Source organism: Pseudarthrobacter sp. 05T312 (genome assembly GCF_056396685.1).
In genome coordinates this window covers 1-227,954 of the sequence record NZ_JBFTLY010000005.1, presented here as the reverse complement: position 1 = coordinate 227,954, position 227,954 = coordinate 1, and the positions used below count along the sequence as shown (strand labels likewise).

Here is a 227,954-nt window from a genome sequence, read left to right as displayed (position 1 = left end):
GGCATTGAAAAGGCCGTCCGCGGCGTCTTCTCCACCGGTTCCAAAGCCCAGGTTGAGCCGGTGGAGATCGCCAGCCGGCTCCGCCGCGAGGTGGACCACAAGGCCCTCACAGTGGCGGCCGGCCGCACTTTGGTACCCAATGTCTTCGACGTCCAGCTCAGTGACGAAGACTTCGGCAGGGCGCAGGAATGGGGCACCCCGCTGGCCGAGGAACTGTGCGACGTCGTCATCAACCACGTCCGCAGCCAGGGCTACACCCTCCAGGGTCCCGTCCGTATTTCGTTCCGCCGCGACGCGGAACTCCGTGCCGGTGACTTCGAAATCGCTTCCTCCACAGAGAAATCCCAGGGTTCCGGCGCGGCCCAGGCAAGGCCCAACGTCCCTGCGGCCCCGAGCCGGCAGCCGGTCAGGCTCCAGCCTGTCCTGGATATCGACGGGCAGCGCTATTCGCTGAACGCCCCGTCCATCATCCTGGGCCGGTCCTCCGAGGCAGACATCCTCATTGAAGACACTGGCGTTTCGCGGCGCCACCTGGAGATCCGCACGGAGAACGGAGTCACCAGCGCCGTGGACCTGGGGTCCACCAACGGCAGCTATGTCAACGGCCAAAGGGTCTCCGGAAGCACCGAACTCACTGACGGCTCCACCATCACGATGGGACGGACAAAGATCATCTTCCGCCTGCTTCCTGCCAACCAGGGTGGCCACGCATGAGCGACCTCACCATTACAGCGCTGCGGTTCGGTTTCCTGCTGCTCCTCTGGGTCCTGATCTTCAGCATCGTCTCCGCCATGCGCCGGGACCTGATGCTGGGCCGCAAGGCTGCCGCCGGCGCACCCACGGCCCGGCAGCTCCGGCGGAACCCCGAACTGGCCGAGACGCCTCCGCAGCCCGTGAAGCAGCAGGCCCGGCAGCTGGTGGTGCTGGAAGGACCGCTCAAGGGCCGCACCCTCCCACTGGCAGCGAGCCCCATTCTGCTGGGACGCGCCCAGGAAGCCACCCTGGTCCTCGAGGACGACTACGCCTCCGGCCGCCATGCCAGGCTCTTCCCACAGGGAAGCCGCTGGTTCATCGAGGATCTTGGCTCCACCAACGGAACCTACCTGGGCGACCAGCAACTTACCCGTGCCCTGCCCGTCGAGCCAGGGGTACCCGTGAGAATCGGCAAGACGGTCATTGAATTGAGGCCGTAACCGTGGCCGTTCCCGAAAACCCCGCTACCGGCTCCAGTCCGGCGCAGCGGCCCCTCATCATGCGCTTCGCCGCGCGGTCGGATGTTGGCCGGATACGTGCCAAGAATGACGATTCCGCCTACGCCGGCCGCCATCTGGCCGTGGTCGCGGACGGCATGGGAGGACACGCGGGCGGCGACGTCGCCTCGGCCGCAACCGTCCTGGACATGATCCACCTGGACAGCCCGGACCACGGAGACGACGCCGGGACCGTTTTGGCCGATGAGATCCAGACCGCCAATTCCCTCCTCTCCGAACTGGTGCACATCAACCCGAAGCTGGCGGGCATGGGTACCACGGTCACCGCCCTCCTGCTGGCTGAAGGCAAGCTGCACTTCGCCCACATCGGCGATTCACGCGCTTACCGGCTCCGCGACGGAGAATTCAAGCAGGTCAGCGTTGACCACACCTTCGTCCAGCGGCTCATCGACGAAGGCCGGCTGCGGCCCGAAGAAGCCGAAACGCACCCCCACAAGAACGTCCTCATGCGCGTCCTTGGCGACGTCGACGCCAGCCCCGAGCTGGACCTGGACACCCTCGACGCCCGGCCCGGGGACCGCTGGCTGTTGTGCTCGGACGGCCTGAACTACGTTGCCGCGCATGCCGTGGAACGGACGGTCCGCGAAACCCACAACCTGCATGAATGCGCCGAAACCCTTGTTGAGCTGACACTCGAGGCCGGTTCCCCTGACAACGTCACCGTGGTCATGGTGGACATCGTGGAGGAAACGCCCGACGACGTCAGCACGGCCGCCGTCGAAATCGTCCCGCCGGTGCAGGGCACGAAGCCCGCTGCCGCGGCAGAAGGTGCCCCCGCCGCCGCAGCGGTGGGCGCGGCAGCCGCTGCGGACGATCCCAAGGAAACACCCTCCTCCGGGCCCGGGGAAGCCACTCCCGGCTCTGGTGCGGCCAAGGAGCCGGCAAACGGCGAGGCCGCCGATGCCGGTCAGGGCGAGTCCGGCAGTACCGATCCCCATCTTGGCGAGCACCTCTCCGCTGAGGTCCTGCGTGAGGAACTTGCCTCACGCCCCCACGAACTGGTGGGTGCCGCCGCGGCTGCCGCGGAGTCCGGCTCCATCCCGACGGTGGCAGGCCGGACAGTGGCCCGCCGCGCTGCCACGCTCCTCACCCACAAGGCGGAACCGGCGGACGGAGAGGACGCCGTGCCGGCTTTGCGTCCGCGCCGCTGGCTGACCTGGTCCATCGCGGCCGCCGTACTGGTTGTGGTGGCTGTAGGCCTCTGGCTTGGCTACGCCTGGACCCAGACCCGGTACTACGTGGGCGAGTTCGATTCCCGTGTGGCCATCTACAACGGCGTGTCCCAGCGGCTGGGTCCCATCCAGCTCTCCTCCCTTGAAGCGGTGACGGACATCCGGATGGACTCCCTTCCACCCTTCTCCCAGCAGCGCGTCCGCCAGACGGTCCCTGCCAATGACCTCTACGACGCACAGCGCATCGTGAAGAACCTGGAGCTGACCGGGACCACTTCCCCCGAGGAGGAGTGCCCCAAGGTGTCCGCTTCGGCGACACCGCCCCCGGGCAGCGCACCTCCGGCCACGGTGGCAGCCCCGCCGCCGGCAACCGATGCGTCCGCCCCTGCCCCCGCACCGTCGGCCCCGTCCCCCTCACCCACTCCGACCATCACCTGCGAGGCGGCCAAATGAGCCAGGTAAGCACCATGCCCAAGCCTCGCCGCAACGTCGAACTTGCCTTGCTGCTGCTGGCCCTCGCCGTCGGCATCGGCGCCAACATGATGGTTGGCGTGGACCAGGAAAAGGCCTTCGACTCAGACTTCTGGTTCCAGTCGAGCCTCCTGGCAGTGGCCGCGCTCGTTTTCCATGGCGTACTGCGTTTCCGGGCCAAATATGCTGATCCAGTAATACTTCCGATTGTGATCGCGCTGAACGGTCTGGGCCTGGCGATGATCCACCGCCTGGACGCCCCCGGCGAGGACACCGGGAACAACCAGCTTCGGTGGACCCTCATCGCCATGGCCGTGGCCATTGCGGTGGTGTTCTTCCTCAAGGACCACCGCATCCTCCGGCGGTTCACCTTCATTTCGCTGGCGGCTTCGGCTCTTCTGCTGATCCTGCCGCTCGTCCCGGGGATCAGCGCCGGGGAAATCCTGGGCGCCAGGGTGTGGATCCGGTTCGGTTCAATGACGTTCCAGCCGGGCGAGGTCGCCAAGATTACGCTGGCAATATTCTTTGCGGGGTATCTTTCGTCCAACCGGGACCTGATCCTGCTTGCGGGCCGGAAGATCGGCCCCTTGCAGTTCCCGCGGTTCAAGGACATGGGCCCGATGGTCACGGCTTGGCTGGTCAGTATTGGTGTTCTGGTTTTCCAGCGAGACCTGGGTTCGTCCCTGCTGTTCTTCGGCCTGTTCATCGTGATGATCTACGTGGCCACCAGCCGGATCAGCTGGGTGGTGATCGGGCTGGCTCTGATCCTGGGCGGCGGCTTTGTTGCGGCACAGGTCTTTTCCCACGTGCAGCAGCGCGTCTACGGCTGGCTCAACGCCTTCTCCCCCGATGTTTATGAAAACGGCAGCCGGCAGGTCATCGAGGGCCTGTTCGGCATGGCCAACGGCGGGCTGGTGGGGACCGGCCTGGGCCAGGGCCGCCCGGACCTGGTCCCGTTCGCCAACAGCGACATGATCATCGCTTCGCTGGGCGAGGAGCTGGGACTGATCGGGCTGTTCGCCATCGTGCTGCTCTACCTGCTGTTCGTCACGCGCGGCTTCCGGGCAGCCCTGGGCACGCGGGACGCGTTCGGAAAGCTGCTTGCCTGCGGCCTGTCCCTCGCCGTGGCCCTCCAGTGCTTCGTAGTGATCGGCGGCGTCACGCGCCTCATTCCCCTGACCGGGCTTACCACCCCGTTCCTGGCGGCCGGCGGATCGTCCCTCCTGGCCAACTGGATCATCGTGGGGCTGCTCCTGTTGATTTCCCATGCTGCCCGCGGGCCGGTGGATACAACTCCGCTCCCACCCGCCGGTGCGGCGGCGGCAAACGGCATTGACACTCCAACCGAGGCGGTGAAGCAGGCATGAACCAAGCAATTCGACACTCATGGGTAGCCGCAGTTGCCATGTTTGCGCTGCTCTTCGGCGCCATCAGCTATGTGCAGGTGGTGGGCGCCGACGACCTCAAGACCAATCCGCTGAACCAGCGCGCCATCCTGCAGAACTACTGCAACGACCGTGGCGCCATCATCGTCGGCGGCACTCCCGTGGCTGAGTCTGCGGAAACCGGTTCGGAAACGTGCAAGTTCCAGCGGACCTACCCGCAGCCGGAACTCTACGCCGGCATCACCGGCTACTTCTCGAAGAACTACGGAGCCACGGGCCTGGAGCAGACCATGGGCGCCGAGCTGGCAGGGAACTCCGACCAGCTCTTCCTTGACCGGGTGGGCCAGCTTTTCCTGGGCAACCAACCCAAGGGCGCGTCAGTGGAACTGACCATCGATCCCCAGCTCCAGCAGCTTGCCTACAGCCTGATTCCGGATGGCCAGCGCGGCTCGATCGTGGTCACCAACCCCAAGACCGGCGCAATCCTGGCCATGGCCTCCAAACCGTCCTACAACCCGAACCTTGTGGCCACCCAGGATGCCAAGGCGGAAAGCGCCAACATCAACGAACTGGTCAAGGTGCCTGGCATCAACCTCAACCAGAACGTCAGTGGCCCCACCGGGGAACTGCTCGCTCCGGGCTCGGTTTTCAAGCTTGTGGATACGGCCGCGGCCCTGGCGTCCGGGAAGTACAACAAGGACAGCGTCCTGCCGAACCCTGCTGAGATGCCCTTTGACGGCATCCAGTACAAACTGCCCAACTATGCCGGCGGCAACTGCTACACCAAGGACACCGCCTCGTTCGCGTTCGCACTGCAGCAGTCCTGCAACACGCCATTCGCGAGCATCGCCCTGGACCTGGGCCGCGACGCCATCGCCGCGCAGGCCAAGAAGTTTGGGTTTGGCGAGGACGTCGGGGGCCAGCTGAAGCTCGGCCACGCGGCGGGGAACGGCTTCCCCGATAATCTGGACGCGCCCGGCCTGGCCCAGTCCGCCATCGGCCAGAAGGATGTCCGGGTCACGCCGCTTCAGGTCAACATGATGACGAATGCCATCGCCAACGGCGGCGCCCAGATGGCGCCCAGCCTCGTCAAGACCCTGCGGTCCCCGGACCTGCGCGTCATTGACGAGCCGCAGCCGTCACAGCTCAGGACATCCACCACCCCGGAAATCGCCAAGCAGATCACCGAATGGATGACCAGCGTGGTAACTGACGGTATCGCCAAGGGCGCTGCCGTCCCGGGCGTCCAGGTCGCAGGCAAGACCGGCACCGCCGAACTCGGAAACGGAACCAACAATTCGTGGTTTACCGGGTTCGCCCCTGCTGACAACCCGAAGGTCAGCGTCACGATCGTCATGGAAGGCGTAGACATCTACGCGGGAGCAAAGCTGACCAGTCCCAACGCGAAGAAGATTTTTGAGGCGGTGTTGAATAAGTGAGGCCTACAACGGGAATCACCCTCGGCGGCAGATTCCAGCTGACCACGCGGATTGCGATCGGCGGCATGGGGGAAGTGTGGAAGGCCAAAGACCTCGTCCTGGGCCGTATCGTCGCCATTAAGGTGCTGAAGGAGGAGTACACCGGTGATCCGGGATTCCTCCAGCGCTTCCGCGCTGAGGCACGCCACACCGCGCTGCTGAACCACGTGGGGATCGCCAACGTCTTCGACTACGGCGAAGAGGAGGGCTCGGCCTACCTGGTCATGGAGCTGGTCCCGGGCCAGCCGCTGAGCAGCATCATTGAACACGAACAGGTGCTCTCGCCTGACCGTACGTTGTCGATCATCGCGCAGACCGCCCGCGCCTTGGCCGTCGCGCACGCCCAGGGCCTGGTCCACCGTGACGTTAAGCCCGGCAACCTCCTGATCACCCCTGACGGGAGGGTCAAGGTAACCGACTTCGGCATCGCCCGCCTTGCCGACCAGGTGCCGCTCACCCAGACCGGGCAGGTCATGGGAACCGCGCAGTACCTGGCGCCCGAGCAGGCAACGGGCCAGACCGCCACCGGTTCCTCGGACATCTACTCCCTCGGCGTCATTGGCTACGAGTGCCTCAGCGGCCACCGCCCGTTCTCCGGCGAATCCCAGATCGCCATTGCCCTGGCCCAGGTGAACGACGCCCCGCCGCCGCTTCCGGAGAGCCTGCCCACGCCGGTCCGGGCGCTCCTGATGTCCATGCTGGCCAAGGACCCCAAGGACCGGCCGGCGAATGCCATCAAGCTCGCCGAAGCGGCGGAGGCCATCCGCAACGGGGACGTGGGCGCCGCCCGCGCCGCGGTGCCCGGCATGCTGCTTTTCGACGCCTCCACGGGACCCATCACGGCTCCTGTCGACACCGCCACCGCCCCCACCGGCGTGATCGGAACGCAGCGGGATTCTGCCCCTACCGCCACGTCGGCACTGCCGGTGATGGGGGCGGGCGCAGCAGGTGCTGCGGCAGCCATGGCTGCCGGCGCCCACGGCGCATCCGCGGACGACGCGGAGCGGGCGCAGGGGCCGCTGGCCCGCGCCAACGCGTTGGCTGCCGAGCGGAACTGGGACCAGGAGGAGGAAACGTACGACGACGGGCCCTCCGACGAGCCCAGGCGCAAGGGCCGCAGCCCCTGGACCTGGCCCCTGGTCGCCTTGATCCTGTTGCTGCTCTTCGCCCTGGTGGGCTTCCTCCTGAACCAGGCGGGACTCTTCTCGCCGGCCGGGAACCCCAGCTCCAGCGCCACGGCCAGCAGCGCACCGCCGTCGTCCGCGACGCCCACGCGGACCACGCCCTCCGCAACGCCGACGCAGACGCGCAGCACGCCCACCCCCACACCCACCACGCAGCCCACCCAGTCCACGGTCAACGTCATTCCGGCCGCGTACCTGGGCAAGGACTACCGGCAGGTCCAGGCTGCCCTTGCAGGCATGGGGCTCCAGGTGACCGTCGTTCCGCAGGAGAGCAGCACTGAGGCGCCCGGAACGGTGCTGGAACTCAACCCCACCGGGACGGTTCCCAAGGGTTCGCTGATCACCGTCGTCTACGCGACCGCTCCCAGCCCTGCGCCCACCACCGCCGCACCGACCCCTACCCCCACGTCGTCCTCACCGGTGGCCGGACCGACGCCCATCTCGCCCCTGGCAACCTGCGCGGCCGGCCAAACGCCCGGAATGCCTCCGACCTGCGCACCCTGATTGTCGGGACTACCAGTGAATGAGTCACCACGCACACCGTTGCACCGGGAGGACAGCCTTCCGGTGGATAACCGGCGTGTCCTGAACGGGCGCTACGAGCTGGGTAACCTCATTGGCCGCGGCGGCATGGCGGATGTCTACAAGGGAACTGACACCCGCCTGGGCCGGACCGTGGCCATCAAGCTGCTGCGGCCGGACATGGCCCGGGATCCGCAGTTCCAGGCCCGCTTCAAACGCGAAGCGCAGGCGGTGGCAGCCCTGAACCACCCGTCGATCGTGGCCATCTTTGATACCGGCGAGCACGTGGTCCATGACGGTTCCACCGAGGACGTACGGGTGCCGTACATCGTCATGGAATACGTTGAGGGCAGGACCCTGCGCGAATTGATCCGTGCCAACGAGGTCAGCATCAGCCAGGCGATCGACTACTGCCTGGGCGTCCTGGCGGCCCTCGAGTACAGCCACAAGGCCGGCATCGTGCACCGGGACATTAAGCCTGCCAACGTGATGTACTGCCCGGGCAGCAACTCGGTGAAGGTGATGGACTTCGGCATTGCCCGGGCCATCGCCGATTCCTCCGCCACCATGACCCAGACCCAGGCAGTGGTGGGAACGGCACAGTACCTCTCGCCGGAACAGGCCCGGGGCGAGACGGTGGATGCCCGCAGCGACCTCTATTCCGCTGCGTGCCTGCTCTACGAAATGCTGACTTCGCGGCCGCCGTTCGTCGGGGACAGCCCGGTTTCCGTGGCTTACCAGCATGTCCGCGAGATCCCGGAACCGGCCAGCAGCCTCAACCCGGATGTATCCCCGGCGCTGGATACCGTCCTTGCCAAGGCCCTGCAAAAGAACCGGACCGACAGGTTCCAGGACGCAGCGGCCTTCCGGCGCGCCTTGCGCGCTGCCAAGGCCGGTGTTCCCGTGCCGGCCGTGGCGGCGTCAGAGGCGCCCACCGATCCCAACGACCACGTTCCACAGGCGACCCCGCCCACCGAGGCGTTCGCCGCCACAGGGGCAAGCTTCCTTGACGATGCCCCCACCGGACGGCTGGCCGCCACCAACCTTTACCATGGCGATGCCGGAGCGGCGGCTCCGCTGGAAGTGGCCGACGAGCACGGGGCTGACGCGTATGGGGCGGGGGCGCTCCCGCTGGGCTTCGCTTCGGAACGTGAGCCGAGCACACGGCAGAAGTCCCGGCGTCGTGCCTGGATCGCGACGCTGGTGATCTTCACCCTCCTGATCCTCGCCGGCGGCGGATTGTGGCTGTACCAAACGGTCAACCGGCCCGCTCCCGCGCCGCCCAAGGTGTCCATTCCGGCGGTGGCGTCCATGACGGAAACCGCCGCACTGCAGGAGCTGTACAACGCCGGCCTGAGGCCCCGGATCGCACGGTCCGCAAACGACACAGTCCCCAAGGGGACGGCCATCGGGACGGACCCCGCGGCTGGAGGTTCGCTGGATCCGGGGGCCGAGGTCATCCTTAACGTTTCGGATGGCCCCAGTTCGGTGAAGATCCCTGACAGCCTCCCGGGCAAGACCGAAGCCGCGGCGCGGGACATCCTCCGGCAGGTGGGACTGGTGGGCGCCCCGTCGACCACCACTGCCAACAGTGCCACTGTCCCGGCGGGGATCGTCATCACGTCCAACCCGGCTCCCGGGCAAAGCGTCGGTGTCGGCACCAGCGTCGAGCTGATCGTGTCCACCGGAAAGGTGGTGGTCCCGGAACTGCGTGGCCTGATGCGTGACGAAGCCGAGGCTGCACTGAAGGAGCTCGGCCTGGTGCCCTCGGTGGTTGAGGTGGAAAACTCCCAGGTGGAGCCCGGCAAGGTCACGGACCAAAGCGACCCGGCCAACGCTGCCGTGGAGCAGGGGAAGACCATCACCGTCGTGGTGGCCAAGGCGCCGCCGCCACCGCCGCCTGCGCCAACGGAAACCGCCACGCCGACGCCGACACCAACGCCCAAGCCCACCAAGAAGGGCTGACCGCGTCCGTGTCGGCCCGGCTCCGGCTACTGCTGGATCAGTGGGCTCAGCTTCGCTGCCCGGGCAGCCGCGCCCTTCATGCCCAGCGATTCGAGCCAGTTGCCGAGCATCTGGTACCCGCCCTCGGTGAGTACCGATTCCGGGTGGAACTGCACCCCGCACAGTGGTGCCGTCCGGTGCTGCAGCCCCATGACCACTCCGGACGCGGTCTGTGCCGTGATTTCCAGGACGTCGGGGATGGATTCCCGCACCGCGGCCAGTGAGTGGTAGCGGGTGGCCGTGACGGGGGAGGGCAGCCCGGCGAAGACGCTGGTGCCAATGTGCTCCACCTTGGACGTCTTGCCGTGCATGAGTTCCGGGGCATGGGTCACCTTGCCGCCGAAAGCCTCGGCCAGCGCCTGGTGGCCCAGGCAGACGCCGAACATGGGAACGCTTTTTTCACCGCACCACTTGATCAGCTCGATGCAGACCCCCGCCTCCGCGGGATTTCCGGGCCCGGGGGATATGAGGACGCCGTCACGGGTGCTGGCCAGTTCGATGGCCTCGGCGAGCGTGACGTCGTCGTTGCGGACCACCGTGGTCTCGGCGCCGAGTTCCTGGAGGTAGCCCACCAGGGTGTAGACGAAGCTGTCGTAGTTATCCACTACAAGGATCTTGGTTGTGGTCATGGCTGGTCTGTGGAACCAATCGTTGAGTCGGTGAATGGGGTGAAATGGGACATCCAGGGGAACAGGAACTGGACCATCAGCACCAGGGCGAGGAAAACCAGTGCCAGCGAGATGATGATCTTGAGCCACAGCGGCCCGGGGAGGTGTCGGAAGATCCAGGCGTACACGGTCAGTTCCTTCCGGTGGCTGCTGCCACCTGGGCCGCGATTTCGGCCGGTGGTCCTGCCGCTGCGGGCCGCCAGCTGTCCAGCAGGGCGTAGGCGATGATGCGTTCTTCCGCTCCGAATCGGGGGTTGCAGCTGGTCATGGTGAGGTAGCTTTCGGTGGGCGCGGCACCCGGCTGGGTGGGGACCGGTTCCAGGACATCGGTGCGGGACGGCATGACGATCTGGTTGTTCCGGAAGACGTAGACGTAGAAACCGTCCTTGGTCTGGACGTAGATCTTGTCGCCCGGGACCAGGGTGTGGATGTTGTCCAGCACGGCTCCGTGCGTCTGGCGGTGGCCGGCCACCGCGAAGTTGCCGACGGCGCCGGGCATGGCGGTGTTGCTGTAGTGGCCCAGGCCCAGGGTGTCCAGGACGTCCTGGCTTGTCCCCTGGACGATCGGACGGGTGTAGGTGGGACCGAACCTGGGGATGTACATGATGCCGATGGTGCCGGCGTGGCCCGGCGCCGTCCCCACCACGGGCTTTCCAAAGTCCTCACCGGCGGCGGGAGGCGCCGCCGCTGCGGAGGCCGAGGGCGCGGGGGCTGCGGTGCCCAGGTCCTGGGCGAATTCCTTGATGACCTGGCTCTGCTTGGCATCGGACTCGACGTTGGTCCACCACAACTGCCACGCCACAAAGAGCAGGAGGATAACGCCGGCGGTGATCAACAGTTCACCAAACACCGAGATGATGCCGTGCAGGAGGGCACGACGGGGCCGGGGCGCGGTGGCGGGCCCCGCCTTCTCCTGCAATACCACGCGTTCTCCTCCGGGCATCTACCCTGGGCACCGGCTGCCCATCAACTGCGGCTAGAATTGGCTGCTAGTAAGAATCCAGATTTGACCAAGATCGCGCAGACCGCTGGCAATTTCCTTCTTGCAGGATACCAAGCCCGGGCCGCCGAGCTTGCCCAGTCCGCCAAGGAGAGCCAGTGCCCGAGTCAAAGCCTCGCAGGAAGACCGCCAGCACCGCCCAGCCGGCATCACCGCAGGCCTACAAGCCCAACCCGGTATGGTTCAAGCCGGTCATGTTCGGCCTCATGATCATCGGCCTCTTCTGGATCATCACGTTCTACATCAGTGAGGGACGGTTCCCGGTCCAGGCCTGGCAGTCCTGGAACATCGTTGCGGGCTTCGGCATCGCCATCGTCGGGTTCCTGATGACCACCCGCTGGCGCTCCTAGCGCCTGCAGCGGAACTGTTCCAAGGAGGACTCCACTGGCTCCGGATTCCAGCGGCGTGATCGTCGGCGAGGATGGCCTGGCCCGGCCTGCCTGGGCTGCCACTGATCCGCTGATGCGCGACTATTACGACCAGGAATGGGGACTGCCCGTCACCGACGAACAGGGCCTCTACGAGCGGATTTGCCTGGAGGGTTTCCAGGCGGGCCTTTCCTGGGCCACCATCCTGCGAAAGCGGCCGGCCTTCCGCGCGGCCTTTGCCGGCTTTGACCCGGATGCCGTGGCGTTGTTTGGCGCCCCGGAGGTGGAGCGGCTGATGCAGGATCCCGGCATCATCAGGAATCGGCTGAAGATCCTTGCAGCTGTGAAGAACGCCAAGGCCACCCAGGAGCTCAGGAACGACGGCGGACTGGTGGAGTTCGTGTGGGGCTTCCGTCCGGCGAGCACGCCCAAGCCACAGGCAATTACCGATATTCCCACCCAATCCGAAGAGTCGGTGGCCCTGTCCAAGGCGCTCCGTAAGCGCGGATTCTCGTTCGTAGGCCCCACCACCATGTTCGCCCTGATGGAAGCGATCGGCATGGTAGACACCCACCTCCTGCAAAGCCACCGCCGTGGATCTTCCGGCGTGTGGCCCATTGGGGCCTAAAGGCACGGGCGCCGGCCGTTATCCCCAGCTGTTGGGAAGGTTATCCACAATGTGGAGAACCTTCGCCTTCGAACCAAAGTGATGCCGCTGCACCGCCCCGCGGGCCTTTTCCCTGAAACCTGCCGGCCAGATGTGGTTATTAACAGTGTGGAATACCTGTGGAAAAGTACAGTGCCGCCTGGCGGAAAGGTCCGGCCAGAACTAGGAGCGGTCCCGCCGGACCGGGTGGTGGCTGGTGATGGACACCCTGTTAAAGGCGTTCATGGTCACGGCAAGCCAGCTCACGGCTGAAAACTCCCCGGCGCTGAGCCGCTCCCGCGCATAAGCCTCCGTAGCCTCCCGTGACCGTTCGTCCGGGAGTTCTGTAATGCTTTCCACCAAGGCCAAGGCGGCCCGCTCCTGGTCGGTGAAGAGTGCCGTTTCACGCCATGCGGGCAGGACCGCGAGCCGCTGCGGGGTTTCGCCGGCGTCCGCGGCCTTCCGCACATGGAGGTCCAGGCAATACGCGCATCCGTTGATCTGCGAAATGCGCACATTCAGGAGCTCCACCAGGCCCCGGCCCAGTCCAGCCTCCTCTGCTGCTTCCTGGACCTTCAGGCCCAACCCGCTGATGGCTCTCCACAGGGCCGGGTGCTGTTTGTCCAGGTACAGGTGTTCGGTGGCGCTCACGGGAGTCCTTGTCGGTCGAACGGCTTGGCAGGCCACCATCATAGGCAGGTGGCAGCCCGGCACTGAGGACGCTTGTCCACTTACCAACAACGCCATACCCACAACTTATCCACAGGTGGGGAAAACTTCGTGGAAATCCGGCGCTCCTGGAGCCTGCAGCCTTACTCCTACGGGTTCACTCCCGGCCGAAACAACAGTGCTGTCACTTATTAACAGTGTGGATACCGCTGTCGATAACCCCCTGCGAACGGTGTGCACCGCATCCCGTCGGCCACGTTTCCGCCGCTTTATCCACAGGTGGCACCGAAATTGGCCGCTTATCCACTTACACACAGCAATATCCCCACAAGTTATCCACAGGTGTGGAGAAAGCCGGTCCGGCACGCCTCGTGGGGACCGAAGAACGCCGGGGGAGGCCGAACGAAGGCATGAACTACAGCTATGTAAGTTACCAACACTGTGGATAAGCGCTGTGGAAAACAGGAATGCCCCCGGCACCGGAGGATGACGGGGGCATAAAGTTGTCCGCAAATCGATAAGGGTTAGAGCGTCACCCGTGCCCAGCTCGCAGCGACGAGAAGGACCACCACGGCGGCCAAACCCAGTGCCTGGAGGAGGCCTTGGCGGCGTCCGCGCGGGGTGTAGGCAAGGACAGCGGCGCAGAGCCCACCGGTAATGAGCCCACCCAGGTGGGCCTGCCAGGCGATGTGGGGGATCAGGAAACCAATGACACCGTTGATGGCGATCAGGACCCAGAGCTGCCTGGTATCGCCGCCCCGCTGGCGTTGGACCAGCAGCATGGCGCCGAAGAGGCCAAAGATGGCACCTGAGGCGCCGACCAGCCCCACCAGGCCCTGGCCCGGGACCAGCACCGGGTTCAGCAGCAGGTAGCCCACCGATCCACCAAGGGCGGAGATCAAGTACACCGCAAGGAAGCGGGCCCGGCCCAGGACAGGTTCCAGTGCCTGCCCAAAGATCCACAACGTGTACATGTTCAGGAGGATGTGCAGGAAGGAGTCCGGGGAATGGAGGAAGGCTGACGTCAGCATCCGCCAAGGTTCAAAGGCGCCGTACTGCGGGGCGACGAAAATGTTGTTGTAGGCGAACTGCTTGTACACCCAGTCGCCAGGTATAAGCATCTGCAGGGCGTAGACGACTACACACGCTGCGATGATGCCGAACGTCACCAAAGGCCTGCCGGTGGCTACGGCGCCGCCGTAGACCGACCGCACCTCCGGCGTCGTACGTTTTGTTTCATTGACGCAGTCAACGCACTGGAATCCGACGGCGGCCGCCCGCTGGCAGTCCGGGCATGCGGGGCGCCCGCAGCGCTGGCAGCGTACGTAGGACGGCCGGTCCGGGTGCCGGGGGCAGACCGGGACCTGGGCGGACGGCTCGGCCGACGGAATTCCGTAACTCATGGTGCGGCGTTACAGCTGTTCGATGTCGATGCTGTTGATGGTGACGTCCTCGACCGGGCGGTCGCCCATGCCGGTCCGGACACCCTCGATGGCGTCCACAACCTTCTTGGATTCCTCGTCGGCAACTTCACCAAAGATGGTGTGCTTGCCCTGGAGCCAGTCCGTGGGAATGGTGGTGATGAAGAACTGTGAACCGTTGGTGCCCTTGCCCATCTGGATGCCGGCGTTGGCCATGGCCAGCTTGTAGGGCTGGTTGAAGCTCAGCTCGGGATGGATCTCGTCGTCAAAGCGGTAGCCGGGGCCACCGGTTCCACGGCCCAGGGGATCGCCGGCCTGGATCATGAAGTCCTTGATGATGCGGTGGAAGATGGTTCCGTTGTAGAGCGGCGTGCCGGTCTTGTCCTCGCCGGTTTCCGGGTGGGTCCAGGCCTGCTCGCCGGTGGAAAGGCCCACGAAGTTCTTGACCGTCTTGGGCGCGTGGTTGCCGAAGAGGTTAACCACGATGTCGCCGAGGCTGGTGTGGATGGTTGCTTTTGCAGTTGCGATGGCAGTCATAGGTTGATTCTCCCATGCCGGTTCCGGGCAGCCATGGCCGCGGGGGCAGTTCCGCGCTGGGTGAAATCGCCCTAAAATCCGCAGAGTGAATAGCCCGTGGTGATCTGGGCACGTAGGCTAGCGACAGAACCGTCACATTAATCGGGAGGTAGTTGTGAAGAAATCGGATCGTATTGCCCGTGACCTTGAGCAGTCGGTCACCAGTGCGGTGGAAAACGCCAAGGATTGGGCGGGCCCCCGAGTGGAAGCTGCCGTGGACTGGGCTGTTCCCCGCCTCCAGCAGAGCCTGGATACCGCATCTCCCAAGATCCAGGAAGGCCTGAAGACGGCGGCCCACAGCCTGGCCGACGGCGTTGCCACCGTGACTCCGCGGATCCAGGACGGACTGGCCCACCTGGCGCCCAAGATCAATGAGGTGGTGGAGGGCGCATCACCCAGGCTGCATGAGGCCCTGGACAAGGCCACTCCAGTGGTCCTGAATGCCCGTGACCGGGTGGTGGTGGAATACCTGCCCAAGCTCTCGGACCAGATTGGCGTGGCCTCCGGCGCTGTGCACCGCACCTTGGAAAACACCCCGGCCCGGGTTGACGCCGTCGCGCAGAAGCTCGGGGACGTGGGAATCATCCACGCCCTCCAGGAGCAGGCACAGGCCACCGGCACGCAGCTGAAGGCGGCCTCAGCAGGAGCCAGCCGCGCAGTGGACGTGAAGCTTGCCCAGCCGGAGAAGCCGAAGAAACGCGGCTGGCTGGTCTTCGGCGTGGTGGCTGCTGCCGTTGCGGCCGGTGTTGCAGCGTGGAAGGCCTCCAAGCCGGTCGAGGACCCCTGGAAGACTCCCTCGCCGGTCACCCCGACCCCCGCCCCTGTCCCGGCCACCACCGTCAGTGACGTCAAGGCAACAACTGCCGACGCCGCCGACAAGGGCACGTCCGCAGCCGCCTCCGCAGCCGGTGCTGCCGCGGACAAAGCCGGTGACGCAGCCGAGACTGCCGCTGATAAGTCAGCGGACGCCGCCGACAAGGCCAAGCACGTTGCTGACGACACCGAAGGCGGCGCCAAGACGGTTGCCGATGAAGACAAGGGCAGCAGCCAGGCCTGATTTTCGCCGTTCACACAAGGGGGCTCCGTTTGACGGCGGGGCCTCCTTTTGTGTCTCTTCCCGTCCGCGGAGGCATCTTGCCCGGATGCTAGATTTGAAGTGATGTCAGCCAATCGATCCTCTGGGGATGCCGTGAACGACGCAGCCGTACAGCTCCGCGTGTCAATCGTCATCCCGGCGTACAACGAGGAGGGCGTAATCAGGCAGTGCCTGATAGCTGCCATCTACCAGTCCGTTCCCGCCCACGAGATCATCGTGGTGGACAACCTTTCGAAGGACCGGACCGCTGACATTGTCCGCCAGATGCAGCTTGAGTATCCGGAAAGCCCCATCATCCTCCTGAGCCAGGACCGCGAGCAGGGACTGATCCCCACCAGGAACTTCGGGCTGGACAGTGCCACCGGGGACATCCTGGGCCGGATCGACGCCGATTCCATTGTGGAACCCGACTGGGTCGAGCAGGTGCAGAAGGCCTTCGCGGACCAGTCGGTCCAGGCGGCAACCGGCCCCGTGGTCTACTACGACATGCCGATGCGCCGCTTTGGACTCAAGGCGGACGACAAAATGCGCCAGCTCATGCTGAAGCTGGCCAAGCACCAGTACCATTTCCTCTTCGGCTCCAACATGGCGCTGCGGGCCAGCGCCTGGGAGACCATCCGTTCCGAAACATGCCGGGATGAGAAGGACGAGATGCATGAGGACATCGATTTGTCCCTGCACCTGGCCGACCATGAGCTGCCGGTCCGTTACTGGCCTCAGATGGTATCCGGGATGTCGGCCCGGAGGCTTGAGGATTCACCGCGGGACTACCGCTACTACGTCACCCGGTTCGACCGGACCTACAAGGCGCACAACGTCCGGAAGATGGCGCTGAAGGCCCCCATGGTGGTGTTCTTCTCGGTGTACTTCCCGGCCAAGCTCCTCAGGGCCATCCACACCGTCAATACGGCCCAGCCGGTCCGGCGCGGCGGCCAGTAGCGCCTAGTCGGTTCCCAGCCCGGTGAGGTATTCCGGCGGCGGTTCCTCCTGCGGATCCGTTCCTCGGCCCCTGCCCATGGCGTTCCCCTGGCCCCGGCCACTCCTTCGGCCCCTGCCGTTCCGTTGACCCAGGACCACGACGGCAAGTCCCGCCAGGATCAGGCCGAGCCCTGCATAGGTGCCTGCCGGCAGGGTCTCATGCAGGAACAGGGCGGCCAGCAGCGCTGCGCCGGGGATCTCCATGAGGATGATCATGGAGACAATCAATGGGCTCATGGTAGCCAGCAGGTGGTTGAAGGCAGTGTGGCCCACCAATTGGGCGCAGACGGTGATAGCCGCGATGCCCAGCCAGCCGGCCGGCTCGAACCCGGCCAGGGGTTGCCCCCAGAGCAGCGCCATTCCTGCCACGAGGACGGCGCACATCCCGTAGCACAGCGTTGTATAGGTCCCGGTGGACATGCTTCGCCGGGCCTTACCGCCGGCGAGCGTATATAGTCCTGCCAGCGCTCCACCGGCCATGGCCAGCAGGTCTCCCGTGAGGGCCTGCGGGGAGGAGCCCATATCGAAGCCGGTGATCGCAAGGACTCCGCCAAAGGCAATTCCCAGCCCTGCCAGGACCTGCCAGCGGTGGCGGATGCCGCGGAAGAGCTGAAAGACGGCAATCCATGCCGACTGCAGGCACACGAGGGCTGTGGCAGCTGCTACGGACGTCAGCTGAAGGGATGTGATGAAACAGGCGAAGTGCAGGGCCAGCGCAATGGCGGCCAACATGGACCAGCGGAACTCCCGGCCGCTGATCCTGCGGAACTGGCCGGGTTCCCGGGCAAGGGTGGGAGTTGCCATGACAGCGGCACCGATGGCATTGCGCCAGAAGGCGATGGCAAGCGCGCTGACGCTGGTGGCGCCAAGCGTGGCGGCGATGAGCGGTCCGGAGGATGCAACGCCCAGGACCCCCAGGGCAGCGAAAAAGAAGTTCAATGCAGCCCCCTGGTGCTGGTTCCGTGCGCAGATGGAAAGCAAAAAGTCCCGGCCGGCGTTTCCGCTGACCGGGACTTTCCTATGGTGGAGGCACGGGGACTCGAACCCCGAACCCCCTGCTTGCAAAGCAGGTGCGCTACCAATTGCGCCATGCCCCCATAAGAAGCAACCCGTCAATCATACCCTAGAACCGGGGAGCCTCTGACCGGCTCCCGGAGTGGGTGTCCGGGCTAGTCGACCGTGTCGGTTGACTTGCTCCAGACCGTTTTCCGGGCTTCGGATTCCTGTGCTTTCCGGTAAACCAGGAAGCCTGCGATTGCGGCTGCCAGTACAAGCAACTTCTTCACATGCTCCCCAATCCGGCAAGGTACCGGACGGATCCGGACCAAACCTCGGTTTGAAACCTGCACAGGTTCCGTGGGCGTACCAGGACTTGAACCTGGGACCTCTTCGTTATCAGCGAAGCGCTCTAACCGCCTGAGCTATACGCCCTCAATCCCTCATCGGGCCGAGACATGACTTTACAGCACACCCCGGCCCGATCTCAAATCGGGGCATTCCACCGGCGTGGAGCCGGTGGAATGGTGTCCTAATCGTCGGTGAGGGTCACGCCGATGCCGCCCACCAGGGTGGCGGAAATGTTGTACAGGACAGCGGAAAGCATGGAGAGCGCCGTCAGCAGGACGACGTTGACCACGGCAATGATGGTGGCGAATGAGGCCACCTGGCCCAGCGAAGCAACCTTCTTCAGCTCGAAGCCGCCGCTTTCTGCGCCCGCCAACGTGCCGAGGAGGCTGTCCACCTGGTCAAAGATCCCGGTGAGGTCCAGGACGGTCCACAGGACGATGGCGGCCACCACCGTGACGATGCCCAGTGCCACAGACAGCAGGAATGCCATCTTCAGCACGGACCACGGATCCACCTTGCTGATCAGCAGCCTGGCCCGGCGGACCTTTGCCTTCGGAGCGGGCTTCACCAGGCCCGGAGTTCCCTGGCCGGAGGCTCCCTGCGCAGGACGCTGGCCTGTTTGTGCCGGGCGCTGGCCGGGCTGGCCCTGGAAGGGGCGCTGGCCTGGCTGTGCGGGCCGCTCTCCCTGCTGGGGGCGCTGGCCCGGGACGGCAGGCCGCTGGCCCGGTGCACCGGCGGGCGCCGAGGGGCGCTGCTGGGGACGAACGGGGGCGTTCACGCGGGGTGCCGCTGAAGGCCGGTTCCCGTCGGGAACAGTACTGTTCGGCTTGGGAAATGAGTCGGAATTACTCACTCGTTACCTCCGTGTTGTCTTCGTTCGGCTCAGCGTCGCCCGAGGCGTCCTCTGACTCAACGGCCGGTGATTCTTCTGCCATTGCTGGCGCGGCGGATTCCCCAGCGGTTCCGCCATCTTCAGCCAACGTTACGTCATCGTCGGCGGATTCCTCGTCCTCAAGACCGCGTTCGCTGTTGCGTGCCACCTCGATAATCCGGTCGTTCTTGTCCGGTTTGGCGAAGATGACGCCCATGGTGTCACGGCCCTTGGCCGGGACACCGGCCACGGAAGACCGGACAACCTTGCCGCCCTCCATGACCACCAGGACTTCGTCTTCTTCCTGCACGATGAGTGCGCCCACCAGGTGGCCGCGCTCTTCCTGGTACTTTCCTACCTTGATGCCCAGGCCGCCGCGGCCCTGGAGCCGGTACTCCTCCACGGCAGTGCGCTTGGCGTAGCCGCCTTCGGTCACGATGAACACGAATGAACCGTCGGTGACCACGTCTGCGGCAAGCAGTTCGTCATCCTCGCGGAATTTCATGCCGGTAACGCCGGAGGTGGCACGGCCCATGGGGCGCAGGGCGTCATCGGTCGCGGTGAAGCGGATTGACTGGCCCTTGCGGGAGACCAGGAAGAGGTCATCGGTCTCGGACACCAGCTGCGCGGAGACCAGTTCGTCACCGTCCCGCAGGTTGATGGCGATCACGCCGGCCGAACGGTTGGTGTCGTAATCTTCCAGCCTGGTCTTCTTCACCAGGCCCCTCTTGGTGGCGAGGACCAGGTACGGGGCCTGCTGGTAGTCCTTGAGATCCAGCACCTGGGCGATGTGTTCGTCAGGCTGGAAGGCCATCAGGTTGGCCACATGCTGGCCCTTGGCGTCCCTGCCGGCTTCCATCAGCTCGTAGGCCTTCGCGCGGTAGACCCTGCCCAGGTTGGTGAAGAACAGCAGCCAGTGGTGGGTGGTGGTAACGAAGAAGTGCTCCACCACGTCGTCTCCACGCAGCTGGGCGCCCTTGATGCCTTTGCCGCCGCGCTGCTGCGACCGGTAATTGTCGCTGCGGGTGCGCTTGACGTAGCCGCCGCGGGTGATGGTGACCACCATCTCCTCTTCGGGGATCAGGTCCTCCATGGACATGTCGCCGTCGTAGCCCATGAGGATCTTGGTGCGGCGGTCATCGCCGTGCTTGTCCACGATCTCACCGAGCTCGGTGCTGATGATCTCGCGCTGGCGCTGTTCCGAACCAAGGATTTCCTTGTATTCGGTGATCAGGGCTTCGAGTTCTGCGTGCTTTTCCTGAATGCGCTGGCGTTCCAGGGCGGCGAGGCGGCGCAGCTGCATGTCCAGGATGGCCCGGGCCTGCAGCTCATCGATGTCCAGCAGCTCCATCAGCCCGTCGCGGGCGGCTTCGGTGGTGCTGGAGGCGCGGATGAGGGCGATGACCTCATCCAGCATGTCCAGTGCCTTCAGGAGCGCCCGCAGGATATGGGCTTCTTCCTCTGCCTTGCGCAGCCGGTACCGGGTGCGGCGGGCGATGACGTCCATCTGGTGCGTCACCCAGTGGCGGATGAACGCATCCAGGCTCAGGGTCCGCGGCACACCGTCCACGATGGCCAGCATGTTGGCTGAGAAGTTGCTCTGCAGTTCGGTGTGCTTGTAGAGGTTGTTCAGCACCACCTTGGGCACCGCGTCGCGCTTCAGCACGATCACCAGGCGCTGGCCGGTGCGTCCGGATGTTTCATCGCGGAGGTCGGCAATGCCCTGGATCTTGCCGTCCTTGACCAGTTCGGCGATCTTGATGGCCAGGTTGTCAGGGTTGGCCTGGTAGGGAAGCTCCGTGACCACCAGGCAGGTCCGGCCCTGCAGTTCCTCCACGGCAACCACGGCGCGCATGGTGACCGAGCCGCGGCCGGTGCGGTAGGCGTCTTCGATGCCCTTGTGGCCAAGGATGGTGGCTCCGGTGGGGAAATCCGGGCCCTTGACCCGCACCAGCAATTCCTCGAGGAGTTCCTCGCGCGTGGCACCAGGGTTGGATAGGTACCACTGCACGCCGTCGGCTACTTCCCGGAGGTTGTGCGGCGGGATGTTGGTGGCCATGCCTACGGCGATGCCGGAAGAACCGTTCACCAGCAGGTTGGGGAACCTGGCCGGCAGGATGGTGGGTTCCTGGTTCTTGCCGTCATAGTTGTCCTGGAAATCGACGGTTTCCTCGTCGATGTCCCGGACCATTTCCATGGCCAGCGGCGCCATTTTGGTTTCGGTGTACCGCGGTGCGGCGGCGCCGTCGTTGCCGGGTGAGCCGAAGTTTCCCTGCCCCAGCGCCAGCGGGTAGCGCATGGTCCAGTCCTGGATGAGGCGCACCAGGGCGTCGTAGATCGCGGTGTCACCGTGGGGGTGGTACTGGCCCATGACCTCGCCCACCACGCGGGCGCACTTGTTGAAGGACCGGTCGGGGCGGTAGCCGCCGTCGAACATGGCGTACAGCACGCGGCGGTGCACGGGCTTGAGGCCATCGCGGACGTCGGGCAGGGCACGGCCCACGATGACGGCCATGGCGTAGTCCAGGTAGGAACGCTGCATTTCCGTCTGCAGGTCCACCTGTTCCACGCGGTCGATCAGCACGTCGCCTTCAAGAACGGTGTCCGGAGTTCCGCCCTCAGGGGCGGAGTTCTCGGGGATTTCGTCGCTCATTAGTTATTTTCCGTTTCAGGTATATGTCTGGTTCCGAATACTTTGGAGCGGGTCCTTAGATGTCCAGGAACCTGACGTCCTTGGCGTTCTGCTGGATGAAGTTGCGTCGGGATTCCACGTCTTCACCCATGAGGACGGAGAAGATCTGGTCGGCGGCGAGGGCGTCATCCATGGTCACCTGCAGCAGGGTGCGGTGGTCGGGGTCCATGGTGGTGTCCCACAATTCGGTGTAGTCCATCTCGCCGAGGCCCTTGTAACGCTGGATGCCGTTGTCCTTGGGAATGCGGCGTCCGGCTGCCTGCCCGGCCACGAGTTTGGCGTCGCGTTCACGGTCGCTGTACACGTAGTCGTGGGGGGCGTTGGACCACTTGATCCGGTACAGCGGCGGCTGGGCCAGGTATACATAGCCGTTCTCGATGAGGGGGCGCATGTACCGGAACAGCAGGGTCATCAGCAGTGTGGTGATGTGCTGGCCGTCCACGTCGGCATCCGCCATGAGCACGATCTTGTGGTAGCGCAGCTTGGTGAGATCAAAGTCCTCGCCGATGCCGGTGCCAAAGGCGGTGATCATGGACTGGACTTCGGCGTTGCCCAGGGCCTTGTCCAAACGGGCGCGCTCCACGTTCAGGATCTTGCCGCGCAGCGGCAGGATGGCCTGGGTCTCGGGGTTGCGGCCGCGCTTGGCGGAACCACCGGCCGAGTCACCCTCCACGATGTAGACCTCGCACTTTTCCGGGTTTTTGGAGGAGCAGTCCGAAAGCTTGCCGGGCATGCCAAAGGACTCCAGCGGGCTCTTGCGCCGAGCATTGTCGCGGGCCTTGCGCGCAGCCATCCTGGCCTGCGCGGCAGAGATCGCTTTGCGGATCACGTCGCGGGCGGGGCCGGGATTGCGCTCGAGCCAGTCGCCCAGCCCGTCGGTGACCACGCGCTGGACGAAGCCTTTGACCTCGGAATTGCCGAGCTTGGTCTTCGTCTGGCCCTCGAACTGCGGTTCAGCCAACTTGACGGAAATGACGGCGGTGAGGCCTTCACGGATGTCGTCACCCGTGAGGTTGTCGTCCTTTTCCTTGATGATGCCTTTTTCCCGGGCATAGCGGTTGACCAGGGAGGTCATGGCAGCACGGAAGCCTTCTTCGTGCGTGCCACCTTCGTGGGTGTTGATGGTGTTGGCGTAGGTGTGGACGCTTTCGGAATAGGCGCTGGTCCACTGCATCGCCATTTCCAAGGCGATCTTGCGGTCCTTGTCCTCAGTTTCGAAGGCGATGACGTCCTCATGGACCACCTCGACCTTCTTGCCCGAGTTCAGGTGCCGGACGTAGTCCAGCAGGCCTTCGTCGTATTGGTAGACCACAGTGCGGTGTTCTGCGCTGACTTCGCCCTCGGTGCTGAGGTCGTCAAGGTCCAGGTCGCCGTCGGCATTGTCCCCGGCCGGTGCGCGCTCATCCGTCAGGGTGATCCGCAGGCCCTTGTTCAGGAACGCCATCTGCTGGAAGCGGGCGCGCAGCGTCTCGAAATCGAAGTCCGTGGTCTCAAAGATCGCCGGATCCGGGTAGAACGTCTGGGTGGTTCCCGTGGCGTCCGTCTCTTCGCCCATGACCAGGCTGCCCTGCGGCTTGCCTCCGTCGGCAAAGGACATCCGCCATACGTGTCCCTGGCGGCGCACTTCGGTGTCCACGCGGCTGGACAGGGCGTTGACCACTGAGATGCCCACGCCGTGCAGGCCACCGGAGACTGCGTATCCACCGCCACCGAACTTGCCGCCGGCGTGCAGGATGGTCATGACCACCTCGACGGTGGGCTTGTGTTCCGTGGGGTGCATGTCCACCGGGATACCGCGGCCGTCATCGACTACTTTAACGCCGCCGTCGGCCTGCAGGACGATCTCGATGTGGCTGCAGTATCCGGCCAATGCTTCGTCCACGGAGTTGTCCACCACCTCGTACACCAGGTGGTGGAGGCCACGGGGTCCGGTGGATCCGATGTACATGCCTGGACGTTTGCGGACAGCTTCGAGGCCCTCGAGGACAGTGATGTCGCTGGCGCCATATTCCCGCGGCGTGGTGGCAGCAGCCGGGGTGTCAGGGGTGCGGCCATCCTCGACTGCTGTATCTGCTGCCAGAATATCTGTATTGTCGTTAGCCACAGGCGCTGCGACTCCTCTGTTCTCGATGATGGCCGGCCGGTGCCTCTCCCAGGGAAAGCCACCCGCCAACAGGCACAAACTTATGGCGCCGGTGACCTGCTGACAGTGGTGCTCCGTTCCCCGAACGCGGAGAGCGCACGGAGAACGGACTGAAGTCAACGTTTCATCCGCGCCCAGTTATCTGCACCAATTCTACCGTGAACCGGCTCATATCCCCGCATTCCAGGGCCTTCAGCACAGGTGAACATGGCTGTGCGAGGCTCTTGGCCGCGCCTAGGGCGGCCCAGCGGTACGCCCTCCGGGTGCCTATACGCGCACTGGTCCTTACAGCGCCCTACACGCCCTTGCGCGCAGTTTCAAGAGTTGCCGCTCCGGCTATCCGTAAGTATCCCGGGGACCACGGCCCTGGACACTGCGTCCACCCTTGCGCCAGCTCGGTGCCGACGGTCCGAGGACCTGGATTTTGGTGACCACTCCATCACCCAGTTCCCGCCGGAACTTATCAAGCAGGCTGGTGCTCAGGAGCCGAAGCTGGGTGGCCCATGCCGTGGAATCACACCGCACGTGGAGGGTGGTGTCGGTAAAGCTCTCCGGTGTGCAGTGGGAGGAGATTTCCGGTCCCACCAGGGTTGCCCACTCCGCCATGACCGAACCAACGGCGACCGGCGACGTCCAGCCCCGCTCCGCCACCAGCCGGCCAACCACTTTCCCCAGCCCCAGGGGATCCCGCCCGGTGGCGTGGAACTGGCTGAAGCCGCGGGTGTCCCGGATACTGCCCTTGGTTTTCGGTGCGCCCGGACGCGCCACTTTCCGGCGGACTTCGCCGCGCGCGGCCGCGGCTTCACGCATACGGTTCAGTGCAGCCTGCGGGGCATCGATGTCGTCAGGTTCCCGGCCGGGCTGCAGCCCGCCGCGCTGGTCACTGCTCATCGATACCTCCCGGGACGACCTTCACCCGCCGTCCGGAGAGTTCTTCCGGAATATCGGCGTCGACGGCGGCGGTCACCAGGACCTGTTCCGCGCCGGAGACTATTGCGGCCAGTTTACGCCTGCGCTGGACGTCGAGTTCGGCAAAGACGTCGTCCAGGATGAGGATGGGCGCAGAACCGCCGGTGCGCGCATCGTCCAGCATCACGTAATACGAGGCCAGGCGAAGGGACAGGCACATGGACCAGGTTTCACCATGCGAGGCGTACCCCTTGGCAGGGGCTTGCCCGAGCATCAATTCCAAATCGTCACGGTGCGGGCCCACCAGGGAGATGCCGCGTTCAAGTTCTTTCCTGCGGGAATCCGCGAATGCCTGGACATAGCGGTCCGTGAGCTGGTCCACGGAGAGAAGGCGGAGGTCATCGGGGCTGCCTGAAGAACCTCCCCCCGTGGCGCCCTGGGCACTTCCGGCCGGAACGCCGTCGTCGTCCATCTGGTTCTGCAGCGTTGACCGGTAGGTGGCGTCCGCCGGCTTGGACGCATCCGTAAGTTCGGCGTAGGCGCGGGCGAGGTGCGGGCGCAGCCTTTCCACGAGCTCCAGCCGCGCGTGCAGCAATTCCGCTCCGGCCTTGGCCATGTGTTGGTCCCACACCTCGAGGGTGGATTCATGCGCGGAGGTGAACTTACCCGCCCGCGCGGACTTGAGCAGGGCATTGCGCTGTTTCAGCACCCGGTCGTAGTCACTGCGGGTGGCCGCGTGGTGCGGGATGAGGCTGGCCAGCAGCTCGTCCAGGAAGCGGCGGCGGTTGGACGGATCTCCCTTGACCAACGCCAGATCTTCCGGAGCGAAAAGTACTGTCTGGCAGATGCCCACGAGGTCACGTGCACGCACAGGATTACTGCGGTTGATACGCCCACGGTTTGCCCGGCTGGCGTTGATTTCCAGTTCAAGGACCGTGGTCTGCGTTCCGCGGACCAGCCGCGCCCGGACCAGCGCGCGTTCCGTGCCGAACCTCAGCAGGGGCGCATCGGAGCTGACCCGGTGGGAACTGAGGGTAGCCAGGTAGCCGATGGCCTCCATCAGGTTGGTCTTGCCGATGCCGTTGTATCCCACAAGGACGGTGACGCCGGGTTCCAGGGCGAGATCCACCTGGGCGTAACTGCGGAAGTCGGTCAGTGAAAGGTGTTCCAGATACACGCGGTTTTCGGCAATTCTGGGAACTCTGCTGGTTCCCGGTGGCTGCTACTTGGCGGGACGGGTTGCGTGGCCGCCGAACTGGTGGCGCAGCGCGGAAACCATCTTCATGGCTGGCGAGGTATCCTCCCGGGACGCAAACCGGGCGAACAATGCGGCGGTAATGGCCGGAGCGGGGACGGCGTTGGCGATGGCTTCCTCAACGGTCCACCGGCCTTCGCCGGAGTCTTCCACGTAATCGTCGATCGAGGCCAGGCCGGGGTCCTCGTCGAGGGCCTTGACCATGAGGTCCAGGAGCCAGGACCGGACAACGGTTCCTTTTTGCCAAGCCCGGAACGTGCCGGGAAGATCGGTGACGATGTCCTTGGCTGCAAGCAGTTCGTAGCCTTCGGCGTACGCCTGCATCAGTCCGTATTCGATTCCGTTATGGACCATTTTGGCGTAGTGGCCGGCTCCAATACCGCCGACGTGGACGAAGCTGTCCGCCCGATCGCCTTCGGGACGCAGTGCATCGAAGACCGGCAGGGCACGTTCAATGTCTGCGGCATCCCCGCCGGCCATCAGTCCGTAACCGTTCTGCAAGCCCCAGACGCCGCCCGAGACACCGCAGTCAGCGAAACGAATGTCCTTGGCGGCAAGGAGTTCGCCATGCTTCTGGTCCTCGGTGAACCTGGAATTACCTCCGTCGATGACCAGGTCGCCCGGTTCCAGCTTTTCGCTGAGTTCTGTGATGACGGCGTCCGTTATGGGCCCCGAGGGCACCATGACCCAGATGATCCTTGGCGCCGGAACGGCGGCGATCAGCTCATCGACGCTGGCGGCATCGGTTACGTCCGGGTTCCGGTCGTAACCGGTGACTTCCAGGCCACCTTTGCGCAGGCGCTCACGCATGTTGAATCCCATTTTGCCGAGGCCGATCAGTCCAATATGCATGATGAACTCTTTTCTGCTCTAGTGGGAGGAACGGAGTTGGCGGCGGGAGCCGATGGGTGGGCCCACGCCGCCCGGGTTCCCTGGCCGAGCTTGCGAGGCAAGGGAGGCGGCGGGGACTAGTTGGGAAGCCGGACCGGCATTACCAGGTAGCGGTAGTCGTCCTGGTCTTCGCCGTCGGCGTCTGCCTGGGCCGTGATCATGGCGGGCTTGGGCGCGGTGGTGAAGGAGAACCGGACGAATTTGGTTTCGATGACGCTGAGTCCCTCGATCAGGTAATGCGGGTTGAAGGCAACCGTGATGTCCTCGCCGGACAGTTGGGCCTCAAGCTCTTCTGATGCCTGGGCGTCCTCTCCCGTTCCGGCATCAAGGTTGAGCAGGCCGTCGGTGAAGGCAAGACGGACCGGGGTGTTGCGTTCGGCCACCAGCGATACACGGCGGACAGCCTCAACGAGTTCCTGGGTCTGCACCGTAGCGTGGATCGGGGTGGATTCGGGGAACAGCGACCGGATCTTGGGGTAGTCGCCATCCACCAGCAGCGAGGTGGTGGTGCGGCCTCCGCTCTCGAAACCGATCAGGCGGCTGTCGTCGTCGGACAGGGCTAGGTTGATGTCGCCGCTGTTGCCAAGCGTTTTGGCTACTTCGTTGAGGGTTTTGGCCTTGACCAGGGCACTGGTGGAGATCCCGGGAGTCACAGGCTTCCAGGGTACTTCGCGCATGGCCAGACGGTACCGGTCGGTGGCCAGGAGCGTTATCAGGTCGTCCTCGATTTCCATCCGCACGCCGGTGAGGATGGGCAGGGTGTCGTCCTTGCTCGCCGCGATGATCACCTGGGAGACAGCCTGGGCAAAGGCATCCCCCGGGACGGTTCCGCTGATGGCCGGCAGTGACGGAAGTGGCGGGTACTCGGCTTCCGGCATGGTGGCGAGGTGGAAGCTGCTTCGGCGGCAGGTGAGGGTGACTTTGTTGCCGTCAGTCTCCACGTCCACAGGGGCGGACGGCAGGCTGCGGCAGATGTCGGCCAGGAGGCGGCCGGATACCAGGATGGTGCCTTCGTCCCGGATATCGGCGGTGATCTCAAGGCGGGCCGAGGTTTCGTAGTCAAAGCTGGAAAGGCTGACGGTTCCGGCTTCGGCCTTCAGCAGGAGGCCGGACAGGACAGGCACTGGAGGCCGCGGAGACAACGACCGGGCTGTCCAGGTGACGGCTTCTGCCAGGACGTCCCGATCGACTCTGAACTTCACGGAAGGGTGCCGCCTTTCATTGCTGCTGCCATGTAAACCCGGGAATTTCGCAGGAAACTCCGGAAGAAGTTGGGCGCACCCCGGCTGGTGCATGGTCCGCGGAGACGGAAACCACACGAAAACCCAGGGATGGGAGCGCTGCTGACAGCTTAGCCGGAAGATCGGGGATTAACCCATCCCCCGCAGGACCAGCCCGGCTCCTCCGGGGCCGGCGGGCCCCCTCGGTGGAAGGGCGGAAGGTTCTTGTTGTTTGAGGGATTTCAATTTTTTGGGATTAGTAGTGTTAATAACTGCTGTGGAAACTGTGGATAACCCGGTCCAGCCGCGTGGTTCCGCGCTTAAGGCCTGTTCACGGACTGTGCGTTAACTGGGTTTTAAACAGGGTGTGGATGGGGACAACGCAAACGGCCATTTTTAACGATCCACAGACGGCTTAAGGGTTTTAAGCCCATTAACCGCGCTTGTCCCCTTAAGTATCCACAGGCTTATCCACATGCCCCTGTTAATAAGGTATAGAGTGCCTGGTGCGGTGTGGATTCAGGAGTCGCGTTGCTGCTGTTTGATCCGGTTGGTCAGCTCGGTCACCTGGTTGTAGATCACACGGCGCTCCGCCATGAGTTCGCGGATCTTTCGGTCGGCGTGGATGACGGTGGTGTGGTCGCGGCCGCCAAGTTCCTGTCCGATCTTGGGAAGCGACATGTCCGTCAGCTCCCGGCACAGGTACATGGCGATCTGGCGTGCAGTCACCAGGGTCCGGGTGCGGGACTTGCTGCAGAGTTCTTCCATGCTGAGCTTGAAGTAGTCAGCCGTCTGCTGGAGGATCTGGGCGGACGTGATCTCCTGGGCGCCGTCGTCGGTAATCAGGTCCTTCAAGACCATCTCGGCAAGGGCCACGTCCACGGGCTGCCGGTTCAGGCTGGCAAAGGCCGTAACCCGGATCAGGGCGCCTTCGAGTTCGCGGATGTTGCTGGAGATCTTCGATGCGATGTACTCCAAGGCATCGTCCGGGGCGGACAGCCCCTCGCTCAGCGCCTTCTTGCGGAGGATGGCGATACGGGTCTCAAGCTCCGGCGGCTGGATGTCCGTCAGCAGGCCCCACTCGAAACGTGACTTCATCCGGTCCTCAAACCCGGCCAGCAGCTTGGGCGGCTGGTCCGAGGTGATGACTACCTGCTTGTTGTTGTTGTGCAGGGCATTGAAGGTGTGGAAGAACTCCTCCAGCGTCCGGTCCTTGCCCGCCAGGAACTGGATGTCGTCGATCAGCAGGACATCGACGTTCCGGTACGTCGTCTTGAAGCTGGTGCCTTCGTCATCGCGGATCGAGTTGATGAAGTCGTTGGTGAATTCTTCCGAGTTCACGTAGCGGACGCGGATCCCGCTGTAGAGGCGCCGGGCGTAATGGCCGATCGCATGCAGGAGGTGGGTCTTGCCCAGGCCTGAATCTCCGTAGATGAAGAGCGGGTTGTATGCCTTGGCGGGCGCTTCGGCAACAGCCACGGCGGCGGCGTGGGCGAACCGGTTCGAGGAACCAATCACGAAGGTGTCGAAGACGTACTTGGGGTTCAGCCGGCCGAACTCATGCGACGTGCTGGGGAGCATAGGCTGCGGCTTCTGCTCGATGACCTGGTCCGGCGCGAAAGCAGGTTCGACGACGGGCTCGGGCTCCTTGTGGATGGGCACCAGATCGGTGTCCACGTCGATGGCACAGCGGATGTCTTCGGAGAAAACGTTGTGCAATGCATCGTCAAGGGCTTCCTTGACCTGGGTCTGGAGCACTTCGCGGGTGAGTTCGTTCGGGACGGCCACCAGGAGCGTGGAACCGATAAGGCCCTGCGCCTGGGCATGGATAACAAAGCCACGCTGGCGTGGTGATACCCGGTGGTCCTGTTCCAGCAGGCTGACCACCCGGCGCCAGGAACTTCCGACAGTATTGGCGTGGTTGGCTTCGTCTACTGTCATCAATCGGTTCCCTCAAAACTTGCTATGCCTGCATTGCCTGCAGCCCCAAGTCCGGAACCAGGGTGCTGGCCCAGCTTCATCCACAGGGTTATGCACAGTCCGTGGATAATCGGCTACTGGGACACTCTAGGTGATGAAAAGCCTAGAAGATAGCTGGCTATCTGGCTGTGGATAATTACACGGTTGTGGTTCTGGAAGTGCCCCTGTGAGCCACTTCATCCACAGGCTGTTGGGGATACTTAGCAACAGCTGGGGACAGCCGTGCGGTACCGTTCCGGTTTGACTCGGACCCGCAAATTGCCCTAACGTTGTGAAGTCCTTTGTGTCCGCTTTTTGGGCCCCATCTGAACATCCAGACGCAGTGCGCCTGGGCAGTCGGGGGAAGCGTGCATATACAAAACTTAGCGTCGGCCAGTTCTTCCCCTTTACTGATCGGGTGGGCGCACCTTTGATCCACTGGAGTAACTAACGTGAGCAAGCGGACTTTTCAGCCGAATAACCGCCGTCGAGCCAAGAAGCACGGCTTCCGCCTTCGTATGCGTACCCGTGCCGGCCGTGCCATCCTGGCAGCCCGTCGTGGCAAGGGCCGCACCGAACTGTCGGCCTAGATAACTGGCTTATCGGTAGACATTCCCTTGCGAGTTTAAGGTGCTGGCCGCCCGCAACCGCTTGAGGACCCCAACCGATTTTTCAACAACTGTACGTTCCGGTGTCCGCAATGGACGCCGGAACGTAGTGTTATATGCGGCAGCCATTGCTGCTGACGAACCCAGCCGGATCGGGTTCATTGTTTCCAAGAGTGTAGGGAACGCTGTGGTCAGGAACCTCGTTAAGAGGAGACTGAGAGAAGCGGCCGCTGCCTCGTTGCGCGAGCACGGTACAGGACTCGCCATCGTGATTCGGGCGCTTCCTGCGTCCGCCTCGGCCAGCTGGGACCAGCTGCTGTCGGACTACAACGCTGCACTGGAATCTACGCTGAACCGGCTGGCCGGCCGTCCTTCGCGGGCTGCCGGCAGTGGTTCAGCCGGTACAACACAGGAGGGGACACCGCGTGCCTAACGCCACCGCCGTCGTCGCCCGTCTCCGCACCGTGACCGCCGTTGTCGGCACGTTTCTCTGGAACCTGCCCCGGAACATCCTCATTCTCCTGCTGATGGCCTACCGCAAGGTGGTTTCTCCCTTGTATGGGCCGGTCTGCCGGTTCTTCCCTTCCTGCTCGGCCTATGCCCTGGAAGCGGTCACCGTTCACGGCGCCGTCAAGGGAAGCTGGCTTGCAGCCCGGCGCCTTGGCCACTGCCACCCATGGAATCCCGGCGGAGTGGACCACGTCCCCGCCGGGGGACGGGTCTGGCCAGCTGGCCAGACCCCCACAATTGTTGTGCTGAACAATCCGGACCGGTACCTGGTTGCTCGGACTGATGAAGAAGGCCGCAGTGCGGCCTGACGAATAGGGATAAGTATGGACATCTTTGGAACAATCATTGCCCCATTTAAGTGGCTGGTTTCCTTCATCATGGTCGCGTTCCACGATGGCCTGAGCGCCATTGGGATGCCAGCGGCGAATGGCTGGACCTGGACCCTGGCCATTATCGGACTGGTCCTGGTGATCCGTGCCGCCCTGATCCCTGTATTCGTCAAGCAGATCAAGGCGCAGCGTGGCATGCAGCTCCTGCAGCCGGACCTTAAGAAGCTCCAGGAGAAGTACAAAGGCAAGACCGACCAGCTGTCCCGGCAGGCCATGGCCCAGGAACAGATGGCCATGTACAAGAAGCATGGAACCAACCCGTTCTCGGCATGCCTTCCCATGCTGATCCAGATGCCGTTCTTCTTCGCCCTGTTCCAGGTGCTCTCCGGCATTTCAGGAGCGAAGGAACAGGGTGAAGGCATTGGGGCCATGAGCCACGAGCAGGTTGTCGAGTTCGACGCGTCCAGCATTTTTGGGGCTCCGCTGTCTGCAGCCCTGCTGCACGGGGGCGCCGGCAACGTTGCCGTGGTAGTGCTGTCCATCGTGATGATCCTCGCCATGACGGCCTCGCAGTTCATCACCCAGAAGCAGATCATGGCCAAGAACATGTCCGAAGAGGCCATGGCCAGCCCGTTCATGCGGCAGCAGAAGATGATGCTCTACATCCTGCCCCTCGTCTTCGGTGTGGGTGGCATCAACTTCCCCATCGGCGTGCTGATCTACTGGACCACCACCAACCTTTGGACCATGGGCCAGCAGTTCTTCGTTATCCGCCGGATGCCGACGCCGGGCTCCCCCGCAGCAAAGGCCCTCGCCGAACGCCGTGCCGCCAGGGGCCTGCCGGCTCTGTCCGTCCTGAGCGGGAAGCGGGATGAAGCAGCCGACGAAGCCGCAGCGGCCGCAGTTGAGATCAAGGGACAGCGTGTCCAGCCCCAGCGCAAGAACAGGAAGAAGAAGTAATGTCAGCCGAGAGCACCGAGCACGCCCTTTCTGAAGAGATCGAAGATCAGGACGAGTCCGTGGGCCAGGATGATCCCGCCGCCAAAGGTTCCGCCGCCAGCCGCCTTGAGGAAGAGGGGGACGTCGCCGCCGACTACCTGGAGGAACTGCTGGACATCGCCGACATCGACGGCGACATCGACATCGAGGTCCGCAACGGACGGACCTACATCTCCATCGTTGCCGAAGAGGAAACCGAAGGCCTTGAAGGCTTGGTCGGCGAAGACGGTGAAGTCCTGGAAGCCCTGCAGGAACTGACCCGCCTCGCAGTGCTGTCTGCGACGGAGAACCGTTCACGGCTCGTGCTGGACATCAATGGCTACCGGCAGGAACGTACCGGACACCTGCAGAAGATCGCCGAGGACGCCGCAGCTTCCGTAAAGGAATCCGGCAAGGCGGTGGCCTTGGAGCCGATGAGCGCCTACGAACGCAAAATCGTGCACGACGCCGTAGCTGACCTCGGCCTGGTCAGCGAGTCCGAGGGCGAGGGCGCCGGACGCCATATCGTCGTTTCCGCAGACTAGTGAATGCCGGACCAATAGTTATGGTTGACATCACGGCAGCAGAGCAGCGCGCTGCTGAGAAGATCTTTGGTGACCGCCTGGAGCTGGCAAAGCGCTACGTGGAGCACCTCGCCACGTCTGGTACCGAGCGGGGCCTTATCGGCCCCCGCGAGGTGCCCAGGCTGTGGAGCCGCCATGTGCTCAACTGCGCAGTCATCGAAAGCGAGATTGCGCACGGAAGCCATGTAGCCGACGTCGGGAGCGGTGCCGGCCTGCCGGGCCTTTGCCTTGCGATTGCGCGCCCCGACCTTGAGCTCACCCTTATCGAACCACTGGAGCGCAGGGTGATTTGGCTTCAGGAAGTCGTCGATGACCTCGGCCTGGACAATGTCACGGTGATGCGCACCCGCGCCGAACTGGCTGTCGGGCATGTGGAAGCGGACGTCGTGACCGCCCGCGCCGTATCTGCGTTGACCAACCTGGCCGGCCTTACCATCCCGCTGCTGGGTGGGCACGGCGAAGTGGTGGCCATCAAGGGCCGCAGCGCGGGCGAGGAAATCGAGAAGGCGGCCAAGACCATCCGCAAGCTGGGTGGTGTGGAGACGTCGGTGCTGACCGTCGGTGACAACCTCCTGGAGGAGCCGACGACGGTTGTGCGCATCGTGGTGAACAAGTCCCAAAAGAAGTCCTAATGCGGGCCCGCTGACGGCTGTCAGCAGGCCGGAGCAGTTAGGCTAGACAACGGCAGCAAAATTGGCTGAACGAGAGTGAGTGTGCCCCAGTGACCAGTAGTGAAGCCTCCGCACAACGGATCCCACCGTTTGTGTCCTTGGGGTCGGCACGTTCTGTCGCTGGGTCAGGGCTGGCGGGCACCGCTATGGCACCCGGCCGCGGCGGTAATCATCCGAAGTCGGTTGTCTCGCCCTCGTCCGGCAATGCGGTTTCACGTGAAACAACCCCTGCCGGTCGCTCCAACGTTATTGATGCCATCGATGACTCGAGTCCCATCGCGCGTGAACTTGCCCATGAAACCAAACGTCGTGAGCGTTTGGTGGGGCGGAAGCTTCCCCGCCCGGAAAAGACGCGCATCTTTACCGTGTCCAACCAGAAGGGCGGCGTGGGCAAGACCACCACGACAGTGAACATCGCCGCTGCCCTTGCCGCGGCCGGACTGAACGTCCTGGTGATTGACATCGATCCGCAGGGCAATGCTTCGACCGCGTTGGGCATCGAACACCATGCGGACGTGGACAGCATCTACGACGTCCTGATCAACGACGTTCCGCTGGCTGATGTGGTGGCTCCCTGCCCGGACATTGGAAAGCTCATCTGCGCACCCGCCACGATCCACCTTGCCGGCGCCGAGATTGAACTCGTATCCCTTGTAGCCCGTGAACAGCGCCTGCGCCGGGCCATCGATGTGTATGCCAAGGTACGCGAGAAGAACGGCGAAGAACGCCTTGACTACGTTTTCATTGACTGCCCTCCGAGCCTGGGCCTGCTGACGGTCAATGCCTTCTGCGCAGCCAATGAGGTCCTGATTCCCATCCAGTGCGAGTACTACGCCCTGGAAGGACTCAGTCAGCTCCTCAAGAACATTGAGATGATCCAGAAGCACCTCAATGCCGATCTTGTTGTATCGACCATCCTGCTCACCATGTATGACGGCCGCACCAACCTGGCCGCACAGGTAGCTGCGGAGGTGCGCCAGCACTTCCCCGATCAAGTCCTTTCAGCCGTCGTTCCCCGCTCCGTGCGAATTTCCGAGGCCCCCAGCTACCAGCAGACGGTCATGACCTACGACCCTTCCTCAAGTGGTGCGCTGTCCTATCTCGAAGCCGCCGCAGAAATCGCCGAACGCTAGAATCTTCAATACCGCAACGCACGGAGCCAGGCTCGTCCCGGCTCTACCACTGGAGGGATTTACCCATGAGCGAGAAGCGACGGGGCCTAGGCCGCGGTCTTGGCGCGCTGATTCCTAGTTCCGCCGCAGCCAATGGGTCTTCCGGTAACGGTGGGGCGGTATCCCGGCCGGTGGATCTGTTCTTCCCCGAAGGTCGAAAGAGGACCGAACCCCTGGACCAGCCCGCAGCACGGGCTGAAGCCAACGCGGACAAGGATACGGCAGCGAACAGCCCTGCCAGGCGATCGGCGGCTAAACCAGCGGCTGCTAAGTCCCTCGATGATAAGGGTGTTGCTGAGGCGGCCAACGCTGCTTCCAGCACCGATGCTTCGGCCACGAAAAAGGCTCCCGCCAAGAAGGCTCCCCGTTCCGGGGCCAAGCCGGATGCGGAGCCTGCCGTCCCTCCGGCTGGAACACCTGCCGAGCCCGCTCTGGAAGAAAAGGAAGCTGTTGCTGTAACTGCCGCTGCCGCTACCTCCAGTGCCGCGGACACGGGCGTTGACTCCGGGGTTGATCTCGTTGAGGTTCCGGGCGCCCGCTTCGCGGAAATCTCCGTCGCTGACATCCACCCCAACCGGAAACAGCCCCGCAGCGTCTTCGATGAAGACGACATGGCCGAGCTTGTACACTCAGTACGCGAAATTGGCGTTCTTCAGCCGATTGTTGTTCGCACATCAACCGAAGATGGTAGCGAGCCCTACGAACTGGTCATGGGTGAACGCCGCTGGCGCGCTGTGCAGGCGGCAGGGCTGGACACCATCCCCGCGATCATCCGGGACACAACAGATGACGACCTCCTGCGTGACGCGCTTCTGGAAAACCTCCACCGAAGCCAGCTGAACCCCCTGGAAGAGGCGGCGGCGTACCAGCAGCTCCTGGAGGACTTTGGTACCACCCACGAGCAGCTTGCGGACCGGATCGGCCGTTCCCGGCCGCAGGTCTCCAACACCCTGCGGCTCCTGAAGCTCCCGCCGCTGGTACAGCGACGCGTGGCTGCGGGCGTGCTGTCAGCGGGCCATGCCAGGGCCCTGCTTTCCCTGCCTGACGCAGCTGCAATGGAGCGGCTGGCCCAAAAGATCGTTGCCGAGGGCATGTCTGTCCGGGCAACGGAAGAAGCAGTCACGCTGTACCAGGATCCTGCTAAGCCGGCCAAGAACAACATCCCCCGCCCCGGCGCCAGGCATGAGCGCCTCGACTATCTCGCCTCCTCACTCTCGGACCGTCTGGACACCAACGTCAAGATCTCCTTGGGCGTCCGGAAGGGCAAGGTCAGCATCGAGTTTGCCAGCGTTGAGGACCTGAATCGCATCATGGATGTTTTAGCTCCTGGTTCAAATAATTGAGTAAACGAAAGGGCCCGATCCTCGCAGATCGGGCCCTTTCGTGTTGTTACGGCGCCTTACACGGTCCCCTTTCCACGCTAGAACCCGCCCGGCTGCATCCAGACCGAGCATGGGAGAGGGACCAGGCTATTGATTCAGATCGCAGCCCATTGTGTGTTGCAGCCTGTAGTGAAAGTTGATGGACGGAACTTCCGTCGGCTATCGGGGTATTTCGTCGCGAACTGCGTGTCAGAACGCTACCTTTGGCGCGGCTATTTTCGAACCGGGATTCATGACGAGAGATCTCTGCACAGCCAACCAAATGTAAGGTTGTTGGGCCGGGTGCGAGCCGCGTGTGAAGGTATTTGTTTCACGTGAAACAGGCTCTTGGAGCTCCTCAGGGGACGATTCGGACATCGTTTTCGCGTAGACCTTCACTTTTGTAGGTGTAGTGGAACGTCCACCGGTGTCTGTGCAATTACTGGGGGAAGCGGGAAGTCGCCCGATTTCAACTCAAGGGATCCATGAAATCAATGCCTCATTGCGGCAGCTTGGCTACTTTGCACCTAAAGGCTGCATATGTCCCTCTCATTCGGTAAGCCCTTGCGAAAGGTCGTGCGACTTCCGTCCAACCGCCATTGTGGCACGCGGTGCGGCTGATCGGTGCGGCCGCAGGAAGGAAGCCCATCCGACTGCCATACCATAGTGTAGCGTCGCGCCAGGAACGGAAGCTGGATTGGTGAGTAGGCGTTGTTGATTCTTGGATGCGCCGCCCTGGGCTCTTTGTTCTGAAGGGAATCGGGGAAACAAGGCCGCTAATTCAGGCAGGTGGAGACCTGCTACTCCTCGAGTGATTATGCGGCTGCTAGGTATCCGACAACAATCCCCCCTTGGATCATTCTTGGCGGCTCTTTCCTTCTAATCAGCCTCCGTCACACGAATTCAGTGACGGGCCGCCCCGTGGATTGGACCTTTGATGTCCGCAGCCACCGGACTATGCGCATCTTAGTGGCGCCTTCTTGGGATTCGGGCTCTGACTTTACTCATGACCATTAGTGAAAGTCTGCTAGATGTTGCACGTGAAACTCATCCCCAGGTTTGGACGTCGCTGTCTCTGGCACTTGTTTCACGTGAAACGGTCGAGTGAATCGGCGGCTAGGGCGGACCAGCCTCATGGGCCGTAAACAATCCCACGAAAAGGCCGGTATGACCGGTCCCCTTTTCGACAGGTACTGCGCTGCGCAGTAGCCGCGCTTGTCCAGTTGTGTAGCGATGGGACCGCCGCAAGACCTGTGGCGGCATATCCTCCCGGGCGCTTTACTCGGCCACCACGACCTGTTTCACGTGAAACATGCCGCTTATGACTTTCGAAGAGCCTTCGGAAATGTTGTCAAAACAAGCCAGAGACACCAACTGACTGAGCGCAGCAGAAGCGCTCTAGGTAGATCCTCGACGCAGCATGATCCGGGTATTGACTGAAGGGACACGGTGAAGAAGTTTGGGTTCGACTGAGCATTTGGCTGCCCGTACGGGGTTCCAGTTGGTCACGCATTGCAGTGACTGGTCCTGTGCACAGCCCTCCCCCGCCGCAGTCGAGGCAGAGTTAGCAGCAGCCTAAAGGAGCCCGGCAAGGACCTGACTGCCCTCTGATAGTTGCATCGTCTACGCGCCGATGCTAGCCAGGTCATTGAATGCCCCTGCCACATCGCGGTCCAGACTTCCACACCGGCCCGTGCTCTTCGGTAGGTCGAGGAGTAGCCGTACCCGCGTCAGTGTTCGTTCAGCACAGGTGTCCGGGGGCACGTCGTCCGGTGGATATCGCTGTGGATAAGTTTGTGGATGAAGACCCTCAGCTGGACGAGTAGAGCCGCGCTGTCCCTTCCCTACTAGAAGCAAACATTTCGTGCCCGGACCCGTAAGGTTCGTCCGGGAGCAGTGACGTCACTGCAATGTTTCACGTGAAACTGCCCAGAACATCGGAAAGTGTGGAAACAAGATGGGATATTACCCGTTGTTGGTTAATTTCCTGTCTCACTTCGAGACGACCAGCGGCAAATCTCAAGGTGTATATCTGCCCTTGGATGGCGCTGAGCAGGCACGACACCCAGGTGACACTCAGGATGAGTCGATTCAGTACCCTCCTCAGCGGGCCCAACCTCGCTGGACCCTGTGGATAACCCTGTTGATTAGGCGCAACGCTGATGTGGATAACGCTGTGGATAACTTATGCAGTAGAGGGGAAGCGCGCCCTGTCCTTAGCCTCGACTTTGTTCGTCTAAGTCACCGTCGCCTGCGGGGTTCCTCTTCGCGTATGGGATACCGCGACGCTGCTGTAGAGGAACTACAGTCATGCCGTGCTACTGACCACGGCCCAACCCCGTCCCTGGTGTGTGGAAAGGGCAGTGCTACGACAACTAGCACTGAGATGGATGGACAGGCTGTGAAGAGATCCGACGATCCATTCGCCGCCGGCAGGGATCCAGTGACATGGATCTTCGCCGTGTCTGTACTTCTCGGTCCTCTCTGTCGGACTTCGTAATATGGGCATTGCTAAGACCGCTGTTGGAGTCCCAACTCCCGGATCTCGAGAGCATGCCGTAGGAGCACTCGTAGGTCCGTTCCACGTGTCCAATATTTCGCCGGCGCGCGGTAGGACTTGGAGGGGCGGGCTAGCCCGCTTTAGTTTCACGTGAAACAGCTTCAGGCACGGATGCTATGTTTCACGTGAAACGACCACTGGAAGTCCGGACATCGGCGCCGACAGCGTCCCCGAACGACAACGTTGGACCGCGTTTCGAAGCAGACACTCTTCAGGCGCAACAACCTTGCTGACTTCGACGGCCAGCTCCTAAGCTGAGTTCACCGCGACCTGCACTGCTCATGGCCCCGGTATCCCCGAAGCAATGATCATTGTTTGGCGAAGGCTCGAATCGTCAGGATGCCCTTGCTTCGCTAACCGGAGGCGCACAGTGGCTGAACCCAAGGGTGCCTACTTGGTAGCAACGTGTGGGGCCGGAGACCTGGGAGCCTGACCGGCGGTATGAGGGCCGTCTGGGTTCCCTTATACGTGCCGCTGGTGCGGGGTGACCGTATTTCAAACCACGCTCGATTGGAGGCGAGCAGGCCGACTGTCGCCTAGGTGAGGGGCTGCCCAGGGTGGCAGAGACGGATTAGCCCATAGGCGGGCCTGCCCTCATGGTGTCCTGTGTCGCGGAGTACTGGCCGCATCCGCCTGCCCGCCATAGAGTGCACCAGTACCAACAATACAGGCCTCACTGGAGTGCAATCGAGCGCGAAGAAGAGTTGCAGCGGCCGTATCTGCTGTGTACGTCCACATCCGATCCTTCTCCGCACTTCACGTGGAGAGCCCCCAACGTCTCAAACAAGACCTAGGCGTCCAGCACCGCCAAGGCGCAACTGTCCACCTGATGTGTTCCCTTGGCAGATATGGGAATCGGAGGCGCCCCACGTTCTCATTACCCTATCTGTGTGTTTCACGTGAAACACCGTTCTCGATTCCATAGGCCAGGCCCATAGCTCCTTGTTTGGTTTGCATCGAGATGAAAGCGGGTCGACTCCTGACGGCCCCCGTCACCAGACAGGACAACACGTTTCCCGCTGCGAAATGGCGCGCGCTTGGTTCCAGTGCTCAATACAAGGTACCCGCGGCTTCTGCGGGCCGCCGCATCAACAGCTCTGCGACGGACCCCCTGGATAGTTGACGAATTCCATACCTTGGGGCGTGTAATCGCAGAACCGGCCGCGGATTGGCGAGAAAGGGCTGGTGATGGCAAGCGCGGGGATATATGTAGAACCGGCTGCGTTTCACGTGAAACATTGCATGCGTAGAAGCGCCAAGTGTTCGTCCAGAAGGACCGGCCCGGCGGGTTGCCCCGTGTTCCTAGTCGCCTTCATCTGGTCCCTGCGGGGAGGACCTGGGACCTCAAATGGCCAGGAAGGCAAAAAAGTGGTCACTGCCAGTCGGCGGCGACCACTTTTTCGCGTCATTCCCTGCAAACCTATCGCGGGGACGTCAACTATCAGGAGAGGACGTCGGAAAATTCCTTCTCGAAGAACTGCTTGGGCTTGGCCCCGATAACGGTGCTCTTCACTTCACCGTTCTGGAAGAGGTAAACAGCCGGAATCGAGGTAATTCCGTATTGTGCGGCGATGGCGGGGTTGTCGTCAACGTTGACCTTAACGACATCAACCTTTTCGCTGTACTCCCCCGCGATCTCGTCCAGGATCGGGCCGAGCTTGCGGCACGGTCCGCACCATTCAGCCCAGAAATCAACGATCACCGGCTTGTCGGCAGAGAGGACATCGGTACCGAAACTTGCGTCAGTTACATCTTTTGCGTTGCTCATAACCTTCTCTTTCTTTCAAACTACGGTGGCGAAAATTAGGCGGGCAGGTCGGCCAGATAGTGCTCAACGTCGATAGCGGCAACACAGCCCGAACCTGAGGCGGTAATCGCCTGCCGGTATGTGGGGTCAACAACATCGCCGGCAGCGAATACGCCCGGAACGTTGGTCCGGGAGCTCCTCCCCTGCACAGCGATGGTTCCTTCGGGAGTCAGGTCCAGGACGTCCTTGACGAGATCCGTCCGGGGATCGTTACCGATGGCGACGAAGACTCCGGTAACGGCGAGCTCGGACAGCGAACCGTCCAAAAGGTTCTTCAACCGCAGGCCCGATACCTTGTCCGTGCCGAGCACGTCATCAACGGTGCTGTTCCAGACGAAATTGATCTTCTCGTGCGCGAGTGCACGGTCGGCCATGATCTTGGACGCTTTCAGCGAGTCACGGCGGTGAACAACCGTTACCGATTTCGCGAACTTGGTAAGGAACAACGCCTCTTCCATGGCGGAATCGCCGCCGCCGATGACGGCGATGTCCTGATCCTTGAAGAAGAAACCGTCACAGGTTGCACACCAGCTGACACCGTGTCCTGAGAGCCGCTTTTCGTTGGGCAAGCCCAGTTCCCTGTAGGCGGAGCCGGTAGAGAGAATGACTGCCTTTGCCTTGAAGGTCGCCCCCGTTGCAATGGTGACCGTTTTGATGGGTCCGTCGAGCTTGAGGTCAGTAACGTCCTCGAACTGGATCTCCGTCCCGAACCGGGCCGCCTGCTTCTCGAAGTTCTCCATCAGGTCCGGCCCCATGATGCCCTCCGGGAACCCCGGATAGTTCTCCACGTCAGTGGTGTTCATCAGTTCCCCGCCGGCGGTTACTGATCCAGCCAGCAGCAAAGGCTTGAGGTCTGCCCTGGCAGTGTAGACGGCTGCCGTGTAGCCTGCGGGGCCTGAGCCCACAATGATGACGTCGCGAACGTCCGACGCCGACTTCTCTTCGATGGTCACTGGACCGTGAACCTCTTCCTTGTTCGACTCGCCTCCCCTTGGAGGCCGGCCACATGGCACAACTGTGTCCGCTTGCTGAATATTCCAGCGCCCGGGCAACGAGGGCCATCCTGCAGCGCAGAAGAAGTCCAGCCGTTACAGGGCGCACTGCACCCAGCGTACAGTCCTGGTGCTGCGCTCCGGAGTGCAGCACCAGCCTGCTTGACGCTGTTGCTGGAGTGCTACTGGACCTTGATCTCGGCGAGCCGCAGACCGTAACCGTACCGGGTCTTCGGTGCTGCAAGCTTGGGGAGCGAATTGATGGAGATGATCACGTACTGTGCCTGGACAGGTTCCGGAAGGGGCATGTTCAGGTCAGTGGACGTGAAGCTGTTCGTTCCCACGGCCTTGGCCCCGTCCATGGACGGCCGGTCGTTGGTGTAGACCGTGATGTTGCCTCCGGATCCTCCGAGCTGGGACAGCGTGATGGAGGAGACGGTAGCAGTGCCCTTCAGCTTCACCACGAGCGGGACGCCCTGGGGAGCCAAACCGCCCCAGTTCTCCGTCGCGAATTCCATGTCGGACCAGTAGCTGGCGGCATTTCCGTCATAGGCCTTGACCAGGTCACCGTCGAATGTGGCGGCGAAATCGAAATTACCCTGCCGGCTGACGCTCTCGATTACGGGCGGGACGGCCGGCGGAGCCGACGGGGTTGCCTGGGTTGCCGGTGCCGAGTTCTGCGGAGCATTGCTGGTAACAGGGGCAGCTGTTGGCTTGGCCTGTGGTTCTGATGAGAAGAGGCTTCCAAGATTGGTGACCGCGAAGATCAGGCCCGCGATCAGGACAACAGCCAACAAGCCGCCAACCAACCAGCGCATCGAACGGGGCTGGTTGTCGGATTCATCCCGGTCATCGTCGTAGTCGTCCCGGTCAGCAAACGAGACACCTGCCGCAGCGGGTGCTGCCGCACGGGCAAAAAGAGCCCCGTTGCCCTTGACCGGACGCTGTTCCTCCGGAGCGCCATCGGAGTCCTCATAAGGATCGTGGTCTCCGGACTGGGCGTAGTCGTCATCGGACCACAAGGACACCTTCGGCTTATGGCCAGCAGCCGGTGACTGTTCCCCGGCAGGGCTGTTGCTCGGAGCAGCAGTATCGTTCGGGCCCGTGTCCGCCTCAGCAGAGACAGCTCGCCCCGATTCGGTTGCAGCAGTGGGCGCTACCGGCTGGGCGGCAGTGGCATCCGGATCAATCCGCGAGGCACCCGACTTAGAGGCTGCGCCTGCGCCTGCGGCGGCAGCTGCAGCCGCCGCACCTGCGGCAGCGGCTCCGGTACGGCCCTGGGAAGTGGCGGGCCGGGCGGCGGGACGGACCGGCGGCCTGGGCGGAACGGCGGGAGCTGACCGCTCAGGCGCTGACCGCTCAGGAGTTGAACCGTAATTATCAACCTCGTTGGGGTGTGAATCGGCGTAGCTGATGTAGCCCGCCTCGACGTGGTCTTCTTCGTCGTAGGGTTCAGGCTCGTGAGACCGCGCCTGTCCGAAGATCTCGCTGCCCAGGGTGTCCGTGAAGAACGGTTCAACGTATGGCGGATTGGGCGCCACCACAAGATCCAGGAGGTCGGCAGCGGAGGTGTGGTTGGTGATGAGGTAGGTGGCGTCCTCGGTGACGCCAAGATCCAGGACCTGGACCGTCCCGGGACGTTCGCCGGTGGCCACTTCGCGGGCGCTCTGGGCAACCTGTTCCGTGTTCTCCGGTCCGGCGACCAGGATGCTGACGGGCCGGTTGAGGACCTGGTCCACACCGTCCAGCACCAGATCGTGGTCGTGCGAGGCCAACACTGTGGCGGTGACCTTGTAGCGGCCGCCCAGTACTGATCCGACATCGATCGGGTTGGACACGTGTTCCTCCTAGACTGTCCGGGATTGCCGGCCTCAATGACGCAACCGCTTTCCAGGTGCCCGCGCGCACGGCCCGGCCTGAATGCAACTACCCCTGTATCTGTTCGATCCTAGCCGATCCGCCCCGGGCGGCTGCGGAGAAGACGGCCGCCACAGGCAGCTGAACTTACTTTTTGCGCTTACGCCGGGTACTGAAAAATGGGTTCTCGCCGGCCTTGCCCTGGTACGTCCTGCGGCCCGGAAGTGGAATCTGCTCGCTGAGCAGGCCGCCGCGGGCGGTGCTTGGCTGGTCCTCACCCGGCAGGTAGGAGGTGTCGGCAGCCTGCCGCGCCCCGCCGTCGTACGTGTCCTGGCGGCCGCCCGCGCGCTGGGGGTCCGGGCCGGCGCGGAACGATACGGCGTCGAACTCGCCGGAAATCCGTGGGATGAGCCCGGTGTCCACGGAGGTGGTGGCCCGCTCGGGCTGGTTCCCGCGGGCCGGGAATCCATCGGAGGGAGAGGACGACGGCGCGTCCCCGGCTTCCGGAGCAGCGGCCTGGTTGCCCCGGCCAAACCTTCCCAGCAGGGGCCGGAGCATGTCGCTGAGCTCGGACACACGGAAGACACGGAGGAGCAGGAAGTAGACGGCCAGCATGACCGGACCCACGACGATGAGCGTCACGAGTGCCTGGAGGCGGCCGGTCCATGCGAAACCGTCCGGGTTGTAGCTGCCCATGAGCCACAGGGCGACGGCACCGGCGATTGCCGAGCCCAGGGCCGCGTATCCCATCCGGATGTACGAGTTGGCGATCCTGGCGCCGTCCAGGTGCCCCAGCATGCGGCGCAGGAACACTGCGCTGATAACCACCGAAAGGATGTTGCCCACCATGTAGAGGACGGCGATGGCATAGATAATCTGGCCCACCGGCAGGAACTGGATGGCGAACGCACCCGCCACGTAGACGACTGCCAGGAGCAGCTGCACGTAGAACGGGGTGCGGGCGTCCTCGTTGGCGTAGAACACGCGGGACATCATGAAGTTGGCGCTCATGAACGGGGTGCTGAGGGCCAGGATGGTCAGCGTCTGGGCCAGCATGACTCCGTCCTGGCGCAGGCCTCCCGAGAAGAACATGCCCAGCGGGCCGGCCAGGGCAAACAGGGCCAGCGCACCAAAGACGGTGGCGACGGCCATGGTCCGCAGACCGTGTGAGAGCGCGTCCCGCAGTTCGACCCGGTTGCCTTCCTGGGAGGCGCGGGTCATGCGGTTGAACAGCACGGTGGCCAGGGACAGCGCGATGATCGAGTGCGGCAGCAGGTACAGCTGGCTGGCCACCTCGAGGACGGCGTTGCCGGGCAGGGTGGACGCGGCAGGGTCCCCCGCTTCCTGCAGCCGGATGCGTTCGGCGCCGGGAATGGTGGCGATGCGCATGACATACAGGAAGGCCAGCTGCCCGACGGCGGCGGTCAGCAGCGTCCATACGCTCAGCTTTGCGGCGTGGCCAAGTCCCACGCCGCGCCAGCCGAACCTGGGTCGAAGTCCCAGCTTCAGCCGGAAGACGGGTACCAGGAGGATTGCCGTCTGCGACAGAACGCCAATAGTGGAGAACCCGGCCACCAACAGCGTCTGGGTGGACCCCCAGTTGTCCAGGGTGTGGGTATTGACGTCGTTGGTGCCGAAGATCCAGATGAACATCCCCAGGCCGGCGATGGCCACCACGTTGTTCAGGATCGGTGCCCACATGGCGGGGCCGAACGCGCCGTTGGCGTTCAGGACCTGGGTGAGCAGGGCGTAGAGCCCATAGAAGAAGATCTGTGGCAGGCACCAGAACGCAAAGGTGACAGCGAGGGCCTTCTGCTGCGGCGAGTACCCCTGCGTGGTCAGCTCGATGACCCCCGGCGCCGCCAGGGTAACCAATGCCGTCAGGCCGAAGAGAAGCAGGACAGCCAGCGTCAGCAGCCGGCTGATGTAGTCCGCTCCCCTGTCCGGAGCCTTGCTGGCCTTGATGATCTGCGGGACCAGCACGGCATTGAACACGCCGCCGGCCACCAGGAGGAAGATCAGGTTGGGCAGGTTGTTGGCATTGATGAACGTGTCATTGACCGTTGAACCGAGCCCCAGCGCGGTACCCAGCATCCAGGTCTTGCCGAAGCCCAGGAAACGCGACACGAGCGTCCCGGCAGCCATGATGGCGCTGGAACGGGTCTCGCTGACGCCTGCTGCGGCAGGCTCCGCAAGGTCCGGTGCCGCGGGCTCAGGGGGGACGCCGTCGGGCGCGGCGTCATCGGGCCGGCCGGACCGGTCGGAAGGAAAGTTGGTAGCTGACATCGACTTCATCGTCTCACCCGCGGGCACTTAACACCGCAATGACGACGGCGGCGTCCGGGCTTACAGGTGTCCGGGAAGGACCTCGCGGGCGAGGTCGGCGATGCGGCGTTCGTTGGGGAAGGACAGCTTCCGCGCCAGCTCCTGGATGGGCACCCAGGCCACGTCCACGGCTTCCTGGTCGGGATCGTTTTCGATGGTGAGCTCACCGCCCGTGGCACGCAGGAGGTAATGGTGCACGGTCTTGTGGACCCGGTGGCCGCTGACGGTGAACCAGTAATCGATGCTGCCCAGAGGTGCCAGGATGGTGCCCTCGATGCCGGTTTCCTCGGCAATTTCCCGGACCGCGGCCTCTTCGTTGTTTTCCTTGCCCTCCGGGTGCCCCTTGGGCAGGCACCACTCGAGGCGTCCACCCCTGTTAAGGCGGGCGATGATCGCAACCCTCAATGCGGCGTCGGACGTGTCCACCACCACGCCGCCGGCCGACACTTCCTCAACCGTTGGCAGCGATGCCGGTGCCGACTGCTGGGCAGGGGCAACGTGCGCACCTATTGCCGACGGCAACGGTGCGTTTGTCCTCCTGCCTGGAGCGCTCGGTACTGGATGGGCCATGGAGTCCACTCTAACGACTGTTGCCCTCCCGTGATGACCGGAACATGACACCAACATGGACGGGATATGACGTACTTTCCGGAGCGGAACGCCAATCAGCGCGGATCGTGACGCTTTTTTGGACTGCCAAGGCGCTGGTTTCTGCCAAGCTTAAGGAACTATGGCGCACGCACATCACAAGATTGATTCCCACACTGTCGACTTCAAGGTCCCCCCGGTGGTCCTGGAGCTCGGGCAGCGCTTCGTGGACGCCGGCCACGAACTGTCCCTGGTGGGCGGTCCGGTGCGTGACCTCTTCCTTGGCCGGACGTCCCCTGACCTGGACTTCACCACTGATGCCACCCCGGACCAGACCGTGGCATTGATTAAGAAGTGGGCGGACAACTTTTGGGAGATCGGCCGGGCTTTCGGGACCATCGGCATGCGCAAGGCCGGTTTCCAGATCGAGATCACCACCTACCGGGCCGAGGCCTACGATCCAGACTCCCGCAAACCCGTAGTGGCCTTCGGTTCCTCCCTGACGGATGACCTGCTGCGCCGGGACTTCACCATCAACGCCATGGCGTTGAAACTGCCGTCCATGGAATTGGTGGACCCCTTCGGCGGGGTCCGCGACCTCCACGCTTCCATCCTGGCCACGCCCGGGGCGCCGGAAGCGTCCTTCTCCGATGACCCGCTGCGGATGATGCGCGCCGCCAGGTTCGCCGCGCAGCTGGGGGTTTCGGTGCACGACGACGTCCGGGAAGCCATGACGGGCATGGCCGACCGGATCAAGATCATTTCCGCGGAGCGGGTGCGGGACGAACTGGTCAAGCTGATGTGCGGGGCGCGGCCGCGGACAGGGATTGACCTCCTGGTGGACACGGGACTGGCCGAACATGTGCTGCCCGAGGTGTCCGCGCTCCGCTTGGAATCCGACGAGCACCACCGGCACAAGGACGTCTACCAGCACTCCCTGCAGGTCCTGGAACAGGCAGCCGAACTTGAGACGGACGGGAACGGACCCGTACCCGGTCCGGACTTTGTGCTGCGCTTCGCAGCCTTGATGCACGACGTCGGGAAGCCGGCTACGCGCCGCTTCGAACCGGGCGGCGCGGTGAGCTTCCGGCACCACGACATGGTAGGTGCCAAGCTCACCAGTAAACGCATGAAGGCGTTGCGGTTCGACAATGACACCACCAAGGCCGTGGCACGGCTGGTGGAACTCCACATGCGCTTCTACGGCTACGGTGACGCCGGCTGGAGCGACTCCGCAGTCCGGCGCTACGTCACGGACGCCGGCCCGCTGCTGGAGCGGCTGCACCGGCTTACCCGCTCCGACGTCACCACCAGGAACCAGCGGAAAGCCGAACGCCTGGCCTTTGCCTACGACGACCTTGAGTCGCGGATCGCAGCCCTCCGCGAACAGGAATCCCTGGACGCGGTGCGGCCGGACCTCGACGGTGCCCGGATCATGGAGCTGCTGGCGCTTAAACCGGGCCCCGTGGTGGGCCGGGCCTACAAGTTCCTCCTGAATGAACGGATGGAGCACGGTCCGCTGCCCACCGGGGAAGCGGAGGCGCGCCTGCTCCGCTGGTGGGCCGAACAGCCTGAATCAGCACCTGCCGGCCCCGGGGCAGAAGCCTCTCCCGCCGTCGTCGAACCTTCACCCGTTGAGGAGTCCAAGTGACCAATCCCGCCCTTGCCCCGCGCCCCCAGCTCTGGATCCTCCGCCACGGTGAGACTGAGTGGTCCAAAAGTGGACAGTACACCGGCCTGACCGACCTCCCCCTGACGGTGGAAGGTGAGCAGCAGGCCGTGGAAGCCCGCAAGGTGCTGGACGGCGTCGACTTCGACCTGGTGCTCACCTCCCCGCTGCGGCGTGCGCGCCGGACCGCCGAACTGGCCGGCTTCCCTGATGCCCGGCATGAGCCACTCGCGGTGGAATGGAACTATGGCGACTATGAAGGCATCAGCTCCGACCTGATCCGCAAGGACAACCCCGACTACCTGATCTGGACCCACGGGGTACCCAACGGCGAGACGTTGGACGAGGTTGCTGCCAGGGCTGACAAGATCATTGGCCGGATCCTCGAATCCGGAATGGACAATGTGCTGATCGTGGCACACGGGCATTTCTCCCGGATCCTGACCGCCCGGTGGCTTGAATTGCCGCCTGCGGAGGGACGGCACTTTGTCCTGGGGACGGCCAAAGTCTGCACCCTGGGATGGGATAAGAAGACACCCGCAATTGTCCGCTGGGGCCTCTAGAACACCCAATTCCAAGATTTATTGCCTTTTCTGCCGCAATTGCTGGTAATTCGCGGAAACCTGCGGTACTTTTATTCCTGACCCCGCGGTGACTATGCGGGGCTATCGGCCGCATCGCAAACCACGCAGCGGACAGCAGAAAAGGAGGTTGGGAAAATGATGACTTTGACTGGCGAATGGAATGCCCTCATCAATGCGTTCCCGGCCTTTGCTGATTCCGTACGCGTTGCCTCGGTTGCCCCGGATACCTGGCGCACAGCCGCCTTCCCGGGCCTGCGGCGCCGCTAACCGGCACCAGCCTTCCGGCCGGGACCACTCACGGGATTCCGCCCGGACAAATGTCCGGGTAACGGAACTATCCCTGCTGACTCATTGGTAGCCCACGGCATCACCCCTGCCTTGCCGTCGGACGGTCCCTGCCCGAGCCTTACGAGGCAGGCACAGGCCAGTTCCGCTGCAGCAACTCCCGTAATTGTCAGATTCAAATTGCGCTGAGTCCTGCAATTAATTGGCATTTCCTTATGGAATGCCGACCCCTTATTACTTCCATGCTATTTTGCGCCTAAAAAGGCGCTAATTTGTCATGCCCTTTTGCTGACGCCAAAGAAAGGAGGTGGCTCCATTGATGCAAAGAATCATGAGACTCCTGTCCCGTCCCCTGCAGCGCCACAGTTCTCTGAACAGCGACCTGCTTGAGCAGCATCGAAATGACGTATTCGTGCTGATGCACCAGCAGGTTGGCGGCCTGCGCTGACGGCCGGCCCCGGTCCCGCGGGACGGGGGCCGGCTGTAAGCTCGATCCCATGCACGAAACCCAGCCGCCGGAGGATGGTCGACGGCCCCGCATCGTGGTGCCCAGCCGAAGCGACACCCTCCTGCGGAAGTTCACCGAGGTAATAGGCGGCCCGCTGGGGACCCGGACGGATCCCGGAGTCGTCACCCCCGGCATCTTTACCGTGGAGCGGGTGCTCATTGCCCTCACGGCGCTGGCAGCCCTGCTGGGGATCCTGCTGAAGGGTTATTGCAGGGCCAACGGGTGGGAGACGCCCACGCAGTTCTATGCCACCTGCTATTCGGACTTTCCGGAGCTGTTCCGGAGCCGCGGCATGGCAGCGGGAGTCTTTCCCATCGTGGGCAGCGGCAGCTTGTTCGAATACCCGGTGCTCATCGGATTGATCGCGGGCCTGACGGCATGGCTGGTCCCGGGAGGGGACGCCAGCGCCCGGGCACTGGCCTACTACGACATCAACGCCGTCCTGCTGGCGGCCGCGGCCATGATTACCGTGCTGGTGACTGCCCGGATGCCCGGCCGCCGTCCCTGGGACGCCGCCATGGTGGCACTGGCGCCGGGCATCGTGCTGGCCGGGACCATCAACTGGGACCTCTGGGCTGCCTGCATGCTTGCGCTGGGAATGTACCTCTTTGCCCGGCAGCGGCTGGTTCCCGCCGGGGTGCTGATCGGCTTGGCCACAGCCACCAAGCTGTATCCCCTCCTGGTGCTCGGGGCCATCCTGCTGCTGGCGGTGCGGACTGCCCGCTGGCGCCCACTGCTGGTTACCGCCGGGAGCGCCGCCGCCGCATGGCTGGTGGTCAACCTCCCGTTCGCCCTCGCGAACTTTTCCGGCTGGACCTATTTCTTCCAGTACAGCGCCGACCGGGGCGCCGGTTACAGTTCGCCCTGGTTTGCCTACAACCTGGTGGCAGACAGGCTGCACTGGTCCAAGCTGGATGCCGAAGGCGTCAGCCTCCTGTCGGGCGGCCTCTTCGTGGTGGCATGCCTCGGTATCGCCGCTGTTGCCCTCACGGCCCGTCGCCGCCCGCGCCTGGCGCAACTCGTATTCCTGATCGTGGCCGCCTTCATCCTGACCAGCAAGGTCTATTCCCCGCAGTACGTGGTGTGGCTCATTCCGTTGCTCGCACTGGCCAGGCCGCGATGGCGTGACTTCCTCGTGTGGCAGGGTGTCGAAGCCCTGCATTGGGCTGCCATCTGGATGTACCTTGGTCAGGTGACCAGCGCAGGTTCCTCCCAGCACAACCTGGACATGCCCTACTACGTCCTGGCTGTGGCCGCGCACATGGCCGCGGTGGCCTACCTCATGGCCCGCGTCGTCTGGGATATATACGATCCTGCGTACGATCCCATCCGCCGGCACCACCTCGACGATCCCCACGGCGGTCCGTTTGCCAACGCGCCCGACCGGTTCCGGCTAAGCCCATTTGGGCCGGCTGCGCCGCTGCTTCCTTCGAAAGCAAGGTCCCATGCCTGATGTCGCGGTAGTAGGTTCCGGTCCCAACGGACTCTCGGCAGCAGTGGTCATGGCACGGGCCGGGCTGTCAGTGGAGGTCTTCGAGGCGGCCCCCAAAATCGGCGGCGGCACCCGGACCACAGAGCTCATGCAGCCGGGACACTTTCACGACGTCTGCTCCGCGGTGCATCCCATGGCCGTTGCGTCCCCTTTTTTCCGCGCGTTCGAGCTGCCCCGGCGGGTGGAACTGGTTACGCCGGAGATTTCTTTCGGGTCACCGCTGGACGGCGGCCGCGCGGCGCTGGCCTACAAGTCGCTGGACAGGACGGCAGCGGAGCTAGGCCAGGACGGCCCTGCGTACCGGCGGCTGATGGAACCATTGGTCCGGCACATTGACGATGTCATGGACTTCACGCAGAACCAGCTCCTCCGGATCCCCCGGAACCCCCTGGTGGCCGCCGTCTATGGGTTGCGGACAATGGAGCAGGGGACCGGGCTGTGGAACACCAGGTTCCGGGATGACCTTGCGCCGGCACTCCTCAGCGGTGTGGCCGCCCACGCCATTTCGCATTTGCCCTCCCTCGCCGCCTCCGGCGCCGGTCTCATGCTCGGCGCCCTGGGGCACGCCGGCGGGTGGCCTATCCCCCGCGGCGGCTCCGCATCAATTGCGGAAGCACTTGCCGAGGACATCAAGGCCCACGGCGGCGTCATCCACACCGAAACACCGATCGACCGGCTCGAACAGCTTCCTGCCTCCCGCGCCACCCTGCTCGACGTGGCGCCCAAGGGGCTGCTGGACATGGCGGGGAATTCCCTTCCTGCCCATTACCGGCGGGCCCTGGAGCGTTTCCGCTACGGCAACGGCTCCTGCAAGGTGGACTTCATCCTGTCCGGGCCAGTGCCGTGGCAGGCAGCCGGGCTCTCCGATGCCGGGACGGTCCATGTGGGCGGAACGCGGGCTGAACTCGCGCGCTCAGAGAACGAGGTCAGTGCCGGTCACCACCCCGAACGGCCGTATGTGCTCGTGGCCCAGCCGTCCCGCTTCGACTCCAGCCGCGCACCGGAAGGCCGGCGCATCCTGTGGACCTACTGCCATGTGCCGTCCGGTTCGACGAAGGACATGACCAGCCAGGTGGTGTCCCAATTGGAACGGTTCGCGCCGGGCTTCCGCGACCTTGTGGTGGAATCGCACGCCATCACCGCTGCGGAATTGGCCGACTACAACCGCAACTACATCGGGGGCGACTTCAGTGCCGGCGTGATGGATGTCCGCGGACTTGTCCAGAAACCGGTGGTATCTCCCGTCCCGTGGCGGACACCCCTGCTGGGTGTCTACCTGTGTTCGTCATCGACGCCGCCCGGTCCCGGCGTCACGGGTATGCCGGGGATGCACGCGGCAAAGCACGCCCTCAAGGACATCTTCAAGCTCCCGGTCCCGGAACTGGGACTGTCCTAGCTCCTCTGGACGGCTGCCACCGCCGGGGTGGCGCGGCCCACGTCCGGTCCGGGGGATAATGGCGCGATGGGGAAATCAACAAAACTTTCGCTTGCCGTAGCTGCGCTCATTCTCGGCACCTCACTGGTGGCCTGCGATGACGGAAAGTCCGGGGCGGAAGCTGCCGCGCAACAACTGGCCGGCGCGGTCTCCGCGCTCGACGTAGGGTCTGTGGCTTTCGAGGGCAAAGACGCCGCGGCGGCAAACGACCAGCTGCACCAGGTTTTCGCGGCCCTGGACCCGCAAAAGCCAGAGGTCCAGGCAGGCACCCTGACGCTGGACGGGGACAACGCGTCCGCTCCCTTGAACTACACCTGGAAGTTCGGCGATGCTGAGTGGAAATACACCAGCGCAGCGAACTTCAGGAAGTCCGGCGACAAATGGCTCACCGTTTGGGACCCGGCCCTCCTGGCACCGGGCCTGGCAGACAGCGAGATTGTGACCAAGGGATCCCAGTCCCCCCAGCGCGCAGACATCCTTGGTGCTGGCGACGTCCCGCTGGTGACTTACCGCCCCGTAGTGAACGTAGGCATCGACAAGCCGCAGCTCGGCACCGCGGACCCGGCCGATGCCGCCGGCAAGCTGGCGGCACTGGTGGGGGTGGACCCTGCCGCGTACGTGCAGCAGGTCAAGGCGGCCGGGGCGCAGGCCTTCGTTTCCGCCATCACGCTGCGTGAAGAAGGCCGCACCATCTCAGACGAGCAGATCGCGGCCATTCCGGGCGCCCGCGGCATCCCGGCGTCGATCCCCCTGGCCCCGAGCAGGACGTTTGCCCGCGCGGTGCTCGGATCGGTTGGCGAAGCCACCGCCGAACAGATCGAGGCCTCGAAAGGCGTTCTCACTGCGGGTGACGTCACTGGTATCGGCGGGCTCCAGCAACAGTATGACGAACAGCTTCGTGGCTCGGACGCGGTGGTCATCCGCGCGCAGCGGGCAGACCTGACCCGCGAACAGATCCAGTCGGCGGGTACGGACCCGCGGCGCGTCCTCTTCCAGGTGGCACCCAAGCCCGGGACGCCCCTGAAAACCACGCTCGATCCGCGGCTTCAGTCGCTGGCTGAAACCACCCTGGAAAAAGTGGGTCCGGCGTCGGCCATTGTGGCCCTCCGTCCCTCCAGCGGCGCCGTGCTTGCCGCCGCCTCAGGGCCCGGCAGCAACGGCTACAACACGGCCATGCTGGGGCAGTACGCCCCCGGCTCCATTTTCAAGATGGTGGATTCCCTGGCGATGTTCCGCAACGGGATGACGCCGGACTCCACCGTCCAGTGCACGCCCACGCTCGCCGTGGACGGGCGGACCTTCAAGAACTCCGAAGGCTACCCCGAAACCTCGCTGGGTGCGGTCACCCTGCGCGACGCTTTTGCCCATTCCTGCAACACCGCCTTCATCTCGCAGCGCGACTCTGTCTCACAGGGCCAACTCGAAGCGGCAGCCACGTCCATGGGAGTTGCGGTTGAGGCACCCAAACTCGGCGCCGAAGCATTCCTGGGTTCCGTTCCCGGCGAGGCCCAGGGCACGGAACATGCGGCCTCCATGATTGGCCAGGGCAAGGTGCTGCTGTCCCCGCTGGCCGCAGCGATCATGGCCGGCTCGGTCGCCAAGGGCGCCCCGGTCTCGGCGCAGCTGGTCCTCAACCCCGACGCCGGTGCTCCCGCCGCCGGAACAACGGCGGGGTCCACGGCTCCAGCAGCCGAAGCATCGGCGACGGCCACTGCTGAGGCGCCCTCCACGGCGTCGGACAAGCCCATCACCGCAGCGGAGGCGGCATCGCTGGCTGACATGATGCGCGCGGTCGTCACTTCCGGGCATGCGGGCTTCCTGTCCAGCGTCCCGGGCGCACCGGTGGGAGCCAAAACGGGAACCGCCGAATTCGGCACCGAGAACCCGCCCAAGACCCACGCCTGGATCGTGGCCGTCCACGGTGACCTGGCCGTGGCGGTCTTCGTGGAGGACGGCGGCCTGGGCGCCACCACCTCCGGTCCATTACTGAAGCAGTTCCTCACCGCCGCCGGCTAGGAAGCGGCATGGGAGGATTGACGGCGTGGCCCATATTGACGTTTCCGGCATCGACTACTTCCTCTCCGACGGCACCCAGCTGCTGAACGGGGTGACCTTCAAGGTCCCGGACGGCACCAAGACCGCCCTGATCGGCCCCAACGGCACAGGCAAAACCACCCTGTTCCGGATCATCGCCGGGGACCTGGTCCCGGATGAAGGCGTCATCGGGCGGTCCGGCAACATGGGCATCATGCGCCAGTTCGTGGGCCAGGTCCGTGACGGCTCCACGGTCCGGGACCTCCTGGTATCCGCCGCTCCCCCGGCGTTGGCTGCCGCTGCCCGCGAGGTTGATGAGGCCGAGCTGGCCATGATGGAGCACGACGACGAGCCGACCCAGATGCGCTACGCCCAAGCCATCGTGGACTGGGGGGATGCGGGCGGCTACGACGTCGAAACGGTCTGGGATGAGGTCTGCATGGCCGCGCTGGGACTCCCCTTTGACCGCGCGCAGCACCGCCCGGCGTCGACCCTTTCCGGCGGCGAGCAGAAGCGGCTGGTGCTGGAGGCACTTTTCGCCGGCCCGGACGACCTCCTGCTCCTGGATGAGCCGGACAACTACCTCGACGTCCCGGGCAAGCGCTGGCTCGAGGAAAAGCTGAATGAGTCGAAGAAGACGGTCTTCTTCATCAGCCACGACCGGGAACTGCTGAACAACGCTGCCGGCCGCATTGTCACCCTGGAGCCCGGAATCAACGGCGCTGCGGCCTGGATCCACGGCGGTGGCTTTGGGTCCTACGTGGAGGCCCGCGCGGACCGGAACGCGCGGTTCGAGGAACTCCGCAAACGCTGGGACGAGGAGCACATCAAGCTCCAGGAACTCGTCAACATGTACAAGAACAAGGCCGCCTTCCGCTCCGACATGGCCAACCGGTACCACGCGGCGCAGACCCGGCTGGCCAAATTCCTGGAGGTGGGGCCGCCCGAGGCGCTGCCCATCGAGCAGAACGTCCAGATGCGGCTCAAGGGCGGCCGGACGGCCAAGCGGGCCATCGTGGCGGAGCGGCTGGAGCTGACGGGCCTGATGAAGCCGTTCTCCACCGAAGTGTGGTTCGGTGACCGCGTCGGTGTGCTCGGATCCAACGGCTCCGGCAAATCGCACTTCCTGCGGCTGCTCGCCACCGGGGGCACCGACCCCGAACGCGAGCACCTCCCCGTCTCCGATGTGGAGATCGCCGAGGTGCCCCATGAGGGAACCGTGAAGCTCGGTGCCCGGATCCGGCCCGGATTCTTCGCCCAGACCCACGTCCGACCCGACCTGCTGGGCAAGACCCTCTTGGAGATCCTGCACCGCGGCGACGAGCACCGGTCCGGGCTGGGCCGCGAAGCCGCCGCCGGCGCGCTGGACGGCTACGGCCTGGCGGGTCAGTCGGAACAGAAGTATGAGTCCCTCTCCGGCGGCCAGCAGGCCCGGTTCCAGATTCTGCTCCTCCAGCTCAGCGGTGCCACGCTGCTCCTGCTGGACGAGCCCACGGACAACCTGGACCTGCACTCGGCCGAAGCGCTGGAACGGGCCATTGACCACTTTGAGGGGACCGTGCTGGCCGTGACGCACGACCGCTGGTTCGCGCGGACCTTTGACCGGTTCCTGGTTTTCGGATCGGACGGCAAGGTCTACGAGTCCGCGGAGCCCGTATGGGATGAACAGCGGGTTGAGCGCGCCCGCTGAGCGGTTGTTCCATCAGATATGGCTGCTTCCCACGTGGTTTAGCAGCCGCATCTGATAGGGCACATGCGGTGCCGATCAACTGAGTGAGCAAATGATCAGAAATTGATAGCATTTGATCATGAAGACGGATGAACGGCACCGGGCCATCGCCGAAGTCCTGCGGCAGCAGCCGGAGGTGAGCGTGGAAGAGTTGATGCAGGCCTGCGGCGCCTCCGGGGCAACCATCCGCCGCGACCTCGAGGTTTTGGCCGGTCACGGTGTCCTTCGCAGGGTCCACGGCGGAGCCAGGAGCCTGATCGGGCAGGGGCAGAATCCCGGCTACGGACAGCGTGAGCTGGAGGAGCAGGACGGCAAGAGGCGGATTGCGGCGGCCGTCGCAGGCCTCCTGGCAGAGAACGAACACGTCTGGCTGGACAGCGGAAGCACTGCCACCGCGGTGGCACGGGCCGTAGCGGGCAGGGCACTGACGCTGATGCCCATGTCCCTGCAGGCCTTGAATGCGGCAGCCGAGGGAGACGGCGCGGCGGGTTCTCGGCCTGCGCTCCTGTTGCCCGGGGGCAGCGTGGCGCCCGGTGAACTCAGTTTCCGCGGACCACTGGCCGAGTCCACCATCAGGTCCCTGCGCTTTGACACCGCGGTGCTGACGCCGTGTTCCGTGGACTTCAAAGACGGACTCCTGGCCCATGACCTTGAAGACGCGGCCGTCAAAACAGCAGGCCTGGAGTCCGCAGCCCGGGTGGTGGTGGCCGCCTCAGCCGCAAAGTGGCAGGCCCACGCCAGGGTACTGGTGGCAGGACTGGACCGGGTGGACGTCATCGTCACGGACCGGAAATTCAGCGCACAGGACAAAGTCGAACTTGAAAAATACCCAGTGGAAGTAGTGAGCGTATGAGCACCAACACCGGAACGGATCAGCAGGCAGGACTAAAGGCCGCCGCTGCGGCGACCTTCGTGGTCTTCGGCATCAACGGGCTTGTGTTTGCCAGTTGGGCAGCCCGCATCCCCGCCGTGACCCAGACGCTGCACATCACATCCGGCCAGATGGGCACCCTGCTGCTGTGCACTGCCGTGGGATCCCTGCTCGCGCTGCCCACCGCCGGCCTGGTGGTGGGCAGGCTGGGAACGGCCAATACTGTGCGCTTTGCCGGACTCCTGGCTGCGGCCGCATTCATGGGCATCGCCATGTCGCTCCTCACTACGTCCATTCCGGGGACCGCCGTATCGCTGTTCTTCTTCGGAATTGGGATTGGCCTCTGGGATGTGGCGCAGAACATCGAAGGGGCGGACGTCGAGCACAAACTCCGGCGGACCGTCATGCCGCAATTCCACGCGGCCTTCAGCGGGGGCGCCTTCGTCGGTGCCCTGATCGGGGCAGCGCTCTCAACCCTGGGCGTCGACCTGCCCCTGCACCTGCTGGTGATCACCGCCGTGGTGGTATTGGTGGCACTGACCGTGCCGCGGTTCTTCCTTCCCCACATCTCCACGGCTCCCGCGGCAGGGGAGCCGAAACCTGCCAAGGGACCGTCAGCGTGGCGGGACAGCAGGACCCTGCTCATTGGAGTGGTGGTCCTGGGTGCCACCCTGACCGAAGGGGCCGGCAACGACTGGATCGCGAAGGCCTCTGTGGACGGTCTGGGGACTTCGGAATCCACCGGCGCGCTCATGTTTGCGCTGTTCGTCCTGGCCATGACGGCAATGCGGTTCCTTGGCGGCCGGGTCATCGACAAGTACGGCCGGGTGGCGGTACTCCGGACCAGCATGGCAGCCGCGGCAGCCGGGCTGGGGCTCTTTGTGCTGGCGCCAAATATCTGGCTGGCGGGGACCGGAGCTGCCCTGTGGGGCGTCGGCGCCGCCCTGGCCTTCCCCATGGGCATGTCCGCAGCATCGGACGACCCCAAACATTCAGCAACCCGCGTATCCGTCGTATCCACTTTGGGATATATATCTTTCCTGGCAGGACCGCCATTGCTGGGGTACCTCGGCGACCTCACCGGAATCCACACTGCGCTGCTGGCCATCATGGCGCCAATCCTGGTGGCGCTGCTCCTCGCCGGAGCGGCGAAGCCCCTGCGCGTTGAACAGGAGCCGGCTCCGGAGGAGTAGCCCGAGGGGTTAGGGTGATCCCATGCAAAGCACCAGGCCCCGGGGCCGGAGTTGGATCAGCCGCCTCGATAGATACCTCCTAGGGCATGTTTCGAGCCTGCCGGGAGGCAACCACGACGCCTTCTTTCGCCGCCTCTCCGCCTCCGCCAACCAAGGCAAGCTCTGGATAGGCGCGGCAGCGGTCCTGGCCCTCTTCCCAGGGAAGACCCGGAGGGCGGCGGTGCACGGGCTGATCGCCCAGGGCGTCGCCTCGGCAGTGACCAACGTGGTGTTCAAGACACTGCTCCCCCGGACCCGGCCGCTTCCCGAGCACCTGCCCGTCTTCCGCTTTGTGCATCCGCAGCCCACAAGCTCCTCCATGCCGTCCGGCCACTCCGCCTCAGCCGTGGCGTTCGCAGTGGGAGCCGGCCTGGTCCGGCCCGCCTTGGGGATCGCCCTGGCTCCTGCTGCCCTCGGCGTGGCCTATTCGAGGGTCCACACCGGCGCGCACTGGCCCTCCGATGTGCTCTTCGGATCGGCACTGGGCGCCGGGGCTGCCCTGGTGACCCGACACTGGTGGCCCGTCCGCCCGCCCATCCCCCAGACGGCGCGTGCGTGGACCACCGCACCGGCCCTGCCGGGCGGTGAAGGCCTCAGCATCGTAGTAAACACCCTGGGCGGCTCTTTCAAGGAGGAGACTGCGTCGGCGCTCCAAGAAGTATTCCCAAAGGCGCATATTAATGTCATACAGCCTGACGAAGACCTGGTGCAGCGGATCAATGCCACTGCAGACCATCCCGGCACCCGGGCCCTCGGCGTGTGGGGTGGAGACGGAACCGTCGGCGCTGCGGCCGCTGCCGCCGTCGAACGCTCCATCCCCCTGCTGGTGCTGCCGGGCGGGACACTCAACCACTTTGCCCGCGACGCCGGGACCGGCAGCCTCAAGGAGGCAGTCGCGGCCGCCGGAAAGGGCGAGGCAGCCCTGGCCGACGTCGGCGTGGTCACCGCGGAACGCGGGCTCCCGGGAAACCCTGAAGTCTCCCGGCTGATCATGCTGAACACCTCCAGCGTGGGCCTCTACCCGAACCTTGTGCGGCGGCGCGAACACCTGCAGCCGGCACTCGGCAAGCCGCTGGCTGGTGTGGTGGCCATGTTCCGAACCTTTGCCGCCGGTACGCCCACAACCTTGACCGTGGACGGCATCCGCCACAAGGTGTGGATCGCCTACCTCGGCCGCGGCCGCTACTATCCCCGGGACCACGCACCCCTGATCAGGCCGGTCATGGATGACGGGGTCCTCGACGTCCGGCTGATCACCGCCGACGAATCCTTTGCCCGGCTCCGGCTGCTCTGGTCGGTGCTGACCGGGACGGTGGCGAGCTCAACGATCACCCACCTGCGGGAAGCCACCGAGGTGCGGATCGACGCGGGCGGCGCGCCCATGGCACTGGCAGTGGACGGAGAAGCGCTGGCCGGAGTCCGGAAGGTGGCCTACGAAGTACGCCCCAAGGCATTGACGTACTACTCGCCACGCCCCTGACATGGCTGCGCAGGGGAGACCAACCCTGATTCTCCCCTGAATCATCCCTGAAACCGGCGAAAAGCGGCGCCCGCCTCGGTAGCGTGGGGAAGGTATCCGCACCCCACAACGTCCGCAGCCGTCCGCTGCCGTTCAAAGGATGATTCATGATCGAGGTAAACGGGCTGACAAAGGTCTATGGCGACAAAACCGCCGTGGCCGGTGTCAGCTTCACCGTCAGGGCAGGGCAAGTCACCGGCTTCCTTGGACCCAACGGGGCAGGAAAGTCCACCACCATGCGGATGATCATGGGGCTGGACCGGCCAACGTCAGGGTCTGCGACGGTAAACGGCCTGCCCTACGTGCAGCACAAAGCCCCGCTGCGGGAGGTGGGCGCCCTGCTGGATGCCAAAGCCGTCCACACCAGCCGCAGCGCCTACAACCACCTGCTGGCCATGGCCGCCACCCACAGCATTCCCAAAGCCAGGGTGCACGAGGTGATCGAAATGACCGGACTCGAGGCGGTGGCGCGCAAGAAGGCCGGCGGCTTCTCGCTGGGCATGGGCCAGCGCCTGGGCATCGCGGCGGCACTGCTCGGGGACCCGCAGACGCTCATCCTCGACGAACCCGTCAACGGGCTGGACCCTGAGGGCGTGGTGTGGGTGCGCAACCTGGTCCGGTATCTCGCCGGGCAAGGGCGCACCGTGTTCCTCTCCAGCCACCTGATGAGCGAGATGGCGCAGACGGCGGACCACCTGGTCGTCATCGGCCGCGGCCGCGTCATTGCCGATGCCCCCATCCGGGACATCATCACCGGGAAAGGCCAGTCCCGGGTCCGCGTCCGCACCGACCAGCCCGACCACCTCCGCCAGCTCCTGGCCGGCCGGGGAGCATCCATTGAGGCACCGGAACGGGAATTGCTGGAAGTGACGGGCCTGGATCCCAAAACCATTGCCGCCACGGCCCTGGAAAACCAAGTCATGGTGTATGAACTCACCCCCCTTGTTGCCAGCCTCGAGGAGGCATACATGGAACTGACCAAGGACGACGTCGAATACCACTCCCTGCCCGCTGCGGAGGTAGCCCACTCATGAGCTCCACGACCACTGAACCCATGCCCTCCCCCGCCGGCCCGGACTCCCGCAATGCAGGGCGCTCCCTTCCGGGGCCCACCTTTATCCGGGTGCTCAACTCTGAAGTCATCAAGTTCCGCAGCCTTCTCTCGACGCTGATCCTGCTCGCCTCCACGGCTGTGGTGATGGTTGGCTTTGGCGCGCTGTCCGCATGGGGGACGGGCCAGTTCGCCAATGCGGCCACCCGGGATCCACAGGCTGCTGCACGGATAGCAGCCCAGGGAGGAGACCTTGCCGTCAGCGTACCTACGTCCGGCATCGCCTTCGCTCAGCTGATCCTTGGCTCCCTTGGCGTGCTGCTGATGAGTTCGGAATTCACTACCGGGATGGCGCGGTCCACCTTCGCGGCGGTTCCCCGCCGCCTCCCCGCTTTCGGGGCCAAGCTGGTGGTGGTCATGGTCACCTCCTTCGTGGTCACGGCTGCCTCCACCTGGGTGGCCGGACTGGTGGCGGTACCCATCCTTGACAACTGCGGCCTGAAGCTGGACCTGGCCAGCTCACAGTCGGTCAAGCTCCTCCTGGTCAACAGCGTCTATGTGGCAGCCGTGGCCGCCATCGGCATGGCCCTGGGGACGCTGATCAGGAACTCTGCCGGTGGCATCATGAGCCTGGTGGGCATCTTCTTCGTGGCACCGATTGCTTTCCAGCTCATTCCCGGGGACTTCTTCAAGGAAGCCCGCAAGTACCTGCCGGGCAACACCGTGGAATCTTTGACGGCCGCCCAGCACGTTCCGGATACCCTGGAGGCCTGGCAGGCCGGACTGGTCCTGGGCGCCTGGGTGGTCATCCCTGTCCTGCTCGCGGCCGTACTGCTGAAGCGCCGGGACGTATAGCCCCGCGGGCCCGGTTTTAACCACGCGGCCGCTCCGGGCGCGTGGTGTCGGGCACATTACAAATATGCCTGGCAGAAAACTTTTAATGCTTGTGATGGTGTCCGCTTGGAGTGCCGTCCTGTCGGCGGGAATCAGATCTGTTGGAGTGCACAAAGCAAGGCGCATAATGGCGGATCTAGGGTGAAACGACGATGTGGTGCATCACACGGTTAGCCGGTGGTCCATCAAGGCACGTCGCTCAACCCATGCTATTTCCCAACAGGACGGCACTTCCATGCATGCTGACCAGCAACTTTCAAAGTCCCTGAAACCCAGGCACCTGTCCATGATCGCCATCGCCGGCGTCATTGGTGCAGGCCTTTTCGTCGGCTCGGGGGCAGCCATCCAGCAGGCCGGCCCGGGTATCCTCGTGGCGTATGCGGCCGCCGGCCTGGTGGTCATCCTGGTGATGCGCATGCTGGGCGAGATGGCCGCCGCAAACCCCGAAACCGGTTCCTTTTCTACCTATGCGGACAAGGCGCTGGGCCGCTGGGCAGGGTTCAGCATCGGTTGGCTCTACGCCTGGTTCTGGATCATCGTCCTGGGCATTGAAGCCACAGCGGGTGCAGCCATCATGCACCGCTGGGTGCCGGGCATCGACCAGTGGGTCTGGGCCCTGGTGCTCATGGTGCTGCTGACGCTCACCAATCTCGGTTCCGTAAAGTCCTACGGCGAGTTCGAGTTCTGGTTCGCCTCCATCAAGGTGGCGGCAATCGTCCTCTTCCTCATCTTTGGCGTCGCTGCCATCCTGGGCCTCATCCCCGGTGTCCCCGCACCCGGCCTGGACAACCTGGTCAATAACGGCGGCTTCATGCCGAACGGCCCCGGAGCCGTCCTGGCCGGCATCCTTGTAGTTGTCTTCTCCTTCTTCGGTGCCGAGATCGCCACCATCGCGGCGGGTGAGTCCGAAAACCCCGTGGACGCCGTGAAGAAGGCCGTAAAGTCCACCGTCTGGCGCATCCTGGTCTTCTACATCGGCTCCATCGCCATCGTGGTCACGCTGCTTCCGTGGAACTCCGCCTCCGTGGCCAAGAGCCCCTACGTGGCCGTCATCGAACTGTTCGGTATCCCCGGCGCCGGAACCATCATGGACGTCGTCGTCCTCACCTCCGTGCTGTCCTGCCTGAATTCCGGCCTCTACACCGCCAGCCGCATGCTGTTCTCGCTTTCCACCCGCGGTGACGCGCCCCGTGCCTGGACCCGCATCTCCCGCCGCGGTGTCCCCGCCGCCGCCGTGCTCGCCTCCACCGTGGTGGGCTTCGTGACGGTTGGCCTGAACTACATTGCCCCGGACACCGTCTTCCTCTTCCTGGTCAACACCTCCGGTGCCATTGCCCTGTTCGTGTGGCTGGTCATCTCGGCCTCGCAGCTGGTCCTCCGCCGTCGGATGGGTGCCGCAGCGAAGGACCTACAGCTGAAGATGTGGCTGTTCCCGTACCTCACCTGGGCGGCGATCATCAGCATCGTGGCCCTGCTCATCGGCATGGTGATCGTGGAATCCACCCGTGAATCCCTCCTGCTCTCCCTGGCGCTGGCCGCCGTTGTGGTGGCAGTGGGCGTCCTGCGGTACCGCCGCAAGGGCCCGGCAGTGGAGGCACAGCCCGCGGTGGCAACCGAGGCTGCCCCGGCTCCTGCGGAGTAGGGGCGGCGCTAGACTCGGGACCATGCCTTTGCCTTCCTCTGCCGCAGACCACATCCAGGACCTTGGCGCCTACGTCAGCGCATCGCCGTCGAGCTTCCACGCAGCGCACGAGGGAGGCCGGCGGCTCGAGGAGGCCGGATTCGTCCGCCTGGATGAGCTGGAGCCGTGGGAGGGCGGGGCGGGTTCGTTCTACATCATCCGCGACGGCGCGCTGATCGCGTGGGTGGTCCCGGAGGGCGCGGGACCGGCCACGGGATTCAACATCCTGGGCGCGCACACCGATTCGCCGTCGTTCAAGCTCAAGCCCAAGCCCACCACCGGTGCCCACGGCTGGCTTCAGGCGGGTGTTGAGGTCTATGGCGGCCCGCTGCTGAATTCCTGGCTGGACCGCGAGCTCCGGCTCGCGGGCCGGCTGGTGATGCTTGACGGCAGCGAGCACCTCACGGCCACCGGGCCGCTGCTCCGGTTCCCGCAGCTGGCCATCCACCTGGACCGGGCAGTGAACGAGGGGCTGGCGCTGGACAAACAGCGGCACATGAACCCGGTGTGGGGGCTCGGGAACCCCTCCGAGGCTGACCTGCTGGGCGTCCTGGCGGCTTCGGTTGCCGGGGCGTCCGTCGACCCGGCGCAAATTGGCGGGTACGACGTCGTCATTGCGGACACGCAGGAAGCGGCGGTTTTCGGGGGCAAGGGGGAGTTCTTCGCGTCCGGGCGGCTGGATAACCTTTCGGCCACGCACGCCGGACTGGCGGCGCTGACCGCCCACGCCGGTTCCGGGGCTGACGGCGGCCCCATTGCCGTCCTCGCGGCCTTCGACCACGAGGAAATCGGCTCCAACTCCCGCTCCGGCGCGTGCGGCCCCATCCTCGAAGATGTCCTGGTGCGCATCTCCGACGGCCTCGGCGCAACGGTGAGCCAGCGGCGGCAGGCCCTGGCGGCGTCGTTCTGCCTCTCTGCCGATGCCGGCCACGCGGTGCACCCGAACTACCCCGAGCGGCACGACCCGGCCAACCACCCCGTGCTGAACGGCGGTCCGCTGCTGAAAATCAACGCCAACCAGCGGTACGCCACGGACGCCTTCGGTGCCGCGTTCTGGGCCCGGCTCTGCGGCGACGCCGGGGTCCCGTACCAGGAGTTCGTCTCCAACAACGTGGTGCCGTGCGGATCCACCATCGGCCCCCTCACCGCCACCCGGCTGGGGATCCGGACCGTGGACGTGGGCGTACCGCTGCTGTCCATGCACTCCGCCCGCGAGCTGTGCGGCGTCGAGGATCCGTACCGCCTGGCTGCGGTGGCCGAGCTGTTCTTCGGGACTGCTGCGTAGGTCGTTCCGGCCTTTGGTCCGTCGGCATTGATACCCGCACAGCTCGTGCGGGTATCCACATAGTCGGGGGCAGGCGTATGGTCCGGCTTCCGGGGCCTGCCTAGCGTTGATGTGGAGATGCCCGCGGGGTGTTCGAGCCAAGGTTCCGGCACGTTCACGCATAACCGCTGGTGTCGCCATTGCCAGGTAAGCGACAGCAGGGCCGTTTAGGCGGGCCGCAGGCGTGTCGGGGGAGTGCAGCCCCTCTTCATGCCGCTTCGCGAGTGTGCCGCGAACATGGAGCCGGAATGACATCTGCACCACGAGTTCTTCCCCGCCGTATCCCAGAGCTGGGGATGGCAGACCCGATAGCACCGAGAAAGCCGGCCCATACCCGGGAGCGGCGGCTGTCCGGGTCCTCCTTCTTCCGGGCCGCCGAAGGTGGGGTCACTCAGGGCCGACCGGCGCGGGTGTGCCTTGGAGGTGTACCCGTTGACCTGATGGGGCGTGAAGAGGCCGTGGCAACCATCATGGAACGCGCTTCAGGCGCCGGTTCAGTGCCCTTGTGCGTGCTGTCCGCCAACCTGGATCACCTGAACCACTTCGGCGTGGGCGGCCGGTGGGAGGGGACCCTGGATGTCGCGCCCCTGGAGTGGCTGACGCTGCTGGATGGTGCTCCGCTGGTTTCGAGGGCAGGGGAACTGACAGGCCAAGGGTGGCCGCGCCTTGCCGGCAGTGACTTGATCGAGGTCTTACTGGATAAGGCAGCTGCCCAAGGGCTGTCAGTGGGGTTCCTAGGGGGAAGCCAGGAAGCGCAGTTGCTGGTTTCCGCTCGGCTCGGAGCCGAGCGGCCGACCCTGCGCGTAGCCGGATGGTGGGCTCCGCCCCGGCAGGTATTGACTGACTCATCTGCCTGTAAACGGCTTTGCAATGATATTCGGTACTCAGGCACAGACATCCTGGTTGTCTGCTTGGGAAAGCCACGTCAGGAACTCTGGATAGCGGAGTACGGGCACCTTACGGGAGCGAACGTCCTCCTGGCCTTTGGGGCCGTCGTCGACTTCCTGGCGGGCAATGTCCAGCGGGCGCCGGCGCAGGTCAGCAGCATGGGACTCGAGTGGGCCTGGCGGCTGGCTATCGAGCCGCGGCGGCTCGCAAAGAGGTATTTGCTGGAAGGGCCGGAGTCTTACGTGCGGCTCCGCCGGCACAGCACAGCCCTGGTGCCTGCCGTTCCGGCTGCGTCGCACACCTCGGCCGACGCCGTCACCCGCAGCTCCAGGCCCCGGGGGTTCACGCCTGTCAGCGAGCACGCCGACGTGGCGGCGCTGGTGGTCACCTATAACAACGGTTCCGATGTATGCGGAATGCTTGAAAGCCTGCTGCAGGAAACTACGGAGCAGTCGATCAAAGTGGTGGTGGCTGACAATTCGCCCAATCCCGAAACTTTGTTCTGCCTCCAGCAATACCCGGAGGTAATGGCCTTCGCGACCGGAGGAAATCTGGGCTACGCCGGCGGGATCAACGCCGCCCGCGCCCGGGCGGGCACCGCTGACGCCTATCTGGTGCTCAATCCGGATCTCCGTCTCCATTCAGGGTCCGTGCGCGCCATGCGCGCCTCTATGGGCAGGACTGGCGCAGGGGTTGTTGTTCCCCTTCTACGGGACGAAGACGGGGCGACCTATCCATCACTTCGCCGGGAGCCGAGCATTCTGCGGGCACTCGGTGACGCCACCTTGGGGAGCAAGCTCCCGGGCCGGCCGGGATGGCTTTCGGAAATGGATTTCGATGCCGAAAGCTACGCCCACCCGCACAGGGTGGACTGGGCGACAGGAGCAGCCCTGCTGGTCCGCGCCGACGTCGCCGAAAAAGTGGGGACGTGGGACGAAAGCTACTTCCTCTACTCCGAGGAGACTGATTACCTGCACCGCGTCCGGGCGGTGAACGCGTCCATTTGGTTCGAACCGTCGGCCGCCATGACGCATGGCCGGGGTGGATCGGGAAGCTCGCCGGCGCTGGATGCACTTATGAGCGCAAACCGAATCCGTTACGCCCGCAAGTTCCATAGCCTGGGCTACGCGCGTGCGTTCCGGGCCGCCGTTGTTCTTTCCACACTGCTGCGGGTTCCCCTTGCCGGCCACAGGGGAATTCTGGGGCTGGTTGCGAAGGAGTCGCGGTGGGCGGAACTTCCCCATGCCGTTGAGTACAGTCCATCCCGTGGTGTGACCGAGGACTTTCCCGCGGGAGCTGTCATCATTCCGGCACACAATGAGGCTTCGGTGCTCGGCAGGACTCTCGCGGCCCTCCAGCGGCCGTTAGCCACCGGCCAGGTGGAAGTTGTGGTGGCCTGTAACGGCTGCACCGACGCGACCGAAGGCATCGCCGCGGCCGTTCCCGGCGTGCGGGTCATCGACGTGCCTTCAGCCTCCAAGGTGGCTGCCCTCAATGCCGCCGATGCCGCCGCCGCGCGGTGGCCCCGGGTGTACGTGGATGCAGACATCGAGGTTCCGCCAGAAGCGCTGCACGCCACGCTGAAGGCGTTGTCCGACGATAACGGGGTGCTCTGTGCCCGGCCAGCCTTTGTCTACGACACGTCCGGAGCTTCCTGGTCAGTCCAGGCCTACTACCGGGCCCGCAACCGTCTTGCACAGTCGTCGGCATCGATGTGGGGGGCCGGGGTTTACGGGCTGAGTCAAGAGGGCCATGAGCGCCTCGGTGAGTTCCCCTGTCTGACGGCAGACGACTGCTACATCGACAGGCTCTTCAGCGACGCGGAAAAGATGGTCCTTGAATGTACGCCGGTAACCGTCCGCACACCGCGGTCCGCCCCGGTGCTCCTATCCACACTTCGCCGTGTCTACCGCGGCAATGCGGAGCTACGGGGGATGAGCGGGGCCCACACAGGGAAGACGGTGGGGGAGCTCGTTGGATCCATTACGGGGCCAGTGACCGCTTTGGACGCTGTGGTTTACGCCGCTTTTGCCCTTGGTGGACGCCTCCCACGGCGACGCCGCTCCATGAGTGCCTGGGAACGGGATCAAAGCAGCCGTGAAGGGAGTCAAGTCTAATGGAAGAAGTCGATCAGGTGCTGCTCACCAGATTCAACGTCCCCTCGGCAGGCTATGAAAGCCTAATTAGGGCCTCTGACGGTTGGCTTGCCAGGCGACTTGAACTGTTCGAGACATATTGCCTGCCGTCAGTAAAACACCAGACGGAGCAGCGCTTTCAGTGGCTGATCTATCTGGATCCGGAAAGCCCTGCGTGGCTAATAGAACGTATGGAAGCGCTTAAGGACACTCGTCCCTTCACTATGCGCTTACGCACGAAGGTGGACAAGGTCGACCTTATGGCTGACATCTCCCATGTCTTTCCTTATCCGAGAGCTCAACTGCTTTCTTCAAACCTGGACAATGATGATGGTCTAGCCGTCGACTTCACGGCACGCGTGCGAAAACTCGCAGAAGGTGAGCGCCACGCAATATATCTGTCGAACGGGCTTATACGACGCGGATCAGAAGTCTATTTGCATTCCGACCCCAGCAATGCTTTCTGTTCAGTTTTATCATCTTGGAATCAACCGGATACTTGCTGGGCGGACTGGCACAATCAGCTGGGCCGGAACATGCAGGTCGTTCATGATGGTGGTGCCCCAGCGTGGCTGCAAGTAATTCACGGGTCGAACGTCAGTAACAGAGTACGTGGTCGCAGAGTCGATCCGTCGGCCCTTAGGGACAGGTTTCCCGGATTGCTCGATGACGTGCCGGCGCCCTCAGGTTTTCACTTGTTAGCGGATTCCCTGATTCTCCGGAACCAGCGCTACCTTCGCGAATATCTAAGGACCTTATCTAAGAAAACCATTCAAGGTCTTGCCGGACGAGATGGGACCGACAAAATCAAACTCTGGTTGGGAAGTTCTGGAATTAGGAGCCGATAAGGAGCGAGTAGGCGGTTTGAATAGGCATCGGTGGGACACAGCTCGAGAAAGCAGACGATATGTGGTTACTTGATATGTTGAGAAGCCTACTTCGGCGTTGGTACGTATTAGTGGGCTTCCTAGTGCTCGCCCTCGGGGCGGCCCTGCTAGTACTTCAAGCCGTTCCGCCCACCTACAGTGCCAAAGGCAGCTTGGTTCTCATGCCTTCCGCATCTGCGGTGGGCCCGGGAGGAAATCCGTACATGTTTCTTGGAGGCATGGCGCAAGCCTTGGACGTGCTCTCCAGCAAGGTATCGGCCGAGGAGGTGCGCAAACCTATTCTCGACGCATATCCCGGCGCAACCTTCACGACTGAACCCGACCGCAGCAACAGCGGGTCTGTTATTTTGGTTCTCGTACGCGGCCAGGACCGCGATCAAGTGCTGGAGGAACTAAAGGCGGTTATGCAGGTCGTACCAGCCACCTTAACTGATTTGCAGGATGCACAATCCGTCCCGGTACCCGCGAGAATTACGGCACAAACGCTCGTTGTTGATAGGCAGCCAGGAATTGACTCGAAAGCGCGTACGACTGCCGTACTGGCAACAGCCGGTGCCGGTATTGCAGCGGCAGTTCTGCTGACAGGGTTCATCGATGGCAGGTTGCTGGCTCGAAGCACCGGTCGCACATCCGCGGCAGGCCTGAAATTGCCTTTGTTGAATGCCGGTATATCCAGGCGCAGGGCAGAATCTCGGGCACTCCACCAGAGCGATCACGGCGGCGCTGAGCCAGACCAGGGGCCCAAGCAGTCGACTGAAGTTGGAGGCTGAGGCTGTGACGGCTGGCATTCTTTTCCGGGTTATGGTGGCCCGGTGGTACGTCGTGGTTGCGTGCATGATCCTAGTAGCTGGTTTTGGCGCCTCCGTCGCCCAGAACACCCGTACCTACTGGGCTGAGATGCAGGTCTTCTTTGTGCAGCCGGGCGGGGGTTCGGTAGGCGTATTGGATGATGGAGCAGCTCCTTCGTTGATTAACTTTGCCGGTTTAGTCAAGCGTCGCGTCGCGAGTGAAGGCTCCGCCTATGAACTACCTTCCAGCAACGTGACCCTCTACGGCAGCGGAATTGTCAGGGGATACTCCATAACTCTTCCCAACGCCGGCAACCAATGGGCAGCCAGCTTCACAAAGCCGGTCCTGTCTGTGCAGGTTACCGGGGATTCGCCGCAAGAAGTTGCCCGCACCCTGCAAGATGCAATTGCTGCGATAAACCGTGCGGCCGTTGATTTGCAATCAAAAAGCGGTGCGGCTCCTGGGACATTCATAACTGTTGAACCATCGGCCAACGTCCCTAGAATAGAAGACGTTGGTAGTACTCTGGGAAGCCGGGCCAAGGGGATTACGGTCTTCCTCGTCTGCGGGTTGATATTCGCTGCTTACACCGCTTCCATTGTTGATCGCATTTTGAACTCAAGAACTGGGCCGACCAGGCTTGGACCGCGGGCAGCGAGATGACAAGGCATTCGCTTGGTACTTCGGTGTTCCTCCCGTCCGACTCGCGGAACGGCTGGCATGCGACGACAGTGCTCACGATCGGGCTCTCGCTGGTATGTGGTTTGCCTTCGTACCTTGGAATAGCGGCGCTGGGACCGGCGGGAAAGCCCGGAGTTTTATTATTTTTGGGGGCTTTGCTTTGGTGGATTTTGTTGCACCTGCAAAGGCCATTTCCGGTATTTGCAGGGCAAAATCCGGTCCGGCTCATTTTTTTCATATTCCTGTTTGTGATTCTGTTGAGCTATGCGATTAGCAGCTTTAGTGCATTGCCGACCAGGGAGAAAGGGTTGGCCGACGGCGGTCTTCTTAAAGCCTTAAGTTGGGCTGGAATTTTGTTACTCGCATGCGATGGCGTGACTGATCGGGAAAGACTCGTGGCAATTTGTAGGCGGGTTGTCTTCATTGCGTCTCTCATGGCCCTGCTGGGACTTATGCAGATGTGGTCGGGCCAGTCTTTGGTCTCTACAATCAACATTCCAGGCTTGGCGCCTGATTCAACGTTCGACAATATTCAGAGCAGAGCAGGGTTCACCCGGGCTGCTGCCACTGCGTCACACCCCCTTGAGTACGCCACAGTTCTGTCTATGGCACTCCCAGTAGCCTGCGTATTGGCAACCCACGACCTCGGAAGAAGAGGCATTCGTCGGTGGACTCCCGTCGTGCTGATCGCCCTGGCCGCATGGCTGTCCGTTTCACGCTCCGCATTAATTGGCCTGTTCATCGGGCTCGCCGTTCTGGCGCTAGGCTGGACAAGAAGAACGAGAATCCTGGCGGTCCTAACTGCCACTGCAGCGCTGATTGCCACCTATTTCTTCGTGCCCGGGATGATCGGGACGATTCGAGGCCTGTTTCTTGGCCTAGAGAACGACAGCAGTGCCAACTCCCGAACGAACAGTTTCGCAGTCGCTTGGGACATCGCTAGTCGTGGATCCCCTGTAGGGCGCGGATTCGGGACATTTTTGCCGGAGTACCAGATTCTGGATAACCAGTACTTAGGACTTTTCCTGGAAACTGGGATTATCGGTGCTCTAGTTTTCATTCTTCTTATTACTGCTGCATGCGTTTGTTGCTTAGCTGTTAGAAGGAACGTCTCAGATGAGCTACTGCGCAACATCAGCTACGCCGTTGTAGCTGCAATAACTTCCGGGGCAGTTACCTTTGGATTCTTTGACGCTCTGGCCTTCCCGATTTCTGCGGCCTTCATGTTCTTCTTCTTGGGCGTTGCCGGCGCTATTTGGCAAATCAGAATTGTTTCTCCTGGAGCTTCGCAAAAGAAGATGCGTAGTCGCTCACGTTTGTCGTTATAGTGCGATCGGCTCATCCGCCGGCCTGCCGGAACGTCGGATACGGATCGAACAGACAGGGATGAGACCGAGCACACCGCTTTGATGGCTGGTCCGAATGGTCCTGGACTCCGCTCGCGGACTCGGAAGTGAGACAACCGACGGTTGGCCCTAGCAGCTCGCGATGCTCGGATGGGGGAAAGGACCGGCTCAGTGTTGCTTTCGCAACAGGCGACACGACCGTGAAAAGACAAGCAGCGTGGGTCTGTTGAGGGAGAACCGGGCGTTGCCGACCACCGTATCCCTCGGGGCCATTTCTGAAACGACATTCAGGTTACAAACGCTGATTGATCGCGCCGCACACACTTTGAAGCTGGCAAATTTCACTCTTTCAGAGCGATGCCTGAGCGCCATTTTGCAGGGGTCCTGCTGAACGTGTTGCCGGACTCATCAACCACCGCGGAGCAGGTCACGGATCCAAGATCCGTACAGGGACCGAAAGGTCCACCGTCAGGCTCGAATAACGTCCGCCAATGCCCGTGCCATCGTAGATTCTGTATGCGAAGCACGAACATAGGCTGCGGCCGCTGCACCCATCTGTGCCAGTGTTTCGTGGTTTCTGAGAATCTTGAGAATCGCACCCGCCATGGCGGGGACCTGCGCAGGAGGTACCAAATACCCCGTTGCTCCATGTTTGACGTAGTCCTCTGCTCCAGGGGTCATGTTCATCACTACTGGTCTACCAGTTGACATCGCCTCAAGAACGGTGGTCATGCCGGACACATGTAGGTTGTGTTTGGTGGCGATCACAACGACACTTGCTTGTCGGTATAGATCCCGAATCTCCGGACCGCTAAGTGAAGGGAAGACTTCAACTCCGGGGGGCGCTTCTAGTTGTGATCTAGACTGCACAACCACACGTGCATGTGGCATATCCAAGAGCACCAGGCGCAAGGCCTCGAAAAGAGTGCGTGGATCTCGGTCCCGATCATTGCCTAGACTCAAAATCGTTGGGCGGCTCGGAAAGGGACTTGGGGGAAAATACGCGGTGTCTATGCCGAAGGGGATGAAATGCAAGCGGGCTGCATCGATCTTCAACCACTCTTGCAGCACAGGCAGCTGGCCCCTGGAAAGAACCCAAATGTCATCAAGGCGTCGGTAAACCTCTTTTAGAACTTTCGACCGCACAGAATGAGGGCGTGTTGCGGCGGAATCAGTTTCCCAGATAAGACCGCCAATCAGGCGTCGGCCGCTTCTTCCGTACCTTAGTAGCATTGGAACCACCGTGGATTCGTCCCACGCTATAACTGACTCATTTCTATTTACCAGTCGGGTTCGCCTGAGACGAGGATCTGCAAGCCCTATCCACCGGATGGGATTACGGCCTGGTCGTTGAACAACTTCCGTTTGTAATTGCAGTCCCTGTTCGGCGAGACAATGCAGTCCGTAGGGAAACCGTCCCGGAACTTCGCCTCGTGCATGACGAGCTAGCCACAGAGAGGGATCGAGCTCGGAGGTATAGATTATGCGTGCGCTACGGGAAGTCGGCACTAGGACGACCCTTCAACGGGACCATGACCTTTGGCGCCTAGAACTCTAATGACTTCCAGCAGACGGGCTGGCCGGCGGACTAAACGCAAGACAATCCGCGCCAAGCTAATGAGAAAGCCGCGGCTAAGATCTAGAACATCGTCCTTGAATGAAAGCGAGACTCCAAAGTACGGGGCAACAAGAGACCCAGGAACCCTAAGACCAACAATCTCGTTCAAAACATTGCCGCCATGTATGACCTGAAGCCACATAGGATGAGAAGTACGAACATTTCGGATCGGGCCCTTTTCCTGAACTCGGTAATGATGCTCAACATAGACGGTTGATGGCGCGCGAGATTCAACATGTTCGACCAAACTCAGGAATGGGTTCTTTGTGTATGGTCGAAGATATGCCCTGTTTGATGAGAACTGAATCCCGTTGACAAGATTAATAAACTCAAAATCTTGAAAATCAAAACAGGCTTGAACTGCTTCGACAAAGTCGGTGGCAATGGCGTCATCATTATCCACTCTAGTGGTGATCAAAAACGGCGACGTCAACCGAGTAGCGACTGCGGCGGCTACGAACGATTTATTGAAAGCACCGGCTACGGGCACGACCTCGAATGAACCAGCAGACAAACCAAATATTTCTGACAGAAACCATTCCGGGCTCTCGCTGTCAACAAAGACAAGCCATCTGAAGTTCTTGTTTGTCTGCCGCTCAAAGCTCGGAAGGCAATAGGTTCTAAATAGGTCAAGCCTGCCTTTCAGCCACTCGTCGGTTGGTTCTTCGCAATGATAGAAGTTCTTTACGTTAAATCGCGTAAGGATAAAGTGTGTGTATGGAGGTTGGGCTGCCTTCGCGGCCGGCTTGACCTTACTCACCTTTTCCTCCTTGACTGTCCTGGCATCCTAGGGCTTCCATGAAGCTCTTTTCGATCGCGGTGGCGACGAGGCCTTGGGTATGGTTCCAGCCCGGCCGCACACTGCTTGCCATGTCGACGATTTCGGTACTCGAAAGTGGATAACGCACGGCAGTCGAAAGAGCATCTGCAATGCCTGTCGGTGTAGGAGAACCCCAAAGGATGTGGGTGCTTGGAGCATCCGCGCGGGCATATGGCGAATCATTTACGACAGCCCGCGCCCCACTTGACATCATCTCCTCCGCCACCAGGGAAATATTTGTAAATGACATTGCCAGCCCCGCCAGAGACTGGTTGTATAGCCGGTTCAAGCCATCGGGTGTTAGGTGCCCCACATAGTGGTGCGGAACATCCCAATTGGGTATCTTGTCTCCGTATACAGTAATCGGCTGGTCAGGGTAGCGCTCATTGAACTGTTTTAGTGCAAGTTTGCCGAGAAGAAAACCGCGTCGATCCGTTTCCGGGCGTGCGAAGAATGCGATCCCGCTTCTTTTTCCCCGGTTTCGAAGATTGTACGTGGAAGTATCACAGCCAAATGGCACCACGGTGGCCCGGACCCCAATTTCACGCTCAAGTAAGGCGCTGGTCATGTTCCCGAGCGCAATGTGTTCGAAGCCAAACCTGTACGAATCCTCAGCCAAGGCGTACATGCTGCCGTGCGGATAAAAAAACGGCTCATAGTCCTGTACGAAATATACGCGCTTACCGATGGAGCGTCCTCGGGTTGCTAAAACATGTGCGGTTTCCCAGGAGCTGGCAACACATGCATGGTAATCAGTGATTCTGTCGGGAACTGCCATTATGGACGCGTGAAGCTCCGGCCAGTTCTGCCTAATTACCGAGATACACTTCCTGAGGTCGGCACCGTGACGGTTGTACAGCAACACCGTGCATCTATGCCCGCGTTCATGCAGACCCTGGACCATCCTAAAAAGGGTAGTATGTCCTCCGCTGCCAGGGCTGGGGGGCGTACATATCCAAGCAATGTCCAAACCATTTGTCGGCATGACTTTAGGAGCTAATGGTTCGGGCAACAAACGCGAGTCAGCCACATCTTCCGCTAACAGGGGAAAGTCCAACTCATCCAGGCGAAGGTAAGCGGCGACATCATGATTCAACCGCCGTACTAGACGCTTCGCTAAATCAGGACGCCCAACAAGTCGCATACTTTGCCGGAGATTATCTGCGGCTGTTTTACTGACAATCAATATATATACACCCCATTATTTCGCCAACGGCGCCAGTGGATTTCTCTTTGCAGTCGAGCTGAAGCGCGCCGGCCGAGGGCGTTCAGGCTCCACGGGACGGGTGCGCCTCTTTCTTTACTAACCGTAAGGCGCTGCCACTCAGTTTCTGAATGGATCCCAGGTCGAAGTTCTTCCGCAAACTTTAGGTAGGAACTTAGAAGATGCGGGTTGCGGAGCCCCCGATCTATTTCAAGACGGGCCACTTGCAATATTTCTTCAACCATGGCGTTGCGGGCGGTTTGTAAAAGAGTCTCCGCCTCGGGGATGCAACTCGATAATCGACCCAGGAAGAGAGTTTCGAAAGCGCCGAGCCGCTCTTTAAGATCAGTCAAACTGTTCACCTCTCGCGCGGACATGCTCTCCGGATGTTCACGATGCAGTGCCTGGTCCGCGCCGTGCACATAGCCAACATCTGCGAAAGCTGAAAGACGGAGCCACAGCTCCATGTCGTGGGCATATGGGAGTGGAGACATGTAGCCCAGGTCGCGTAAGACTGCAGTTCGCATAAGTACTTCGGGCGAAGTTATGACGTTCTTACCGGAGACACAGGCGACTTTGAGCCAGTCCATGCCCGGCCAAATGGTCCAAGAAGTTGTCTTAGTGCGTAGCACGGACGGAGGTTCCGCAATGAAATGAATTGGATGCCCGTAGACGAGGCCTATCGATGGATACGATTGCGCGAGCAGAGTGGAGCGTGCAAGTGAACCGGGGGACAGAAGATCGTCTGCATCAAGCCGCACCAAGAATTCCCCGCGCGCTAGTCGTGCCCCAATGTTGAAGCTTTCTACGGCCCCAATATTTTCCTGATTCGAAGTTACGGATACGTTGGTGTTTCTGATGGCATAGTTACGGGCAATGTTGAGGCTATTATCTGTTGAGGCGTCGTCGACGACTATAACTTCTATCTCCACGCCAGTCTGCGAGAGACAACTTGTAATCGCCTCGGCCAGGTATCGCCCATAGTTGTAACAGGTGATTACGACCGTGACGCGGGGTAAACAAGGTCGGACACGGGCAGCTTTTACGTGCGTGCGATGACTTATCTTTTCAGCACCCGAGTTCATTTCGACCTCTTGGTAGCCGCGCTAAGGACCTGTGCGACCTGCTCTTGTTGATCAGGAGTTATGCCCGGAAACATTGGTATCGATACGATTTCATCACATGCAGCTTCGGCTTCTGGGAAGCTACCCTTGCGGTAATTGAGGAATGAGTATGCGGGGAGAAGATGGATAGGCGACGGATAGTGTACTCCGGCTCCTATTCCCTTAGCTCTTAGCTGGCGCACCACGTGATCTCGATTCTTCACGCGGATAACATATAGATGGAACACATGCTCATTGCCGGCCAACGTCCCTGGAAGCCTGATGTCAGGGAAGCTGCCGAGCAATAACTCGTAGTTCTTGGCGGCTTGACGACGCTGACGGTTCCAGTCGTCTAAACATGCAAGCTTTGCGTTCAACACGACCGCCTGGAGAGTGTCCATGCGCGAGTTGAAGCCCAACTCAACATGTTCGTACTTCTCCTCGCCACCATGATTGCGTAGACGGCGCAAATGCCCCGCGATCTCGTGCGAATTCGTTGTCACTGCCCCCGCATCGCCAAAAGCTCCAAGATTCTTGCCTGGGTAGAAGCTTGTTGCAGCTGCCATCCCCAGGCCGCCGACTCTAACCCCGAAGCGGCGTGCCCCCTGTGCTTGGGCCATATCTTCTATCAGAACCATTTCTTTTGACAACGCATTTCTTATGGCCTCCATGGGCGCGGCTTGGCCAAAAAGATGGACACCGATAACTGCCTTGGTTTTCTCTGTCACAGACTTGCTCATCGTTTCAGGCCCAAGCAGGAACTCGTCATCACAGTCCGCCAATACGAGTGTTGCGCCTGTTCTGAGAACGGCGCTAGCAGTAGCAACGAAGGTATTTGCTGGGACGATGACTTCATTATCCTTACCAACGCCAGCCGCCCTTAGCGCGAACTCAATAGCATCCGTACCATTACCGACACCGACAGCAAAATTGGTATCGCAATATCGGGACCAGTTTTTTTCGAACTCCTTTACCCGTGGACCTAAAACGAAGCTTGAGTCAGAAAGAACCTCGTCGAATCCTTTGCGAATTTCTCGTTCGATTTGGGCGTGCTGGTATTTGAGGTCTACGAGCGGAATTGCCTGTGGAGTCATCCATCTCTCCTATCGAAGGTAGTAGCGGTCCGTGAATCGCCAGAATCAGGGGCAGATGAATCGACAACAGGTAAGAATGCCGCCAATTCGGAAAGCTGACGGCGTACCCATCTGCGCAAAAGGAGGATGTAGATGCTAGCGCCGGCGCCTCCTCCCAGGAGAAGTGTTGCCAAGGGTGGCATGGCCAGCGAAACGACCCAGCCGGTGACAATTAGCGCGGGCAGCCCAGCAGCTAAAGGGGGCCACAGTTTTATCGCCACAGCTCGTACGTCGGCGCCGTTCGCGCGCAAAGCAACGGCGTAGGACGGGCAAACAACGACTAGTGCCACGGCAAGGTGGGCCACGGCCACACCAACTGCCTGACCCGTCCACGCCCCTATGATCGTTGCGGGAATAAGTGTGCCCAGCCAGGCTAACTGCACAAAGAAGATGCTGTTTCCTCCTCCCCTGGCCACCAAATATCCTGCAGCCAGGTCGAACAACGTACGAAGGGCACCGAAACAGCCGAGCCACGTCAGGATATAGGCGGAGGGCAGCCATCGAGAACCATAGATAAGCTCGACAACCGGGTTTGCAAGAACCGCGAGCATCATACCGATAAGTAGGGCGGCTGCCCACACGCTCCCGATGACTGATGCCAAACTTCTATCATTTTTTCCCGACGCTATTCGTGAGAATGTCGGAATTGACACCGACCGAACTACCTGGCCCAATGCACTCATTGGCCAGTTTGAAATATTGAACGCTAGGTAGTAGTAACCGAGGGATATAGGGCCAGCCAGTCGTGAGATTGCGATATTATCGACGTTCAGCAACATCCATGACAGGACGTTCGCTCCTGCTATTGGAAGTCCGAATTTTATAATCCCAGGGGCCAGCTTCCGGTTATAGCCCAGGCGGAGCCGTTCTCCTGACAAACGGAATTGTAAGATGAGCGTAACCAGCTGCGCTGCAAGCCTCGCAATTGCAAGTCCCATTACACCCCATCCAGCGGAAACTAGGATGAGTGTCGTAGCCGTTCCCACGAGGAATTCAACGACCGCGATAATGAAGACCTTCTTTTGTGCGAATTCCCGCTGTAATGCCGCGTATGGGGCCACCCCAGCCCCAGCCAAGACCAGTGATAAAGCGGATACCGCAATGACGGGGCCTGCTTGTCGACTTCCAAGGAGATCTGCGATTCCCTGTGCTGATGTCATCATTACTGTCGATAGCCCAGCCCCTGAAATTAGCGCCAAGGTGGCGACGGTCGGGGCCTTTTCGCGCGGATTATCGGACCTAATGAGGTCCGCGCTCATCCCCAAGTCTGCGAGCGTCATCAGGATGGTCTGAACTGTCAGGGCGACTGCGAAGACCCCAAAAACTTCAGGGACTAAAATCCGGGCCAGGAAGATACCGACCAGGAAGTTTCCGACTCGAAGCACCAAACTGTTGAGAGCGCTCCACGCCAGGCCGCGTCGGACTAAGGCCTGCAAGTTGGTTGAAGCAGTCATACTCCCTCCCGACGCCAGCGCCGCCACCGGTATGACCAACGCCATCGGTAGGTGGCAGCGAAGATGGCTTTGTCACCTCTGTACGTGGCTGCCGTAAGTCGACGCAGGTAGGAGCTCCAAAGCCTGGATTGGGAGATAGATCCGTCGGTTTCCATTGCGAAGGCGGTCAATTGTTCTGCGCGGCCAGTTAGGTCGGGCCGGGTATCCCAGATGTGGATTGCTTCCCGGACCGCTTCTTCCGCCATTGCTCGGCGGGCCAGATTCTCCAGCCGACGGCTACGCACGCCTTCGATGTGGGGCAGGCTGCAGATGCTGTCGAAAACTTGGCGGCGGGCCGTTAGATCGTCCAAGGGAGAAGCGAAGTCGGTGAGGTGCATATTTTGGCCATGTACCCGGTAATAGGCCTGGACCGGGCCGTTGACTCTTCCGACTCCAGCCAAGGAAGCGGCGTGGAGCCAGAGGTGCATGTCCGCTGCTTGTGGCATATCAGCCCTGTATCCAACGAGTTCGTCCATAAGCGAGCGACGAAGCATTGCTTCAGGGTTCACAATGATATTGGAACCCCGGCGGCAATGGTGGGCAATCCATTCTTCACCCGACCATATTGACCAGGAGCTCCTCCCGGATCTCTCCTTCATGGGCTGGTCATGGAATTCCTGAGCGTAGCCGTAGACAAGGCCGACTTCTGGATGCTGCTCCATCAGCGCAGCCGCCCTGGCAAGTGATCCAGGACTCAGGAGATCATCCGCGGATAGCAGCACCACATACTCGCCTGCCACCCTGGTCAGGCCGTCATTGTATGTAGCGATGTGACCCATGTTCGTCGTATGGAGAACAGCCCGGATGCGTCGATCGTCCGCTGCTAGTTCGGCAGCCAACTCTCCGCTGCCATCAGTCGAGGCATCGTCAACGATGATTACATCCAGGTCAACATCCTCCTGGGTTAAAACCGAGTCCACAGCGTCTTTCAGGAAGCGTTCGTAGTTGTAGCAGGGAATCACTACGGAAACTATGGGCCGCCTCGTCAGCCTGCACGGCGTCAGGCGGTGCGGCGCGCGTCTGCGGGTAAGCAATTCGACGCTCATGACATCCCTCCAATCCGGAAGCTTTCCCCATCAATCTCGTGCGCCGGCACCCCAACCCACGTCTGCCCGTCAGGGACGTTGCTCAAAACAGCAGCCCCCATGCCCACGGTGGCGTAGGCCCCCACCGAGGTCCGTTCGCGCACGCTGGCGTTCATGCCCAGGTAGGCGGCCCGGCCAATCCGAACTCCGCCGCCAAGGGACACACCCGCAGCGAACGTCGCAAAGTCCGCCACGTCGTCGTCGTGCGTGAACGTCACTGACGGCATGGCCACCACGTGCGAGCCCAGGGTGACCGAGGCGGTGAGCGTGACGTTCCGCAGCAGGATGCTGCCCCTGCCCACCCGGCACCCCTCCGGGTACTGGACCGAAGGGTCGATGGCGGTGGCGTAGCGCGCCCCGGTGAGCCCCAGCGCCGTCAGCCGCTCCACCACGGATTCACGCGCCCTGCCCGAACCGATGCACACAAGGATGAGCGCGTGGGTGTATTTGGCGGCGTCATCGATGGTCCCCAGCACCGGGGCGCCGTCCACGCTGACACCCGCCATTTCCTTGTCGTCATCCAGCAGGCCGACGACGTCGTACTGGCCGCTGCTGCGCACCATCGCCAGGACTTCGCGGGCCAGGCCACTGGCAGCTATCAGGATCAGCTCGCTCATGTGCGCGTCCCTGCTGCCGCAGCCCGGATAGCGCCGATGATCCTGTCCAGGCCGTCGTCGTCCAGCTCGTGGTACACCGGCAGGATCAGTGTCCTGTCGTTAAGCCTCTCCGTGTGCTGAAGGAGGCCTCCGCCCGAGTCCCGCCACCGGTAGGCGGGCTGGCGGTGCGCCGCCATGATGCCCCGCCGCGCAGAGATCCCGGCGTCCGCCAGCTTTTCCAGCAGCCCGTCCCGCGTGGTTCCGAAGCTGGGCAGGATCTCCACCCAGAACGACTGGAAATTCGTGGTGCCGTAGGGCGGGTCCGACACCAAACGCAGGCCGGGCAGCCGTGAGAGGCCGGCCACGTAGCGTGCCGCAATGTCCCGTCGGCGTTCGAGCACCGCCGCAAGCCGGCCCAGCTGGACGATGCCGACGGCGGCCTGCAGGTCCGTCATTCGGTAGTTGAACCCCACCTCAAGGTAGTTCTCCGCCGGCGCCAGGAGCGATCCGTGCCGGTCCGCCGCGGAGACGCTCATGGAATGCTCCCGCAGCGTCCTGGCCCGGGCGGCCCAATCTGCCCGATTGGTGGTGAGCATTCCGCCCTCGCCGGTGGTCAGGATCTTCCGCGGGTGGAATGACCACACCGCCACATCCGCACCCACACCCACCGGCCGGCCCCTGTACGTGGCCCCAACAGCGCAGGCGGCGTCCTCGATCACGGTGATCTCATGGCGGTTGCACAGCCTGCGGATTGGGTCCATGTCCAGGGGCACCCCGCCCTGGTCCACCACAATCACGGCCCGTGTATCCAGGGTGAGTGCGGCGTGGATGGTTTCCGCGGTCACGTTCCCGGTCACGGGGTCGACGTCGCAGAACACCGGCCGGGCACCGACGTAGGTTACGGCGTTGGCCGTAGCGATGAAGGACAGGGAAGGAACGACGACGTCGTCCCCCGGCCCGATCCCCGCCACCACCAAGGCGAGGTGAAGGGCGGTGGTGCAACTGGAGGTGGCCACACCGTGCCGCACACCTTGGGATTCGGCGAAACGCGACTCAAACTCCTTCACCTTGGGTCCCTGCGCCACCCACCCGGACGCCACCACGTCGGCCAGGGCACGGGCTTCCTCGTCCCCAAGCCAGGGCTTCATCACGTTGATCCGGTCCAGGACAGGCTCGGCAGTCATCGGGCACCAACCTTGCGTGCGGCGGCAATCTCCTCGCGCAGCGGCATCCACCAGCTGACCAGTTGCCGGAGTCCTTCTTCGAGTCCAACCTCGGCCTTGAAGCCAAGATCGCGCGCGGCAGCTGACGTGTCCGCCAGCCGCCGGACCACCCCATTAACCTGCCGTGCCGGGCCATGCTCCACCTCAAGCCCGGAGCCCATGACCCGCAGCAGCGCCCGGGCCATCTCCAGCAGGCTGGTTTCGGTGCCGCTGGCCACGTTGTAGATCCCCTCGGTGACCCCGCTGGCTGCCGCCAGGACGTTTGCCCGGGCCACGTCGGCGGTGTGCACGAAGTCCATGGTCTGGAGGCCGTCGCCAAAAACCAGTGGCGGCCGGCCGTCCATGATCCGCTCCATCCACCGCACCAGGACCTCGGTGTACAGGCCGTGGACGTCCATCCGTGGCCCGTAGACGTTGAAGTAGCGCAGCAGCACGTAGTCCAGTCCGGTCATGGCCCGGAAGCTGCGGGCCATGCCTTCGTTGAAGGACTTTGCAGCACCGTAAAAGGTGTCATTGTTGGCATGGTGATGCCGTTCCGGGGTGGGGAATTCCTCGGCCATTCCATACACGGAGGCACTAGACGCTGCCACCAGCTTGTCTACATTGTGCTCTGCCGCGGCCTCCAGGACGTTGAATGTTCCGTCCACCAGCACCTCAAGGGCTAGCCGCGGTTCCTCGGCGCACTGGGTGATGCGGATGGCGGCCTGGTGGAACACCAGGTCCTTGCCCCTGGTGAGGTCATGCACCAGGTCCCGGTCCTGGATGGTTCCCAGCACCAGTTCCACCTGCCCGGTCGCCAAGGCGCCGGACAGATTGTCCAGCCGGCCCCGGACCAGGTTGTCCAGCACGTCGATGCGGCTGACGCCGGCGTCAAGAAGGGCATCCACCAGGGTCGATCCGATGGTGCCGGCCCCGCCTGTCACCAGGACGCCGGCACCCTCCAGGGCGCTCACCGCGCCCCCTCCATCTCGGTGCCCGTTCCCGCCAAGGCTGAGCCTGCCACCGGTGACGCCTGTCCATCCATTCCCAGGCTGCGGGTGACCGCCTCGAGGACGGACAGCACCCGCAACCCGGAAGTGCCCCCCGTCCTGGCCTCCTGGCCGTTCCGGATGCAGGATGCCAGTTCCTGTACCACCAGGCCCAGAGCCTCACGCTCCGGCAGTGCAGGGGACCAGGTATCGCCCAGCCGGTAGGAAACTGCAGTGGTTGCCTTCTCTCCCACCGACCTGGGCTGCCGGTCCAGGCTGACGCCGCGGTCGTAGACGCTGAGCCGCTGCTGGGGGTTGAGGTCGTCCCAGACCAGGGTCCGGAGGGATCCACCTATGACCATCTGGCGGATTTTGGTGGGGCTCAGCCAGTTCACGTGGACGTGGGCGGTAGCGTCGTTGGGAAGCCGGAAATTCAGGTGGCCCACGCAGTCCCGCCCCGTGCCCAGCGGATCCGCGCCGAAAGCCGACACTTCGGATGGATTCAATCCGCCCGGCAGGACGAAGTCCAGGATGGCCAGGTCATGCGGCGCCAGGTCCCAGAAGACATCCACATCAGGCTGGACGAGCCCCAGGTTGATCCGGGTGGAGTCCACGAACAGGATCTCCCCGAGGGAGCCGGACTGCACCAGTTCCTGCATCTTCAGGACAGCCGGGGTGTAGCAGTAGGTGTGGTCAGCCATCAGCACCAGCCCGTTCGCCTTGGCTTCGGCCACCATTTCCAGCCCGTGTTCCCTGCTGTCCGCCAGCGGTTTTTCCACCAGCACGTGCTTGCCGGCGCGCAGCGCCGTCATGACCGCGCCGTGGTGGGTGCGGGCCGGCGTCGCTATGGCCACCGCGTCCACCTCGCAAAAGTCCAGCAACTCATCCATGGACTCCACGCACGGGATGTCCCCGAGCGTCGCAGCGAGTTTCCGCGCACGTTCAACATCAAGGTCGCAGATTGCCACCAGGTCCCAGTCCGGGCTGGCCTGGAGGTTGCGCGCCAGGTTTGGTCCCCAGTAGCCGGCACCGACGACGGCGATACGGAGTTTCCGCGCGGGCGGCTTGGCTGGGGCGTGGGTGTGAGTGGCGAATGCTCTCATGTGATTGTCTTCCCATTTTGTGGATGTGCTAGTAGGCGCCGGACGGCCGGACGACGGCCCGGAATGTCCGCCACAGAATCAGCAGGTCCCCTGCGAGGGACCAGTTTTCGACGTAGTAGAGATCCAGCCGGACCGATTCCTCCCAGGAAAGGTCCGAGCGGCCGTTGACCTGCCAAAGGCCGGTGATGCCGGGCTTGATCAGGAGCCGGCGGTGGGTGTGGCGTTCGTAGCCGCTGACTTCGCGGTCCAGCGGGGGCCGCGGCCCCACCATGCTCATGTCACCGAGGACCACGTTCCAGAGCTGGGGAAGTTCGTCCAGGGAATACTTGCGCATCCAGCGGCCGCAGTGGGTGACCCTGGGGTCATCCTTCATTTTGAAGAGCACCCCCGCCCCCTGGTTCTGCTGGCCCAGGGCAGCCAGCTGCGCCTCGGCGTCGGACACCATGGAGCGGAACTTGAACATCCCGAACACCTGGCCGTCTTTGCCAATCCGGTCCTGCCGGAAAAGGATGGGCCCGGGACTGTCCAGCCGCACCACCGCGGCCAGCGCCAGGAGGACTGGAGAGAGAACTAGCAGCGCAGCGAGTGCGCCAATGACATCCATGATCCGCTTCAAGGCGTGCTTTGCCCCGCTGTACTGCGGAATATCAACATGCATGAGGGGCAGGCCATCCACCGGACGCCAGTGGATCCGCGGGCCGGCAACGTTGGTCAACGTGGCCGCCAGGATCAGTTCGGTGGAGGACTCCTCGAGTTTCCAGCCCAGCTCCCGAATGAACTTGTTTCCGCCGGGCAGCGGTCCGGCAACGATCACCGAATCCGCGTCCACCAGGCGGACGGTCCGGGCAATGGCGTCCGTCGACGAGAGGACCGGCACCGTGCAGCCCTCCACCCGCAGGCCGGCTCCCCGCCGGGCCCCAGGGAGGCAGGCCCCAAGGATTTCGTACACCGCCCCTGACCGCCGGGACACCTGCTGTATGACGTACCTGACGTCTTCCGGTTCGCCAACAACAACGGCCCTCGAGAGGTGCCGGCCGCGAAGTTTTTCCGCCGCCAGCCGCCTGCGGAATACCCAACGGTTGGCGGTAAGGGCCACCAGGCCCACCGGCAGTGACACCGTGACGAATGCGGTTGCCCCGTGGACGGAAAGGACCACGGCAGCGAGGGCCATCAGCCCAAAAATCCGGAGGGTGGCTGACGCCACGCGCTTATACTCGTCGGCGCCGATCCCGAGCACCTTGGGATCCCTGGTGTGGTAGGCCTCCAGTGCCGCCAACCAGGCGACCGTGAGCGCCGCTGCAGCGGCCGCTGCTCCGCCGTCCCTGGGGCCGACGGGCGAGAAATCTGCCTCGGAGAGGAGGAAACCGGAGTACACGGCACCCGCGACCACAGCGGCGTCAGCGCCCCGCAGAAGATTCACGTGCCTGGAGATCCAGGCCGCGGTTGCTTTCCGGGGCCGGGCTTCCCGCTCCCCAACAGTGGATGCTGCCGGCGGCAACGGAAACCGGGTTCCTACGGTGTCCGTTGCCGCCGGCTGCTGGGCTGCCACCCGCTGTGCAGCAGCGGGAGCAACGGGCCAGGCAAAGGCGGCCTGCCGGGTCTTGGATACTGGTATCTCCGCCATCGTGCCCCTTTCCAACGCAGCTGCCTGTTCTCTGGCCGTGAAGCAAAACTAGCCCCGGACTGACGCGGTTAAGGGGGAACCGGATGGGCCTTTGTGGGTACCGCGGAGCAAGGATGTGGAAACTGCGGGTACCTGCAAATTGCAGGACTTTCGGCCTATAGGACGGGCAGGACGTACGGTTCGGCCGCGGTGGATCCCTTGCCCGCTGCGAGGGCGGTCAACTGCGCCCTGGACTCAACACCGAGCTTCCGGTAGATGGCGGTGAGGCGTACTTCGACCGTGCGCACGGAGACATAGAGCGTGGCAGCGATTTCCTTGTTGCGCATGCCCCGCGCCACCATCTTGGCCAACGACCGCTCATGGTCCGCCAGCAGCAGCATGGCCGGGTTGCCCTGCGGGCGGACCGGCTCCATGCGTTCATCCAGGAGGAGCGCGTCCACATGCTGGGTCCACGCGTCCGCACCGGCTTCGTCGAACATCACCTTGGCCCGCTGCAGCGCATCGCGTGCGTCGCGCAGCCTGCCGAAAGCGTGCAACCGCTCCGCGTAGCAGGCCAGGGTCCTTGCCCGTTCAAGGGTGTGCCCGTTCCTGCTGTCCAGGGTCTGGCTGAACAGCTGCAGTGATTGCTCACCGTCCGCGAGCAGGGCGCGGCTTCGCGCAACGGCCATCATCAGCCACGGTGACCGCAGCCCCACCGAGCGGCTCTCGAGGCGCAGAAGTGCCTGCGTGGCCTCGTGGTGCCGTCCGAGCCGGATCAGTACTTCCACGAGGTCCGCCTCGCAGCGCAGGAGGGTGGGGTTGCCAAACCGCATGCCGATTTCGGCGGCCCGGGACAACTGGGCTACGGACTCCGCAAGGTCGCCGCGCAACAGCGCGAACTGGCCCTGGCAGGCTGCGAGCTGTGCGGTGATGGCCGGGTGGCTGTCCGCCCCCGCATAGCGGAGTGCCTCGGCAGCATGCGCCCGGGCCTGGGCGTCATCGCCCAGGGCATGCGCCCGCCACACCCGGAACAGGTGGCGGGTCCCGCGGTGGTATTTGAGTTCGGGCTCGGAAAGCTCCAGCTCGTCAATCAGCCGGACGGCCGCGCGCACGTTGCCGGCCCGGATCGCATTGTCAACGGCCATGAATGCTGCGGTTTCCTGCCAATTGACGTGGCCAGGTTCGTCTGAGCTCCTGAGCAGCGCAAAGGTCTCGTGGGCGCCTTCGTAGTGCTCGGCGTAGGTGAGGGCCCGGCCATGCATTAACAGGCCGGCGGCCCGGGCAGCACCCGTTTGTTCCTGTTTGCGGCCAAGGCCCGCGGTGCCGCCTCCGACCGACTCGATCAGGAGCTCGGTTTGTTCAGTGATGCCCAGGCATTGCGCGGAGGCGGACCCCCGGAATGCGTTCCCGTGACGCAGGAGTTCCGAGGCTTCCTGGAGTTCCCACCGCTCGGCGTAGTACAAGGCTCCGATGGCCAGCAGGCTGGCGGCATACGCAGGATCATGCTGGCCGAATTCCTTCACCAGCCGGAGCACCATGCTCGAACGCACGGCGGCGCCCTGGGCGAACTGGATTTCAAAGGAGAGGCCGGTAAGCCGCAGGATCAGTGCGGGGTTGCGGGTTACCCGCTGGGCCCATTCCAGGTACCGGCGCGCGTACACAAACTCACCCCGGTTGAAGAGCATTTCCGCCACGCTGGTCAGCCGCGCCGCGGTTTCCGCTTCCCAGGGGTTGATGGTGAGGGCCCGCTCGATGTACTCCACGGCAAAACTCACTTCGCCATTCCGGACCAGGTCAACGGCGTGCCGGAGCAGTTGGAACGGAGTTTGGCGCTCAAGCGCGGTGAAGCTCAGGTGCCACCTGCGGGCATAGGGGTCCGTCTCGTTTGCTGCTTCCGCCAGGGCCCGATGGTTGGCCGTGCGCACGGCCGGAGTCATGGCCGCGAAGACATATCCCCGCAGCAGCTGGTCGCCGATCCCCAAGTGCGGACCCGTTCGCTTGATCAGGCCTGCGGCCAGCAGTTCGTCGACGCTTGTCCACACTTCGCGGTCGATCTTCTCAATCGTCGAAATGTCGCTGCGGAAGGAAAGGGCCAGGAGGTCAAGCACGTTGCGGGCGCCCGGGGTCAGCCCGCCTACGGCCGACGCGTACTCGGCATCAAAGCTGCCTCCGGAGGGCAGCGGGACGGGCAGCGCATACTTGCCAGCGGTGTGCCTCTCCAGCAGCCGGGTGTAAAGGTCGACGGCGGCGAGCGGGTTGCCGCCGGCTGCTGCGGCAACTGCGTGGGCAGCCGCCGTCGTGGTCCTTGTGGCGGCCATGGTCTCCAGCATGCGGACGGTGTCGCTATAGCCCAGCGGGCCCAGGCGAAGGGTGGAGAGGCCGCTGAAGGGGTTGTCCGGGAGGTCCTCCCGCATGCCGACGAACAGAACGATGTCCGTACCCACCAGGCGCCTCGCCACAAAACCGATGACTGCCTGGCTGCTGGGATCCAGCTGGTCAGCGTCGTCGAGCACGACGATGGTCCGCGAGGATGAACGCTGGTGGAGGCCGTTGAGCAGCATGCTGGAAACTGCCGGTACGCTCATGGCCCCGGTGGTGTCCCGCAGCAGCTCGTCAGCGATCCGGTTCAGGACCGGATCGTCCATGTCGTTCAACAGCGCAGTCAGCCCTGACAAGGGCCAGTCCGATTCGGCCGCGGTGGCGGACAGGAAGACGGTGCGGTAATCGGAGAGCATGGGGATCGCGGACAGAAGGGCGGTTTTTCCCGTGCCTTTGCGGCCAATCACCGCCAGTGCGGTGTCCTTGGGCCCGCGGATAACCGACAGGATGCGGTCCAGTTCTTTGCTTCGGCCGATAAGTGGCATGGAGTCCCCATTCGTCGAAGAAGGAGACCGCATTCTTGCACTGCCGGATCATGTCGCAGCAGTCCGCTCCCCAGTGCGGATTCTGCCGGTACCTGTGAATATAGCGCCGCAACCAGCAGGGGCACCACAACGTTCCCGCTGGATTCCATCAAGATTGGCGCCTGCACTTGATCAAGGGCCTCCGTGGGGTACTTGCCCCATCCCGGAGGCATGGCCCCCCTGCCCTCCGATTCCCGCTCCAGGGCAATCCCCTATACCTAACGGAATCCGAAAACCCAGAGCCCCTTACTTGCCTAACAGGGGGTGAACGGTAGGTAAAAAGCGAGTACCTACTACTCGTGATACCCGCATTAGGTAGGGGATAGTCTTCCTGAAACGGCCAGAGGATTGGCGATGGGTTGCTGGGGGACAGCGACCAGACCATGACCGGATTAAGCGTTGGTGCCGCTGCCGAAGGGCCGGCGGCATTGTCAAGAATCCGAACTGTCATGAAGTGGTGAGGCAATTGTCGATTTCGCCCCAACTTCCAGCTCTGTTTTCCGAGCCGGGACTGTTATCTCCGCAAGCATCGATCAGCGTGATCATCCCTACGTTGAACGAAGAAAAGAACATACCCTGGGTTCTGCGCAGAATGCCATCCTACGTCGATGAGGTGATCATCGTGGACGGCCGCTCGCAGGACAACACAGTTGAAGTGGCGAAGGCAGTCCGTGCCGACGTGGTGGTGGTCAACGAAACCCGGAAAGGAAAGGGCGTAGCCCTTCGCTCCGGCTTTGCAGCGGCCTCGGGCGACATCATCGTGATGCTGGACGCGGACGGGAGCATGGATCCGCGGGAAATCGGCTGGTTCGTTGCGCCGCTCCAGCACGACTTCGATTTCGTCAAAGGCTCCCGGCACGTAACCGGCGGCGGGTCCGAAGACCTCACCCGTTTGCGGAAGGCCGGCAACAGGGCCTTGACCGGACTCGCCAATGCTGTTCTGCACAGCAACTATTCAGACCTTTGCTACGGCTACATCGCCTTCCGGCGGGAATGCCTGGAGGTGCTGGAACTGCAGTCCGACGGCTTCGAAATCGAGACCGAACTCATTGTCCGGGCTGCCAAGGCGGGCCTGCGGATCGCGGAGGTCCCCAGCCTGGAGCTGGACCGGATCTCGGGAGCATCCAACCTCCAGACGTTCCGCGACGGGTGGCGGGTCCTGCACACGCTGGCCCGCGAATGCACCGTTTGGGAAGCCCCAACCGCGGGTGCCCGCCCGGAGGCCCTCCGCCGCGTGAAGTACACCTATTCAAATGTCCGCTTCCCGCGGCTTCCGGTGGATCCGCACAGCGTCCTCACGCCGGTGGTGAGCCAGCATGCTTGACCGCATGAAGCCCCTGTCCGTGACAGTAGTGATCTGCGCCTACACCTCGGAACGGTGGGGCATGCTGCTGGACGTCATCGAATCCGTCCGCAACCAGACCCTCACCCCTGACCAGGTGCTGGTTGTCATCGACCACAACCAGGACCTGCACGAAAGGCTCGTCGAGATCGTCGACGACGTCACCATCGTGGAAAGCACCGGACTCCCCGGCCTGTCAGGCGCCCGTAACACGGGTGTCGGTCTCGCTGAGTCGGACATCGTTGCGTTCCTTGATGACGACGCCGAGGCGGCACCGGACTGGCTTGAACGCCTGGTGGCGATGTATGACGATCCCGACGTCCTGGCCGTGGGCGGGAAGGTTGTTCCACTGTGGGAAACCGGCAGGCCCGGTTACTTCGGGGAGGAACTGGACTGGATTGTGGGATGCAGCCACCGCGGGTTGCCCCGCGTGGCCTCGGAAGTCCGGAACGTCATCGGCGCCAACATGTCGTTCAGGCTTGAGGTGCTGCGCCAAGTGGGTGGTTTCAACCAGGCCCTTGGCCGAAAGGGCACTTTGCCGCTCGGCTGCGAGGAGACCGAGATTTGCATCCGGTCAACCATGGGAGCGCCTGGCGCCCGCATCGTTTATGAACCCGCGGCCCTGGTCAGGCACCATGTACCGGCCGAAAGGGGCAGCGTGCGCTACATGCTCTCAAGGTCCTGGTCGGAGGGAATTTCCAAAGCGCAGGTCAGCCACATCGTCGGGCAGAAGAGGGCACTTGGGCCCGAACGAAGGTATGTCCGCAGCACGTTGCCGCGTGCGGTGTTCTCCGGAATCCGCGATTGGAGCCGCGGCGCGAACCCCCAGGGACTGGGCCGGGCAGGATCCGTCCTCGCCGTACTGGCCTTCACCTCCGCCGGCTACATCCGTGGACGCCGGATTGCCCACGGGTCAACGACTCAGCTGGCTGAGCTTGAGCTCCAGGGCGCACCGTGGCGGCAGGTCCAGTGACACCCGGATAGGGATCCTCAGCCGCAAGGGCCTGGGTACGGTGGAGAACCGGACCCAGGCCCTTCGGCGTTGTGTGCAGCCGTCCGTTGTTCCGCAGGGAAAGCCAAGTGAATGAAGCCGTGCAGGGGGCTCTTAGCCGGCCATCTGGCGCCAGTAACGCAGCCCGCCTTCGGTGGACCCGTCGTCGGCAACGTTTATGACGGCGTAAGGGAACGCCGTGCGGTCTGCCTGGTCGGGCCCGAAGCCGCGGACATCGGAGGACCAGGTCCCGGTGTTGATGTAGCGGGTTGGCGAAGCCTCGAGCGTCGATTCGAGGGCACGGTGCGTATGGGCTGAGGCATACCAGGCCACGCCGGAGCGGTACGTTTCCAGGATCCCTGCGACCCTGGCGGCCGCTGCGGGGGGCTGGTCGCCGCCATGGATGTTGCGCCCGGCGGCAGCAAGCACCATGCGGGTGGCCGTTAGGGGCAGTGCTGACACGGACCGGAAACGGGAGAGGCGCGCGAGTTCCCGCACTGCCGTCCCGTCGAGTGTGAGCCGCGACGATTCGGTCTGCAGCAGCTCGTCGTACTCGGGCCTCCGGACCCGGCGTTCCGCCCGTTCCGAGGCCACGCAGGCCCGGGCCACGGCTCCGGCACGGCTAAGCCGCGATGCCGTAGGATCCGCATGCCAGGCCGCCAGTGGCGGCAGGTCCAGCTCGTCCGTGCCATTGACGGCGGTGCGGAGCACTTCGGGTATCCGGTGCAGCGCATGATGGAGGTGCCCGTGTTCGGCCACGAGCACGCCTGGGACGTAAAGGAGCCAAGGGTGCACGCTGACGCGGGTGGGATCACCTGGGGACAGCAGCGCTGACAGCCGCGCGGCCACCGGGGGCCGCGCCAGCTCCACGTCGTGGTTGCCGCAGACGAAATGCAGCCGGACGCCGGCTGCAGCGCATGCCTGCAGCGCCCCCAGCGTTTCGGAATGGTGCTTGAGGATGGACTCAAGCCTTGCGAGGCTCTGCGCCTCGTCCAGCCTGACGAGCTCAAACGTGTCACCAAGGAAGATGACGTGCTGCTCCAGGCCTGGTGGTTGGGTTTCGTGCACCTCGCGGCGGAGGAACTCCGGCAGGACTTTCCCCGGGTGCCGGGGATCGCTGTCCGACACGTCCAGATGCAGATCGCTGAGGAGTACCCATCGCGCCGCGTGGTTCACGTCAGCAGCCCCAGGACACGCGGGAAAAGGAGGATAACCAACAGCAGCCACATGGCGCCGACTGCGATCCTGATGTTCACGGCGCGGCTGAAGAGCCGCAGGCTTGCCGGCTGTCCGGACGCTGACCCGGTATGACGGACCTCCAGCCCGATAAGGGTAACCAGCAGAACGGCAGCGGCAACCAGTCCGGCGATATCGATCATGACGCGGCCTCCTGCCGTGCGCGTGCAAGGCACGCAAGGATGGTTATGGCACCCATGGTGACGACACAGGCCTGCCAGGACCAGACGGAGAGGTAGAACATCGCCGTGGATACCGCGGTGAGGCTGGCAAGGCCGAGTGCCAGGACAAGCAGTGCGCCGAGGCCGAAGTCGCTGACCCGCATGAGCCTGGTGAGTGCCTGTCCCGGGAGCAGGACGAGCACAAGGAGTGCGGCGACTGCCTGGATCGGTGTTGGCAGCCCAAGGAGGGACACCACGGAGAGGACCACGGCCGTGAGCGCGATCGCCATGGTGGGCCGGCTTATAGTACGGGCGTTCATGGCGCCACCCGGTACACTCGGGCGTCGCTGTTGCTGAAGGCGAGATCTACGCCGTCTTGTGCCTTGAGCCAATTTTCCAGCTCCTCGAAACTGTGTGGGGTGGTTTGGCCTTGCAAGACAAGGCTCGATTCCGCGGAGGTCATGAGCAGCAGGTAGCCACCTCCGGGGTTGTGCTTGGCGTAGCGGTAGACGAGCGGGCCGCACGTTGCCGCCGACAGGCTGGAGGGACAAAGGTCCTCGATGGTCCGGTACCGGTGGTCAAGGTAGTCCTGGCTGCGCCAAGGCGTTGGATGGGCTGCCGAGATGATCGCGGAGCCGGGCGGCGCGAGATTGTCCACGGCTTGGACAGCGGCGATCTCATCGTCCGCGAACACGTCGTACTGTGCGTTGCCGAACCTGCCGGTCACTGTCATCACGGCGAGCAGGACACAGGCCGGCACCAGGACCACCGCGTTGCGGGACGAAAGACGGACGCCGCCCGTGGTGGGGAGCAGGACTGAGCTCGCCTGCACGGCAATGAAGGGCAGTGCAAACAGCGAGACGCGGATGAGCATTTCCCCGCCGTAGGCCTGCACGGGAAAGAGCAGTAGGGGAGTGACAGCCAGGAGGACCACCCGGATATCAAGGCGTCCCCGGCGCCAGTCGCGGACCGATCCAATCGCGGCGAGGACCCAGAGAATAAGGGTGAGCGCCATCCGGATCTGGACCACCAGCACATGTCCCGCTGAACCCGTCGTGCGGTCCACGAGGTTCGCTTGGATGGCGGTCTGCAGTCCTGCATCCGCCAGGGGCGGGTGACCGGAAAGGTAGGCGCTTGCCGGATAGACGAGCCACAGCACCAGGAGGATGCCGGTAATGAGCGGCAGCCTGCCGGGCCACACCCGCCCGCTGAGGGTGAGCGCGGTGACGGCGATCAGTACCAGGAACGGCGTCAGTTGGTGGCTTGCGCATATGACGGCGGTCAGGAGGAGGGTAACCACGAGGGCGCCGACCCGGTGCCCCGGACGATCATCGGCCGGCGTCCTCGCCAGCCACCATGATTTGAGGGCGGCCCGCTTGAAGCCGGGGAAAGCAGGAGCCTTGGCGGCAAGGGGGCCCATGAGGAGCACGATTACCACCAGGTACAGGAAGAAACCGAAGGCCTGGGGAGACAGATAGTCCTGGTCCTGCCAGTTGCCGAGGCAAAAGATCCAAAGCACCAGCCACTGCCGGCGCGGATCCTTTGTCAGGTAGCGGGTCAGCACGCCCACGGCGGCGAGCCACAAGCCCATGTTGAACACCGGTGCCCACAGGGCGAGGGTCACTGGGTCGATACCGGTTGCCCGGAGCACCGTTGCAAGGAGCGCAAAGAAGCCTGGCCAGTTGAAGTACGCATCGATGTTCGGATCGACTTCGCCGGAAGTTGAAAGAGCGTCGGCGATGCCAAGGTGGCGGAAAGCAACCTCCCCGCGGGGGATATCCGTGATGAACGCGGCAGCGCCGAAGAGCATCAGCACGAGGACTGCGATGAGCCACAGCATGACTGGCCGGCGCGCGGGCCCGGTGGCATCTCCCCGCAGCGCCACGACAAAGGCGACGTTGAGGATAAGAACGCCCACCCAGAAGGGGTAGGGGAGTACAGCCACAAGCCCAAGGTCGCTGCGGACGGGTACTGCCACCGTGGCGGCACTGCCCACTGCCAGAGCCAGTGAGACGGCGCCTGCTACGGCGCACCAGATGTCACGGGCATGCCACGGGTGTGATCGGATCCGGCTCGGTTGCTTCAGCGTGCTGGTCATGACGCCTCCTTTTTGGCGCGGCGGAGAATTGCGAGCAGTCGGAGGCCCACCGCGACGGCCCCGACGTAAAGCACCACCATCCACGCAAGGGCCATGGCGCTTGAGCCGCTCTCAGCGGCCCACAGAGCCGAGACGCAGAGCGCGGTTCCGAGCACTACGCCGACCACGATGGCTTCTGTGTAGAGTCCCAGGACGCGGCAGACGGAGTTGTAGGCCTGCAACACTGCGTAGGCCACGAGTCCGGCAGCCAACAGCCGCAGTGCGACGGTGGACGCGTTTGCGTACCTGTCTCCGAGCAGGTGGAGAAGCGGGTGGGCGAAGACAATCAGTACGACGGCGGCCAAGCTTCCTATGACAAGCGACCACCGGAAGCTGGTCCAGGTAGTGGTGGCCAGGCGGTCCGGGTCCCGCACTCCCTCGGAGAATTGGACGATGCCAATCAGCATTGGTGCGGTGTACGCGGCCCAGGCCATCATCCATGCCGGGTACCAGTAAGCCGCGACCTCGGGCGATACCAGGTGCGCGAGCAGGAGCGGCAGTACCAGCCCGGGGGCGCGCTCGGTGAGGGTAAGGAGCTGGTTTGGTATTCCCAGCATCAGCAGCGGCCTGTGGCGTGCCGGGTGCAGGGTGGGGCGCGGCCGGTATCCGACCAATTTCCGCAGCTGGATGGCGCCGATCATGCATGACACGGCCGACCCCAGGGTCCAGCAGGCCAGCAGGACGTCAGCGGAGGCTCCGTGGGCCTGCCAGGCGACCAGGGCTGTGGCCGCGAGGGAAGCCACACCGCCCACCGTGTACCGCATGGTCGCACTGCCGCCGCGCCCCAGTGCTACGAGCGCCTGGTCCAGTACCGTGCACATGGTTCCGGCGACGGCGGCCACGATGAAGGTCAGCCAGAAGAGGACCGAGAGTGAGGCCGAGTCGGGCGCCACAAAGGTCTCCAGCACGAGGTAGCCGAGGGCCAGGACCGTGCCGGCTATTCCCACAATGCCAAAGGCCGCGTCCAATACCCGGGCGGGCGGCTCCCCGCGCCCCACCGACACGATGACGGCTGAACCGGTGCCCAGCACTGCCAGTTGGGTGCAGATCATCACCGCCGACACGGCGGCCGTGGTGAGCCCCACCTCACGGTCAAACGTGGCGTGCGCGGCCAGGATCCAAAATGCGAAGCCGGTACCGGTTTGCGCCGCCTTGGCGATGACCAGGCCGATGGAGCTGCGCAGGGGAGAGTGCCGCCGGACGGCGGATGAAGCCTCCGATGGGGCAATCTCCCGCTCAGCCGTCACGACCTAAACCCCTAGCCATTCCCGCGTAGTTGTACCAGCAGAAGGCAACGTAATAGCGCACCCATTGAGGCTGGCCGGCGGCGAGGCTCAGTACGCTCCCGCGGGCTGCCGCCGCTGCGGGCAGCAGTGCCAGTCGTGCACCGCGCCAGCCGTGCTTGCGGACCATGCGTCCCAGGCCCGTGCCGTCCATGAGGAACTGGTCGAGCGCGAAGTCGAAGTCGTCCGCGGCAAATCTGTGTTCAACGAAGACCCGCTGCGACACGCCAGTTTTCATTCCCGACTGCCTCATGCGCCACCGCAGTTCGATGTCCTCCCCGGACTTAAAGGAATCGTCGAAGCCGAGGTTCAGCATCAGATTCCGGTCCACCAGTGTCGCCACGAGCCCGAACCAGTTGCGGCTGCGGCCCGTGCGGTGGTGGTGCGCCAGGGCCTGCCCCCAGTAGCCCGGGCCGGCAACGCTTTCCAGGCCCGCCTGGAGGGCGTCATACCCGTCCTCCACGAACTCGATCAGCAGGTCCGCCACACCGGTCGCTCCGAACACGACGTCCGCGTCCACGAGAAGGACCCAACGAGTGGTGCTGCTGCGGACCCCGAGTGTCCGGGCCCAGGGAAGGCCCCGGCCTTCATCACTCAGCACCCGGGCGCCCGCCTCACGGGCGATCTCGACAGTTCGGTCGGTGGACAGGCCGTCCACCACGATAATCTCGGCTACACCGGACTGGCGCAGGGCTTCCAGGCAGCCTGGGAGTAGATGCTCCGCATTGCGGGCCGGAACAACCGCCGTTACGTCTGCTGTGCTGTGGGCCACCGTCCTACCCCTTTCAGACGTGCTCGTCGAGGACTGAGGGCAACAGCTCCTCAAGATGCCGAACAATGTCGTCCGACGCCTGGTCCGCGGAGTATGCGGCCGGTACCTGCAAGAGATGGCAGGGACGCCCGTCCAGCGCCTTGTTAAGCACGAGCCCCTTGGCTGCGAAATGCTCCCGCCACGGGACCACGGACGTGGCCGCCAGGCCCGTCACCACCCGCTGCGAGAAGCCGGCCATCTCGATGTGGAAGTTGCCCATCATCCGGTCAACCATCCAGTCGCTCGTCCGCTCAAGGATCCTGGACCGTGCGCCGTCGTAGCGTTCGATATAGATCGAGGCTGCCAGTGGGGCCTTGGTGGTGACTTCCCGTCCCGGGAATGCGGCCTCGGGGGTGACCATCCGGTGCTCCGGCGACCACCGCCGGGAGAAGTCTGCCAGCCGCGGGTAACGGATAACGAAGGGGTGCACCACCGTGGTCAGCCGGCCGACGGGTCCCGAGAACCTTGAAGGAACGAGGGGTTTCCGTGCGCCCTCAAAAAGGTGCGGGTAGATGGCCCGGTGATGCGGTTTGATGAACATCGGCTTCGCATAGCCGAGCAGCGTGGCGTCCTCAGCGAGGAATGCCCAGTCGTCTCCCATGAACGACCATCCCTCGCGCCGCATCAGTTTCGCGGCGGTACTCGTCTTGCCGGTACCTCCTGCCGCGGGAAGTGCGATCGCGTGGCCACGGTACGCCATGGTTGCTGCGTGGATCATTGCAGCTCCGCGGGCCACCATGGCGGCGTCCAGGACGGGCACCACGGTGGTCAGGAGTTCACCAGGTCCGTGGATCCGCCAGTGGTCTGCGTCCCTGACCACCTGGACCCGGTCGGCCTGGAACCTGACGCTGTTGTCCGTGTATGCCAGTTCGTGCTCAACATGGCCGGCATCCGGCATCGGCTCCGGTTGGTCGTCAACGACGATCTCGGCCTGCCCTTCCTTATCGGAGGCGAAACATGCCAGCATGCTCTGAAGCTGCTTCGCCGCCGGTGCCGTCGCGTCCACGTTGATCGTGACGCGGCCATGAATGTCGAAGTGCAGTGCCTTCGCTCGCCTGTTGCTCATGGTCCTCCCCTGTCTGATTGGTGTCAGCCGTGGTTTCCGTACCTGGGTTCAAGCCCGCCAGTGCCCCTATGCGGATTCGAAAACCCCGGCGTGTGACTCCGCCGGCAGAATCGAGCGTAGGGTAGGTCCGCTACGTAAACACCGGTAGTAGGTACTCGCTTTTGCACCGGGCCCTACGTGGGGAAATTCGCGGTTACGCAGGCAATAGGGGTGGAGGGACAGCGCCCTGGGCCGTGTTAGGTACGTTAGGGGTTGGGGTCACCGGAGTACTGGGTATAGGGGGTACCTATTCCCAGTGATGAGTACGCTTCCGGGCAGCTCCTATAGGCGGGGACTGCCTGCAGCCGGGTAGACGCGGACCCAGTCAACACGCATCTCGCCAGGGCCATCGGCGGTGACATTATCGGGGAACCAGTCCAATTGAAGTGTCTGGTGCATCGAACCAGGAGGCTGGTGCGCGGGATCGCGGTCTTCAAACCACTTCACGCCGTCGATGTAGCCCACGATGGCGTCGGGAGTCCAGTCGACCGCATAGTTGTGGAACTGGGTCAGGTCCAGGGCCCTGGAGACGGACGTCTTCGAGTTTGAGCACCCGTAGTGGTGGAAGAAGTTGATCAGCCCCCAGTTGCCCGTGGTCTCCATGTAGTCGACTTCGCCGTCACACGGCCAGTTCCCACTGTCCGGCCACAGGATCGACACCATGTGGTAGGCATCGTCGCCGGAACCGGCGGCCCGGACCTCCCAGCGGCCGTACCTCTGTTTGCCAAACTTGGCGCTTATGCCGGCGGAAACGCCGTCCGGGGTTCCGGTGATGACCATTTGGGAACCATCAACCGTGGCCTGCCGGGGACTGCGGATGCCATTCCCCGCATGGCCGGAACTATCGTAGACAGACCACTTCGAAGAGTCCGGTGCGCCGGTGTAGTTGAACTCATCGCCGGCAATCGGGGCACCCCAGGCCAGCATCGCGGCGGCAGAGTCGGCCACTGGCGTAACGGCCCCCGGCATGGCTGATGCCGGATCGGAGCCTTGGTCCGCCCCGTTGGCTGCCGGCTGTGCAGGAGGTGAAGAGCAGCCGGACAAGAACATTGCCGCCACGCAGATGGCGATCAACTGTCGACGCATACGTCAGATGATAGGGCCCCGGCTGTACGGTGCCTATGGGAGTTGTCTCCACCGGGCCGCCCCCGTTTTCCACATAGCCGCATTGACCAGCCCCCTCCCGCATCCGCGCTGGCTAGCCTTGGGTCAAGCGTGAATCGCCTATCGGGTCCAAATGCACTAAGATATTGAAGTCTGTGCTGCGTCCTGCCTCCGTTCCGGTGGCCGGGCATCGCGCGGAATCGCAAATGAACCTCCTGTTACGGAAATGCCGTAACCGCTTAGCCCAAAGGAGGTGGGTTCACATATGCGTCCTTACGAATTGATGGTAATCATCGACCCCGAGGTCGAAGAGCGTACCGTTGAGCCGTCGCTTCAGAAGTTCCTGAACGTCATCACCAACGATGGTGGAACCATCGAGAAGGTTGACATCTGGGGCCGTCGCCGCCTGGCTTACGACATCAAGAAGAAGTCCGAAGGTATCTACGCCGTGGTGAACTTCACCGCCAAGCCTGAGACCGCCAAGGAACTTGACCGCCAGCTGTCTCTTAACGAGACCATCATGCGCACCAAGATCACCCGCCCCGAAGAGCAGAAGGTTGTTGCTGAGTAATTCAGCACCATTCTTCATTCTTTACCCCGCAGGAAACGCACTCTTCACACAGGATCGAACAAGGAGGCAGTAGATGGCAGGCGAGACCACCATTACGGTCATCGGTAATCTCACCAATGACCCGGAATTGCGGTTCACACCGTCAGGTTCGGCAGTAGCGAACTTCACCATCGCTTCCACCCCCCGCACCTTTGATCGCCAGTCCAACGAGTGGAAGGACGGGGAAACCCTGTTCCTCCGCGCCGCTGTTTGGCGTGAAGCAGCCGAGAACGTCGCCGAGTCCCTGACCAAGGGCATGCGCGTCATCGTTACCGGCCGCCTGAAGAGCCGCTCCTACGAAACAAAAGAAGGCGAAAAGCGCACCGTTATCGAGCTTGAGGTCGACGAAATCGGCCCCAGCCTGCGCTACGCCAATGCCAAGGTCAACCGTACCCAGCGCTCCGGCGGACAGGGTGGCGGCGGCTTCGGTGGCGGCAACAGCGGCGGTGGCTTCGGAGGCGGCAACTCTGGTGGAAACCAGGGCGGCAACTCCGGTGGAGGCTGGGGCGGCGGCAACCAGCAGGCTGCACAGGACGATCCCTGGGCCACGCCCGGTGTGTCCAATGCAGGCGGCTGGGGCAACGGCCCCGATTCCGAACCTCCCTTCTAAAACCTAAACAACGGCCCGGCGCTGGGGCTGCCAAGGTGCGTAATGCACCCGGGCACTGCCGCCGTCGGACCACCACCATCCCGTGGATCAATATCCACGGGCTCCCTAGAATAGGAGCTCCACGATGGCTAAGGCTGAACTCCGTAAGCCCAAACCAAAGTCCAACCCCTTGAAGGCCGCTGACATCACTGTCATCGACTACAAGGACGTAGCATTGCTGCGCAAGTTCATCTCCGACCGCGGCAAGATCCGCGCCCGTCGCGTCACTGGCGTCACGGTGCAGGAACAGCGCAAGATCGCCCAGGCAATCAAGAACGCCCGCGAAGTTGCTCTGCTGCCTTACTCCGGCGCTGGCCGCGGCTAAGGAAGGGATTAACTAACATGGCAAAGCTCATTCTGACCCACGAAGTCACCGGTCTCGGTGCTGCTGGCGATGTTGTCGAGGTCAAGGACGGTTACGCACGTAACTACCTGCTGCCCCGCAACTTCGCCCTGACCTGGTCGAAGGGTGGCGAGAAGCAGGTTGAGTCCATCAAGGCTGCCCGTGCCGCCCGCGAGCACGCTTCCCTGGAAGATGCTCAGAAGCAGGCCGCTGCACTGTCCGCCAAGCCGGTCAAGCTGGTCGTCAAGGCTGGCGAGTCCGGCCGCCTGTTCGGCACCGTCAAGCAGGGCGACGTTGCTGACGCTGTTGAGGCCGCAGGCCTTGGCAAGATCGACAAGCGCAAGGTTGAACTGCCCGCCCACATCAAGTCGGTCGGCACCTACCAGGCCAACGTCCGCCTCCACGCTGACGTTGCCGCTGTGATCGAACTGGACGTGGTGGCAGGAAAGTAATTTCCCCACCCCACGTCAAGACAGACCCCCGCTGCCGGAATCCGGCGGCGGGGGTCTTTCGTATATTCGGCTCCGGGCGGCTGCCGCCTTCCTCCGCCTGCCTCCGCCTGCGTTCGGGAATACTTCACTACTGCGACGGGTTCATAGGTATAGATGCAAACGCATGTATGATGGATTGAACGAACACCAGGAGAATGCCATGGAAACCCGCCGCATCACCGTCCTTTCGGCAGGACTCGGCGTACCGTCGTCGAGCCGGCTGCTGGCTGACCAGCTTTCGGCCGCCGCCACCCGGGAGCTCGAAGCAGCCGGGTATGAGGTGGCCGTGGACGTCGTCGAGCTCCGCGACCTGGCCGTCGATATTGCCAACAACTTCGTCACCGGCTATGCAGCGCCGCGGTTGGCGGAAGTCATTGCGGGTGTTGAGGCATCCGATGGGATCATTGCCGTCACTCCCGTCTTCAGCGCCTCCTTCAGCGGACTCTTCAAGTCCTTTATCGACGTCCTTGATCCCAAGTCTCTTGACGGCAAGGCTGTCCTGGTGGGCGCGACCGGTGGGACAGACCGGCACCAAATGGTCCTGGACTACGCAATGCGGCCACTGTTCAGCTACCTGCGGGCCCGCATGGCGCCCACCGGAGTTTTTGCAGGTCCACAGGACTGGGGAACCGCAGACGAGGGTGGGGCCTCCCTCGCGGCCCGGATCGACCGCGCGGCCGGGGAATTCACCCGCCTGCTTGAAGGGCCGCAACCGGGCCGGAAGGACGTCCCGCTGGAGTCCCTGCCATTCGAACAGCTGCTGGCGGGTATTTCCGGCAACGCCTGAAACACCGGAGCCTGCTGACGGGCTGGGATTCCAGCGGTTAGGGGCTGCTCCGGCTGGGGTTTAGGGGGCACACCGGGGTTGTTATTTGCTGCCGCCACCGCGAACACTGAACAAACTGGGGATTGGCGGAGTTTTCGACACCGGGGAGTGACGTTGATGGACCATCCAGTATTCAAGTCCGGCCAGCCAGCGCGAAATGTCGGCACGCTGTGGCGGTTTGCCAGGCGACGGAACTCCGGTCCGGGCGGTGCCAACCCGGCCCAAACGCGGAAACTGGGCTTGCAGGCCCTGCTGGCTGCCTTGCTCCTCGTTCTCGGGGGCGGGCTGGTGGTGCCGGTTGCCGCCTCTGCCGCTACGGGGGACGTGGGCGTTGAGGGGCCCTCACATTCAGGGACCGGGACGCCGACCGGCACCAAGCGGCAGACGAACTCGCTGTGGTTTAACGACGGCATCTGGTGGGGAAACCTCTGGGACTCGGGTAGTTCCAGTTTTCGAATCTTCCGCTTCAACGCTGCAACAAGTTCCTGGACAAGCACCGGCGTCGTGACCGAGTCCCGGTCGAACACGCATCACGACGTGCTGTGGGACGGGAAGACCCTGTACGTCGCCAGCTACCGTTTCGTGAACGACGGCTTGCCGGCCGAGCCAAACTTTCCGACCACCATGCGCCGCTACAGCTACAACGCCAGCACAAAGACCTATACGAGCCTGGGATCCACCCAGATCAACAATCAAAAGATTGAAACCCTGTCCATAGACAAGGACTCGACGGGCCGGGTGTGGGCCACGTGGCAGCAGGGTAACCGTATCTATCTGAACGTTACCGGGACGGATGGAGCGACGTGGGGGATGCCGTTCCCGCACCCCGCGTCGTTGAGCAATGTATCCGTGGACGATAACTCGGCCGTTATCGCCTACAGCGGGAACAAGCTGGGCGTCATGTGGAGCCGGCAGCTCGGCGACGCCAGCGACGGCATGTACTGGAGCTACCACACCGATGGAGCCTCGAACTCGTCCTGGAGCGCCCCGGTGGCGGCGGTGAAGGGGCAGCGCAGCGGTGATGACCACATGAACCTGAAGTGGCTGGACGCTTCAACCGACAAGGTTTTCGCTGCCATCAAGACATCCTTCACCTCAGCGTCCCAGCCGCTGATCCAATTGCTCGCCCTGAATACCTCGACATCGACATGGTCGGCCCATACGATCGCAACCGTGTCCGAGTGCCCGAACCGGGTGATCGTCCTGATTGATGAAAGCACCCAGAAGCTGCGGACCTTCGCTACCTATCCGAAACCAAGTGGAACGACGAACGCAGGTGTCTGCACCAGCACGGGCGGCGCGATCTACGAGAAGTCCACGCCGCTGGACACCATCAGTTTCACCACCACCAAGACGCCACGAATCGTCGACGCCGACCAGTACGTCCACAACGTGACCTCCACCAGGCAGAACGTCAACAGTTCCGGCCGCGGAACGGCCAACAGCGGCCTGTTGATCCTTGCCGACGTCAATGCCACCAGCCGGTACTGGCACTTTTACGACCCCAGCGGGGGTGGCGGCTCCGGCGCCGATACGACGGCACCGACAGTGACGGCAACGTCCCCGGCTTCCGGTGCCACCGGTGTGGCCGCCGCAGCCAACGTGACTGCGACCTTTTCCGAAGCAATGAACGCCTCGACGGTGACAGCAAGCAGCTTCACCTTGCAGGCGGGAACCTCGACGCCCGTAACGGCCGCTGTGTCCTATGACAGTGCCAGTAACGTGGCAACGCTGAATCCAAACGCGGACCTGGCGGCGGGAACGGTCTACACGGCTACCGTCAAGGGCGGCAGCAGCGGGGTTAAGGACAGTGCCGGCAACGCCCTGCCAGCGGACAAGACGTGGACATTCACCACTGCTCCGGCCTCGGGGGGCGGCGGAACGGCGCAGACCGTGACTCTCACCGCCACGGCCGACACCTACGTGTCGAGCGGGGCGGCGGGAACGAACTATGGAACTTCAACCATGCTGGGGGTTGATAACAGTCCGGTGGAAGTTGCATACCTGAAGTTCGACCTCACGCCCTACGCCGGCAAGACGATCCAAAGTGCCACATTGCAGCTGGTCAGTGCCGGGAGCGGCTCGACCGGCAAGCAGAACGTCAAGCTGGTGGCTGACGACGGCTGGACCGAGACCGGGGTGACCTACAACAGCCGCCCCGCGCTGGGAACCAGCATCGGAACCTTGGGGCCAACCGCGACCAACACCAGCTACAGCGTCCCGCTCACGCCTGCCGGATTGGCCGGTGACCTGGGAAGCCAGCTCTCGCTGGGGCTCGACACCACCAGCAGTGATGGCCTCGACCTCAATTCCAGGGAGGCGGGCGGCGCCGTAGCACCTAAGTTGGTCCTCACCCTGGGTTAGCCACCCTGGGCATAGCCCTTCAGGCAAGAGTCGGGGCCCGGCCGTCCAGGACGGCCGGGCCCCGACGCGCTGGGACGGGCCGCTAGTCGTCCAGCAGCGCGATGAACTCCCGTGCCTGCTTGAGTGAGATATCCGAATGCCGTGTCAGAGCGGTGGCTGCCGCCTCCGTCTCGCCGCTCCGGGCCAGCGTCCGGATCCGGCCGTAGATTTCGTCGTTAAGCATGTTGCTGCTTACTTCCCGGGTGACGTCACCCTTGCTCGCGATCGCCCGGTAGCGGTACGGGAACCGCTCTGGCTCGTCGTCGTCCTCCTCCGGGACCTGCATCGGCTCCTGGGCCCGGTAGGGCTGGGGGTGGGCCGCCATGGCGCCGACGGCGTCACGGGAGGCCCGCAGCCCCTCGCCGGTGGCCTCGTGGTAGAGCTTGATGGCGGCCATGGCCTGTCCCTGGGCTATCAGGGCATAGATCCGCCGGTGCTGGTCCTCGGACAAGCGTCCCGCGGCATCCCGCGCCGATTCCTGCGATGTTGCAGCGGGCTGGGCGGGGACTGTGCCGCGCGTTGCCTTACGCGTGCGGGAGGCACGGTACGCGAGTATGACCCCGGCGACGACTGCGAGCAGGATAAGGACCGGGACCACAAGGGATTCCATTTTCACGTGCCGTTCTCTGTTCTTCCTGGCCTTTGCCAGGTGCGGTCGTTTTGCTGGCTGGCCGCACGGATATATTCCTGCTGCTGGTTGTGTTGCTGGGCATTCTGGCTGGGGTGGGTAGCGGCGGCCAGGCGGTCGCGGGCGGCAGTGGCCGCCTGTACCTGGGCCGCGTAGTGGCGTGCCGACCGCTCGGCAAGCTCGCGCTGGTACTTTGCGGCCTCCGACAAGCCTGGATCGCGCGGCCGCAGCGCGGTGGCGACGCCCCACAGGAGGACCACCAAAACAATCGCCGGCAACAGCACCAGCAGGAGATCGCCCATACCTAGAGCCTAATCCAGATCAGGTTTATCCACAGCAATATTCACTGTTCCGCATACAGGGCCGCGGAGGCGGCAGTCAAACTCCCGGGCCGGAATATGAGGAGCGCCACGGACATGGGGCGCGGGTGCTTCCGAGGCCGTTCCGCACCTTCCATCCCTGCTGATCCCACTCAGTGCCTGTGGATGAAATTCCGTGGAAGAAATATTTACTCCACATGCTGGCGGCAGTCTTTCCGCAGGTCAAAGGCGTATACCGCGCGAAAAAAAGTTTGTATCCACAGACTTCCCCACAGGCTGTGCACAAGCTATGCCGCATACTGCACAGGTTATCCACAGGGTGAGCGGCAAGCTGGCTTTGCGGCGGGCGCCATGCCGGTTAGCGTAGCGGGGTACCTGTTCTCCGGGGCCGAAACAGGATCTCTGTTCCGGTCACCGGGACCCCATCCATGCAATATCCACATCTCTTTGTGGAAAAGCTGTGGATATTGGGGATAACTCCGGTCCGGAGCTGGTTTCCGGAACTCCGGCACGTGATTGTCAGGGCCTGCGGGTAGACCTGGACGGGTGGCGGATCCGGATATCGGAGCCCATGAACAGGATGGATCACCGGACTGCACACCCGGTACAAATGGAGGACGGCAGCTTTGTCAATCGCGCATCTGGACCCTGTCGAGGCAACCCGTGGAGCGGACGCGAGCCGGAAGCCGCCGCAGGACATCGCAGCCGAGCAGTCGGTCCTGGGCGGAATGATGCTGTCCAAGGATGCCATCGCGGATGTTGTCGAGATCCTCCGCGGCCAGGATTTTTACCGCCCCGCGCACGAGACCATCTATGAGGCCATCATCGACCTCTATGGGCGCGGCGAGCCCGCGGACGCCGTCACGGTGTCCGATGAACTGACCAAGCGGGCCGAGATCAACAGGATCGGCGGCCCTGCCTACCTCCACGAGCTCATCCAGACCGTCCCCACCGCCGCCAACGCCGGCTATTACGCCGAGATCGTGGCCGAACGGGCGGTGCTTCGCCGCCTGGTCAACGCCGGCACCAAGATTGTCCAGCTGGGCTACGGTTCCGACGGCGAGGTGGAGGACCTGGTCAACCAGGCCCAGGCGGAGGTTTACGCCGTGGCCGAACGCCGCACCGCAGAGGATTACGTGGTGCTGAAGGACGTCATGGAGTCCACGGTGGACGAAATTGAGGCGTCCGGCCACCGCGGGGAGGGCATGACTGGTGTGCCCACAGGCTTCTACGAACTCGACGAGCTGACCCACGGGCTGCACCCAGGCCAGATGATCGTCATCGCCGCGCGCCCCGCCGTTGGTAAGTCAACGTTCGCCCTGGATTTCGCCCGGTCCGCCGCCATCAAGAACAACCTCTCCACGGTGATGTTCTCCCTGGAAATGGGCCGGAACGAGATCGCCATGCGCCTGTTGTCCGCCGAAGCCACCATTGGGCTCCAGGACCTCCGCAAGGGAACCATCAAGGACGAACAGTGGTCCAAGATCGCCACCACCATGGGCCGCATGAACGATGCCCCCTTGTTTATTGACGACAGCCCCAACATGTCCCTCATGGAAATCCGGGCCAAGTGCCGCCGCCTTAAGCAGCAGCACGACCTCAAGCTGGTGATTCTCGACTACCTGCAGCTGATGAGCTCGGGCAAGAAGGTGGAATCCCGCCAGCAGGAAGTTTCCGAGTTCTCCCGAGCGCTGAAGCTCCTCGCCAAGGAACTCCAGGTTCCCGTCATTGCCCTGTCCCAGCTGAACCGTGGATCGGAACAGCGCCAGGACAAGCGCCCCATGGTCTCGGACCTCCGCGAGTCCGGGTCCATCGAGCAGGATGCCGACATGGTGATCCTGCTCCACCGCGAAGATGTCTATGACAAGGAATCCCCCCGCGCCGGGGAGGCGGACATCCTGGTGGCCAAGCACCGTAACGGCCCCACCAAGGACATTGTGGTCGCCTTCCAGGGCCACTACTCCCGCTTCGCCAACATGGCGGGCGACGCTGGCGGCGGTGGCGGCTTCTAGGAGCCCTCTTCGCCGGCTCTGGACGCAGCTGTGCCGGCATGGCCTGCTGCGGCGAGCAGGTGGTTCGGCAGGCGGTTTCCGGGCGCCGTACCCCGGATTTCCAGGAGCTCGCGGGCGTGGGCGTGGAGCCGCTTGTCTTCCTCGCTGATCGGCACCCACGCCGGGACGGGCACTGAGTTTCCTTCGTCGTCGCGCGCCACCATGACGGTGAGGCAGTAGGTGGTGAGGTTCAGCTCCCGGCCTTTGGGGTCTCCGGAGCGGACGTGGACCGCGATGTGCATGCCCTTGGTCCCGGTGTAGACCAGGCGGGCCTCCACTTCCACCACGTGGCCGATCAGCAGGGGCCGGTAGAAGCGCACGCCGCCGGAGAAGACCGCCACGGTGTCCCTGCCGCAGTAGCGGGAAGCGCAAACGTAGGCTGCTTCGTCGATCCATTTCATGACAATGCCGCCGTGGACCTTCCCGCCCCAGTTCACGTCGGTAGGGGCGGCCATGAACCGCAGCGTCACGCGTTCGGCCGTCCCGGCGTCTGTATATTCCTGCCGGTTCATGGCTTCGACGATCTGTTCCCGGACCTTGATCCTGGCCAGGGCGTGGTCCCGCTGCTCGATTTCGGCGGGGGTGGAAGGCTCGAACTGCTGAACCGGGATCGGCTTGCCGTCCTCGCCGACCGCCACGAAGATCACCACGCACTGGCTCCGCATCGTGGCCGGGCCGCCTTTGGGGTCGCCGGAGGAGACCACGGTGTGGATGTGCATGGAGGAGCGGCCGGTGTAGACGATGGTGGCCTCGACTTCCACCATGTCGCCGCTGTTGACGGGGTCGGTGAAATGGATGTTTCCCACATAGGCGGTCACGCAGTAGGACTTGGCCCAGCCCACCGCGGCGGCGTAGGCGGCCTTGTCCACCCACTCGAGTACTGTGCCGGCATCCACCGAGCCGCTGTGGCCCACGTCGGTGGGGGCGGCCAGGAAGCGGAGGGTTACGGAGTTGGGACGGCCGGTCTCAGTCATGCTGCGATCCTACTGGCGGCCCCGGTTACCGGCCGGTTGGCGCTGCAACAATCGGATGCGCAGCTTAAAATCCGACGGCGGCAGGCACCTTGGGTGGCCTGCCGCCGTTCGTGGCGTGGGGAGGGGGCTACGCGAGGACTGCCAGCCGTGATTCCGGACGGCGGCCGAAGAGGGCGCGGTCCACGGACAGCCGGCCTGCTCCGGTAAGGGCCAGGGCGAAGGATGCCGCTGCCAGCAGGAGGACGAGTTCGTAGCCTCCGTTTGCCGCGAAGACACCGGCGGGGGCATGGACCAGGAACAGGGCGCCAAGCATGTCCACCACCAGCAGGGCGGCCACGACCCGTGTCAGGATTCCCAGGATCAGGGCAATGCCGCCTGCCAGTTCGAGGACGGCGATCGCGGGGGCCATGACGTCGGCGGCCGGAACGCCCATCTTGGCGAAGGAGGCCTGGGTGCCGGCGATGGTCCATTCATTGAACTTCTGCCAGCCGTGGGCTGCGAAGAGGAAGCCGAGGATGATGCGGAGGGCGGCGAGGGCAGTGGTGGTCAGTGCTGACTTGTTCATGGACACCACTGTTCCGGATAGATAGTTGAAGTGTCAACTAATGAGTCATACTTGTGGTCTTTGTCATGCCCCCAAGGATCCCGCGTACGGCCCGGATAGGCTGGCAACGTGCCCCAACAACCTGCCCTCGCCGCCGTCTCCGGCAGCCGCGGGCCTGCCCGTGAAATTCTCCGCCTTGCCATCCCCGCATTCGGGGCGCTGGTGGCTGAACCGCTGTTCCTGCTGGCCGACTCGGCGATCGTGGGGCACCTTGGTGTCGCCCAGCTCGCAGGCGTGGGGCTGGCATCTGCGGTGCTCCAGACCGCCGTGGGGCTCATGGTCTTCCTGGCTTACTCGACGACGCCGGCCGTGGCCCGGGCGATCGGCGACGGACAGCTCGGCAAGGCCCTGGCGGCGGGGCGCGACGGCGTGTGGCTGGCCACCCTCCTGGGCGTGCTGCTCGCTGCCGCCGGCTTCGCCTCGGCCGAACCACTGATCGACCTCCTGGGCGCTGAGGGCAGTGTCCGCACCTTCGCCATCGATTATTTCCGCTGGTCCATGCCCGGGCTGGTGGCCATGCTGCTGATATTCGCCGGCACCGGAGTCCTCCGCGGCCTGCAGGACACCCGTACCCCGCTGGTGGTGGCCACGGCCGGATTCGGCGTCAACGTCCTGCTGAACCTGTGGCTTGTCTACGGGCTGGACTTGTCGGTAACCGGTTCCGCGATCGGCACCAGCCTTGCCCAGTGGGCCATGGCCGGGGTCTACGTGGTGATGGTGCGCCGGAACGCCGTACGGCACGGCGTCAGCCTGCTTCCCAGCTGGCGGGGCATCCGGAGTATGACGCGCGTTGGCTCCTGGCTCATGCTGCGCACGCTTAGCCTGCGGGCCGCGATACTTGCCACGGTGCTGGTGGTAACTGCCCAGGGCGAGGTCAACCTCGCCGCCCACCAGCTGGCCATGACCATCTTTTCCTTCCTGGCGTTCGCTTTGGATGCCCTGGCCATCGCTGCGCAGGCGCTCATCGGCAAGGAACTCGGTGCCTCCAACGCCGGCAGGGCGCGCCTGCTGACCGGCACCATGATCAGGTGGGGCGCCGGGTTCGGCGTAGTGACGGGCCTGCTGCTGGCTGCGGTCGCCCCTTGGGTGGGGGGCCTGTTCACGACTGATCCCCGCGTGCAGTCAGTCCTCACCGTTGCGCTGTGGGTCCTGGCCGCCGGACAGCCCATCGCCGGTTACGTCTTTGTGCTCGATGGGGTGCTGATCGGTGCCGGGGACGCCCGCTACCTCGCCCTCGCCGGGCTGGTGAACATCGCCATCTACGTGCCGCTGCTGGCCTGGGTGGCACTCTCCGGTCCAAGCGGCGCCGCAGGGTTGGGATGGCTGTGGGCCGCTTTCGGCGTGGGATACATGGCCGCGAGGGCACTCACCCTGGGCGTGCGGGCCCGGTCCGACCGCTGGATGGTGCTGGGCTCCGCCTGAATGAGTGCAGGCGAGGTGCCTAACGGCGCCCGGTTCGACCTTCCAGCAGCCCCCACTAAACTGGACCGGTGACGCAACCTTCCATCCCCGCGGGCGCTGCCCAGGGAACTGCCCCCCGTAACGACCTCTGGAAGCCGGTCCTGCTGCGCTCGGCTGCTGCCCTCGTGTTCGGCGCCGTGACGGTGTTTTGGACGTCGCCTTCCGTGGAAGTCATGGGCTGGGCAGGCGGCCTCTATCTTTTGGCGACCGGCGTGCTTTCGCTCCGGAGTGTCCCGGCGGCGGGTTTCGCCCAGAATTCCGCCCCCGGCAAGCTGCTTTCCGCCGCCGGCGCCGTCCTGGCCGGGGCCGGTTTTGCGGTGGTCCTGCTGCACAGCGACCTCTTGTTCGCAGTCATCGCAGCCCTCGGACTGGGCGTGGCCGGTGTCCTTGAGCTTGCCTGCGGCCTGCAGCACAGGGGACGCCACGTGCTGTCCCGGGACTGGATTGCGTCTGGCATCATCGGGATCGGCACCGCCGTCCTGCTGCCGTTCTTCGTCAACCTCGGGGCCCACGCCCTGCTGGGTGTGGCCGGGGGAGGCGCCATTATTTCCGGCGTCCTGTGGGTCCTGTCCGGCCTGACCCTGCGGCACGATGCCCGCACCGGCGCAGGAAAGCCGTAAACTAGGAGGAGCGCCCTTCTACTTTCTGTAGAAAATCCGGGTGCAACACCGGAATTCGTAAACCAGGCGGACGTACGCCGCCTGCAGGGAGGAACCACTGTGGCTGACCAGCATCAAGGAAAACCGCGCAAGCTGCGGACCTCGGTGAAGGGGCCGCTGATGTTTTCGGCGTTCTGGGCCGTCGTCGCCTTCGTTGCAGTGCTGATCTTCGCCTCGGGGGGAAGTGCCCGGGCACCCCGCTTCGACCTCGCCTTCACGGCCGCCGGCATCGCCTTCATCGTGACCCTGGTCATCGCCGCGATGCTGTCCATGAGCTACAAAGAGAATGCCGAACACCTTGGCAAGGGATCGGGCGTCAACCTGAGTTCGGCGCCCAAGGCATCCCCCCACGGAGGTTCCGGCAGCCAGACCCCGCCGGCATCAGGCGACAGCACCGACGGCACGCCAGAGCGCTAGCGGCACACGAGCGCCCAAGCCAACAGGCGCTTGGAGGCGCTAATTCGCCGCCGCCTGCCTGGCCCGATAGGCGGCCACATGGGCCCGGTTGGCGCAGTTTCCGGTATCGCAATACCGCTTGGACCGGTTTCGGCTCAGGTCCAGCACGGCGGCATCGCAGTCCTCTGATTCGCAGGTGCGCATCCGGTCCATTTCCTTGCCGCGGATCACGTCTGCGAGGGCCATGGCTGCCTCGGTGCTCATCCGGTCTGCCAGGGGAGCGTCCGGTGCCGTGGCGTGAAGGTGCCAGTCCCAACCGTCGTGCTTCATCAGCTGGGGCAGCGCATTCGCATCCCGCAGCAGCCGGTTGACGGTGCCAACGGCCGCGTCCTCATCCGCCGTCCACACGCCCGTTAGTTCACGGCGCAGCTCCCGAACGCTTTCCAGTTCCGCCTCATCCCGGCTCCGGCCCCCCGAAAACCCCTCAGCGGCCAGGAAGGCGTCGAGGTCCTCGATGGTGGCCAGTCCCTCCCTGCCATTGGCAGACGTGTTGATGAGGTTCACCACCGTGCGCAGCGCCACTTCCGTGTCAGGGGCGAAAACCATGTTGACTCCTTACAGTGCCCGGGCGTAATGTCATGAGCATTACCCCACTTTACTCCTGACAGGAGGCGACGGTGCCTGCCGCCAAAAACCACCTTCCCACCACGGAAGTGCCCGCCGGGCGCCGCGGCTTCCTGGCATCCGGGCTGGGGATTGCGCTCTTCTCCTCCGCGGTCTTCGGCCTGTCCGGATCCTTTGCCAAGTCATTGCTGGAGACCGGCTGGTCGCCGGGAGCTGCCGTCACCGCCCGCCTGACGGGTGCGGCCCTGATCCTTGCGCTGCCAGCCGTATTCGCGCTCAGGGGCCGGTGGCATCAGCTGAGGGACAATTGGCTCACCATCGTGCTGTTCGGGCTCATTGGCGTGGCGGCCTGCCAGTTGTTCTACTTCAATGCCGTGGCACGGCTGTCCGTGGGCGTGGCACTCCTGCTGGAGTACTTGGCCCCGGTGATCATCGTCCTGTGGCTCTGGGCCGCGAGCCGCCGGCGCCCCCGGCTGCTGACCTCCGGCGGGACGCTGCTGTCCCTGGCCGGGCTGGTGCTGGTCCTTGACCTCACGGGAGCCGTCAAGGTGGATCTGGTGGGAGTTCTTTGGGGGATGGCGGCGGCCGTGTGCCTGGCCATCTACTTCTTCATCACCGCCAAGGAAAACGACACCCTCCCTCCCATCGTGCTGGCGTCAGGGGGACTGATGACTGGCGCTGCCGTGATGTGGCTCGCCGGGGCCACTGGCCTGCTGCCCATGGCCTTCAGCACCGCGGACACCACCCTTGGACCCTGGACCACCCCGTGGTGGGTCTCCCTTGCCGGGCTGGTGGTTCTGGCCACGGTACTTGCCTACACGTCGGGCATCATGGCCGCCAGGGCGCTCGGCTCAAAGGTCGCATCCTTCGTGTCGCTCACCGAGGTCCTGTTTGCCGTCCTGTGGGCGTGGCTGCTGCTTGGGGAACTCCCCGGCGCCATCCAGCTCCTCGGCGGAGTCCTGATTGTCAGCGGGGTCATCCTGGTCCGGCTTGACGAGCTTCGCGCCGCTGCCTCCGGCGACGGAACGGGGATGAATGTCCAGGGGTCGCCGCTGGAGCACGCGAACGACGTCGAGCCCGTCCCCTAGAGCGCGTGCCACCACAAAAAAGGGCAGGGACACCGACTGGTGTCCCTGCCCCCGCCAGGTGGCGGTAAAGCCTAGTGGGAGGCCTGGCTCTGCTCTTCGGCGTTGCGCTTGGCCTGCGAGCCGGCTTCCTTAAGCGCCTCGGCAACCTTGGTCAGCATCGCGGTGTGGGTACCGGACCATTCGTTGCGGAACTTGGTGGCGTCCGGACCTTCCCAGTTGGTGCTGCTCAGAACCTTCGTAAGAGTGGACTTCTGCGTCTCGATCTCGGACGCACCTGCCTGAAGCTTGCTGCCGAGCTGGCGAAGCTGCTCAACGTCTGCACCCCAAATAGCCATCAGTTTCTCCTTGTTAGGTGTGTGGATCCGAACCAGATCGGCATCCCCAGCGGCCCCCCGGCTCATCCGGAAGATCCATTGCCTAAAACCTATCCCGGCCCCCAAACAGTGTCGATGGGCAGCCCTGCCCATGCCGGGCTCCCCATGGACGCCGGGTGAAGACCATGAAAAAGGGTCGATCCCAGGCGTTGGAAGAGCCTAGCATGGCGTTATGTGCCGGAATATCCGAACCCTTCATAACTTCGAGCCGCATGCCACGTCCGAGGAAGTCCACGCCGCAGCGCTGCAGTACGTCCGCAAGATCAGCGGCAGCACCAAGCCGTCAAAGGCCAATCAAGAGGCCTTTGACGACGCCGTCCATGAGATCGCCCACATCACCCAGCACCTGCTGGAGTCCCTGGTAACGCAGGCGCCGCCCAAGGACAGGGACGCTGAAGCGGCCAAGGCCAAGGCCCGTGCCGCCGTGCGGTACGGTGCGGCCTGATCCCGCGGTGTAACCGCCGCGGCTACTTGCCGAAGCTGCGCAGCCGCAGCGAGTTGGCCACCACCAGGACCGAGCTGGCAGCCATCGCCGCGCCGGCGATCATCGGGTTGAGCAGCCCCAGTGCGGCCACCGGGATACCCACCGCGTTATAGAAAAACGCCCAGAACAGGTTGGTCTTGATGGTGCCCAGGGTCTTCCTGGACAGCTCAATGGCCTGCGCCACCTGGGCCAGGTCGTTGCCCATCACGGTCAGGTCCGCGGCCTCAATGGCCACATCCGTACCCGACCCCATCGCAATTCCCAGGTCGGCCTGTGCCAGCGCAGCAGCGTCGTTGACGCCGTCGCCGGCCATGGCCACGGTGGCACCGCCGGCCTGGAGCTTGCGCACTGCCTCGACTTTTCCTTCGGGCAGGACGCCGGCGTAGACATCCTCCGGAGCAATCCCGACGGCGGCAGCCACCCGGGCGGCCACAGCGGCGTTGTCCCCGGTCAGCAGGATAGGCCGCAGGCCCAATGCCTTCAACCGGCCGACGGCGGCCGCGGAACCTTCCTTGACCGTGTCCCGGAGACTGATGATTCCGGCGGCATTCCCGTCCACGGCGACGCAGATGGCCGTTGCCCCGCCCTGTTCAGCGGCTGCGAGCGTCGCCTGCTGGCCGGCGTCCAGGGTGATCCCGTTCTGCTCCAGCCAGCCGCTCCGCCCGGCCAGAACGGACCGGCCCTCCACGGTTCCGGACACTCCGCCGCCCGGGGCGGAACGGAACCCCAGCACGGATGGCAACTTGCCGGCGTCGTCCGTGGTGCCTGTGGACGGGGCCGCGGCAGCTGCTGCGATGGCGCGGGCCACCGGGTGCTCGGAGGCGGCCTCGACGGCGCCGGCAAGCCGAAGGACTTCATGGTCCTGGGAGCCGGGGAACGCTGCCGTGGCGTCCACGGCCAGGACGCCAGTGGTGACCGTGCCCGTCTTGTCCAGGAGGATGGTGTCCACGGTGCGGGTGTCCTCAAGAACCTGCGGGCCCTTGATCAGGATGCCCAGCTGGGCGCCCCGGCCTGAGCCGGTCAGCAGGCCCACGGGCGTGGCCAGGCCCAGTGCGCAGGGGCAGGCAATGACCAGGACGGCGACGGCGGCGGTGAATGCCCGCCGCAGGTGGTCCCCGTCCGCGGCGGGCCCGGCGAAGAGGAGCCAGAGTACGAAGGTCAGCACCGCCAGCGCAAGGACTACCGGCACGAAGACGCTGCTGATCCGGTCCGCGAGCCGCGCGATGGGCGCCTTCCCGGTCTGGGCCTGCGACACCAGCCGGGCCATCTGGGCAAGGGTGGTCTCAGAGCCCACCCGGGTAGCCTTGACCAGCAGCCGGCCGGACGTGTTGATGGTGGCACCCGTGACCCGGCTGTCGGGGCCAACCTCGACGGGGACTGATTCACCCGTGACCAGGGACGCGTCAACGGCCGAGGCGCCGTCGACCACCACGCCGTCAGTGGCAATCTTCTCTCCCGGCCGGACCACCAGGAGGTCGCCCAGCTGGAGCAGGTCGGCGGAAATCTTCTCCTCAGTGCCGTTGCGCAGGACCGTGGCATCCTTGGCGCCCAGGTTCAGCAGGGCCTTAAGGGCATCACCGGCCTTCTGCTTGGCATTGGCCTCCAGGTACCGGCCCAGGAGCAGGAAGGTGGTGACGACGGAGGCCACCTCGAAGTACAGGCCGCCCGTCATGCCCTCCATGCCCGGGTGTTCGGTCATCCGTGGGTCCGCCAGCAGCTGCCACGCCGAAAACAGGTAGGCGGCCGCCACCCCAAGCGATACCAGGGTGTCCATGGTGGACGCCAGGTGCCTTGCGTTGATGGCCGCCGCGCGGTGGAAGGGCCACGCCGCCCAGGTAACCACTGGAAGCGACAGCACCGCCGCCACCCACCCCCAGTTGGGGAACTGGAACGCCGGGACCATGCTGACCAGGAATACCGGGACGGTCAGGACGGCTGCCAGGATGAGCCGCGGGCGGAGCTCGTCGGCGGGAATGGCGGCAGGTTCAGTGGCCGTACTGTCGCCGCCCGTCGGCCGCTGCTGGCGCACCTTCGCCTGGTAGCCGGCCGCGTTGACAGTCTCCACCAGTTGCTCGTCGGTGATGCCTGCCGGGACCGTGACGTACGCGGATTCCAGCGGCAGGTTGACCGTTGCGGCCACGCCGTCGAGTTTTCCGAGTTTCTTTTCCACCCGGTTGACGCAGGACGCGCAGGTCATCCCTTCGATGTCGAGTTCGACGACGCGGGTGCCCGGTGGGTGGAGCAGTTCCTGGTGGCTCATGGTCAGCTTTCCGGTATTGGGAGGGTTATCAGGCTTCGTTGGCAACCACCAGGTAGCCTGCCTCGGCTACGGCTTCGCCGATTTCCGCTGGAGACAGTTCCTTGCCGGATGTGATGGTCACGGTGGAAATGCCGCCGGCATTCAGGTCCACGTTCACGGCTTCAACGCCTTCAAGGGCTTCGAGTTCTTCGCTGACGGCCGACACGCAGTGCCCGCAGGTCATGCCGGAAACGCTGACGGTCGTGGTGGTGGGGGCGGTAGTGCTCATGGCTTGCTCCTTCGTAGGGCCGGCGGTGGCCGGGTTGTGATGGTGGTGTCAGCGAAGCAGCCGGCCGATGGCGTCGGCAGCTTCCTTGACCTTGGCATCTATGGCTTCTGCGCGAACGTCGGGATCCGGTTCGGAAGCAGCCCCCACCACGCAGTGGCCGATGTGTTCCTCCACCAGTCCGAGGCTGACGGCGTGCAGGGCCTTGGTGACGGCGGCAACCTGGGTCAGGATGTCGATGCAGTATTTGTCCTCATCCACCATCCGGGCTATGCCCCGCACCTGGCCTTCGATGCGCTTCAGGCGGCGAAGGTAGGCATCCTTATTTCCGGTATATCCGTGCTCGGGGGGAGTGCCATCCTCGGAGGCGGGCCGTTCAGCGGCCGCGACAACGTCTTCGATAGCGTTCATGCAGACAACCTATACCCCCTAGGGGTATAGGCGCAAGTACCCCCTGGGGGTATAGGGTGGCGGGCCCATGTCCCGAACCGCCCAGGCACAAAAAAGCTCCGGAGTGCGTTATTGGGGGATACGCACTCCGGAGCAGATTTTGGGCAATTCCTGCTTCCACCTGGGTGGATCGGCCTTGCTTGAATCAGCTTAGTGGCTGGTACGGCGCGGCGCCAGCACCCTGAATAACTACTTTCGCTTTACTTAGCCGGACCCTAAAGGAGGGCGTTTTGCCCCACCGCACGACTCATGGCCGGTCCTCATGGGCGGGCATCCGGTAGGGAACCACCAGCACGGGCCGGCTTTGGTGGTGGCTGAGCCAGGTTCCCACGGAGCCGCTGAGGGCTTCCGAGAGGCGATGGGTAAATCCCCGTTCCGAAGTCCCCACAATGATCAGGGGCGCGTCCATTTCGGCGGCCAGTTGCCCCAGGGCGCGGGCAGGATCACCGGTGAGGGTGCGGAAGGACCATTCAGGCGGTCCGCCACCCGCCGGCAGTTCGTCAAGGGTGGACTGGACCTGTGCTTTCAGCTCCGCAGTCAGTGCCAGCATGTCGTCGTCCGCATTTGCATCCGGGTGCCGGGACAGGCGATGGGCGGAGCGGGCCGGATCCCATTCCACGAGGTAGCTGGCTTCATCCACATACGCGCAGACCAGGGGTGCCGCCAGCCGGGCAGCGAGGACGGCCGCCGTCTGGATGACCTCCGGGTGCTGTTTCGGCACGATGCCCACCAGCAGGGGAGCCCCGTCGAATTGTTCCCACGTCATGCTGCCCATTGTCCGGCAACCGAAGGCGGTGTGAACAGGTACATTGGCCCCGGATCTGCCGGGTTTGCCCGGGCCAGGTGCTAGGGGGCAGCCGGGGAAGCGGTGACCACGACGTTCTTGCCCCACGGGTCCTCGGTAAAGCAGCTGATAAGGACCAGGCGGTTGGGCACCATGTCCCAGACGGGGCTGTCCTTGAGGCCGGACTTCACGTAGGTGGTAACGCTGTCCACGTGGTAGCTGATGGTTCCGGCCGCAGTCTCAACATCAAACCGGTCACCAACGGCGGCCGCCGAGCTCAAATGGTTGAAGGGGGCATCCGCACCTTCCCAGCTGTGGCCTATGACGTAAGTGGTATTGCCGGATCCCTGGCCTGGAGTGCCGAAGGCCGAAAGCCAGTAGCCGTCCTTGGTGGCGGGTGGCTCGATGGTGCGGCTGGATTGGGCTTCGCCGTCCAGGTCCAGCGGATGGAGGGGCACGTCGAAGGCGGCGGCCGGGTAACGAATGTGGATCGGCTGGGCAGCCGGCGGCAGGACGGGTGCTTCCGGCGCTGGGGTCACCACTGGCTGGGGCTGGGCCGTCGCGGTTGCGGTTGCCTGCGGCATGCCGGTCTCCGCCATCGGGGCCGCTGCCCCGGCAGGCGCAGCGGCGGCGCGGACACCGGGAGCCGAAGTGGAGATGCCGGGGACCGTCAGCTCGGGTGCCTCATGGAAGAGGGGTGCGCCCGCCGTAAACGACAGGAAGGTGAGGACGCCGCAGCAAAGGATGGCCAGATCGCCCCTGTTCCACCGCTGCCAAGTGGCGATGCGTCGCCCGGGCGCTGCGTGCCGGCGTCGGTCCTGTGGCATGACACTTCCTCACGGGTGGTCGGTGGAAAGGAAGGAAGGCGCCCTGCCGGGCACTGGCAGGGCGCCTTCCTTGTCTGTAAGCCACCAGGGTGGCGGATTGTGGGCTAGCGGGTGATGTGCAGTGGACGTGGCCGACGGCGTAAACCCACGAGCGCTCCTGCGGCAGCCAGTGCTCCGAGGCCCGCAAGCCAGCCGGGTGTGCTGTCAGCCGCCACGGCTGTCTGGGCGTTGTAGCCCTGGTTGGTTCCCACACTGACGGGGGCTGCGGCGGGAGCAGCCTTAGGGGCTGCCTTGGGGGCGGCCGCCTGGGTCAAAGTCGCCGAGACGTTGGTGTTGTCGGTGCCTCCGCCGCCGCCGGTGTTGCCGCCGCCGTTGTTGGTTCCGCCGTTGCCGCCGCCGGTGTTGCCGCCGGCGTTGCCGCCGCCGTTGTTGGTTCCGCCGTTGCCGCCGCCGGTGTTGCCGCCGGTGTTGCCGCCGTTGTCGGTGCCTCCGCCGCCGGTGTTGCCGCCGTTGTCGGTGCCTCCGCCGCCGGTGTTGCCGCCGCCGTTGCCGTTGCCGTTGCCGCCGCCGTTGTTGGATCCGCCGTTGCCGTTGCCGCCGCCGTTGTTGGTTCCGCCGTTGCCGCCGCCGTTGTTGGTTCCGCCGTTGCCGCCGCCGCCGTTGCCGCCAGCGTTGCCGCCGCCGGTGTTGCCGCCGCCGTTGTTGGTTCCGCCGTTGCCGTTGCCGCCGCCGTTRTTGGATCCGCCGTTGCCGTTGCCGCCAGCGTTGCCGCCGCCGGTGTTGCCGCCGTTGTCGGTGCCTCCGCCGCCGGTGTCGGTGCCGCCTCCGCCGGTGTTGCCGCCGCCGTTGGATCCGCCGTTGCCGTTGCCGTTGCCGTTGCCGCCGCCGTTGTTGGATCCGCCGTTGCCGTTGCCGCCGCCGTTGTTGGATCCGCCGTTGCCGTTGCCGTTGCCGCCGCCGTTGTTGGTTCCGCCGTTGCCGTTGCCGCCGCCGTTGTTGGTTCCGCCGTTGCCGTTGCCGCCGCCGTTGTTGGTTCCGCCGTTGCCGCCGGCGTTGCCGCCGCCGTTGTTGGTTCCGCCGTTGCCGCCGGCGTTGCCGCCGCCGTTGTTGGTTCCGCCGTTGCCGTTGCCGCCGCCGTTGTTGGTTCCGCCGTTGCCGCCGCCGTTGTCGGTGCCTCCGCCGGCGTTGTTGGTCCCGCCGTTGCCGTTCCCGCCTGCGCTGTTGACATTGAATTCCAGCGGTATCAGGGTGCTTCCGCCAGGCTGGCTGACTACCACTGGGGCGGAAGCGGCGATGGCAGGTGCTGTGAGGCTCATAAGGCCAAGCCCCACCGCCCCAAATGTGGCTAAGGTGCGTTTCATGTCTTCTCCCCATGTCTGTTCGTGAAACGGACCATGGCGGGGACGGCCAGCGGTTTCGCCGTATGCCCCAGCAGCACGGTCAGCTTGCTATGAGATTTCAGGCTAGGGACGCCGGCCGGGCCAGTCGCCAGTAGGGGGTACTCGTCTTTTCCGGGGGCTGGCGGCCCAAGTTACCTGCCAGTACCCTAAAGCCGGCCCACGCCACCTGCTTCCGCCACGGGCCCTTGTCCGCCGCTGGGGCCGGGCCTACCGTTTTAACTGAAGCAGGGAGGGGGAATCGTGGAAATCTACATGTGGTGGCTGGACCTGGACCTGGCCAGCAAAGAGTGGCTGCGGCAGAACCTCCGCACGCTGGAGTTGCCGCTTCCGGTGCTCCAGGGGATCGCGGAGGCGGGCGGTCCGCACCCCGGCAACCCCGCTGCTGTACTGACCGCCGCGGACTGGGACTTCATCGAGACCCAGTCGGAATTCGTGGACTAACCCCCGACCGCCGGCAGTTCGGGAGCTGAAGGGGGCCTGTACCCGTTGCGCCTTGGCCACTGCGGTGGTTGCATGGTCCGCATGGCAACGGCGGCAGAATCCTTCATCCTGGCAATCGGCACCAAGAAAGGCCTGTGGCTCGCCACGAGCCGCGACCGGCAGGAGTGGTCCTTTACCGGCCCCCATTTCTTCATGGCCGAAATCCCCAGCATCGGAATCGATACCCGGGAAGGCCGCACCAGGATCCTGGTGGGAGTCCGCAGCCCGCACTGGGGACCGACCGTTGCACACTCCGATGACCTCGGTGCCACCTGGTCCGAACCGGAGCAGGGCGCCATCACCTTTCCCGGCGACACCGGCGCCGCCCTGGAGCGCGTATGGCAGATCTACCCGGACGCCGAATCCCGGCCCGGGGTGGTATGGGCCGGAGCGGAGCCCATCTCCGTGTGGAAATCGACCGACGGCGGCGAGCACTTCGAGTTGAACCGGGGCCTGTGGGACCACCCGCACCGCAGTGAGTGGGGAGCAGGCTACGGCGGTGCGGCGGCACATTCGATCGTGGTGGACCCCGCCGGCGAAACCGTGCACGTGGCCATGAGTACCGGCGGTGTGTACCGCTCAGTGGACGGTGGGTCGTCCTGGGAAGCGCGCAACAAGGGCATCTCGGCCTACTTCATGCCGGACCCCAACCCGGAGTTCGGCCAGTGCGTGCACAAGATTGCCGCGGACGCCGCCGTCGAAGGACGCCTCTACGCACAGAACCACCACGGGGTCTACCGGACCGATGACAATGCCGACAGCTGGAACTCCATCGCCGACGGCCTGCCGGCCGACTTCGGCTTCGTGATGCTGACGCATCCGCGCCGGGACGGCACCGCCTGGGTGGTGCCGCTGAAGGCCGACGGCGAACGCATCCCTCCGGACGGAAGGCTCGCCGTCCACCGCACCAACGACGCCGGGAACACCTGGACGCGGCTCAGCGCCGGACTCCCCGAGCAGGAATACAACAGCGTGCTCAGGGATGCCGCATCGGTGGACACGGCGGAACCGGCCGGGGTCTACTTCGGCACGCGGGGCGGGACCGTCTACGCGAGTGCTGACGAGGGGGAGTCGTTCATGGAAGTAGCGTCCCACCTGCCGGACGTCCTCTGCGTCCGGGCGGCAGTGGTGGCCGGTGGCTGAGATTTCGCTGCTGTTGCCCAGCGTCCTGCAGCCCCTGGCCGGCGGGCAGTCCGTGCTGTCCACACCGGCCGACGGGCCCGTAACGATACGCCGCCTGCTCGATGCCGTGGCCGCAGACCATGCCGTGCTGGGACGCAGGCTCCGGGACGAGACCGGGGCGCTGCGCAGATTCGTCAACATCTATGTCGACGGCGACGAGGTGCGGCGGCTGCAGGGCCTGGAAACCGAGGTGGTGCCAGGCCAGGAAGTGCTGGTCATCCAGTCTGTTGCGGGCGGCTGAGAGGCGGCTGGAGTCCAAGGCGCAAGCCGAGTGCAAAATCGTTGACAATTTCGTCCGCGATCCGTACCGTCGGTTTCGTGCAGTGGTGATCAACTGCACCCATTCCTAGCGATGATGCGACAGGAAGGTACAGGGTGGCCGCGAGCCTGAGCCTCAAGGACGTCAGCCTGCACTTCGGCGGGGTCAAGGTGCTGCAGGACGTCAGTTTCGACGTCGAGCCCGGCGTGATCTTCGGCCTTGTGGGTCCGAACGGTGCCGGAAAGACCTCCCTGTTCAACTGCATCAGCGGCCACTACAGGCCAAGCTCCGGTTCGATTTCCATCGACGGAAACGAGGTGTCCGGCAGCGCCCCGTCGCGGATGGCACGCCTTGGACTCGCCCGCACCTTCCAGCATCCGGCGCTCCAGTTAAACGCCACGGTCCTGCAGAACGTGCTTCTCGGCGGCCACACGCGGCTGCCCGGCGGCCCGGTCTCGTGGGCGCTGCGGATGCCGTACACCCTCCGTGCCGAGCGCGCCGTCCGCGCCGAGGCGCTCGACCTCCTTGCCAACGCCGGGCTGGGATGGGCGGCGGACGTGCCCGCCGACGAACTGTCCCACGGGCTCCATAAGGGCGTTGAGCTGTGGCGGGCTCTGCTTTCCAGGCCCTCGTTGCTCCTTCTCGATGAACCGGCAGCGGGTCTGTCGCACGGGGAGGTTGAACAGCTCATCGCCACCGTGAAGCGTCTCCGCGCCGAGCAGGACCTCACCATCATCATCGTGGAGCACCACATGGGACTTATTTCGGCGCTGACGGACCAGGTAGTGGTCCTGGACCACGGGCGGAAACTGATGTCGGGAACCGCGGCGGAGGCCCAATCCGACCCCCGCGTCATTGAGGCCTACATCGGAAAGGACGCTGCGGATGACGCTGCTTGAACTTACCGGCGTCACAGCGTCGTACGGCCCCGTGCAGGTCCTGGAGGGAGTCTCCCTCAGCGTCCCGGAGGGCGGATCCGTAGGCATCCTGGGCGCGAACGGGGCAGGCAAAACCACCACGCTCCGGGCCATCAGCGGCAGCGTCCGGACCGGCGGCAGCATCAGGTTCGATGGCCGGGACATCAGGGGCCTCCGGCCGGACCAGGTGGCAGCACTGGGCATAGCGCACGTACCCGAAGGCCGCGGCACCCTGGGCCAGCTGAGCGTGCGGGAGAACCTGATGGTGGGCTCCTACCTGCGCAAGGACCGGAAGGCCATCGCCGGCGACATCGACTACTGCCTGGACCTGTTTCCGCAACTGCAGGACAGGGTTGGCTCGCGGGCAGCGGCACTTTCGGGCGGCGAACAACAAATGCTCGCGGTTGGCCGCGCCTTCATGGCCAAACCCAAACTGTTGCTCCTGGACGAAGCCTCGCTGGGGCTGGCGCCGAGCACCGCCAAGACGGTCTACCAGGCCATCCGGCGGCTGCGGCTCGAATCCGGGATCGCCATGCTGGTGGTGGAACAGAATGCGAACCTCGCATTCTCCCTGGTGGACACCGCTACCGTCCTGGAAACGGGCCGGAACGTCCTCACCGGAACCTCGGCCGAACTCAAGGGCATGGACGAAATCCGCCGCGCCTACCTGGGGGGCTGAGCGTATGGGAACCTTCATCCAACTCGTCGTCGACGGCCTCGCCACCGGCTCCATCTACGCGGCCCTGGCCCTGGCCATCGTGCTGGTGAACCAGGCCACCGGCCTGATCAACTTCGCGCAGGGCGGCATGGCGGTGCTGTCCGCCTACATCGCCTACGTGTTCGTGCAGCTCGGCCTGCCGCTCATCCTGGCCATCATCATTGCCATTTTCCTGTCCTTCCTCTTCGGCGCACTGGTGGAACGCTTCCTGATCCGGCGGTTTGAGCGGGGAGATCCGGACACCGCAGTGGTGGTGACCATCGGCCTGCTCACCCTGGTGACCGGCATCTGCGCAGTCCTTTGGGGCTACAACAACCTGGGGTTCCCGTCACTCTTCCCGCTGACCAGCGTTGAAATCCTCGGGGCCGTCGTCAGCGTCAGGTCCCTTGCCACCGCCGTGACCATCGTTGTGATCATGGTGGTCCTGCAACTGCTCTTCCTGCGCACCAAGCTGGGACTGGCCCTTCGCGCCGTTGCCGACAACCCGGCGTCGGCCGCTTTTTCCGGCCTGCCGGTGGGCCGCCTGCTCATGGTCGGATGGGGACTTGCCGCCACCCTGGGGGCGATTGCCGGCGTCCTGGTGGCTCCGCAGCTGACCTTGACGCCCGGGATGCTGGACACCGCCCTGGTCTACGCGCTCGCCGCCGTGATCCTCGGCGGCCTGACCAGTCCCATCGGCTGCGTGGTGGCGGCATCCGCAATCGGTGTGCTGGAAAACCTGGTGGCCGTCTACGTGCCCTTCATTGGCCACGACCTCAAAATCGCCGTGCCGTTCGCGCTGATCTTCGTCATCCTCATCGTCCGTCCCCAGGGCCTGTTCGGCAGAAAGGTCGTGGTGAGGGTCTGATGAACGCCGTTGCCGCCGCTGCACGCAAGCCATGGGTCCGGATACTGCTCGCCGCCGTCGTGGCCTTAGTGCTGATCGTGGCCCCGTTGGCCCTGCCGGCCTTTGCGAACCAGACGCTGGTCCGTATCGGCGTCTATGCGGTGGCGGTGCTCGGGCTGAACATCGTCATGGGCTATACCGGCCAGGTCAACCTGGGGCAGATCTTCTTCGTGGGGCTGGGCGCGTATGTCACCGCCTACGGCGTCAACCATGGCTGGAACATCCTGCTGGTGTTCGTCGCGGCGTGCGCCGTGGCCGGTGTGGTGGGGCTCCTGGTGGCGCTCGCGGCCGCACGCCTGGGTGGCCTGGCCATCGCGATGGTCACCATCGCCCTGCCCATCGTCGGGGTACCCCTGGCCAAGCGCCTTTCCGAATTCACCGGCGGCTCGCAGGGAATCTCCGCACGGTTCACGGATGCCCCGGACTGGTCCGGGCTGGACAACGACCAGTGGCAGTTCTACATCGTCCTGGTGGTGGCGGCCGCGGCCTTCCTGCTGGCGCGGAGCCTGGTCCGGGGCAAGTACGGGCGGGCGTTCGCGGCCGTCCGGGAAAACGAGGCTGTGGCCGCCTCCATGGGCATTTCCCCCTACCGGACCAAGGTGCTTGCCTTCACCATCGCCTCCATCTTCGGCGGTGCCAGCGGTTTCCTGTACCTCGCCGCCGTACAGTACACCTCGCCTGAGACCCTCAGCTTCGGCCACTCCATCAGCCTCCTGGCCGCAATGGTGATCGGCGGTTCGGGAAGCATTGCCGGGTCCCTCCTTGGCGGTGCCTACTACGTCTTCGTCCCGCAGTTGACTAACGCCATAGATCCCAACCTCACCACCGTCAGCCAGGGCGCCCTCCTTCTCGCGGTGCTGTTCCTGCTGCCCGGCGGCCTGGTGAGCGTGCCCCGGGTGATGCGCCGGCTGGCCCGCCGGACCGGCGCCGGCCGCTCCACGGGCCGGCGGTCCTCCGCCGGCCCAACCCGGGAGACTTCCCAGCAGACCGCTCCAGCGCACCGTCCGGTACCGGACGATGCGCCGGAGGGACATGAACAAACAGAGAGGCAAGATGGACCATGAACATGAGAAAGAAGCCCGGCGGGGTCCTTGGCATCGTTGCCGTGACAGCCGCCCTCGCGCTCTCCCTGTCCGGCTGCAGGGGCGATAGCGGCGGCCAGGGCGGCGGGGGTTCTGCGTCCTCACCCGGGATCACGGACTCGGCGATCACGCTTGGCATCACCACCCCCCTCAGCGGTGCCACCGCCGGGCCGGGCAAGTGCACGGTAGCCGGGGTCTCGGCCTACTTCGGTGCCGCCAACGCCGCCGGCGGCGTGAAGTTTGGCGACGGCAAGACGCGCACCGTGAACATCAAGTCCTACGACGACGCCTACGATCCGCAAAAGTCGCTGGCCAACTTCCAGCAGATGGTGTCGGACAACGTCTTTGCCGCCACGGCCGGCCTGGGCACACCCACCAACCGTGCTTTCCGCGACGCCGCGATCAGCCAGAAAGTCCCGCAGGTGCTGGTGATGACCGGCGACCCGCTCTTCAGCGACCGGAAGCAGAGCCCGTGGCAGCTGGGCTTCGTGCCCGTCTACCAGAATGAGGGGGCCGCCTTCGGCAAGCTCCTGGCGAAGTCGGGCGCGCAGCACAAGGTGGCCATCCTGTCGCAGAATGATGACTACGGCAAGGGCTACGTGGCCGGTTTCAAGGAAGCCATCCAGGGAGCATCCAACATTTCGGTGGTGGGGGAGCAGACCTACGAGGCCACCGACACGTCCGTGGATGCCCAGCTCACCCAGCTGGCCTCCTCCGGGGCGGACGTTTTCTTCAACGCCATGTCCATCACGCCGCTGACCATCGCCTCGTTGCAGAAGGCGCAGCAGATCGGCTGGAAGCCCAGTTGGTTCCTGCCCTCCAATACGTCCAGCCCCACTGCGATCCTTGAGCCCGGCGGCGGCGCCGCCTACCCCGGCATCTACTCGGTGTCCTTCGCGAAGGCGCCGCAGAGCCCGGCATTCGCCCAGGACCCCGACGTCGTGAAATTCCTTGATGAACTCAAGAAGTACGGGAACTACCCGGACATGCCGGCCTTCCCGCACTGCATGTGGAGCTACATGGTGGGCGCCACCCTTGAGAAGGCGTTCCAGAACATGAAGGAACCCACCCGGGACAGCTTCATGACCGCGCTGCGGGACATCAAGGACCTCAAGGCGCCGCTGATGCTGGAAGGTACGTCGGTCAACACTACGGTGGACGGCCAGCCAGCAGTGTCCTCGGTGGTGGTGCAGAAGTACAACGGCAAGGGTTACGCAACGGCCGAGAACTTTGGCTGACTAGGGCGGGTTTCCGCTAAGCGCGGGCGGCGCTCGGCTCCGGCCGGGCGCCGCCCCCGGATTCCAGGGCGTCCACCAGTTCAAGCCCGCGCCGGGCCCACGCGATCTCCACGAGGGCCCGGTCCACCAGGCCCTCGTAGGTGAACCTCTTAAAAGCGATGGTCCGTTCACGGTCGGCCGGATCCGTCACGGCCAGGCGGCGCACCAGCATTGGGTTGTCCACCTGGTCGATGCGCTGGAGTTCACCTTCCCATTGGGCGAGTTCGGACTCCCACTGGTCCTTGTGCCGGCGGAAGAACGCCCGGGCGGCTTCCGGCGACGCCGCTTCAAGGTAGGCGGCCCGCAGGTGGGCAGGGTCGCGGACCCGGGCGTACTCCAGGGGGGTCTGCATCCAATCGAGGAAGGCCTGGTTACCGGTATCCGTCACGTGGTACAGCCGCCGGGTGGCGCGCTGGCCCCGGGGCTGCTCCTCACCTTCGATGAGGTTTTCCGCCTCCATCTTGCGCAGCTCGGGGTAGATCTGCGAGTCGGGGGCGTGCCACACGTGCCCCACAGACATGGAGAACTGCTTCTGCAGTTCGTAGCCTGACAGCGGGCCCACGCGCAGCAGCGCAAGCAGCGCGTACCGAAGGCTCATGCGGTACTCCTCCAAGGGCTCAAGGAAGGTGCGGGGGCGCACTCGCCCCCGCACTCCGGGGTCCCCAGCCTAGGCCGACTGGTAGTTCGTCCGCCACCCGCCGTGGTACGTGGCGCGGGCCACGGTGGAGTAGGGCACGGGGCTGACCACGGCCCGCACCTCGGTCTGCGCATGGGGTTCGACGGCGGCCTTGGCAGTGCCGCCGTTGGGCTCACCCCACACGACCTTCAGTTCCGTGCCCTCGGGGACGTTGGGATCAATCGTTGCGAGCGAGAGGGCGCGGCGTTCGTTGGCGCTGTAGCCGGTGAACATCGAGTAGCCCACCACGGTCCCGTCGGCGTCCACTACGGAGTCATAGTTGGCCGAGCCGTAGTTTGCCAGGGGCAGGTCGAAGAACTTGTAGCTGGGGCCGTCCACGTTGAACAGCGACGCGAAGATGGAGGTGACATCTTCGGCATCCCAGGCCAGGGTGACTTTCTTGCGCTGGGCGGCGGGGTCCATCTTCTGGAGTGCGTCCCGACCGATGAAGTCGTGGTCGAACTTCACGAACGAGCCGTAGCCCAGCTCCCACGGGGTCAGGTAGTAGTCCTCGATGTTCCCGGACACGAAGGATCCCGCCAGGGTCCCGGTGGCTTCGTAGCCATCTGCCGGCAGCCATTCACGGTAACCGCGCTCCGCTTCGCCGGTGTAGATGGCCGGAAGTGGAGACGGGATCCACCCCGATTCAAGCGTGTTGGACGGGTACGCCCGGGAGCCGACGGGGACCAGCCCGAACTCGGCTCCGGCGTCCACGATCGCGTCACGGATGCGGTCATGGTCCGCGTACGGTCCCCACACCTCCAGTCCCGGTGCGCCGGCCATGCCGTGCCGCAGGGTACGGACGGTGGTGCCGGCAATGGTCATGGTGGACATGTTGAAGAACTTGAGCTGCTCCAGGGTTCCGCCGTTGAGTTTTTCGATCACCTGCCAGGCGTTGGGTCCCTGGATCTGGAAGCGGTAGTACTGCCGCGAGACCCCGTGGCCGTACGGCCGCGACGGTGAGCGCCGGTCCACGGTGATGTCCAGGTCCCGGTAGCCGCCGGTTTCGCCGTGGTAGAGCAGCCAGTTGGCTGCCGGGGAGCGGCCGACGTACACGTATTCGCCCTCCGCCTCGTGGAAGAGGATGCCGTCCCCGATGACATGCCCGGACTCGGTGGTGGGCACGTACTGCTTGGCCTTGTTCACCGGGAACACGGCGGTGGAGTTGATGGCGGTGGCCGTGATCAGCTTGATGGCGTCCGGGCCCTTCAAGAACAGGTTGTCCATGTGGTGGGACTGGTCGTACAGCACTGCCGTCTGCCGCCAGGCGGTCTGCTCCTTGATCCAGTTCTGGAAGTCTGCCGGCACCACCGGGTAGATGTAGGAGCCAATCTGGGAGTTGCGGAGGAGGTCCACGGCCCCTTTCGACGCGTCGAGGACTTCCTGCAGGTTTTTCGGTGCCACGTTGAACCTCTTGTTCTGTATCGGATTGTTGGTGGGTCGTTAGAAGACGATGGTCTGGTTGCCGTGCCGGATGACCCGGTCTTCGGCATGCCACTGGACGGCGCGGGAGAGCACTGCGCGTTCCACGTAGGCGCCCCGCGCCTGCAGGTCCAGCGCTGAATGGGCGTGCGTCACCCGGGCCACGTCCTGTTCGATGATCGGCCCCTCGTCCAGGTCCTTGGTCACGTAGTGCGAGGTGGCGCCAATCAGCTTGACGCCCCGGTCCTTCGCCTTGCGGTAGGGCGCGGCGCCCACGAACGCAGGTAGGAAGGAGTGGTGGATGTTGATCAGCGGCACGGAAACCGCGTCCAGGAATCCGGGGGACAGGATCTGCATGTACCGGGCCAGCACCACGAAGTCCACGTTCCCTTCCAGCAGCTTCAGGATCTGGGCCTCGGCCGCGGCCTTGTCCGTCCCGGCGGAGGGGACGTGGAAGAACGGGACGCCAAAGGACCGCACGTCCTCCGCCGTGTTGGTGTGGTTTGAGATCACCATGGGGATGGTCACCGGCAGTTCACCCCTCCGGTGCCGCCACAGGAGTTCGAGCAGGCAGTGGTCTGAGGTGGATACCAGGATGGCCATGCGCTTGGGGATGGAGCGGTCGGTCAGCGTCCAGGCGAGCCCCAGTGGCGTGAGCGTCCCGGCGAGGTCGGCCTCGATCTCGGGCATCGCGGCGGACAGGTCCGGCCGGTTGAAGACCACCCGCTGGAAGAAATCACCCGACGAAGGATCACTGGAGTACTGGTCCAGGGACACGATGTTTCCCCTGTTGCGGGTCACCAGGGCGGCCACCGCAGCCACGATGCCCGGCCGGTCCGGCCCGTAGACGATCAGGCAGGACTGGTCCTTGCGGGATTCGGTGTGCAGGACCATGGCTTGCCGCCCTAGCCCTCTTCGGTGAAGTGCCGGACCCAGTTGGCCGTGGCCAGCAGGCCGCCAAAGGTGTAGAAGTGAAGCCCCACCTGCGCCGGGAGGTGGTGGTCCTGCCCTGGTGCGCGGTCTGCCAGTACGGCGGCCAGATCGTTGACGAACCGGTCCGGGCCGGCGTCACCCATCAGGTTGGTCAGCGAGAAGCCGTATTTCTTCACGATCATGGCGTTGGCTCCCACCCCGAAGCGGCGTGCGAAACCGAGGAGCCGCTTGACTCCGGCCGGGCCCGGCGTGCCCACGCGGATGGGAGCCTGGATGCCCCTGGCCCGGACCTCGTCGATCCACGCGGCAACCGGCGCGGTGTCGAAGGCGAACTGCGTGATGATGGAGGCCTCGAGGCCCTGCGCGGAAAGGGCTGCGGACTTGTCCTCCAAGGCACGCCAAAGGTCTTCCTTCCGGATGTCCGGATGGCCTTCCGGATATCCGCCGATTCCCACTTCCCGGACCCCGTACTGCTGCAGGAGGCCGGTGTTCACCAAGGCCAGGGAGTCACCGTACGGGCCCTCCGGTTCTGCGGGGTCGCCGCCCACCACGAACAGATGATCGGCGGCGTCCACCTCCCGCAGCCGCCGGAGGAATTCCTCCAGGTCCCCCTTCGAGGCCAGCCGGCGCGCCGAAACATGCGGTACCGGGACGAAGCCCAGGTCCCGGGCGGCCTTGGCCGCGGCCAGCCGCATCTCCAGGTCCTCGTTGCCGAGGAAGGTGACGTTGATGCGGGTGCCCGGCGGAATGCTGTCCTTTGCCTCGATGAGGGCAGGAATGTCCTTGCCGGTCATCTCCAGCGAGAAGTTCTTGATGAGTTCCAGGGATGCTGCCCGGTTGGGGGCGGGCATGGTTCGAGTCGCCATCAGGTCGTCCTTTCGGCGGATGCAGCGGTGCACCCGCCTCCAAGATTACCTATGTACATAGGTAATGTCGATAGCTATTTAGGGATACCTGCTCCCTTAATGCCCGCAGGCCCTACCCTTGTGCTGCGTCCGGTTCCAGATAAGCGATGGCGCGGGTGTCCTGGAAGGCCCGGACCCCTTCGATGCCCTGTTCCCGGCCCATGCCGGACTGCTTCATGCCGCCGAAAGGCGCCCGCAGGTCCAGCCGGGTTGCGCCGTGGTCGTTCACCCAGACGTAGCCGCAGACCAGCCTGCCGCCTACGCGGCCGGCCGCTGCCGGGTCGGCGGTCCATACCGAACCGCACAGGCCCGCCCAGGTGGCATTCGCCGCCTCCACCGCCTCGTCCTCCGTGTCGAACGGGATCAGGGGGATGACCGGCCCGAACTGTTCCTGGGTGACAACCCTCAGTGAGGGGTCCGGATCGATGACGAGTGCCGGGCGCAGGAAGTTCCCGCCGTGCAGTTCAGGGTCCGCCGGAAGGGTGCCGAACTCCCTGACATCCGCGTCCGCCTCCCTGGCCTCCTCGATGAGCTCAGCCACGAAGGCCTTCTGCACGGGGGAGTGCAGCGGACCCATGGTGGTCCCGTCGTCGAGCCCGTAGCCAATGACCGCCTTTTCCAGCCGCTGCGAGAGGCCCGCCACCACCTCGTCCAGTCGCGAACGGTGCACATAGACCCGCTTCGCGTTCATGCAGATCTGGCCGGTGGTATCGAAGATCGCGGCATAGAGCCGGTCCAGATGGGTGTCGTCAAGGACCGCGTCCGCGAGGATAACGGCGGCGTCGTTCCCGCCGAGTTCAAGCGTCACCCGGGTGAGTGACTTCGCGGCCATTTCCATGATGCGCTTGCCGCCGCCCACGCTTCCCGTGAAGCAGACCTTGGCGATATCCGGGCTGGTAATGAGCTCGGCCATGTCCGCGTCCTTGCCGGTCACCACGTTCAGCACCCCCGGCGGCAGCTTTTCGGCAATCCGCTGGACCACGCGCGTCGTCGCCAGCGGCGCCGTGGGTGGCGGCTTCACAATCGCCGTGTTCCCCGCCAGCAGCGCGTGCGGCAGCGAGGCCGCAAGGATGGCGATGGGCCAGTTGAACGGCACGATAACCGTCACCACTCCCAGGGGCTGGAAGGTGACCGAGGTGGAGACGGGAATTCCGGGCGCGGGCGGCAGCACCTTGGCGGTGTCGACGTCGGGAGCCAGTTCCAGCGCGAGGTTCCACCTGATCTCGAACACCAGCGAGTCCACCCAGGCTTCCATGCGGATCTTGCCGTTTTCCTGCGAGAGGATGGCGGCATCCTCGTCGCGGAAGTCCGCGATGCCTTCCAGTGCCTGCCGCATCCGGTCCGCGCGCTCCTGTGCACCCAGCGCTGCCCATCCGGGATAGGCCGACTTTGCCGCGGCGATGGCATCCTGGACGTCTGACGGGCCGGCAGCCGCGGCGTGGCCCACCACTGTGCCGGGCTTGCCCGGATCGGCAATGTCCATGGTGGCGGCGGCCTGGCGTTCGGCGCCTCCGATGAAGAGGCCGGTGGTCACCGGGGCTGACGTGTCCACTGTATTGGTCATGATGATGCACCTCTCTGTGCGGTACTGCCGGGATCCCTTAATTTTCTCACTGGCGGACGTTCGGCGTTCCGTGCGTATGGAACGTCTCGATGGTTTTCATGCCCCAGGCCTGCCCTTTCCGGCGCTCCTCCTGGTTCCACTCCACCACCGGCGAGTCCGGGTCCAGCAGCAGGCGGGCGCCGGCGTTGGCCAGTTCGATCCGGTTGCCGCCGGGCTCCCAGACGTAGAGGAAGAACGTCTGGTTGATGGCGTGCTTGTGTGGACCGGATTCGATGTGGATGCCGTTTTCAAGGAAGATGTCCGCGGCCTTCAGGATGTCCTCGCGGGTATCGGGGGCGAATGCCACGTGGTGGAGCCGGTTGCCGTGCTTGAGCCAGTCGTCGGAGTAGACGATGTCGTAGGACTTGTTGTTGAAGTGGAACCACCAGGCGGCGTATCCGCCGTCGTCGAGCCGGATGCGTTCACTCTCCCGCCCGCACAGCGCGTGGGCCACGAACTCCCCGTTGGCCACCACGTCCTTGGCCAGGAAGTTGATGTGGTCCAGCCGCCGGGCGTTGACGCCCCGGCCGGGGAAGGCCGAGGCCTGGTTCTTCAGGGCGGGTTTGTCGTCCGTGGCCACGTACCGCTCGGTTTCGTAATAGATGCCCATGAGGTGCCCGTCGGGGTCCCGGAAGGAGTAGGTGGGCCCGGTTCCCACCTCACCCTCTTCCCAGCCGATGCCCAGGCCGGTGGCTTCGATGGCCGCGACCCGGCGCTCCAGGGCCTCCTGGCTGGTGGTCCGGAAGGTGGTGCGCCCGACGCCGGCATCGGCCGAGGCGGTGAGCTTGAGGGTGTAGCGCTGGTATTCGTCCCAGGTGCGAAGGTAGGCGGACTTCGTGCCGCCGCTGCCGGTCTCCGCCACGACGCGCATGGCGAGCAGGTCGCGGAAGAACCACAGGCTTTCCTCGAAGACGGGGGTCAGCAGTTCCACGTTTCCCAGGTGGGCGACGTCGAACGAGGTATACCCGGTCATGAAACTGTCCTCTCTAAAGGGGGTCGTTGGGCAGGCGTCAGGGGCGCGGGCGCGGAAAGACACGTCCTTCGAAAATCTTCCGTGCCGTCCTGAGGGCGGTGGAGCGGGTCACGGTGTAGCCGTCCGGGGTGGAATCGATGGCCACTTCGACGTCGAAGTGCCCGGTGGGGTGTTCCACCCGGAAGGGTTCCCCCGGCGAAGGGAGCGCGGCCAGGTCATGGCCCACGGATCCTGCGGCCAGGACCCCGGCCGCGACGGTGAGTGCTCCCAGCACCCCGATGGAGGTGTGGACCCGGACGGGAAGGAAGCTGCGGGTGGCAATGGCGCCCCCTTCCCGTGGCGGCGTCAGCAGCACCAGCTTGGGCACGGTGGCAGCGCTGACATCGCCCATGCCCATCAGGTCCGCCGCGGCGAGGCGGATCCCGGCCAGCCGTTGTGCCAGGCCTTCATTGGCCTCGAGGGCTGCAGGGGCCTCGTTCCCGGTGATGCCCAGATCGGCGGCACGCATCAGGACGGTGGGCATTCCGTTGTCAACGCAGGTGAGGTCCACGCCCTCCGCGCGGTCCACCACGTTGCCCGTGGGGAACAGGGCGCCGGTCGAAGACCCCGCCGTGCCCTCGAAATTGAGCCGGATGGCTGCGGCCGTCCCCGGAACGCCATCGATCGCCACCGCACCGCCTGCCGCCGGGCCGCCGTGGTAATCCACCACGCCGCCGGGGGTGGCAAACCGCGCGGTGGCCATGCTGCCGGTGTTCACCATCCGGATGCGCACCTCGGTGTGGCCATCGGAGGGCTGCACCAGGCCCCGCTCCACCGCGAAGGGCCCCACGGCGGCGAGGATGTTGCCGCAGTTCTGCCGGCTGCTGACAAGTGCGGTGTCTACAGACACCTGGAGGAACAGGTAGTCCACGTCGGCGTCGGCGTCAGGAGACGGCGCGATGACGGCAACCTTGCTGGTCAAAGGGTGCGCTCCACCAAGTCCGTCCACCTGGCGGGGATCAGGGGAGCCCATGATCCGTAGCAGCAGGTCGTCGCGTTCTGCGGGGTTGGCAGGCAGGTCCGACGCCAGGAACAACGCACCCTTGGAGGTCCCGCCCCGCATCAGGAGGCAGGGGATCCCCTCTGTATCGGGCATGTGCACCCTCGCGTTCCACGGCGGGCATGGTGCCTGGGCGGCCCATGGTCAGTCCTTTCCGGCGGACAGTGCCAGAAAACCATGCTCTGGAACTTTGGTCAAGACATCCGATACAATTTTGTTAGCAATCGTGTTGGTACTGGACGTCCGGGGCTGCTCTCCGCCGTGGACCGAACGATGGAGTTCGCAGTGACAGGCATTTCGCAGTGACCGGGTCTTTGCAGGAGGCGCTGGACCAGGCGGCTTCACCGGTCCAGCTTTTACGCGATTCCCCGGCCAGCCCCCACGTTTTTCCCGTGCGGGCCGAGTTCAGCAACTGGCGCTCCGAGCAGAATTCCTGGCGTACAGCCTGTGCCCTCCTGGACCAGTCGCACCACATGACCGATCTCTTCCTCTCCGGACCGGGCGCGGAAGGGTTGCTGCGCGGGCTCGCGGTGAATTCTTTCGCGAACTTTCCGGTAGACCGTGCCAAGCAGTTCATCGCGGTAAACCATTCAGGGCAGCTCATCGGGGACGCCATTTTGGCACACCTCGACGAACAGTCCTTCAACCTGGTGGGTCACCCGATGGCCATCGACTGGGTGCAGTACCACGCCGAAACCGGAGGCCACGATGTTGAGGTCTCCCGGGACGGAAACTCGATCGTCCGCGCCGGTGACCCCCGGCTGTTCCGTTACGAGCTCCAGGGGCCAACCGCCCTGGCCCTCGTCGAAAAACTCACCGGCGCCCCTGTGCCGCAGCTCGGTTTCTTCCACATGGGGCACCTCCCCATCGCCGGATTGCAGGTCCGGGCCATCCGGCACGGCATGGCCGGGCAGCCCGGCTATGAGCTGTTCGGCCCCTGGGCAGAGGGCGAACGCGTCAGGGACGCGTTGCTGCAGGCCGGCGGGGAGTTCGGGCTGACCCAGGTGGGGGCTAAAGGCTACTCGACGGCGAACCTTGAGTCCGGGTGGGTGCCCTCGCCCGTGCCGGCGGTCTTTACGGACGAACGGTTGCGCGGCTACCGCGAATGGCTCCCGGCGTCAGCGGCCGGTTCACTCGGCGGAAGTTTCGATTCAGTGGACATCGAGGATTACTTCCTGACCCCGTACGAGCTCGGGTACGGCCGCTCCGTCGCATTCGACCACGACTTCGTGGGCCGTGAGGCGCTGGAGGCGCTCTCCCGCACAACCTCCCGCCGCAAGGTGACACTCGTCTGGAACCCGGACGACGTCCAGGACGTGATGGGTTCCCTCCTGCGTCCCGGGCTTCCCGCCAAGTACATCGACATGCCAAAGGCCCGCTACGCCCTGTTCCAGGTGGACCGGGTGCTCCAGGGTGGCGTAACGGTGGGCCAGTCCTTTGACTGCGGCTACATCGCCAACGAGCACTCCTTTGTTTCCCTGGCGGCGGTGGACGGACTGGAGGACGGCGCCGACGTCACCGTGCTCTGGGGCGAAGAGCCCAACTCCGCCAAGCTGCAGGTGGAACCCCACCGGCAGGACCCCATCCGGGCCACCGTCGCCCCCGCTCCCTTCGTGCAATACGCACGCGAGAGTTACCGCGCCACCCACTGAACTGCGCCACCCCTGAACCGAAGGAGAACAGCCCATGGCCCCGAAATCCCTGCAGGACGTGCTCGATGCGGCGGGCAGCACCGTCGAACTGCTGCGCAATTCCCAACTTGGCACCTACATCTATCCGGTGGTCCCGGCAGAGTTCACCAACTGGCGGCGCGAGCAGCGCGCGTGGCGTGAAACGGCAGTCCTCTACGACCAGTCCCACCACATGGTCAACTTCTTCGTGAAGGGCGCCGATGCCTTGAAGCTCTTCTCGGACACCGGAATCAACAGCTTCGCCAACTTCCCGGTCAACACGGCCAAGCAGTTCGTGCCCACGGCCTCCAACGGCGGGGTGATCGGCGACGGCATCCTGTTCCACCTGGAAGAGCAGGAATTCGTCTACGTGGGCCGCGCGCCGGCTGCGAACTGGCTCCAGTTCCATGCCGAAACCGGCGGATACGACGTCGAATGCACCTACGATGACAGGTCGCCGTCACGCCCCTACGGCCAGGCAGTCAGCCGGAAGTACTACCGCTTCCAGATCCAGGGCCCCAGCGCCTGGCAGATCATCGAAAAGCTCAACGGCGGGACCCTGGAGCAGGTGAAGTTCTTCCACATGGGCCACCTGGGCATCGCCGGAGAGCAGGTCCGCACGCTGCGCCACGGCATGGCGGGAGCCCCGGGGCTGGAAATCTGGGGACCCTACGAACAGCACGGGAAGATCCGGGATGCCGTGCTCGAGGCCGGGGCTGAGTTCGGCCTCGAACCGTGCGGGTCGCGGGCCTACTCCTCAAACACGCTGGAATCGGGCTGGATCCCCTCTCCGCTGCCGGCCATCTACAGCAGCGACGCCGAGCGCGCCTACCGTGAATGGCTGCCGGCAACCAGCTATGAAGCGGTCAACGCGCTCGCCGGCTCGTTTGTCTCCGGGAACATCGAGGACTACTACCTGACCCCCTGGGAGCTGGGTTATGGCTCCTTCGTGAAATTCGACCACGACTTCATTGGCAGGGACGCCCTCCAGCAGATCGACCCCGCCGCGCAGCGGAAAAAGGTCACCCTCGCCTGGAACGACGAGGACCTGGCCGCCATCTGGGCATCGTTCCTGGACCGCGACAAGCCCGGCTACCAGTTCTTCGACGTCCCCAACGCCAACTATGGGTCGTCCAACTACGACTCCGTCATCGACGCCGACGGGACGGGGGTGGGCCTGTCGCTCTTCACCGGCGTGACGGCCAACGAACGCCGCGGCCTCTCGCTGGCCACGGTGGACCCCAACGTGGAGATCGGTACCGAGGTGCGGGTTGTCTGGGGCGAACCCGACGGCGGATCCCGGAAGACCACCGTGGAACCGCATGAACAGATCAGTGTCCGGGCCGTCGTCAGCCCCGCCCCCTATGCGGTGACAGCCCGAACCGAATACCACGGCGGCTGGCGGACCGCTGCCGCCGGTGGCCGCTAGGCAGGCGGAAACGGCCGGCCCCGCTGTTGCCGTCCTGGGCCTGGGGGAAGCCGGGAGCATCTATGCCGAGGACCTGGCCGGCCGTGGATTGCGGGTGACGGGGACGGACCCGGTGGTCCAGGCAGTCCCGCCAGGGGTGCTGCGGGCTCCTGGTGTCAGCGAAGCGGTGGCCGGCGCCGGCCTGGTGATCAGCCTGGTGGGCGGCACCGCGGCGGACACCGTCCTTGCGGAGGCGCTGGCCGCCATGCACCCGGAAGCCATCTTCGCGGACCTGAACACCGTGGCACCGGGCCAAAAGCGGCAGCTCGCGGAACGGGCCGCCAGGGGCGGAGTCCTGTTCGCCGACGTCGCCATCCTGGCGCCCGTTCCCCGCGGGCGGATCAATTCGCCCCTGCTGATTAGCGGCACGGGGGCCGATGCTCTGCTGTCACTCTTCACCGGATGGGGTATTCCGGCGGCCGGCGCGGGCGGCGAAGCCGGTGCTGCGGCCGGCCGGAAGCTGCTCCGCAGCGTGTTCATGAAGGGGCTGGCCGCGGCTGTGCTGGAGGCGGTCACGGCCGCCGAGGCGGCCGGGGCAAAAGACTGGATCATCAGCCAGATCGCAGCGGAACTTGGCCCGTCAGGCGATGCGCTGGTAGCGCGGTTGCTTGAGGGGACTCGGCTGCATGCCGTCCGGAGGGAAGCGGAGATGGTTGAGGTACGGGAGTTCCTTGAGTCGCTGGGGGCCGCCCACCCGGTCACTGACGCCACCATAGAGTGGCTGCAGTCCCTGGCGCAGCACCGGCAGGAGGGGCAGGTTGCGGACAGTCCTTCCTGACTACGCCCGCACCCGTCTTCCCGGTCCCGCTATGCCAGCCGCCAGACGCTGCACTCGTCCGTATTGATGGCTTTGCGCACCCCGCTGATGCGGTCAAGGATCCAGACCACGCCGATACCGGGCGCTGTTTCCTGCACGCTGCCGCGGCGGATCACCACGTCGTCATAGGAGGGCCCCACTGACAGGCGGGCTTCGATTTCATCGCCGCGGTGGAGCTGGTCCAGGGCGCGGACTCGTGTTACATGCGTGGTCGCTTTCTTCAACATCGCGGGGCCTCCTGGCTGGAGCTGGTGCCGGCTCTTGCCTGCACTACCAGTGTGGGCCGGGAATGTTGCGCGCCGGTTTCACCGCGGTTAGGGCGCGGTTAGTTCTTCGCGCCCGCCCGGTTTCAGGCAGCTGCCCCGCCGCGGTAGGCGGCCAGGAACGTGGAAATCCGCCGGACGGCTTCCTCGATGTCAAGCACCGAGGGGAGGATGACGAAACGGAAGTGGTCCGGCGCGGGCCAGTTGAACGCCGAACCGTGGGAAACCAGGATCTTTTGGTCCCGGAGCAGGTCCAGCACGAACTTTTCGTCGCTCTCGATCGGGTACAGGTCCGGGTCCAGGCGCGGGAACAGGTACATGGCGCCCGACGCCGGGACGCAGGTGACGCCGGGAATGGCAGTAAGGAGTTTGTGGGCAAGGTCCCGCTGCTCGCGCAGCCGCCCGCCCGGCTTCACCAGCGCGTCGATGCTCTGGTACCCGCCAAGGCAGGTCTGGATGGCGTGCTGCGCGGGAACGTTGGCGCACAGGCGCAGCGACGCCAGCAGTTCCAGGGCCTCACGGTAGGCGGCGGTGGCGGCCAGCGGGCCGGTGATGGCCACCCAGCCCGCACGGTAGCCGGGCATCCGGTAGGCCTTGGACAAGCCGCTGAAGGTCAGGCAGCAGACGTCCTCGGCCACGGCCGCGGTATGGATGTGCGTGGCGTCGCCGTAGAGCACTTTCTCGTAGATCTCGTCGGAGAACAGGACCAGGTTGTGCTTCCGGGCCAGGCCGGCGAACTGTTCCAGGATGTGCCGTGGGTAGACGGCGCCCGTGGGGTTGTTCGGATTGATGATCACGATCCCCTTGGTGCGGTTGGTGATCTTCGCTTCAACATCGGCCATGTCCGGCCACCAGTTGTCCGCCTCATCGCAGATGTAGTGCACGGCCTTGCCGCCGGTCAGGGTCACGGCGGCGGTCCACAGGGGGTAGTCCGGGGCGGGAACCAGGATTTCGTCGCCGTTCTCCATGAAGGCCTGCAGGCACATGGAGATCAATTCGCTGACGCCGTTGCCGACCACGATGTCCTCGACCCCGATGTTCATCAGGCCACGGGTCTGGTAGTACTGCGAGATGGCGGTCCGGGCCGTGAAGATTCCCTTGGAATCGCTGTAGCCCTGGGCACCGCGAAGGTGGTGGATCATGTCCACCACTACGGACTCGGGCGCTTCCAGCCCGAAAGGTGCCGTGTCCCCGAGGTTCATTTTGAGGATCCGGTGCCCTTCAGCCTCCATGTTCTTGGCGGCCTCAAGGATGGGACCGCGGAGTTCGTAACGGACATTGCGGAGTTTGCTGGAGTGTTGCATGGCGCGCATGGTTGATCTTTTCACAAAGCACGACGACGGGCGGCGGGGAAGGCCAGTCCGTGGACGCGTGCTGGCAGAGCGCTCCTTATTCGATAAGTTGTGAACTTGTAGTACTGCCTTCCTGCGGTGGTGCACGGCGGAACGGGAAGGAAGTACCCCACGTGGGCGGTGTGCTGATCGGACTGGCGGTGATCGGCGTCGTCATTGCCGTCGGATACCTTGCGGCGCGCTGCGGCCTGGGCGATGAACCCACCATCAACGCCCTGACCCGCACCGCCTTCTTCATCACCAACCCGGTCCTGCTGTTCACGGTGGTGCTGAAATCGGACCTGTCCGTGGTCTTTTCCGCCTATGTTCCGCTGGCCATGATCACGGCGGCGGCCACCGCGCTGTTATACGTGGCCGCCAGCCGGATCTGGTTCCGGCGGCCCCTGGCCGAGACCGCAGTGGGTGCCATGGCCGGCTCCTACGTCAACGCGAACAACATCGGCATCCCCATCACGCTCTATGCCCTGGGGGATGCAACCCCGGTGGCCCCGGTCCTGCTGGTCCAGCTCCTCCTGTTCGCCCCGCTGGTCCTGACCCTGCTGGACCTCTCGGAAGCCGGCCGGTTCTCGCCCCGGCTGATGCTCACGCAGCCCTTCCGCAACCCGATGATCATCGCCTCGCTCCTGGGTGTGGTCCTGGCGGCGTTCCACGTGGAGCTGCCCGCCCCGGTGATGGCGCCGCTCACCCTGCTCGGAGGTGCTGCTGTCCCGGTGGTGCTGCTGGCCTTCGGCATGTCGCTGCGCGGCACCAGGATGCTCCGGAGCGGCGGGCACACGGCCGAAATCCTCACTGCCACGGCGCTGAAGTCCGCTGCGATGCCTGCCGTGGCATACGTCGTCGGACGCTTCCTGTTCAACCTGGACCACCACATGCTCCTGGGGGTGGTGCTCATGGCTGCGCTGCCCTCGGCCCAGAACGTGTTCCTGTTCGCCAGCAAGTATGGGCGCGGGGTGGCCGTGGCGCGGGAGACCATCCTGCTCTCCACGGCGGCCGCTGCACCGGCGCTGGTGCTGGTCGTGTGGCTGCTGGCGGCCTGAAGCGGGCGCGCCGCCCTACCGCCCGGGCCGCCGGCCGGGCAAGAATGGGCACATGGAACTTCCCGTGATGCCGCCCGTCCCGCCCATGCTCGCCAAGGCCGTCAGCGGCATCGACGGCATCCCCGGCACCGGAGACCTCAGCTACGAACCCAAATGGGATGGCTTCCGGTCCATCATTTTCCGTGACGGCGATGACCTGGAAATCGGCAGCCGCAACGAAAAACCCATGACCCGCTACTTCCCGGAACTGGTGGCCGCGCTCAAGGAAAACCTGCCCCCGCGCTGCGTGGTGGACGGCGAGATCATCCTGGTGGGGGCGTCGGGGGACCGGCTGGATTTCGATACCCTGCAGCAGCGCATCCACCCCGCCGCCAGCCGGGTGAAGATGCTGTCGGAACAGACTCCAGCAAGCTTTGTGGCCTTCGACCTCCTGGCCCTGGGCGGCGACGACTACACCGGGCGGCCCTTTTCGGAGCGTCGGGCCGCGCTGGAGAAGGCGCTCGCCGGCAGCAAGGCGCCCGTCCACCTCACCGCCGCCACCACGGACAAGGACACCGCCGCGCAGTGGTTCGAGCAGTTCGAGGGGGCCGGGCTGGACGGCATCGTGGCCAAGCGGCTGGACGGCCGGTACGAGCCGGACAAGCGGGTGATGTTCAAGGTCAAGCATGAGCGGACCGCGGACTGCGTGGTGGCCGGCTACCGCCTGCACAAGAGCGGGCCGGACGCCATCGGCTCGCTGCTGCTGGGGCTCTACAAGGACGACGGCGGCCTGGCCAGCGTGGGAGTGATTGGCGCCTTCCCCATGAAGCGCCGGCAGGAGCTGTTCCAGGAGCTGCAGCCGCTGGTGACGGACTTCGACAACCACCCCTGGGCCTGGGCCAAGCAGGAGGAGGGCGAACGGACGCCGCGCAACGCCGAGGGCAGCCGCTGGAGTGCCGGGAAGGACCTGTCCTTCGTGCCCCTGCGGCCCGAACTGGTGGTCGAGGTCCGCTACGACCACATGGAGGGCGACCGGTTCCGCCACACCGCCCAGTTCAACCGCTGGCGGCCGGACCGGGACCCGGAATCCTGCACGTATGCGCAGCTGGAGGAGCCGGTGAACTTCGACCTCGCCTCGGTGCTGGAGACCGGCCGGTAGCCGCAGCGGCGCGTCCGCGCAGACGGGTCCGGTTTTAACGGGGGAGAGCCCGCCATTTGGGGGAATGGCGGGCTCTCCGGCCTGAAAACCGGGCCAGTCTGTGCGCGGCGGACGGCCTACTTCAGGCCGAGCAGCTTGGTGGGCGTCCGGAAGGATTCCTTTGCCGTCAGGGCGGATACGGCTGCGACGGCGCAGATGATGGCGGTGAAGATGCTGATCTGGACCCAGCCGCCGGGCTTGATGCCGCCCATGGCGGCGACGATTGCCGGGGCGAACCCTGCCATCAGGAAGCCCAGCTGGGTGCCGATGGCCAGGCCGGAAAAGCGGACCTTGGTGCTGAACATCTCGGCGTAGAAGGACGGCCAGACGGCGTTGGCTGCTGCATAGCCGCCGGAGAAGTAGCCGATGGCGGCAAGGAACATCAGCGCGACGCTGCCGGATTCCAGGCTGAGCAGGAACACGGGGGTCAGGATGGCGCTGGCCAGGGCACCGTAGATGAAGACGGGCTTGCGGCCGATCCTGTCCGCCAGCATTCCGAAGAGCGGCTGCGTGCCCAGGGCCACGATATTGGCGGCCACGACCAGCCAGAGGGTGGTGGTGCCGTCCACGCCGGCCACGGTCTTGGCGTAGCTGATGGCGAGGGTGCCGAACACGGTGGAGACGGCGGCGATGAAGGCGCAGCAGATAACGCGGAGGACGTCGCGCCAGTGGCCCTTGAGCAGGTCCGCCACGGGAAGCTTGGCGATCTCGGCGTTCTTCCGGGCTTCCTCGAACGCGGGCGGCTCGTGCAGGGTGCGGCGGATGAGGAATGCCACCACGACCACCACGGCGCTGAGCCAGAAGGGAATGCGCCAGCCGATGCCGTACTTGATCTCATCCGGCAGTGCCAGGACGGGGATGAACACCAGGGCCGCGAGGATCTGGCCGCCCTGGGTGCCGGTGAGGGTCCAGGAGGTGAAGAAGGAGCGGCGGTTGTCCGGGGCGTGCTCCAGGGTCATGGAGGACGCACCTGCCTGCTCGCCTGCCGCGGAGAGGCCCTGGCAAAGGCGGGCCAGCACCAGCAGCGCCGGGGCCCACCAGCCAACGGTGTGGAAGTCGGGCAGGCAGCCGATGATGAAGGTGGAGGCACCCATGAGCAGCAGGGTGAACATCAGGACCTTCCGGCGTCCCACGCGGTCGCCGAAGTGGCCCAGGATGATCGCGCCGATGGGACGTGCCACGTAGGCGAACCCGAAGGTCGCGAAGGACATGATGGATGCGTTGGCATCGGCGTTGGGGAAGAAGACCGTGGGGAAAATCAGTGCTGCGGCGGAGCCGAAGATGAAGAAGTCATAGTATTCGACGGCGCTGCCCAGGAAGCTGGCGACGGCGGCCCTCTTGGGCGTCCCGGCGTGGGTGAGGGCGCCCTCCCCGGCGGACGGAAGTGTCTGGCTCATGGTGTTCCTTTGGTGTGACGACATTGTCGCGGATGGATCTGGGGTCCGCAGCCGCCGTTGCCTTGGTGCGGGCGGGGATGCGGCTGGAGTCCGGTAGAAAGACCCGGCAGGGGTAGCCACATGGTGGGAGCTACTTGTGCGATACAGAAACTATGACTGTGAGGACAGTCACCTGTCAAGAAAATAATCACCATCTAGAAATAGCTCTCACATTGTGGCAATATCGAAGCATGAGTGTGAACCAAGCCACAATGAACGACGACGTTCAGCCGGACCCAGCCGCGCTGGCCGAAGAGCCCGAGGGTGCAACCAGGGCGGGGGCCAGGAAGGCGGCGGACCGCACGGACATGGTGGGCAAAGCCCTGGGACTGCTGGTGCTGCTGGGGGAGGAGCCCCGCGGTGCAAGTGCCGCCGAAATATCCCGCCGGGCGGAACTGCCGTTCAGCACCACCTACCGCCTGCTCGGATCACTGGCGCGCGATGGATTCGTGGACTACGAGCCGGATGGCCGCCGGTACCACCTCGGCCTCCGGATCTTCCAGCTGGGCCAGCGCGTTTCCAACCACCACGGTTTCGCCGGCACGGCCATGCCGGTATTGCGCAGGGTGACTGCCGAAACCGGTGAAGCAACCATCCTCAGCGTCCGCGACGGCCTCCACCATCTCACTGTCAGCAAGGTGGACGGCCCGCAGATTTTCCGGGTGACCAGCGACCCCGGCCACCTGGGATCCCTGTCCACCACCGCCGTCGGAAAGGCCCTGGTGGCATTCGCCGAGGATGCGGAGCGCGAAAAGCTCCTCGCAGAGTTGCCGCTTGAGCCGCTGACCGGGAAGTCCATCACGGACCGGGAGGCGTTCCGGGCCGAGATTGCCCAGGTGCGCCGGCAGGGGTACGCCGTCATGGATGAAGAGAATGAGGCCGGCATGCGGGCGGTTGCCGTGCCGCTGCTCAACAGCCAGGGTCACGCCTTCGCGTCACTGGCAACGGCGGTTCCCGTCTTCCGGCTGGACCTGGCGGACCTGATCGCCCATGTTCCCCTGCTGCAGGAGGCTGCCGCCGAGCTGGCGGCCCGGCTGCCGCAGCGATAGCGCGCTCGGCGCACGCCCACTTCTCGCCACCCGTTTGTTCGTATAAAGAACATAAGTGCGATAAGTGAACATCTGTTGTACTGTAATCCCTATCACCCCGCAGCGCGGCCTGAGTCCGCGCCTGCCCGGTGCCGTACCAAAGGAGCTGCACGCATGAGCATTCGAACTGAGTCCTACCTGGTGGGACTGGTTGGTGACGGCGTCACGCCATCGCTCACGCCGCCCATGCACGAACGGGAAGGTGACGTGCAGGGCCTGCGCTACCTGTACCGGCCCATCGACCTGCTGGAACTGGGGCTGACCGGGGAATCGGTGGGCGCCATCCTGGACAGTGCCCGCACCCTGGGCTTCAACGGCCTGAACATCACCCATCCCTGCAAGCAGCTGGTCCTGCAGCACCTGGACGAGGTCAGCCCGGACGCGCGGCGGCTCGGTGCCGTGAACACCGTGGTCATCCGGGACGGCCGCTTCATCGGCCACAACACGGACTTCTCCGGCTTTGCTGCCGCCCTGGCATCCGGCCTGCCCGGCGCGCGGCTGGACCGCGTGGTCCAGCTCGGCGCAGGAGGTGCCGGCTCCGCCGTCGCCTACGCCCTCCTCAGCGCAGGTGTGCAATCCCTTGACCTGGTGGACATGGATCCGCAGCGCGCCGCGGCGCGGGCCGCCGAACTGGCAGGCTTCTTCCCGGACAGCACCGTGACGGCACGCACGACGACGGAGCTGCCGCAGCTGATGCGCGTGGCCGACGGCCTGGTGCACTGCACGCCGGTAGGCATGGCAGCCCACCCGGGCGTCCCGCTGGATATGGATTTGCTGGAGCCCCGGCACTGGGTGGCGGACATCGTCTACCGCCCCATCGACACCGAACTGGTCCGCGGCGCCCGCGCCAAGGGCTGCGAGGTCCTGGACGGCGGCCGGATGGCGGTGGGCCAGGCAGCCGACGCCTTCCGGATCTTCACCGGGCTGGAAGCTGACCCGGAACGCATGCGCTCCCACTTCCTGGAGCTTGTGGCCGCCGAGGCGGTGGCCGCCTGATGCGCACCGGAATCGCCACCGTGTGCCTCTCCGGCACCCTGAAGGAAAAGATGCAGGCCTGCGCCATCGCCGGCTTTGACGGGATTGAGATCTTCGAGCAGGACCTGGTCACCTCACCGCTGAGCCCCGAGGACGTACGCAGGATGGCAGCGGACCTGGGCCTCGGCCTGGACCTGTACCAGCCCTTCCGCGATTTCGACGGCGTCACCCCGGACCTGCTCAAGGCCAACCTCCGGCGCGCGGAGGCCAAGTTCAAGCTCATGGCGCGCCTGGGCATGGACACCATCCTGGTCTGCTCCAACGTGGCCACCGCCACCATCGACGATGACGGCGTCCGCGCCGAACAGCTGGCGCAGCTGGCAAACCTGGCGGGGGACCACGGCGTCAAAGTCGCCTACGAAGCCCTGGCATGGGGCAAGTACGTCAACGACTACGAGCATGCCTACCGTTTGGTGGACATGGTGGACCACCCCAACCTGGGCACCTGCCTGGACTCTTTCCACATCCTCTCCCGCGACTGGGACACTGCCCCGATCGAGGACATCAACCCGGAAAAGATCTTCTTCGTCCAGGTGGCGGACGCCCCCAAGCTCTCCATGGACGTCCTGTCCTGGAGCCGCCATTACCGCGTGTTCCCGGGCGAGGGACAGTTCGAGCTGGCCAAGTTCATGGGCCACGTGGTCCGCGCCGGCTACACCGGGCCGGTTTCGCTCGAGGTGTTCAACGACGTCTTCCGCCAGTCGGACGTCGAGCGCACCGCGGTGGATGCCATGCGGTCCCTGATCTGGCTGGAGGAGCAAAGTGCCAAATGGCTCGCCGGCACCGAAGCCGCACCCGGCACCGCAGCCGCGCTCCGCCGTCGCTATCCCATGGAACTTGCCACGCTGCCCAAGGTCAACGAGCCCGCCGGCTTCAACTTCGCCGAGGTCAAAGCGGACGATACCGCCCAGCTGGAGAAGCTCCTGGGCCAGCTCGGGTTCCAGTTCGAAGGCCGCCACCGTACCAAGGACGTGCAGCTGTGGACCATGGGGCAGGCCCGGGTCATCATCAACGAGCAGGCGGCGCAGCACGCTGAGCCGGCCATCGCGGCGCTGGGATTCGACGTCGATTCCCCCGTGATCGCCTCAGCCCGCGCCCAGCAGCTCAAGGCCCCCGTGGTGGCCCGCAAGGTCCAGGCGGACGAGGAAGTGTTCCAGGGCATCGCCGCGCCGGACTCCACCGAGATCTTCCTCTGCCAGGGCAGCCCGGACGGCACCGCGGCCTGGACGCACGAATTCGGCGAAGGGCTGGAACACCCCTCGGCCGGAACCACGGCGGTCATCGACCACGTCAACCTGGCCCAGCCCTGGCAGCACTTCGATGAAGCCGTCCTCTTCTACACCAGCGCCCTGGCCCTGGAGCCGCAGCCATTCGCCGAGGTTCCCAGCCCCAGCGGGCTGGTGCGCTCGCAGGTCATGCAGACCTCCGACGGCGCGGTGCGGCTGGTCCTGAACCTCGCCCCGATCCAGCAGGCCCGGCACGAGGCCCGCAAGACCTACCAGGAACACATCGCCTTCGCCGTGGAGGACCTCGTGGCCACCGCCCGGGCCGCCCGGGAGCGCGGCCTGGAATTCCTGCAGATCCCGGCCAACTACTACGAGGACCTGGACGCCCGGTTCGACCTGGAACCCGGATTCCTGGCCACCCTGCAGGAGCTCAACCTGCTCTTCGACCGGGATGCCGACGGCGAGTTCCTGCACTTCTACACCGCGACCGTGGGCAGCGTGTTCTTCGAAATGGTCGAACGCCGCGGCGGCTACGACGGCTACGGCGCCCCGAACGCCCCGGTACGGCACGCGGTCCAGTACGACTCGCTGCACCGCACCACTTAAACCCGCACCACCCAGACGCAACAAACCCAACAGATCAGAAAGGAGCCAGCCGTGAAGGAAGACATCAACGCCGAGCTGGAGTCGGAGGAGCTCGTGCCCCCGGCCGAACCGAAGGCTGCCCACCAGCCCCTGGACAAGGCCATCGAGTCGCAGGCGGACCTCAGCGCAGAGATCAACGCCATCGGCGAGGCCTACCGCCGCGCGCTCAAGGACGGCGGCCGGCCGGAGATCCAGCCCCGGCTGGACTACCCGCCGTACCGCAGCAGCATCCTGCGCCACCCCACCAAGAGCCTGCAGCACGCGGACCCGGAAACCATCGAGCTGTACTCGCCGGCCTTCGGGCACCAGGACGTGCACGCCCTGGAATCGGACCTCACCATCCAGCACAACGGCGAGCCCCTGGGCGAGCGCATCATCGTCTCCGGCAAGGTCCTGGACGGCGACGGCCGCCCGGTGGCGGGCCAGCTCGTGGAAATCTGGCAGGCCAACTCCTCCGGCCGCTACATCCACAAGCGTGACCAGCACCCCGCACCCATCGACCCCAACTTCACGGGTATTGGCCGCTGCATCACCGGCCCGGACGGTTCTTACCGGTTCATCACCATCAAGCCCGGGGCGTACCCGTGGAAGAACCACCTGAACGCGTGGCGGCCGGCGCACATCCACTTCTCGCTGTTCGGCACCGAGTTCACCCAGCGCATCATCACCCAGATGTACTTCCCCGGCGACCAGCTGTTCCCGCTGGACCCGATCTACCAGACCATCGTGGACCAGGACGCCCGCGACCGGCTGGTGGCCACGTATGACCACAGCATCACCGAGCCCGAATGGGCCCTGGGCTACAACTGGGACATCGTCCTGACTGGCCCGAAGCGCACCTGGACCGAAAACGAGGCGCTCGGCGCCGAAGGCGACGAGGAGTAGGAAAGATGACCAAGCTGGTACCCACCCCCGGCCAGACCGTGGGCCCCTTCTACGGCTACGCGCTCCCGTTCGAGAAGGACAACGAACTCCTGCCTCCCGGCTTCCCGGGCTCCATCCGCCTGCAGGGCACCGTGTACGACGGGGCCAGCCACACCATCCCGGACGCCATCCTGGAAATCTGGCAGCCCGACGCGGACGGCAAGGTTGTCCAGCGCACCGGTTCCCTGGTCCGCGACGGCTACACCTTCACCGGCTGGGGCCGCGGCGCCGTGGGCAACTCCGGCGTCTTCACCTTCACTACCGTCAACCCCGGCCCCACCAAGCCGGGAGCGGCACCGTTCATTTCGGTGGCCCTTTTCGCCCGCGGCCTGACCAACCGGCTGTTCACCCGCATCTACCTGCCGGAGGACACCGAGGCACTGGCCAACGATCCCCTGCTCAGCTCGCTGGACCCGGAGCGCCGCAAGACGCTCATCGCCCGCCGCGACGCCGACGGCGGCCTCACCTGGGACATCCGCCTCCAGGGTGAGGGCGAGACGGTCTTCCTGGACTTCCAGTGACCCACGCCGCCGCTTTGGGAGACTTGCGCGCCTTCGCGGAAGAGGCCGACGCCGGCCTGCTCACCCCCGTCTCAGCGTCGCCGTTGGTGGCGGCGCTGACGGGGGACCGGGCCGTGCTGGCGGCCATCCTCGCCGTCGAAGCCGGCTGGGCCGCCGTGCTGCAACGGGCCGGGCTGGCACCGGCCGGTGCGGCCGCCGTCGTCGCCTCCGCCGCCGAGGCGGGGCGCTACGACCTGGCCGGTATCGCGCTGCGCGCCCAAGGCGGCGGCAACCCGGTGATCCCGCTGCTGGCGGACCTCCGGAAGAACGTAGCGGCGCTCGATGCCGCGGGAATTGGTGCCGCAAAGGCCGTGCACACCTCCCTGACCAGCCAGGACGTGCTGGACACTGCCTTGATGCTGCTGGCCCGCAACACCGTCCACGCGGTGCTGGCAGACCTGAAAGGCACCACGGCTGCGCTGGCACACCTTGCCGGGCAGCATGCGGACACGCTGTGCGTGGGCAGGAGCCTGACGCAGCATTCGCTTCCGTATACGTTTGGGCTGCGGGCCGCGCAGTGGTTCCAGGGCGTGGCTGCCGCAGGGCGCCAACTGGAAAACCTTGAATTCCCGGTCCAGTTCGGCGGAGCGGCGGGAACACTCGCTGCCGGAACCGTGCTGACGGCTGGCTCCGACGCCACGCCGTTCACCCTGGCCGACGCCCTGGCGGCCCAGCTGGGCCTCGCCCCGGCCGCGGCTCCCTGGCACACCAACCGCCTGGCCATCACGTCCCTGGGCCATGCGCTGGCTTCCACGCTGGACGCCTTCGGAAAGATCGCCGCCGACGTCCTGTTCCTGAGCCGGCCCGAGGTGGCTGAAGTCGCCGAGCCGCGGGCGGCCGGGCGCGGGGTCTCCTCGGCCATGCCGCAGAAGCAGAACCCGGTGCTGTCCGTCCTGGTCCGCAGCGCCGCGCTGCAGGCACCGCAGCTTGCCGCCCAGCTGCACGTGGCCGCCGCCAACTTCAACGACGAACGCCCGGACGGCGCCTGGCACACCGAATGGCCGGCCCTCCGCCAGCTGCTGGCCCTGGCCCTCGGCGCCGCAGGCCACCTGCGGGAACTCGCCGAAGGGCTCCGGGTGTTCCCGGACGGCATGCGCCGCAACCTCGACCTGTCCGGCCCGCTGCTGCTGGCCGAAGGCGTCACCGCCGCCGTGGCTCCGCTGCTTGCGGAGCAGGACGGGCGCACCGGCAAGCAGCAGCTGCAACAGGTGGTGGACCGGACCCTCGAAGCACCTCCTTCGGAGCAAGCCGGAACGTACCGCAGGCTGTTCCGCGAAGCCGTCCCCGCCGCCGTCGTCCCGGACGCCCGGCTGGAGGAACTCCTGGACCCCGCCAGCTACCTGGGCCAATCGGCGGAGATCACCCGCCGCATCCTTGCCGCCTACCCCGAATTTGATTCCACCACCACCGACGCGAATGGAGCTTCCCGTGGCTAAGCCGGCCTTGAAGGCAGCGCTGCTGTCCCCCCAACGTCCCCTGGGCGACCACCCCCTGATCGTGGCAGGCCCGTCCCTGGGCACCTCCACGATCCTGTGGAACAGGGTGGCGTCCCTGCTCGGCAATGATTACGACGTAGTGGCCTGGGACCTCCCCGGCCACGGGGTTTCGCCCGCCGCCGTCGAAGGGTTCGACGTCGCCGCGCTCGCTGATGCCGTGGTGGACCTGGTGGACTCCATCGCCCCCGGCGAAAACTTCCACTACGCCGGGGTTTCCCTGGGCGGCGCGGTGGGCCTGCAGCTGGGCATCAAGCACGGTGGACGGCTGAAGAGCCTCTCCGTGCAGAACAGCGGCGCCAAGATTGGCACCCCCGAAGGCTGGCTGGAGCGCGCGGAAACCGTCCGCACGCAGGGCACGCCCGTGATGATCCAGGGGTCCGCCCAGCGCTGGTTCGCGCCGGGCTTCATGGACCGGGAACCCGAGTTCAGCAGCAGGCTCCTGCATGCCCTGCGCGACGCCGACCGCTTCAGCTACGCCTTCTGCTGCGAAGCGCTGGCCGCCTTCGACGTCCGGGAAGAGCTGGGCAGCATCACCGTCCCCACCCAGGTGATCGCCGGGTCCCTGGACGGTGTGGCCACGCCCGCCATGGCCGAGGAAGTGGCCGCGGGTATCACCGCAGCGGGCGGCACCGCGACGGCGGTGACCGTGGAGGGCATCTCCCACCTGGCACCCGCGGAGGCCCCGGCCCATGTTGCGGACCTGATGCGCAGCCTGGCCACCTGGGCCGAATCACGGCAGGCCGCCCAGTGAGCGGCGCTGAACACGACGGGGCGCAGCGCCACGGCGTAGTCCAGCCCGGCGCCACCAGCCAGGAGATCTACGACGGCGGCATGGCGGTCCGGCGCCAAGTGCTCGGTGACGCGCACGTGGACCGCGCCAACACCAACAAGGACGAATTCACCGACGACTTCCAGGACATGATCACCCGCATCGCCTGGGGCGGCATCTGGACCCGGCCCGGCCTGACCCGCCAGATGCGCTCAGCGGTCACCATCACCGCCATGGTGGCGCACGGCCACTGGGAGGAGCTGGCCATGCACATCCGCGCCGCCCTCCGGAACGGCCTCAGCAGGGATGAGATCAAGGAAATCCTGCTGCAGACCGCCATCTACTGCGGAGTCCCCTCCGCCAACACCGCCTTCAAGACCGCCCAGCAGGTCTTTCGAGAAATGGATACCACCCCGTGAACCAGGCTTTTGTGTACGACGCTGTGCGCACCCCCTTCGGCAAGTTCGGCTCCGGCCTTGCTGCCGTCCGTCCGGACGATCTTGCCGCGCACGTCATCAAGGAATCCGTAAAGCGGGCGCCGTCCCTCGACGTCGAGCGGATCGACGAAGTGGTGTTCGGCAACGCGAACGGTGCCGGTGAGGAGAACCGCAACATCGCCCGGATGGGCACGCTGCTGGCCGGGCTCCCGGTTTCCATCCCGGGCACCACGGTGAACCGGCTCTGCGGGTCCTCGCTGGATGCGGCTATTATTGCCTCCCGCCAGATCAACGCCGGCGACGCCGACCTGATGCTCGTCGGTGGCGCCGAGTCGATGTCCCGCGCCCCATGGGTGCTGCCCAAGACGGAGAAGCCCTACCCGGCCGGGGACATGACCCTGGCGTCCACCACGCTGGGCTGGCGCCTGGTGAACAAGGCGATGCCCAAGGAGTGGACCATCTCCCTGGGCGAAGCCACTGAGCGGCTCCGTGAAAAGTACGGTGTGACCCGGGAGGCGCAGGACGAGTTCGCCGCTGCCTCGCACAACCTGTCCGCCGCCGCCTGGGACGAAGGGTTCTACGACAACCTGGTCACCCCGGTCCCCGGCACGGACCTGGTCCGCGATGAAGGCATCCGTGCCGGGTCTTCGGCGGAGAAGCTCGCGGGGCTGAAGACCGTGTTCCGGGCAGAGAACGGCACTGTTACCGCCGGTAACGCGTCCCCGCTGTCCGACGGCGCCTCCGCGGCCTGGATCGGTTCCGAGGCGGCCGCCGGGCTGCTGGGGCTGGACCCGCTGGCGCGTATCGCCGGGCGCGGCGCGCACGCCAATGATCCGCAGTACTTCGGTTACGCCCCGGTCGAGGCGGCGAACAAGGCCCTCGAAAAGGCGGGGATCGGCTGGGAGCAGGTGGGCGCCGTCGAACTTAACGAAGCCTTCGCGGCGCAGTCCCTGGCCTGCATCAACGCCTGGGGTGTTGACCACTCGATCGTGAACCGGCACGGCGGGGCGATTGCCATGGGGCACCCGCTGGGCGCTTCCGGGACCCGGATCCTGGGCACCCTGGCCCGGTCCCTGCAGGCCTCCGGCGAACGCTGGGGCGTCGCCGCGATCTGCATCGGCGTGGGCCAGGGCCTGGCCGTCGTGCTCGAAAACATGACCGCCGCCGGAACCAACACTGGAAAGGACCAGTAATGCTGAACTTCGTAGATTCGGTCCAGGACGCCGTCGCCGGCATCAAGGACGGCTCCACCGTGATGATCGGCGGGTTCGGCAACGCCGGCCAGCCGTTCGAACTGATCGACGCGCTGCTGGACTGCGGCGCCACGGACCTGACCGTGGTGAACAACAACGCCGGCCAGGGAGACCAGGGCCTGGCCCTGCTGATCAAGGAGGGCCGGGTGAAGAAAATGATCTGCTCGTTCCCGCGGCAGTCCGATTCCTGGCACTTCGACGCCAAATACAAGGCCGGCGAAATCGAGCTCGAACTCGTCCCGCAGGGCAACCTCGCCGAACGCATCCGCGCCGCGGGGGCCGGCATCGGCGGGTTCTTCACCCCCACCGGCTACGGCACCATGCTGGCCGAGGGCAAGGAAACCCGTTTCCTCGATGGCAAGTGGCAGGTCTTCGAGACCCCCATCCACGCCGACGTCGCCCTGGTCAAGGCCCTCAAGGCGGACGGCAAGGGCAACCTGGTGTACCGCAAGACCGCCCGGAACTTCGGTCCCATCATGGCCGCGGCCGCGAAGCGCACCATCGTCCAGGTCTCCGAAATCGTCCCGACCGGGGGACTGGACCCGGAGAACGTGGTCACCCCGGGGATCTACGTCAACAGCATCGTCAAAGTTGCCGGCAGCGGCAGCGCAGCAGGAAAGGCGGCCTGAGATGAGCCTCACCGAAACCAGCATCAAGACGTCCGAAACGCCGCTGGGCCGCGATGACCTGGCCAAACTGGTGGCCAGGGACATCGCGCCCGGGTCCTTCGTGAACCTGGGCATCGGCCAGCCCACCCTGGTGTCCAACTACCTCACCGAGGAACAGGACATCACCCTCCACACGGAGAACGGCATGCTGGGCATGGGCCCGGAAGCCAAGGGCGACCAGATCGACGGCGACCTGATCAACGCCGGCAAGATCCCGGTGACCGAACTCCCCGGTGCGTCCTACTTCCACCACGCGGACTCGTTCGCCATTATGCGCGGCGGGCACCTGGACATCTGCGTCCTGGGCGCCTTCCAGGTCTCCGCCACCGGTGACCTCGCGAACTGGCACACCGGGGCCCCCGGGGCGATTCCCGCCGTCGGGGGTGCCATGGACCTGGCCACCGGTGCCAAGGACGTCTTCGTGATGATGACGCTTTTGACCCGCGAGGGCGCCTCGAAGATCGTGGACGCGTGCACCTACCCGATCACCGGCGTCGGCTGCGTCACCCGCGTCTACACGGACAAGGCTGTCTTCCTCATCGGCCCGGACGGGGTCTCCGTCCGGGAAACCTTCGGCTGCACCCTCGAGGAACTCCAGGAACTGGTGCCCGTCCCGCTGAAGGCCACGCCCGTCGCCGGACGCCAGGACCCGGGCGCGTCCTAGGATTGGTAACCATGACCGACGCCGCAGGTACCGACACCAGGCCCGCCCCGCAGGCCGGCGACCAGTATGTCCAGTCGCTGGCCCGGGGGCTGGCGGTAATCCGTGCCTTCGACGCCGACCGTCCCGTCATGACGCTCACCGAGGTCGCCTCCCGCACTGGCCTGACACGGGCCACGGCGCGCCGCTTCCTGCACACGCTGGTGGAGCTCGGCTACGTACGGACCGACGGCAAGACCTTTGCGCTGACCGCCAAGGTCCTCCAGCTGGGGTACGCGTACCTTTCCGGGCTGTCGCTGCCGCAGCTCGCACAGCCGCACCTGGAGGAGCTGTCCCTCAAGCTGGGCGAATCCACGTCCGCCGCGGTGCTGGACGGAACGGACATCGCCTATATTGCGCGGGTGACCAGCCGCCGGATCATGACCGTTGGCATCACCGTGGGCACCCGGTTCCCGGCCTATGCCACCTCGATGGGCCGGGTGCTGCTCGCTTACCTCCCGCCCGCGGACCTGAAGGCCTACCTGGCGTCCGCCGAGGTCAGGCCGCTCACTCCGCGCGCCCTGGGCTCCGTGGACCAGCTGGTGGCGGTCCTTGACAGCGTCCGGGCCCAGGGCTGGTGCCTGCTGGACCAGGAACTGGAGCTGGGGCTCATGTCCGTGGCCGCGCCGGTGTACGACGGGGCCAAGGTGGTGGCGGCCGTGAACGTGTCGCTGCAGGCCCAGTCCGTGGAGGCCAAACCGGACCCGCAGGCGTACCTGGCATCGGTGGCGCAGGAGATCGTTGCCACCGCCAAGCTGATTTCCGCCGACCTTACAGCCCGGGGCTAGCAGGAGCCCGGGCTTCAGTCCACGTACCGCAGTCCGGCTTCCTCCAGCGGTCCGCGCATGCCGTAGATGTCCAGGCCCAGCTCTCCTGCTGCGAAGCGCCCACGCTTGGCTTTCTCGTTGTCTTCGCGTTTCCGGGCGGCTTCCGCGACGTCGGCGGCACGGGAGGCAGGGACCACGGCCACGCCGTCGACGTCGGCAATCACCACGTCCCCGGGGCTCACCAGCGCGTTGGCGCAGACCACCGGGATATTCACTGAGCCGAGGGTGGCCTTCACGGTGCCCTTGGAGTTGATGGCCCGGCTGAACACGGGAAAGTCCATGGCCTGTAGGGCTGCCACATCGCGGCAGCCGCCGTCAATGACCAGGCCGGCTGCACCCTGCGCCCGGAGCGATGTTGCCAGCAGCTCGCCAAAGAAGCCGTCCTCGCATTCGGTGGTGCAGCCGGCCACCACCACGTCTCCGGGCCGGACCTGTTCGGCCGCGACATGCAGCATCCAGTTGTCGCCGGGCTGCAGCAGGACGGTCACAGCGGTCCCGCACAGGGTGGCGCCGGGGTAGACGGGACGGATGTAAGGGCGCATGAGTCCCAGCCTCCCCATGGCTTCATGGACCGTGCTGACGCCGAAGGCGGAGAGGGCCTTGACGGCGTCCCCCGGCGCGCGGGTGATGTTGGTGTGGACCACCCCAAGTTCCTGCATCATGGTTCCCTTCGACGGCATCTCACCTGCCCTGCCGCTTGAGCAGGGCGTCAAGGCGCGGATAGGCGGCACGTGCGTTGTGCTCATGGATGGCACCGAGTTCGGCCTCGTCGAGGCCGGCGGCGTCGATGTAGCGTGCCGTGTCGTCGAAATGGTGGCCGGTCCACGGATCGATGTCCCGGACCGCGCCGATCATTTCGGAGGCGAAAAGGATGTTCTGCGTGGGGATGACTTCCAGCAGCAGGTCGATTCCGGGCTGGTGGTAGACGCAGGTGTCGAAAAAGACGTTCTGCAGGAGGTGTTCTTCCAGTTCGGGTTTCCCCAGGGCCATGGCAAGGCCGCGGAAGCGCCCCCAGTGGTAGGGCACTGCGCCGCCGCCGTGGGGAATGATGAGCTTCAGGGTGGGGAAGTCCCTGAACAGGTCTCCCTGGATGAGCTGCATGAACGCGGTGGTGTCCGCATTGAGGTAGTGGGCGCCGGTGGTGTGGAAGGCCGGGTTGGCGCTGGTGCTCACATGGACCATGGCTGGGATGCCGTACTCCACCATTTTCTCGTAGACCGGATACCAGTGCCGGTCAGTCAGGGGCGGGGCAGTCCAGTAGCCGCCGGACGGGTCGGGGTTCAGGTTCAGGGCCACGGCCCCGTAATCCTCCACGCAGCGCGTCAGTTCGGGGAGGCAGGTTGCAGGGTCCACGCCGGGGGACTGGGGGAGCATGGCGGCCGGGACGAACCGTTCGGGGTAGAGCCGGCTGACCCGGTGGCAGAGTTCGTTGCAGATGGCAGCCCATTCCGCCGAGGTTTCGAAGGAACCGACGTGGTGGGCCATGAAGGACGCCCGTGGCGAGAAGATGGTGAGGTCGATGCCACGCTCATCCATGAGCCGCAGCTGGTTCGCCTCGATGCTTTCGCGCAAGTCGTCGTCGGAAATCGCCAGGTCGGTGCGGGATGGCGCCAGTGAAGGATCCTGGAGGGCCGCCACCTGCCGGTCACGCCACAACCCAAGGGCGTCCGGGGCCGTGGTGTAGTGGCCGTGGATGTCAATAATCATCGCGCATGCTCCTGGCAGGGGCGCCTGCCGAACGGCGCCGTTCTAACTCGATAACCGCACAAGCAAATGTTGTCAGCAATATAGCTAACAATCAATGTTTTCCCGGGCCGGGGCGGACAAGTCTGGAGTACGCTGAATCCGGAAAATTGTCAGCAAAATTGGCAACCGGCCGAACAGGGAGATGGTGGGCAGTGGAAACCGTGGATGGAACGGGCCGGGCCCTCACGGCTGCCGAGCTCGCGGAGCTGCTGCGCACCGCCATCGTCAGCGGGGAACTGGTTCCCAACCAGCGCCTGGTGGAAGGTGACCTCGCTGCCGAGTACGGAGCAAGCCGCGGAAACATCAGGGTGGCCCTCTCGGAGTTGAGCGTGGAAGGCCTGGTGGAGCGCGTCCAGAACCGCGGGGCCAGGGTGCGTGCCGTCTCCGTGGACGAGGCCGTTGAAATCACCGAGGTGCGAGCTGCGCTGGAGGCGTTGTGTGCCCGCAAAGCCGCGGAACGGGCCACGGACAGTGACATTGCGGAGCTGCAGGAGCTGGCCGAGCGGATGAAGGGCGCCGTGGACCGCGGAGACCGGGAGTCCTACTCGGAAGGCAACCAGGCGATGCACGAAAAGATCATTGCCATGAGTGCGCAGAAGACCGCGGCAGCAACCATCCAACGTCTCCGCGGACAGGCCGTCCGCTTCCAGTTCCGCCTGGCACGCCAGCCGGGACGCCCGGCCGTCTCGCTCCCGCAGCACCTTGCCGTCATTGATGCCGTCTGCGCGCACGATGCCGACGCCGCCGCAGAGGCCATGCGCGTCCATCTGGAAAGCGTGGCCGACGCCATCCGCGCCAGCAACAAGTAGCCCCAACCGGTCTAGCCCGGGGGACGCCGCAGACCGGGAAGTCCCGGGCTGACAGGCGAATCGTTACCCACAACCTCCCCGCCGGCTACTCCCGCCGCGGGCCGCCGCGCTCTAGACTCAAGCCAACTGCGTGCAGCAGAGCCGCTGCACAGCTCGTCAGGAAGAGGAGTCGGCGGGTGAAACTGGGGATTCCGCGGGAACGCAGGGAGGGCGAGCGGCGCGTCGCCGCCACTCCCGATACCGTCAGGCAACTGGCGGCGATGGGACTGGACGTCCTGGTGGAAACCGGGGCGGGGGACGCCGCCGGGCATGCCGATGCCGGCTACCAGCAGGCCGGTGCCACCATCGTCCCGGTACTGGACACTACGGCCCTGGATGTCCTGGCCCACGTCCGGCCCCTTGACCCGAACACCGCCGCGTCCCTGCAAAAGGGAGCCGTGACGGTGGGGCTCGCGTCGCCGTCGTCCGAACTGCCCGCGGTCCAGGCGCTCGCTGACAACGGAATCACCTCCTTCGCCCTGGAACTGGTGCCCCGCATCTCCCGCGCCCAGTCCATGGACGCCCTGACCTCCCAGGCCCTGGTGGCCGGCTACCGCTGCGTCCTGGAGGCCGCCATCAGGCTGCCCCGGTTCTTCCCGCTGTACATGACAGCGGCGGGAACCGTCCCGCCAGCCCGCGTCCTGGTGCTCGGCGCCGGCGTGGCAGGGCTGCAGGCGATCGGCACCGCCAAACGGCTCGGTGCACGCGTCTTCGCGAACGACATCCGCCCCGCCTCCGCCGACGAGGTTGCGTCCATGGGCGGCACCTTCATCCGGCTGGACCTGGAAACCGCTGAAGCGGCCGGCGGCTACGCGCGGCAGCTCAGCTCCGACGCCGGAACCCGGCAGCGGCAGCTGCTGGCACCCCACGTGGCGCAATCGGACGTCCTGATCACGACGGCGGCAGTCCCCGGCCGTCCCGCGCCGCTTTTGGTGACGCGCGCGATGGTCCAGGGCATGCGCCCCGGTTCGGTCGTGGTGGACCTCGCCGCGGAATCCGGGGGCAATGTTGAAGGCTCCGTGGCAGGCCAGGACATCCCCATTCCCACCGCCGACGGAACCGGACACATCACCCTGGTGGGCTTGAAGGATCCGGCCTCCGCGATGGCGTCGGACGCCTCACGCCTCTACGCCAAGAACGTCGCCAACCTGCTGGCACTCCTGGTCCATGACGGCAGCCTCACGCTGGATTTCGACGACGAAGTAGTGGCCGGTGCCTGCCTCACCCACGCCGGGGAGGTGCGGCACCGTCCCACCGCGGAGCTGCTCGCGGCGCGGACGGCCACGGCAGCAGCGGGACAGGAAGGAACACGCTGATGGACGGAATCGCCCTGCTGACCATCACCGTGCTGGCGGTGTTCGTTGGCTTCGAGGTGGTCTCCAAGGTCTCCAGCACCCTGCACACGCCGTTGATGTCCGGCGCCAACGCCATCCACGGGATCATCCTGGTGGGGGCCATCATCGTCGCCGGCCAGGCCGCCGATCCGCTGGTGCTCGCGGTGGCGCTGCTCGCCGTCGTCCTCGCCACGGCCAACCTGGTGGGCGGGTTCGTGGTGACGGACCGGATGCTGCACATGTTCCATGCCAGGAAGGCCCCGGCCAAGGCAGGCGCCCAGCCCGAGGCAGGCAATAAATGAGCCTTCTTGACCCCGTCTGGACCTCGCTGCTCTACCTCGCCGCTGCGGTCTGCTTCATCCTCGCCCTGCGCGGACTCAGTTCCCCCCGGACGGCCCGCCGCGGAAACCTGGTGGGGGCACTTGGTGCGCTGATCGCCGTCGTCACCGTCTTCCTGTCCGCCCGGCTCGAGAACATCCCCTGGATCCTGGCCGCCATCGCCGTGGGTTCCGCGGTGGCGGCGCCCGTGGCGCGGCGGGTGAAAATGACGCAGATGCCGCAGCTCGTGGCCCTGTTCAACGGGGTGGGCGGCGGCGCGGCGGCCCTGGTGGCGCTCCTGGAGCTGGGCCACGCGGAAAACCCCTGGGTCCGGGTGGCGATTGTGTTCACGCTCCTGGTGGGCGCGGTGTCCTTCGCCGGTTCCGGGATTACGTTCGCCAAGCTGCAGGAACTGATGACCACCCGGCCGGTGGTCTTCCCGGGCCTTCCCGTGGTGATGGCGCTGGTCCTGCTGGCTGCCGTGGCGGCCGGCGTGGCCGTGGTCCTCACCGGAGCTGTTCCGCTTGCGGTCCTGCTGCTGGTCCTGGGCCTTGCCGCCGGTGTCCTCCTGGTGCTGCCCGTGGGCGGCGCCGACGTGCCCATCGTCATCTCACTCCTGAACGCCTTCACCGGCCTGGCCGTCGCGGCTTCGGGCCTGGTGCTGGGCAACGTCCTGCTGGTGGTGGCCGGCACCCTGGTGGGAGCCTCCGGCACCATCCTCACCCGGGCCATGGCGGCCGCCATGGGCAGGAGCGTGGCAGGCATCCTGTTCGGCGCTTTCCGGGGAGGTTCGACGGCGGGGTCCACGGCAGTGAGCGAACGTCCGGTCCGGTCGTCCTCGGCGGAGGACGTGGCGGTGCTGCTGGGGTATGCCCAGCGGGTGATCATCGTCCCCGGCTACGGGCTGGCGGTGGCGCAGGGCCAGCACACGGCTGCCGAGCTGGCCCTGGCCCTGGAAGCGCGGGGCATCAAAGTGGACTTTGCCATCCATCCCGTGGCCGGGCGCATGCCGGGCCACATGAACGTTCTGCTGGCGGAAGCCAATGTGCCCTATGAATCGCTCAAGGAGATGGGGGAGATCAACCCGGAGTTCAAGACCACCGATGTGGCCCTGGTGGTGGGTGCCAATGATGTGGTGAACCCGGCCGCCAAGACGTCCTCCGGGTCCCCGATCTACGGGATGCCCATCCTGGAGGTGGCGGAGGCCCGGCAGGTGGTGTTCCTGAAGCGCTCCATGCGCCCGGGATTCGCCGGAATCGAGAACGACCTGCTGTACGAGCCCCAGACATCCCTGCTGTTCGGGGATGCCAAGGACTCGCTGGCCCAGGTGCTGGGCGCGGTCAAGGCACTGTAGGCGGGGAACAGCCCCCGCGCCGGGTTACCCTTCTCTCAGAAGCTTGCTTTCCATCCGCCATCAGAGGACGCCATGACTGAGACCAGCTCCACTTCGCCCAAACGCGCCGCCATCATCGTCAATCCCGCCAAGCCGGTGGACATCGACGTGCGCGGGCTGGTGGCCAAGCATTGCGTGGAAAACGGCTGGGGCGAGGCCATCTGGCTGGAAACCACCAAGGAGGATCCCGGGGTCGGGCAGGCGAAGGAAGCGCTGGCCCAGGGTGCGGATATCGTCATCGCTGCCGGCGGTGACGGTACCGTCCGCTGTGTCGCTGAGGTCCTGGCCGGCGGGGACACCCCAATGGGCCTGCTGCCGCTGGGGACAGGCAACCTGTTGGCCCGGAACCTGGGCCTGGACGTGACCGATTACGACGCCGCCATGGCCGGGGCCCTGATCGGTACCGAACGGAAAATCGACGTGGTCCGTGCCCGGCGCAGCGACCCGGACAAGGAGCAGGTGTTCCTGGTCATGGCCGGCGTGGGATATGACGCCACCATCATGGCGGACACCAACGAGGACCTGAAGGACAAGGTGGGCTGGCTGGCCTATGTGGACGCCGGCATCCGTAACCTGCCCGGCAAGCCCGTCAAGGCGACCGTGGTGATCGACGGCAAGGACGTGGTGCACCGCGGGGTCCGCAGCGTGATGGTGGGCAACTGCGGCAAGGTCCAGGGCGGCCTGGAGATCTTCCCCGACGCCAAGGTGGACGACGGCCTGCTGGACATCGCCGTGCTGGCACCCCACCATGGCAAGCTCGGCTGGCTGTCCGTGCTGGCCGGCATCATCGGCCGGGGCAAGAACAGGGATACCGCGGTGGAGTACTTCCAGGGCAAGACCGTGGAGATCACCCTTGAGCACAACGACGACTACCAGCTGGACGGCGACCACGAAGGCGAGGGCAAGCACGTCCTGATGACCGTGGAGCCCGGTGCCCTGACCCTGCGGATGTAGGGACGCCGGACGGAGGGGCGGTTACGCGCGAGGTCCCTCCGTCCGGCGGTACGAGAGGATCTCGGCCAGCTCCGCCAGGCGGTGCGCCCGGGCGGATTCGGCCGGGGTGAAAGGCTCGCCGGGCCGGGAGAAGGTAATGGGGCCGTGCCAGGCCGTGGGGATCTTAAGCCAGGTCCCGTCGTCGGACCCTTTGGCGCCGGCGTCCGACGGCGGCACGATCCCGGCATGCAGCAGCTCGGCCACCGCCAGGGGCAGTTCGTCCGGGGCGGCAGCGATCCTCGACGCCAGGCTCAGCGCCCTGGTCTGTCCGTCTGCCATGGCCAGTGCCGTAGTGGGCCAGACGTGCGAATGGCTCCCGCCGGCGTCGGACAGCGCCGCAAGCAATTCACGCTCACCCACGGTCCCCGGGGCCGAGAGTACGAACTCATCCAGGACTCCGCCCGGGGCCGGGTGGACGTGGATGCCAAGGATGTTCGCATCCAGCCTGGCCAAGGCCCGCGTGATCCGCTGCAGCGACCCTGGCTGGTCCCGGAGCAGCGTCCGCGCCCGCCACAGCGACGGTGCCGCTGCCAGCCGCCGGCGGTGACGCAGTGCCGGCGCATGCAGCCAGCTGCGGAGGACCCGGGCGGCGGACGGCTCGGCCACCCAGATCACCAGGACCGTGGCGGTGAGCGTCAGCACCAGCACCTTGGCCACGTAAGGGAGGTGGGCCTCCACCACGAGGGCGTGGACCAGGAGCTCGATGGGCAGCATGGTGGCGACATTTGCCAAGGTCAGCCGGGCCTTGGGCGGCTCCGGCATCCGGCCGCAGACTTCGCAGCTCAGTTCAGCGGCAGGGGTGTTGCGCGGAGGGCGGGTCATGACTCAAGCATCAGCCGGTGCTGTTTCCGCCGCATTGCCTCCAGATTCCATTCATGGGAACGTGTTGGCCGGTTTCGGAGGCTTCCGGCGTAGGATTTACCAGGAACGTCAGCGCGGCCGCCACCCCGGAATCCACCCCCAAGGAAGGCGCTGCCCCCGTGAAGATGCTTGCTGAGATGTTCAGCATCGCCCCCGGCAACAAGGACCACCACCCGGCACTGAGGTGCGCCGTCGGCGTCTTTGTCCCCCTGATCACACTGGTGCTGCTGGGCAGGCTGGACCTGGCGATCTTCGCGTCGTTCGGAGCCTTCACTGGCATCTACGGCCGCGGCGAGCCGCACGCCGTGCGCTTTATGCTCCAGCTGCGGGCCGGGCTGCTGATGCTGCTGGTCATCTTCCTGGCAGCCCTCGCGGCCCGGATGGGTCCAGCCTGGGGATTGGATACCGCCGCGCACACATGGCTGCTGGTCCTGGCCACCACCCTGGTGGCGGGCGCCTGCTCGGTGGCGATTTCCTGGCTGCGGCTGCGCCCGGCAGGCTCCCTCTTCCACATTTTCGCGTTCGCCGCCATCGCCTCCATCCCCAACCAGCCGCCGCTGTGGGAAGGCATGCTGGTTGCGGTCCTCACCACCATGTTTGCGCTGCTCATCGGCTTCTCATCAAGGATCCTTCCCAGCCACCGCACCCCCTGGACCAGGCCTCCCGGCATCCGGCGCACCCCCGCTGAGAAGCGGACCGCTTGGCTCGAGGGCTTCGGCTACCTGGTGGCGGCGGGCCTGGCCGGGTCGTTGGCCACATGGGCAGGAAGCCGGCTCGGCTTCGGCCACAACTACTGGGCCATGGTGGCCGCCGTGGTTCCCCTCGTGGGCCACAGCACCAGGCACCGGGTGCGCCGCGGCATCCAAAGGATCATCGGGACCGTGCTGGGCCTGCTGGTCCTCGCTGCCGTCCTGCTGCTTGGCCTCCAGCCCTGGCGGACGGTACTGGTCATGGCGCTTTGCCAGTTCGGCGCCGAGCTCTTCATTATCCGCCAGTACCTTCTCGCCCAGGTCTTTGTCACGCCGCTGGCGCTGGTGTCCACGCTCCTGGTCGTCCCCGCCTCCGCCTCCATCCTGTTGCGCGACCGCATCGTCGAGACCGTCATTGGCGCCGCCGTCGGCATCGTGGTGGTGCTGGCCCCCGGTGCGTGGCGCCGGCTCCGGCCCGGCACGGCACGCCCCGCCACCCAGGCCTGACCGCCGCCCTGCTGTAGGCCGGCGCCTCCGTCCCCTGGGCCGCGGTACGCTGGACTTCCCGTTCAACGGAAGGCGGCGGCAGTGGCGAACTCAACCTCGGGCGATTCGGTGGTGGACCGGATTGTGCGGCTGATCTCCGCCTTCCCGCAGGACGTTGCCGATCTCCGGTTGTCGGAGCTGGCCGAGCGTGCGGGCCTCCCACTGACCACTGCGCACCGGCTGGTGGGCCAACTGGCCGGCCACGGGCTGCTGGAGACCGCCCCCGGCGGCATCGTCCGCCCTGGCCTCCGCCTGTGGGAACTGGTGAACCGCGCCTCGCCTGCCCTCGCGCTGCGGCAGGCGGCCATGCCGTTCATGGAGGACATCCAGCAGGTCCTGAACCAGAACGTGAACCTGGCTGTACTGGACGGCTGGGAGGCATTGTTCGTTGAGCGCCTCTCCCGGCGGGGGTCGGTTGCCAACCGGGCCCAGGTGGCCGGCAGGATGCCCATCCACATTTCGTCCGCCGGGCTGGCGCTCATGGCCCACCAGGACAGGACCCTGCAACATGAATACCTCGCCCAATTCCACGATCCCTACGGCAAGCTGGTAGCCGACGACGTCCGCACGCTGCTTGCCGATACCTCGCGGCAAGGCTTCGCGCAGCTAAAAGGCGTGGTTGATCCGGACACGTGGGGCATCGCCGTGCCCGTCCTGAACCGCCGCCAGCGTGCGGTGGCATCCCTCGGCGTCGTGGTTCCCCTGCGGGAAATGCGGCTGCAGGCGCTGGTTCCAGCGCTGCAGACGGCGGCCCGCGGCATTGCGAGGGGCCTGGCCGAGGCGTGACCAACCGCACCGGATTTGCCGCCGGAATCCGTTGAACGGAATACCTGTAACGCCGGTCACCCGCCCTGCCGCACACTGAAAGCCAGGCATCCATCCGGCCCTTCCCGGGCCCGCAACGAAGCGAGACGCAGCCATGGCACGAAAAGTCATCACCACCCAGGTAGCCATCATGGGAGGCGGTCCGGCGGGCCTGATGCTCTCCCACCTGCTGGCCAAGTCCGGCATCGAGTCCACGGTGATCGAGATCCGCAGCCACGAGGAAATCTCCCACACCGTCCGCGCCGGCATCCTGGAGCACGGAACCGTCAACCTGCTGGTGGACAGCGGCGTCTCCGACCGGGTGCTGCGCGACGGCGACCGGCACGACGGGATCGAACTGCGCTTCAACAACGAGAGCCACCGCATCGACTTCAAGGACCTCGTGGGCGAGTCCGTGTGGCTGTACCCGCAGACTGACGTCTTCCTGGACCTGGCCGCACGCAGGAAGGACGACGGCGGCGATGTGCGCTACAGCGTCACCGACACCACCGTCCATGACCTGGAGGGCAAGCCAAAGGTCTGGTTCACCGATGCCGACGGCGTCGAGTTCGAGATCCAGGCCGACTTCCTGGTGGGCGCGGACGGCTCACGCAGCCACTGCCGGTTCCAGATCCCCGAGGCCCACCGCAAGTGGTACTTCCACGAATACCCCTTCGCCTGGTTCGGCATCCTGGCCGAGGCACCGCGCAGCTCCGACGAACTGATCTACGCCAACTCGGCCAACGGCTTCGCCCTGATCAGCCAGCGCACGGAGACGGTCCAGCGGATGTACTTCCAATGCGATCCCAAGGAGAACGTGGCCGAATGGGATGACGACCGGATCTGGGCGGAATTCCGCAACCGCGTCAACGGCAACGGCTTCGAGCTCAAGGAAGGCCCGGTCCTGGAAAAGATGGTGCTGCCCTTCCGCAGCTTCGTCCACACTCCCATGCGCCACGGCAACCTGTTCCTGGCCGGCGACGCCGCACACACCGTGCCGCCTACCGGTGCCAAGGGCCTGAACCTGGCCATCAATGACGTCAAGTTCCTATTCGAGGGACTGGACAGCCACTACAACTCCGGCTCGGACCGGCTCCTGGACACCTACAGCGACCGCGCCCTGAACCGGGTGTGGAAGGCCCAGCAGTTCTCCTACTGGATGACCACCATGCTGCACACCCCGGCCGACGCGGACGATTTCTCCCGCGCCCGCCAGCTCGGTGAACTGAACTCCGTGGTCTCCTCCCGCCACGGCAAGGCCTACCTGGCCGAGGCCTACACGGGCTGGCCGGCTTCGGCCTAAAGGGGCCGGGGAAGTACGACGCCGGCCGGCTGGGTGAGGCTTAAATACCCACCAGCCGCCGGACGGCGGCCGCGATGGCGGCAGCGTCGGGCTGCTCGTCCCGCCTGACCGTGAGCAGGTGGAGCAGCACCCCGTCGCCGTAGTCGGCCACATCCCGTGCCCGCGCCCGCGCATCCTGGACACCCAGCGCGGCAAGGGCGTGTTCCAGGCCGCCCACCAGCTGGAAGTGGCCGGCCGTTATGGACTCCGGCTTGTCCAGGGAAAGTGCCAGCCGGGCGCGGGTCAGGGCGGCGTGCCGGCCGGCCAGCATCACCACCATGGAGGCGAGCTGGCTTGCCAGTTCACCCACGTCCTTGGGCGGACCGGCGGGCCCCTGTTCCCGGAGGAGCGCGGCATCCAGCTCCAGCAGCCGGTCCAGGACGGCGTCAACCAGGGCAGCGCGGTTGCGGTAGTAGTTGGACGTGGTGCCCTCCGACAGGCCTGCGGCGTTGTCCACGGCCCGGTGGGTGAGTCCCTTCATGCCCTTGTCCGCCACCACGGTGAGGGCGGCATCGAGCAACAGGGTGCGTCGGTCCGGCATGGATTCAGTGTAGTGGGACCCCTTCCGGATCACTACAAAAGTAGTAAAATGGCGCGTATGGAAACGATCACGATCGTTGGCGGCGGCATCGCCGGCCTGGCCCTTGCGGCAGCCCTGGATCCCAGCCGCTTCCACGTGACGGTGTACGAGAAACGGCCGGAACTGCCCACCGTCGGCAACGCCCTCGGGATGTGGCCCAACGCCCAGCGCGCCCTGGCCCGGCTGGGAATACTGGACCAGGCCCGGGCCGTCAGCCCGGTGCTGGGCACCGGGTCGGTCCGCAATGCACAGGGTGAACCGTGGGTCACGGTCGATGCCGGGGAGATGTTCGGCATTTCCCGGATCGACCTGATCCGGCTGCTGGACGGCGCCGTGCCCGCCGCCGTCCGCCGTGTCACCGACACCGTGCAGTCAGTCCCCGCGGATGGCAGCCTGGTGGTGGGCGCCGACGGCGTCCACAGCATGGTCCGCCGTGCGGGATGGGGCAGCGCCACCGCTGCCCGCCTGACGCCCTACCTTGCCCTCCGCGGTACCCTTCCGACGCCGGTCGCTCCGGACGAGGTGGGCGAGTACTGGGGCCGCGGCGACCTGTTCGGCATGGCAGCCGCCCGGGGCGGGTCTTTCTGGTACGCCAGTTACCGGTCCGAACTTGGACCTTTCGGAATCGATGTTCCGTTGGCGCTGGAACAGGCCCGGGTGCGCTTCTCCGGCCACGCGCCTGCCATCCGTCGTGCCCTGGCGGCAGCCACGCCGGAGGAATGCCTCGTCCAGCGCCTGTGGACAGTGCCGCATCTGCGCTCCTACGTCAGCGGCCGGACGGTGCTCATCGGCGATGCCGCGCACGCCATGATGCCCACCCTCGGCCGCGGCGCCTGTGAATCGCTGGTGGACGCGGTGACACTGGCTGACCTCCTCAACAACGCGCCTCAAGGCCAGGACCGGGCACTGCGCGCCTACAACAAGCACCGGAGACTCCGCACCCGCGCGGTGAGCGTGGCCTCCTCTGCACTCGGACGTGTCGCCCTGGCAGACCGTGCCCAGCCGCTGCGTGACCGCGCGCTCAACCTGGCCCGGCGGCGGAACGCACGGACCGCCGTCGCCAGCGGTCCGGGGAAGTAGTCAGCGGACTGCTGCCGCAGGGCGCGTGGCGTCATCCTCACCCGGCGCCTGTGCGCCGGGAAGCCCGGCGTCGGAGACCTGCGGGCCGGCCGGAGCCGCGGGGAGCCTCTTCCTGTTTCTCCGCCGTCCGGACCTGCCGTACACGAGGTACATCGTCACTCCGGTGATGACCATGAGGAGCACCGTGTACACGAAGGTGTTCGCGATGCCCTCCGTGCCCTCGGCCCCGTCCGTGTTGGCTTTGATCACCAGGCCCAGCGGCTGCACCAGCGGATGGGCCAGGAAGATGGCGGTGTCGTAGTCGTCCAGCAGGCTGTTGAAGTTCAGGGCCGTGATGGCTGCCGCCGCCGGGAGCACCAGGGGCAGGAGGATCCGGCGGAAGACATACAGCGTCTTGGCGCCCATAATGGCGGCGGCCTCCTCCAGGGAAGAGTTCACGGCCGCAAAGGACGCCTTGAGCATCCGGAGCGTGAACGGGATCTTCACCGTGACGAAGGCGATGAGCAGGATCACCGTTGTTCCGGTGAGGACGGCACCGCCCACTAGGGGATTGGGATGGTCGTAGCTGACAATCAGGCCCAGGGCCAGCAGCGCTGACGGCAGGATCCACGGGATGTGCAGCAGGTACTCAAACGTTGAGGCCACCCAGTTTTTGTACTTCTGCAGCAGCCGGGCCACAAAGAGCAGGCCGCCGACGGCGATGACGGCCGCCAGGGCGCTGTACACCACGCTGACGATGAACGGCCGCAGCCCGGACTGCTGGGTGAGGACACGGACATAGTTGTCCAGTGTCAGGTTGGAAAACGAGAGCTGTCCGGTCTGGATGGCCGCGCCGTCGGCAAATGAATAAAGCACGATCAACGCCACGGGAAGCGTATAGACGGCAAAGAGGAGATAGGCCACGGCGTGCACCGCCACGTTGGCCGCCGGGTTGGTAATGTCCTGTTTCTGCAGCTCCGAGGACACCTTGGACACCGAAAAGTACGTGCCGCCCTTCTCCAGCCGGGACATCACGGCGAGCATCACCATGGTGGCCAGGCCAAGGATCACGGCCAGCAGCGCCGCCAGGTCACGTGAAGTGGGGCTGTTGGTGAACGTCAGGATCATTGGTGTGATGGTCTGGAAATCACGGCCGCCCAGCACCTGCGGGGCGCTGAGGGCGCCCAGGCCGGTGAGGAAGGACAGGATGGTGACGGCGAACAGCGTGGGCTTGAGCATGGGCAGGACGATGCGCCGCAGGATGGTCCACGTGGAGGCGCCAAGGTTCCGCGCGGCCTCGATGGTCTGGTAGTCGAGGCCTTTGAGGGCGTTGGCAACGAACAGCATGTGGTTGGTGGTGGTGGCAAAGGTCATGACCGCCAGCACGGCAAAGAACCCGGAAAACCAGCCTGGGTCCATGCCGGGGAAAACCCGGACCAGCAGCGTCGTGACAATGCCCTTGTCCCCGTAGATGAATTTGTACCCCGCCGCCAGCACGATGCCCCCATAGATGAAGGTGGAGGCATAGCCCAGGAACAGGATCCTGGAGCCGCGGATCCTGAAGTAGTGCGTCACCAGGACGATGAAGACGCCCACCAGGTTGACCGTGACGGACAGCGCCACGGCCAGCAGGAAGCTGTTGCCCAGTGCCTTCATGGCCCGCTGGGAGGAGAACAGCTTCTCCGCGGCGCGGCCCGAAAAGCTGCCGTCCGGGAAGAACGTGGCCATCAGGATGTTCACGTTGGGCCACACCAGGAACGCGGCGATGAACCAGGTGAGGATGACCCCCACCACCAGGACGAACGGGGAGCGGGCCATGCTGCGCACCGCGTTGTTGCCGCTCATGGCAGGGCGACCGCCCGGTCCTGTGCCAGCGCGGCACCGGATCCCGGATGGTACTGGAGGATGTGCCCGGGCTGGACGTAGACGGTTGTGGCCGTGCCGGCCTCAGGGTGCGCGGCGCCGTCTTCGCGGACCAGGAGGCGGATGTCGGCGCCATGGCTGCGGACCACATACCGGCTGTGCAGGCCGTGGTAGGTCCGGGACACCACGGTGGCGGGAAGCCCGACGGCGGTCCCTCCGTCCGCGGGCCGGTCCAGGGAGGCCTTTTCCACGCGCAGGTAGGACCTGGCATCCGTGCTGAGGCCGGCCCCGGAGAGCCGGTTGACCTCCGCCACGAAGTCCGGCGTCAGGGCTGAGCTGTCACCAATGAAGTTGCAGACGAACTCCGTGGCGGCATGGTCGTAGATGTCCTGGGGCGTCCCGACCTGTTCCACCACCCCCTTGTTGAAGACCGCCACCCGGTCGCTCATGGCCAGGGCCTCGTCCTGGTCGTGGGTGACGTACACGGTGGTGATGCCGAACTCGCTCTGCAGGTCCTTGAGCTGCTGGCGCAGCTGGTGGCGGAGCTTGGCGTCCAGGTTGGACAGCGGCTCGTCCAGCAGCAGGATCTTGGGCCGCAGCACCAGGGCGCGGGCAACGGCCACGCGCTGCTGCTGGCCGCCGGACAGCTCGGCCACGTTCTTCGCCAGCTGCTCGTCGCTGAGTTCCACGCGCCGTGCAATATCCCGCACCAGGCGGTCACTGTCGGCAGGCTTTTCCTTCCGGACCCGGAGCCCGAAGGCGATGTTCTCCCATACGCTCATGCTCGGGAACAGGGCATAGTTTTGGAACACCATGCCCACCTGCCGCTTGTCGCTGGGAAGGCGGGTCACATCCTTCCCGTCCACCCGGACCGTACCCCTGGCCGGCTGGATGAAGCCGGCCAGGGTGCGCAGCGCCGTCGTCTTTCCACAGCCGGAGGGCCCCAGGAGGGTGAAGAACTCCCCCGGCTGGACATGCAGGTCCAGATGCGGAATGGCGGTGAAATCGCCAAAGGTAACTTCGATGTTTTCCAAGCGGATCATGGCAACCCTGTCTGATGGAACGCGGAAACGGCGGCTGGCAGTGCGGGGTTATGTCATGTATTCGAGTTCGATCTTCTCCACCCAGGCGCCCATGTTCTTCTGCACGAAGTCCCAGTCGATGTCCTGCTGCTTGAGGCCGGCAAAGAAGTCCACCACCTCGGGATTGGCCTTTGCCTGGGCGGCCTTGTTGACCGGCATGGAGTTGAACTTCTGCGCGAATTCACCCTGGACGTCTGCGCTGCCGAACCAGTCGATGAACTTCTGCGCCTGCTCCTTCTTCTTGGTCCCCTTCACCAGGGCGATCTGCTCCACGGCAAGGGGGACCCCCACGGAAGGAATGACCGTGTCCACGTTCACTTTGAAGGACTTTTCGCGGTCGGCAATGATCGAGGACGGCATTTGGCCCATGTCCACGTCGCCGGAGGCGATGCGGGCAAAGAGGTCGGTCTTGGCCACTGCCGGGCTGCCGTTCTTGAAGTACTGCTCAACCTGCTTCCAGCCGTCGTCGGAAATCCCCAGATCCCCCGAGTCGTCCCGGTACCGGGAGAGAATGCCGGCGAAAACCAGCTGCGCCGTGGCGGTGCCCAGGCCGGTGACCCGCTCGTAGCGGCTCTTGAATTCGTCCTTGGTCCACAGGTCCGTCCAGTCCTTGGGTGCGGCATCCTTGCTGATCTTGTCCGAGTTGTACCCCAGGAGGATGGCCTGCTTCACCAGGGGCCAGTACGTCTCTCCGTCGCCCAGGCCCTTGTCCACGTCGCCGGCCCACGCGGGCTGGTAGGCCTCCAGCGCGCCCTCGTTCTTGACCTGCGAGAAGTACATGTTGTTCAGGCCGAACGCGACGTCCGCGATGGGATTGTTCTTCTCGGCAATGAGCTTGTTGGTGGCATCGGCGCCGCCGGCCCCTACGATCTCGATCTTGAATCCGGCCTCCGCCGCCTTGGCGGCCAGCCAGTCGCCCCGGCCCTCGCCGTTGGAGTTGGTGTAGATCACCAGGGTGTCCCCGGAGGCTCCCGCGGGAGCGCCGGAGGCTTCACCGGTTGAAGCCGGCGGGGTGGCGCCCCCGCCGCAGCCGGCGAGGAGGGTGGCGGCAACGGCGGCGGCAACCAAAGTCTGCAATTTACGCACGATCAGGACTCATTTCTGGACTGGAATCAGAGCATGTCCGCACAGCCTATAGCCGGGCATGACGAAAACCGGGCTGTTATAGCTATCGATTCGATAAACAGCCCGGCTTTCCACTTTGGACCTGTCGGGAAAACGGTTGGCGGCCTCGGCGTAAACCGGAAGGAAACGTTGGGTCGCGGAGCAGGGCCCCGACGGGACCCTGCTCCGAGGCGGGCGCTAGGCCATGGCGGTCTGTGCCGCGCTGTGGGCGTTGATGCGCTTGGCGTAGCAGCGCGAGTGCTCCACCCCCACATAGGGCCCGAAGTTCGGTACGGGGTCGAATCCCGAATTTTCGTAGAAGTTCCGGCCGTCCGGCTGGGCTGACCCGGCCTCGGCCTTGATCCGGGTGATGCCCTGGCTGAAGGCCTCCGCCTCCAGTGCCGCGAGGATGGAGCTGGCAACGCCGGAACCTCGGGTGTACGGCAGTACGTAAAGCCGCTTGATTTCGGCCGTCGTTCCGTCCAGGAGGCGCAGCCCGCCGCAGCCCACCGGCTGCCCCGAGCCTTTGTCGTACGCCACCAGGAAGACGGCGCAGTCGGCGCCCGACGGCGGCGGCCCGGGCTCGTGGTCGGGCCGGCCGAAGCGGGCGTCGAGTTCTGCCTGTTGGGCGCGGCGAAGATCGGCGCCCACGGGGTTGGACCAGGAGACCTGCCGAATGTTGAGCCTGGGGTTGGTCTGCATATCTGCCTCGATTCGCCGGAGGGGTATGCCTGACAAGGCTAGGCGTGGCGAGTTACGCAGTTGTTTCCTGGGGGTTAGCACCCGGATAACCCCTGGCGGCGCGACCATCAGCTAACTTACTTGGCAGTCTAGTTACCAGTTGGTCTAAAATGATGCCATGGTTTCTATGGGCAACGAGGGATCCGGCTACTGGTACGGATCCGACGGGCAACTGGACTACAGTGCGGCGGTACTGAAGGCCCTGCGCGACTACCGCGCGGCCGAAACCGAGATTCGCCGAAGCACCAGGGACTCCATGGGCATGGGCGAAACGGATATCCTCGCCCTGCGGTACCTGCTGAGGGTCCAGGCGTCGGGCAAGCAGGTTGTCCCCAAGGATCTCAGCCGGTTCCTCAATATTACTAGCGCGTCCACCACTTCGCTGATCGACCGACTGGTGGCGAGTGGACACGTTCGCCGCGAGGCGCACCCTTCCGACCGCCGTTCGGTGGTGGTGGTCCCCACCGTGGAGTCTGACAAGGAAGTCCGGGAGACGCTCGGCGCCATGCATCGCCGCATGATGGCAGTTGCGGAGGGCCTGAGCGCCGAGGAGGCGCGGATCGTGGTCGATTTCCTGCAGCGCATGACGGAGTCGCTGCAGCATCGGGAAGAGGAAATAAAAGTTCACTAGCCTGACTAGCTAGTTAGCCTAGTTATATGTAAGCTTACGATTGTTCCCGAATTTGCTTCCCAACGGAGTCGTGAGTGTGTTGGTCTCTTACACCGAAGTTTCACCGCGTAAACCCGCCATGGGTGTGACCATTCCCGATGCCCGCACGGACCCGAGGCGGTCTACCCTGGACGGCACCACAGCGCCGCAGGGAAATACCGCCGTCCACTGCGGTACGCCGATGGAGCTGGTGACGCCGGCCCTGGGGTGGGAGCGTGCCAGCTACACCTTTGCCCCAACTGCCCCCGGGGACCGCGAGCTTCCGCCCGTGTGGCGTTGCGCCTGCGGGTTCCAGCTCGACGCCTGGACCACCGGCCCCCGCGGCACACGTCCTTCCGCTGCCCTCTCCGCGTGAGTGCCAACGGGACGGCAGCTGCGGCGCTGCAGCATTCGTTGCTGAACAGCGGGGAGGCCCTCGCCGGCCGGTACCAGTTGAGGGAACGCCTGGGCCGGGGATCCGCGGCCGAAGTGTTCCGCGCGGTGGACCTGGAGGGCGGCCCGGACGTTGCCGTGAAGATCGCGGCGGCCGGCGGCCGGAAACAGCACCAGCGCATCCAGAACGAAGCCGCCGTCCTGGCCCGCTTCAGTCATCCATCCATCGTGAGCCTGGTGGACCAGGGCGTGGTGACAGGCAGCGGTTCCCACTGCGGGCGCCCGTATCTCGTGGAGGAACTGGCCCTGGGCGCAAGCCTCGCCGAGGTCATCCGCGCGGAACGCCCTAAGTCCGGTGACGTGGCGCTTTGGGCCCGGGGCCTCTTCGGTGCGCTCGCCCACCTGCATGCCGGGGGACTGGTGCACCGCGATATCAAACCCGCAAACCTGATGCTCAGCGGCCTCCGTAGAAGTCCCGTCCGGATCATCGACTTCGGCATTGCCGCCGCCGCAGGTTCGGCACCCGAGCCCGGAATCTCATCCGGGACAGTGCACTACATGAGTCCCGAACAGGCTTCCGGCGGCACCGTCGCGCCGTCCTGGGACGTGTACTCCACGGGGCTTGTCCTGCTGGAGCTCCTCACGGGCATCAAAGCCTTTCCGGGCACCGCCATTGAATCCCTCGTGGCCCGCACCTTGCGCTCCCCGGACGTCCCGGAGTACCTCGGGGACTGGGTGCCCCTGCTGCGGTCCCTGACCGCCATGGACCCAGCGGAACGGCCGACGGCGGGAGATGCCGCAGCGATGGCGGCGCAGCTGATTCCCGGGGTCCCGTCCGTCCGCCGGGGCACGCCGGCCTTGCGTCGCCGCGCGGACGCGGGCACTTGTCCCGCCGGGCGGGCATTGCCGCTCCGGCGGCACCGGCAGCAGGCCTAGGGGGCGGCTGCGTCCCGGCCCGTCGGGTCCCCGGCGGTGGGATCCGCCAGGGCAAGGCCGCCCACCGGGCTGCCTTCCCAGTGAATCAGCGTCCAGCCGCTGTCCGGGTCACCCTCCAGCGCCACGATTCCGGTATTGGCCAGCACGTGCCTGGCGGCGAATTCGTGATCGATGCCGTCGACCCGAAGCCCTGCCCAGGTCCTGATCGCCGCACCATGGCTCACCACTGCCACCGTGCCGTGCTGCCCCGATGCCCTGTCGACCACCCTGGCGATGGCGGCGTCGAACCGGTCAAAAAACGCGTGGCCGTCCGGGCCTGCGGGCATGCGGTTGTCCAGTTCACCCGCAGCCCAGGAAATGACCGTTCCCATGTACCGTTTATGCGACTCGTGGTCCGTAAGCTTCTCAAGCGCCCCCGCCTCGATCTCGTGCAGCCCCTCCAGCACCGTGGTTTCCAGGCCCTGGAGCCTGCCCAGGGGTGCCGCGGTGATCTGCGTGCGGATCAAGGTGGAGGCGTAGAGGGCGCCGATGGGTTCGTTGACCAGCGAACGCGCCATCGCCTCTGCCTGCCGTTCACCCAGTTCGGTGAGGCCCGGTCCCGGGTGGTCAGTATCCAGCTGGCCCAGCACGTTGCCGGGGGTTTCGCCATGGCGGATCAGGAGCAACTTCATGACTCCAGTTTCCCACCCCGCCGCGGTGCTGCCGAAACGCCTGCACCCACGTCCGGGCGGCACGCCCTGCCCGGAAAAACGAAAGGCGCCGGGCCCTCCGAGGGCCCGGCGCCGCCGTCGTACGATCCTGCCTTGCTGGCTTACTTCAGGTGGTCCACCAGCAGGTCCGCGATACCGGTGTATTTGCCTGGCGTGAGGGCTAGGAGGCGTGCCTCGGCCTCGGGGGAGAGGCCCAGGCCCTGCACGAACTCCTGCATCCGCGCAGCGTCCACGCGCTGGCCGCGGGTGAGGTCCTTGAGGCGCTCGTAGGGGTTTTCCATACCCTCGACGCCGGCAATCGCCTCGGCGCGCATGACCATTTGGATGGCCTCGCCCAGGACCTCCCAGTTGGTATCCAGGTCCGCTGCCAGGACGTCTTCGGCGACATCCAGGCGCTCCAGGCCCTTGGCAACGTTGGAGATAGCCAGCAGGGAGTGCCCAAAGGCGACGCCGATGTTGCGCTGGCTGGAGGAATCGGTGAGGTCGCGCTGCCAGCGGGAGGTTACCAGGGTGGAGCCCAGGACATCGAGCAGGCCGGAGGAGATCTCCAGGTTGGCCTCGGCGTTTTCGAAGCGGATGGGGTTGACCTTGTGCGGCATGGTGGACGAACCCGTGGCACCGGCCACCGGGATCTGCGCAAAGTAGCCGATGGAGATGTAGCTCCAGATGTCAGTGCAGACATTGTGCAGGATGCGGTTGAAGCGGGCAACGTCGGCGTAGAGCTCGGCCTGCCAGTCGTGGCTTTCGATCTGCGTGGTGAGCGGGTTCCAGGTAAGGCCCAGCCCCTCCACGAACGACTCGGAAACCTGCTGCCAGTCGGCGCCCGGGACGGACGCTACATGGGCCGCGTACGTGCCGGTGGCCCCGTTGATCTTGCCCAGGTATTCGGTCTTGGAGATCCGGTCCAGCTGGCGCGTCAGGCGGTGCGCGATGACGGCCAGTTCCTTGCCCAGGGTGGTGGGGGTGGCCGGCTGCCCGTGGGTGCGGGACAGCATGGGAACAGCACGGTTGTCCTCCGCCATCTTGCTGATCTGCGCCACCAGGGCGCGGGCTGCCGGCAGCCACACGTCCTCGACGGCACCCTTGACGCCCAAAGCGTAGGACAGGTTGTTGATGTCCTCGGAGGTGCAGCCGAAGTGGACCATGGCGGTCAGGTTCTCGATGCCGATTGCGGGAAGGCGGCGGCCGATGTAGTACTCCACGGCCTTCACATCGTGCACCGTCACGGCTTCGATCTCGGCCAGTTCGGCGACGGATGCGGCGTCGAATTCGGTGACGATGGCGCGGAGCTGGTCCTGCTGTTCCGCGCTCAGGGGGCCGGCGCCGGGAAGGACGTTGTTGCTGGTCAGGTGGATGAGCCATTCCACTTCCACGGCCACGCGGTCCCGGTTCAGGGCGGCCTCGGACAGGTAGTCAACGAGGGGCGCGACGGCGGACTGGTAACGGCCGTCCAGGGGTCCAAGCGCGATCTTTTCCGATGACGCGGCGAGGGCCAGGCGTCCTGAGGGCGTACGGGTATCAGCTGTGGCGGCAGTTTCAGGCATGTCCTGATTCTTTCATGAACTCCGGCGCCGCCTTAAGCGTGGTTGTCCACGTTACTTGTCCACATAGCCGGCGGCATCGCTTACGGAGGCAGGGCCGCGTGCCTAGCGTTGGGAACAGCAAGGTTGGGACGGATTATCCGGCCAGGGAGGCTGGGTCGAAAACAGGGGGACGGTCCGGTGGACGGTATCTGGGGGAGCGGACTGGCCGTCAGCCTTGGAATCCAGGAGGTGGGCAGGAAGGTGGCGCAGTGCTCGGACAGGACTGAGGAAGTGCTGGCCGGATTCCACGAGATCCAGCTGCTGGACTGGGAATCACCGGCCGGGAAGGCTTACCGCAACTCCGTAAGCCTGCAGGCGGTGGCGGTGCGGAGGGCACTGGACCGGATCCGCGAAGCTTCTGCCGCCGTGGCAGCGCATGCCAGCGCGGCCTTGACATCCGAGTGTTCACCCGACCGGAGGTTGTGATGGCTGACGTCACGCCGTCCGGATCGGGAGGACCCATCCGGGTCCTGCCGCCACCTCCGGACGGCAACCTCACAGTCTCCGGCGGGGTGGGCGGCATTACTGTCCAGCTGGACGAGCTTGACCAGGGAGCCGGACGGATCGACCTGCTCGCCCAGCGGCTCGCAGCCGTCGAGGATGGGCTTTTCGCCGCCTGGCAGGAGCTTGGCACGCACCAGAACCAACCGCGCAGTACGGGAAGCGCCGCCCTCATGGCCGTGTGGGAGGCAAAGGATGCCATCCAGAAAGTCCGCCAGGAACTGCAGTGGATCAGCGGCCAGGTGCGCAGCTGCAGGCGCGAGTACGACATAGCTGAATCCGCTGCCCATCTTAAGTGGAGGCTGGGGCTGTCAGATCCTGGCGTGGAGTTCCAAAAGCACGTGGACTTCTGGCGGACCGGATTCCTGAACGGGGATGCCGCGGAAATGCTGGCGGCAAATGCTGTCCTCGTCCTTCCCTCGATCAGGCCTGTTGTCGAAAAGAACGTCCCCTCACTGCGCACGGGGACGGTGACGGCCACACGGGAAGAGAGAGTGCCTATCGATCTTGAGGCCAGTCCTGCCGGGCTGCTTAAGCGGGTGCAGTTGATTGAGGCCCGCGGAAGCGGCTATATCGAAGTCATTGAGGTGGATACCGGAGGTGGGAAGGCCTACGTCGTGGTGGTTCCCGGGACCCAGGTCAATGAATCCGACGGTGGAACCAATCCTTTCGATCTTGGGGGAATCTTCGATGGCATGGGTGGCCAGTCCCAACAAGTGAATGCCGCTGTCATCCAGTCGCTGCGTGCTGCCGGCGCGGAACCCGGAGCGGACGTGGTTGCTGTCGGCTATAGCCAGGGCGGCATCCATGCAATGAATCTGGCCGCTGACGAGGGCTTCCTCAAGGAATATCGACTTAAATACGTCCTGACCGCCGGTTCGCCGGTTTCGCGCATCACGCCTTCCCCCGATGTCAGCACCCTTCACCTGGAACACCGAACAGACTGGGTGCCCGGCAGCGATGGCTTGCCGAACCGCGACGCCAGGAACCAGGTCACCGTAACCGTGACCAACGACCTCTACGTGCGCGGCGGGGAAGACGCCGGGCTGGGTCCCGGGCACAGCCTCACGGGCTACGAGGAGGCGGCAAGCCTGGTTGGCGCCAGCAAAGATCCCTCATTGGTCCAATCCACGGCGGTGTTGGGCGGAGTACTCGGTGCCGGAGGTGCGGCCACAGCCACCCGCTTTGCGTTGACCAAAACTCCGCCGCCCACCGTCCCCAAGGACCGCAGGGACCCTTTTTCCGGGCGGCCTCAGCCGGGAGCCCGCTAGGAAGTTCCTCCGAACGCGCGGCAGGCGTCAGGAGATCGGGGCGGCGTGCAATTCCACGTACCGGCTGGAGCGCGGCTGTTCCGGTTGCGGGGCGGGGGCCGCCGGTTGTGGAGCCGGTGCCGGGACGGCGGCAGGGCACCGGTAGTTGTAGTCGAGGTCATTTTCGGTGAACTGCGTTGTGGTGACAGTACCGCCCGGCGTCAACGGGGGAGCCCCGCAATACTCCTCTGCTGACTCCGCCGAGTAGGGGCCCGCCAGCCAGTTCTGGAGTTTGTAGAGGTTACTGCCGGGACCGACGTCGCCCACAATCTCGTTGAACTGGTATCCGGTTGAATAGATCCCCACTTCCACGCCGGCCCCCTGCAGGTAGGCCGTCATGCCTTCCAGTTCGGCCGCGTTGACTGCCTTGTCCCACAGCCAGCTGTTTCCAAATTCAACATCCAGCCACCACATGCGGTGTATGTCCTGCCCGGCTGCCGCCAGGAGGCCGGCGGCCTTGGCGGCCATGGCGTAGCCGTGCACGTAGGCGCAGGCCGGGGACGCGGTGCCGTCGCACAAACCATGCGGGTTGCTGACGGCCGTTTCCCCGTAGGTGTTCCCTGCCGGCCACCATATAGACTCGGCGGGCCCGGTCGCGGCAGTGTTCACATACACTGCCGCCGGTGTGCCGCCGGCCGCCTCCGCGCTTTGACCCGCCCACGCCAGTTGGGCGGCCAGGCAAGGGTTGGCGGTATCGGGCCGCCCGCCGTTCACCCCGACGATCGCGAAAGGCGGGGGCACCGGAAGATCAGCGCCGCATTGCGGCCAGGAGATGTCATTGCCCAGTCCCCCGGGGCCGTGCGGTACGGTGCCGGATTCCGCACGTGCCGGGCCGGCTTGCCACGCCAGGAGCAGGCAGGCAGCGAGAAATATCCTGATGGGCTTCATCCCATGCCCCCATAGTTTCGGAACTGACAGCGACGGGCCGTGCTGGCCCGATCTGCAGCCTAAGCGGCCCCAGCGGCAGGGGTCATGGGTGGCTGGTACTGAAGTTTTTACTGCTGGTTCGGGGAACGGCACCTGATGGGTACCTGTTCACCGGCCGCCCTGCTACTTGGCGGCAGGGGCGCCGTGCGGGCTTCTTCCCATTGGAGCCGGTGCAGCCCGGGTCAGCGTCTGCCTCCCGGCAGCAGTCCCGCCACCAGGGATACCAGCGAGATGATGATCGCGGCCAGCAGCGCCGTCCAGAAGAAGGAATCAATGGTGAGGTGCACTGGCGTATAGCTGCTGATCCACGCCGTCAGGTACAGCATGGCCGCGTTGATGACGATGGCGAACAGGCCAAGCGTCAGGATGGTGATGGGCAGCGCGAGCAGGCGCACCAGCGGCCGTACGAAGGCATTGACGACGCCGAAGATGAGGCCGATGAACAGGTAGGCCAGGACAATCCCAATGGTTTCGGTGTCCTGTGAAATTCCGGTTCTGGCTACGGCGTCCGATGCTGCGGCGCTGGAGATGTCCATGCCCGGCAGGACCCAGCTGGCCACCCAGAGCGCGGCGGCGTTAACGACGACCCGAAGGATGAAGGAACCCATGCCACCATGCTTCCATACCGTTCCCCCGGGAACCCGGGGGAACGGTATTGAATTTGTGCCCGGCATTCCCCGGATCCTTGCGGAAGCTGGACGTAGGCTAGAGGCCATGACTTCACCTGAGACCCGGGCGGGCGGAATTGCGCCGCGCCCGGTGCTGGACCGGCTGCCCCGCTACGCGGCAGGAAAACCGCCGGCCGCGGTCAGCGGTCTGGCAAGCTACAAGCTGTCCTCCAACGAAAACCCGTTGCCGCCCATCCCGGCAGTACTGGAAGCCATCGCCAACCAGTCCGACTTCAACCGGTATCCGGATCCCTTGAGCAGCAAGCTTCGTGCGGCGCTCGCGGAATTTCTCGATGTTCCCGCCGACGACATTGTCACCGGAGCGGGAAGCCTGGGCGCGCTCAACCAGATTCTGGCCGCCTTTGCCGGCCAGAACGAGGACGGGAAAGCGGACGAGGTCATCTATGCGTGGCGCTCATTTGAGGCCTACCCCATCAGCGTTGGCCTGGCCGGCGCCGAAAGTGTCCGGGTTCCCGTCACCGCCGACGGCCGGCACGACCTCGCGGCCATGGCGGCGGCCGTGGGTGCCCGCACCAAAGTCATCCTTCTCTGCACGCCCAACAACCCCACCGGCCCGGCCCTGGACGCGGCTGAAACCGAAGCCTTCATCCGGTCCGTTCCGGCTGACGTGGTGGTGGTGATCGATGAGGCCTACCAGGAGTTTGTCAGGGCGGAAGGCGCCGTGGATGGGATCGGGCTGTACCGGAAATATCCCAACGTGGTGGTGCTCCGGACCTTCTCCAAGGCGCACGGACTGGCCGGGCTCCGTGTGGGGTACAGCGTCTCCCATCCCGGGCTGACGCAGTACTTGAGGGTCGCCGCGACTCCATTCGCTGTCTCCCAAATCGCCGAGCAGGCAGCGGTTGTGTCACTTGAAAACTATGGCCAGGTTGTGGAAAGGGTACAAAAGCTCGTGGACGAGAGGGCCCGGGTGGTCAACGGCCTCAGGGACCTCGGCTGGAGCGTCCCCGATGCCCAGGGCAACTTCGTCTGGCTCGCGCTCGGCGCCGAAAGTGCCGCCTTTGCTGAGCTGGCGGGGACGCGTGCACTGTCCGTGCGGGCCTTCGCCGGAGAAGGCGTGAGGGTGAGCATCGGGGAGCCCGAGGCCAATACGCGGTTCCTCCAATTGTGTGCCGACTATACAAAGGCGCCAGCAACTTCCTAGCACTTAACAAGTAGCCCTCCGGCTACCTACCGAAGATAAAGTTAGGATCAGTAAGCCAATATATATGCCGTGCCGGGAATGTATTCCGTGTGCGGCATATATCCCAGCGACATTGCATTGCATCCGGATGCGGCAAGCAAGGAGACGGTATGGGCACTCATCTGCCTTCCACCGAGTTCGACGGAACAGCGGTAGACGACCAGCGGGAAGCCGATGCTGAAGCCGTCATGGGTGAGCCCGCGGCACAGATGGTGCAGCTTCTCGGTCCTGACGGGAAGCTGGGCACCGATCCTGTCTTCAGCGACTACGCGGACAAGCTCACCGCCGGGGACCTGCGCGGCCTGTACGCCGACATGGCAGCGATCCGGCGTTTCGACGTCGAAGCGACCGCCCTCCAGCGCCAGGGCCAGCTGGCCCTCTGGGTGCCGCTGACAGGCCAGGAAGCGGCGCAGATCGGCTCAGGCCGGGCCAGCCAGCCGCAGGACTACATCTTCCCCACCTATCGGGAACATGGAGTGGCGCTTACCCGGAACGTGGACCTTGCTGAACTCCTGCGCCAGTTTCGCGGTGTCTCCAACGGGGGCTGGAACCCCAAGGACACCAATTTCCACCTGTACACCCTGGTCCTGGCGGCGCAGACCCTCCACGCAGTGGGCTACGCCATGGGGATCCAGCGGGACCAGAAGCTCGCCGCCGTATCGAACACGGCAGGCAAGGAGCCGGACGCCGCCGTCATTGCGTACTTCGGCGACGGCGCCAGCTCGGAAGGCGACGTCCACGAATCCATGGTGTTCGCCTCTTCCTACAAGGCCCCCGTGGTGTTCTTCTGCCAGAACAACCACTGGGCCATCTCCGTGCCCACCAACGTCCAGACCCGTGTTCCACTCTCCAACCGCGCCAAGGGATACGGCTTCCCCGGCATCCGGGTGGACGGCAATGACGTGATCGCGGTGCACGCGGTTACCGAGTGGGCGCTGGATCACGCCCGCCAGGGCAAGGGGCCCGTCCTCATTGAGGCCTTCACGTACCGGGTGGGGGCGCACACCACCGCGGACGATCCCACCAAGTACCGGCAGTCCGAGGAGGAAGACGCCTGGCGGGCCAAGGACCCGCTGGCCCGGCTGGAGAAGTACCTGCGGGCCGAAGGCTTGGCAGATGACGCCTACTTCGCCAAGGTGAAGGCCGACGGCGACGACCTGGCCGCCTACGTCAGGCGCACCGCCCACGATCTTGAAAACCCGGACATCCGGCAGGCCTTCGCCAACGTCTACCGCGAGGCCCACCCGCTGGTGGCCGAGGAACTGGCGTGGTTCGAGGAATACAGCGCAGGATTCGCCGGCGGGGAAGAATCCGCCGGACACGCAGCAAAGGCAGGCCACTGATGACCACCATGACCATCGCGAAGGCCATCAATGAGGGCCTCCGCGCCACCCTGGCCGCCAACCCCAAATCCTTGCTGATGGGTGAGGACATCGGGCCCCTGGGCGGCGTCTACCGCGTAACCGACGGACTGATCGGGGAATTCGGCCCGGACCGCGTGGTGGACACCCCGCTGGCCGAGTCCGGAATCATCGGCACCGCCATCGGCCTGGCCCTGCGGGGCTACAGCCCCGTCTGTGAAATCCAGTTCGACGGGTTTGTCTTCCCCGGCTTCAACCAGATCACCACCCAGCTGGCTAAAATCCACTCACGCAGCAACGGCAACCTCAGCGTGCCCGTGGTCATCCGCATTCCCTACGGTGGCGGCATCGGCTCCATCGAGCACCACTCCGAGTCCCCGGAGGCCCTGTTCGCCCATACGGCCGGCCTGCGCATCATCACCCCGTCCAACCCGCATGACGCCTACTGGATGATCCAGCAGGCCGTGGAGTGCCAGGATCCCGTCATTGTTTTCGAACCCAAGCGCCGCTACTGGCTCAAGGGCGAAGTCGACGTCGAGGCGCCCGGGCCGTCGGAGGATCCGTTCAAGGCCCACGTCCTCCGCGAGGGTACCGACGCCACCGTTGTGGCCTACGGACCCCTGGTGCCCGTAGCCCTGGCGGCCGCCAATGCCGCCGAGGAGGACGGCCGGAGCCTCGAGGTCATCGACCTCCGGTCCATTTCCCCCATCGACTTTGACACCGTCACCACCTCCGTCCAGAAGACCGGCCGGCTGATCGTGACTCACGAGGCCCCAACATTCGGCGGAATCGGGGGCGAGATCGCCGCCCGGATCAGCGAGCGGGCATTCCACTCCCTTGAGGCGCCGGTGATCCGCGTCGGTGGCTTCCACATGCCCTACCCCGTTGCCAAGGTGGAGGAAGACTACCTTCCGGACATCGACCGCATCCTGGAGGCGCTGGACCGCGCCCTCTCCTACTGAGGACACCATGACCCTTAATAAGTTCAACCTGCCCGACGTCGGCGAGGGCCTCACGGAGGCGGAAATCGTTTCCTGGAAGGTCAAGGCCGGCGACACCGTGGCCATCAACGACGTCATCTGCGAGATCGAGACCGCGAAGTCGATCGTGGAACTGCCGTCCCCGTTCGCCGGGACCGTCACCGAACTGCTGGTGGAGGAAGGGGTGACTGTCGACGTCGGCACCGCCATCATCAGCGTCAGCGACGAAATCTCCGGCGACCCCACGCCCGCCGACGTCCGCGCACCCCAGGCCACCGTTGCTTCCGGCGCCCCCACCCAGCCGCTCTACGGCAAGCTGCCCGAGGACGCGGGGGAGGCGGGCGAAACCTCCACCGCACCCCTGGTGGGTTCCGGACCGAAGGCCGACGCCGTCAAGCGCAGGCCCCGGAAGACCGCACCGTCCGCCGCCCTGACGGTCAATGCCCCCGAGGTCGAACCGGTCCAGCCCCGCACGGCGGCCGAAGTTTCCGCCGGCGCACCTGCCGCCGTCGACACCCGGCCCACCCTCGGCGGCACCATCACGGGCCTGGTCAACCGGGTGCTGGCCAAGCCCCCGGTCCGCAAAATTGCCCGCGACCTTGGCATCGACCTCGCCGACGTCGTCGCCACCGGTTCGCGCGGCGAGGTGACCCGCGAGGACCTGGTCAGCTACCAGGCCCAGCGCGACGCCGAACTGGATAAGGCGGAAGGCTTCTGGGGCGCGGCCGGAAAGCCGCAGGACCAGCGCGTGGAGAGCATTCCTGTCAAGGGCGTCCGCAAGGCCACTGCGAAGGCGATGGTGGAGTCCGCCTTCGCGGCACCGCACGTCAGCATCTTCGTGGACGTCGACGCCAGCCGCACCATGGAATTCGTCAAGCGGCTCAAGGCTTCCCGGGACTTCGAGGGCATCAAGGTATCGCCGCTGCTCATCCTGGCCAAGGCCGTCATCTGGGCCGCCGCAAGGAACCCCAGCGTAAACGCAGCCTGGGTGGACAACCAAGACGGCAGTGCCGAGATCCAGGTCAAGCACTTCATGAACCTGGGCATTGCCGCGGCCACTCCGCGCGGCCTCATGGTGCCCAACATCAAGAATGCCCAGGACCTGTCCTTGAAGGAGCTGGCCCTGGCGCTGAACGACCTTGCCACCACGGCCAGGGCCGGGAAGACACAGCCGGCGCAGATGCAGGGCGGGACGCTGACCATCACCAACATCGGTGCCCTGGGCATCGACACCGGGACGCCCATCATCAATCCCGGCGAGGTGGCCATCGTTGCCTTCGGAACCATCAAGCAGAAGCCGTGGGTCCTGGACGGAGAGGTGATTCCCCGGTGGATCACCACCCTGGGCGGATCCTTCGACCACCGCGTGGTGGACGGTGACCTGTCCGCCCGCTTCATGGCCGACGTCGCAGCCATCCTGGAGGAGCCCGCGCTCCTCCTGGACTAGGGCGCCGGCGCAGGACGTGGCAGTAGACAACGGGGCGATCCGGGTCAGGAACCGCACAGCCAGGTGGCTGACGGAGGTCTTCCAGCCGCCGGTGGTGGTTTCCCTGCAGCTGCTGATCAGCCCACTGGCCCAGCCGGGCTTCCCGGGAACCATCGGCTACGGCGCGCTGGCGGCCCTCTTCGTGTGCGTGCTTCCGCTGGTGGTGCTGCTGGTCCTGGTCAGGTTTGGCAAGGTCACCGACCACCACGTCAGCGACCGGAAGCAGCGTGCACCCGTGCTGTTGATGGCGCTTGGCTGCATTGCTGTGGGGCTGCTGGTACTGGGCGCCGTGGATGCGCCGGAAAGCGTTATAGCGATGGTGATGTCGGTGGTGGGCGGTGTGGCGGTGCTGGCCGTGGTCAGCCCGTTCTGGAAGATGAGCGGCCACGCCGCTGCCGTGTCCTGCGCGGCCGTCGTATCGGTGCTGATGCTCGGCGCCGCGTGGACACCGCTGCTGCTCCTGGTCCCGGCGGTCAGCTGGTCACGGGTGGTGCTGCGGGCCCACTCCCTGGCCCAGGTGGTGGCCGGATCGCTCTTCGGCGGCCTGGTGATGGCCGGGATCTGGTGGCTGCTGCGGGGCTGGCTGGTGGGCTAAGCCCCTCGGCCCGGCCGTTGGAATTACCTGCCTAGTAGGCGGCGTATGCGGTGAAGGCTTCGAGTATGGCCGGATCCGCGGTGGTTCCCAGCACCACAGCGGCGGCGGTCATCAGGCCGCCCATGAGCGCGGCCATGCCGGCCCAGGCGCTCAGGAGCTTCCAGTCCTCGCGCAGGACGCTGCGTACGGTGGCGGGGAGCTGGAGTCCCGGGGTGATGAGGTTGGGTGCACTGTCCAGGCTGCCGTCGTCCAGCAGCGCAACCACGCGGTCGTTGCTGCGGTCCACCCGCATGGAGCTGATGTGGTTGCCGTGGCGGGCCAGGAGGATATCGTGGCCAACAAGCTGGCGGCGCTGCATGGTGATCAAGGGGAGCCCTTCGCTGGTGGGTGGATTCGTCAGTGTCCACGCCGTTGGGGGCCCATCCAATTTTATCGTTGCGCCAGCAGCTTAAAAGGTGATATGGCGGTGAGAACGGACACCACCCGCAGCGATATCCGCCACCACGGGTGGTGTCCTGCGTTACCCCGAGGGGTCCCGGCCCTAGTCTGCGTCGTAGGTGTTGGCGATATACACATCGCAGGGTGCGTTGTGGGCCACGCTGTTTGCCACGCTGCCAAGGACCCGGCCGATGCCGTGCATGCGGCGGTTTCCCACCACGATGATGCGGGCATCCATGCGGACGGCTTCCTTGATCAGGGCATCAGCCGGCCGCCCGCGGGCCGCCGAATACGTCACCGCGACGTCGCGGCCCAGCGATTCCGCCACGGTCCGGGCCACCTGTTCCGCCGCGTCGGCGTCGGAGACGATCCAGCGGTCGCTGCCGCTGCCGAACACCTCGGTCCGGTCGCTGTCGAAGGCCGACACGACGTGCAGCGAAGCGTCCAGTCCTGCCGCCAGGTTCTTGGCCGATTCAGCCGCCCGCTTTGCGGTTTCGCTGCCGTCAACCCCTACAACGATGATTCCACCCATATGCATGCTCCTTTGCTCGGTTTTCGGCGTTCGTGTGGCTTACGCTACAGCGCCGCCATGGCTTCCTGCAGCACCGGCGCCAACCGGCGCACTCCCTCGGTGATGGCATCCGGGGGGACGGCGCTGAAGGCGAGCCTCAGCTTGTTGGACGGCTCGTCCGACGGCGTGAACGCGGCGCCGGGGATAAACACGACGCCGGCCTCGATCGCCTTGTGCAGCAGCGGGTAGGTGTCAACGCCCTCCGGCAAAGTCACCCAGACAAAGAAGCCCCCCTGCGGATTGGTCCAGGTGGTTCCGGCGGGCATGTATTCCTTGAGGGCGGCGAGCATCGCCCGGCACCGCTCGGCGTACAGTCCGCGGTAGGTTTCGATCTGGCCCTTCCAGTCGTAGTCGCGCAGGTAGGCGGAGACCAGCATCTGGTTCAGGGCGGGCGGGCAGAGCGTGACCGATTCCGCGGCGAGATAGTAGCGGCGCTGCAGGTGTTCCGGAACCAGGGCCCAGCCAATCCGGAGGCCGGGGGCGAAGATCTTGGAGAAGGAACCGAGGTAGATGACGTCGTCCGGGTTGGCGGCGCGCAGTGGGGCCAGCGGCTCACCTTCGAAGCGGAGGAGTCCGTACGGGTTGTCCTCCAGGACCAGGATATTCGCTCTGCGGCATATATCGACCACCTGTTGCCGCCGTTCCCGGGCTAACGTGATACCCGAGGGGTTGTTGAAGTTCGGGATGGTGTAGAGGAACTTGATGCTCCTGCCGGCGAGCTGGAGCGCCGCGATCCGCGCCTCCAGGAGTTCCGGGACCAGGCCGAACTGGTCCATCTCCACCGTTTCCACCTGGACTTGGTATGCCTCGAAAGTGTTGAGTGCGCCGACGTAGGTGGGGTCCTCCACCAGGACCACGTCTCCCGGATTGCAGAAGAGCTTGGTGGCCACATCCTGGGCCGACTGTGAGCCCGCGGTGACCACGACGTTCTGGGGCCGGGCGTCCAGGATGCCTTCGGCGGCCATGACCTCGCAGATCTGCTCGCGGAGTTCCAGGGTGCCCTGCCCAGCGCCGTACTGCAGGGCAGTAAGTCCGTCCGTGGCAATGATGTCCGCCGCCGTCGCCGACAGGCGGTCCAGGGGCAGCGACTGGAGATACGGACTCCCTCCTGCGAGGGAGACCAACCCGGGCCGCAGCGAGATGTCGAAAACGTCCCTGACCGCGGACTGGCGGATGTTTGCCGCCCGCTCCGAGAACAGTTCCTCGTGGCGGTGGGCCGAGGTGGCTGCGCGCTCGATCGCATCGATGGCTTCAGCGGGCAGGGTTCCGGCGGAGGCGTCAAGTGTTTCGTGGGTCACAGAGTCAGGATACAGCCCGTTGTTGCTTCCAAGGCAACACCTGTTTATCCCGGGCCTTGACGATTCGGGGAACTACTTTCGGGCCAGGTACTCGGCCAGGATCTCGCCATTGATGTAGACGTCCGCCCTGACGGCGCCCACCGCTTCAAGGGCCGTCTGGGTCAGCTGGGCCTCGATCCGCGAGGGGTCGCAGGAGCCGCCCCGGTTCAGGGCTCCGGACAGGTAGACGGTGGCAGTTGTGCCGTCGAAGCTGCCCGAAAGGAACGTCAGCCGGGATGTGGACAGCGCGTTGTACGCATTTCCGGGCAGCTGCCCATTGCCCAGCAGGGCGCCGATCGCTGCCCCGAGCCGGGCGTTGCCGGCGGCCCCCGGCCGGGTGAAGCCAACCAGGCTGTCATTGCAGCCGAAGCGGATGCCGTTCCTTCCGCCGTCGTCCACCAGCACGAAGTAGGCCGTCACGGGCGAAGCCGCGGACCCGCCTGTGCTGGTGGGGGCTGGAGCGGACGTGCCGGGGGGATCGCCCGGCAGTGTCGCGGGAAGGAGGGCCAGCGGAGCGGCGCTGGCGCCGTCGCCGCCGGGGGCCGTGGCTGGTGGCGACCCCCCGGACTGGGGAACCGGGAGGCTGCAGCCGGAGAGCAGCAGGGCCAGGCAGCCCGCGGCAAGGATGCCGCACCTGCGGCTGTCCCAGCTCCATCTTTTTGCCATGCGGCACCGCAATCCGATCTGGTAGGTCCAGTGGATTAACGCTACGGCGGTCCCGGCGGGCGGAGATGTCCCCGCGGTACCGGTTGGGACAAGACTTGGTCACGGCAGTGCGTGGACATGGGAGCGCCCGGCACGCGAAATAACGTGCCGGGCGCTGTGTTGCAGGGGGTTAGGCCGCCGGTGCTGCTGCCGCAAGGGCATCAAAAACGCCCTTGATCTGCTCCACGACCTCGGCGTCGTCCTTGGGGTGGACTTCAGCGAAGCGCACCATGGAGCCGGGGACGGCCAGCTTGACGTCTTCCAGGATCTGCGCGCCGGCGATACCTGCGGCCTTGCGTGCTTCATCCTGGGCCCAGACGCCTCCGTACTGGCCAAACGCGGTACCGACGACGGCGGTGGGCTTGCCGGCCAGGGCGCCCGCGCCGAAGGGGCGGGACAGCCAGTCGATGGCGTTCTTCAGGGCGGCGGGCACGGTGCCGTTGTGCTCGGGGGTAACCAGGAGGACGGTGTCCGCCTGTTCGGCTGCGGCCCGCAGTGCTGCCGCGGCGGCGGGGACCTGGCCCTCGACGTCGAGGTCCTCGTTGTAGAAGGGGATGTTGCCCAGGCTCTCGTGGATCACCACGTCCACCTGCTCCGGCGCATTGAGCTGGATGGCCTCCGCCAGCTTCTGGTTGGTGGACTCGGCGCGGAGGCTGCCGACAAGGGTAAGGACTGTGCTCTTGGTCATGGGAACTCCTGGTTAGGGGAGCGGCGGGGGCCGCATTCGGACAAACTTCCGGCTCGCAGAGCCTTCACCAGACTAAACGGACCGCAGTCCGTTTATATTCCGCATGGCTACACTGTCTGTGTGAGGTCCATCCCAGTGCGGCCGGGCATGGCCCCCGTGACGGCCGCGGAACGCAGTGACGCTGCACGGAACCGTGAACGCCTCCTGCTGGCTGCCCGGGAGTTGATCGAACAGGGCGGCGCGGCCGCGCTCACCATGGACCGGCTGGCCGGGCAGGCCGGCGTGGGCAAGGGGACCGTCTTCCGCCGCTTCGGAAGCCGGGCCGGGCTGATGCTTACCCTGCTGAACGACTCGGAGGCCGCGTTCCAGGCCCGCTTCCTGTTCGGCCCGCCACCCCTGGGTCCGGGCGCCCCGGCGCTGGACCGGCTCATCGCCTTCGGAGCGGAGCGGATCGCGTACGTGGTGGAATTCGGGGAGTTGGTGCTCGCGGCCGGAAATGCTTCGAGGGGACGGTTTGAAGTCCCCGCTGCCGCGCTCTGGGACCGCCACGTGGAGATGCTGCTGCGTGAAGCCGGCGCAGAATCCCCGGAGCCCTGGCTGATGGCCGGATCCCTCAACGCGACGCTGGATCCCGAACGGCTTCTGCACCTGATCAGTGAACATGGAGTCACATCCGAACGGCTGGCTGCATCATGGCGAGACCTTGTGACACGGGTTGTCACAGGCGCGAATGGTACGCGCTGAGCTGGCCCTGCGTCCAGTCACGCGGGCTTCACAGAACTATTCATAACGATCTGATACGGCGCGCCTGGTTTCAGGGGATTCCCGGGCTTTTCGGCTTGGGGCTTGTGATAGTTTCCTCTGGAATGTGACCCGCGACATAGTCCACCAGGACCTGCCCCCAGGGGCTGCGGGAAGCCAGCTACCCGCTGGTACAGGGGACCCGGTGAGGCGGCACAATCCGTACTTGTCCGGGGAGGACGGAAGGATCCAGCAGCGCCCATGCTCAAGTACCTCGCCAAGCGCGGCATCACCTATGTGGTCATGATCTTCCTCACCACGTCCGCCGGCTACTTCCTGGCCGTCAGCTCGCTCAAACCGGCACTGCTCGAACAGGAACGCATTCCGCGGCCCACCCCCGAGCAGGTGGCCAACTCGATGCGGCTCAAAGGTTTGGACCCGGCGCTCAGCCCCTGGGAACGCTACATTGACTGGCTCACCGGCATCGTCACCCGCTGGGACTGGGGCCGCAGCCCCAACGGCGCCTACATCAACGCTGAGTTCGGGGACCGCGTCTGGATCTCCACCCGGCTGTTCCTGGCGTCCATCATCCTGACCCTGGTGATCGGCGTCGCGCTCGGCGTCTACTCGGCGGCACGCCAGTACAAGTTCCAGGACCGGGTCATCACCTCCTACAGCTACCTTGCCTACATCGTGCCGGCGCCCATCGCCTACTTCCTGGTCCAGCTGGGCGCCATCAACATCAATGAGTCCGTGGGCGACCGGATCTTCTTCGTCACCGGCATCTCCACCCCCGGCCTCGCCCCCGGCTGGGCCCAGTTCGTTGACATGCTGGCCCACTACGTTGTGCCCACGGTGGCCATCACCCTGGTGGGCTGGGGCGCCTACCAGATAGCCCAGCGGCAATACCTGCTGGACAACGTCAACGCGGATTTTGTCCGCACCGCACGGGCCAAGGGGCTGACCCGGAACCAGGCCATTGCCCGGCACGCGCTCCGCGTGTCCTTCATCCCGGTGGCCCAGAGCATCGCCTTCACCATCCCGGCCATCTTCGCCGGCGGCTTCTTCGCCGAAAAGATCTTCGCGTGGCCCGGCGTAGGGTCCTGGAGCATCGACGCCATCTCGCTGCAGGACGTCAACGCGGCCACGGCCACGCTGGCCTACGGCTCCGTGATCTTCGCCCTGGGCGCCATCCTCGCGGACTTCGCCACCACGCTTGTCGACCCGAGAGTGCGGGTGCAGTAGCCATGACCAACCTGAACGCAGTCGACCCGGCAGCAGTGGCGCAGGATGCGCACCTGGAAAGCGCCGACGTCGTCATCGGCAAAACCACCATCATCTTCCGACGCTTCCTGCGGAACAGGACGGCCGTCGCGGGCCTGGCCATTTTCCTGGCCCTGACCGTTTTCTCGTTCATCGGCGGGTTCTTCACCCAATGGGACAAGGAAACGATCGATCCCTTCAACATCGGCATGCCCCCCTCGGCCGACCACTACCTCGGAACCTCGCAGGCAGGAATCGACCTCTACGCCATGACCGTGGAGGGCACCAGGATCTCCATCCTGATCGGCCTGGTGGTGGGCCTGGTGTCGGTCCTGATCGCCGCCGTCTACGGCTGCACCATGGCCTACTTCGGCGGCAAGGTGGACAAGGTCATGCTCTTCATCCTCGAAGCGCTGATCATGATGCCGGCGCTCCTGGTGGTCGCCGTCGCCACCAGCGGCGGCGGGGCCGGGCTGAAGCGCGACCTTCCCTCCTGGCTCCTCCTCATCATCGTCCTGCTGGTGTTCAGCTGGATGGGCACTGCCCGCCTGATCCGGTCCATGTCCATGTCGCTGATGCAGCGTGACTTCGTCAAGGCGGCCCAGTACATGGGCGTTCCGCCGCGCCGGATCGTCTGGCGGCACCTGGTACCGAACATCGGCTCGCTGCTGATCCTGGACATCACCCGCGGCGTCACCGCAGCCATCCTGGCCGAGGTCGCCTTCTCCTTCATCGGCATCGGCATCAAGGTTCCGGACGTGAGCCTGGGCGTGCTGATCGGCCAGGCCACCTCCCAGGTGCAGACCTTCCCGTGGATGTTCTGGGTGCCGCTCACCGTGATGTTCCTGCTGACCGGTTCCCTGGCCATGATGAACGACGGCCTGCGCGATGCCTTTGACCCCAGCTCCACGTCCAGCGGCAGGGCCAAAAAAGCCAAGGTCCGGAAAACCACCGCGGAAAAGAAGGCGGCATGAGCAGCGAAACCACCACCGGAGCCACGGACCCGTCACGTTCAACCGTGGAGCGCCTGCACGTGGCAGGCCTGCACGCCCCGGGCGACGCCGTCCTGTCGGTCCGTGACCTGAACGTCTGCTTCAATACGGAGAACGGCATTGTGCACGCCGTCAGGGGCGTCGACTTCGACCTGATGCCGGGCAAGACGCTGGGGATTGTGGGCGAATCGGGGTCCGGCAAGTCCGTCACCTCGCTGGCCGTCATGGGGCTCCTCCCGCCCACGGCCCAGGTCTCCGGCTCCGTCCGGCTCAAGGGCCGGGAACTGCTGGGCCTCAGCGACAAGGAGATGTGCAAGTACCGCGGCAACGACCTTGCCATGGTCTTCCAGGATCCGCTGTCATCCCTCACCCCGGTGTTCACCGTGGGCACCCAGATCATCGAAGCGCTCACCATCCACCACCCCACCATGAGCAGGACGGCCAAGGAAGCCCGCGCCGTCGAACTTCTGGCAATGGTGGGGATTCCCAGCCCCAAGGACAGGCTCAAGGCCTTCCCGCACGAATTCTCCGGCGGCATGCGCCAGCGCGTCATGATTGCCATCGCCATAGCCAACAACCCCCGCGTCCTGATTGCCGATGAACCCACCACGGCCCTGGACGTCACCATCCAGGCCCAGGTCCTCGAGGTGCTCCATACGGCCCAGGAGGAGACGGGCGCGGCGGTGGTCATGATCACCCACGATCTCGGCGTGGTGGCCGGGATGGCGGACGACATCATGGTCATGTACGCGGGAAAACCGGTGGAAACCGGCGCCGTGGACGAGATCTACTACAACCCGCGGATGCCCTACACCATGGGCCTGCTGGGCGCAGTGCCCCGCGTGGATGTGGCCGAGAAATCCTCCCTCGTTCCCATCGAAGGCATGCCGCCGAACCTGCTGCATGCCCCCACCGGCTGCTCGTTCGCGCCCCGCTGCCCCCTGTCCTCGGAGGCCTGCCTGGACGGTGAACCTGCGCTGGCACCCGTTGACGACGACGCCCGGCACCGCGCCGCCTGCATCAAATCAGGGTCCCTGGGCGGCTCCGTGGATGTGCACGACGTGTTCGCCGCCCCGCCGGTGGCTGTGTCCCGCTTCGACGCGATTCCCCGGGAGGAGCGGTCCACCGTCCTGCAGCTCACGGACGTCCGCAAGCACTTCCCCCTGACCAGGGGCGCCCTCATCAAACGCAGGATCGGCACCGTCAAGGCGGTGGACGGCCTGAGCTTCGATATTCGCGAAGGCGAATGCTTCTCGATCGTGGGCGAATCGGGCTCGGGAAAGACCACCACGCTCCTGGAAATCATGGAGTTCCACCCGGACCAGGACGGCGAAGTGGTGATCGGCGGCCTGAGCAACAAGCAGGCGGCCGATGCCAGGACCAAGGGCAAGATGCGGCGCGAACTCCAAATGGTGTTCCAGGACCCTACCGGCGCCTTGGACCCGCGGTTCACGGTGTACGAAGTCCTGGCCGAACCCCTGCAGAACGCAGGCATGGACCGGGCAGCGACCAGGAAGCGGATCATGGAGCTGATGAAGCTCGTGGGCCTGCAGCCGGACCACGTCAACCGCTTCCCCAACCAGTTCTCTGGCGGCCAGCGGCAACGGATCGGGATCGCCCGGGCCTTGGCGGTGAACCCCAAGCTGGTGGTCCTGGACGAACCCGTCTCGGCCCTGGATGTCTCGGTCCAGGCCGGGGTCATCAACCTCCTGGACCAGCTGCGCGCGGAACTGGGCCTGAGCTACCTGCTGGTGGCCCACGATCTTTCGGTGGTGCGCCACATCTCCAACCGGGTGGCCGTCATGTACCTCGGCAAGATCGTGGAGGTAGGCGCCGTGGACCGGGTGTTCGACAACCCCCGGCACCCCTACACCCGCGCCCTCCTCTCAGCGATCCCGGTGCCCGACCCCCGGCTGGAACGCACCCGCGAACGCATCATCCTCCAGGGCGACCTGCCCTCCCCGCTGCAGGCACCGAAAGGCTGCAACTTCGCCACCCGCTGTCCCGTCTTTGCCGCACTCCCGCCGGCCAAGCAGGAGAAGTGCCTGACCCTTGAACCGCCACTGGAAACGGCGGCCACTGCCACGGACCAGCAGTTCGCCTGCTTCTTCCCGGACGGGGAACTGGATGAGGACATGCTGGTGGTCCACGAGCCTGCGGACAACCATGCGCCCTAGGATTTTTCGACCCCAAAGCACCACCACTCGCACCAATGAAGGGAAAACCATGAGGAAACTGAACAGGATCGGCGGAGCGGCAGCGATTGCTGCCGCCCTGGCGTTGACGGCCTGCGGCGGTGGCGGTGCCAGTGGCCCCGAAACAGCCAAGGGCCAGGAATCCGGAAGCGACCTGTCCAAACTGATCAGCATCAACGAGAAGCCGGCGTCCGACCTCCAGCAGGGCGGCAAGGTCACCCTGCCGCTGGGCAACATCGGCCCGGACTTCAACGGGTTCTCCAACAACGGCAACAGCGCGGACAACTCCGCCCTGCAGATCCCCATGAACCCGGTGGCGATGAACAGCGGCGGCATCGGCGGCTGCTGGAAGGTGGACTTCAAGGGCAAGGTCACGCCCAACCCTGACTTCTGCGAATCAGTGGACAGCGAGGTCAAGGACGGCAAGCAGACCATCACCATCAAGGTCAACCCCAAGGCCACGTACAACGACGGCACGCCCATCGACGTCAGGGCCTTCAAGAACACCTGGAACATCCTCAAGAGCCCGGACGCCGGCTACGATATCGTCAGCTCGGGCGCCTACGAGTTCGTTGACTCCGTCGAGGCCGGCAGCAACGACAAGGAAGTCATCGTCAAGACCAGCCGCCCGGTCTTCCCCGTGGATTCACTCTTCTTCGGACTCATCCACCCGGCCGTCAACACCCCCGAGATCTTCAACGAGGGCTTCAACGGCAACCTGCACCCGGAGTGGATGGCAGGCCCCTTCAAGCTTGACCAGTACGACACCGCCGCCAAGACGGTAACCATGGTTCCGAACGACAAGTGGTGGGGCCAGAAGCCGGTCCTGGCCAACGTGACGTTCCGCCAGCTGGAAACCAGCGCACAGATCGCCGCCTTCAAGAACGGCGAAATCGACGCCATGTCCGCCAACACCATCTCGCTGTACAAGCAGCTGGACGGCACGAAGGATTCGGACATCCGCCGCGGCCAGCGCCTCTTCGCCGGTGGCCTGAACCTCAATGCCCAGCGCATCACCGACGTCAACGTCCGCAAGGCCATCTTCGCCGCCGTGGACCGCGAAGCCCTCCGGAAGGTCCGCTTCAACGGACTGAACTGGGAAGAGCCCAGCTCCGGTTCCATGATGCTGCTGCCGTTCTCCGAGTACTACCAGGACAACTACCCGGTTAAGGAAACCGGAGCCGATGAGGCCAAGAAGGTCCTCACCGACGCCGGCTACAAGGCCAACGCCAACGGCATCATGGAGAAGGACGGCAAGCCCGCCGCCTTCAAGATCAGCAACTTCGGCGACGACCCCACCACCCTGGCCGTGGCGCAGACCCTGCAGAAGCAACTCCAGGCCGGCGGCATGGACGTGGGCATCGACCAGCGCGCCTCCGCCGACTTCGGCAAGGTGCTGGGCAGCCGCGAGTTCGACCTGAGCATCTCCGGCTACACCGTGGGCCCGGATGCCACCGACGCCGTCAAGCAGTACTACGACTCCAAGGTCAACGAGAACAAGCTGGGCGACGCCGAACTGGACAAGAAGATCGCCGACCTCGCCTCCATCGAGGACAACGCAGCCCGTAACAAGGCAGCGATGGACGTGGAGAAGGAACACATGGCGAAGTACTACTCCATGGGCGTGGTCTTCAACGGCCCGCAGATCTCGTTCGTCCGCACCGGCCTGGCCAACTACGGCCCGTCGCTCTTCCAGAGCACCTCTCAGGTCCCGGACTGGACCACCATCGGCTGGGAAAAGAAGTAACCACCCGCAGCCTGATGAGGATGCCGGCACCCCTGGCCGCCAGGGGTGCCGGCTTCTTTTAACCAGGCGTTTAAGCAGGCGGGACCGGGGGTAGCGTTGCTTCCATGACCGGAACTGAAGCCGACCCCCGCACCATCCGCACCGCCGTCGTCGGCTACGGGCTCGCCGGCAGCGTCTTCCACGCGCCGCTGCTGGCGGCCAACGCCAGCTACTCGCTGGACGTCATCGCAACGTCCGACGCCGGGCGGCAGGCAGCTGCCTCATCCCGGCTTCCGGCGGTGGCGGTGGTGCGCGACGGCGCCGCCGTCCTTAAGCGGGCCGCTGACCTTGACCTTGTGGTCCTGGCGACGCCGCCGCTGACCCATTACCCGCTGGCCAAGGCCGCGCTGGAAGCGGGGCTGGACGTGGTGGTGGACAAGCCGTTCGCGGTCACCAGCACGCAGGGACAGGAGCTTGTTGCGCTGGCACGGGCGGAAGGGCGCGTGCTGACGGTGTTCCACAACCGCAGGTGGGATGGGGATTTCCTCACGCTCCGGAAGTTGCTGGCGACCCAGTCCCTGGGCAAGGTGACCCGGTTCGAGTCGACGTTCGAGCGGTGGTCCCCGTCCATTGCCAAGGCCTGGAAAGCGCGGGCCACGGCTGCCGACGGCGGAGGCGTCCTGTTCGACCTGGGCACCCACCTGGTCGACCAGGCGCTGCAGTTGTTCGGCCCGGCCACCGTCCTCCACGCGGAACTGCAGGCGCGCCGGTCCGACGAGCGTGCAGATGATGATGCCTTCCTGGTCCTGCGGCACCAGTCCGGTGTGACCAGCCACCTGGCCATGAACATGCTGTGCGCCCAGCAGGGGCCGCGCTTCCGGGTGCTGGGTTCGATCGGCGGCTTCACCAAGAACGGGGTGGACCCGCAGGAGCCTTACCTGGCGGCCGGCGGCAGTCCGCTGGATGCGGACTATGGCGTGGAGGCACCGGAGTGGGCCGGGCTCCTGGGCCGCGACGGACACCTGGACCGCCTGCCCACAGAACGCGGGAACTACCCGGAGTTCTACCGCCTGCTGGCAGCCAGGATCCCTGACGGCGGCGCACAGTCATCCCCGCCCCTCCCCGTCAACCCGGAGGACGCGGTGGAGGTCCTCAAAATCATAGAAAAAGCCCGGGAGGTCGCCTCGGCAGGTGCTTGAATGCGAAACGCCGAACGACAGGCATCCGGCAGCGTGCGTCAAAGCGACGAAGGAGCAGCACGCAGAGGATGTCTGTCGTCCGGCGCAGCAGGACGACCTATGGAGGGGGCTTAGGCCGAGACGAGCTCGTGCCAGTCAGCCACGAGGGGCAGGTTGTGAGCCTCGGAGACGGAGTGGTGCGCCACGTGGCCGGCGGCGATGTTGAGGCCGGCGGCCAGGGCGGGGTCGCGGTCGAACGCGGCCTTGACGCCCAGGTTGGCCAGGGACACCGCGTAGCGCAGGGTGACGTTGGTCAGCGCGTACGTGGAGGTGTTGGGAACGGCGCCAGGCATGTTGGCGACGCAGTAGAAGATGGTGTTGTGCACCTTGTACGTGGGTTCCTGATGGGTGGTGGGGTGGGTGTCCTCGAAGCAGCCACCCTGGTCCACGGCGATGTCCACCAGGACCGAACCGGGCTTCATGCGGGCCACGAGGTCGTTGGTGACCAGCTTGGGGGCCTTGGCGCCGGGGATCAGGACTGAACCGATCACCAGGTCGGCGTCGACCACTGATTTTTCGATCTCGTACTTGTTGGAAGCCACGGTCTTCAACCGGCCCTGGTACTGGGCGTCCAGTTCGCGCAGGCGGTTGATGTTGATGTCCAGGATGGTGACGTCGGCACCCAGGCCCAGGGCCATGGCAGCAGCGTTGGTTCCGGCCACACCGGCGCCCAGGACAACCACCTTCGCCGGGCGCACGCCGGGCACGCCGCCCAGCAGGACGCCCTTGCCGCCGGCCGGGGCCATCAGGGAGGTGGCACCCACCTGGACGGACAGGCGGCCGGCAACTTCGGACATCGGAGCCAGCAGCGGCAGCGTGCGGCCCTCCTGCACGGTTTCGTAGGCGATGGCGGTGACGCCGGAGTTGATGAGCTCGGCGGTGAGCTCGGGCTCGGCGGCCAGGTGCAGGTAGGTGAAAAGGATCAGGCCCTTGCGGAAGCGGTGGTATTCGGACTTGATGGGCTCCTTGACCTTCATCAGCATGTCGGCGCGGGCCCAGACGTCGTCCGCCTCGTTGACGATCTCGGCGCCGGCGATTGAGTATTCCTCGTCCGTGATGCCCGAGCCCAGGCCTGCGCCGCGCTCCACCAGGACGGTGTGTCCGTGGGTGAGGAACTCGTGGACGCCGGCCGCGGTGATGGCCACGCGGAATTCGTTGTTCTTGATTTCTTTGGGGACGCCGATGATCATCGTCTGCTCCAGTTTTTGGGGGCCGGTAGGCCGTACAGGTGGAAGGATTTTCGTGTTTCAACGATAGATCCAGCTGTGAGCCAGGCGACATGGACTGCATCGGATGCTGCGCGCGCAACCGCGTGATTCCGCGGGTTTTGCATCATCCGGCTCGACACGTGTCGAGTCCTGGAGCGTCAGGTGTCGCCTCGTGTCCGTTCGTCCATGGGGCTGCCGGGGCAGTACTGTAGGCCCATGCAGCAGCAGGGTGTGGAACAGCTCGTCGAACAGGTGGCGCAGAAGCTGGGCCGGGGGCTTTCCTTGGAGGATCTGGACGGGCTGCTGCTTGCCTACAGTTCCAACCAGTCCCATGCGGACCGCGTCCGGGTTAACTTCTTGCTGAGCAAGAAGGTCCCGGCGGACGTGAGCGCATGGCAGCTCGCGCACGGGATCGCCACCGCCGTGCGGCCTGTTGTGGTGCCGGCCAACCCGGACCTGGGCATGCTGGGCCGGGTGTGCGTCCCCCTGATGGTGCGCGGTTTCCGGGTGGGCTATCTCTGGGTGCAGCAGGACTCGGCGGAGGAAAGCCCGACGGCGATCCTCACCCAGTTGCCGGGCGTCAACCACGAGCTTGAGCTGCTGTCAGGGCTCCTGCTCGACTCGAACACGGCTGAATCGGAATTCCGGCGGGGCCGCGAGCGGGAGTTCCTGGCCGCGTGCGCCGGGGAACCCAATGCGGTGGCTGCTGTGGCCGGCTGGAAGGAAGTCCAGGGGAGGGGACCGTGGCAGATGGTCACGGTCCTGGACGCGGACGGCTGGGCCAGCGGCCCGGACCCCATCGCATCCACCCTGATCCACCGGTCCACCGCGCTCCAGGCCACGGTGGGCGTGGATGCTGCCCTCTTCAGCGCCGGGACTGAGACGCATTCGGCGGTGCTGTTCCGCGAATCGACCGGCCGGGCCAACCATGCCCAGGTCCTGGTGCATTACCAGCTGGAGCTGGCCAAGCGTTCCGGCCGCCCGGTGCACCGGATCATCCTTGGCATCAGCGAGGGGTTCGCGAAGACCCGGCAGCTCTCGGAGGCGTACCGGCAGTCACGGCTCGCGGCCCAGGCGGCCGCAGTGGATCCGCAGCTGGGCGAGCTGGTGGACTGCAGGGCCACCGGCGTGTACCAGCTGCTGGCGTCCGCCGGGGGAGGGGTGGGTGCCTGGGCGGACTCCGGGTCGGTGTACTTCCGCATGCTCGAGGACCATGACCGCAACGGTGAGCTCATCCCGGTCCTTGAGCTGCTCTATGACAACGACGGCTCGGTCCAGGACGTGGCCACCAAGCTCCACCTGCATCGCAGCAGCATCTACAACAGGCTGGGACGGATCCGGCAGCTGCTGGGGGTGGACCCGCTGAAGGGGATGCCCCGGCTGGAGCTGCACGCAGCCCTTAAGATGCGGCGCTGGGCGGGCCGGCCCAGGATTTGATGGCCTCCGCCACCTGCCGTGGGCGCAGGTGCTGGACCACGTGCCCGGCGTGCGGGACTTCCGCGAAGCTTCCCTCCGGCACCACCCGGGAGAGTCGGAGCGACCAGTCGGCGCCGGCCACCTGGTCGTCGTCGCCGCGCAGCACCAGGACGGGAACGTTGATCCCGGCCAGCCTCCGCTCCGCAGGGTAGGCCATCATGACGGAAAGCATGGTGAAGTACCAGCGGGGCCCGCAGCGGAAGTAGTCAGAGAACACGATCCAGTTCGACCCGGCACTTTCCCGGAGGAGGGCATCCAGGAAAAGTGCCAGGCCCTGCTGCCGGACATTCCGGTGCCGGGAGTCCACCACCGGACCCATGAGGACCAGCCGTTGCGCCTGGCCGGGAGCATAGAGCGCTGCCTCGATGGCGAACTGCGCGCCCATGGAATGCCCCACCAGGATGTAGGAGGCAATGCCGCTTGCCTTGAGTGCCTGGGCGATGAAGGCGCCGTAGTCGGCCACGGACAGCTGCCGCTCCGGCCTGGGCGTTCCGGCGAAGCCCGGCAGGTCCAGGGAGTACGTAGGGGCAACGGCGGCGAGCTCACTGTGCAGGCGACGAAAGTAGCGGTGCGAAACGCCGATGCCGTGAATGAGGATGTAGGCCGGTGCCGTGGAAGCGCCGGCGGCTTCCGGTCCCGGGGCGGGTGTGCCGTCTGCCCAAAGGACCCGGCCCGTGAAACCGTTCGCTTCCACGTCGGCTGAGCGAAGCACAGCATCCTTCCGGCGCGAAGGCCAGGCCAGGGGGATCCGCACTATTCGCCGGTGCCGGCGTCGACGGCGGCGTTCTTGCCCTGCTTGCGCTTCTGTTCGGCAAGCTTCTGCTGCTCAAGCCAGGCCATGATGTGGGCCGTGCGGATCCGGCGGTGCGATCCGCGGTACTCCACCGGGATTTCCCCGCGATCGGTCATGTTCCGCAGGTAGGTATGCGAAATCCCGGCCAGTTCGGCAGCCTGGGAGGTTGTGAGCATCTCCTCCACGCTGCTCACCGTCACCGTTTCGCCGCGTCCCAGCCTGGCGAGGAGATCGACGACGGCGTCCCGCGCCTGGGCGGGGAGGCGGTGGACGGTGCCGTCGACGAACACGGTGATGTCGTTGCTGTCCTCGAGGGCGCGCGTCAGGGCGCGGGCCTCGCCGTCGGGCAGGCCGGCCGAGACCCGGGGGGCTATCAGTGCCATGGACGTAGCCTATCCCGGGTGCCGCCGGCGCCGCGGGCGGTCAGAGTCCCAGTTCCTCCAGGACCGGCAGCTTTTCGCGCACCCAGGCCCGCGCCTCGGTGGCACTCGGGGCGGAGAGGGCCAGCTTGGCCAGCTCCTGGGCCTCAGACAGGGTGACCGTCTTCAAGACCGCGGCCACCGCGGCCAGCGAACGCGCGGTCATGGAGAGCGTGTTGACGCCTAGGCCGGTAAGGACGACGGCGAGGGCGGGATCGGCGGCAGCCTCACCACAGACACCCACAGGTTTGTTGTGGCCCTCGGCGCGGGATCCTTCGACGGTCAGCCCGACGAGGCGCAGGACGGCAGGCTGCCACGGGGTGTTCAGGTTGGCCAACGGGCCCAGTTGGCGGTCGGCGGCCATGGCGTACTGGGTGAGGTCATTGGTGCCCAGGCTGGCGAAGCCTACTTCGCGAAGGATGGACTCCGCAGTGAGGGCCGCAGACGGGACCTCCACCATGACGCCGGGGGTCTTGATCCCGGCGTCCGCGCACATGGAAGCGAAGCGGGAGGCTTCCTCGGCCGTGGAGATCATGGGAGCCATGACCCAGACGTCGGCTTCGGACTGCTGCTGGGCCAGGGCAATGGCTTCCAGCTGCCGGTCCAGGACGCCCGGGGTGGTGAAGTCGGTGCGGTAGCCGCGGACGCCCAGGGCGGGGTTGGGCTCCGTGGAGTCGGTCAGGAACGGAAGCGGCTTGTCGGCGCCGGCGTCGAGCGTGCGGAGCACCACCTTCTTGCCGGGGAATGCATCAAACACGCTCTTGTAGGCCGCGGCCTGCTCCTCAACGGAAGGTTCGGTGTCCCGTTCCAGGAAGCAGAACTCGGTGCGGAACAGGCCAACGCCCTGGGCGCCCAGCTTGGCGGCCGCCTCGGCGTCCTTGCCGCCGCCCACGTTGGCGAGCAGCGGCACCTCGTGGCCGTCCGCCGTCGTACCCGTGCCGGTGAACTCGGCCAGCAGTGACGCGGTGGCGGCCCAGGCTTCAGCCGTGGCACGGAGGGTCTCGTCAGGTTCGGCGGTGATGCTGCCGGCGGCGCCGTCCACGTACACCTCGGTGCCGTCCGGAAGTTCGTCCACACCCACGGCGGCGACCACGGCCGGCAGGCCGAGCGAGCGGGCGATGATGGCAGTGTGGGACTGGGGTCCGCCGCCTGCGGTGACGAGTGCCAGGATCTTGTTGGGGTCCAGCGTGGCGGTATCCGCGGGCGCAAGGTCTTCGGCCACCAGGATGAACGGGGTGCTGGAGGCGGGGATGCCGGGCGCGGGGACGCCCCGCAGCTCGGCAACGATCCGGGCGCGGACGTCCAGGACGTCCGTGGCGCGCTCGGCCATGTAGCCGCCGAGGTTGTGCAGCATCTCGGATACTGAGGAGCCCGATTCCCAGATGGCGCGCTCGGCGGAGGTGCCCCGGGCCACCAGCTTGGCCGCGCCCTTGATCAGCATGGTGTCCTTGGCCATCAGTGCAGTGGCTTCAAGGACCGCCATTCCGTCTCCGGTGGCGTGCGTGGCGCGGTCCTTCAGCTCGTCATGCACGGCCTGCGAGGCCGCCTTCAGGGCAGCCGTGGCTTCCTCCGCTGTGGTGTCCGGCGCCAGCTGCTCACCGGCAGGAGGCTCACTGATCGGTTTGGGCATCTGGCGGATGGTGCCGATGACGCGGCCTGGACTGACGCCTACTCCTGGGAAGTTCTGCACTGAAGGTCCTCATTCTCTGCCGGTAGCCAGGCCCGCCAAACATTTCCGGCGCCATGCCGGAACACCGCCGGACTGCCACGTCAGGAGGTGGAAACGAGCCTGAAAAAATTGTATGTGATTCAGTTCATATAGCAACGCTATAGGTGCTAGGGTAGCGGTTATGAGTTTGGATGGCCAGCTTCCCCCCAAAATGCGGCTGCTCCGTGCTGCCGCGGAACTGCTGGCAAAATCCGCGGGAGCTCCGGTCTCCACCCGCCAGATCACCCAGCTGGCAGGGGTCTCCGCTCCCACCCTGTACCACCACTTCGGTGACAAGGAAGGTCTGTTCGACGCCGTCGTCGCCGCAGGATTTGAGGAATATGTCGCGGGCGAAAGGGATTTCGCCCCCTCCGGGCAGCCCCTCGAGGACATCCGGAGAATGTGGGACAACCACGTCCAGTTCGGGCTCAACCAGCCCGAGCTGTACTTGGTGATGTTCGGCAATATCCGTCCGGAAAGCCGGCCAGCCATTGTGGCGGACGCCGAAGCGCTGATGGAGGAGATGCTGAACAAGGCAGCGGCGGCGGGCCAGCTGAACGTCCAGCCCAGGGAAGCGGCCAGGTCCATCCTGGCGGCCAACGTGGGCGTGACGCTGATGCTCATTGCGGAGCCCGCCACCGAACGCAACCTCGAACTGTCCACCATGACCCGGGACGCCATGATTTTCGCGGTGTCCGCCGAGCCCGCCAGCGGCCCGGCGCCGGGCGGCACCGGGAAGTCCTCGGTGGTGGTGGCAGCGATCGCCCTGAACGCCGCACTTCAGGCCTCGCACTCTGACCAGCTTTCCAGCTCGGAACTCAAGCTTTTCCTCGAATGGCTCCACCGGATCTCCACCAGCCCGGCCGGGTAGCCCCACAACCACGCATTACCCAGCAGTACGTCGTCGTAATCATCGGACCAATCCTGCGGAGCAGCAGGAATGACGGTTAGGAAATCACATGGCAACAGAGACAGTTGCAAAACCCCGCACCAGCGCGCGCGTGCACGTCCAAAAGTTCGGGACATTCCTGTCCGGCATGATCATGCCCAACATCGGGGCGTTCATCGCCTGGGGCATCATCACCGCCCTCTTCATCGAGAAGGGGTGGCTGCCCGTACCGCAGCTCGGTGGTTTCGGCGAGACCGGCGGGAAGCCGAACATCGGCCTGGTGGGCCCCATGATCACCTACCTCCTGCCGCTGCTGATCGGCTACACCGGCGGCAAGATGGTCTACGACGTCCGCGGCGGCGTGGTGGGGGCCATCGGCACCATGGGCGTGATCGTCGGTGCCGGCATCCCGATGTTCATCGGCGCCATGATCATGGGCCCGCTGGGCGGATGGACCATGAAGAAGATCGATATGCTGTGGGACGGCAAGATCCGCCCCGGCTTCGAGATGCTGGTCAACAACTTCTCCGCGGGCATCTGGGGCGCCCTGTTGGCGCTGGTGGGGTTCTACGGCATTTCGCCGGTTGTCACCGCCTTTAGCGAGCAGGCGGGCAAGTTCGTTGAGTTCCTGGTGCAGAACGGCCTCCTGCCGCTGACCAGCATCTTCATTGAGCCGGCCAAGGTCCTGTTCCTCAATAACGCCATCAACCACGGCGTGCTCACCCCGCTGGGCGTCCAGCAGTCCCTGGAGCAGGGCAAGTCCATCCTGTTCCTGCTGGAAGCCAACCCCGGCCCCGGCCTGGGCCTCCTGCTGGCGTACGCGTTCTTCGGCCGCGGCGCCGCCAAGGCATCGGCCCCCGGCGCAGCCATCATCCAGTTCCTCGGCGGCATCCACGAGATCTACTTCCCGTATGTCCTGATGCGCCCGCTGCTGATCCTGGGCACCATCGCCGGCGGCATGACCGGCATCGCCACCCTCGCCGTCACCAACTCCGGCCTGGTGGCCCCGGCCGCCCCTGGCTCCATCTTCGCCGTGCTGGCCCAGACCTCCCGCGACAGCTATTTCGGCGTGGTCCTCTCCGTGGTGCTCGCGGCAGCCGTTTCCTTCCTGGTGTCCTCGGTCATCCTCAAGACCACCAAGCACAGCGATGAAGCGGACCTCGGGGACGCCACCTCCCGCATGGAGGCCATGAAGGGCAAGAAGAGCTCCGTTGCCTCAACCCTCACCGGAGCCGGCGCAGGAACTGCCGCCGGTGCGGCCGCCGGCCGCGGCGGGGTGGGTGTCCTGGCGGGCCCCGTGCGGAACGTCGTATTCGCGTGCGACGCCGGCATGGGCTCCAGCGCCATGGGCGCCTCGGTGCTTCGGAACAAGATCAAGGCTGCCGGCTTCCCGGACGTCAAGGTCACCAACGCCTCGATTGCCAACCTCACGGACACCTACGACGTCGTGGTCACCCACCAGGACCTCACCGAACGCGCCAAGCCGGCCACGTCCAGCGCCGTCCACTACTCCGTGGACAACTTCATGAGCAGCCCGCGCTATGACGAGATCGTCGAGCTGGTCCGCGAAAGCAACACCGAAGGCGAAAAGTCCGACGCCGGCACCACCCACGGTGCCCACGCCGCCGACGCCCCCGTGGACGCAGCGCCCGCTGCCGCGGGAGCAGCTGCAGCGGCCGGCGCATCCGCCAACGGAACCGGCGAGATCCTGGCCCGCGAGAGCGTGGTGCTGACCGGTAAGGCCACCACCCGCGACGCCGCCATCGACGAGGCCGGCCGGCTCCTGCTGGAGCGCGGTGCCGTGGACGAGGGCTACATTGCCGCCATGCACGAACGCGAGGAATCGGTGTCCACCTACATGGGCAGCTTCCTGGCCATCCCGCACGGCACCAACGCCGCCAAGGACCACATCCGCAAGTCCGCGGTGTCCGTCATCCGCTACCCGGAAGGCATCGACTGGAACGGCAAGGAGGTCAAGTTCGTGGTGGGCGTGGCAGGCATCAACAACGAGCACCTGCACATCCTGTCCTCCATCGCCAAGGTGTTCACCAACAAGGAGCAGGTGGCCCGGCTGGAGGCTGCCACGTCCGAGGATGAAGTCCTGGAGCTCTTCGGAAAGGTCAACGCATAGTGAAGGCAGTACATTTCGGTGCCGGCAACATCGGCCGCGGCTTCGTGGGCCTGCTCCTGCATGACGCAGGCTACGAGGTGGTGTTCGCGGACGTGGCAGAGGAACTCATCACCCGGCTCTCGCAGGCCGACAGCTACGCGGTGCACGAGGTGGGGGAGAACCCGGCCGTGCGCACTGTGGACAACTTCCGGGCGCTGAACTCCAACGCCCAGGAAGCTGAGCTGGTCCAGGAAATCTCGACGGCGGACATCGTCACCACGGCGGTGGGCCCGCACATCCTGAAGTTCGTGGCACCCGTGATCGCCAAGGGCATTGTTGCCAGGGAACCGGGCCTGGCGCCCCTGCAGGTGATGGCCTGCGAGAACGCCATCAACGCCACGGACATCCTGGCCAAGGAGGTGGCATCCCAGCCGGGAGTCACCGCAGCAGTCCTTGACGGGAAGGCTGTGTTCGCCAACACCGCCGTGGACCGGATCGTGCCGAACCAGGAGGCCGGGCAGGGCCTGGACGTGACCGTGGAAACCTTCTACGAGTGGGTCATCGACCGCACTGCCTTTGGCGACGCCGCACCGGTGATTCCGGGAGCCACCTTCGTGGATGACCTCTCGCCGTATATTGAGCGGAAGCTGTTCACCGTGAACACCGGGCATGCCTCTGCCGCTTACCTCGGCTTCGAAGCGGGCGTGGAGAAGATCTCGGACGCCATGGCGGACCAGGACGTGGCCGAGGACGTACGGGCGGTGCTGGAGGAAACCAAGCAGCTCCTGGTGGCCAAGCACGGGTTCAGCAACGACGAGCAGGAGGCCTACGTCCAGAAGATCCTGGTCCGGTTCTCCAACCCGTACCTGCCGGACACCGTGAACCGGGTGGGCCGTGCGCCGCTGCGGAAGCTGAGCCGGCATGAACGGTTCATCGGCCCCGCTGCGGAACTGGCAGAACGCGGCGTGGTGCCGGAGGCGCTGCTGGGTGCCATTGCCGCCGCACTGCGTTTCACCGATCCTGCGGATGCCGAGGCCACCGAACTGGCAGCCATCCTGGGCTCGGAAAGTCCGGCGGAGGCCACGGAGAAGATCACCGGGCTCGGGAAGGACCATCCTCTGTTCAGCGCCGTTGCCACCCTGGTGGAGGAGCGGCAGGCGGAGCTGGCCCGCACCCCGGCCTGACACACCCCGGCACGCGCCATCACTTCCTGCATCCCCTGACGGAACGCCCCATCAGGTCCTGCAGGATTTCCGGCAATGCGCCATCAGCACGACGCCGGCACTCACGCGAGTGCCGGCGTCGTTCGCTTCCTGTGCCAAGCTGGGCGGGTGATCCCTGCTGACGATGCCGCTCCTGTTCTGTCCGCCGCCGATATCGACGGCGGAACGTTCCGCCTCCGCCACGCCACCCTGGCCGATCTGCCCGCCGTGGTGCGCCTGCTCGCCGATGACGCCCTGGGCGCCGGCCGCGAAACCACGCAGGACATGAAGCCCTACGAGAACGCCTTCGCCGCGATCGATGCCGACCCCGCCCACCTCCTGATCGTTGGCGAGCTGGTACCGCACGGGGAAGCTGCAGGCGCGGTGGTGGCCACATTCCAACTGAGCTTCCTCCCCGGCATCTCACGGAAGGGTGCCTGGCGCTCGCAGCTCGAGGGCGTCCGGGTAGACGCGTCCCTCCGCAGCCAGGGGCTCGGGAAGCTGATGGTGGGCTGGGCCATCGCGGAGTCCCGGAGGCGCGGCTGCAACCTGATGCAGTTGACAACGCATCAGAGCCGCACGGCCGCGCACCGGTTTTACGAACAGCTGGGCTTCGAGGCCAGCCACGTCGGGATGAAGTTGACGCTCTAGGCCTTGACTGTTAGGTACCCTAAATGTTAGGCTACCTAACGATGAATGAAATAGATCCCCAGCTGGAGGAACTCGCCAGCGGGTTCCGCGAAGCCCTCCGACACAGCGTTTACTTGGTCCGCCGCCTCGACGCAGACGGCGAACTCAGTGCCGCCCAGCTCAGCACACTCAAGATGCTGCTCGGCGAAGGCCAGCGCGTCGGCGAGATCGCCCGGAACCTCGGTGTCCGCGTGCCCAGCGCCACCGAGCAGATCATCAAGCTTGAACGCGCAGGCCTTGCACGCCGCGAACCGGACCCGGCGGACTCCCGCGCCGTCCGGGTGATCCTCACCCCCGAAGGCCGCGCCGCCGTCGACGGCGCGAACAAGCGCCGCAACCAAGTGATGGCCGACATCCTCAGCGGCCTCACCGACCAGGACCGCAAAGCATTGGCGGAGGCCCTGCCGGTGATCGACAAAATCAATGCATCACTCCAGAACTGAACCACCGAACCATACTGAAACAGCCACGAACTTAGGAGTACCCTCCATGGACGGCCAGCTCGCAGAAACCCTGCCGGCACCAGAATCCACCCTGCAGGCCGAAAAGGCCTCGTTCCTGAAGCAGCCCAAGGCAGTCTGGGCCACCGCCCTCGCCGCGGTGTTCGCTTTCATGGGGATCGGGCTGGTGGACCCCATCCTCCCGGCAATCGCCACCAACCTGAATGCCAGCCCCAGCCAGGTATCGCTGCTCTTCACCAGCTACTTCCTGGTCACCGCACTCGCCATGCTGATCACCGGGTTTGTCTCCTCCAGGATCGGCGGCAAGAAGACCCTGCTGATCGGCCTGGCCGTCATCGTCGTCTTCTCCTCGCTGTCCGGCCTGTCCGGGAGCGTGGGTGAATTGGTGGGCTTCCGCGCCGGCTGGGGCCTGGGCAACGCCCTGTTCGTGGCCACCGCCCTCGCCGTGATCGTGGGCGTGGCCAGCGGCGGCGCCGGCACCGCCATCATCCTCTACGAAGCCGCCCTGGGCCTGGGCATCTCCCTGGGCCCGCTCCTGGGAGCCCTCCTGGGCGGCTGGCAGTGGCGCGCACCGTTCTTCGGCACCGCCGTCCTGATGGCTGCCGCCTTCATCGCCCTGATCGCCCTGCTGCCCAAAACGCCGCTGCCCGAACGCAAGGTGCGGCTGCGCGATCCGCTGCTGGCACTGGGCCACAAGGGCCTGCGGACGACGGCGGCAAGCGGCTTGTTCTACAACTACGGCTTCTTCACCATCCTGGCTTTCACCCCCTTCATCCTGGGCATGAACGCCTACGGCATCGGCGGCGTGTTCTTCGGCTGGGGCGTAGCCGTGGCGGTGTTCTCCGTCTTCGTGGCCCCGCCGCTGCAGGCCCGCTTCGGCGCGGTCAAGGTCCTGACGGGCACGCTGTTCCTGCTCATGCTGGACCTGGCCGGGCTGGGACTGGCTGCCGGGCACTCGGTTCCTGCCGTCGTCGTGCTGGTGATCGTTGCCGGTGCCCTGCTGGGCGTCAACAACACCATCTACACCGAACTGGCCATGGGCGTCTCCGATTCGCCCCGGCCCGTGGCATCCTCCGGCTACAACTTCGTCCGCTGGATGGGCGGCGCCCTGGCCCCGTTCGCGGCGGCCCAGCTCGGTGAACACTTCGGCCCGCAGGTGCCGTTCTTCGCCGGCGCTGTGGCCATGGTGATTGCCATCCTGATCGCATTCGGCGGCCGGGCCTACCTGTCCTCGCACGAACCGCACGTCGTGTAAACATCCGGACAACAAACAAACCCTTCATCACGCCAGGTGATGGAGGGTTTGTTGTTTTACGGCGAAAGCTGATCGGGCGTCCCCGGAAAGGCCGCCGGATGTGATCGGGCGTTACTTGGCTTTCGCTGAACCCTTCGGCACGAACAGCGTCTCAGCCTGCTCCAGGGACATGCCGTTGGTCTCGGGCACCTTGAACATGACGAAGAAGAAGGACGCGGCAGCGAACAGGGCGTACATGGCGTACGTCAGCGGCAGGGACGCCGAGGCCATGACCGGGAAGCTGAGGGTGATCGCGAAGTTGGCCACCCACTGCGCCGCCGCAGCCAGGCCCAGCGCGCGGGCGCGGATCCGGGACGGGAAGATCTCGCCCAGGAGCACCCATACCAGCGGACCCCAGGAGGCGCCGAAGCTGACGACGAAGATGTTGGCGGCCACGAGGGCAACCGGACCCCAGGCGCCGGGGAGGCTGATGTCCTCGCCCGAGCCCGTGGCGGAGGAAAAGGCCAGGGCCATGGCGCCCAGGGACACGGCCATGCCCACGGAGCCGGCCAGCAGGATGGGCCTGCGGCCCACCCGGTCCACCAGCGCAATGGCCACCAGGGTGACCAGGATATTGGTGATGGACGTTGCCACCGAGATGGCCAGGGAGTCCTTCTCCTGGAAGCCCACAGCCTTCCACAGGGTGGTGGAGTAGTAGAAGATCACGTTGATCCCCACGAACTGCTGCAGCACGGACAGGATGATGCCCACCCAGACCACTGCCTGCAGGCCAAGGGTCTTGCCGCGCAGCGATCCCTTCTGGCCGGCCACCTTGTCCTCCTCGATGGCTTCCTGGATGTCGCGGATGTGCCGGTCCGTGTCCTCAGCGGGTGCGATCGAGTCGAAGATCTTCCGGGCCTGCTCCTCCTTGCCCTGGAAGACCAGGAACCGCGGGGATTCGGGCAGGGTGAAGGCAACCCAGCCGTACACGACGGCCGGTACAGCAGCACCGAGGAACATCCACCGCCACGCCTCGATGCCCAGCCAGAAGGCCTGGTCCGCACCGCCTGCACTGGTGGCGAAGAGTGCGTCGGAGAGGAGTGCGGCAAAGATACCCGTGGTGATGGCAAGCTGCTGCAGGGATGCGAGGCGGCCGCGGACCTTTCGCGGCGAAATCTCGGAGATGTATGCCGGCGCGATCACGGACGCCAGGCCGATGCCCAGGCCGCCTACCAGGCGCCAGAACACCAGGTCCCACACGCCGAACGCGAACCCGGTACCGATGGCGCTGACCAGGAAGAGCAGTGCGCCCAGCTTCATGGCCGGGATGCGGCCGTAGCGGTCAGCCACCTTGCCGGCCAGGAAGGCTCCGGCGGCACAGCCCAGCAGGGCGATGGCCACGGCGAAGCCGGTCACTGCCTCGGACAGGGCAAATTCTTCCTTCATGGCGTCAACGGCCCCGTTGACCACGGACGAGTCGAAGCCGAACAGGAATCCGCCCACCGCCCCCGCAAGTGCCAGCCAGATCACCCGCCGCGGTATCCCGGTATTGGTCTGCTCCTGTGCAGTGGGCATGGTTCTCCCTGGGTTTGGGGGTTTATGGATGCGGTGCGGACGTCGTCGGCTGCGGTACCGGCCGGAACGGCCGGCGCACACGCGCTAAACAGTGTGGCACGTCACCGCCGCAGGTTCCACTTGGCAGGGGCTGCCCGGCCTTTAAGGAACGACGACGACGGCGGGCCGTGCCGCCGTCGTCGTCTCATCACACTGTCCTGCGCACCCGGGCAGGGTGTCCGGGGTCAGTGCGCCGGAATCTGCATGCTGTCGTCGTCCTGCGGGGACGCTTTCTGGTCCGTCAGCTTCTTGCGGGGAAGGGCGAAGCTGATGAGGAATGCCAGGCCCGTCAGGGCCGCGGCCGTCAGCATCACCGTGTCAATGGACGTGGCGAAGCCTTCGGTTATGGGCCTGGTGAGCGTGCTGTTGGCGGTGTGCAGCCAGCTGGTGTCATTCAGGGAGTCGTTGGACGCGCCGTTCTTGAAGAAGTCGTACAGCTTGGCGTTGGCCGGGTCCGATGCGACGGCGGGATCCTTCAGGACGGCCAGGTAGGCGGGGTCCGTGGTGGCGGCCTTCATGCCGTCGGCAATCCGGTTCGCGGCCAGGCTGAAGAGCATGGAGATGAACACGGCGGTTCCCACGGCGCCGCCCATGGACCGGAAGAACGCGGCCGAGGAGGTTCCCACGCCCATGTCCCGCGGCGGTACCGAGGTCTGCATGGCCAGGGTGAGCGGCTGCATGCAGAAGCCCAGGCCGACGCCGAAGAAGACCGCGATGAGGCCCGGCACCCAGAGCCCGGTGTCAACGCCAAGGGAGAAGCCCATCACCAGGGCGGCCGCGGTCAGGATGCCGGTACCCATGATGGGGAAGATGCGGAACGTTCCGGAGGCCGAGATGGTGCGGCCGGCGGTGATGGACCCGAACAGGATGCCCACCGTGAAGGTGATCATCATCAGGCCGGCTTCGGTGGGGGTGAGGCCCTTGACGAGCTGGAGGTACATGGGAAGCATCGCGATGGCCCCGAACATGCCGATGCCGATAATGAAGTTCAGCAGCGAGGACAGCCCGAACGTGACGTTGTGGAAGAGGCGAAGCGGGATCAGGGCGTAGTCGCCGGCACGCTTTTCCGCCAGCAGGAACCAGGCAATGCCCACCACGCCCAGGCCATAGCAGAGGAAGGAGTTCAGCGAGGTCCAGCCCCAGGTGCGGCCCTGTTCGGCCACCAGCAGGAGGGGAACGATGGCGACGGTGATCGCGGCTGCGCCCCAGTAGTCGATCTTCTGCTTGAGGTGCTTGGCGGGCAGGTGGAGGAACAGGAACACCACGGTCAGCGCCGCCAGCCCGATGGGCAGGTTGATGAAGAAGACCCACCGCCAGCCGTCGAAGCCCAGGATATTGGCGGAGCCGGCGAACGCGCCGCCCACCACCGGCCCCAGGACCGAGGAGATGCCGAACACGGACATGAAGTAGCCCTGGAACTTGGCGCGGTCCTTCAGGGACACGATGTCACCGATGATGGTCAGCGCCAGGGCCAGCAGGCCGCCTGCGCCCAGGCCCTGGATGCCGCGGGCCACAGCGAGCTCGGTCATCGAGTGCACGGACCCGGCGTAGAGGGAGCCCACCAGGAAGACGGCGATGGCGCTCAGGTACAGCGGCCGGCGCCCGAAGATGTCGCTCAGCTTGCCGTAGAGCGGCGTGCTGACGGTGGATGTGATCAGGTAGGCGGTGGTGGCCCACGCCTGCAGGGAAAGCCCGTCCAGGTCGTTGGCGATGGTGTAGATGGACGTGGAGACGATGGTCTGGTCAAGCGATGCCAGGAACATGCCCAGCATCAGGCCCACCATTACTGTGACCATCTGTCGTTGCGTCAGTGTTTCTCCGGCACGGGGCGCGGCAGGGGCTTTGGACATGGGTGCTCCAAGGAAAGAAAAGGATATAAGCAGCGATAGTTGCTTTCAGTAACTATCTTACCGGTTCTTTCTATTCCCTGTCCTTCGGATTTTCACGGCAAAAGTTTTTTCCCGCCTTTCTTCACGGCTCCACGAGGATGCCGTCCGGGTCGCACCAGACGGTGGCGCCGGGACGGAAGGTCACGCCGTCGATCACAACGTCCACATCCACCTCGCCGGCTCCCGCCTTCTGGCTCTTCCGGGGGTTGCTGCCGAGGGCCTTGACGCCAAGATCCAGTTCCGCGATGGCCAGCCGGTCGCGGATGGCGCCATTAATAACGACGCCGGCCCAGCCGTTGGCCACGGCGCTTTCGGCGATCATGTCCCCCATCAGGGCAGTGCCCAGCGAGCCGCCGCCGTCCACCACCAGGACCGCGCCGTTCCCCGGTGAGCCGAGCGTGGACTTCACCAGGGCGTTGTCCTGGTAGCAGCGGATGGTCCGGACCGGGCCGCTGAAATGCGAGCGGCCGCCCAGGGACTGGAACTGCAGCGAGACGGACGCCAGCCCGTCGCCGCGCTCATCGTAGAGATCGGCGGTGTTCACGTCCGGGGCGGATCCGGTTCCTGCTGGTGTGGTCACGTGGCTCTCCTCGCCTGGTGGTGGATTATGCACATGCGGCGCCTCGGGACAGGCGGCGCGATACCGCCCACGATAGTCTGAACCCACCGCCAACCGGCCGCACCAGGGGGAGTCACGCAATGAGTCTGTCCAACACTCCCGCGCCCTCGGAACCCCCCGCGGCACAGGAAAGCACCGCGGCGGCGCTCGCCGAGCCGGTGCAAAAAGTCACTGCCCGTTGGGTGACCGGCCTGGTGCTGGTGAACGTGGGCATCAACGCGGCATTTTTCGGGCCCATCAACGTGTTCATCGGCCAACAGGCCATCAGTATCGATGCACCCAGCAAGGAAGCCATCCTCTCGCTGGTCACGGCCTGCGGCGCAGCTGTATCCCTGGTGGCCAACCCCCTGTCCGGTGCGCTCTCGGACCGGACCACGTCGCGCTTCGGCCGCCGGGCCCCGTGGGTGCTTGCCGGGGCAGTGCTTGCCACGGCGGCGCTGGTGGCCATGTCCTTCTCGGGAGCCGTGGCGCTGATGGTCCTCTTCTGGTGCCTGGTGCAGTTGGGCGCAAATGCCGCCTATGCGGCGATCACCGCCGCGGTCCCGGACCGTGTCCCGGTGGTCCAGCGCGGGGGAGTGGGAGGCCTCGCGGCGATGGGCCAGACCCTTGGCATCCTCACCGGGGCGGTGTTCGGAGCCGTGGTCTCGGGGAACTTCCTGGTGGGCTATTGGCTTTGCGCCGGGGCCCTGCTGCTGTCCGTTCTGCCGTACCTGTTCCACCGCAACGACCCCGCACTGCCCAAGTCGGAACTGGAAGCTTTCCGCCCCCGGGTATTCTTCAGAGGCTTCTGGATCAGCCCGTTTATCTACCCGGACTTCGCCTGGGCCTGGCTTACCCGGTTCCTGGTCAATGTGGGCAACCAGCTGACCATCGTCTACCTGCTCTTCTTCCTGCGGGACATCATCCACTATGCGGATCCCGCCGCGGGAGTGCTGGTCCTGACAGGCATTTATGCCGTCATGGTGATGATCACCGCCGTGGTCGCCGGGCCCTGGAGCGACCGGGTGGGCCGGCGGAAGCCCTTCGTCATCGGGTCCTCCGCCACCATCGCGATGGCAGGTGCCATCATGGCGTTCTTTCCCGTGTGGCCCGGGGCGCTGGCCGGCGCCGCCGTCCTGGGCATTGGGTTTGGCGCCTACCTGGCCGTTGACTTCGCCCTGTTGACCCAGGTCCTGCCGTTCGCGGTCAGCCGCGGCAGGGACATGGGGGTCATCAACGTGGCGAACTCGCTTCCGCAGGTGGTGGCTCCCGGCCTGGCACTGCTGGCGGTCGCCTATGGGGGCGGCTACCGGACACTCTTCCTCACCGCAGCGGTCATCGGGCTGCTGGGCGCCGTCTTCGTGGTCAAGATCAAGGGCGTCGACTGACCCTGCGGCACCGGATAGTAAGGGTGGCTGACGAATTAGGGCACGGACCTGTGCCGTATAGTTGAACCGGCTGCAGGGCGGTACGGAAGTGGGGGCGCTCCTGGCCGCAGTCGCTAAAACACAACCCCGGAATGCTGATGCCCGAGACTTTTTCAGACCATCCGCCCATGGCCGCCAGGCCTTCCGCTCCGCGCCAGCGGCTCCGCTATGCGCGGATCCTCGATACCGCTGCAGGGTTCGCCCGGACCGGCCTCGACGCCGTGGAACTCTCCGAGGTCGCGGAAAAGGCGGACGTCCCGCTCGGCACGCTCTACCGGTACTTTCCCTCCCCAACGCACCTGATGCTCGCCTTGTACCGCCAGCAGCTGGATGAGCTGCAGGCAGGGTCCCGCGGCTTGTCCCCGCGCTTCCGCGGCCGGGCACTTTCAGGCCTGCTGATGGAGATCTTCCACATGCGCGTCATGCAGCCCGCCGTGGAGCAGTGCCTCAGCCGGGGCGTGTACCTCCCCGAGAAGGACACCACCGAACTGCTGCGCGAGATCGACGCGCTCAGTGAGAAGCTCGTGGCCGGAGCCTGCGGTGATGCCGTTGGAGCACGCGTCCTGCTTCTGACCGTCACTGGTCTGGTCCAGTCAGTGCGCAACCGCCGCCTATCGCTCTTCGAAGCCGAGGAGGACCTCAAAAAGGCGTGCGGCCGGCTGTCTCCCGCTGCCGGATCAGGGTTCACAGTGGGCAAAACCGCGTAACTGGTCTAGACCAAAATGGCATTAAATCCGCCATAATCACGTGATGCGGACCACAAAAGGCCCTGCGTAAACGCTTTAGCACGGATTTTTCGTGTCAAGGGTGGCCGGACCGCCCCCTTGGGACTGCCTACCATGGAGGCACAGGAGCGGCAGGGCGGAAACATCCCCGGCGTTCCCGCGGACCCGCCACCCCTGGGTTTCCTGTCGCACTACTTTTCCACGCTGGGCCCGCTTCCGGGCTCCAGTCCCATGTGCCGTGTGCCCACGGCAAGCACCAGGAGACAACGACGTGTCCATTGACGCCATCACCGCCACCGACAACTCAGCAGCCACTGCCCTGACCGAAGACGAGATCTTCGGCGCCCACCAGGGCGGCAAGCTGTCCGTCACCAGCACTGTTCCGCTGTCCAACAAGCGGGACCTGTCCATCGCCTACACGCCGGGTGTCGCCGAGGTCAGCCGCGCCATCCACGCCAAGCCCGAACTCGCCCGCACGCTGACCTGGGCGGAACGCCTGGTGGTCGTGGTCAGCGACGGTACCGCCGTCCTGGGCCTGGGCAACATCGGTGCCAGCGCCTCGCTTCCGGTGATGGAAGGCAAGTCCGCCCTCTTCAAGACCTTTGGCGACCTCGACTCCATCCCGCTGGTCCTCAACACCACCGACGTGGACGAGATCGTGGAGACCCTGGTCCGCCTGCGCCCCAGCTTCGGCGCCGTGAACCTCGAGGACATCTCGGCACCCCGCTGCTTCGAGCTTGAGGAAAAGCTCATCGAAGCCCTGGACTGCCCGGTCATGCACGACGACCAGCACGGCACCGCCGTGGTGGCCCTTGCCGCCCTCACGAACGCCGCGAAGGTGACCGGCCGCGGCCTCGAAGGGCTCAAAGTCGCGGTGTCGGGTGCAGGCGCGGCCGGAATTGCCGTTGCCGAAATCCTGCTCGCAGCGGGCATCACCGACGTGGTGCTGCTCGATTCCCGGGGTGTCATCAACAGCAACCGGGCCGACCTCGCCGCCAGCCCCGCTGGCAAGAAAGCCGACATCGCGGGCCGCAGCAACCCCCGCGGCATCTCCGGCGGACCCGCTGAGGCACTGGCCGGTGCCGACGTCTTCATTGGCGTCTCCTCCTCCAAGCTGGACGAGGCCCACCTGGCCACCATGAACAAGGACGCCATCGTGTTCGCACTGTCCAACCCGGACCCCGAAGTCCTGCCCGAGGTTGCTGTGAAGTACGCCGCCGTCGTGGCCACGGGCCGCAGTGATTTTCCGAACCAGATCAACAACGTCCTGGCGTTCCCCGGCATCTTCCGCGGTGCCCTCGACGCCGGCGCCCGCCGCATCACCCCTGCCATGAAGCTTGCGGCGGCACGCGCCATCGCCGAGCTCGCCGAAGAGGACCTCTCGGCCGACTACATCGTGCCCAGCCCGCTGGACCCCCGCGTGGCCCCGGCAGTCACTGCCGCGGTCGCCGCAGCGGTGGAAGCGGAGTAGGGCTTCCTTCCCTGGAAACCACGACGGCGGTGCCTCCTTTCCTGAAGGAGGCACCGCCGTCGGGCGTTAAGGCAGCGCCCTAGACTGGGCACCATGAGCTCCGAAACCGTGGTGACCATCCTGTGCGGCCTGGCGATCCTGGTGGGGGTAGCTGGCACCATCATTCCTGTCCTGCCCGGGAGCGTCCTGATCGGCGTAAGCCTGCTGGCGTGGGCCATCTGGGGGGGTGCCGGTGCGGCGGGCTGGGTGGTATTCGCGGTGGCCATGATTTTTGTGGCCGCAGGAATGACGGCGGGCGCCGTCCTCACCGGCCGGAAGCTGAAGCAGCACGCCATTCCCGGCCGCAGCATCGTGGTGGCTTTGGTGGCGGGTGTGGTGGGTATGTTCATCATCCCTGTGGTGGGGCTCTTTGCTGGCTTCGCCGCCGGGCTGCTGGCCAGCGAGTTCGTCCGCACCCGGAACCTTTCGGCCGCGTCGAGGTCCAGCTGGGCGGCCCTGAAGGCCACCGGCCTGGGAATGCTCGCCGAATTCGGGCTCGCCTGCCTGGCCGCCAGTACCTGGGTGATCGGGGTGTGGATAGCCGCGGCCGGGGCCTAGAGTCCCAGGCCGCCCCACCTTGTCGCGGCTAGCATGGAAGGATGAGCTCCGGGGAAACTGCGCCGATCTATTGGGACAGCCGCGACCTCACTCCCTTCGGCCAGCCACACCTGCGCACTCCGGTCCACGACCTTGCCGGCGGCGTGGGTGGCCTGCTGACCGGAGTCCTGGGCGGACGCAATCCTGCCCTGCTGTCCATCGACGGGGAGGTGCCCCGGCTCAAGCGGCTGATGCCCAAACCGGCCAAGGCGGTGCATGAGGCTGTCTTCACGAGCCGCGAACCGGAACGCCTGATCACCCTGGCGCGCGCCTATCCCGGCTGGGCCGGGCTCTGCTACCTGATGGCCGGACTGCTGATGTACAAGCATGGCGGCTACCTGCGGGCTTCTGAGCTCCTCCAGCGCGGGCTCACCACCAGGAACGACGACGAAGCGAACCGGTACTCCTCCACCTACCTCACCCGGATCGTCACCAGGATAGAACTGGCCGAGCGGGTGGAGATCCCCGTCCTGTTCAGTGAGGAATCGGTATTCCTGGCCCTCGCCCACTCGCTGCGGGAGACGGGCCGCACGGAAGCTGCACTCGATGCGCTCAGCGGGCTGCCGCCGTCGCTCCCGATGGCCCTGGCGCGCTGTTCCCTGGCCCTTGCGTTGGGTCGAAGCCGGACCGTCATCGACTGGACCGAGGGGCTGCTGAACGCGGACGATCTGTCCGCGGCCCTGCTGCTGGTCCGCGCCCGTGCCCTGCGCAGGGAGGGCCGGCTGGACGCCGCACACCAGGCGATCGCAGAGGTACTCCGCCGCCGCAAGACCCACCTGACGCTCCGCAATGATGCGTTGACGGACCGGGCGCTGCTGGTGCTGGAATCAAGCCGACGGACGCTGAACCCGCGCGATTGGGGCCGCCGGCGCCCCGACCCGGAACCGCAGCGTGAGCTTGAGGCGCCGGTACCCATCCGCAAGGACGAGGAGATGCGGCGGATCTGGGAGCAGGACTGGAAGGAACTGAACGGGGAATAGATGCCCCCGGACCCGGTGCTATGCCCGGCCGGCAAGGAGCGGCACCAGCTGCTCGCCGAGCAGTACGGCCGCCAGTGCCACCATGATGATGCCGCTGGCGAGGGTCACTGCCCGGGCGGCGCCGGGCCTGCTTTGCAGCAGGGTGCGTGAGAGCAGGGCCACCAAGGTGTAGACCACGCCCGCCAGGACAACGAAGGTCATGCCGAGCAGTCCGGATTGCACGGGCACAGGCAGGGAAGCATCCGCACTTATGAACTGCGGGATGAGCGCTACGTAGAAGAGCAGGCCCTTGGGGTTGATTCCGCTGGTGCCCATGCCCTGCAGGAAGGTGCGCAGCTGGGTGCCGGAGCCGCCGTCGGCATGGGCGCTGAAGGTGGCCCCCCGCCAGGACCGTAGGGTTCCCACCCCGAGCCACAGGAGGTAGCCGGCACCCGCCAGCGTGATCCAGCCCAGGACGCCGGGCATCCCGGCCAGCACTGCAGCGAGTCCTGCCACCAGCAGGACCGTGTGCAGGACATAGCCGCCGCAAAGCCCTGCCACCGCCGGAACGAAGCTGCGCTGCCTCAGTCCCGCCGCGATGGTGTAGGCCCAGTCCACTCCCGGCGTGCAGGCCAGGGCGGCGGCCACCACCAAAAAGGCCAGGAACAGCTGCGGATTCATGGTTTTCTCCTGTCGAAACGGTCTCAGGAGCAACCATAGGGAGAATCCGGCCAAAAGTGCTTTCCGGTTTTCGCCCGACCCACCGCCAATACGATATGTTTATTGCGTGATCGACAGCATCGACAGGAATATTTTGCGCCACCTTCAGGAAGATGGCAGGATGACGGCCACGGCGCTCGCTGCCAAGGTGGGACTGACGGTGGCACCATGCCACCGAAGGCTGCGGGAACTGGAACAGTCCGGAGTCATCCGCGGTTACAAAGCGGACGTCGACCCGGCTGCGGTGGGCCTGGGGTTCGAGGCGATCGTGTTTGTCACGCTCCGCCAAGTGGACAGGTCCACGATGGAGATCTTTGAGAACCGGGTAGCGGGGAACCCGAACATCATCGAGGCCCAGCGGCTGTTCGGCTCGCCGGACTACCTGCTGAAGATCATCGCCGAAGACCTGCCGGCCTACCAGCGTTTCTACGACACCGAGCTCACGTCCCTGCCCGGGGTGGAGCGGCTGACGTCAACGCTGGTCATGAAGAACCTGAAGTCCAACGCGGGGCCGCCGGTGTAGGAACGGCCTACGGCCTGCCCGTGGACGCGATGCCGGCCTCGGCGTCAGAGGTGTAGTACTTGTCGGCAAGCTGCACGGAGTAGACGAACGTCATCCGGCCGGTGTCGTGGTTGGAAAGAATCTCTGCGGAAAAGACAGTCCCCGTCTGGTTGCCCATCCCGGGAATCCACTGCTCCTTGCCGGAGCCGTCCTTAAAATCGGCGCCGATGGGCTCGGCGTCCCGGAGAATGACGAAGCCCAGTTCATCTGCGGCCCGCTTGATTTCCCGGTTCGCGTCCTGCGCGTCAGGGTAGTTGACGAAAATATCCACGTGATCCACCATGTTGTCCGCACCGGGCCGGATGCGGATGGTGTCTGTTGACATCTCAACCGCGCCGTTGGGGGTGGTCATGCTGACGTCAATCAGCTTGCCGGAGTCAGCCGCGACCAAGGCCCCGTCCGATCCCGCCGGAAGCCCCAGCGCAGACATCTCCATCGGCCGTTTGGTGAAATCGAAGAAGGCTTTCCCGCTGCTCTTGATGGCATCGATGCCCTTCGGGGTGAACTGGGAGTTGCCGTCAACCACGATGGGCGTTTTTTCCTGGGACGGCGCGAACGCGCAGCCGGACAACAGGAGCATGCTGCCCAGGAGTGCGGTGACCGGAAGGTGCCTCACGGAGTGCCTGCAGGTTCAGTCTCCGCGTCGTACAAGTTCCCCGCCATGGTTTCCCCCCAGTGAATTCGTCGGTGCCAGCCTAACCGGGCTGCCGCGCCCGGGCGATGGGGAGGGCTATCCTGCGAGCAATCCGGTGGTGCGGTACGGGATGACCTCGCGCAGGAACATGCTGGTGGATGTCCGAACGATGCCGGGGCAGAGGCGGATTTCTTCGGAGACGCGGTAGAGGTCGTCAGGGCTTTTGGCCACCACGCGGATGAGGAGATCGGTGTCCCCGGCCGGCGCGTGGCACTCCAGGACTTCGGGGATCCGGCGCAGTGCGTCGATGGCCTCGTTCAGGTGGCTCTGGTCCAGTTCGGCGCTCACAGCCGCCGCCACACCCCTGCCGAGGGCCGCCGGGAGGACGCGGCTGCTGTTGGGGCGCAGCGCCCCCGACGCCGACATCCGTTCCAGCCGTGACTGCACGGTGCCGCGGGCCAGGCCCAGCTTCTGTGCAAGCACCATGATCGGGACACGCGGATCGTCGTCCAGGGCGTTCAGGATGCGCCTGTCCGTGGCGTCCAGTTCCTGCAATCTGATCACTTCCTGCCTGCTTCATCGTCAGGATTTGATCAGAATGACTAATCCAAGTCCTGCTTGTTGTTCCAACTGTAGGTCGTCTGCTGAAATAGTGGCAACAAGGGCAAAAGCTACCGCTGGAACCCCGCAGGCTTACAGGTTTCCCGGCACACCACCCGGCGCCCTGGACACCGCTTCCCGCAAGGAGGCCGCCGCTGGATGAGGCTTGTTCACACCATGCTCACTCTGCAAACACGGCAAGAGCCCCTGAGCTACCGACGTAGCGGATTTTCCGCCGTCATCGGTAGCTGAGGGGCTCTTGTGTTATTCGGTCTAGGGTTGGTCTCATGACCCGTGCCGGCCGATTCGCCCCCAGCCCCTCCGGCGAACTGCATGTCGGGAACCTGCGCACCGCCATGCTCGCCTGGCTCTTCGCCCGCTCCACAGGCCGGGCCTTCCTGCTGCGGGTGGAAGACCTGGACCGTGCCCGCGCGGGGGCGGAAGCGGAGCAGTTGCGGGACCTGGCCGCCGTTGGCGTCACCTGGGACGGCGACGTGGTGAGGCAGACGGCCCGGGGTCCCCTCTACGCTGAAGCCATTGCCCGCCTCCAGGACGCAGGCCTGACGTACGAATGCTTCTGCACGCGCCGGGAGATCCAGGAGGCGGCGTCCGCGCCGCATGCCCCGCAGGGTGCCTACCCGGGAACCTGCCGAAACCTGGACCCCGCTGAGCTGGAATTCAAGCGCTCCAGCCGCCCCGCCGCCCTCCGGCTGCGGGCGGGGGCTGCGGAGTTCACCGTGACGGACGTCCTCCATGGCCGGTTCACGGGCGTGGTGGACGACTTTGTCCTGCGGCGCAACGATGGCGTCACGGCGTACAACCTCGCCGTGGTGGTAGACGATGCCGAGCAGGGCATCGACCAGGTGGTCCGCGGTGATGACCTGCTGCCGTCCACCCCGCGGCAGGCCTATCTCGCCTCCCTTCTGAATATTCCGACACCGGAATATGCGCATGTTCCGTTGGTGGTGAACCAGGATGGCGTCAGGCTGGCCAAACGCGACGGTGCCGTCACGCTGGCGGACCTGGCAGCGGCCGGCGTTAGTGCCGATGTGGTGCGGGACCATCTGCTCGACTCATTGGGGCTTCCTCCGGGGCCGCTCGAACGCGCCCTGGCCGAGTTTGATCCCGGGCTGCTGCCCCGGGAACCGTGGGTCTGGTCCGCCCCCGCCGCTCGGACAGCCCCGTAGTCTGGAGTCATGCCAGAATCCACGGAACACCGCGCCGCCAGCAGCTTCACGCCCGAGACAGCCCGTGTGCTTGCGGAGGTGGCGCACAACCGCCAGAAGGACAAGCTAAAGCGGCCCTACAAGGACCATGTGCTGGCGGTGGGGGACGCGCTGGCAGACTTCGACGACGACGTCCGGATCGCCGGGTACCTTCACGACATCGCCGAGGACACCCCGATGACCCGGCAGGCCCTGCTGGACATGGGGGTCTCCGAGCGGGCCGTCGACATCATTGAACGGGTCACCAACCGGCTGCACTCCAACCCTGATGACTACCTGTCCGGCATCCATGAGATCGCCCAGGACCATGATGCCGCCCTGGTCAAGATCGCCGACAACGCGCACAACTCACTGCCTGAGCGTGTCCAGGCATTGGCCGAAAAGTGGCCCGACAAGCCGCCCGTCACCAAATACCGGGACGCGCGGCCGGTGCTTTACGCAGCCGTTGACGTGGAGGAGATCCGCAAAATCCTGGCCCGCGTCAACCCCTGGCTGCTGGAGGAGTTCGACGAACAGTTGGACGAGGCGGATGACACCGATTACGAAAATCTCCGGTACGACGCCGCCCCCGGAGACTAGACCCGCCCGAGGGCCTCGATGTCCTCAAGGAAATCCGCCTGCACTTCGGCGCTCACGGTGGTCCTGGTGTCACCGATCGCATCCAGGTAGTCCCGGGTGGAAGGACCCTTCCGCACCGCCTCACGGACGGACACGTCGCCCCCCGAGGCCAGCCCGCCGTCGTCGTACACTGCCTTTTCCAGCGCCCGCTGTGACGCGCTCCGGGCGGCGTATTCGATGTCCGCCGGGGAAAAGCCCTCGGTGCGCTCCACCAGGAGTTCCACGTCCACGCCGTCCACCACGGTGGCGGGGATGAAGCGCTGCCACATGGCTTCGCGTGCCTGCCGGTCCGGCAAACCGATGGGGATAACGTAGTCGAACCGGCCGTGGCGCAGGAATGCAGAGTCCAGGGCGCGGATGAAGTTGGTGGCGCAGACCAGGAGCCTGCCCGGCTGTTCGCGGAATGCCGGGATGATCTTGAGCAGCTCGTTCGTCACGCCCTGCAGCGGCGACGGCGGGTCCCCGGCCCGCTGGGAGGCGATTTCCTCCACCTCGTCGATGAACACCACTGCATGCTCCAACTCAGCGATTTCGAGGAAGGTTTCGCGCAGTGCACCGGCCAGGCCTTGCGGATCGCCGGCCAGCCGGGAGGGGAAGACCTCCACGAACGGCCATTCGAGCCGGGAAGCGATGGCCTTGGCGAAGGTGGTCTTGCCGGTGCCCGGCGGGCCGAACAGGACGACGGCGCGCGGCGGCACCACGCCGAATTCGTCCGCGAGGTCCGCCTCGGCCAGTGGAAGCACCAGCCGGCGTTCGAGCAGTTCCTTCTCCTTGCGCATGCCGGCCACGTTTTCCCACAGGTCACGTGCCAGGACCCGGCCGCCGAGCTGGCCGAGGGCACCGAGCTCCTGGCGCTGGACCGGGATGGTGCGTTCGAAGTAGCGGAGGTTCTTCTTGAGCGCGAAACCGCGGCCCAGGAACGCCTCCACCCGGGTTTCGGATTCGGGCATGAGTGCCGAGAGCTTGTTCAGGCCGTGCGGCGCCATCCGGTTTTCGACGGCGGCCAGCAGCGAGGTGCCGATGCCTCGGCCCCGGTATTCGGGCAGGGTGGCGAGGAAGACAATCCAGCCCTGGTCGTGGGCGGCCCGTCCGACGGCGGCACCCACCACCTGCTCACCCAGCACCGCCACCACTGCATGGTCTTTTTCGCAGGAGGCGAGGACTTCGGACAGGGCGTAGACGGGCTCCACGTTGTTGGCCTTCAGGGTCTCCCACAAGTGCAGGATCCCGTCCAGGTCCGCCGAATGGAAATCCCTGATCCGCCAGTTGGTCATGCGTTACTCCTGAAGGTTCGTCGTTGAGCCAGTCCCGGTGGGCCAGCGTTTGGCACCTGGAAGTGAGCTTATGCGAAGCCGCCGCCCGGGAGGGTTGCGGAGGCGTTGCATGACGTCCGCTCAGAGGCCCAGCGCGTCCATCGTGTGCCGCAGAGTGTCCGCGGAGTGCCGCAGTGCTGCCAGCTCGTCGTCGTCCATGGGCGTCTCCAGGACCCGGTGCACGCCGCCGCGGCCCACCACGCTGGGCAGGGACAGCGCCACCCCCGAGATCCCGCAGAGCCCTGACAGGACCGTGGAAACGGGCAGGACGGCGTTGTCGTCGCGGAGTAGCGCCTCCACGATGCGGGCCCCGGAGAGGCCGATCGCGTAGTTCGTGGCCCCCTTGCCCGCGATGACCTTGTAAGCGGCCTGCACCACTTCCTTGGCAGCGCCGGTGAGGTATTCGGGCGTGAAGATCCGTTCGCCGCCAACTGTCCAGTCGCGGATCGGCACCGGGCCGATGGTGGCGCCGGACCACAGCGGGAATTCGGTGTCGCCGTGCTCGCCCACCATGCTGGCGTGGACGCTGGTGACGGAGACCCCTGCCCGGCGGGCCAGCAGCCAGCGCAGCCGGGACGTGTCCAGTACCGTTCCGGAGGAGAAGATCCGCTCCGGAGGCAGCCCGGAAATCTGCTGCGCGGCCACCGTCAGGACATCGCACGGGTTCGTCACCAGCACGTAGACAGCATCCGGTGCCCGCTCCAGCAGCGGAGGCATCAGCTGTTCAAGGATCCGCACATTGGTGCCGGCCAGGTCCAGCCGGCTCTGTCCGGGGTTCTGCTTGGCGCCGGCCGTGATGACCACGACGTCGGCGCCTTCCGTGACGGCGATGTCCCCGCCACCCGTGACGGTGGCCGACGCCGCGGCGAACTGGCTGCCATGGGCAAGATCCAGGGCTTCAGCTTCCGCCTTGGGGGCGTTGACATCGAACAGCGCGATGTTGCTGGCAGAACCTCGGATCAATGCCGCGTACGCCAGCGAAGTTCCGACGCTTCCAGCGCCCACCACCGCGAGCTTGGATCCTGCCATGGTGCACCTTCCCTTTCCGGGACCGTTGAGTGTGTCGTACCCGAAGAGTAGCGTGGCCCACATCACTCAAACCCCCATATAGGAGCCACCATGCCACATTTCGGACGCCGGCTCGCAGCTGTTACTGCCGCGCTGGCCATAAGCGTCACCACGGGGGCCGTCAGTCCCGCCGTTGCGACAAACCCGCATGAAGGCGACGAGCGCCACACCGAGAAGAACCCCACGGCCACCGGTTACGGCGGCGCCGTGAGTACCGTGGACCCGGAGGCGTCCGCGGCGGCCATCGATGTCCTCCGGCATGGCGGCAACGCCGTTGATGCCGCCGTCGCTGCGGCAGCCACCTTGGGGGTCACCGAGCCGTACAGCGCCGGAATCGGCGGTGGCGGCTACTTCGTCTACTACGACGCGAAGTCCGGAAAAGTCAGCACCATCGATGGGCGGGAGACGGCGCCGGCCAAGATCAAGAACGATGCGTTTATCGATCCGAAGACAAAGCAGCCCTACCCCTTCACGCCTGAGCTCGTCACCAGCGGTGTCTCGGTAGGTGTTCCGGGTACTCCCGCCACGTGGGAACGCGCGCTGGAGCGCTGGGGGAGCATCAGCCTGGGGGATGCGCTGGAACCGGCTATTGAAGTCGCAGAGGACGGCTTTGTCGTTGATGACACATTCCGCCAGCAGACGGCTGACAACCAGAAGCGCTTCGAAGCCTTCACCTCTACCAAAGACCTGTATTTGCACGATGGGAAGCTTCCGGAGGTGGGATCGGTCTTTCGGAACCCCGATCTCGCCGACACCTATCGGCTCCTGGCCGATGAGGGCATGAGCGCGTTCTATAGTGGGCCGCTGGCCAAAGAAATCGCCAAGACCGTACAGAACCCACCCAAGTCGAAGGACACCACCCTTCCAATCCCCAAGGGCTCCATGACCGTGAAGGACCTGGAGGACTATAAGGCCCTGGACCAGGACCCCACGCATGTGAACTATCGGGGCTATGACGTCTACGGCATGGCGCCGTCCAGCAGCGGCGGCACCACGGTAGGCGAATCGCTGAACATCCTGGACGTGTTCGACCTGCCGGCACTGAAGAAGGACCAGCCCGCAGTACTGCACCACTACCTTGAGGCCAGCGCGCTGGCTTTTGCGGACCGTGCCAAATACGTGGGGGACCCGGCGTTTGCGGATGTTCCCACCAAGGCCCTGACGGATCCCATCTTCGGCAAGGAACGCGCCTGCGAGCTGGACCCCGCGCATGCGGCGACCAAGCCGGTGCTGCCCGGTGACGTCAGCAACTACGACGGAACCTGCCCGATGAAACCAGCCGCTGCCGCGGACGAGAAGGACACCGAGAACATCTCCACCACCAACATGACCGTCTCGGACAAGTGGGGCAACGTTGTGGAGTACACGCTGACCATTGAACAGACCGGCGGCTCCGGTATGGTTGTTCCCGGCCGCGGGTTCCTGCTCAACAACGAGCTCACCGACTTCTCCACGGTCTACAGCGCCACGGATCCCAACCGGATCGAGCCGGGCAAGCGGCCGCGTTCGTCCATGTCACCCACCATCCTGTTGGAGGACGGCAAGCCGTTCCTGGCGCTGGGCTCACCGGGCGGCTCCACCATCATCACCACCGTCCTACAGACCATCGTTAACCGGATCGACCTGGGCATGAGTACCCCGGATGCCATTGCGGCCCCCCGTGCGTCCCAGCGGAACACCGAGAAGGTGACGGCAGAACCAGCGTTCATCGACAAGTACGGGCCGGCCCTGACATCCCGGTTCGGCCACATCCTGGCACCATCGGGTGACTCGTTCACCTCCGCCGCGGAAATCGGGGCAGCCACCGCCATCGAGTTCCTTGATGACGGTCGCACCCTGGCGGCGGCCGAGCCGGTAAGGCGCGGCGGCGGTTCAGCGTTGGTGGTCAAGCCGTCGAAGTGACGGCCGCGCACCGCCCTTAAACCCCGACGGCGGCGCCTGGGTTCCGGACTTCCAGAACCCAGGCGCCGCCGTCGGACGTTAAGGCAGCTACTTCTTGAAGGTGTCAGCCGCCGCGTTGGCCACCACCGGGGATGTTCCGGTGTAGCCGTCGCGGGTTTCGGCGATTTGGCGGATGCGGGTGCGGCAGGCGTACCAGCCGAGGACCATGAGGATGGAGGCGATGGCGGTGACGAGCATGGTCAGGGGTGAGTCGATGAAGACCATGATGAGGACGCCGATGAGGAAGAGCAGGGAGAGGTAGCCGGTGTAGGGGGCGCCGAACATGCGGAAGGAGGGGCGTTCGACCCAGCCTTTGTCGGCCCAGCGTTTGAGTTGGATTTGGCAGAGCACGATGGTGGCCCAGGTCATGATGATGCCGACGGAGGCGATGTTCAGGACGATTTCGAAGGCTTCGGCGGGGACGAGGTAGTTCAGCGGGACGCCGAGGAGGGAGACGGTGGCGGTGATGGCGATGCCGCCGTAGGGGACGCCTGCTTT

211 protein-coding genes, 2 tRNA genes and 1 pseudogene (1 of these 214 running past the window's edge) are annotated in these 227,954 nt (G+C 65.2%); 118 read left to right on the top strand and 96 right to left on the bottom strand.

The window, feature by feature from the left end; genetic code table 11:
- The 7 genes in view from AC1DIP_RS10145 to pknB are tightly spaced (at most 15 nt apart) and all read left to right on the top strand, a layout consistent with a single transcriptional unit that may run on beyond the window.
- On the top strand, positions 1 to 714 hold the 3' portion of the coding sequence (locus AC1DIP_RS10145; protein WP_477733645.1) for an FhaA domain-containing protein. The gene continues 27 nt to the left of window position 1, outside the view; the window shows 714 of its 741 coding nt (coding positions 28-741); the start codon falls outside the window, past its left edge; it ends in the stop codon at positions 712 to 714.
- On the top strand, positions 711 to 1,193 hold the full coding sequence (locus tag AC1DIP_RS10140; protein ID WP_141158780.1) for an FHA domain-containing protein FhaB/FipA: 483 nt from the start codon (positions 711 to 713) through the stop codon (positions 1,191 to 1,193). Before AC1DIP_RS10145 ends, AC1DIP_RS10140 begins: the two co-directional genes overlap by 4 nt.
- 2 nt (positions 1,194 to 1,195) lie before the next feature.
- Positions 1,196 to 2,896, top strand: coding sequence for a protein phosphatase 2C domain-containing protein (locus AC1DIP_RS10135; protein ID WP_476208242.1), 1,701 nt, complete (start codon positions 1,196 to 1,198; stop codon positions 2,894 to 2,896).
- Positions 2,893 to 4,281 (top strand): FtsW/RodA/SpoVE family cell cycle protein, encoded by a 1,389-nt coding sequence (locus AC1DIP_RS10130; RefSeq protein ID WP_476208240.1) that lies wholly within the window; start codon positions 2,893 to 2,895, stop codon positions 4,279 to 4,281. Before AC1DIP_RS10135 ends, AC1DIP_RS10130 begins: the two co-directional genes overlap by 4 nt.
- The gene (locus tag AC1DIP_RS10125; protein WP_476208239.1) at positions 4,278 to 5,738 is read left to right on the top strand and encodes a penicillin-binding transpeptidase domain-containing protein; all 1,461 of its coding nucleotides are present in this window, start codon (positions 4,278 to 4,280) and stop codon (positions 5,736 to 5,738) included. Before AC1DIP_RS10130 ends, AC1DIP_RS10125 begins: the two co-directional genes overlap by 4 nt.
- The gene (locus AC1DIP_RS10120) at positions 5,735 to 7,465 is read left to right on the top strand and encodes a protein kinase domain-containing protein (RefSeq protein ID WP_476208237.1); all 1,731 of its coding nucleotides are present in this window, start codon (positions 5,735 to 5,737) and stop codon (positions 7,463 to 7,465) included. Before AC1DIP_RS10125 ends, AC1DIP_RS10120 begins: the two co-directional genes overlap by 4 nt.
- Positions 7,466 to 7,480: 15 nt before the next feature.
- Entirely contained in the window at positions 7,481 to 9,448 is a 1,968-nt protein-coding gene (pknB, locus tag AC1DIP_RS10115; protein WP_477733644.1) for a Stk1 family PASTA domain-containing Ser/Thr kinase, read from the top strand.
- Between the two features lie 26 nt (positions 9,449 to 9,474).
- Here the strand turns inward: pknB and AC1DIP_RS10110 are convergent, their stop codons facing one another.
- The 3 genes from AC1DIP_RS10110 to AC1DIP_RS10100 are packed head-to-tail and all read right to left on the bottom strand — an operon-like array spanning position 9,475 to position 11,080.
- Entirely contained in the window at positions 9,475 to 10,116 is a 642-nt protein-coding gene (locus AC1DIP_RS10110; RefSeq protein ID WP_476208235.1) for an aminodeoxychorismate/anthranilate synthase component II, read from the bottom strand.
- Positions 10,113 to 10,283 (bottom strand): hypothetical protein, encoded by a 171-nt coding sequence (locus AC1DIP_RS10105; protein ID WP_477733643.1) that lies wholly within the window; start codon positions 10,281 to 10,283, stop codon positions 10,113 to 10,115. Before AC1DIP_RS10105 ends, AC1DIP_RS10110 begins: the two co-directional genes overlap by 4 nt.
- Positions 10,284 to 10,285: 2 nt before the next feature.
- Positions 10,286 to 11,080 carry a class E sortase gene (locus tag AC1DIP_RS10100; protein ID WP_476208233.1) on the bottom strand — a complete coding sequence of 265 codons (795 nt, stop codon included), beginning with the start codon at positions 11,078 to 11,080 and terminating at the stop codon, positions 10,286 to 10,288.
- Positions 11,081 to 11,253: 173 nt separating this feature from the next.
- Between AC1DIP_RS10100 and AC1DIP_RS10095 the strand changes: the two genes are divergently transcribed.
- Together AC1DIP_RS10095 and AC1DIP_RS10090 are read left to right on the top strand one after the other, a co-directional pair.
- On the top strand, positions 11,254 to 11,505 hold the full coding sequence (locus AC1DIP_RS10095) for a cell division protein CrgA (protein WP_141158788.1): 252 nt from the start codon (positions 11,254 to 11,256) through the stop codon (positions 11,503 to 11,505).
- Between the two features lie 55 nt (positions 11,506 to 11,560).
- Complete coding sequence (locus AC1DIP_RS10090; RefSeq protein WP_476208231.1) at positions 11,561 to 12,151, top strand: DNA-3-methyladenine glycosylase I; 591 nt, start codon at positions 11,561 to 11,563, stop codon at positions 12,149 to 12,151.
- 201 nt (positions 12,152 to 12,352) lie between these two features.
- Here the strand turns inward: AC1DIP_RS10090 and AC1DIP_RS10085 are convergent, their stop codons facing one another.
- The 3 genes from AC1DIP_RS10085 to AC1DIP_RS10075 all read right to left on the bottom strand — a co-directional run bounded on the left by AC1DIP_RS10085 (position 12,353) and on the right by AC1DIP_RS10075 (position 14,796).
- A complete protein-coding gene (locus AC1DIP_RS10085) occupies positions 12,353 to 12,820 on the bottom strand; it encodes a carboxymuconolactone decarboxylase family protein (RefSeq protein ID WP_476208230.1) in 468 nt (155 codons plus the stop codon).
- Between the two features lie 542 nt (positions 12,821 to 13,362).
- Positions 13,363 to 14,241: a rhomboid family intramembrane serine protease gene (locus tag AC1DIP_RS10080; RefSeq protein ID WP_476208228.1), complete on the bottom strand. Its 879-nt coding sequence runs from the start codon at positions 14,239 to 14,241 to the stop codon at positions 13,363 to 13,365.
- 9 nt (positions 14,242 to 14,250) lie between these two features.
- Positions 14,251 to 14,796 carry a peptidylprolyl isomerase gene (locus AC1DIP_RS10075; protein WP_141158792.1) on the bottom strand — a complete coding sequence of 182 codons (546 nt, stop codon included), beginning with the start codon at positions 14,794 to 14,796 and terminating at the stop codon, positions 14,251 to 14,253.
- A 154-nt stretch (positions 14,797 to 14,950) separates the two neighbouring features.
- Here AC1DIP_RS10075 and AC1DIP_RS10070 point away from each other — a divergent pair, with 154 nt between their 5' ends.
- Both AC1DIP_RS10070 and AC1DIP_RS10065 read left to right on the top strand, forming a co-directional pair.
- Positions 14,951 to 15,892: a hypothetical protein gene (locus AC1DIP_RS10070; protein ID WP_477733642.1), complete on the top strand. Its 942-nt coding sequence runs from the start codon at positions 14,951 to 14,953 to the stop codon at positions 15,890 to 15,892.
- 102 nt (positions 15,893 to 15,994) lie between these two features.
- The gene (locus tag AC1DIP_RS10065; protein ID WP_476208225.1) at positions 15,995 to 16,870 is read left to right on the top strand and encodes a glycosyltransferase; all 876 of its coding nucleotides are present in this window, start codon (positions 15,995 to 15,997) and stop codon (positions 16,868 to 16,870) included.
- Between the two features lie 3 nt (positions 16,871 to 16,873).
- Here AC1DIP_RS10065 and AC1DIP_RS10060 read toward each other — a convergent pair whose 3' ends face one another.
- The 12 genes from AC1DIP_RS10060 to dnaA form a co-directional block, all read right to left on the bottom strand.
- The gene (locus AC1DIP_RS10060) at positions 16,874 to 17,848 is read right to left on the bottom strand and encodes a DMT family transporter (RefSeq protein ID WP_477733641.1); all 975 of its coding nucleotides are present in this window, start codon (positions 17,846 to 17,848) and stop codon (positions 16,874 to 16,876) included.
- A gap of 82 nt (positions 17,849 to 17,930) precedes the next feature.
- Positions 17,931 to 18,006, bottom strand: a tRNA-Ala gene (locus tag AC1DIP_RS10055).
- A 72-nt stretch (positions 18,007 to 18,078) separates the two neighbouring features.
- A complete protein-coding gene (locus AC1DIP_RS10050) occupies positions 18,079 to 18,195 on the bottom strand; it encodes a DLW-39 family protein (protein ID WP_210411329.1) in 117 nt (38 codons plus the stop codon).
- Positions 18,196 to 18,266: 71 nt separating this feature from the next.
- Positions 18,267 to 18,340 (bottom strand) — tRNA-Ile (locus tag AC1DIP_RS10045).
- A gap of 97 nt (positions 18,341 to 18,437) precedes the next feature.
- Entirely contained in the window at positions 18,438 to 19,109 is a 672-nt protein-coding gene (locus AC1DIP_RS10040; protein ID WP_476208221.1) for a DUF3566 domain-containing protein, read from the bottom strand.
- Positions 19,102 to 21,780 (bottom strand): DNA gyrase subunit A, encoded by a 2,679-nt coding sequence (gyrA, locus tag AC1DIP_RS10035; RefSeq protein WP_476208219.1) that lies wholly within the window; start codon positions 21,778 to 21,780, stop codon positions 19,102 to 19,104. The genes AC1DIP_RS10040 and gyrA overlap by 8 nt, the downstream gene beginning before the upstream one ends.
- Before the next feature lie 55 nt (positions 21,781 to 21,835).
- Positions 21,836 to 23,923 carry a DNA topoisomerase (ATP-hydrolyzing) subunit B gene (gyrB, locus tag AC1DIP_RS10030; RefSeq protein WP_476208217.1) on the bottom strand — a complete coding sequence of 696 codons (2,088 nt, stop codon included), beginning with the start codon at positions 23,921 to 23,923 and terminating at the stop codon, positions 21,836 to 21,838.
- 375 nt (positions 23,924 to 24,298) lie between these two features.
- Positions 24,299 to 24,853, bottom strand: coding sequence for a DciA family protein (locus AC1DIP_RS10025; RefSeq protein WP_476208216.1), 555 nt, complete (start codon positions 24,851 to 24,853; stop codon positions 24,299 to 24,301).
- The gene (gene recF, locus AC1DIP_RS10020; protein WP_476208214.1) at positions 24,843 to 26,048 is read right to left on the bottom strand and encodes a DNA replication/repair protein RecF; all 1,206 of its coding nucleotides are present in this window, start codon (positions 26,046 to 26,048) and stop codon (positions 24,843 to 24,845) included. Before recF ends, AC1DIP_RS10025 begins: the two co-directional genes overlap by 11 nt.
- A 45-nt stretch (positions 26,049 to 26,093) precedes the next feature.
- Complete coding sequence (gene gnd, locus AC1DIP_RS10015; RefSeq protein ID WP_476208212.1) at positions 26,094 to 26,978, bottom strand: phosphogluconate dehydrogenase (NAD(+)-dependent, decarboxylating); 885 nt, start codon at positions 26,976 to 26,978, stop codon at positions 26,094 to 26,096.
- Positions 26,979 to 27,094: 116 nt separating this feature from the next.
- The gene (gene dnaN, locus AC1DIP_RS10010) at positions 27,095 to 28,219 is read right to left on the bottom strand and encodes a DNA polymerase III subunit beta (protein WP_141158802.1); all 1,125 of its coding nucleotides are present in this window, start codon (positions 28,217 to 28,219) and stop codon (positions 27,095 to 27,097) included.
- A gap of 537 nt (positions 28,220 to 28,756) precedes the next feature.
- Positions 28,757 to 30,178: a chromosomal replication initiator protein DnaA gene (gene dnaA, locus AC1DIP_RS10005; protein ID WP_477733640.1), complete on the bottom strand. Its 1,422-nt coding sequence runs from the start codon at positions 30,176 to 30,178 to the stop codon at positions 28,757 to 28,759.
- A 470-nt stretch (positions 30,179 to 30,648) separates the two neighbouring features.
- Here dnaA and rpmH point away from each other — a divergent pair, with 470 nt between their 5' ends.
- From rpmH to AC1DIP_RS09965, 8 genes are all read left to right on the top strand, one after another.
- Complete coding sequence (gene rpmH, locus AC1DIP_RS10000) at positions 30,649 to 30,786, top strand: 50S ribosomal protein L34 (protein ID WP_003800212.1); 138 nt, start codon at positions 30,649 to 30,651, stop codon at positions 30,784 to 30,786.
- Positions 30,787 to 30,826: 40 nt separating this feature from the next.
- Positions 30,827 to 31,237, top strand: a complete 411-nt coding sequence (gene rnpA / locus AC1DIP_RS09995) for a ribonuclease P protein component (RefSeq protein WP_477733639.1) — start codon at positions 30,827 to 30,829, stop codon at positions 31,235 to 31,237.
- Entirely contained in the window at positions 31,230 to 31,622 is a 393-nt protein-coding gene (yidD, locus tag AC1DIP_RS09990) for a membrane protein insertion efficiency factor YidD (RefSeq protein WP_476208200.1), read from the top strand. Before rnpA ends, yidD begins: the two co-directional genes overlap by 8 nt.
- A gap of 15 nt (positions 31,623 to 31,637) precedes the next feature.
- On the top strand, positions 31,638 to 32,603 hold the full coding sequence (yidC, locus tag AC1DIP_RS09985) for a membrane protein insertase YidC (RefSeq protein ID WP_476208199.1): 966 nt from the start codon (positions 31,638 to 31,640) through the stop codon (positions 32,601 to 32,603).
- Entirely contained in the window at positions 32,603 to 33,166 is a 564-nt protein-coding gene (locus tag AC1DIP_RS09980; RefSeq protein WP_477733638.1) for a Jag family protein, read from the top strand. Before yidC ends, AC1DIP_RS09980 begins: the two co-directional genes overlap by 1 nt.
- Before the next feature lie 20 nt (positions 33,167 to 33,186).
- Entirely contained in the window at positions 33,187 to 33,837 is a 651-nt protein-coding gene (rsmG, locus tag AC1DIP_RS09975) for a 16S rRNA (guanine(527)-N(7))-methyltransferase RsmG (protein ID WP_476208195.1), read from the top strand.
- 89 nt (positions 33,838 to 33,926) lie between these two features.
- Entirely contained in the window at positions 33,927 to 35,009 is a 1,083-nt protein-coding gene (locus AC1DIP_RS09970) for an AAA family ATPase (RefSeq protein ID WP_476208194.1), read from the top strand.
- A 65-nt stretch (positions 35,010 to 35,074) separates the two neighbouring features.
- Positions 35,075 to 36,391 carry a ParB/RepB/Spo0J family partition protein gene (locus AC1DIP_RS09965; RefSeq protein ID WP_477733637.1) on the top strand — a complete coding sequence of 439 codons (1,317 nt, stop codon included), beginning with the start codon at positions 35,075 to 35,077 and terminating at the stop codon, positions 36,389 to 36,391.
- 4,019 nt (positions 36,392 to 40,410) lie between these two features.
- Here the strand turns inward: AC1DIP_RS09965 and trxA are convergent.
- From trxA to AC1DIP_RS09940, 5 genes are all read right to left on the bottom strand, one after another.
- Entirely contained in the window at positions 40,411 to 40,737 is a 327-nt protein-coding gene (gene trxA, locus AC1DIP_RS09960; RefSeq protein ID WP_476208191.1) for a thioredoxin, read from the bottom strand.
- A gap of 35 nt (positions 40,738 to 40,772) precedes the next feature.
- Positions 40,773 to 41,729, bottom strand: coding sequence for a thioredoxin-disulfide reductase (gene trxB / locus AC1DIP_RS09955; RefSeq protein WP_477733636.1), 957 nt, complete (start codon positions 41,727 to 41,729; stop codon positions 40,773 to 40,775).
- 221 nt (positions 41,730 to 41,950) lie between these two features.
- Positions 41,951 to 43,606, bottom strand: a complete 1,656-nt coding sequence (locus AC1DIP_RS09950; protein ID WP_477733635.1) for a discoidin domain-containing protein — start codon at positions 43,604 to 43,606, stop codon at positions 41,951 to 41,953.
- A 166-nt stretch (positions 43,607 to 43,772) separates the two neighbouring features.
- A complete protein-coding gene (gene murJ / locus AC1DIP_RS09945) occupies positions 43,773 to 45,911 on the bottom strand; it encodes a murein biosynthesis integral membrane protein MurJ (protein WP_477733634.1) in 2,139 nt (712 codons plus the stop codon).
- A gap of 60 nt (positions 45,912 to 45,971) precedes the next feature.
- Positions 45,972 to 46,472 carry an NUDIX domain-containing protein gene (locus AC1DIP_RS09940; protein WP_476211812.1) on the bottom strand — a complete coding sequence of 167 codons (501 nt, stop codon included), beginning with the start codon at positions 46,470 to 46,472 and terminating at the stop codon, positions 45,972 to 45,974.
- 208 nt (positions 46,473 to 46,680) lie between these two features.
- Between AC1DIP_RS09940 and AC1DIP_RS09935 the strand changes: the two genes are divergently transcribed.
- The 19 genes from AC1DIP_RS09935 (at position 46,681) to AC1DIP_RS09845 (ending at position 71,554) form a co-directional block, all read left to right on the top strand.
- On the top strand, positions 46,681 to 48,189 hold the full coding sequence (locus AC1DIP_RS09935; RefSeq protein WP_476208183.1) for a CCA tRNA nucleotidyltransferase: 1,509 nt from the start codon (positions 46,681 to 46,683) through the stop codon (positions 48,187 to 48,189).
- Positions 48,186 to 48,770, top strand: coding sequence for a histidine phosphatase family protein (locus AC1DIP_RS09930; RefSeq protein WP_141158817.1), 585 nt, complete (start codon positions 48,186 to 48,188; stop codon positions 48,768 to 48,770). The genes AC1DIP_RS09935 and AC1DIP_RS09930 overlap by 4 nt, the downstream gene beginning before the upstream one ends.
- Positions 48,771 to 48,926: 156 nt before the next feature.
- The gene (locus AC1DIP_RS09925; RefSeq protein ID WP_476208181.1) at positions 48,927 to 49,058 is read left to right on the top strand and encodes a hypothetical protein; all 132 of its coding nucleotides are present in this window, start codon (positions 48,927 to 48,929) and stop codon (positions 49,056 to 49,058) included.
- Between the two features lie 515 nt (positions 49,059 to 49,573).
- A complete protein-coding gene (locus AC1DIP_RS09920; RefSeq protein ID WP_476208180.1) occupies positions 49,574 to 51,037 on the top strand; it encodes a glycosyltransferase 87 family protein in 1,464 nt (487 codons plus the stop codon).
- On the top strand, positions 51,030 to 52,472 hold the full coding sequence (locus AC1DIP_RS09915; RefSeq protein WP_476208178.1) for an FAD-dependent oxidoreductase: 1,443 nt from the start codon (positions 51,030 to 51,032) through the stop codon (positions 52,470 to 52,472). The genes AC1DIP_RS09920 and AC1DIP_RS09915 overlap by 8 nt, the downstream gene beginning before the upstream one ends.
- Positions 52,473 to 52,538: 66 nt before the next feature.
- On the top strand, positions 52,539 to 54,527 hold the full coding sequence (locus tag AC1DIP_RS09910; RefSeq protein ID WP_477733633.1) for a penicillin-binding transpeptidase domain-containing protein: 1,989 nt from the start codon (positions 52,539 to 52,541) through the stop codon (positions 54,525 to 54,527).
- Between the two features lie 25 nt (positions 54,528 to 54,552).
- A complete protein-coding gene (locus AC1DIP_RS09905) occupies positions 54,553 to 56,235 on the top strand; it encodes an ABC-F family ATP-binding cassette domain-containing protein (protein ID WP_477733632.1) in 1,683 nt (560 codons plus the stop codon).
- Between the two features lie 118 nt (positions 56,236 to 56,353).
- Positions 56,354 to 57,127 (top strand): DeoR/GlpR family DNA-binding transcription regulator, encoded by a 774-nt coding sequence (locus tag AC1DIP_RS09900; protein WP_477733631.1) that lies wholly within the window; start codon positions 56,354 to 56,356, stop codon positions 57,125 to 57,127.
- Positions 57,124 to 58,338, top strand: a complete 1,215-nt coding sequence (locus AC1DIP_RS09895) for an MFS transporter (protein ID WP_477733630.1) — start codon at positions 57,124 to 57,126, stop codon at positions 58,336 to 58,338. Before AC1DIP_RS09900 ends, AC1DIP_RS09895 begins: the two co-directional genes overlap by 4 nt.
- A gap of 22 nt (positions 58,339 to 58,360) precedes the next feature.
- Entirely contained in the window at positions 58,361 to 59,857 is a 1,497-nt protein-coding gene (locus AC1DIP_RS09890; RefSeq protein WP_477733629.1) for a phosphatase PAP2 family protein, read from the top strand.
- A gap of 146 nt (positions 59,858 to 60,003) precedes the next feature.
- Positions 60,004 to 60,930 carry an ABC transporter ATP-binding protein gene (locus AC1DIP_RS09885; protein ID WP_477733628.1) on the top strand — a complete coding sequence of 309 codons (927 nt, stop codon included), beginning with the start codon at positions 60,004 to 60,006 and terminating at the stop codon, positions 60,928 to 60,930.
- A complete protein-coding gene (locus AC1DIP_RS09880; RefSeq protein WP_477733627.1) occupies positions 60,927 to 61,802 on the top strand; it encodes an ABC transporter permease in 876 nt (291 codons plus the stop codon). Before AC1DIP_RS09885 ends, AC1DIP_RS09880 begins: the two co-directional genes overlap by 4 nt.
- A 274-nt stretch (positions 61,803 to 62,076) precedes the next feature.
- Complete coding sequence (locus tag AC1DIP_RS09875; protein WP_477733626.1) at positions 62,077 to 63,483, top strand: amino acid permease; 1,407 nt, start codon at positions 62,077 to 62,079, stop codon at positions 63,481 to 63,483.
- A gap of 22 nt (positions 63,484 to 63,505) precedes the next feature.
- Positions 63,506 to 64,807 carry a M18 family aminopeptidase gene (locus AC1DIP_RS09870; protein ID WP_477733625.1) on the top strand — a complete coding sequence of 434 codons (1,302 nt, stop codon included), beginning with the start codon at positions 63,506 to 63,508 and terminating at the stop codon, positions 64,805 to 64,807.
- A 287-nt stretch (positions 64,808 to 65,094) separates the two neighbouring features.
- Positions 65,095 to 67,851 carry a WecB/TagA/CpsF family glycosyltransferase gene (locus AC1DIP_RS09865; RefSeq protein WP_477733624.1) on the top strand — a complete coding sequence of 919 codons (2,757 nt, stop codon included), beginning with the start codon at positions 65,095 to 65,097 and terminating at the stop codon, positions 67,849 to 67,851.
- A complete protein-coding gene (locus AC1DIP_RS09860) occupies positions 67,851 to 68,717 on the top strand; it encodes a glycosyltransferase (protein WP_477733623.1) in 867 nt (288 codons plus the stop codon). Before AC1DIP_RS09865 ends, AC1DIP_RS09860 begins: the two co-directional genes overlap by 1 nt.
- A 242-nt stretch (positions 68,718 to 68,959) precedes the next feature.
- Positions 68,960 to 69,526 (top strand): hypothetical protein, encoded by a 567-nt coding sequence (locus AC1DIP_RS09855; protein ID WP_477733622.1) that lies wholly within the window; start codon positions 68,960 to 68,962, stop codon positions 69,524 to 69,526.
- A gap of 4 nt (positions 69,527 to 69,530) precedes the next feature.
- On the top strand, positions 69,531 to 70,208 hold the full coding sequence (locus tag AC1DIP_RS09850; RefSeq protein ID WP_477733621.1) for a hypothetical protein: 678 nt from the start codon (positions 69,531 to 69,533) through the stop codon (positions 70,206 to 70,208).
- 68 nt (positions 70,209 to 70,276) lie between these two features.
- Complete coding sequence (locus tag AC1DIP_RS09845) at positions 70,277 to 71,554, top strand: O-antigen ligase family protein (protein WP_477733620.1); 1,278 nt, start codon at positions 70,277 to 70,279, stop codon at positions 71,552 to 71,554.
- Between the two features lie 486 nt (positions 71,555 to 72,040).
- On the opposite strand, the gene AC1DIP_RS09840 is transcribed toward AC1DIP_RS09845, so the two are convergent.
- The 13 genes from AC1DIP_RS09840 to AC1DIP_RS09780 form a co-directional block, all read right to left on the bottom strand.
- Positions 72,041 to 72,805: a glycosyltransferase family 4 protein gene (locus AC1DIP_RS09840; RefSeq protein ID WP_477733656.1), complete on the bottom strand. Its 765-nt coding sequence runs from the start codon at positions 72,803 to 72,805 to the stop codon at positions 72,041 to 72,043.
- 275 nt (positions 72,806 to 73,080) lie between these two features.
- Positions 73,081 to 73,950, bottom strand: a complete 870-nt coding sequence (locus AC1DIP_RS09835; RefSeq protein ID WP_477733619.1) for a glycosyltransferase — start codon at positions 73,948 to 73,950, stop codon at positions 73,081 to 73,083.
- Positions 73,943 to 74,788, bottom strand: coding sequence for a rhamnosyltransferase WsaF family glycosyltransferase (locus AC1DIP_RS09830; RefSeq protein ID WP_477733618.1), 846 nt, complete (start codon positions 74,786 to 74,788; stop codon positions 73,943 to 73,945). Before AC1DIP_RS09830 ends, AC1DIP_RS09835 begins: the two co-directional genes overlap by 8 nt.
- 404 nt (positions 74,789 to 75,192) lie before the next feature.
- Positions 75,193 to 76,299: a glycosyltransferase family 2 protein gene (locus AC1DIP_RS09825; RefSeq protein ID WP_477733617.1), complete on the bottom strand. Its 1,107-nt coding sequence runs from the start codon at positions 76,297 to 76,299 to the stop codon at positions 75,193 to 75,195.
- Entirely contained in the window at positions 76,296 to 77,411 is a 1,116-nt protein-coding gene (locus tag AC1DIP_RS09820) for a DegT/DnrJ/EryC1/StrS family aminotransferase (protein ID WP_477733616.1), read from the bottom strand. The genes AC1DIP_RS09825 and AC1DIP_RS09820 overlap by 4 nt, the downstream gene beginning before the upstream one ends.
- On the bottom strand, positions 77,408 to 78,904 hold the full coding sequence (locus AC1DIP_RS09815) for an oligosaccharide flippase family protein (RefSeq protein ID WP_477733615.1): 1,497 nt from the start codon (positions 78,902 to 78,904) through the stop codon (positions 77,408 to 77,410). Before AC1DIP_RS09815 ends, AC1DIP_RS09820 begins: the two co-directional genes overlap by 4 nt.
- Positions 78,901 to 79,989, bottom strand: coding sequence for a glycosyltransferase family 2 protein (locus tag AC1DIP_RS09810; protein ID WP_477733614.1), 1,089 nt, complete (start codon positions 79,987 to 79,989; stop codon positions 78,901 to 78,903). The genes AC1DIP_RS09815 and AC1DIP_RS09810 overlap by 4 nt, the downstream gene beginning before the upstream one ends.
- Positions 79,986 to 80,645 (bottom strand): acetyltransferase, encoded by a 660-nt coding sequence (locus AC1DIP_RS09805; protein WP_477733613.1) that lies wholly within the window; start codon positions 80,643 to 80,645, stop codon positions 79,986 to 79,988. The genes AC1DIP_RS09810 and AC1DIP_RS09805 overlap by 4 nt, the downstream gene beginning before the upstream one ends.
- Complete coding sequence (locus AC1DIP_RS09800) at positions 80,642 to 81,808, bottom strand: DegT/DnrJ/EryC1/StrS family aminotransferase (RefSeq protein ID WP_477733612.1); 1,167 nt, start codon at positions 81,806 to 81,808, stop codon at positions 80,642 to 80,644. Before AC1DIP_RS09800 ends, AC1DIP_RS09805 begins: the two co-directional genes overlap by 4 nt.
- Positions 81,805 to 82,800, bottom strand: coding sequence for an NAD-dependent epimerase/dehydratase family protein (locus AC1DIP_RS09795; RefSeq protein ID WP_477733611.1), 996 nt, complete (start codon positions 82,798 to 82,800; stop codon positions 81,805 to 81,807). Before AC1DIP_RS09795 ends, AC1DIP_RS09800 begins: the two co-directional genes overlap by 4 nt.
- A complete protein-coding gene (locus AC1DIP_RS09790) occupies positions 82,797 to 83,918 on the bottom strand; it encodes a Gfo/Idh/MocA family protein (RefSeq protein ID WP_477733610.1) in 1,122 nt (373 codons plus the stop codon). Before AC1DIP_RS09790 ends, AC1DIP_RS09795 begins: the two co-directional genes overlap by 4 nt.
- Before the next feature lie 28 nt (positions 83,919 to 83,946).
- A complete protein-coding gene (locus tag AC1DIP_RS09785) occupies positions 83,947 to 85,542 on the bottom strand; it encodes a sugar transferase (protein WP_477733609.1) in 1,596 nt (531 codons plus the stop codon).
- A 155-nt stretch (positions 85,543 to 85,697) separates the two neighbouring features.
- Positions 85,698 to 88,385 carry a LuxR C-terminal-related transcriptional regulator gene (locus tag AC1DIP_RS09780; protein WP_477733608.1) on the bottom strand — a complete coding sequence of 896 codons (2,688 nt, stop codon included), beginning with the start codon at positions 88,383 to 88,385 and terminating at the stop codon, positions 85,698 to 85,700.
- 493 nt (positions 88,386 to 88,878) lie between these two features.
- Here AC1DIP_RS09780 and AC1DIP_RS09775 point away from each other — a divergent pair, with 493 nt between their 5' ends.
- Positions 88,879 to 89,748, top strand: coding sequence for a glycosyltransferase (locus tag AC1DIP_RS09775; protein ID WP_476208139.1), 870 nt, complete (start codon positions 88,879 to 88,881; stop codon positions 89,746 to 89,748).
- Positions 89,741 to 90,739, top strand: a complete 999-nt coding sequence (locus AC1DIP_RS09770) for a glycosyltransferase family 2 protein (protein ID WP_477733607.1) — start codon at positions 89,741 to 89,743, stop codon at positions 90,737 to 90,739. The genes AC1DIP_RS09775 and AC1DIP_RS09770 overlap by 8 nt, the downstream gene beginning before the upstream one ends.
- A 132-nt stretch (positions 90,740 to 90,871) precedes the next feature.
- Here the strand turns inward: AC1DIP_RS09770 and AC1DIP_RS09765 are convergent, their stop codons facing one another.
- The 8 genes from AC1DIP_RS09765 to AC1DIP_RS09730 all read right to left on the bottom strand — a co-directional run bounded on the left by AC1DIP_RS09765 (position 90,872) and on the right by AC1DIP_RS09730 (position 98,576).
- Positions 90,872 to 91,885 (bottom strand): hypothetical protein, encoded by a 1,014-nt coding sequence (locus AC1DIP_RS09765; protein WP_477733606.1) that lies wholly within the window; start codon positions 91,883 to 91,885, stop codon positions 90,872 to 90,874.
- A gap of 44 nt (positions 91,886 to 91,929) precedes the next feature.
- The gene (locus tag AC1DIP_RS09760) at positions 91,930 to 92,136 is read right to left on the bottom strand and encodes a hypothetical protein (RefSeq protein WP_477733605.1); all 207 of its coding nucleotides are present in this window, start codon (positions 92,134 to 92,136) and stop codon (positions 91,930 to 91,932) included.
- The gene (locus tag AC1DIP_RS09755) at positions 92,133 to 92,474 is read right to left on the bottom strand and encodes a hypothetical protein (protein ID WP_477733604.1); all 342 of its coding nucleotides are present in this window, start codon (positions 92,472 to 92,474) and stop codon (positions 92,133 to 92,135) included. The genes AC1DIP_RS09760 and AC1DIP_RS09755 overlap by 4 nt, the downstream gene beginning before the upstream one ends.
- Positions 92,471 to 94,252, bottom strand: a complete 1,782-nt coding sequence (locus tag AC1DIP_RS09750; protein WP_477733603.1) for a glycosyltransferase — start codon at positions 94,250 to 94,252, stop codon at positions 92,471 to 92,473. Before AC1DIP_RS09750 ends, AC1DIP_RS09755 begins: the two co-directional genes overlap by 4 nt.
- Positions 94,249 to 95,538: a lipopolysaccharide biosynthesis protein gene (locus AC1DIP_RS09745; RefSeq protein ID WP_477733602.1), complete on the bottom strand. Its 1,290-nt coding sequence runs from the start codon at positions 95,536 to 95,538 to the stop codon at positions 94,249 to 94,251. The genes AC1DIP_RS09750 and AC1DIP_RS09745 overlap by 4 nt, the downstream gene beginning before the upstream one ends.
- Positions 95,528 to 96,346, bottom strand: a complete 819-nt coding sequence (locus AC1DIP_RS09740) for a glycosyltransferase (RefSeq protein ID WP_476208129.1) — start codon at positions 96,344 to 96,346, stop codon at positions 95,528 to 95,530. The genes AC1DIP_RS09745 and AC1DIP_RS09740 overlap by 11 nt, the downstream gene beginning before the upstream one ends.
- 13 nt (positions 96,347 to 96,359) lie before the next feature.
- Entirely contained in the window at positions 96,360 to 97,451 is a 1,092-nt protein-coding gene (locus AC1DIP_RS09735) for a hypothetical protein (RefSeq protein ID WP_476208127.1), read from the bottom strand.
- 321 nt (positions 97,452 to 97,772) lie between these two features.
- Positions 97,773 to 98,576, bottom strand: a complete 804-nt coding sequence (locus AC1DIP_RS09730) for a family 16 glycosylhydrolase (RefSeq protein ID WP_476208125.1) — start codon at positions 98,574 to 98,576, stop codon at positions 97,773 to 97,775.
- A gap of 283 nt (positions 98,577 to 98,859) precedes the next feature.
- Between AC1DIP_RS09730 and rpsF the strand changes: the two genes are divergently transcribed.
- From rpsF to AC1DIP_RS09700, 6 genes are all read left to right on the top strand, one after another.
- Complete coding sequence (rpsF, locus tag AC1DIP_RS09725) at positions 98,860 to 99,165, top strand: 30S ribosomal protein S6 (RefSeq protein ID WP_015939036.1); 306 nt, start codon at positions 98,860 to 98,862, stop codon at positions 99,163 to 99,165.
- Between the two features lie 73 nt (positions 99,166 to 99,238).
- A complete protein-coding gene (locus AC1DIP_RS09720; RefSeq protein WP_141158852.1) occupies positions 99,239 to 99,814 on the top strand; it encodes a single-stranded DNA-binding protein in 576 nt (191 codons plus the stop codon).
- A 124-nt stretch (positions 99,815 to 99,938) separates the two neighbouring features.
- Positions 99,939 to 100,178: a 30S ribosomal protein S18 gene (gene rpsR, locus AC1DIP_RS09715; protein ID WP_003800144.1), complete on the top strand. Its 240-nt coding sequence runs from the start codon at positions 99,939 to 99,941 to the stop codon at positions 100,176 to 100,178.
- A gap of 17 nt (positions 100,179 to 100,195) precedes the next feature.
- Positions 100,196 to 100,648 (top strand): 50S ribosomal protein L9, encoded by a 453-nt coding sequence (gene rplI, locus AC1DIP_RS09710; protein ID WP_141158853.1) that lies wholly within the window; start codon positions 100,196 to 100,198, stop codon positions 100,646 to 100,648.
- Between the two features lie 199 nt (positions 100,649 to 100,847).
- On the top strand, positions 100,848 to 101,474 hold the full coding sequence (locus tag AC1DIP_RS09705) for an FMN reductase (RefSeq protein ID WP_477733655.1): 627 nt from the start codon (positions 100,848 to 100,850) through the stop codon (positions 101,472 to 101,474).
- A 156-nt stretch (positions 101,475 to 101,630) separates the two neighbouring features.
- Complete coding sequence (locus AC1DIP_RS09700; protein WP_477733601.1) at positions 101,631 to 103,877, top strand: CBM96 family carbohydrate-binding protein; 2,247 nt, start codon at positions 101,631 to 101,633, stop codon at positions 103,875 to 103,877.
- A gap of 82 nt (positions 103,878 to 103,959) precedes the next feature.
- On the opposite strand, the gene AC1DIP_RS09695 is transcribed toward AC1DIP_RS09700, so the two are convergent.
- Positions 103,960 to 104,526: a hypothetical protein gene (locus tag AC1DIP_RS09695; RefSeq protein WP_476211810.1), complete on the bottom strand. Its 567-nt coding sequence runs from the start codon at positions 104,524 to 104,526 to the stop codon at positions 103,960 to 103,962.
- Between the two features lie 2 nt (positions 104,527 to 104,528).
- Positions 104,529 to 104,846, bottom strand: coding sequence for a hypothetical protein (locus AC1DIP_RS09690; protein ID WP_477144843.1), 318 nt, complete (start codon positions 104,844 to 104,846; stop codon positions 104,529 to 104,531).
- A gap of 644 nt (positions 104,847 to 105,490) precedes the next feature.
- On the opposite strand from AC1DIP_RS09690, the gene dnaB reads away from it, so the two are divergent.
- Positions 105,491 to 106,876 carry a replicative DNA helicase gene (dnaB, locus tag AC1DIP_RS09685; protein WP_477733600.1) on the top strand — a complete coding sequence of 462 codons (1,386 nt, stop codon included), beginning with the start codon at positions 105,491 to 105,493 and terminating at the stop codon, positions 106,874 to 106,876.
- Here dnaB and AC1DIP_RS09680 read toward each other — a convergent pair.
- The gene (locus tag AC1DIP_RS09680) at positions 106,873 to 107,889 is read right to left on the bottom strand and encodes an acyl-CoA thioesterase (protein WP_477733599.1); all 1,017 of its coding nucleotides are present in this window, start codon (positions 107,887 to 107,889) and stop codon (positions 106,873 to 106,875) included. The two genes, dnaB and AC1DIP_RS09680, sit on opposite strands and share 4 nt — an antisense overlap.
- Before the next feature lie 127 nt (positions 107,890 to 108,016).
- A complete protein-coding gene (locus AC1DIP_RS09675) occupies positions 108,017 to 108,454 on the bottom strand; it encodes a DoxX family membrane protein (protein ID WP_476208116.1) in 438 nt (145 codons plus the stop codon).
- A gap of 108 nt (positions 108,455 to 108,562) precedes the next feature.
- Here AC1DIP_RS09675 and AC1DIP_RS09670 point away from each other — a divergent pair, with 108 nt between their 5' ends.
- The 3 genes from AC1DIP_RS09670 to AC1DIP_RS09660 all read left to right on the top strand — a co-directional run bounded on the left by AC1DIP_RS09670 (position 108,563) and on the right by AC1DIP_RS09660 (position 111,030).
- The gene (locus AC1DIP_RS09670) at positions 108,563 to 109,915 is read left to right on the top strand and encodes an MATE family efflux transporter (protein ID WP_477733598.1); all 1,353 of its coding nucleotides are present in this window, start codon (positions 108,563 to 108,565) and stop codon (positions 109,913 to 109,915) included.
- A 68-nt stretch (positions 109,916 to 109,983) separates the two neighbouring features.
- Positions 109,984 to 110,574: a hypothetical protein gene (locus AC1DIP_RS09665; protein ID WP_477733597.1), complete on the top strand. Its 591-nt coding sequence runs from the start codon at positions 109,984 to 109,986 to the stop codon at positions 110,572 to 110,574.
- Positions 110,575 to 110,673: 99 nt separating this feature from the next.
- A complete protein-coding gene (locus AC1DIP_RS09660; RefSeq protein WP_477733596.1) occupies positions 110,674 to 111,030 on the top strand; it encodes a hypothetical protein in 357 nt (118 codons plus the stop codon).
- Between the two features lie 39 nt (positions 111,031 to 111,069).
- On the opposite strand, the gene AC1DIP_RS09655 is transcribed toward AC1DIP_RS09660, so the two are convergent.
- Entirely contained in the window at positions 111,070 to 111,615 is a 546-nt protein-coding gene (locus AC1DIP_RS09655; protein ID WP_476208109.1) for an ABATE domain-containing protein, read from the bottom strand.
- Positions 111,616 to 111,686: 71 nt separating this feature from the next.
- Here AC1DIP_RS09655 and AC1DIP_RS09650 point away from each other — a divergent pair, with 71 nt between their 5' ends.
- A complete protein-coding gene (locus AC1DIP_RS09650; RefSeq protein ID WP_477733595.1) occupies positions 111,687 to 112,721 on the top strand; it encodes an EamA family transporter in 1,035 nt (344 codons plus the stop codon).
- A gap of 71 nt (positions 112,722 to 112,792) precedes the next feature.
- On the opposite strand, the gene AC1DIP_RS09645 is transcribed toward AC1DIP_RS09650, so the two are convergent.
- Entirely contained in the window at positions 112,793 to 113,056 is a 264-nt protein-coding gene (locus AC1DIP_RS09645) for a WXG100 family type VII secretion target (protein ID WP_110545130.1), read from the bottom strand.
- Positions 113,057 to 113,267: 211 nt separating this feature from the next.
- Between AC1DIP_RS09645 and AC1DIP_RS09640 the strand changes: the two genes are divergently transcribed.
- On the top strand, positions 113,268 to 113,540 hold the full coding sequence (locus AC1DIP_RS09640) for a DUF2277 domain-containing protein (protein WP_387562255.1): 273 nt from the start codon (positions 113,268 to 113,270) through the stop codon (positions 113,538 to 113,540).
- Between the two features lie 22 nt (positions 113,541 to 113,562).
- Here AC1DIP_RS09640 and AC1DIP_RS09635 read toward each other — a convergent pair whose 3' ends face one another.
- The 6 genes from AC1DIP_RS09635 to AC1DIP_RS09610 form a co-directional block, all read right to left on the bottom strand.
- Entirely contained in the window at positions 113,563 to 115,839 is a 2,277-nt protein-coding gene (locus tag AC1DIP_RS09635) for a heavy metal translocating P-type ATPase (protein WP_477733594.1), read from the bottom strand.
- Between the two features lie 28 nt (positions 115,840 to 115,867).
- Positions 115,868 to 116,107, bottom strand: a complete 240-nt coding sequence (locus AC1DIP_RS09630; protein WP_476208102.1) for a cation transporter — start codon at positions 116,105 to 116,107, stop codon at positions 115,868 to 115,870.
- Between the two features lie 48 nt (positions 116,108 to 116,155).
- A complete protein-coding gene (locus AC1DIP_RS09625; RefSeq protein WP_476208100.1) occupies positions 116,156 to 116,515 on the bottom strand; it encodes a metal-sensing transcriptional repressor in 360 nt (119 codons plus the stop codon).
- A gap of 286 nt (positions 116,516 to 116,801) precedes the next feature.
- Complete coding sequence (locus AC1DIP_RS09620; protein ID WP_477733593.1) at positions 116,802 to 117,320, bottom strand: universal stress protein; 519 nt, start codon at positions 117,318 to 117,320, stop codon at positions 116,802 to 116,804.
- An 80-nt stretch (positions 117,321 to 117,400) separates the two neighbouring features.
- The gene (locus AC1DIP_RS09615; RefSeq protein ID WP_477733592.1) at positions 117,401 to 118,165 is read right to left on the bottom strand and encodes a class F sortase; all 765 of its coding nucleotides are present in this window, start codon (positions 118,163 to 118,165) and stop codon (positions 117,401 to 117,403) included.
- Positions 118,166 to 118,269: 104 nt separating this feature from the next.
- Complete coding sequence (locus tag AC1DIP_RS09610; RefSeq protein ID WP_477733591.1) at positions 118,270 to 119,526, bottom strand: hypothetical protein; 1,257 nt, start codon at positions 119,524 to 119,526, stop codon at positions 118,270 to 118,272.
- A 279-nt stretch (positions 119,527 to 119,805) separates the two neighbouring features.
- Here AC1DIP_RS09610 and AC1DIP_RS09605 point away from each other — a divergent pair, with 279 nt between their 5' ends.
- The 8 genes from AC1DIP_RS09605 (at position 119,806) to AC1DIP_RS09570 (ending at position 126,327) form a co-directional block, all read left to right on the top strand.
- Positions 119,806 to 120,006 (top strand): hypothetical protein, encoded by a 201-nt coding sequence (locus AC1DIP_RS09605; protein ID WP_476208094.1) that lies wholly within the window; start codon positions 119,806 to 119,808, stop codon positions 120,004 to 120,006.
- 72 nt (positions 120,007 to 120,078) lie between these two features.
- Entirely contained in the window at positions 120,079 to 121,188 is a 1,110-nt protein-coding gene (locus AC1DIP_RS09600) for a WD40/YVTN/BNR-like repeat-containing protein (RefSeq protein WP_476208092.1), read from the top strand.
- The gene (locus AC1DIP_RS09595; protein ID WP_477733590.1) at positions 121,181 to 121,468 is read left to right on the top strand and encodes a MoaD/ThiS family protein; all 288 of its coding nucleotides are present in this window, start codon (positions 121,181 to 121,183) and stop codon (positions 121,466 to 121,468) included. The genes AC1DIP_RS09600 and AC1DIP_RS09595 overlap by 8 nt, the downstream gene beginning before the upstream one ends.
- 134 nt (positions 121,469 to 121,602) lie before the next feature.
- On the top strand, positions 121,603 to 122,385 hold the full coding sequence (locus AC1DIP_RS09590) for an ATP-binding cassette domain-containing protein (RefSeq protein ID WP_476208090.1): 783 nt from the start codon (positions 121,603 to 121,605) through the stop codon (positions 122,383 to 122,385).
- A complete protein-coding gene (locus AC1DIP_RS09585; protein WP_476208088.1) occupies positions 122,372 to 123,082 on the top strand; it encodes an ATP-binding cassette domain-containing protein in 711 nt (236 codons plus the stop codon). The genes AC1DIP_RS09590 and AC1DIP_RS09585 overlap by 14 nt, the downstream gene beginning before the upstream one ends.
- Positions 123,083 to 123,086: 4 nt before the next feature.
- Entirely contained in the window at positions 123,087 to 123,968 is an 882-nt protein-coding gene (locus AC1DIP_RS09580; RefSeq protein WP_476208086.1) for an ABC transporter permease subunit, read from the top strand.
- Positions 123,968 to 125,071 (top strand): ABC transporter permease subunit, encoded by a 1,104-nt coding sequence (locus tag AC1DIP_RS09575; RefSeq protein WP_476208085.1) that lies wholly within the window; start codon positions 123,968 to 123,970, stop codon positions 125,069 to 125,071. The genes AC1DIP_RS09580 and AC1DIP_RS09575 overlap by 1 nt, the downstream gene beginning before the upstream one ends.
- 2 nt (positions 125,072 to 125,073) lie before the next feature.
- Positions 125,074 to 126,327, top strand: a complete 1,254-nt coding sequence (locus AC1DIP_RS09570; RefSeq protein WP_476208083.1) for an ABC transporter substrate-binding protein — start codon at positions 125,074 to 125,076, stop codon at positions 126,325 to 126,327.
- A gap of 16 nt (positions 126,328 to 126,343) precedes the next feature.
- Here AC1DIP_RS09570 and AC1DIP_RS09565 read toward each other — a convergent pair whose 3' ends face one another.
- The 7 genes from AC1DIP_RS09565 to AC1DIP_RS09535 form a co-directional block, all read right to left on the bottom strand.
- Complete coding sequence (locus tag AC1DIP_RS09565; protein ID WP_477733589.1) at positions 126,344 to 126,964, bottom strand: PadR family transcriptional regulator; 621 nt, start codon at positions 126,962 to 126,964, stop codon at positions 126,344 to 126,346.
- A 69-nt stretch (positions 126,965 to 127,033) separates the two neighbouring features.
- Entirely contained in the window at positions 127,034 to 128,446 is a 1,413-nt protein-coding gene (ligM, locus tag AC1DIP_RS09560; protein WP_477733588.1) for a vanillate/3-O-methylgallate O-demethylase, read from the bottom strand.
- Between the two features lie 39 nt (positions 128,447 to 128,485).
- On the bottom strand, positions 128,486 to 129,358 hold the full coding sequence (gene purU, locus AC1DIP_RS09555) for a formyltetrahydrofolate deformylase (RefSeq protein ID WP_476208077.1): 873 nt from the start codon (positions 129,356 to 129,358) through the stop codon (positions 128,486 to 128,488).
- A gap of 11 nt (positions 129,359 to 129,369) precedes the next feature.
- On the bottom strand, positions 129,370 to 130,263 hold the full coding sequence (locus AC1DIP_RS09550; protein WP_476208076.1) for a methylenetetrahydrofolate reductase: 894 nt from the start codon (positions 130,261 to 130,263) through the stop codon (positions 129,370 to 129,372).
- A gap of 112 nt (positions 130,264 to 130,375) precedes the next feature.
- Complete coding sequence (locus AC1DIP_RS09545; RefSeq protein ID WP_476208074.1) at positions 130,376 to 131,866, bottom strand: aldehyde dehydrogenase family protein; 1,491 nt, start codon at positions 131,864 to 131,866, stop codon at positions 130,376 to 130,378.
- Between the two features lie 46 nt (positions 131,867 to 131,912).
- Positions 131,913 to 132,878: a VOC family protein gene (locus tag AC1DIP_RS09540; protein WP_476208073.1), complete on the bottom strand. Its 966-nt coding sequence runs from the start codon at positions 132,876 to 132,878 to the stop codon at positions 131,913 to 131,915.
- 37 nt (positions 132,879 to 132,915) lie between these two features.
- Positions 132,916 to 134,013, bottom strand: coding sequence for a 4-oxalomesaconate tautomerase (locus AC1DIP_RS09535; RefSeq protein ID WP_477733587.1), 1,098 nt, complete (start codon positions 134,011 to 134,013; stop codon positions 132,916 to 132,918).
- Between the two features lie 206 nt (positions 134,014 to 134,219).
- Between AC1DIP_RS09535 and AC1DIP_RS09530 the strand changes: the two genes are divergently transcribed.
- The 3 genes from AC1DIP_RS09530 to AC1DIP_RS09520 are packed head-to-tail and all read left to right on the top strand — an operon-like array spanning position 134,220 to position 137,833.
- On the top strand, positions 134,220 to 135,569 hold the full coding sequence (locus tag AC1DIP_RS09530) for an aminomethyl transferase family protein (RefSeq protein WP_477733586.1): 1,350 nt from the start codon (positions 134,220 to 134,222) through the stop codon (positions 135,567 to 135,569).
- A gap of 34 nt (positions 135,570 to 135,603) precedes the next feature.
- Positions 135,604 to 137,016: a vanillate/3-O-methylgallate O-demethylase gene (ligM, locus tag AC1DIP_RS09525; RefSeq protein ID WP_477733585.1), complete on the top strand. Its 1,413-nt coding sequence runs from the start codon at positions 135,604 to 135,606 to the stop codon at positions 137,014 to 137,016.
- Positions 137,006 to 137,833 (top strand): DUF1932 domain-containing protein, encoded by an 828-nt coding sequence (locus tag AC1DIP_RS09520; protein ID WP_477733584.1) that lies wholly within the window; start codon positions 137,006 to 137,008, stop codon positions 137,831 to 137,833. Before ligM (AC1DIP_RS09525) ends, AC1DIP_RS09520 begins: the two co-directional genes overlap by 11 nt.
- Before the next feature lie 29 nt (positions 137,834 to 137,862).
- Here the strand turns inward: AC1DIP_RS09520 and AC1DIP_RS09515 are convergent, their stop codons facing one another.
- Both AC1DIP_RS09515 and AC1DIP_RS09510 read right to left on the bottom strand, forming a co-directional pair.
- Complete coding sequence (locus AC1DIP_RS09515) at positions 137,863 to 138,099, bottom strand: hypothetical protein (RefSeq protein ID WP_476208066.1); 237 nt, start codon at positions 138,097 to 138,099, stop codon at positions 137,863 to 137,865.
- A 122-nt stretch (positions 138,100 to 138,221) separates the two neighbouring features.
- Positions 138,222 to 139,448, bottom strand: a complete 1,227-nt coding sequence (locus AC1DIP_RS09510) for an aminotransferase class I/II-fold pyridoxal phosphate-dependent enzyme (RefSeq protein ID WP_476208064.1) — start codon at positions 139,446 to 139,448, stop codon at positions 138,222 to 138,224.
- Positions 139,449 to 139,600: 152 nt separating this feature from the next.
- Between AC1DIP_RS09510 and AC1DIP_RS09505 the strand changes: the two genes are divergently transcribed.
- A complete protein-coding gene (locus AC1DIP_RS09505) occupies positions 139,601 to 140,524 on the top strand; it encodes an AEC family transporter (RefSeq protein WP_477733583.1) in 924 nt (307 codons plus the stop codon).
- 52 nt (positions 140,525 to 140,576) lie between these two features.
- Positions 140,577 to 141,662 carry an ATP-dependent DNA ligase gene (locus tag AC1DIP_RS09500; RefSeq protein ID WP_477733582.1) on the top strand — a complete coding sequence of 362 codons (1,086 nt, stop codon included), beginning with the start codon at positions 140,577 to 140,579 and terminating at the stop codon, positions 141,660 to 141,662.
- A 116-nt stretch (positions 141,663 to 141,778) separates the two neighbouring features.
- Here the strand turns inward: AC1DIP_RS09500 and AC1DIP_RS09495 are convergent, their stop codons facing one another.
- Positions 141,779 to 143,098, bottom strand: coding sequence for an MFS transporter (locus tag AC1DIP_RS09495; protein ID WP_477733581.1), 1,320 nt, complete (start codon positions 143,096 to 143,098; stop codon positions 141,779 to 141,781).
- Positions 143,099 to 143,328: 230 nt separating this feature from the next.
- On the opposite strand from AC1DIP_RS09495, the gene AC1DIP_RS09490 reads away from it, so the two are divergent.
- The 12 genes from AC1DIP_RS09490 (at position 143,329) to AC1DIP_RS09435 (ending at position 154,726) form a co-directional block, all read left to right on the top strand.
- Positions 143,329 to 144,186 carry an IclR family transcriptional regulator gene (locus AC1DIP_RS09490; protein ID WP_477733580.1) on the top strand — a complete coding sequence of 286 codons (858 nt, stop codon included), beginning with the start codon at positions 143,329 to 143,331 and terminating at the stop codon, positions 144,184 to 144,186.
- 153 nt (positions 144,187 to 144,339) lie between these two features.
- Positions 144,340 to 145,221, top strand: coding sequence for a shikimate dehydrogenase (locus AC1DIP_RS09485; protein ID WP_477733579.1), 882 nt, complete (start codon positions 144,340 to 144,342; stop codon positions 145,219 to 145,221).
- Complete coding sequence (locus AC1DIP_RS09480) at positions 145,221 to 147,092, top strand: bifunctional sugar phosphate isomerase/epimerase/4-hydroxyphenylpyruvate dioxygenase family protein (protein ID WP_477733578.1); 1,872 nt, start codon at positions 145,221 to 145,223, stop codon at positions 147,090 to 147,092. Before AC1DIP_RS09485 ends, AC1DIP_RS09480 begins: the two co-directional genes overlap by 1 nt.
- 51 nt (positions 147,093 to 147,143) lie before the next feature.
- Positions 147,144 to 148,016, top strand: coding sequence for a protocatechuate 3,4-dioxygenase subunit beta (gene pcaH, locus AC1DIP_RS09475; RefSeq protein WP_477733577.1), 873 nt, complete (start codon positions 147,144 to 147,146; stop codon positions 148,014 to 148,016).
- Positions 148,017 to 148,021: 5 nt separating this feature from the next.
- Positions 148,022 to 148,576: a protocatechuate 3,4-dioxygenase subunit alpha gene (gene pcaG, locus AC1DIP_RS09470; protein ID WP_477733576.1), complete on the top strand. Its 555-nt coding sequence runs from the start codon at positions 148,022 to 148,024 to the stop codon at positions 148,574 to 148,576.
- Complete coding sequence (locus tag AC1DIP_RS09465; protein WP_477733575.1) at positions 148,573 to 150,051, top strand: lyase family protein; 1,479 nt, start codon at positions 148,573 to 148,575, stop codon at positions 150,049 to 150,051. The genes pcaG and AC1DIP_RS09465 overlap by 4 nt, the downstream gene beginning before the upstream one ends.
- Positions 150,044 to 150,862 carry an alpha/beta fold hydrolase gene (locus AC1DIP_RS09460; RefSeq protein WP_477733574.1) on the top strand — a complete coding sequence of 273 codons (819 nt, stop codon included), beginning with the start codon at positions 150,044 to 150,046 and terminating at the stop codon, positions 150,860 to 150,862. Before AC1DIP_RS09465 ends, AC1DIP_RS09460 begins: the two co-directional genes overlap by 8 nt.
- Positions 150,859 to 151,299 carry a 4-carboxymuconolactone decarboxylase gene (gene pcaC / locus AC1DIP_RS09455; RefSeq protein WP_477733573.1) on the top strand — a complete coding sequence of 147 codons (441 nt, stop codon included), beginning with the start codon at positions 150,859 to 150,861 and terminating at the stop codon, positions 151,297 to 151,299. Before AC1DIP_RS09460 ends, pcaC begins: the two co-directional genes overlap by 4 nt.
- Complete coding sequence (locus AC1DIP_RS09450; protein ID WP_477733572.1) at positions 151,296 to 152,510, top strand: thiolase family protein; 1,215 nt, start codon at positions 151,296 to 151,298, stop codon at positions 152,508 to 152,510. Before pcaC ends, AC1DIP_RS09450 begins: the two co-directional genes overlap by 4 nt.
- The gene (locus AC1DIP_RS09445) at positions 152,510 to 153,199 is read left to right on the top strand and encodes a 3-oxoacid CoA-transferase subunit A (protein ID WP_477733571.1); all 690 of its coding nucleotides are present in this window, start codon (positions 152,510 to 152,512) and stop codon (positions 153,197 to 153,199) included. The genes AC1DIP_RS09450 and AC1DIP_RS09445 overlap by 1 nt, the downstream gene beginning before the upstream one ends.
- Before the next feature lies 1 nt (position 153,200).
- The gene (locus AC1DIP_RS09440) at positions 153,201 to 153,902 is read left to right on the top strand and encodes a 3-oxoacid CoA-transferase subunit B (RefSeq protein WP_477733570.1); all 702 of its coding nucleotides are present in this window, start codon (positions 153,201 to 153,203) and stop codon (positions 153,900 to 153,902) included.
- A gap of 11 nt (positions 153,903 to 153,913) precedes the next feature.
- Positions 153,914 to 154,726: an IclR family transcriptional regulator domain-containing protein gene (locus AC1DIP_RS09435; RefSeq protein WP_477733569.1), complete on the top strand. Its 813-nt coding sequence runs from the start codon at positions 153,914 to 153,916 to the stop codon at positions 154,724 to 154,726.
- A 14-nt stretch (positions 154,727 to 154,740) separates the two neighbouring features.
- Here the strand turns inward: AC1DIP_RS09435 and ligK are convergent, their stop codons facing one another.
- Together ligK and AC1DIP_RS09425 are read right to left on the bottom strand one after the other, a co-directional pair.
- Positions 154,741 to 155,424 (bottom strand): 4-carboxy-4-hydroxy-2-oxoadipate aldolase/oxaloacetate decarboxylase, encoded by a 684-nt coding sequence (gene ligK, locus AC1DIP_RS09430; RefSeq protein WP_477733654.1) that lies wholly within the window; start codon positions 155,422 to 155,424, stop codon positions 154,741 to 154,743.
- A 22-nt stretch (positions 155,425 to 155,446) separates the two neighbouring features.
- Positions 155,447 to 156,472 carry an amidohydrolase family protein gene (locus tag AC1DIP_RS09425; RefSeq protein WP_477733568.1) on the bottom strand — a complete coding sequence of 342 codons (1,026 nt, stop codon included), beginning with the start codon at positions 156,470 to 156,472 and terminating at the stop codon, positions 155,447 to 155,449.
- A gap of 191 nt (positions 156,473 to 156,663) precedes the next feature.
- Between AC1DIP_RS09425 and AC1DIP_RS09420 the strand changes: the two genes are divergently transcribed.
- From AC1DIP_RS09420 to AC1DIP_RS09400, 5 genes are all read left to right on the top strand, one after another.
- On the top strand, positions 156,664 to 157,320 hold the full coding sequence (locus AC1DIP_RS09420; RefSeq protein WP_476208035.1) for an FCD domain-containing protein: 657 nt from the start codon (positions 156,664 to 156,666) through the stop codon (positions 157,318 to 157,320).
- 176 nt (positions 157,321 to 157,496) lie between these two features.
- Positions 157,497 to 158,675 carry a Re/Si-specific NAD(P)(+) transhydrogenase subunit alpha gene (locus AC1DIP_RS09415; RefSeq protein ID WP_476208033.1) on the top strand — a complete coding sequence of 393 codons (1,179 nt, stop codon included), beginning with the start codon at positions 157,497 to 157,499 and terminating at the stop codon, positions 158,673 to 158,675.
- Positions 158,675 to 158,995 carry a proton-translocating transhydrogenase family protein gene (locus AC1DIP_RS09410; protein WP_476208032.1) on the top strand — a complete coding sequence of 107 codons (321 nt, stop codon included), beginning with the start codon at positions 158,675 to 158,677 and terminating at the stop codon, positions 158,993 to 158,995. Before AC1DIP_RS09415 ends, AC1DIP_RS09410 begins: the two co-directional genes overlap by 1 nt.
- Positions 158,992 to 160,365, top strand: coding sequence for an NAD(P)(+) transhydrogenase (Re/Si-specific) subunit beta (locus AC1DIP_RS09405; RefSeq protein WP_477733567.1), 1,374 nt, complete (start codon positions 158,992 to 158,994; stop codon positions 160,363 to 160,365). The genes AC1DIP_RS09410 and AC1DIP_RS09405 overlap by 4 nt, the downstream gene beginning before the upstream one ends.
- A gap of 72 nt (positions 160,366 to 160,437) precedes the next feature.
- A complete protein-coding gene (locus tag AC1DIP_RS09400; protein ID WP_476208030.1) occupies positions 160,438 to 161,358 on the top strand; it encodes a diacylglycerol kinase family protein in 921 nt (306 codons plus the stop codon).
- A 21-nt stretch (positions 161,359 to 161,379) separates the two neighbouring features.
- Here the strand turns inward: AC1DIP_RS09400 and AC1DIP_RS09395 are convergent, their stop codons facing one another.
- A complete protein-coding gene (locus AC1DIP_RS09395) occupies positions 161,380 to 162,219 on the bottom strand; it encodes an ACT domain-containing protein (protein ID WP_477733566.1) in 840 nt (279 codons plus the stop codon).
- A gap of 158 nt (positions 162,220 to 162,377) precedes the next feature.
- On the opposite strand from AC1DIP_RS09395, the gene AC1DIP_RS09390 reads away from it, so the two are divergent.
- From AC1DIP_RS09390 to AC1DIP_RS09380, 3 genes are all read left to right on the top strand, one after another.
- A complete protein-coding gene (locus AC1DIP_RS09390) occupies positions 162,378 to 163,454 on the top strand; it encodes an FUSC family protein (RefSeq protein ID WP_477733653.1) in 1,077 nt (358 codons plus the stop codon).
- Positions 163,455 to 163,535: 81 nt separating this feature from the next.
- Positions 163,536 to 164,279 carry an IclR family transcriptional regulator domain-containing protein gene (locus AC1DIP_RS09385; protein ID WP_476208020.1) on the top strand — a complete coding sequence of 248 codons (744 nt, stop codon included), beginning with the start codon at positions 163,536 to 163,538 and terminating at the stop codon, positions 164,277 to 164,279.
- A 133-nt stretch (positions 164,280 to 164,412) separates the two neighbouring features.
- A complete protein-coding gene (locus AC1DIP_RS09380; RefSeq protein ID WP_477733565.1) occupies positions 164,413 to 165,600 on the top strand; it encodes a 4-hydroxybenzoate 3-monooxygenase in 1,188 nt (395 codons plus the stop codon).
- 40 nt (positions 165,601 to 165,640) lie between these two features.
- Here the strand turns inward: AC1DIP_RS09380 and AC1DIP_RS09375 are convergent, their stop codons facing one another.
- Positions 165,641 to 166,180, bottom strand: coding sequence for a TetR/AcrR family transcriptional regulator (locus tag AC1DIP_RS09375; RefSeq protein WP_477733564.1), 540 nt, complete (start codon positions 166,178 to 166,180; stop codon positions 165,641 to 165,643).
- A gap of 57 nt (positions 166,181 to 166,237) precedes the next feature.
- Here AC1DIP_RS09375 and AC1DIP_RS09370 point away from each other — a divergent pair, with 57 nt between their 5' ends.
- Positions 166,238 to 167,299 carry an FAD-dependent monooxygenase gene (locus AC1DIP_RS09370; RefSeq protein WP_477733563.1) on the top strand — a complete coding sequence of 354 codons (1,062 nt, stop codon included), beginning with the start codon at positions 166,238 to 166,240 and terminating at the stop codon, positions 167,297 to 167,299.
- Here AC1DIP_RS09370 and AC1DIP_RS09365 read toward each other — a convergent pair whose 3' ends face one another.
- From AC1DIP_RS09365 to AC1DIP_RS09350, 4 genes are all read right to left on the bottom strand, one after another.
- Positions 167,300 to 169,123 carry an ABC transporter permease gene (locus AC1DIP_RS09365; RefSeq protein ID WP_477733562.1) on the bottom strand — a complete coding sequence of 608 codons (1,824 nt, stop codon included), beginning with the start codon at positions 169,121 to 169,123 and terminating at the stop codon, positions 167,300 to 167,302. It abuts the gene before it with no gap.
- On the bottom strand, positions 169,120 to 170,184 hold the full coding sequence (locus AC1DIP_RS09360; protein ID WP_477733561.1) for an ABC transporter ATP-binding protein: 1,065 nt from the start codon (positions 170,182 to 170,184) through the stop codon (positions 169,120 to 169,122). The genes AC1DIP_RS09365 and AC1DIP_RS09360 overlap by 4 nt, the downstream gene beginning before the upstream one ends.
- Positions 170,185 to 170,232: 48 nt before the next feature.
- On the bottom strand, positions 170,233 to 171,309 hold the full coding sequence (locus AC1DIP_RS09355) for an extracellular solute-binding protein (protein ID WP_476208010.1): 1,077 nt from the start codon (positions 171,307 to 171,309) through the stop codon (positions 170,233 to 170,235).
- A 216-nt stretch (positions 171,310 to 171,525) separates the two neighbouring features.
- Complete coding sequence (locus tag AC1DIP_RS09350) at positions 171,526 to 172,029, bottom strand: GNAT family N-acetyltransferase (protein WP_476208008.1); 504 nt, start codon at positions 172,027 to 172,029, stop codon at positions 171,526 to 171,528.
- A 157-nt stretch (positions 172,030 to 172,186) separates the two neighbouring features.
- Here AC1DIP_RS09350 and AC1DIP_RS09345 point away from each other — a divergent pair, with 157 nt between their 5' ends.
- The 3 genes from AC1DIP_RS09345 to AC1DIP_RS09335 all read left to right on the top strand — a co-directional run bounded on the left by AC1DIP_RS09345 (position 172,187) and on the right by AC1DIP_RS09335 (position 174,046).
- Complete coding sequence (locus tag AC1DIP_RS09345) at positions 172,187 to 172,699, top strand: MarR family transcriptional regulator (protein ID WP_476208007.1); 513 nt, start codon at positions 172,187 to 172,189, stop codon at positions 172,697 to 172,699.
- 76 nt (positions 172,700 to 172,775) lie between these two features.
- A complete protein-coding gene (locus tag AC1DIP_RS09340; RefSeq protein WP_476208006.1) occupies positions 172,776 to 173,093 on the top strand; it encodes a hypothetical protein in 318 nt (105 codons plus the stop codon).
- Entirely contained in the window at positions 173,090 to 174,046 is a 957-nt protein-coding gene (locus AC1DIP_RS09335) for a protein kinase domain-containing protein (protein ID WP_476208004.1), read from the top strand. Before AC1DIP_RS09340 ends, AC1DIP_RS09335 begins: the two co-directional genes overlap by 4 nt.
- Here the strand turns inward: AC1DIP_RS09335 and AC1DIP_RS09330 are convergent.
- Both AC1DIP_RS09330 and purB read right to left on the bottom strand, forming a co-directional pair.
- Entirely contained in the window at positions 174,043 to 174,717 is a 675-nt protein-coding gene (locus AC1DIP_RS09330; RefSeq protein ID WP_476208002.1) for a histidine phosphatase family protein, read from the bottom strand. The two genes, AC1DIP_RS09335 and AC1DIP_RS09330, sit on opposite strands and share 4 nt — an antisense overlap.
- 140 nt (positions 174,718 to 174,857) lie before the next feature.
- Positions 174,858 to 176,300, bottom strand: a complete 1,443-nt coding sequence (gene purB, locus AC1DIP_RS09325; RefSeq protein ID WP_476208001.1) for an adenylosuccinate lyase — start codon at positions 176,298 to 176,300, stop codon at positions 174,858 to 174,860.
- A 177-nt stretch (positions 176,301 to 176,477) separates the two neighbouring features.
- Between purB and AC1DIP_RS09320 the strand changes: the two genes are divergently transcribed.
- On the top strand, positions 176,478 to 176,765 hold the full coding sequence (locus tag AC1DIP_RS09320) for a hypothetical protein (RefSeq protein ID WP_476208000.1): 288 nt from the start codon (positions 176,478 to 176,480) through the stop codon (positions 176,763 to 176,765).
- The gene (locus tag AC1DIP_RS09315) at positions 176,765 to 178,111 is read left to right on the top strand and encodes a hypothetical protein (protein WP_477733560.1); all 1,347 of its coding nucleotides are present in this window, start codon (positions 176,765 to 176,767) and stop codon (positions 178,109 to 178,111) included. The genes AC1DIP_RS09320 and AC1DIP_RS09315 overlap by 1 nt, the downstream gene beginning before the upstream one ends.
- A gap of 27 nt (positions 178,112 to 178,138) precedes the next feature.
- Here AC1DIP_RS09315 and AC1DIP_RS09310 read toward each other — a convergent pair whose 3' ends face one another.
- Together AC1DIP_RS09310 and AC1DIP_RS09305 are read right to left on the bottom strand one after the other, a co-directional pair.
- Positions 178,139 to 179,038 carry a hypothetical protein gene (locus AC1DIP_RS09310; protein WP_476207997.1) on the bottom strand — a complete coding sequence of 300 codons (900 nt, stop codon included), beginning with the start codon at positions 179,036 to 179,038 and terminating at the stop codon, positions 178,139 to 178,141.
- Positions 179,039 to 179,259: 221 nt separating this feature from the next.
- The gene (locus AC1DIP_RS09305) at positions 179,260 to 179,685 is read right to left on the bottom strand and encodes a phage holin family protein (protein WP_476207995.1); all 426 of its coding nucleotides are present in this window, start codon (positions 179,683 to 179,685) and stop codon (positions 179,260 to 179,262) included.
- Between the two features lie 106 nt (positions 179,686 to 179,791).
- On the opposite strand from AC1DIP_RS09305, the gene AC1DIP_RS09300 reads away from it, so the two are divergent.
- From AC1DIP_RS09300 to AC1DIP_RS09280, 5 genes are all read left to right on the top strand, one after another.
- Complete coding sequence (locus AC1DIP_RS09300; RefSeq protein WP_476207993.1) at positions 179,792 to 180,910, top strand: histidinol-phosphate transaminase; 1,119 nt, start codon at positions 179,792 to 179,794, stop codon at positions 180,908 to 180,910.
- A gap of 149 nt (positions 180,911 to 181,059) precedes the next feature.
- The gene (pdhA, locus tag AC1DIP_RS09295) at positions 181,060 to 182,292 is read left to right on the top strand and encodes a pyruvate dehydrogenase (acetyl-transferring) E1 component subunit alpha (protein WP_477733559.1); all 1,233 of its coding nucleotides are present in this window, start codon (positions 181,060 to 181,062) and stop codon (positions 182,290 to 182,292) included.
- Complete coding sequence (locus AC1DIP_RS09290; RefSeq protein WP_477733558.1) at positions 182,292 to 183,272, top strand: alpha-ketoacid dehydrogenase subunit beta; 981 nt, start codon at positions 182,292 to 182,294, stop codon at positions 183,270 to 183,272. The genes pdhA and AC1DIP_RS09290 overlap by 1 nt, the downstream gene beginning before the upstream one ends.
- 7 nt (positions 183,273 to 183,279) lie before the next feature.
- Positions 183,280 to 184,737 carry a dihydrolipoamide acetyltransferase family protein gene (locus tag AC1DIP_RS09285; protein WP_477733557.1) on the top strand — a complete coding sequence of 486 codons (1,458 nt, stop codon included), beginning with the start codon at positions 183,280 to 183,282 and terminating at the stop codon, positions 184,735 to 184,737.
- 16 nt (positions 184,738 to 184,753) lie between these two features.
- Positions 184,754 to 185,371, top strand: coding sequence for a phosphatase PAP2 family protein (locus AC1DIP_RS09280; RefSeq protein WP_477733556.1), 618 nt, complete (start codon positions 184,754 to 184,756; stop codon positions 185,369 to 185,371).
- A gap of 31 nt (positions 185,372 to 185,402) precedes the next feature.
- On the opposite strand, the gene AC1DIP_RS09275 is transcribed toward AC1DIP_RS09280, so the two are convergent.
- The 5 genes from AC1DIP_RS09275 to AC1DIP_RS09255 all read right to left on the bottom strand — a co-directional run bounded on the left by AC1DIP_RS09275 (position 185,403) and on the right by AC1DIP_RS09255 (position 189,110).
- The gene (locus tag AC1DIP_RS09275; RefSeq protein ID WP_387562471.1) at positions 185,403 to 185,738 is read right to left on the bottom strand and encodes a hypothetical protein; all 336 of its coding nucleotides are present in this window, start codon (positions 185,736 to 185,738) and stop codon (positions 185,403 to 185,405) included.
- Between the two features lie 174 nt (positions 185,739 to 185,912).
- Positions 185,913 to 186,341, bottom strand: a complete 429-nt coding sequence (locus AC1DIP_RS09270; protein WP_141158936.1) for a universal stress protein — start codon at positions 186,339 to 186,341, stop codon at positions 185,913 to 185,915.
- A 44-nt stretch (positions 186,342 to 186,385) separates the two neighbouring features.
- Complete coding sequence (locus tag AC1DIP_RS09265; protein ID WP_477733555.1) at positions 186,386 to 187,678, bottom strand: aminotransferase-like domain-containing protein; 1,293 nt, start codon at positions 187,676 to 187,678, stop codon at positions 186,386 to 186,388.
- Positions 187,679 to 187,750: 72 nt separating this feature from the next.
- Entirely contained in the window at positions 187,751 to 188,383 is a 633-nt protein-coding gene (locus AC1DIP_RS09260; RefSeq protein WP_476207986.1) for a GerMN domain-containing protein, read from the bottom strand.
- Positions 188,384 to 188,552: 169 nt separating this feature from the next.
- Entirely contained in the window at positions 188,553 to 189,110 is a 558-nt protein-coding gene (locus AC1DIP_RS09255; RefSeq protein ID WP_214945043.1) for an NAD(P)H-dependent oxidoreductase, read from the bottom strand.
- Between the two features lie 120 nt (positions 189,111 to 189,230).
- Between AC1DIP_RS09255 and AC1DIP_RS09250 the strand changes: the two genes are divergently transcribed.
- The 6 genes from AC1DIP_RS09250 to AC1DIP_RS09225 all read left to right on the top strand — a co-directional run bounded on the left by AC1DIP_RS09250 (position 189,231) and on the right by AC1DIP_RS09225 (position 197,226).
- On the top strand, positions 189,231 to 189,854 hold the full coding sequence (locus AC1DIP_RS09250; RefSeq protein ID WP_476207983.1) for a TetR family transcriptional regulator: 624 nt from the start codon (positions 189,231 to 189,233) through the stop codon (positions 189,852 to 189,854).
- 258 nt (positions 189,855 to 190,112) lie between these two features.
- On the top strand, positions 190,113 to 191,096 hold the full coding sequence (locus AC1DIP_RS09245; protein ID WP_477733554.1) for an ABC transporter permease: 984 nt from the start codon (positions 190,113 to 190,115) through the stop codon (positions 191,094 to 191,096).
- A 2-nt stretch (positions 191,097 to 191,098) separates the two neighbouring features.
- Complete coding sequence (locus AC1DIP_RS09240; protein ID WP_476207981.1) at positions 191,099 to 192,088, top strand: ABC transporter permease subunit; 990 nt, start codon at positions 191,099 to 191,101, stop codon at positions 192,086 to 192,088.
- Complete coding sequence (locus AC1DIP_RS09235) at positions 192,085 to 194,283, top strand: ABC transporter ATP-binding protein (protein WP_477733553.1); 2,199 nt, start codon at positions 192,085 to 192,087, stop codon at positions 194,281 to 194,283. Before AC1DIP_RS09240 ends, AC1DIP_RS09235 begins: the two co-directional genes overlap by 4 nt.
- A gap of 49 nt (positions 194,284 to 194,332) precedes the next feature.
- Positions 194,333 to 196,048 (top strand): ABC transporter family substrate-binding protein, encoded by a 1,716-nt coding sequence (locus tag AC1DIP_RS09230; RefSeq protein WP_477733552.1) that lies wholly within the window; start codon positions 194,333 to 194,335, stop codon positions 196,046 to 196,048.
- 104 nt (positions 196,049 to 196,152) lie between these two features.
- On the top strand, positions 196,153 to 197,226 hold the full coding sequence (locus tag AC1DIP_RS09225; RefSeq protein ID WP_477733551.1) for a Gfo/Idh/MocA family protein: 1,074 nt from the start codon (positions 196,153 to 196,155) through the stop codon (positions 197,224 to 197,226).
- Between the two features lie 110 nt (positions 197,227 to 197,336).
- Here AC1DIP_RS09225 and ald read toward each other — a convergent pair whose 3' ends face one another.
- On the bottom strand, positions 197,337 to 198,455 hold the full coding sequence (gene ald / locus AC1DIP_RS09220) for an alanine dehydrogenase (protein ID WP_476207975.1): 1,119 nt from the start codon (positions 198,453 to 198,455) through the stop codon (positions 197,337 to 197,339).
- A gap of 234 nt (positions 198,456 to 198,689) precedes the next feature.
- Between ald and AC1DIP_RS09215 the strand changes: the two genes are divergently transcribed.
- Entirely contained in the window at positions 198,690 to 199,910 is a 1,221-nt protein-coding gene (locus AC1DIP_RS09215) for a helix-turn-helix domain-containing protein (RefSeq protein WP_476207973.1), read from the top strand.
- On the opposite strand, the gene AC1DIP_RS09210 is transcribed toward AC1DIP_RS09215, so the two are convergent.
- From AC1DIP_RS09210 to ptsP, 3 genes are read right to left on the bottom strand one after another with little or no spacing between them, the layout of a single operon-like run.
- The gene (locus tag AC1DIP_RS09210) at positions 199,873 to 200,661 is read right to left on the bottom strand and encodes an alpha/beta fold hydrolase (RefSeq protein WP_477733550.1); all 789 of its coding nucleotides are present in this window, start codon (positions 200,659 to 200,661) and stop codon (positions 199,873 to 199,875) included. The genes AC1DIP_RS09215 and AC1DIP_RS09210 overlap by 38 nt on opposite strands.
- A 41-nt stretch (positions 200,662 to 200,702) precedes the next feature.
- A complete protein-coding gene (locus AC1DIP_RS09205) occupies positions 200,703 to 201,125 on the bottom strand; it encodes a helix-turn-helix domain-containing protein (RefSeq protein WP_476207971.1) in 423 nt (140 codons plus the stop codon).
- 40 nt (positions 201,126 to 201,165) lie between these two features.
- Positions 201,166 to 202,851, bottom strand: a complete 1,686-nt coding sequence (gene ptsP / locus AC1DIP_RS09200) for a phosphoenolpyruvate--protein phosphotransferase (RefSeq protein WP_477733549.1) — start codon at positions 202,849 to 202,851, stop codon at positions 201,166 to 201,168.
- A gap of 160 nt (positions 202,852 to 203,011) precedes the next feature.
- Between ptsP and AC1DIP_RS09195 the strand changes: the two genes are divergently transcribed.
- The 6 genes from AC1DIP_RS09195 (at position 203,012) to AC1DIP_RS09170 (ending at position 209,476) form a co-directional block, all read left to right on the top strand.
- Complete coding sequence (locus tag AC1DIP_RS09195) at positions 203,012 to 203,740, top strand: TetR/AcrR family transcriptional regulator (RefSeq protein WP_307490960.1); 729 nt, start codon at positions 203,012 to 203,014, stop codon at positions 203,738 to 203,740.
- Positions 203,741 to 203,828: 88 nt separating this feature from the next.
- Positions 203,829 to 205,889 carry a PTS mannitol transporter subunit IICBA gene (locus AC1DIP_RS09190; RefSeq protein WP_477733548.1) on the top strand — a complete coding sequence of 687 codons (2,061 nt, stop codon included), beginning with the start codon at positions 203,829 to 203,831 and terminating at the stop codon, positions 205,887 to 205,889.
- On the top strand, positions 205,889 to 207,052 hold the full coding sequence (locus AC1DIP_RS09185; protein WP_477733547.1) for a mannitol-1-phosphate 5-dehydrogenase: 1,164 nt from the start codon (positions 205,889 to 205,891) through the stop codon (positions 207,050 to 207,052). Before AC1DIP_RS09190 ends, AC1DIP_RS09185 begins: the two co-directional genes overlap by 1 nt.
- A 147-nt stretch (positions 207,053 to 207,199) precedes the next feature.
- Positions 207,200 to 207,721: an N-acetyltransferase family protein gene (locus AC1DIP_RS09180; RefSeq protein WP_477733546.1), complete on the top strand. Its 522-nt coding sequence runs from the start codon at positions 207,200 to 207,202 to the stop codon at positions 207,719 to 207,721.
- A 41-nt stretch (positions 207,722 to 207,762) separates the two neighbouring features.
- Entirely contained in the window at positions 207,763 to 208,203 is a 441-nt protein-coding gene (locus AC1DIP_RS09175; RefSeq protein WP_476207962.1) for a MarR family transcriptional regulator, read from the top strand.
- 46 nt (positions 208,204 to 208,249) lie between these two features.
- Positions 208,250 to 209,476, top strand: coding sequence for an MFS transporter (locus tag AC1DIP_RS09170; RefSeq protein WP_477733545.1), 1,227 nt, complete (start codon positions 208,250 to 208,252; stop codon positions 209,474 to 209,476).
- A gap of 111 nt (positions 209,477 to 209,587) precedes the next feature.
- On the opposite strand, the gene AC1DIP_RS09165 is transcribed toward AC1DIP_RS09170, so the two are convergent.
- From AC1DIP_RS09165 to rraA, 3 genes are all read right to left on the bottom strand, one after another.
- Positions 209,588 to 211,030, bottom strand: coding sequence for a sugar porter family MFS transporter (locus AC1DIP_RS09165; protein WP_476207959.1), 1,443 nt, complete (start codon positions 211,028 to 211,030; stop codon positions 209,588 to 209,590).
- A 224-nt stretch (positions 211,031 to 211,254) separates the two neighbouring features.
- Entirely contained in the window at positions 211,255 to 212,919 is a 1,665-nt protein-coding gene (locus tag AC1DIP_RS09160) for an MDR family MFS transporter (RefSeq protein ID WP_477733544.1), read from the bottom strand.
- 121 nt (positions 212,920 to 213,040) lie between these two features.
- Complete coding sequence (gene rraA, locus AC1DIP_RS09155) at positions 213,041 to 213,538, bottom strand: ribonuclease E activity regulator RraA (protein ID WP_476207955.1); 498 nt, start codon at positions 213,536 to 213,538, stop codon at positions 213,041 to 213,043.
- Positions 213,539 to 213,657: 119 nt separating this feature from the next.
- Between rraA and AC1DIP_RS09150 the strand changes: the two genes are divergently transcribed.
- The 5 genes from AC1DIP_RS09150 (at position 213,658) to AC1DIP_RS09130 (ending at position 218,795) form a co-directional block, all read left to right on the top strand.
- The gene (locus AC1DIP_RS09150; RefSeq protein ID WP_477733543.1) at positions 213,658 to 214,944 is read left to right on the top strand and encodes an MFS transporter; all 1,287 of its coding nucleotides are present in this window, start codon (positions 213,658 to 213,660) and stop codon (positions 214,942 to 214,944) included.
- Positions 214,945 to 215,081: 137 nt separating this feature from the next.
- Entirely contained in the window at positions 215,082 to 215,690 is a 609-nt protein-coding gene (locus tag AC1DIP_RS09145; protein ID WP_477733542.1) for a TetR/AcrR family transcriptional regulator, read from the top strand.
- Between the two features lie 289 nt (positions 215,691 to 215,979).
- A complete protein-coding gene (locus tag AC1DIP_RS09140) occupies positions 215,980 to 217,179 on the top strand; it encodes an NAD(P)-dependent malic enzyme (protein ID WP_477733541.1) in 1,200 nt (399 codons plus the stop codon).
- A 93-nt stretch (positions 217,180 to 217,272) separates the two neighbouring features.
- Entirely contained in the window at positions 217,273 to 217,776 is a 504-nt protein-coding gene (locus AC1DIP_RS09135; protein WP_477733540.1) for a DUF456 domain-containing protein, read from the top strand.
- A 41-nt stretch (positions 217,777 to 217,817) separates the two neighbouring features.
- Positions 217,818 to 218,795, top strand: a complete 978-nt coding sequence (locus tag AC1DIP_RS09130) for a hypothetical protein (RefSeq protein ID WP_477733539.1) — start codon at positions 217,818 to 217,820, stop codon at positions 218,793 to 218,795.
- Between the two features lie 18 nt (positions 218,796 to 218,813).
- Here AC1DIP_RS09130 and AC1DIP_RS09125 read toward each other — a convergent pair whose 3' ends face one another.
- Positions 218,814 to 219,455, bottom strand: coding sequence for a LysE family translocator (locus tag AC1DIP_RS09125; protein WP_477733538.1), 642 nt, complete (start codon positions 219,453 to 219,455; stop codon positions 218,814 to 218,816).
- Positions 219,456 to 219,561: 106 nt separating this feature from the next.
- Here AC1DIP_RS09125 and AC1DIP_RS09120 point away from each other — a divergent pair, with 106 nt between their 5' ends.
- On the top strand, positions 219,562 to 220,017 hold the full coding sequence (locus AC1DIP_RS09120; protein ID WP_141158962.1) for an Lrp/AsnC family transcriptional regulator: 456 nt from the start codon (positions 219,562 to 219,564) through the stop codon (positions 220,015 to 220,017).
- 7 nt (positions 220,018 to 220,024) lie between these two features.
- On the opposite strand, the gene AC1DIP_RS09115 is transcribed toward AC1DIP_RS09120, so the two are convergent.
- Complete coding sequence (locus AC1DIP_RS09115; RefSeq protein WP_477733537.1) at positions 220,025 to 220,672, bottom strand: hypothetical protein; 648 nt, start codon at positions 220,670 to 220,672, stop codon at positions 220,025 to 220,027.
- Between the two features lie 114 nt (positions 220,673 to 220,786).
- Positions 220,787 to 221,245 carry an Lrp/AsnC family transcriptional regulator gene (locus AC1DIP_RS09110; RefSeq protein WP_477733652.1) on the bottom strand — a complete coding sequence of 153 codons (459 nt, stop codon included), beginning with the start codon at positions 221,243 to 221,245 and terminating at the stop codon, positions 220,787 to 220,789.
- A 332-nt stretch (positions 221,246 to 221,577) separates the two neighbouring features.
- On the opposite strand from AC1DIP_RS09110, the gene gluQRS reads away from it, so the two are divergent.
- Both gluQRS and AC1DIP_RS09100 read left to right on the top strand, forming a co-directional pair.
- Positions 221,578 to 222,477 (top strand): tRNA glutamyl-Q(34) synthetase GluQRS, encoded by a 900-nt coding sequence (gene gluQRS / locus AC1DIP_RS09105; protein WP_477733536.1) that lies wholly within the window; start codon positions 221,578 to 221,580, stop codon positions 222,475 to 222,477.
- Between the two features lie 9 nt (positions 222,478 to 222,486).
- Positions 222,487 to 223,095 carry an HD domain-containing protein gene (locus tag AC1DIP_RS09100; protein WP_477733535.1) on the top strand — a complete coding sequence of 203 codons (609 nt, stop codon included), beginning with the start codon at positions 222,487 to 222,489 and terminating at the stop codon, positions 223,093 to 223,095.
- On the opposite strand, the gene AC1DIP_RS09095 is transcribed toward AC1DIP_RS09100, so the two are convergent.
- Positions 223,092 to 224,408, bottom strand: coding sequence for an ATP-binding protein (locus tag AC1DIP_RS09095; protein WP_477733534.1), 1,317 nt, complete (start codon positions 224,406 to 224,408; stop codon positions 223,092 to 223,094). The genes AC1DIP_RS09100 and AC1DIP_RS09095 overlap by 4 nt on opposite strands.
- A 120-nt stretch (positions 224,409 to 224,528) precedes the next feature.
- A complete protein-coding gene (locus AC1DIP_RS09090; protein WP_477733533.1) occupies positions 224,529 to 225,476 on the bottom strand; it encodes an L-lactate dehydrogenase in 948 nt (315 codons plus the stop codon).
- Between the two features lie 90 nt (positions 225,477 to 225,566).
- On the opposite strand from AC1DIP_RS09090, the gene ggt reads away from it, so the two are divergent.
- A complete protein-coding gene (gene ggt, locus AC1DIP_RS09085) occupies positions 225,567 to 227,417 on the top strand; it encodes a gamma-glutamyltransferase (RefSeq protein ID WP_477733532.1) in 1,851 nt (616 codons plus the stop codon).
- Between the two features lie 87 nt (positions 227,418 to 227,504).
- On the opposite strand, the pseudogene AC1DIP_RS09080 reads toward ggt, so the two are convergent.
- Positions 227,505 to 227,954 (bottom strand): annotated as a pseudogene (locus AC1DIP_RS09080) (amino acid permease); the annotation flags it as partial.

Bases quoted from the DNA above. Each gene is read 5' to 3' on its own strand.
- AC1DIP_RS10140 (WP_141158780.1), top strand. From the start codon at position 711: ATGAGCGACCTCACCATTACAGCGCTGCGGTTCGGTTTCCTGCTGCTC.
- AC1DIP_RS10130 (WP_476208240.1), top strand. From the start codon at position 2,893: ATGAGCCAGGTAAGCACCATGCCCAAGCCTCGCCGCAACGTCGAACTT.
- AC1DIP_RS10125 (WP_476208239.1), top strand. From the start codon at position 4,278: ATGAACCAAGCAATTCGACACTCATGGGTAGCCGCAGTTGCCATGTTT.
- AC1DIP_RS10110 (WP_476208235.1), bottom strand. From the start codon at position 10,116: ATGACCACAACCAAGATCCTTGTAGTGGATAACTACGACAGCTTCGTC.
- AC1DIP_RS10080 (WP_476208228.1), bottom strand. From the start codon at position 14,241: ATGAGTTACGGAATTCCGTCGGCCGAGCCGTCCGCCCAGGTCCCGGTC.
- AC1DIP_RS10075 (WP_141158792.1), bottom strand. From the start codon at position 14,796: ATGACTGCCATCGCAACTGCAAAAGCAACCATCCACACCAGCCTCGGC.
- AC1DIP_RS10065 (WP_476208225.1), top strand. From the start codon at position 15,995: ATGTCAGCCAATCGATCCTCTGGGGATGCCGTGAACGACGCAGCCGTA.
- gyrA (WP_476208219.1), bottom strand. From the start codon at position 21,780: ATGAGCGACGAAATCCCCGAGAACTCCGCCCCTGAGGGCGGAACTCCG.
- AC1DIP_RS10025 (WP_476208216.1), bottom strand. From the start codon at position 24,853: ATGAGCAGTGACCAGCGCGGCGGGCTGCAGCCCGGCCGGGAACCTGAC.
- gnd (WP_476208212.1), bottom strand. From the start codon at position 26,978: ATGCATATTGGACTGATCGGCCTCGGCAAAATGGGATTCAACATGCGT.
- dnaA (WP_477733640.1), bottom strand. From the start codon at position 30,178: ATGACAGTAGACGAAGCCAACCACGCCAATACTGTCGGAAGTTCCTGG.
- yidC (WP_476208199.1), top strand. From the start codon at position 31,638: ATGGACATCTTTGGAACAATCATTGCCCCATTTAAGTGGCTGGTTTCC.
- AC1DIP_RS09980 (WP_477733638.1), top strand. From the start codon at position 32,603: ATGTCAGCCGAGAGCACCGAGCACGCCCTTTCTGAAGAGATCGAAGAT.
- rsmG (WP_476208195.1), top strand. From the start codon at position 33,187: ATGGTTGACATCACGGCAGCAGAGCAGCGCGCTGCTGAGAAGATCTTT.
- AC1DIP_RS09965 (WP_477733637.1), top strand. From the start codon at position 35,075: ATGAGCGAGAAGCGACGGGGCCTAGGCCGCGGTCTTGGCGCGCTGATT.
- trxA (WP_476208191.1), bottom strand. From the start codon at position 40,737: ATGAGCAACGCAAAAGATGTAACTGACGCAAGTTTCGGTACCGATGTC.
- murJ (WP_477733634.1), bottom strand. From the start codon at position 45,911: ATGTCAGCTACCAACTTTCCTTCCGACCGGTCCGGCCGGCCCGATGAC.
- AC1DIP_RS09935 (WP_476208183.1), top strand. From the start codon at position 46,681: ATGGCGCACGCACATCACAAGATTGATTCCCACACTGTCGACTTCAAG.
- AC1DIP_RS09925 (WP_476208181.1), top strand. From the start codon at position 48,927: ATGATGACTTTGACTGGCGAATGGAATGCCCTCATCAATGCGTTCCCG.
- AC1DIP_RS09920 (WP_476208180.1), top strand. From the start codon at position 49,574: ATGCACGAAACCCAGCCGCCGGAGGATGGTCGACGGCCCCGCATCGTG.
- AC1DIP_RS09915 (WP_476208178.1), top strand. From the start codon at position 51,030: ATGCCTGATGTCGCGGTAGTAGGTTCCGGTCCCAACGGACTCTCGGCA.
- AC1DIP_RS09910 (WP_477733633.1), top strand. From the start codon at position 52,539: ATGGGGAAATCAACAAAACTTTCGCTTGCCGTAGCTGCGCTCATTCTC.
- AC1DIP_RS09900 (WP_477733631.1), top strand. From the start codon at position 56,354: ATGAAGACGGATGAACGGCACCGGGCCATCGCCGAAGTCCTGCGGCAG.
- AC1DIP_RS09895 (WP_477733630.1), top strand. From the start codon at position 57,124: ATGAGCACCAACACCGGAACGGATCAGCAGGCAGGACTAAAGGCCGCC.
- AC1DIP_RS09890 (WP_477733629.1), top strand. From the start codon at position 58,361: ATGCAAAGCACCAGGCCCCGGGGCCGGAGTTGGATCAGCCGCCTCGAT.
- AC1DIP_RS09885 (WP_477733628.1), top strand. From the start codon at position 60,004: ATGATCGAGGTAAACGGGCTGACAAAGGTCTATGGCGACAAAACCGCC.
- AC1DIP_RS09880 (WP_477733627.1), top strand. From the start codon at position 60,927: ATGAGCTCCACGACCACTGAACCCATGCCCTCCCCCGCCGGCCCGGAC.
- AC1DIP_RS09875 (WP_477733626.1), top strand. From the start codon at position 62,077: ATGCATGCTGACCAGCAACTTTCAAAGTCCCTGAAACCCAGGCACCTG.
- AC1DIP_RS09870 (WP_477733625.1), top strand. From the start codon at position 63,506: ATGCCTTTGCCTTCCTCTGCCGCAGACCACATCCAGGACCTTGGCGCC.
- AC1DIP_RS09865 (WP_477733624.1), top strand. From the start codon at position 65,095: ATGACATCTGCACCACGAGTTCTTCCCCGCCGTATCCCAGAGCTGGGG.
- AC1DIP_RS09860 (WP_477733623.1), top strand. From the start codon at position 67,851: ATGGAAGAAGTCGATCAGGTGCTGCTCACCAGATTCAACGTCCCCTCG.
- AC1DIP_RS09855 (WP_477733622.1), top strand. From the start codon at position 68,960: ATGTTTCTTGGAGGCATGGCGCAAGCCTTGGACGTGCTCTCCAGCAAG.
- AC1DIP_RS09840 (WP_477733656.1), bottom strand. From the start codon at position 72,805: ATGCTACTAAGGTACGGAAGAAGCGGCCGACGCCTGATTGGCGGTCTT.
- AC1DIP_RS09830 (WP_477733618.1), bottom strand. From the start codon at position 74,788: ATGGCAGTTCCCGACAGAATCACTGATTACCATGCATGTGTTGCCAGC.
- AC1DIP_RS09825 (WP_477733617.1), bottom strand. From the start codon at position 76,299: ATGAACTCGGGTGCTGAAAAGATAAGTCATCGCACGCACGTAAAAGCT.
- AC1DIP_RS09820 (WP_477733616.1), bottom strand. From the start codon at position 77,411: ATGACTCCACAGGCAATTCCGCTCGTAGACCTCAAATACCAGCACGCC.
- AC1DIP_RS09815 (WP_477733615.1), bottom strand. From the start codon at position 78,904: ATGACTGCTTCAACCAACTTGCAGGCCTTAGTCCGACGCGGCCTGGCG.
- AC1DIP_RS09810 (WP_477733614.1), bottom strand. From the start codon at position 79,989: ATGAGCGTCGAATTGCTTACCCGCAGACGCGCGCCGCACCGCCTGACG.
- AC1DIP_RS09805 (WP_477733613.1), bottom strand. From the start codon at position 80,645: ATGAGCGAGCTGATCCTGATAGCTGCCAGTGGCCTGGCCCGCGAAGTC.
- AC1DIP_RS09800 (WP_477733612.1), bottom strand. From the start codon at position 81,808: ATGACTGCCGAGCCTGTCCTGGACCGGATCAACGTGATGAAGCCCTGG.
- AC1DIP_RS09790 (WP_477733610.1), bottom strand. From the start codon at position 83,918: ATGAGAGCATTCGCCACTCACACCCACGCCCCAGCCAAGCCGCCCGCG.
- AC1DIP_RS09785 (WP_477733609.1), bottom strand. From the start codon at position 85,542: ATGGCGGAGATACCAGTATCCAAGACCCGGCAGGCCGCCTTTGCCTGG.
- AC1DIP_RS09780 (WP_477733608.1), bottom strand. From the start codon at position 88,385: ATGCCACTTATCGGCCGAAGCAAAGAACTGGACCGCATCCTGTCGGTT.
- AC1DIP_RS09770 (WP_477733607.1), top strand. From the start codon at position 89,741: ATGCTTGACCGCATGAAGCCCCTGTCCGTGACAGTAGTGATCTGCGCC.
- AC1DIP_RS09760 (WP_477733605.1), bottom strand. From the start codon at position 92,136: ATGATCGATATCGCCGGACTGGTTGCCGCTGCCGTTCTGCTGGTTACC.
- AC1DIP_RS09755 (WP_477733604.1), bottom strand. From the start codon at position 92,474: ATGAACGCCCGTACTATAAGCCGGCCCACCATGGCGATCGCGCTCACG.
- AC1DIP_RS09750 (WP_477733603.1), bottom strand. From the start codon at position 94,252: ATGACCAGCACGCTGAAGCAACCGAGCCGGATCCGATCACACCCGTGG.
- AC1DIP_RS09735 (WP_476208127.1), bottom strand. From the start codon at position 97,451: ATGAGCAACAGGCGAGCGAAGGCACTGCACTTCGACATTCATGGCCGC.
- AC1DIP_RS09730 (WP_476208125.1), bottom strand. From the start codon at position 98,576: ATGCGTCGACAGTTGATCGCCATCTGCGTGGCGGCAATGTTCTTGTCC.
- rpsF (WP_015939036.1), top strand. From the start codon at position 98,860: ATGCGTCCTTACGAATTGATGGTAATCATCGACCCCGAGGTCGAAGAG.
- AC1DIP_RS09720 (WP_141158852.1), top strand. From the start codon at position 99,239: ATGGCAGGCGAGACCACCATTACGGTCATCGGTAATCTCACCAATGAC.
- rpsR (WP_003800144.1), top strand. From the start codon at position 99,939: ATGGCTAAGGCTGAACTCCGTAAGCCCAAACCAAAGTCCAACCCCTTG.
- rplI (WP_141158853.1), top strand. From the start codon at position 100,196: ATGGCAAAGCTCATTCTGACCCACGAAGTCACCGGTCTCGGTGCTGCT.
- AC1DIP_RS09705 (WP_477733655.1), top strand. From the start codon at position 100,848: ATGGAAACCCGCCGCATCACCGTCCTTTCGGCAGGACTCGGCGTACCG.
- AC1DIP_RS09700 (WP_477733601.1), top strand. From the start codon at position 101,631: ATGGACCATCCAGTATTCAAGTCCGGCCAGCCAGCGCGAAATGTCGGC.
- AC1DIP_RS09695 (WP_476211810.1), bottom strand. From the start codon at position 104,526: ATGGAATCCCTTGTGGTCCCGGTCCTTATCCTGCTCGCAGTCGTCGCC.
- AC1DIP_RS09690 (WP_477144843.1), bottom strand. From the start codon at position 104,846: ATGGGCGATCTCCTGCTGGTGCTGTTGCCGGCGATTGTTTTGGTGGTC.
- AC1DIP_RS09680 (WP_477733599.1), bottom strand. From the start codon at position 107,889: ATGACTGAGACCGGCCGTCCCAACTCCGTAACCCTCCGCTTCCTGGCC.
- AC1DIP_RS09675 (WP_476208116.1), bottom strand. From the start codon at position 108,454: ATGAACAAGTCAGCACTGACCACCACTGCCCTCGCCGCCCTCCGCATC.
- AC1DIP_RS09655 (WP_476208109.1), bottom strand. From the start codon at position 111,615: ATGGTTTTCGCCCCTGACACGGAAGTGGCGCTGCGCACGGTGGTGAAC.
- AC1DIP_RS09645 (WP_110545130.1), bottom strand. From the start codon at position 113,056: ATGGCTATTTGGGGTGCAGACGTTGAGCAGCTTCGCCAGCTCGGCAGC.
- AC1DIP_RS09640 (WP_387562255.1), top strand. From the start codon at position 113,268: ATGTGCCGGAATATCCGAACCCTTCATAACTTCGAGCCGCATGCCACG.
- AC1DIP_RS09635 (WP_477733594.1), bottom strand. From the start codon at position 115,839: ATGAGCCACCAGGAACTGCTCCACCCACCGGGCACCCGCGTCGTCGAA.
- AC1DIP_RS09630 (WP_476208102.1), bottom strand. From the start codon at position 116,107: ATGAGCACTACCGCCCCCACCACCACGACCGTCAGCGTTTCCGGCATG.
- AC1DIP_RS09625 (WP_476208100.1), bottom strand. From the start codon at position 116,515: ATGAACGCTATCGAAGACGTTGTCGCGGCCGCTGAACGGCCCGCCTCC.
- AC1DIP_RS09620 (WP_477733593.1), bottom strand. From the start codon at position 117,320: ATGACGTGGGAACAATTCGACGGGGCTCCCCTGCTGGTGGGCATCGTG.
- AC1DIP_RS09615 (WP_477733592.1), bottom strand. From the start codon at position 118,165: ATGCCACAGGACCGACGCCGGCACGCAGCGCCCGGGCGACGCATCGCC.
- AC1DIP_RS09600 (WP_476208092.1), top strand. From the start codon at position 120,079: ATGGTCCGCATGGCAACGGCGGCAGAATCCTTCATCCTGGCAATCGGC.
- AC1DIP_RS09585 (WP_476208088.1), top strand. From the start codon at position 122,372: ATGACGCTGCTTGAACTTACCGGCGTCACAGCGTCGTACGGCCCCGTG.
- AC1DIP_RS09580 (WP_476208086.1), top strand. From the start codon at position 123,087: ATGGGAACCTTCATCCAACTCGTCGTCGACGGCCTCGCCACCGGCTCC.
- AC1DIP_RS09575 (WP_476208085.1), top strand. From the start codon at position 123,968: ATGAACGCCGTTGCCGCCGCTGCACGCAAGCCATGGGTCCGGATACTG.
- AC1DIP_RS09570 (WP_476208083.1), top strand. From the start codon at position 125,074: ATGAGAAAGAAGCCCGGCGGGGTCCTTGGCATCGTTGCCGTGACAGCC.
- AC1DIP_RS09565 (WP_477733589.1), bottom strand. From the start codon at position 126,964: ATGAGCCTTCGGTACGCGCTGCTTGCGCTGCTGCGCGTGGGCCCGCTG.
- purU (WP_476208077.1), bottom strand. From the start codon at position 129,358: ATGGTCCTGCACACCGAATCCCGCAAGGACCAGTCCTGCCTGATCGTC.
- AC1DIP_RS09550 (WP_476208076.1), bottom strand. From the start codon at position 130,263: ATGGCGACTCGAACCATGCCCGCCCCCAACCGGGCAGCATCCCTGGAA.
- AC1DIP_RS09545 (WP_476208074.1), bottom strand. From the start codon at position 131,866: ATGACCAATACAGTGGACACGTCAGCCCCGGTGACCACCGGCCTCTTC.
- AC1DIP_RS09540 (WP_476208073.1), bottom strand. From the start codon at position 132,878: ATGACCGGGTATACCTCGTTCGACGTCGCCCACCTGGGAAACGTGGAA.
- AC1DIP_RS09535 (WP_477733587.1), bottom strand. From the start codon at position 134,013: ATGCCCGATACAGAGGGGATCCCCTGCCTCCTGATGCGGGGCGGGACC.
- ligM (WP_477733585.1), top strand. From the start codon at position 135,604: ATGGCCCCGAAATCCCTGCAGGACGTGCTCGATGCGGCGGGCAGCACC.
- AC1DIP_RS09515 (WP_476208066.1), bottom strand. From the start codon at position 138,099: ATGTTGAAGAAAGCGACCACGCATGTAACACGAGTCCGCGCCCTGGAC.
- AC1DIP_RS09510 (WP_476208064.1), bottom strand. From the start codon at position 139,448: ATGCGCGCCATGCAACACTCCAGCAAACTCCGCAATGTCCGTTACGAA.
- AC1DIP_RS09500 (WP_477733582.1), top strand. From the start codon at position 140,577: ATGGAACTTCCCGTGATGCCGCCCGTCCCGCCCATGCTCGCCAAGGCC.
- AC1DIP_RS09495 (WP_477733581.1), bottom strand. From the start codon at position 143,098: ATGAGCCAGACACTTCCGTCCGCCGGGGAGGGCGCCCTCACCCACGCC.
- AC1DIP_RS09490 (WP_477733580.1), top strand. From the start codon at position 143,329: ATGAGTGTGAACCAAGCCACAATGAACGACGACGTTCAGCCGGACCCA.
- AC1DIP_RS09485 (WP_477733579.1), top strand. From the start codon at position 144,340: ATGAGCATTCGAACTGAGTCCTACCTGGTGGGACTGGTTGGTGACGGC.
- AC1DIP_RS09480 (WP_477733578.1), top strand. From the start codon at position 145,221: ATGCGCACCGGAATCGCCACCGTGTGCCTCTCCGGCACCCTGAAGGAA.
- pcaG (WP_477733576.1), top strand. From the start codon at position 148,022: ATGACCAAGCTGGTACCCACCCCCGGCCAGACCGTGGGCCCCTTCTAC.
- AC1DIP_RS09445 (WP_477733571.1), top strand. From the start codon at position 152,510: ATGCTGAACTTCGTAGATTCGGTCCAGGACGCCGTCGCCGGCATCAAG.
- AC1DIP_RS09440 (WP_477733570.1), top strand. From the start codon at position 153,201: ATGAGCCTCACCGAAACCAGCATCAAGACGTCCGAAACGCCGCTGGGC.
- AC1DIP_RS09435 (WP_477733569.1), top strand. From the start codon at position 153,914: ATGACCGACGCCGCAGGTACCGACACCAGGCCCGCCCCGCAGGCCGGC.
- ligK (WP_477733654.1), bottom strand. From the start codon at position 155,424: ATGCAGGAACTTGGGGTGGTCCACACCAACATCACCCGCGCGCCGGGG.
- AC1DIP_RS09425 (WP_477733568.1), bottom strand. From the start codon at position 156,472: ATGATTATTGACATCCACGGCCACTACACCACGGCCCCGGACGCCCTT.
- AC1DIP_RS09410 (WP_476208032.1), top strand. From the start codon at position 158,675: ATGGACGGAATCGCCCTGCTGACCATCACCGTGCTGGCGGTGTTCGTT.
- AC1DIP_RS09405 (WP_477733567.1), top strand. From the start codon at position 158,992: ATGAGCCTTCTTGACCCCGTCTGGACCTCGCTGCTCTACCTCGCCGCT.
- AC1DIP_RS09400 (WP_476208030.1), top strand. From the start codon at position 160,438: ATGACTGAGACCAGCTCCACTTCGCCCAAACGCGCCGCCATCATCGTC.
- AC1DIP_RS09395 (WP_477733566.1), bottom strand. From the start codon at position 162,219: ATGACCCGCCCTCCGCGCAACACCCCTGCCGCTGAACTGAGCTGCGAA.
- AC1DIP_RS09380 (WP_477733565.1), top strand. From the start codon at position 164,413: ATGGCACGAAAAGTCATCACCACCCAGGTAGCCATCATGGGAGGCGGT.
- AC1DIP_RS09375 (WP_477733564.1), bottom strand. From the start codon at position 166,180: ATGCCGGACCGACGCACCCTGTTGCTCGATGCCGCCCTCACCGTGGTG.
- AC1DIP_RS09370 (WP_477733563.1), top strand. From the start codon at position 166,238: ATGGAAACGATCACGATCGTTGGCGGCGGCATCGCCGGCCTGGCCCTT.
- AC1DIP_RS09365 (WP_477733562.1), bottom strand. From the start codon at position 169,123: ATGAGCGGCAACAACGCGGTGCGCAGCATGGCCCGCTCCCCGTTCGTC.
- AC1DIP_RS09360 (WP_477733561.1), bottom strand. From the start codon at position 170,184: ATGATCCGCTTGGAAAACATCGAAGTTACCTTTGGCGATTTCACCGCC.
- AC1DIP_RS09350 (WP_476208008.1), bottom strand. From the start codon at position 172,029: ATGCAGACCAACCCCAGGCTCAACATTCGGCAGGTCTCCTGGTCCAAC.
- AC1DIP_RS09345 (WP_476208007.1), top strand. From the start codon at position 172,187: ATGGTTTCTATGGGCAACGAGGGATCCGGCTACTGGTACGGATCCGAC.
- AC1DIP_RS09330 (WP_476208002.1), bottom strand. From the start codon at position 174,717: ATGAAGTTGCTCCTGATCCGCCATGGCGAAACCCCCGGCAACGTGCTG.
- purB (WP_476208001.1), bottom strand. From the start codon at position 176,300: ATGCCTGAAACTGCCGCCACAGCTGATACCCGTACGCCCTCAGGACGC.
- AC1DIP_RS09315 (WP_477733560.1), top strand. From the start codon at position 176,765: ATGGCTGACGTCACGCCGTCCGGATCGGGAGGACCCATCCGGGTCCTG.
- AC1DIP_RS09310 (WP_476207997.1), bottom strand. From the start codon at position 179,038: ATGAAGCCCATCAGGATATTTCTCGCTGCCTGCCTGCTCCTGGCGTGG.
- AC1DIP_RS09305 (WP_476207995.1), bottom strand. From the start codon at position 179,685: ATGGGTTCCTTCATCCTTCGGGTCGTCGTTAACGCCGCCGCGCTCTGG.
- AC1DIP_RS09300 (WP_476207993.1), top strand. From the start codon at position 179,792: ATGACTTCACCTGAGACCCGGGCGGGCGGAATTGCGCCGCGCCCGGTG.
- pdhA (WP_477733559.1), top strand. From the start codon at position 181,060: ATGGGCACTCATCTGCCTTCCACCGAGTTCGACGGAACAGCGGTAGAC.
- AC1DIP_RS09290 (WP_477733558.1), top strand. From the start codon at position 182,292: ATGACCACCATGACCATCGCGAAGGCCATCAATGAGGGCCTCCGCGCC.
- AC1DIP_RS09285 (WP_477733557.1), top strand. From the start codon at position 183,280: ATGACCCTTAATAAGTTCAACCTGCCCGACGTCGGCGAGGGCCTCACG.
- AC1DIP_RS09270 (WP_141158936.1), bottom strand. From the start codon at position 186,341: ATGGGTGGAATCATCGTTGTAGGGGTTGACGGCAGCGAAACCGCAAAG.
- AC1DIP_RS09260 (WP_476207986.1), bottom strand. From the start codon at position 188,383: ATGGCAAAAAGATGGAGCTGGGACAGCCGCAGGTGCGGCATCCTTGCC.
- AC1DIP_RS09255 (WP_214945043.1), bottom strand. From the start codon at position 189,110: ATGACCAAGAGCACAGTCCTTACCCTTGTCGGCAGCCTCCGCGCCGAG.
- AC1DIP_RS09245 (WP_477733554.1), top strand. From the start codon at position 190,113: ATGCTCAAGTACCTCGCCAAGCGCGGCATCACCTATGTGGTCATGATC.
- AC1DIP_RS09240 (WP_476207981.1), top strand. From the start codon at position 191,099: ATGACCAACCTGAACGCAGTCGACCCGGCAGCAGTGGCGCAGGATGCG.
- AC1DIP_RS09235 (WP_477733553.1), top strand. From the start codon at position 192,085: ATGAGCAGCGAAACCACCACCGGAGCCACGGACCCGTCACGTTCAACC.
- AC1DIP_RS09230 (WP_477733552.1), top strand. From the start codon at position 194,333: ATGAGGAAACTGAACAGGATCGGCGGAGCGGCAGCGATTGCTGCCGCC.
- AC1DIP_RS09225 (WP_477733551.1), top strand. From the start codon at position 196,153: ATGACCGGAACTGAAGCCGACCCCCGCACCATCCGCACCGCCGTCGTC.
- ald (WP_476207975.1), bottom strand. From the start codon at position 198,455: ATGATCATCGGCGTCCCCAAAGAAATCAAGAACAACGAATTCCGCGTG.
- AC1DIP_RS09215 (WP_476207973.1), top strand. From the start codon at position 198,690: ATGCAGCAGCAGGGTGTGGAACAGCTCGTCGAACAGGTGGCGCAGAAG.
- AC1DIP_RS09205 (WP_476207971.1), bottom strand. From the start codon at position 201,125: ATGGCACTGATAGCCCCCCGGGTCTCGGCCGGCCTGCCCGACGGCGAG.
- AC1DIP_RS09195 (WP_307490960.1), top strand. From the start codon at position 203,012: ATGAGTTTGGATGGCCAGCTTCCCCCCAAAATGCGGCTGCTCCGTGCT.
- AC1DIP_RS09190 (WP_477733548.1), top strand. From the start codon at position 203,829: ATGGCAACAGAGACAGTTGCAAAACCCCGCACCAGCGCGCGCGTGCAC.
- AC1DIP_RS09175 (WP_476207962.1), top strand. From the start codon at position 207,763: ATGAATGAAATAGATCCCCAGCTGGAGGAACTCGCCAGCGGGTTCCGC.
- AC1DIP_RS09170 (WP_477733545.1), top strand. From the start codon at position 208,250: ATGGACGGCCAGCTCGCAGAAACCCTGCCGGCACCAGAATCCACCCTG.
- AC1DIP_RS09165 (WP_476207959.1), bottom strand. From the start codon at position 211,030: ATGCCCACTGCACAGGAGCAGACCAATACCGGGATACCGCGGCGGGTG.
- AC1DIP_RS09160 (WP_477733544.1), bottom strand. From the start codon at position 212,919: ATGTCCAAAGCCCCTGCCGCGCCCCGTGCCGGAGAAACACTGACGCAA.
- AC1DIP_RS09150 (WP_477733543.1), top strand. From the start codon at position 213,658: ATGAGTCTGTCCAACACTCCCGCGCCCTCGGAACCCCCCGCGGCACAG.
- AC1DIP_RS09145 (WP_477733542.1), top strand. From the start codon at position 215,082: ATGCCCGAGACTTTTTCAGACCATCCGCCCATGGCCGCCAGGCCTTCC.
- AC1DIP_RS09135 (WP_477733540.1), top strand. From the start codon at position 217,273: ATGAGCTCCGAAACCGTGGTGACCATCCTGTGCGGCCTGGCGATCCTG.
- AC1DIP_RS09130 (WP_477733539.1), top strand. From the start codon at position 217,818: ATGAGCTCCGGGGAAACTGCGCCGATCTATTGGGACAGCCGCGACCTC.
- AC1DIP_RS09125 (WP_477733538.1), bottom strand. From the start codon at position 219,455: ATGAATCCGCAGCTGTTCCTGGCCTTTTTGGTGGTGGCCGCCGCCCTG.
- gluQRS (WP_477733536.1), top strand. From the start codon at position 221,578: ATGACCCGTGCCGGCCGATTCGCCCCCAGCCCCTCCGGCGAACTGCAT.
- AC1DIP_RS09100 (WP_477733535.1), top strand. From the start codon at position 222,487: ATGCCAGAATCCACGGAACACCGCGCCGCCAGCAGCTTCACGCCCGAG.
- AC1DIP_RS09095 (WP_477733534.1), bottom strand. From the start codon at position 224,408: ATGACCAACTGGCGGATCAGGGATTTCCATTCGGCGGACCTGGACGGG.
- AC1DIP_RS09090 (WP_477733533.1), bottom strand. From the start codon at position 225,476: ATGGCAGGATCCAAGCTCGCGGTGGTGGGCGCTGGAAGCGTCGGAACT.
- ggt (WP_477733532.1), top strand. From the start codon at position 225,567: ATGCCACATTTCGGACGCCGGCTCGCAGCTGTTACTGCCGCGCTGGCC.